Annotated in this window: 215 protein-coding genes, 5 tRNA genes, 1 other RNA gene and 2 pseudogenes (1 of these 223 cut by a window edge); 135 read left to right on the top strand and 88 right to left on the bottom strand. The window is 61.9% G+C overall.

The features are described from left to right. The 11 genes from nuoH to C266_RS02035 all read left to right on the top strand — a co-directional run. Positions 1-483, top strand: partial view of an NADH-quinone oxidoreductase subunit NuoH gene (nuoH, locus tag C266_RS02085; RefSeq protein ID WP_010807407.1) — the end only. 582 nt of this gene lie to the left of the window's left edge; 483 of the gene's 1,065 nt are visible here — the last part of the coding sequence; the start codon falls outside the window, past its left edge; it ends in the stop codon at positions 481-483. 23 nt (positions 484-506) lie between these two features. Continuing rightward, complete coding sequence (gene nuoI / locus C266_RS02080; RefSeq protein WP_010807406.1) at positions 507-998, top strand: NADH-quinone oxidoreductase subunit NuoI; 492 nt, start codon at positions 507-509, stop codon at positions 996-998. 79 nt (positions 999-1,077) lie between these two features. Then, on the top strand, positions 1,078-1,713 hold the full coding sequence (locus C266_RS02075; protein WP_010807405.1) for an NADH-quinone oxidoreductase subunit J: 636 nt from the start codon (positions 1,078-1,080) through the stop codon (positions 1,711-1,713). A 9-nt stretch (positions 1,714-1,722) separates the two neighbouring features. Beyond that, entirely contained in the window at positions 1,723-2,034 is a 312-nt protein-coding gene (gene nuoK, locus C266_RS02070) for an NADH-quinone oxidoreductase subunit NuoK (protein ID WP_023596640.1), read from the top strand. A gap of 17 nt (positions 2,035-2,051) precedes the next feature. Continuing rightward, entirely contained in the window at positions 2,052-4,103 is a 2,052-nt protein-coding gene (gene nuoL / locus C266_RS02065; RefSeq protein WP_010807403.1) for an NADH-quinone oxidoreductase subunit L, read from the top strand. A gap of 18 nt (positions 4,104-4,121) precedes the next feature. Continuing rightward, complete coding sequence (locus tag C266_RS02060; RefSeq protein ID WP_010807402.1) at positions 4,122-5,603, top strand: NADH-quinone oxidoreductase subunit M; 1,482 nt, start codon at positions 4,122-4,124, stop codon at positions 5,601-5,603. 20 nt (positions 5,604-5,623) lie between these two features. After that, positions 5,624-7,093, top strand: a complete 1,470-nt coding sequence (gene nuoN / locus C266_RS02055; RefSeq protein ID WP_010807401.1) for an NADH-quinone oxidoreductase subunit NuoN — start codon at positions 5,624-5,626, stop codon at positions 7,091-7,093. Positions 7,094-7,215: 122 nt separating this feature from the next. Beyond that, positions 7,216-7,533: a DUF2818 family protein gene (locus tag C266_RS02050; protein ID WP_010807400.1), complete on the top strand. Its 318-nt coding sequence runs from the start codon at positions 7,216-7,218 to the stop codon at positions 7,531-7,533. A gap of 76 nt (positions 7,534-7,609) precedes the next feature. Then, a complete protein-coding gene (locus tag C266_RS02045) occupies positions 7,610-8,203 on the top strand; it encodes an NUDIX domain-containing protein (protein ID WP_010807399.1) in 594 nt (197 codons plus the stop codon). A gap of 63 nt (positions 8,204-8,266) precedes the next feature. Continuing rightward, positions 8,267-8,743 (top strand): DUF1178 family protein, encoded by a 477-nt coding sequence (locus C266_RS02040; protein WP_010807398.1) that lies wholly within the window; start codon positions 8,267-8,269, stop codon positions 8,741-8,743. A gap of 158 nt (positions 8,744-8,901) precedes the next feature. Then, a complete protein-coding gene (locus C266_RS02035; RefSeq protein ID WP_010807397.1) occupies positions 8,902-9,357 on the top strand; it encodes a MaoC family dehydratase in 456 nt (151 codons plus the stop codon). Positions 9,358-9,420: 63 nt separating this feature from the next. On the opposite strand, the gene C266_RS02030 is transcribed toward C266_RS02035, so the two are convergent. The 7 genes from C266_RS02030 to C266_RS02000 form a co-directional block, all read right to left on the bottom strand. Then, positions 9,421-9,756 carry a YegP family protein gene (locus tag C266_RS02030; protein WP_010807396.1) on the bottom strand — a complete coding sequence of 112 codons (336 nt, stop codon included), beginning with the start codon at positions 9,754-9,756 and terminating at the stop codon, positions 9,421-9,423. Positions 9,757-10,041: 285 nt separating this feature from the next. Continuing rightward, positions 10,042-10,734, bottom strand: a complete 693-nt coding sequence (locus C266_RS02025) for a glutathione binding-like protein (RefSeq protein ID WP_010807395.1) — start codon at positions 10,732-10,734, stop codon at positions 10,042-10,044. Between the two features lie 206 nt (positions 10,735-10,940). After that, positions 10,941-12,161, bottom strand: coding sequence for an acyl-CoA dehydrogenase family protein (locus tag C266_RS02020; protein WP_010807394.1), 1,221 nt, complete (start codon positions 12,159-12,161; stop codon positions 10,941-10,943). An 11-nt stretch (positions 12,162-12,172) separates the two neighbouring features. After that, positions 12,173-13,297: a phosphotransferase gene (locus C266_RS02015; RefSeq protein ID WP_010807393.1), complete on the bottom strand. Its 1,125-nt coding sequence runs from the start codon at positions 13,295-13,297 to the stop codon at positions 12,173-12,175. 116 nt (positions 13,298-13,413) lie between these two features. Next, positions 13,414-14,130: a histidine phosphatase family protein gene (locus C266_RS02010; RefSeq protein WP_010807392.1), complete on the bottom strand. Its 717-nt coding sequence runs from the start codon at positions 14,128-14,130 to the stop codon at positions 13,414-13,416. 144 nt (positions 14,131-14,274) lie between these two features. After that, positions 14,275-15,054, bottom strand: a complete 780-nt coding sequence (locus C266_RS02005; protein WP_010807391.1) for an oxepin-CoA hydrolase, alternative type — start codon at positions 15,052-15,054, stop codon at positions 14,275-14,277. A 16-nt stretch (positions 15,055-15,070) separates the two neighbouring features. Continuing rightward, on the bottom strand, positions 15,071-16,627 hold the full coding sequence (locus C266_RS02000; protein ID WP_051126089.1) for a 3-hydroxyacyl-CoA dehydrogenase: 1,557 nt from the start codon (positions 16,625-16,627) through the stop codon (positions 15,071-15,073). A 549-nt stretch (positions 16,628-17,176) separates the two neighbouring features. On the opposite strand from C266_RS02000, the gene C266_RS01995 reads away from it, so the two are divergent. After that, on the top strand, positions 17,177-17,833 hold the full coding sequence (locus tag C266_RS01995) for a glutathione S-transferase (protein WP_010807389.1): 657 nt from the start codon (positions 17,177-17,179) through the stop codon (positions 17,831-17,833). Between the two features lie 149 nt (positions 17,834-17,982). Here the strand turns inward: C266_RS01995 and C266_RS01990 are convergent, their stop codons facing one another. Beyond that, positions 17,983-19,188: a pyridoxal phosphate-dependent aminotransferase gene (locus tag C266_RS01990; protein ID WP_036660947.1), complete on the bottom strand. Its 1,206-nt coding sequence runs from the start codon at positions 19,186-19,188 to the stop codon at positions 17,983-17,985. A gap of 141 nt (positions 19,189-19,329) precedes the next feature. Beyond that, a complete protein-coding gene (locus C266_RS01985) occupies positions 19,330-19,842 on the bottom strand; it encodes a putative toxin-antitoxin system toxin component, PIN family (protein ID WP_010807387.1) in 513 nt (170 codons plus the stop codon). A gap of 47 nt (positions 19,843-19,889) precedes the next feature. Between C266_RS01985 and yaaA the strand changes: the two genes are divergently transcribed. Continuing rightward, complete coding sequence (yaaA, locus tag C266_RS01980; protein WP_010807386.1) at positions 19,890-20,669, top strand: peroxide stress protein YaaA; 780 nt, start codon at positions 19,890-19,892, stop codon at positions 20,667-20,669. Positions 20,670-20,734: 65 nt separating this feature from the next. Continuing rightward, positions 20,735-21,883 carry a M14-type cytosolic carboxypeptidase gene (locus C266_RS01975; protein ID WP_010807385.1) on the top strand — a complete coding sequence of 383 codons (1,149 nt, stop codon included), beginning with the start codon at positions 20,735-20,737 and terminating at the stop codon, positions 21,881-21,883. Between the two features lie 83 nt (positions 21,884-21,966). On the opposite strand, the gene C266_RS01970 is transcribed toward C266_RS01975, so the two are convergent. Beyond that, complete coding sequence (locus tag C266_RS01970) at positions 21,967-22,623, bottom strand: BspC domain-containing protein (protein ID WP_010807384.1); 657 nt, start codon at positions 22,621-22,623, stop codon at positions 21,967-21,969. Positions 22,624-23,056: 433 nt separating this feature from the next. On the opposite strand from C266_RS01970, the gene C266_RS01965 reads away from it, so the two are divergent. After that, positions 23,057-23,767 (top strand): tRNA (guanosine(46)-N(7))-methyltransferase TrmB, encoded by a 711-nt coding sequence (locus C266_RS01965; protein ID WP_010807383.1) that lies wholly within the window; start codon positions 23,057-23,059, stop codon positions 23,765-23,767. A 96-nt stretch (positions 23,768-23,863) separates the two neighbouring features. Here the strand turns inward: C266_RS01965 and C266_RS01960 are convergent, their stop codons facing one another. From C266_RS01960 to C266_RS01935, 7 genes are all read right to left on the bottom strand, one after another. Then, positions 23,864-25,042, bottom strand: coding sequence for a DUF2863 family protein (locus C266_RS01960; protein WP_010807382.1), 1,179 nt, complete (start codon positions 25,040-25,042; stop codon positions 23,864-23,866). Positions 25,043-25,177: 135 nt separating this feature from the next. After that, positions 25,178-25,741 carry a methylated-DNA--[protein]-cysteine S-methyltransferase gene (locus C266_RS01955; protein ID WP_010807381.1) on the bottom strand — a complete coding sequence of 188 codons (564 nt, stop codon included), beginning with the start codon at positions 25,739-25,741 and terminating at the stop codon, positions 25,178-25,180. Continuing rightward, entirely contained in the window at positions 25,738-27,225 is a 1,488-nt protein-coding gene (locus C266_RS01950) for a DNA-3-methyladenine glycosylase 2 family protein (RefSeq protein ID WP_010807380.1), read from the bottom strand. Before C266_RS01950 ends, C266_RS01955 begins: the two co-directional genes overlap by 4 nt. A 166-nt stretch (positions 27,226-27,391) precedes the next feature. Beyond that, positions 27,392-30,100: an aconitate hydratase AcnA gene (gene acnA, locus C266_RS01945; RefSeq protein WP_010807379.1), complete on the bottom strand. Its 2,709-nt coding sequence runs from the start codon at positions 30,098-30,100 to the stop codon at positions 27,392-27,394. Positions 30,101-30,306: 206 nt separating this feature from the next. Further along, positions 30,307-30,795 (bottom strand): hypothetical protein, encoded by a 489-nt coding sequence (locus C266_RS01940; protein ID WP_010807378.1) that lies wholly within the window; start codon positions 30,793-30,795, stop codon positions 30,307-30,309. 72 nt (positions 30,796-30,867) lie between these two features. Then, complete coding sequence (locus tag C266_RS27195; protein WP_144265674.1) at positions 30,868-31,269, bottom strand: hypothetical protein; 402 nt, start codon at positions 31,267-31,269, stop codon at positions 30,868-30,870. Positions 31,270-31,406: 137 nt separating this feature from the next. Beyond that, a complete protein-coding gene (locus C266_RS01935) occupies positions 31,407-32,390 on the bottom strand; it encodes a malate dehydrogenase (protein WP_010807377.1) in 984 nt (327 codons plus the stop codon). A gap of 342 nt (positions 32,391-32,732) precedes the next feature. Here C266_RS01935 and C266_RS01930 point away from each other — a divergent pair, with 342 nt between their 5' ends. The 26 genes from C266_RS01930 (at position 32,733) to C266_RS01805 (ending at position 61,504) form a co-directional block, all read left to right on the top strand. Continuing rightward, positions 32,733-33,575 (top strand): GntR family transcriptional regulator, encoded by an 843-nt coding sequence (locus C266_RS01930; protein ID WP_010807376.1) that lies wholly within the window; start codon positions 32,733-32,735, stop codon positions 33,573-33,575. Positions 33,576-33,759: 184 nt separating this feature from the next. Beyond that, positions 33,760-34,173: a succinate dehydrogenase, cytochrome b556 subunit gene (gene sdhC / locus C266_RS01925; RefSeq protein WP_010807375.1), complete on the top strand. Its 414-nt coding sequence runs from the start codon at positions 33,760-33,762 to the stop codon at positions 34,171-34,173. A gap of 1 nt (position 34,174) precedes the next feature. Next, positions 34,175-34,540 carry a succinate dehydrogenase, hydrophobic membrane anchor protein gene (gene sdhD / locus C266_RS01920; protein ID WP_010807374.1) on the top strand — a complete coding sequence of 122 codons (366 nt, stop codon included), beginning with the start codon at positions 34,175-34,177 and terminating at the stop codon, positions 34,538-34,540. Between the two features lie 3 nt (positions 34,541-34,543). Beyond that, positions 34,544-36,319: a succinate dehydrogenase flavoprotein subunit gene (gene sdhA / locus C266_RS01915; protein ID WP_010807373.1), complete on the top strand. Its 1,776-nt coding sequence runs from the start codon at positions 34,544-34,546 to the stop codon at positions 36,317-36,319. A gap of 12 nt (positions 36,320-36,331) precedes the next feature. Continuing rightward, the gene (locus C266_RS01910) at positions 36,332-37,036 is read left to right on the top strand and encodes a succinate dehydrogenase iron-sulfur subunit (protein ID WP_023873897.1); all 705 of its coding nucleotides are present in this window, start codon (positions 36,332-36,334) and stop codon (positions 37,034-37,036) included. Positions 37,037-37,046: 10 nt separating this feature from the next. Further along, entirely contained in the window at positions 37,047-37,319 is a 273-nt protein-coding gene (locus tag C266_RS01905) for a succinate dehydrogenase assembly factor 2 (RefSeq protein ID WP_010807371.1), read from the top strand. 29 nt (positions 37,320-37,348) lie between these two features. Further along, positions 37,349-38,650 (top strand): citrate synthase, encoded by a 1,302-nt coding sequence (gltA, locus tag C266_RS01900; RefSeq protein ID WP_010807370.1) that lies wholly within the window; start codon positions 37,349-37,351, stop codon positions 38,648-38,650. Positions 38,651-38,930: 280 nt separating this feature from the next. Then, on the top strand, positions 38,931-40,340 hold the full coding sequence (gene leuC, locus C266_RS01895) for a 3-isopropylmalate dehydratase large subunit (RefSeq protein ID WP_010807369.1): 1,410 nt from the start codon (positions 38,931-38,933) through the stop codon (positions 40,338-40,340). A gap of 55 nt (positions 40,341-40,395) precedes the next feature. Then, a complete protein-coding gene (locus tag C266_RS01890) occupies positions 40,396-40,524 on the top strand; it encodes an entericidin A/B family lipoprotein (protein WP_010807368.1) in 129 nt (42 codons plus the stop codon). Between the two features lie 119 nt (positions 40,525-40,643). Next, the gene (gene leuD / locus C266_RS01885; RefSeq protein ID WP_010807367.1) at positions 40,644-41,294 is read left to right on the top strand and encodes a 3-isopropylmalate dehydratase small subunit; all 651 of its coding nucleotides are present in this window, start codon (positions 40,644-40,646) and stop codon (positions 41,292-41,294) included. 35 nt (positions 41,295-41,329) lie between these two features. Then, positions 41,330-42,397, top strand: coding sequence for a 3-isopropylmalate dehydrogenase (leuB, locus tag C266_RS01880; protein ID WP_010807366.1), 1,068 nt, complete (start codon positions 41,330-41,332; stop codon positions 42,395-42,397). A 60-nt stretch (positions 42,398-42,457) separates the two neighbouring features. Beyond that, the gene (gene asd, locus C266_RS01875; protein WP_010807365.1) at positions 42,458-43,588 is read left to right on the top strand and encodes an aspartate-semialdehyde dehydrogenase; all 1,131 of its coding nucleotides are present in this window, start codon (positions 42,458-42,460) and stop codon (positions 43,586-43,588) included. 125 nt (positions 43,589-43,713) lie between these two features. Continuing rightward, positions 43,714-46,773 carry a FimV/HubP family polar landmark protein gene (locus tag C266_RS01870; protein ID WP_010807364.1) on the top strand — a complete coding sequence of 1,020 codons (3,060 nt, stop codon included), beginning with the start codon at positions 43,714-43,716 and terminating at the stop codon, positions 46,771-46,773. 83 nt (positions 46,774-46,856) lie between these two features. After that, entirely contained in the window at positions 46,857-47,657 is an 801-nt protein-coding gene (gene truA, locus C266_RS01865) for a tRNA pseudouridine(38-40) synthase TruA (RefSeq protein ID WP_010807363.1), read from the top strand. After that, the gene (locus C266_RS01860; protein WP_010807362.1) at positions 47,654-48,310 is read left to right on the top strand and encodes a phosphoribosylanthranilate isomerase; all 657 of its coding nucleotides are present in this window, start codon (positions 47,654-47,656) and stop codon (positions 48,308-48,310) included. Before truA ends, C266_RS01860 begins: the two co-directional genes overlap by 4 nt. Before the next feature lie 57 nt (positions 48,311-48,367). Beyond that, positions 48,368-49,570, top strand: a complete 1,203-nt coding sequence (gene trpB / locus C266_RS01855) for a tryptophan synthase subunit beta (RefSeq protein ID WP_010807361.1) — start codon at positions 48,368-48,370, stop codon at positions 49,568-49,570. 165 nt (positions 49,571-49,735) lie between these two features. Continuing rightward, entirely contained in the window at positions 49,736-50,569 is an 834-nt protein-coding gene (locus tag C266_RS01850; RefSeq protein ID WP_144265684.1) for a site-specific DNA-methyltransferase, read from the top strand. Next, positions 50,523-51,347, top strand: coding sequence for a tryptophan synthase subunit alpha (gene trpA / locus C266_RS01845; protein ID WP_010807359.1), 825 nt, complete (start codon positions 50,523-50,525; stop codon positions 51,345-51,347). The genes C266_RS01850 and trpA overlap by 47 nt, the downstream gene beginning before the upstream one ends. A 117-nt stretch (positions 51,348-51,464) precedes the next feature. Next, positions 51,465-52,340, top strand: coding sequence for an acetyl-CoA carboxylase, carboxyltransferase subunit beta (accD, locus tag C266_RS01840; protein WP_010807358.1), 876 nt, complete (start codon positions 51,465-51,467; stop codon positions 52,338-52,340). 188 nt (positions 52,341-52,528) lie between these two features. After that, on the top strand, positions 52,529-53,827 hold the full coding sequence (gene folC / locus C266_RS01835; protein ID WP_010807357.1) for a bifunctional tetrahydrofolate synthase/dihydrofolate synthase: 1,299 nt from the start codon (positions 52,529-52,531) through the stop codon (positions 53,825-53,827). A gap of 45 nt (positions 53,828-53,872) precedes the next feature. Next, positions 53,873-54,919, top strand: a complete 1,047-nt coding sequence (locus C266_RS01830) for an SPOR domain-containing protein (RefSeq protein WP_010807356.1) — start codon at positions 53,873-53,875, stop codon at positions 54,917-54,919. A gap of 1 nt (position 54,920) precedes the next feature. Continuing rightward, the gene (locus C266_RS25975; RefSeq protein WP_010807355.1) at positions 54,921-55,745 is read left to right on the top strand and encodes a CvpA family protein; all 825 of its coding nucleotides are present in this window, start codon (positions 54,921-54,923) and stop codon (positions 55,743-55,745) included. Positions 55,746-55,803: 58 nt separating this feature from the next. Continuing rightward, positions 55,804-57,324: an amidophosphoribosyltransferase gene (gene purF, locus C266_RS01820; RefSeq protein ID WP_010807354.1), complete on the top strand. Its 1,521-nt coding sequence runs from the start codon at positions 55,804-55,806 to the stop codon at positions 57,322-57,324. A gap of 246 nt (positions 57,325-57,570) precedes the next feature. Further along, entirely contained in the window at positions 57,571-58,758 is a 1,188-nt protein-coding gene (locus tag C266_RS01815) for an O-succinylhomoserine sulfhydrylase (RefSeq protein ID WP_036660939.1), read from the top strand. A 14-nt stretch (positions 58,759-58,772) separates the two neighbouring features. After that, positions 58,773-59,843 carry a histidinol-phosphate transaminase gene (gene hisC, locus C266_RS01810; protein ID WP_010807352.1) on the top strand — a complete coding sequence of 357 codons (1,071 nt, stop codon included), beginning with the start codon at positions 58,773-58,775 and terminating at the stop codon, positions 59,841-59,843. A gap of 227 nt (positions 59,844-60,070) precedes the next feature. Continuing rightward, positions 60,071-61,504: an NAD-dependent succinate-semialdehyde dehydrogenase gene (locus C266_RS01805; RefSeq protein WP_010807351.1), complete on the top strand. Its 1,434-nt coding sequence runs from the start codon at positions 60,071-60,073 to the stop codon at positions 61,502-61,504. An 89-nt stretch (positions 61,505-61,593) separates the two neighbouring features. Here the strand turns inward: C266_RS01805 and C266_RS01800 are convergent, their stop codons facing one another. The 4 genes from C266_RS01800 to C266_RS01785 all read right to left on the bottom strand — a co-directional run bounded on the left by C266_RS01800 (position 61,594) and on the right by C266_RS01785 (position 66,058). Further along, complete coding sequence (locus C266_RS01800; RefSeq protein ID WP_010807350.1) at positions 61,594-62,880, bottom strand: MFS transporter; 1,287 nt, start codon at positions 62,878-62,880, stop codon at positions 61,594-61,596. A 114-nt stretch (positions 62,881-62,994) separates the two neighbouring features. Beyond that, positions 62,995-64,605, bottom strand: coding sequence for a phosphoethanolamine transferase (locus C266_RS01795; protein WP_144265673.1), 1,611 nt, complete (start codon positions 64,603-64,605; stop codon positions 62,995-62,997). A 202-nt stretch (positions 64,606-64,807) separates the two neighbouring features. Further along, complete coding sequence (locus tag C266_RS01790; RefSeq protein WP_010807348.1) at positions 64,808-65,146, bottom strand: tRNA-binding protein; 339 nt, start codon at positions 65,144-65,146, stop codon at positions 64,808-64,810. A gap of 126 nt (positions 65,147-65,272) precedes the next feature. Then, positions 65,273-66,058 carry an AraC family transcriptional regulator gene (locus tag C266_RS01785; RefSeq protein WP_010807347.1) on the bottom strand — a complete coding sequence of 262 codons (786 nt, stop codon included), beginning with the start codon at positions 66,056-66,058 and terminating at the stop codon, positions 65,273-65,275. 289 nt (positions 66,059-66,347) lie between these two features. On the opposite strand from C266_RS01785, the gene ssuE reads away from it, so the two are divergent. From ssuE to gltX, 6 genes are all read left to right on the top strand, one after another. Continuing rightward, positions 66,348-66,950 (top strand): NADPH-dependent FMN reductase, encoded by a 603-nt coding sequence (gene ssuE / locus C266_RS01780; protein ID WP_010807346.1) that lies wholly within the window; start codon positions 66,348-66,350, stop codon positions 66,948-66,950. 14 nt (positions 66,951-66,964) lie between these two features. Continuing rightward, a complete protein-coding gene (gene ssuD / locus C266_RS01775; protein WP_010807345.1) occupies positions 66,965-68,116 on the top strand; it encodes an FMNH2-dependent alkanesulfonate monooxygenase in 1,152 nt (383 codons plus the stop codon). 96 nt (positions 68,117-68,212) lie between these two features. Continuing rightward, positions 68,213-69,064, top strand: coding sequence for an aliphatic sulfonate ABC transporter permease SsuC (ssuC, locus tag C266_RS01770; protein ID WP_010807344.1), 852 nt, complete (start codon positions 68,213-68,215; stop codon positions 69,062-69,064). Further along, a complete protein-coding gene (locus C266_RS01765; RefSeq protein ID WP_010807343.1) occupies positions 69,061-70,074 on the top strand; it encodes an ATP-binding cassette domain-containing protein in 1,014 nt (337 codons plus the stop codon). Before ssuC ends, C266_RS01765 begins: the two co-directional genes overlap by 4 nt. Before the next feature lie 53 nt (positions 70,075-70,127). Continuing rightward, the gene (locus C266_RS01760) at positions 70,128-70,343 is read left to right on the top strand and encodes a molybdopterin-binding protein (protein ID WP_010807342.1); all 216 of its coding nucleotides are present in this window, start codon (positions 70,128-70,130) and stop codon (positions 70,341-70,343) included. A gap of 256 nt (positions 70,344-70,599) precedes the next feature. Then, positions 70,600-71,991 (top strand): glutamate--tRNA ligase, encoded by a 1,392-nt coding sequence (gene gltX, locus C266_RS01755; protein ID WP_010807341.1) that lies wholly within the window; start codon positions 70,600-70,602, stop codon positions 71,989-71,991. A 121-nt stretch (positions 71,992-72,112) separates the two neighbouring features. Here gltX and C266_RS01750 read toward each other — a convergent pair whose 3' ends face one another. Next, the gene (locus tag C266_RS01750) at positions 72,113-72,970 is read right to left on the bottom strand and encodes an inositol monophosphatase family protein (RefSeq protein WP_010807340.1); all 858 of its coding nucleotides are present in this window, start codon (positions 72,968-72,970) and stop codon (positions 72,113-72,115) included. A gap of 398 nt (positions 72,971-73,368) precedes the next feature. On the opposite strand from C266_RS01750, the gene C266_RS01745 reads away from it, so the two are divergent. Beyond that, the gene (locus C266_RS01745) at positions 73,369-74,196 is read left to right on the top strand and encodes an RNA methyltransferase (RefSeq protein ID WP_051126088.1); all 828 of its coding nucleotides are present in this window, start codon (positions 73,369-73,371) and stop codon (positions 74,194-74,196) included. A gap of 92 nt (positions 74,197-74,288) precedes the next feature. Then, positions 74,289-75,068: a serine O-acetyltransferase gene (gene cysE / locus C266_RS01740; RefSeq protein ID WP_010807338.1), complete on the top strand. Its 780-nt coding sequence runs from the start codon at positions 74,289-74,291 to the stop codon at positions 75,066-75,068. Positions 75,069-75,147: 79 nt separating this feature from the next. On the opposite strand, the gene C266_RS01735 is transcribed toward cysE, so the two are convergent. Genes C266_RS01735 through C266_RS01720 form a run of 4 tightly spaced genes read right to left on the bottom strand, consistent with a single transcriptional unit; the run spans position 75,148 to position 77,875 of the window. Next, positions 75,148-76,020 (bottom strand): UDP-2,3-diacylglucosamine diphosphatase, encoded by an 873-nt coding sequence (locus C266_RS01735; protein ID WP_256380687.1) that lies wholly within the window; start codon positions 76,018-76,020, stop codon positions 75,148-75,150. Between the two features lie 28 nt (positions 76,021-76,048). Continuing rightward, a complete protein-coding gene (locus tag C266_RS01730) occupies positions 76,049-76,543 on the bottom strand; it encodes a peptidylprolyl isomerase (RefSeq protein ID WP_010807336.1) in 495 nt (164 codons plus the stop codon). Positions 76,544-76,587: 44 nt separating this feature from the next. Then, positions 76,588-77,184: a peptidylprolyl isomerase gene (locus tag C266_RS01725; RefSeq protein WP_010807335.1), complete on the bottom strand. Its 597-nt coding sequence runs from the start codon at positions 77,182-77,184 to the stop codon at positions 76,588-76,590. Positions 77,185-77,236: 52 nt separating this feature from the next. Beyond that, positions 77,237-77,875, bottom strand: coding sequence for a tetratricopeptide repeat protein (locus tag C266_RS01720; RefSeq protein ID WP_010807334.1), 639 nt, complete (start codon positions 77,873-77,875; stop codon positions 77,237-77,239). Between the two features lie 336 nt (positions 77,876-78,211). Between C266_RS01720 and cysS the strand changes: the two genes are divergently transcribed. From cysS to C266_RS01680, 8 genes are all read left to right on the top strand, one after another. Further along, the gene (cysS, locus tag C266_RS01715) at positions 78,212-79,615 is read left to right on the top strand and encodes a cysteine--tRNA ligase (protein ID WP_010807333.1); all 1,404 of its coding nucleotides are present in this window, start codon (positions 78,212-78,214) and stop codon (positions 79,613-79,615) included. Between the two features lie 24 nt (positions 79,616-79,639). Continuing rightward, entirely contained in the window at positions 79,640-80,710 is a 1,071-nt protein-coding gene (locus tag C266_RS01710; protein ID WP_010807332.1) for a DNA-3-methyladenine glycosylase, read from the top strand. 154 nt (positions 80,711-80,864) lie between these two features. After that, a complete protein-coding gene (locus tag C266_RS01705) occupies positions 80,865-81,833 on the top strand; it encodes an acetyl-CoA carboxylase carboxyltransferase subunit alpha (protein WP_010807331.1) in 969 nt (322 codons plus the stop codon). Positions 81,834-81,948: 115 nt separating this feature from the next. Further along, positions 81,949-83,388 (top strand): tRNA lysidine(34) synthetase TilS, encoded by a 1,440-nt coding sequence (tilS, locus tag C266_RS01700; RefSeq protein ID WP_168162854.1) that lies wholly within the window; start codon positions 81,949-81,951, stop codon positions 83,386-83,388. Between the two features lie 196 nt (positions 83,389-83,584). Further along, positions 83,585-84,835, top strand: coding sequence for an aspartate kinase (locus tag C266_RS01695; protein WP_010807329.1), 1,251 nt, complete (start codon positions 83,585-83,587; stop codon positions 84,833-84,835). Between the two features lie 226 nt (positions 84,836-85,061). Then, positions 85,062-85,155: transfer RNA gene (locus C266_RS01690), tRNA-Ser, on the top strand. A gap of 121 nt (positions 85,156-85,276) precedes the next feature. After that, positions 85,277-85,618: an FKBP-type peptidyl-prolyl cis-trans isomerase gene (locus tag C266_RS01685; protein ID WP_010807328.1), complete on the top strand. Its 342-nt coding sequence runs from the start codon at positions 85,277-85,279 to the stop codon at positions 85,616-85,618. Positions 85,619-85,747: 129 nt separating this feature from the next. Then, the gene (locus C266_RS01680) at positions 85,748-86,974 is read left to right on the top strand and encodes an MFS transporter (protein ID WP_010807327.1); all 1,227 of its coding nucleotides are present in this window, start codon (positions 85,748-85,750) and stop codon (positions 86,972-86,974) included. A 68-nt stretch (positions 86,975-87,042) separates the two neighbouring features. Here C266_RS01680 and C266_RS01675 read toward each other — a convergent pair whose 3' ends face one another. Next, positions 87,043-87,933: an aspartyl/asparaginyl beta-hydroxylase domain-containing protein gene (locus tag C266_RS01675; RefSeq protein ID WP_246831124.1), complete on the bottom strand. Its 891-nt coding sequence runs from the start codon at positions 87,931-87,933 to the stop codon at positions 87,043-87,045. A 246-nt stretch (positions 87,934-88,179) separates the two neighbouring features. On the opposite strand from C266_RS01675, the gene C266_RS01670 reads away from it, so the two are divergent. The 5 genes from C266_RS01670 to C266_RS01650 all read left to right on the top strand — a co-directional run bounded on the left by C266_RS01670 (position 88,180) and on the right by C266_RS01650 (position 94,969). Beyond that, entirely contained in the window at positions 88,180-90,147 is a 1,968-nt protein-coding gene (locus C266_RS01670; RefSeq protein ID WP_010807325.1) for an extracellular solute-binding protein, read from the top strand. A gap of 44 nt (positions 90,148-90,191) precedes the next feature. Beyond that, positions 90,192-91,247, top strand: a complete 1,056-nt coding sequence (locus tag C266_RS01665) for a microcin C ABC transporter permease YejB (protein WP_010807324.1) — start codon at positions 90,192-90,194, stop codon at positions 91,245-91,247. A gap of 1 nt (position 91,248) precedes the next feature. Next, on the top strand, positions 91,249-92,355 hold the full coding sequence (locus C266_RS01660; protein WP_036660927.1) for an ABC transporter permease: 1,107 nt from the start codon (positions 91,249-91,251) through the stop codon (positions 92,353-92,355). Beyond that, positions 92,352-93,947 (top strand): ABC transporter ATP-binding protein, encoded by a 1,596-nt coding sequence (locus C266_RS01655; RefSeq protein ID WP_010807322.1) that lies wholly within the window; start codon positions 92,352-92,354, stop codon positions 93,945-93,947. Before C266_RS01660 ends, C266_RS01655 begins: the two co-directional genes overlap by 4 nt. A gap of 311 nt (positions 93,948-94,258) precedes the next feature. Then, positions 94,259-94,969 (top strand): C40 family peptidase, encoded by a 711-nt coding sequence (locus C266_RS01650; RefSeq protein ID WP_010807321.1) that lies wholly within the window; start codon positions 94,259-94,261, stop codon positions 94,967-94,969. A 161-nt stretch (positions 94,970-95,130) separates the two neighbouring features. Here C266_RS01650 and C266_RS01645 read toward each other — a convergent pair whose 3' ends face one another. Beyond that, a complete protein-coding gene (locus tag C266_RS01645; RefSeq protein ID WP_010807320.1) occupies positions 95,131-96,096 on the bottom strand; it encodes a patatin-like phospholipase family protein in 966 nt (321 codons plus the stop codon). Between the two features lie 577 nt (positions 96,097-96,673). Between C266_RS01645 and C266_RS01640 the strand changes: the two genes are divergently transcribed. Beyond that, complete coding sequence (locus C266_RS01640) at positions 96,674-97,729, top strand: extracellular solute-binding protein (RefSeq protein ID WP_010807319.1); 1,056 nt, start codon at positions 96,674-96,676, stop codon at positions 97,727-97,729. 145 nt (positions 97,730-97,874) lie between these two features. Here C266_RS01640 and C266_RS01635 read toward each other — a convergent pair whose 3' ends face one another. The 3 genes from C266_RS01635 to trxA form a co-directional block, all read right to left on the bottom strand. Next, the gene (locus tag C266_RS01635) at positions 97,875-98,882 is read right to left on the bottom strand and encodes a hypothetical protein (RefSeq protein WP_010807318.1); all 1,008 of its coding nucleotides are present in this window, start codon (positions 98,880-98,882) and stop codon (positions 97,875-97,877) included. Positions 98,883-99,100: 218 nt separating this feature from the next. Continuing rightward, on the bottom strand, positions 99,101-100,363 hold the full coding sequence (rho, locus tag C266_RS01630; protein ID WP_010807317.1) for a transcription termination factor Rho: 1,263 nt from the start codon (positions 100,361-100,363) through the stop codon (positions 99,101-99,103). 190 nt (positions 100,364-100,553) lie between these two features. After that, a complete protein-coding gene (gene trxA / locus C266_RS01625; protein ID WP_010807316.1) occupies positions 100,554-100,880 on the bottom strand; it encodes a thioredoxin TrxA in 327 nt (108 codons plus the stop codon). Between the two features lie 292 nt (positions 100,881-101,172). Between trxA and ffs the strand changes: the two genes are divergently transcribed. The 12 genes from ffs to C266_RS01570 all read left to right on the top strand — a co-directional run bounded on the left by ffs (position 101,173) and on the right by C266_RS01570 (position 113,179). Beyond that, positions 101,173-101,271: signal recognition particle sRNA small type (ffs, locus tag C266_RS26520), an RNA gene on the top strand. Positions 101,272-101,573: 302 nt separating this feature from the next. Then, the gene (gene dnaX, locus C266_RS01620; protein WP_036661098.1) at positions 101,574-103,469 is read left to right on the top strand and encodes a DNA polymerase III subunit gamma/tau; all 1,896 of its coding nucleotides are present in this window, start codon (positions 101,574-101,576) and stop codon (positions 103,467-103,469) included. A 101-nt stretch (positions 103,470-103,570) separates the two neighbouring features. Then, complete coding sequence (locus C266_RS01615; RefSeq protein WP_010807314.1) at positions 103,571-103,897, top strand: YbaB/EbfC family nucleoid-associated protein; 327 nt, start codon at positions 103,571-103,573, stop codon at positions 103,895-103,897. Between the two features lie 34 nt (positions 103,898-103,931). Further along, positions 103,932-104,528 carry a recombination mediator RecR gene (gene recR, locus C266_RS01610; protein WP_010807313.1) on the top strand — a complete coding sequence of 199 codons (597 nt, stop codon included), beginning with the start codon at positions 103,932-103,934 and terminating at the stop codon, positions 104,526-104,528. A gap of 248 nt (positions 104,529-104,776) precedes the next feature. Continuing rightward, on the top strand, positions 104,777-106,135 hold the full coding sequence (locus tag C266_RS01605) for a sigma-54 dependent transcriptional regulator (RefSeq protein WP_010807312.1): 1,359 nt from the start codon (positions 104,777-104,779) through the stop codon (positions 106,133-106,135). Positions 106,136-106,877: 742 nt separating this feature from the next. Further along, positions 106,878-107,435 carry a hypothetical protein gene (locus tag C266_RS01600; RefSeq protein ID WP_010807311.1) on the top strand — a complete coding sequence of 186 codons (558 nt, stop codon included), beginning with the start codon at positions 106,878-106,880 and terminating at the stop codon, positions 107,433-107,435. A 5-nt stretch (positions 107,436-107,440) separates the two neighbouring features. Next, a complete protein-coding gene (locus C266_RS25970) occupies positions 107,441-107,947 on the top strand; it encodes a hypothetical protein (RefSeq protein ID WP_144265672.1) in 507 nt (168 codons plus the stop codon). Continuing rightward, positions 107,944-108,594 (top strand): hypothetical protein, encoded by a 651-nt coding sequence (locus tag C266_RS01590; protein ID WP_010807309.1) that lies wholly within the window; start codon positions 107,944-107,946, stop codon positions 108,592-108,594. The genes C266_RS25970 and C266_RS01590 overlap by 4 nt, the downstream gene beginning before the upstream one ends. Before the next feature lie 30 nt (positions 108,595-108,624). Continuing rightward, positions 108,625-110,004 carry a hypothetical protein gene (locus tag C266_RS25965; RefSeq protein ID WP_010807308.1) on the top strand — a complete coding sequence of 460 codons (1,380 nt, stop codon included), beginning with the start codon at positions 108,625-108,627 and terminating at the stop codon, positions 110,002-110,004. Between the two features lie 52 nt (positions 110,005-110,056). Beyond that, positions 110,057-110,767, top strand: coding sequence for a C39 family peptidase (locus tag C266_RS01580; RefSeq protein ID WP_246189826.1), 711 nt, complete (start codon positions 110,057-110,059; stop codon positions 110,765-110,767). A gap of 12 nt (positions 110,768-110,779) precedes the next feature. Beyond that, positions 110,780-111,541, top strand: a complete 762-nt coding sequence (locus tag C266_RS01575; RefSeq protein ID WP_010807306.1) for a hypothetical protein — start codon at positions 110,780-110,782, stop codon at positions 111,539-111,541. A 306-nt stretch (positions 111,542-111,847) separates the two neighbouring features. Further along, the gene (locus tag C266_RS01570) at positions 111,848-113,179 is read left to right on the top strand and encodes a hypothetical protein (RefSeq protein ID WP_036660917.1); all 1,332 of its coding nucleotides are present in this window, start codon (positions 111,848-111,850) and stop codon (positions 113,177-113,179) included. 139 nt (positions 113,180-113,318) lie between these two features. Here the strand turns inward: C266_RS01570 and C266_RS27190 are convergent, their stop codons facing one another. Continuing rightward, on the bottom strand, positions 113,319-114,068 hold the full coding sequence (locus tag C266_RS27190) for a hypothetical protein (RefSeq protein ID WP_144265671.1): 750 nt from the start codon (positions 114,066-114,068) through the stop codon (positions 113,319-113,321). Between the two features lie 93 nt (positions 114,069-114,161). On the opposite strand from C266_RS27190, the gene C266_RS27990 reads away from it, so the two are divergent. The 11 genes from C266_RS27990 (at position 114,162) to rlmD (ending at position 125,919) form a co-directional block, all read left to right on the top strand. After that, on the top strand, positions 114,162-114,887 hold the full coding sequence (locus C266_RS27990) for a response regulator transcription factor (RefSeq protein ID WP_010807303.1): 726 nt from the start codon (positions 114,162-114,164) through the stop codon (positions 114,885-114,887). 326 nt (positions 114,888-115,213) lie between these two features. Next, positions 115,214-116,416 (top strand): CaiB/BaiF CoA-transferase family protein, encoded by a 1,203-nt coding sequence (locus tag C266_RS01555; protein ID WP_036661091.1) that lies wholly within the window; start codon positions 115,214-115,216, stop codon positions 116,414-116,416. 107 nt (positions 116,417-116,523) lie between these two features. Continuing rightward, complete coding sequence (locus tag C266_RS01550; RefSeq protein ID WP_010807301.1) at positions 116,524-117,555, top strand: ABC transporter substrate-binding protein; 1,032 nt, start codon at positions 116,524-116,526, stop codon at positions 117,553-117,555. After that, complete coding sequence (locus C266_RS01545; RefSeq protein WP_010807300.1) at positions 117,555-118,367, top strand: ABC transporter ATP-binding protein; 813 nt, start codon at positions 117,555-117,557, stop codon at positions 118,365-118,367. The genes C266_RS01550 and C266_RS01545 overlap by 1 nt, the downstream gene beginning before the upstream one ends. A gap of 162 nt (positions 118,368-118,529) precedes the next feature. Next, positions 118,530-119,348 (top strand): ABC transporter permease, encoded by an 819-nt coding sequence (locus C266_RS01540; RefSeq protein WP_010807299.1) that lies wholly within the window; start codon positions 118,530-118,532, stop codon positions 119,346-119,348. Positions 119,349-119,521: 173 nt separating this feature from the next. Then, entirely contained in the window at positions 119,522-120,283 is a 762-nt protein-coding gene (surE, locus tag C266_RS01535) for a 5'/3'-nucleotidase SurE (RefSeq protein WP_010807298.1), read from the top strand. Further along, entirely contained in the window at positions 120,280-121,428 is a 1,149-nt protein-coding gene (locus tag C266_RS26515) for a protein-L-isoaspartate(D-aspartate) O-methyltransferase (RefSeq protein WP_010807297.1), read from the top strand. Before surE ends, C266_RS26515 begins: the two co-directional genes overlap by 4 nt. A gap of 85 nt (positions 121,429-121,513) precedes the next feature. Beyond that, positions 121,514-122,296, top strand: coding sequence for a peptidoglycan DD-metalloendopeptidase family protein (locus tag C266_RS01525; protein WP_246189846.1), 783 nt, complete (start codon positions 121,514-121,516; stop codon positions 122,294-122,296). A 15-nt stretch (positions 122,297-122,311) separates the two neighbouring features. Then, positions 122,312-123,409, top strand: a complete 1,098-nt coding sequence (gene rpoS, locus C266_RS01520) for an RNA polymerase sigma factor RpoS (RefSeq protein ID WP_010807295.1) — start codon at positions 122,312-122,314, stop codon at positions 123,407-123,409. 95 nt (positions 123,410-123,504) lie between these two features. Continuing rightward, positions 123,505-124,281, top strand: coding sequence for a 3'-5' exonuclease (locus C266_RS01515; RefSeq protein ID WP_036661088.1), 777 nt, complete (start codon positions 123,505-123,507; stop codon positions 124,279-124,281). 108 nt (positions 124,282-124,389) lie between these two features. Continuing rightward, positions 124,390-125,919, top strand: a complete 1,530-nt coding sequence (rlmD, locus tag C266_RS01510) for a 23S rRNA (uracil(1939)-C(5))-methyltransferase RlmD (protein WP_010807293.1) — start codon at positions 124,390-124,392, stop codon at positions 125,917-125,919. Between the two features lie 188 nt (positions 125,920-126,107). Here the strand turns inward: rlmD and C266_RS01505 are convergent, their stop codons facing one another. After that, entirely contained in the window at positions 126,108-126,809 is a 702-nt protein-coding gene (locus tag C266_RS01505; RefSeq protein ID WP_010807292.1) for a Bax inhibitor-1/YccA family protein, read from the bottom strand. A gap of 408 nt (positions 126,810-127,217) precedes the next feature. On the opposite strand from C266_RS01505, the gene ndk reads away from it, so the two are divergent. The 17 genes from ndk (at position 127,218) to C266_RS28330 (ending at position 144,678) form a co-directional block, all read left to right on the top strand. After that, entirely contained in the window at positions 127,218-127,643 is a 426-nt protein-coding gene (gene ndk / locus C266_RS01500; RefSeq protein WP_010807291.1) for a nucleoside-diphosphate kinase, read from the top strand. A gap of 59 nt (positions 127,644-127,702) precedes the next feature. Next, on the top strand, positions 127,703-128,824 hold the full coding sequence (rlmN, locus tag C266_RS01495) for a 23S rRNA (adenine(2503)-C(2))-methyltransferase RlmN (protein WP_010807290.1): 1,122 nt from the start codon (positions 127,703-127,705) through the stop codon (positions 128,822-128,824). A 261-nt stretch (positions 128,825-129,085) separates the two neighbouring features. Next, complete coding sequence (locus C266_RS01490; RefSeq protein WP_010807289.1) at positions 129,086-130,156, top strand: RodZ domain-containing protein; 1,071 nt, start codon at positions 129,086-129,088, stop codon at positions 130,154-130,156. An 18-nt stretch (positions 130,157-130,174) separates the two neighbouring features. Continuing rightward, on the top strand, positions 130,175-131,455 hold the full coding sequence (gene ispG, locus C266_RS01485; RefSeq protein ID WP_036660915.1) for a flavodoxin-dependent (E)-4-hydroxy-3-methylbut-2-enyl-diphosphate synthase: 1,281 nt from the start codon (positions 130,175-130,177) through the stop codon (positions 131,453-131,455). A 23-nt stretch (positions 131,456-131,478) separates the two neighbouring features. Further along, on the top strand, positions 131,479-132,855 hold the full coding sequence (hisS, locus tag C266_RS01480; RefSeq protein ID WP_010807287.1) for a histidine--tRNA ligase: 1,377 nt from the start codon (positions 131,479-131,481) through the stop codon (positions 132,853-132,855). Positions 132,856-132,887: 32 nt separating this feature from the next. Then, positions 132,888-133,517 (top strand): tetratricopeptide repeat protein, encoded by a 630-nt coding sequence (locus C266_RS01475; protein WP_010807286.1) that lies wholly within the window; start codon positions 132,888-132,890, stop codon positions 133,515-133,517. Between the two features lie 105 nt (positions 133,518-133,622). Next, positions 133,623-134,801 carry an outer membrane protein assembly factor BamB gene (bamB, locus tag C266_RS01470; protein WP_036661085.1) on the top strand — a complete coding sequence of 393 codons (1,179 nt, stop codon included), beginning with the start codon at positions 133,623-133,625 and terminating at the stop codon, positions 134,799-134,801. A gap of 78 nt (positions 134,802-134,879) precedes the next feature. Further along, a complete protein-coding gene (gene der / locus C266_RS01465; RefSeq protein WP_010807284.1) occupies positions 134,880-136,217 on the top strand; it encodes a ribosome biogenesis GTPase Der in 1,338 nt (445 codons plus the stop codon). Between the two features lie 126 nt (positions 136,218-136,343). Continuing rightward, a complete protein-coding gene (gene hfq, locus C266_RS01460; RefSeq protein ID WP_010807283.1) occupies positions 136,344-136,580 on the top strand; it encodes an RNA chaperone Hfq in 237 nt (78 codons plus the stop codon). Positions 136,581-136,685: 105 nt separating this feature from the next. Then, the gene (hflX, locus tag C266_RS01455) at positions 136,686-137,849 is read left to right on the top strand and encodes a GTPase HflX (protein ID WP_256380688.1); all 1,164 of its coding nucleotides are present in this window, start codon (positions 136,686-136,688) and stop codon (positions 137,847-137,849) included. A gap of 218 nt (positions 137,850-138,067) precedes the next feature. Further along, entirely contained in the window at positions 138,068-139,423 is a 1,356-nt protein-coding gene (gene hflK / locus C266_RS01450; protein ID WP_036660912.1) for an FtsH protease activity modulator HflK, read from the top strand. Positions 139,424-139,435: 12 nt separating this feature from the next. Continuing rightward, entirely contained in the window at positions 139,436-140,335 is a 900-nt protein-coding gene (gene hflC / locus C266_RS01445; protein WP_010807280.1) for a protease modulator HflC, read from the top strand. A 72-nt stretch (positions 140,336-140,407) separates the two neighbouring features. Further along, positions 140,408-140,599 carry a DUF2065 domain-containing protein gene (locus tag C266_RS01440; RefSeq protein ID WP_036660910.1) on the top strand — a complete coding sequence of 64 codons (192 nt, stop codon included), beginning with the start codon at positions 140,408-140,410 and terminating at the stop codon, positions 140,597-140,599. Positions 140,600-140,637: 38 nt separating this feature from the next. After that, positions 140,638-141,798: an ATP phosphoribosyltransferase regulatory subunit gene (locus C266_RS01435; protein WP_010807278.1), complete on the top strand. Its 1,161-nt coding sequence runs from the start codon at positions 140,638-140,640 to the stop codon at positions 141,796-141,798. 74 nt (positions 141,799-141,872) lie between these two features. Continuing rightward, positions 141,873-143,213: an adenylosuccinate synthase gene (locus tag C266_RS01430; RefSeq protein ID WP_010807277.1), complete on the top strand. Its 1,341-nt coding sequence runs from the start codon at positions 141,873-141,875 to the stop codon at positions 143,211-143,213. Between the two features lie 28 nt (positions 143,214-143,241). After that, complete coding sequence (locus C266_RS01425; RefSeq protein ID WP_010807276.1) at positions 143,242-143,778, top strand: phosphoribosyltransferase; 537 nt, start codon at positions 143,242-143,244, stop codon at positions 143,776-143,778. 267 nt (positions 143,779-144,045) lie between these two features. Beyond that, positions 144,046-144,678 (top strand): DUF4189 domain-containing protein, encoded by a 633-nt coding sequence (locus tag C266_RS28330; RefSeq protein WP_144265670.1) that lies wholly within the window; start codon positions 144,046-144,048, stop codon positions 144,676-144,678. A gap of 133 nt (positions 144,679-144,811) precedes the next feature. On the opposite strand, the gene C266_RS01415 is transcribed toward C266_RS28330, so the two are convergent. The 4 genes from C266_RS01415 to C266_RS01400 all read right to left on the bottom strand — a co-directional run bounded on the left by C266_RS01415 (position 144,812) and on the right by C266_RS01400 (position 151,536). Continuing rightward, positions 144,812-146,890 carry a M3 family metallopeptidase gene (locus C266_RS01415; protein ID WP_010807274.1) on the bottom strand — a complete coding sequence of 693 codons (2,079 nt, stop codon included), beginning with the start codon at positions 146,888-146,890 and terminating at the stop codon, positions 144,812-144,814. Positions 146,891-147,223: 333 nt separating this feature from the next. After that, entirely contained in the window at positions 147,224-148,078 is an 855-nt protein-coding gene (folD, locus tag C266_RS01410) for a bifunctional methylenetetrahydrofolate dehydrogenase/methenyltetrahydrofolate cyclohydrolase FolD (protein WP_010807273.1), read from the bottom strand. Between the two features lie 333 nt (positions 148,079-148,411). Further along, positions 148,412-149,056, bottom strand: coding sequence for a response regulator transcription factor (locus C266_RS01405; protein ID WP_010807272.1), 645 nt, complete (start codon positions 149,054-149,056; stop codon positions 148,412-148,414). After that, entirely contained in the window at positions 149,053-151,536 is a 2,484-nt protein-coding gene (locus C266_RS01400; RefSeq protein ID WP_036661084.1) for a PAS domain S-box protein, read from the bottom strand. Before C266_RS01400 ends, C266_RS01405 begins: the two co-directional genes overlap by 4 nt. 342 nt (positions 151,537-151,878) lie before the next feature. Here C266_RS01400 and aceE point away from each other — a divergent pair, with 342 nt between their 5' ends. The 4 genes from aceE to lpdA all read left to right on the top strand — a co-directional run bounded on the left by aceE (position 151,879) and on the right by lpdA (position 158,747). Then, positions 151,879-154,566, top strand: a complete 2,688-nt coding sequence (gene aceE, locus C266_RS01395) for a pyruvate dehydrogenase (acetyl-transferring), homodimeric type (RefSeq protein WP_010807270.1) — start codon at positions 151,879-151,881, stop codon at positions 154,564-154,566. 97 nt (positions 154,567-154,663) lie between these two features. Continuing rightward, positions 154,664-156,307, top strand: a complete 1,644-nt coding sequence (aceF, locus tag C266_RS01390) for a dihydrolipoyllysine-residue acetyltransferase (protein ID WP_010807269.1) — start codon at positions 154,664-154,666, stop codon at positions 156,305-156,307. An 83-nt stretch (positions 156,308-156,390) separates the two neighbouring features. Further along, positions 156,391-156,972, top strand: a complete 582-nt coding sequence (locus tag C266_RS01385; protein ID WP_010807268.1) for a 20S proteasome subunits A/B — start codon at positions 156,391-156,393, stop codon at positions 156,970-156,972. A 20-nt stretch (positions 156,973-156,992) separates the two neighbouring features. Next, positions 156,993-158,747, top strand: coding sequence for a dihydrolipoyl dehydrogenase (gene lpdA, locus C266_RS01380; RefSeq protein ID WP_010807267.1), 1,755 nt, complete (start codon positions 156,993-156,995; stop codon positions 158,745-158,747). 418 nt (positions 158,748-159,165) lie between these two features. Here lpdA and C266_RS01375 read toward each other — a convergent pair whose 3' ends face one another. Beyond that, complete coding sequence (locus C266_RS01375; protein WP_010807266.1) at positions 159,166-159,726, bottom strand: phasin family protein; 561 nt, start codon at positions 159,724-159,726, stop codon at positions 159,166-159,168. Positions 159,727-160,203: 477 nt separating this feature from the next. Here C266_RS01375 and C266_RS01370 point away from each other — a divergent pair, with 477 nt between their 5' ends. The 4 genes from C266_RS01370 to pbpG all read left to right on the top strand — a co-directional run bounded on the left by C266_RS01370 (position 160,204) and on the right by pbpG (position 164,446). Continuing rightward, complete coding sequence (locus C266_RS01370) at positions 160,204-161,145, top strand: histone deacetylase (protein ID WP_036660907.1); 942 nt, start codon at positions 160,204-160,206, stop codon at positions 161,143-161,145. 92 nt (positions 161,146-161,237) lie between these two features. Then, complete coding sequence (locus tag C266_RS01365; protein ID WP_010807264.1) at positions 161,238-162,131, top strand: DMT family transporter; 894 nt, start codon at positions 161,238-161,240, stop codon at positions 162,129-162,131. Between the two features lie 129 nt (positions 162,132-162,260). Then, the gene (locus tag C266_RS01360) at positions 162,261-162,992 is read left to right on the top strand and encodes a nitroreductase (protein ID WP_051126103.1); all 732 of its coding nucleotides are present in this window, start codon (positions 162,261-162,263) and stop codon (positions 162,990-162,992) included. Between the two features lie 188 nt (positions 162,993-163,180). Next, positions 163,181-164,446 carry a D-alanyl-D-alanine endopeptidase gene (pbpG, locus tag C266_RS01355; protein WP_010807262.1) on the top strand — a complete coding sequence of 422 codons (1,266 nt, stop codon included), beginning with the start codon at positions 163,181-163,183 and terminating at the stop codon, positions 164,444-164,446. 77 nt (positions 164,447-164,523) lie between these two features. Here pbpG and C266_RS01350 read toward each other — a convergent pair whose 3' ends face one another. Further along, positions 164,524-165,354: an IclR family transcriptional regulator gene (locus C266_RS01350; protein ID WP_010807261.1), complete on the bottom strand. Its 831-nt coding sequence runs from the start codon at positions 165,352-165,354 to the stop codon at positions 164,524-164,526. Positions 165,355-165,713: 359 nt separating this feature from the next. Between C266_RS01350 and C266_RS01345 the strand changes: the two genes are divergently transcribed. From C266_RS01345 to C266_RS01335, 3 genes are all read left to right on the top strand, one after another. After that, positions 165,714-166,937, top strand: coding sequence for a hypothetical protein (locus tag C266_RS01345; protein ID WP_144265669.1), 1,224 nt, complete (start codon positions 165,714-165,716; stop codon positions 166,935-166,937). A 110-nt stretch (positions 166,938-167,047) separates the two neighbouring features. Next, positions 167,048-167,773: a (Fe-S)-binding protein gene (locus C266_RS01340; protein ID WP_010807259.1), complete on the top strand. Its 726-nt coding sequence runs from the start codon at positions 167,048-167,050 to the stop codon at positions 167,771-167,773. A 79-nt stretch (positions 167,774-167,852) separates the two neighbouring features. Further along, positions 167,853-169,262: a lactate utilization protein B gene (locus C266_RS01335; RefSeq protein WP_010807258.1), complete on the top strand. Its 1,410-nt coding sequence runs from the start codon at positions 167,853-167,855 to the stop codon at positions 169,260-169,262. A 115-nt stretch (positions 169,263-169,377) separates the two neighbouring features. Here the strand turns inward: C266_RS01335 and C266_RS01330 are convergent, their stop codons facing one another. From C266_RS01330 to C266_RS27635, 7 genes are all read right to left on the bottom strand, one after another. After that, positions 169,378-170,037, bottom strand: a complete 660-nt coding sequence (locus tag C266_RS01330) for an amino acid ABC transporter permease (RefSeq protein WP_010807257.1) — start codon at positions 170,035-170,037, stop codon at positions 169,378-169,380. Positions 170,038-170,149: 112 nt separating this feature from the next. Next, positions 170,150-170,944, bottom strand: coding sequence for a transporter substrate-binding domain-containing protein (locus C266_RS01325; RefSeq protein ID WP_010807256.1), 795 nt, complete (start codon positions 170,942-170,944; stop codon positions 170,150-170,152). A 47-nt stretch (positions 170,945-170,991) separates the two neighbouring features. After that, positions 170,992-172,020, bottom strand: coding sequence for a quinone-dependent dihydroorotate dehydrogenase (locus C266_RS01320; RefSeq protein ID WP_010807255.1), 1,029 nt, complete (start codon positions 172,018-172,020; stop codon positions 170,992-170,994). Positions 172,021-172,148: 128 nt separating this feature from the next. Beyond that, the gene (locus C266_RS01315) at positions 172,149-172,943 is read right to left on the bottom strand and encodes an arginyltransferase (RefSeq protein WP_010807254.1); all 795 of its coding nucleotides are present in this window, start codon (positions 172,941-172,943) and stop codon (positions 172,149-172,151) included. Further along, complete coding sequence (gene aat, locus C266_RS01310) at positions 172,940-173,704, bottom strand: leucyl/phenylalanyl-tRNA--protein transferase (protein ID WP_010807253.1); 765 nt, start codon at positions 173,702-173,704, stop codon at positions 172,940-172,942. Before aat ends, C266_RS01315 begins: the two co-directional genes overlap by 4 nt. A gap of 59 nt (positions 173,705-173,763) precedes the next feature. Further along, positions 173,764-174,381, bottom strand: a complete 618-nt coding sequence (locus tag C266_RS01305; protein ID WP_246189848.1) for an NUDIX hydrolase — start codon at positions 174,379-174,381, stop codon at positions 173,764-173,766. Positions 174,382-174,415: 34 nt separating this feature from the next. Further along, positions 174,416-174,562 carry a hypothetical protein gene (locus C266_RS27635; protein WP_168162851.1) on the bottom strand — a complete coding sequence of 49 codons (147 nt, stop codon included), beginning with the start codon at positions 174,560-174,562 and terminating at the stop codon, positions 174,416-174,418. 18 nt (positions 174,563-174,580) lie between these two features. Between C266_RS27635 and C266_RS01300 the strand changes: the two genes are divergently transcribed. Then, positions 174,581-174,657 (top strand) — tRNA-Met (locus C266_RS01300). Positions 174,658-174,771: 114 nt separating this feature from the next. Further along, positions 174,772-175,236, top strand: coding sequence for a GNAT family N-acetyltransferase (locus tag C266_RS01295; RefSeq protein WP_010807251.1), 465 nt, complete (start codon positions 174,772-174,774; stop codon positions 175,234-175,236). Here the strand turns inward: C266_RS01295 and C266_RS01290 are convergent. Further along, positions 175,205-176,089, bottom strand: a complete 885-nt coding sequence (locus C266_RS01290) for an EamA family transporter (protein WP_010807250.1) — start codon at positions 176,087-176,089, stop codon at positions 175,205-175,207. The genes C266_RS01295 and C266_RS01290 overlap by 32 nt on opposite strands. A gap of 152 nt (positions 176,090-176,241) precedes the next feature. On the opposite strand from C266_RS01290, the pseudogene C266_RS01285 reads away from it, so the two are divergent. Beyond that, positions 176,242-176,538, top strand: a pseudogene (locus C266_RS01285) (transposase); the annotation flags it as partial. A 290-nt stretch (positions 176,539-176,828) separates the two neighbouring features. Here the strand turns inward: C266_RS01285 and arsA are convergent. The 6 genes and pseudogenes from arsA to C266_RS01255 all read right to left on the bottom strand — a co-directional run bounded on the left by arsA (position 176,829) and on the right by C266_RS01255 (position 183,851). Continuing rightward, a complete protein-coding gene (gene arsA, locus C266_RS01280; protein ID WP_010807248.1) occupies positions 176,829-178,832 on the bottom strand; it encodes an arsenical pump-driving ATPase in 2,004 nt (667 codons plus the stop codon). 66 nt (positions 178,833-178,898) lie between these two features. Beyond that, positions 178,899-179,113: pseudogene (locus C266_RS27985) on the bottom strand (hypothetical protein); the annotation flags it as partial. A gap of 1,042 nt (positions 179,114-180,155) precedes the next feature. Next, positions 180,156-180,416, bottom strand: a complete 261-nt coding sequence (locus C266_RS01275) for a pyocin activator PrtN family protein (RefSeq protein WP_010807246.1) — start codon at positions 180,414-180,416, stop codon at positions 180,156-180,158. 108 nt (positions 180,417-180,524) lie between these two features. Continuing rightward, on the bottom strand, positions 180,525-181,325 hold the full coding sequence (locus C266_RS01270; protein WP_010807245.1) for a hypothetical protein: 801 nt from the start codon (positions 181,323-181,325) through the stop codon (positions 180,525-180,527). Between the two features lie 945 nt (positions 181,326-182,270). After that, complete coding sequence (locus tag C266_RS01265) at positions 182,271-182,492, bottom strand: hypothetical protein (RefSeq protein ID WP_010807244.1); 222 nt, start codon at positions 182,490-182,492, stop codon at positions 182,271-182,273. A 972-nt stretch (positions 182,493-183,464) separates the two neighbouring features. Continuing rightward, positions 183,465-183,851 (bottom strand): hypothetical protein, encoded by a 387-nt coding sequence (locus C266_RS01255; RefSeq protein WP_010807242.1) that lies wholly within the window; start codon positions 183,849-183,851, stop codon positions 183,465-183,467. Positions 183,852-184,731: 880 nt separating this feature from the next. Between C266_RS01255 and C266_RS27180 the strand changes: the two genes are divergently transcribed. Continuing rightward, positions 184,732-185,397 carry a hypothetical protein gene (locus C266_RS27180; RefSeq protein WP_144265668.1) on the top strand — a complete coding sequence of 222 codons (666 nt, stop codon included), beginning with the start codon at positions 184,732-184,734 and terminating at the stop codon, positions 185,395-185,397. 330 nt (positions 185,398-185,727) lie between these two features. Here C266_RS27180 and C266_RS01245 read toward each other — a convergent pair whose 3' ends face one another. Further along, positions 185,728-186,189, bottom strand: coding sequence for a lipocalin-like domain-containing protein (locus C266_RS01245; protein WP_051126102.1), 462 nt, complete (start codon positions 186,187-186,189; stop codon positions 185,728-185,730). A 222-nt stretch (positions 186,190-186,411) separates the two neighbouring features. On the opposite strand from C266_RS01245, the gene C266_RS01240 reads away from it, so the two are divergent. After that, positions 186,412-187,284 (top strand): LysR substrate-binding domain-containing protein, encoded by an 873-nt coding sequence (locus tag C266_RS01240; protein ID WP_010807240.1) that lies wholly within the window; start codon positions 186,412-186,414, stop codon positions 187,282-187,284. Positions 187,285-187,588: 304 nt separating this feature from the next. On the opposite strand, the gene C266_RS01235 is transcribed toward C266_RS01240, so the two are convergent. Continuing rightward, positions 187,589-188,674, bottom strand: a complete 1,086-nt coding sequence (locus C266_RS01235) for a site-specific integrase (protein ID WP_010807239.1) — start codon at positions 188,672-188,674, stop codon at positions 187,589-187,591. 142 nt (positions 188,675-188,816) lie between these two features. On the opposite strand from C266_RS01235, the gene dusA reads away from it, so the two are divergent. After that, on the top strand, positions 188,817-189,830 hold the full coding sequence (gene dusA / locus C266_RS01230) for a tRNA dihydrouridine(20/20a) synthase DusA (RefSeq protein WP_010807238.1): 1,014 nt from the start codon (positions 188,817-188,819) through the stop codon (positions 189,828-189,830). Between the two features lie 186 nt (positions 189,831-190,016). Then, positions 190,017-190,092: transfer RNA gene (locus C266_RS01225), tRNA-His, on the top strand. Between the two features lie 67 nt (positions 190,093-190,159). Here the strand turns inward: C266_RS01225 and C266_RS01220 are convergent. The 11 genes from C266_RS01220 to C266_RS28325 all read right to left on the bottom strand — a co-directional run bounded on the left by C266_RS01220 (position 190,160) and on the right by C266_RS28325 (position 199,708). Next, the gene (locus tag C266_RS01220) at positions 190,160-191,071 is read right to left on the bottom strand and encodes a hypothetical protein (protein WP_144265667.1); all 912 of its coding nucleotides are present in this window, start codon (positions 191,069-191,071) and stop codon (positions 190,160-190,162) included. A 205-nt stretch (positions 191,072-191,276) separates the two neighbouring features. After that, entirely contained in the window at positions 191,277-191,510 is a 234-nt protein-coding gene (locus C266_RS01215; RefSeq protein ID WP_010807236.1) for a DUF4224 domain-containing protein, read from the bottom strand. 3 nt (positions 191,511-191,513) lie between these two features. Beyond that, a complete protein-coding gene (locus C266_RS01210; protein WP_010807235.1) occupies positions 191,514-192,290 on the bottom strand; it encodes a hypothetical protein in 777 nt (258 codons plus the stop codon). Between the two features lie 120 nt (positions 192,291-192,410). Further along, positions 192,411-194,081 carry a type II secretion system protein GspD gene (locus C266_RS01205; RefSeq protein ID WP_246831128.1) on the bottom strand — a complete coding sequence of 557 codons (1,671 nt, stop codon included), beginning with the start codon at positions 194,079-194,081 and terminating at the stop codon, positions 192,411-192,413. 20 nt (positions 194,082-194,101) lie between these two features. Beyond that, positions 194,102-195,163, bottom strand: coding sequence for a zonular occludens toxin domain-containing protein (locus tag C266_RS01200; RefSeq protein WP_010807233.1), 1,062 nt, complete (start codon positions 195,161-195,163; stop codon positions 194,102-194,104). Between the two features lie 3 nt (positions 195,164-195,166). Beyond that, entirely contained in the window at positions 195,167-195,469 is a 303-nt protein-coding gene (locus C266_RS01195) for a DUF2523 family protein (RefSeq protein ID WP_010807232.1), read from the bottom strand. 7 nt (positions 195,470-195,476) lie between these two features. Further along, positions 195,477-197,156, bottom strand: a complete 1,680-nt coding sequence (locus C266_RS01190) for a hypothetical protein (RefSeq protein WP_144265666.1) — start codon at positions 197,154-197,156, stop codon at positions 195,477-195,479. Positions 197,157-197,803: 647 nt separating this feature from the next. Beyond that, positions 197,804-198,064 carry a hypothetical protein gene (locus tag C266_RS25960; RefSeq protein ID WP_010807230.1) on the bottom strand — a complete coding sequence of 87 codons (261 nt, stop codon included), beginning with the start codon at positions 198,062-198,064 and terminating at the stop codon, positions 197,804-197,806. 317 nt (positions 198,065-198,381) lie between these two features. Continuing rightward, positions 198,382-198,642 (bottom strand): hypothetical protein, encoded by a 261-nt coding sequence (locus C266_RS01180; RefSeq protein WP_144265664.1) that lies wholly within the window; start codon positions 198,640-198,642, stop codon positions 198,382-198,384. Positions 198,643-198,667: 25 nt separating this feature from the next. Next, positions 198,668-198,964, bottom strand: a complete 297-nt coding sequence (locus tag C266_RS01175) for a hypothetical protein (RefSeq protein WP_010807228.1) — start codon at positions 198,962-198,964, stop codon at positions 198,668-198,670. A gap of 117 nt (positions 198,965-199,081) precedes the next feature. Then, the gene (locus C266_RS28325) at positions 199,082-199,708 is read right to left on the bottom strand and encodes a hypothetical protein (RefSeq protein WP_010807227.1); all 627 of its coding nucleotides are present in this window, start codon (positions 199,706-199,708) and stop codon (positions 199,082-199,084) included. Between the two features lie 268 nt (positions 199,709-199,976). Between C266_RS28325 and C266_RS28320 the strand changes: the two genes are divergently transcribed. Both C266_RS28320 and C266_RS01165 read left to right on the top strand, forming a co-directional pair. Next, entirely contained in the window at positions 199,977-200,405 is a 429-nt protein-coding gene (locus tag C266_RS28320; RefSeq protein WP_371257002.1) for a helix-turn-helix domain-containing protein, read from the top strand. 157 nt (positions 200,406-200,562) lie between these two features. Then, on the top strand, positions 200,563-201,075 hold the full coding sequence (locus tag C266_RS01165) for a DUF2726 domain-containing protein (protein ID WP_010807225.1): 513 nt from the start codon (positions 200,563-200,565) through the stop codon (positions 201,073-201,075). Positions 201,076-201,143: 68 nt separating this feature from the next. On the opposite strand, the gene C266_RS01160 is transcribed toward C266_RS01165, so the two are convergent. Then, positions 201,144-201,437, bottom strand: a complete 294-nt coding sequence (locus C266_RS01160) for a hypothetical protein (RefSeq protein WP_010807224.1) — start codon at positions 201,435-201,437, stop codon at positions 201,144-201,146. Positions 201,438-201,665: 228 nt separating this feature from the next. Here C266_RS01160 and C266_RS01155 point away from each other — a divergent pair, with 228 nt between their 5' ends. After that, positions 201,666-201,923, top strand: a complete 258-nt coding sequence (locus C266_RS01155; RefSeq protein ID WP_010807223.1) for a type II toxin-antitoxin system ParD family antitoxin — start codon at positions 201,666-201,668, stop codon at positions 201,921-201,923. Continuing rightward, on the top strand, positions 201,920-202,219 hold the full coding sequence (locus C266_RS01150; RefSeq protein WP_010807222.1) for a type II toxin-antitoxin system RelE/ParE family toxin: 300 nt from the start codon (positions 201,920-201,922) through the stop codon (positions 202,217-202,219). The genes C266_RS01155 and C266_RS01150 overlap by 4 nt, the downstream gene beginning before the upstream one ends. Before the next feature lie 544 nt (positions 202,220-202,763). Here C266_RS01150 and C266_RS01145 read toward each other — a convergent pair. Then, positions 202,764-203,132 carry a hypothetical protein gene (locus C266_RS01145; protein WP_010807221.1) on the bottom strand — a complete coding sequence of 123 codons (369 nt, stop codon included), beginning with the start codon at positions 203,130-203,132 and terminating at the stop codon, positions 202,764-202,766. Positions 203,133-203,534: 402 nt separating this feature from the next. On the opposite strand from C266_RS01145, the gene C266_RS01140 reads away from it, so the two are divergent. Together C266_RS01140 and C266_RS01135 are read left to right on the top strand one after the other, a co-directional pair. Further along, entirely contained in the window at positions 203,535-203,789 is a 255-nt protein-coding gene (locus tag C266_RS01140) for a DUF1488 family protein (RefSeq protein ID WP_036660901.1), read from the top strand. An 86-nt stretch (positions 203,790-203,875) separates the two neighbouring features. Further along, entirely contained in the window at positions 203,876-204,127 is a 252-nt protein-coding gene (locus tag C266_RS01135; RefSeq protein WP_010807219.1) for a hypothetical protein, read from the top strand. 20 nt (positions 204,128-204,147) lie between these two features. Here C266_RS01135 and C266_RS01130 read toward each other — a convergent pair whose 3' ends face one another. The 4 genes from C266_RS01130 to C266_RS01115 form a co-directional block, all read right to left on the bottom strand. Continuing rightward, on the bottom strand, positions 204,148-205,845 hold the full coding sequence (locus C266_RS01130) for an MBL fold metallo-hydrolase (RefSeq protein ID WP_036660900.1): 1,698 nt from the start codon (positions 205,843-205,845) through the stop codon (positions 204,148-204,150). A gap of 153 nt (positions 205,846-205,998) precedes the next feature. Further along, positions 205,999-207,018, bottom strand: a complete 1,020-nt coding sequence (locus tag C266_RS01125; protein WP_010807217.1) for an alpha/beta fold hydrolase — start codon at positions 207,016-207,018, stop codon at positions 205,999-206,001. Between the two features lie 104 nt (positions 207,019-207,122). Beyond that, a complete protein-coding gene (locus tag C266_RS01120; RefSeq protein ID WP_010807216.1) occupies positions 207,123-208,706 on the bottom strand; it encodes an NAD(P)/FAD-dependent oxidoreductase in 1,584 nt (527 codons plus the stop codon). A 22-nt stretch (positions 208,707-208,728) separates the two neighbouring features. After that, complete coding sequence (locus tag C266_RS01115; RefSeq protein ID WP_010807215.1) at positions 208,729-209,625, bottom strand: SDR family oxidoreductase; 897 nt, start codon at positions 209,623-209,625, stop codon at positions 208,729-208,731. A gap of 129 nt (positions 209,626-209,754) precedes the next feature. Between C266_RS01115 and C266_RS01110 the strand changes: the two genes are divergently transcribed. The 4 genes from C266_RS01110 (at position 209,755) to C266_RS01095 (ending at position 213,264) form a co-directional block, all read left to right on the top strand. Further along, entirely contained in the window at positions 209,755-210,441 is a 687-nt protein-coding gene (locus C266_RS01110) for a TetR/AcrR family transcriptional regulator (RefSeq protein WP_010807214.1), read from the top strand. A 105-nt stretch (positions 210,442-210,546) separates the two neighbouring features. Beyond that, on the top strand, positions 210,547-211,749 hold the full coding sequence (gene purT, locus C266_RS01105; protein ID WP_010807213.1) for a formate-dependent phosphoribosylglycinamide formyltransferase: 1,203 nt from the start codon (positions 210,547-210,549) through the stop codon (positions 211,747-211,749). Between the two features lie 183 nt (positions 211,750-211,932). Then, on the top strand, positions 211,933-212,364 hold the full coding sequence (locus tag C266_RS01100) for a MarR family winged helix-turn-helix transcriptional regulator (RefSeq protein ID WP_010807212.1): 432 nt from the start codon (positions 211,933-211,935) through the stop codon (positions 212,362-212,364). An 87-nt stretch (positions 212,365-212,451) separates the two neighbouring features. After that, positions 212,452-213,264 carry an SDR family NAD(P)-dependent oxidoreductase gene (locus C266_RS01095; protein WP_010807211.1) on the top strand — a complete coding sequence of 271 codons (813 nt, stop codon included), beginning with the start codon at positions 212,452-212,454 and terminating at the stop codon, positions 213,262-213,264. Between the two features lie 258 nt (positions 213,265-213,522). On the opposite strand, the gene C266_RS01090 is transcribed toward C266_RS01095, so the two are convergent. The 3 genes from C266_RS01090 to C266_RS01080 form a co-directional block, all read right to left on the bottom strand. Continuing rightward, positions 213,523-213,726 carry a cold-shock protein gene (locus tag C266_RS01090; protein ID WP_010807210.1) on the bottom strand — a complete coding sequence of 68 codons (204 nt, stop codon included), beginning with the start codon at positions 213,724-213,726 and terminating at the stop codon, positions 213,523-213,525. Between the two features lie 293 nt (positions 213,727-214,019). Beyond that, positions 214,020-214,544: a GNAT family N-acetyltransferase gene (locus C266_RS01085; protein ID WP_010807209.1), complete on the bottom strand. Its 525-nt coding sequence runs from the start codon at positions 214,542-214,544 to the stop codon at positions 214,020-214,022. 255 nt (positions 214,545-214,799) lie between these two features. Continuing rightward, on the bottom strand, positions 214,800-215,138 hold the full coding sequence (locus C266_RS01080; protein WP_144265662.1) for a hypothetical protein: 339 nt from the start codon (positions 215,136-215,138) through the stop codon (positions 214,800-214,802). 528 nt (positions 215,139-215,666) lie between these two features. On the opposite strand from C266_RS01080, the gene C266_RS01075 reads away from it, so the two are divergent. Then, positions 215,667-216,749: a diguanylate cyclase gene (locus C266_RS01075; protein WP_010807207.1), complete on the top strand. Its 1,083-nt coding sequence runs from the start codon at positions 215,667-215,669 to the stop codon at positions 216,747-216,749. 60 nt (positions 216,750-216,809) lie between these two features. Here the strand turns inward: C266_RS01075 and C266_RS01070 are convergent, their stop codons facing one another. From C266_RS01070 to C266_RS01060, 3 genes are all read right to left on the bottom strand, one after another. Beyond that, complete coding sequence (locus tag C266_RS01070) at positions 216,810-217,757, bottom strand: AEC family transporter (RefSeq protein ID WP_036661071.1); 948 nt, start codon at positions 217,755-217,757, stop codon at positions 216,810-216,812. A 2-nt stretch (positions 217,758-217,759) separates the two neighbouring features. Then, positions 217,760-218,503, bottom strand: coding sequence for a GntR family transcriptional regulator (locus tag C266_RS01065; RefSeq protein WP_010807205.1), 744 nt, complete (start codon positions 218,501-218,503; stop codon positions 217,760-217,762). A gap of 127 nt (positions 218,504-218,630) precedes the next feature. Next, positions 218,631-218,924, bottom strand: a complete 294-nt coding sequence (locus tag C266_RS01060) for a hypothetical protein (protein WP_010807204.1) — start codon at positions 218,922-218,924, stop codon at positions 218,631-218,633. On the opposite strand from C266_RS01060, the gene C266_RS27855 reads away from it, so the two are divergent. After that, on the top strand, positions 218,923-219,546 hold the full coding sequence (locus C266_RS27855; RefSeq protein ID WP_036660899.1) for a hypothetical protein: 624 nt from the start codon (positions 218,923-218,925) through the stop codon (positions 219,544-219,546). The two genes, C266_RS01060 and C266_RS27855, sit on opposite strands and share 2 nt — an antisense overlap. 91 nt (positions 219,547-219,637) lie before the next feature. On the opposite strand, the gene C266_RS01050 is transcribed toward C266_RS27855, so the two are convergent. Next, positions 219,638-219,892 (bottom strand): hypothetical protein, encoded by a 255-nt coding sequence (locus C266_RS01050; RefSeq protein ID WP_010807202.1) that lies wholly within the window; start codon positions 219,890-219,892, stop codon positions 219,638-219,640. 168 nt (positions 219,893-220,060) lie between these two features. Further along, positions 220,061-220,435 (bottom strand): hypothetical protein, encoded by a 375-nt coding sequence (locus C266_RS01045; protein WP_010807201.1) that lies wholly within the window; start codon positions 220,433-220,435, stop codon positions 220,061-220,063. A gap of 151 nt (positions 220,436-220,586) precedes the next feature. Here C266_RS01045 and fghA point away from each other — a divergent pair, with 151 nt between their 5' ends. Then, positions 220,587-221,441 (top strand): S-formylglutathione hydrolase, encoded by an 855-nt coding sequence (gene fghA, locus C266_RS01040; protein ID WP_010807200.1) that lies wholly within the window; start codon positions 220,587-220,589, stop codon positions 221,439-221,441. A gap of 28 nt (positions 221,442-221,469) precedes the next feature. On the opposite strand, the gene pdxY is transcribed toward fghA, so the two are convergent. The 5 genes from pdxY to C266_RS01015 all read right to left on the bottom strand — a co-directional run bounded on the left by pdxY (position 221,470) and on the right by C266_RS01015 (position 228,196). Then, on the bottom strand, positions 221,470-222,327 hold the full coding sequence (gene pdxY, locus C266_RS01035; protein WP_010807199.1) for a pyridoxal kinase PdxY: 858 nt from the start codon (positions 222,325-222,327) through the stop codon (positions 221,470-221,472). A gap of 143 nt (positions 222,328-222,470) precedes the next feature. Next, positions 222,471-224,567 carry an elongation factor G gene (fusA, locus tag C266_RS01030; RefSeq protein ID WP_010807198.1) on the bottom strand — a complete coding sequence of 699 codons (2,097 nt, stop codon included), beginning with the start codon at positions 224,565-224,567 and terminating at the stop codon, positions 222,471-222,473. 245 nt (positions 224,568-224,812) lie between these two features. Further along, positions 224,813-226,459, bottom strand: coding sequence for a methyl-accepting chemotaxis protein (locus tag C266_RS01025; protein WP_010807197.1), 1,647 nt, complete (start codon positions 226,457-226,459; stop codon positions 224,813-224,815). Positions 226,460-226,764: 305 nt separating this feature from the next. After that, on the bottom strand, positions 226,765-227,880 hold the full coding sequence (locus C266_RS01020) for a hypothetical protein (protein WP_010807196.1): 1,116 nt from the start codon (positions 227,878-227,880) through the stop codon (positions 226,765-226,767). 46 nt (positions 227,881-227,926) lie between these two features. Further along, positions 227,927-228,196 (bottom strand): MoaD/ThiS family protein, encoded by a 270-nt coding sequence (locus C266_RS01015; protein WP_036661068.1) that lies wholly within the window; start codon positions 228,194-228,196, stop codon positions 227,927-227,929. A gap of 353 nt (positions 228,197-228,549) precedes the next feature. Between C266_RS01015 and C266_RS01010 the strand changes: the two genes are divergently transcribed. Continuing rightward, a complete protein-coding gene (locus C266_RS01010; RefSeq protein WP_010807194.1) occupies positions 228,550-228,912 on the top strand; it encodes a hypothetical protein in 363 nt (120 codons plus the stop codon). 26 nt (positions 228,913-228,938) lie between these two features. Here the strand turns inward: C266_RS01010 and C266_RS01005 are convergent, their stop codons facing one another. The 3 genes from C266_RS01005 to C266_RS00995 form a co-directional block, all read right to left on the bottom strand. Further along, positions 228,939-229,127, bottom strand: a complete 189-nt coding sequence (locus C266_RS01005) for a glycine zipper 2TM domain-containing protein (RefSeq protein ID WP_010807193.1) — start codon at positions 229,125-229,127, stop codon at positions 228,939-228,941. A 193-nt stretch (positions 229,128-229,320) separates the two neighbouring features. Further along, a tRNA-Lys gene (locus tag C266_RS01000) sits at positions 229,321-229,396 on the bottom strand. Positions 229,397-229,450: 54 nt separating this feature from the next. Continuing rightward, positions 229,451-229,526, bottom strand: a tRNA-Lys gene (locus C266_RS00995).

Genomic DNA, 229,526 nt, shown 5'->3' with positions numbered 1-229,526 from the left:
CACGGCATGTTCGCCGGCATGGGGCTGAACCTGTTGTCGTGGAACTGGCTGCCGCTGCTGCCGATGTTCCTCGTCTACTTCATCTCGGGTATTGCGGAAACGAACCGCCACCCGTTCGACGTGGTGGAAGGTGAGTCGGAAATCGTGGCCGGTCACATGATCGAGTACTCGGGCATGGGCTTCGCGCTCTTCTTCCTGGCCGAGTACATCAACATGATCATCATCTCGGCGCTGGCTTCGGTGTTGTTCCTGGGTGGCTGGAGTGCGCCGTTCGGCTTCCTGTCGTTCATCCCGGGGGTATTCTGGCTGGCGTTCAAGGTGTTCCTGCTGCTGTCGGTGTTCATCTGGGTGCGTGCGACGTTCCCGCGCTACCGCTACGACCAGATCATGCGTCTGGGCTGGAAAGTTTTCCTGCCGTTGACGATCGTTTGGGTGATCGTGGTGGGTGGCTGGATCATGTCGCCCTGGAACATCTGGGGCTGAGGCGAACGGAGTAGAGGAATCCCATGGTAAGGGCAATCAAGGACTTTTTCGGCAGTTTCCTGTTGTTGGAACTGCTCAAGGGCATGGCGCTCACGGGGCGCTACACGTTCGCTCGTAAGGTGACGGTGCAGTTTCCGGAAGAGAAGACGCCGCTGTCGCCGCGTTTTCGCGGTCTGCATGCGCTGCGCCGTTATCCGAACGGTGAAGAGCGCTGCATCGCCTGCAAGTTGTGCGAAGCGGTGTGCCCGGCAATGGCCATCACGATCGAGTCGGATGTGCGTGACGACGGCACTCGCCGTACCACGCGTTACGACATCGATCTGACCAAATGCATTTTCTGCGGCTTCTGCGAAGAAAGCTGCCCGGTGGACTCGATCGTCGAGACACACATTCTCGAGTATCACGGCGAGAAGCGTGGCGATCTGTACTTCACCAAGGAAATGTTGCTCGCGGTGGGCGATCGTTACGAAAACGAAATCGCGGCGGCCAAGGCGGCCGATGCGCCGTACCGTTAAGCAGGGCAGGGCGCGGCAGATCGATGGCGCGCCCGGTACGGCAATTGACGTTGGCTAATTCTCGCGACACCCGGTGATTATGGAATTCACAACCTTTCTTTTCTACGTGTTTGCGCTGATCCTCGTGGTCTCAGGCCTGAAGGTCGTGACCTCGCGCAACCCCGTGCAGTCGGCACTGTTCCTGGTGCTGGCCTTCTTCAACGCCGCGGCGATCTGGATGCTGCTCGAGGCCGAGTTCCTGGCGATCATGCTGGTGCTCGTCTACGTCGGCGCGGTGATGGTGCTGTTCCTGTTCGTGGTGATGATGATCGACATCAATCTCGACGAACTGCGACGCGGCTTCGGCAAGTTCATTCCGCTGGCGAGCACGGTCGGCGCGATCATGATCGTCGAAGCGTCGCTGGTGCTGATGCGCGGCTACGGCGCCACGCGCGCACCGGTCAAGGCTGTGTCGGCCCCCGATGTGCCGAACACCAAAGCGCTCGGTATCGCGCTGTACACCGACTATATCTTTGCCTTCGAAGTGGCAGGTCTGATCCTGCTGGTGGCCGTTGTGGCAGCCGTTGCGCTCACGATGCGTACCCGTAAGGATCACAAACAGACCGACCCGAGCAAGCAGGTACGCGTGAAGGCGCGCGACCGCGTGCGTCTGGTGTCGATGCCCGCCGAAGCCCGGCAGCAATCCACCGGCACTGACAAGCCGGCGGCGGAATAAGGAGACAGCATGATGTCGTTATCGCTAGCGCATTACCTGGTGTTGGGCGCGATTCTCTTCGCGATCAGCATTACCGGTATCTTCCTCAACCGCAGAAATGTGATTGTGCTGCTGATGGCCATCGAGCTGATGTTGCTCGCGGTCAATCTGAACTTCGTCGCGTTCTCGCACTACCTGGGCGACATTGCCGGCCAGGTATTCGTGTTCTTCATTCTTACGGTGGCCGCCGCGGAAGCCGCGATCGGTCTGGCCATTCTGGTCACGCTGTTCCGTAAGCTCGAAACGGTCAACGTCGAAGATCTCGACCGCCTTAAGGGTTAACAAAAGCGAACGCTGTTATGGCATCCACATTGAATCCCAACCTGCTGCTCGCGATCCCGCTGGCGCCGCTCGCCGGCTCCCTGATTGCCGGTCTGTTCGGCAAGCAAGTCGGACGCGCGGGCGCCCACACGGTCACGATCCTCGGCGTGCTGGTCGCGTTTGTCCTGTCGGTCATGACCTTCATCGACGTCATGAACGGTGCGAGCTTCAACGCCACCGTTTATGAATGGGCTCGCATCGGCGAACTCAAACTCGAGATCGGCTTCCTCGTCGACACGCTCACCGTCACCATGATGTGCGTGGTCACTTCCGTCTCGCTGATGGTGCACATCTACACCATCGGCTACATGGCGGAAGACCCCGGTTACCAGCGCTTCTTCTCGTACATCTCGCTGTTCACGTTCTCGATGTTGATGCTCGTGATGAGCAACAACTTCCTGCAACTGTTCTTCGGCTGGGAAGCGGTGGGTCTGGTCTCGTACCTGCTGATCGGTTTCTGGTACACGCGTCCGACCGCAATCTACGCCAACATGAAGGCGTTCCTGGTCAACCGTGTCGGTGACTTCGGCTTCCTGCTCGGTATCGGCCTGCTGCTGGCCTTCACCGGCACGCTGAATTACGGCGAAGTGTTCGCCAAGGCCAACGATGTCGCGGCCCTGTCGTTCCCGGGCACCGACTGGCGCCTGATTACGGTGGCCTGTATCTGCCTGTTCATCGGCGCGATGGGTAAGTCGGCACAGTTCCCGCTGCACGTCTGGCTGCCCGACTCGATGGAAGGCCCGACCCCGATCTCGGCACTGATTCACGCGGCCACGATGGTGACCGCAGGTATCTTCATGGTGAGCCGCATGTCGCCGCTGTTCGAGCTGTCGGACACCGCGCTGTCGTTCATCACGATCATCGGTGCGATCACGGCGCTGTTCATGGGCTTCCTGGGCATGATCCAGAACGACATCAAGCGTGTCGTGGCCTACTCGACGCTCTCGCAGCTCGGTTACATGACGGTCGCGCTCGGCGTGTCGGCCTACCCGGTGGCCATCTTCCACCTGATGACGCACGCGTTCTTCAAGGCGCTGCTGTTCCTCGGCGCCGGCTCGGTCATCATCGGTATGCACCACGATCAGGACATGCGCAACATGGGCGGCCTGTGGAAGTACATGCCGATCACGTGGATCACGTCGCTGCTCGGTTCGCTGGCGCTGATCGGCACGCCGTTCTTCTCGGGCTTCTACTCGAAGGACTCGATCATCGAAGCGGTGGCAGCCTCGCATCTGCCGGGTTCGGGCTTCGCTTACTTCGCAGTGGTCGCCAGCGTGTTCGTCACGGCGTTCTACTCGTTCCGTATGTACTTCCTGGTCTTCCACGGCAAGGAGCGTTTCGGTCTGGCGCACCATGACCATCACGACGCGCATCACGAGGAAGAGGAAGAGGATTCGCACGGCGAGCACCATGGTCTGGCACCGGGTCAGAAGCCGCACGAGTCGCCTGCTGTCGTGACGATTCCGCTGATTCTGCTGGCGATCCCGTCGGTCATCATCGGTGCGATTGCGATTGCCCCGATGCTCTTCGGCGAATTCTTCAAGCAGGGCGTGGCGTTCAAGGACGTGATCTTCATCGGCGAGAACCACCCGGCGATGGAAGAACTGAGCCATGAGTTCCACGGTTGGGTAGCGATGGCGCTGCACTCGTTCGGCACGCTGCCGATCGCGTTGTCGGCACTGGGTATCGTGCTCGCAGCCTTCTTCTACCTGAAGCGCCCGGACATTCCGGAAGCACTGAAGAACAAGTTCTCGGGTATCTACAATCTGCTCGACAACAAGTACTACATGGACAAGATCAACGAAGTGGTCTTCGCCAAGGGCGCGCTCAAGATTGGCCGCGGCCTGTGGAAGGCGGGCGATCAGGGTCTCATCGACGGTGCCGTCGTGAATGGCAGCGCGCGTCTGGTGGGCTGGTTCGCCGGTGTCATCCGCTTCGCACAATCCGGTTACATCTACCACTACGCGTTCGCCATGATCATCGGCATGCTCGGGCTCCTGACGCTGTTTGTGACGTTGAACGGCAAGTAATAGGGGGAGCCAACAATAATGCAATCGCTACCGCTTCTGAGTCTGGCCATTTGGCTGCCCATCCTGTCGGGGATCGTTGTCCTCGCAGTGGGGAATGACCGTAACCCGACGGGCGCACGCGTGCTGGCGCTCATCGGTTCGCTGGTGAGCTTCCTGGTCACGCTACCGCTGATCTCGAACTTCGACGCCAACACGCCGGCGTTCCAGTACGTCGAAAAGACGAGCTGGATCGAGCGTTTCCACATCAACTACTTCCTGGGCATCGACGGCATCTCGCTGTGGCTGGTCGTGCTGACCGCGCTCATCACGGTGATCGTGGTGATCGCGGGCTGGGAAGTGATCACGGAGCGTGTGTCGCAGTACATGGCCGCGTTCCTGATCCTCTCGGGGCTGATGATCGGTGTGTTCTCGGCGCAAGACGGCCTGCTGTTCTACGTGTTCTTCGAGGCTACGCTGATCCCGATGTACCTGATCATCGGTGTGTGGGGGGGGCCGAACCGTGTGTACGCAGCGTTCAAGTTCTTCCTGTACACGCTGCTCGGCTCGCTGCTGATGCTGGTCGCGCTGATCTATCTGTACACCGCAACGGGTTCGTTCACGCTGACCGACTGGTACGCGGTGAAGTTGCCGATGAACGTGCAGATACTGCTGTTCGTGGCGTTCTTCATGGCCTTTGCCGTGAAGGTGCCGATGTGGCCGGTGCACACCTGGTTGCCGGACGCTCACGTGGAAGCGCCGACGGGCGGCTCGGTCGTGCTGGCCGCCATCATGCTGAAGCTCGGTGCGTACGGTTTCCTGCGCTTCTCGCTGCCGATCGCCCCGGACGCCAGCCACTACCTGTCGGGCTTCATGATTGCGCTTGCGCTGATCGCCGTCGTCTACATCGGCCTCGTGGCGCTGGTGCAGACCGATATGAAGAAGCTGGTGGCGTACTCGTCGATTGCGCACATGGGCTTCGTGATCCTCGGCTTCTTCATGTTCAGCGAAATCGGCATGCAGGGCGCGCTGGTTCAGATGATCTCGCACGGTTTCGTGTCGGGCGCCATGTTCCTGTGTATCGGTGTGCTGTACGACCGCATGCACTCGCGCAACATCGCCGATTACGGCGGTGTGGTGAACACGATGCCGAAGTTTGCGACGTTCTTCATGCTGTTCGCGATGGCCAACAGCGGTCTGCCGGCGACGTCGGGCTTCGTGGGTGAATTCCTGGTGATTTTGGGCGCCGTGAAGCTGAACTTCTGGGTGGGCCTGCTGGCGGCCACTTCGCTGATCACCGGTGCGGCTTACTCGCTGTGGATGTACAAGCGCGTGATCTTCGGTGCCATCGCCAACGACCATGTGCGTGAGCTGATCGATATCAACAAGCGCGAGTTCTTCATGCTGGCCGTGCTGGCTGCACTCACGCTGTTCATGGGTATCTATCCGAAGCCTTTCACGGACCTGATGCACACCTCCGTGGTTAACCTCCTCGCCCACGTGGCGCAGACCAAGCTGCCGTAATCGGGGAGGACATCTAGATCATGCAAAACATTAATCTGCTGCCTGCGTTGCCGGAGGCCATCCTGCTGCTCATGATCCTCGTGATCATGATGTGCGACGCGTTCCTCGGCCAGACGCGCAAGCTGAACTACGTTCTGGCACTCATCACGTCTGCGGTCGTGTCCGTGCTGTGGGCTTGCAATGCCGGGGACCCGGCATCGCACTACCTGTTCGGCAATATGTTCGTCGCCGATCCGATGTCGAACCTGCTCAAGGCCTTCGGTGGTCTGGCAACGTTCGTCACGTTCATCTACGGCCAGAAGTATCTGGAAGCGCGCGGCCTTGCCCGTGGCGACTTCTATGTCCTCAGCCTGTTCTCGCTGCTGGGTCTGTCGGTGATGATCTCGGGCAACAACTTCCTGACGCTGTATCTGGGTCTGGAACTGATGTCCCTGTCGCTGTACGCCCTCGCTGCCGTGTGGCGCGATTCGACGAACGCGACCGAGTCGGCCATGAAGTACTACGTGCTGGGCGCGCTCGCTTCGGGCTTCCTGCTGTACGGCATGTCGATGATGTACGGCGCGACCGGTTCGCTCGAACTGGCCAAGGTCTTCGAAGTCATCGCTTCGGGCGCCGTGAACAAGATCGTGCTCGTGTTCGGCGTGGTGTTCGTGGTCGCCGGTCTGGCGTTCAAGCTGGGCGCTGCTCCGTTCCACATGTGGGTGCCGGACGTCTACCAAGGCGCACCGACCCCGGTCACGCTGCTCATCGGTGGCGCGCCGAAGCTGGGTGCGTTTGCACTGCTGCTGCGTTTGCTCGTCGAAGGCATGCTGCCGCTGGCGATCGACTGGCAACAGATGCTGATCATCCTGGCGGTGCTCTCGCTGGTGATCGGTAACCTGACGGCCATCGTGCAGACCAACGTCAAGCGTCTGCTGGCGTATTCGACGATCTCGCACATGGGTTTCGTGCTGCTCGGCATGCTCTCGGGCGTGGTCGGCGGCAAGATCGACGGTATCGCCGACGCTTACGGTTCGTCGCTGTTCTACAGCGTGATCTACCTGCTGACGACGCTGGGCACGTTCGGTATCGTGCTGCTGCTCTCGCGCAAGGGCTTTGAAGCCGAGAACCTCACGGATCTGAAGGGCCTGAACCAGCGTAGCCCGTGGTTCGCCTTCGTCATGCTGATGCTGATGTTCTCGCTGGCCGGCATTCCGCCGCTGGCGGGCTTCTATGCCAAGCTGGCTGTGCTGCAAGCCGTGGTCAACGCCGGTATGGTGTGGCTGGCCGTCGTGGCCGTGATCGCATCGCTGATCGGCGCGTTCTACTACCTGCGTGTCGTCAAGCTGATGTACTTCGACAAGCCGGAAGACGCCAATGCGCTGGAAGGCAGCGGTACGATGCGCTTCGTGCTGTCGCTGAACGGTCTGGTGCTGGTTTATCTGGGCCTGATGCCGGGCTCGTTGATGGATTGGTGCCTGCGCACCATCAAACTGACGCTGGCCAGCTAAGCGGCCGGGGACGTTCGGAAGCGCGACGTCGGCGAAGGCAACGACGCCGACAGGAAACCGGGCAGGGCGGGCCGAGATGGCCGGCCCGGCTCAAGAGAGACAAACAGGCGGAGGCAAGAACGATGGGCATGTCGGCAGGGGGTACGCTTGTGATTCTGCTGGCCGCGCTGGGCGCGAACCTGCCGTTCGTGAATCAGCGCCTGTTCGGCCTCATTGCGCTCAAGCGGGCGATCAAGCCGCTGTGGCTGCGTCTGATCGAACTGGTGGTGGCCTATTTCGTGGTGCGCGCCCTCGGATATCTGATCGAATCGGGCATCGGCAACGTGTTTTCGCAGGGCTGGGAGTTCTACGCCGTGACGGCGAGTCTGTTTGTCGTGTTCGCGTTTCCGGGCTTCGTTTACCGATATTTGTGGCGTCATCGACCGGCGGTGGCCGCTTGAGATGTCTGCTTTGCAAAACGCCGCCCTTGGGCGGCGTTTTGTTTTGGGTTCGCCAATTTTCAGCCGTGGAGGGCTTATGACCCAACGTCAAACCGACGATCAACATCTGATTGAGACATGTGTTACGAGTGAGACGGTCTACGACGGTGCATTCCTGACCATCAAGCGCGATCGCGTCCGTCTGCCCGATGGCAAGACAGCCGTGCGCGAGTACACCACCCACCCGGGGGCGGTCATGGTGATTCCGCTTTTCGAAGACGGTCAGGTGCTCATGGAGCGTCAGTATCGTTACCCGCTCGAGCGTGTGATGACGGAATTGCCCGCAGGCAAGCTCGACGACGCCGAAGGCGGTCTGGCCTGTGGTCAGCGTGAACTGCTGGAAGAGACCGGGTACTACGCCAAGCGCTGGGACTACCTCACGCGTATTCATCCGGTGATTTCGTATTCGACGGAATTCATCGATATCTGGCTCGCACGCGACCTCACGCTTGGCGAGCAGCGTCTCGATGAAGGCGAGTTTCTCGACGTGTTCAAGATGCCTGCGACCGAACTGCTGCAGTGGGTGCGCGACGGGCGCATAACGGACGTAAAATCGATCATCGGCGCGTTCTGGCTGGAGAAGATATTATCGGGAGTCTGGCAGCCGAACGAGCGTTCGCCGCTGCGCTGATCCATCGTCATTATTTCAGCTCGTGCCTTGCGACTGGCGGGGCCGGGACACATTCATAGCGTCATGAAGGTTTTTGATTTGCGTTGTGCACACGAGCACACCTTCGAGGGCTGGTTCGGCTCGGAGGACGATTACCTTTCGCAGCAAGCGCGGGGGCTGGTGACTTGCCCCGTTTGCGGTGATACGGCGATCGTTCGCATGCCGTCTGCGCCGCGCCTGAACTTGTCGGGGGCGACCTCGCGAGCCGATGCCGCGCCGCCAGCGGCCACGCCGGGGCAGCACGGCGCTTCGGGCGGCGCCATCGAGGCGAAACGCGAATTGCAGACGCTGTGGATGAAGGCTGTGCGCCACGTCATGGCGAACACGGAAGACGTCGGCAGCAACTTCGCGGAGGAAGCCCGCAAGATCCATTATCGGGAAGCCCCGGAGCGCAATATCCGAGGGACGGTGTCTCGGGAAGAGACCGAGGCGCTGGCGGAGGAGGGCATCGACGTGATGCCGCTCCCCATTCCCGACGGCTTCAAGGATACGTTACAGTAAGCCCATCGCCGGAGCCGGTTCGGGGTGCGGCAGCGCCGGCATCCGGTGCAGTCCTGGCTTTTGCTGGCGATCGCTGCGCTATTTCCACGCATTTGCACGCATTTCCATTCTCACGCGCCCGACAGACGACGCCGGCGCGCCGTACGGAGGAGTTCGCGATGGCAACGTTCGAGTATTACTTCGAGGATTTCGCAGTAGGCGACACCTTCGATCTGGGCGAATACACGTTCACGGCAGACGAGATCGTGCACTTTGCCCGGCAGTTCGATCCCCAGCCGTTTCACGTCGATGAGTTGGCCGGCCGCGAGTCTCATTTCGGAGGACTGGTGGCCAGTGGCTGGCACACTTGCAGCATCATGATGCGGATGAATGTCGACAAGCTGCTCTCGCGCTCGGCGAGCATGGGGTCACCGGGCGTCGAACAGATCGAATGGCTCAAGCCGGTGCGCCCAGGGGACACGATCAACGTGACGAGCAGCACGCTGGAGGTTCGCGCGTCGAAGAGCCGTCCCGATCGCGGTATCGTGCGGCAGCTCTGGACAGCCACGAACCAGCATGGCGAGGAAGTGTGCCGGTTCCGGGGAACGGGGCTCTATCTGAAGCGCGTCGTCTGAAGCCAACTGAAAAAAAACGGCAGACGGCTTGACCGGCGGGCGTTTCGGCCCGCCGCGCAGCACTCAATGCGACAAATCGCTCACCGACGCCGCCGGGGCGTCGCGTTTGACCTGAGTGATGCCGTCTTCCATCTGCTCGGCTGTCGAGAACATCTGGCTCTGGCCGATGATCTCGCCATTGCGCGCCTTGAGCACGAAGTAGGGGCGGCCTGACGTCGATGTCTTGCGCTCGAAACGATGATCCTCGACCGAGTTTTTGCGAACGGACTCGATGCCGTTCTGCGCAGAGGCACGCGCCTTATAAGTCTCGGAAGAGAGGATGATGTGCCCGCTGTCGGCCAGCAGGTGAAAGTGAAATTCACCGTTCGGGCTACGCTTGAGTTCGAACTTGCCTGACATATGTGGATCTCCCGGATCTTCCAAAAGCCAGCGGCGAGGGACTGCGAACTGCGAGAGACGACGGCAGAGGGCCGCGTCGGAGAAACCTTGAAAACCTCTTGATATACAGACTCGGTGGCGCGTACGTATCGAGCGGATTGCGCCTAGATTAGCACCGCCCGCGTCCCGGCGATACCGCAGTTTGTTTCGAAGTGTAAACCACTTCCCGCGATGGCCTGCCGAACCGGGACTTGAGGTGCGGCAAGGCACCGGCGGGAGAGGGTGGCGCCGGCGCTGCGGCGCGCTTTAGCGGCGCGCGTACTGTGTCGCGCCGAACAGCATTTCGCGGGCCTTGTCGTCTTGCAAAGGCTTGCGCGCGTCGGCCAGCACCTTGATGCCGCGCTGCACCGCCGGACGTGCCTCGATGGCCTCAAACCATGTCTGCACGTTGGGGAAGTCCGAAAGCTCGACGCCCTGGTTCTTCCATGAGCGCAGCCACGGCCAGATGGCGATGTCCGCGATGGTGTACATATCGCCAGCAACATACGGATGGCTGCTCAGCCGCTTGTCGAGCACACCATACAGACGCCGCGCCTCGTTCGTGTAGCGCTTGATCGCGTAATCGATCTTCTCGGGGGCGTAGATCCGGAAATGGTGCGCCTGACCGAGCATCGGCCCCACGCTGCCCATCTGGAACATCAGCCATTCGAGGGTTTCGTACTTGCCACGCACGTCTTCCGGCAGGAAGCGGCCGGTCTTGCCCGCCAGATACAACAGAATTGCGCCCGACTCGAACAGCGAGATCGGTTTGCCGTCCGGACCGTCTTCGTCGACGATGGCCGGGATCTTGTTGTTCGGCGAGATGGCGAGAAAGGCATCCTTGAACTGATCGCCTGCGCCGATATCGACGGCATGTGCGTGGTAGGGCAACCCGCACTCTTCGAGCATGATGTGGACTTTGTGGCCGTTAGGCGTAGCCCAGGAATAGACCTGAATCAATTGCGGCTCCTCATTGGGGCGTCGGTCGACGCCGTTCCCCGTCAAGGCGTGGCGACGATCGCGTCAGGCGCCCGGCACGGTGGTGTCTCAGATGACGAAACGGGCCGGGGGGCGAGCGTCGCCCCCCGGAAAAACTGCCCGGAAATTACACCACAGAACGTTTTTCTCTGCCGGGCGCGAGGTCAGCAAGCAGTGCCGGTGTCGGCCTATGCGTTCAGGTAACGCGCCAGTTCCAGTTTGGCGATGGCATTGCGGTGAACTTCGTCCGGGCCATCCGCGAAGCGCAAGGTGCGGGCGCTGGCATAGGCGTAAGCCAGTGGGAAGTCGCCCGAAAGCCCTGCCGCGCCGTGTGCCTGCATCGCCCAGTCGAGCACCTGACATGCCATGTTCGGCGCGACAACCTTGATCATCGCGATTTCCGCCCGCGCCGCCTTGTTGCCCACCGTATCCATCATGTAAGCCGCTTTGAGCGTGAGCAGACGCGCCTGCTCGATCTGGCAGCGTGCTTCGGCGATACGCTCTCGCGTTACGCCCTGCGCGGCGATCGGTTTGCCGAATGCCACGCGCGCGAGTGTGCGTTGACACATCAGCGACAGGGCGCGCTCCGCCAGGCCGATGAGCCGCATGCAGTGGTGGATGCGTCCCGGTCCGAGACGTCCCTGTGCGATCTCGAAACCGCGTCCCTCGCCGAGCAGGATGCTGCTCGCGGGCACGCGAACGTCGTCGAGTTCGATCTCCATGTGACCGTGCGGAGCGTCGTCGTAACCGAACACGGTGAGCGGGCGAACGCGCGAGATTCCCTTGGCATCCGAGGGCACGAGAATCATCGATTGCTGTGTGTGCTTGGGGGCATCCGGGTCGGTCTTGCCCATCACGATGTAGAGCGCACAACGCGGGTCGCCTGCGCCGGTCGACCACCATTTGCGTCCGTTGATAACGTAGTCATCACCGTCACGGCGAATCCGGCATTGCACGTTGGTGGCGTCGGACGAGGCGACGTCCGGTTCCGTCATCAGAAACGCGGAACGAATCTCGCCGCGCAGCAGCGGTTCGAGCCATTGCGCTTTTTGCGCGTCAGTCGCGTAGCGCTCGAGCGTTTCCATGTTGCCGGTGTCGGGGGCATTGCAGTTGAAGACTTCGGGGGCCCACGGCACTTGTCCCATGATCTCGCACAGGGGCGCGTACTCGACGTTGCTCAGGCCCGCACCGCGCCCGGAGTCGGGCAGGAATAGGTTCCAGAGCCCTGCCTGCCGGGCGAGCGGCTTGAGGCGTTCGATGACCTGCGACGGTTGCCACGCGTCGCCCTGACGGCGCGCGATCTCGATTTCTTCGAGATAGCGATGTTCATTCGGGAAGATGTGTTCGTCGAAGAAGGCGGAAAGGCGCGCACACAAGGCTTCGACTTTGGGGCTGTAGCTGAAATCCATGAGGTCTCCGTTCAGTGTCTGTCTGCGTGACCAGGGGCCGGGGCTGTGCTGCGCTGTGCGCGCAGTGCATATGCCCACGCGAGTTCGGCCATCGGACGCGCGCGCTTGCCTGCGTCGAGCGCTTGCTGGCTGGCCGCAGTGCCGTCGACGACGCGTTTCATGATGCCTTGCAGAATCGCGGCGATACGGAACATGTTGTATGCGAGATAGAAATGCCACTGCGCGGGCGGCGTGATGCCCGTGCGCTCGCCATATCGGGTGACGTAGGTGCTTTCGTCGGGAATGCCGAGCGCTTGCCAGTCGAGTCCGGCGATACCGCGAAACACGCCGGGGCTCACATGCCACGCCATGCAGTGGTAGCTGAAGTCGGCGAGCGGGTCGCCGAGTGTCGACAGTTCCCAGTCGAGCACAGCGAGTACACGGGGTTCGGTGGGGTGGAAGATCAGGTTGTCCAGACGGAAGTCGCCGTGCACGATGGTCGTGCGCTCGGGCACGTCGGCAGGCAGATGTGCGGGCAGCCACGCGATGAGCTGGTCCATGGCGTCGATGGTTTCAGTCTCCGACGCGCGGTACTGCTTGCTCCACCGGGCGATCTGCCGGGCGATGTAGTCGCCGGGTTTGCCATAGGACTCAAGCCCGACGGCGCGATAGTCGACCCGGTGCAGTGCCGAGATGACGCGGTTCATTTCGTCGTAGATGGCGCTGCGCTCGGCCGCCGTCATGCCGGGCAGCGAGGGGTCCCAGAATACGCGTCCCGGCACGAAGTCCATGACGTAGAACGCCAGTCCGATCACGCTTTCGTCCTCGCATAAGCCTCGCATGCGAGCGACGGGGACGTCGGTGCCTGCGAGCGCATCCATCACGCGGTACTCACGCTCGATGGCGTGGGCAGACGGAAGGAGTTTGGCCGCCGGTGCAGGCTTGGTACGCAGCACGTAGGCGGCGCCGGGGGTGGACAGGCGATAGGTGGGGTTGGACTGGCCGCCGTTGAATTGGGTGACGGTCAACGGCCCGGCGAAGCCGTCGACGTGTGCGATGAGCCAGCGCTCGAGCGCGACGGTATCGAAGGGCGCGTGCTCGCCAAGTGCGCGTTCGCCTGCAAATGCGGAAAAGTCCTGTGGAAGCTCCTCGGCCATGCTGTCTCCTGCATTTCCGGTGCTACGTTGATCGTGACGATTCGACTGCGTGATGCACTTGCCGCGCGGCCGCCTCGAAGCGTGCGGCCGCCGAAAATCCTGAGCCTGCTGCGAACTTATCCTCGCTTTCGCGTGCGCAGGAACGACGCAAAAATCTTCTCCATGACCGTCAGCCGGTTATCGCGATGCAGCGGCTGCGGCGGCGCGAAGTTCATCAGGCGCACCACCCAGTCTTCGGGCTTGTCGCCCACGTCGAGCGCGTTGATGCACGCGGGCGTCTGGGCGAGTTGGCCCAGAAAAAGGCGTCCGAGCGGATGCATGGCATGCGACAGAATCGCGCGATTCACGCCGCCGTGCAACACCAGCAGCACGGTGTCCCATGACGTATCGGCCCGGAGTTCCGCCAGCGGCGGCACCACGCGATCGAGCAGTTCGCGCACCGACTCGCCGTTCATGAATCGGGTGTCTTCGGGCACCAGGCCGTCGAACGCACTGAGAAACGCCTGCGCGAGTTCGGCCGGCGGCAGGTCGGAAACGCTGCCGGCACGAATTTCTTCCCAGCACGACCACGTCTCGATAGCGATCTGCTGCCCAGTCTCGGCAAGCACACGCTCGGCAGTCTCACGCGTACGCGGGAGGCCACTCACGATGACCCGGTCGAAGCGGATCTTCTCGGCGGCGAAGGCGCGTCCGGCGGCGCTGGCTTGCGTGCGCCCGAGTTCGTTGAGCGGGACGGAGTCGGCGTCGATGGGCTTGCCGCTATCGTCGAAGTAGGTGACGTCGCCATGGCGCATCAGATAGATGCGGCGGCGCTGCGGTGGTGAGAAGGTCAAGGGACCGGTATCGGGGCCCGGATGGCCGAGTGAACGCATGCGGAAATTCTCCTGAACGGACCGGCAGCCGATCGGCGACTGCGGCAAAGCGTTGACCGGCGGCGCACGTCGAAGGTTCGCGTGCGCCGCGCGTCTGTCACACGCTCAGGCGTATTTTGCCGGACGTTTCTCAAGGAAGGCACTGATACCTTCCAGACCGTCGGCGTGGTGCAGCGAGGCGACAAAGTTGTCGCGCTCCGCCCCCAACTGCGATGTCAGCGTCTCGCGGGCGCCGGTCTCGATGAGCGTCTTGATACGGCCGACGGCGTTCGGCGAGAGCTGTGCGAGATCGGTCGCCCAGTTCAGCGCTTCGGCGCGGGCTTGTCCGGGCGCGACCACGCGGTTGACGAGTCCCGCAGCAGCCAGACGCGTCGCTGCCACCGGCTTGCCCTCGAGCAGAATTTCGGTGGCGAGCGGGCGGGGCAGGGCTTGCGAGAGGAACCACGAGCCGCCGCCGTCGGGCGTGAGGCCGACCTTCACGTAGGCCATCACGAACTTGGCGTTGTCGGCCGCAACAAGCAGATCGCACGCCAGCGCGAGCGAGAAACCCGCGCCAGCGGCCGCGCCTTCGACGGCCGCGATGATCGGCTTCGGGCACGCGCGCAACGCATCGATCCATTCGGCGAGCGCATCGATGCTTGCCGCTTGCACCGACGGATCTTTCTGACGATTCTCCAGCAGCCGGTTCAGGTTGCCGCCCGCGCAGAAGAAGTTGTCGGCGCCGGTCAGCACTACGGCCCGTACGGAGGCGTCGCGCTCGGCGGTGGCCAGCGCTTCGACCCCGGCGGCATACATATCCGGATGCAGCGCATTGCGTGCTCCGGGGTTGGACAGCGTCAGCACCAGTGTCTGGTCGACGCGTTCGGCAAGCAGTTCGGCGCTCATGAGTCGAGTCTCCGGATCACTGTTCTTCGGTAAGCAGCGACACGCCAAGCTGCGCACGACGCGAAAGCCACGGCGACGGGCGATAACGCGGGTCGCCATAGAACGATTGCAGATTGCGCAGGACGGTGAGCAACTGGCGCGCACCGACCGCATCGCCGAGCGCAAGCGGCCCCTTGGCGTAGCCCAGACCCAGTGTCACGGCGCGATCGATGTCGCCCGGTGTGGCGATGCGCTGCTGTGCGATATCGGCACCGATGTTCACGATGGTGGCGATCACGCGTTGAGCGACGAAGCCTGCCGAGTCGCGGATCACCGTGACGGGTGTGCCCTCGTATGCAAAGAGCGCATGGGCGGCGTTGCGCGCGTCGGGTGTCGTGACGGGCGTGGTCATCAGGGTGTGACGCTTTGCGCCCGCGAGCGGCAGCAGCGTGTCGATAGCTACCGTGCGCGTAGCGTCAAGCCCTTGTTCGACGGCGCAGGTCGTGGCGTCGAGGCCGAGCGGCGTGACAACGATCAGTGCCGTCTCTGATGGCTTGTCGCCGTTTTCGATGGCAACGCCCGTCGTCCCCAGCAGTTCGACCACTGCGGCGAAGCCACGCGCATCGGCGCGGCTCACCCAGACGCTGGCCGGCAGGGTGTCGGGGGCGGGAGCCTCGGCCGGCACCTGTTGCTTGCCGTCGACGTAGCGATAGAAGCCTTCGCCCACTTTGCGGCCGAGCAGCCCGCCGGCGAAACGCACGGCCGTGATCGGCGACGGCCGGAAGCGCGCCTCTTCGTAGAATTGGTGGTAGATCGATTCCATCACCGGGTGCGAGACGTCGAGTGCGGTGAGGTCGAGCAGTTCGAACGTGCCGAGGCGGAAGCCCGCTTGCTCGCGCAGGATGCGATCAATGTCGGCAAAACTCGCCACCCCTTCGCTCGCGACGCGCAGGCCTTCGGTGTTCATGCCGCGTCCTGCATGATTGACGATAAAGCCCGGCATGTCCTTGCAGCGCACGGCCGTGTGCCCCATGCGCCGGCCCAGCGCGAGCAGGGCGTCGCCGACGTCGGGGGCGGTGCGCAGGCCGTCGATGACCTCGACCACCTTCATGAGCGGCACCGGGTTGAAGAAGTGGTACCCGGCCACGCGCTCCGGACGCTCGCACGCCGCGGCAATGGCCGTGATCGACAGCGAGGAGGTGTTCGATGCGAGGATGGCATCGGCCGCGACGATACCTTCGAGCGAGCGGAACAGGTCGCGCTTGATCTCGAGCTTTTCGATGATGGCTTCGACCACGAGATGGCAGTCGGCCAGGTCCTCGAGCGCACTGCACGCCTGCAAACGGCCCATCGTCGCCTCGACGCTGGACGCTTCGATCTTGCCCTTCGCCGCGAGCTTGTCCAGCGTGTCGCGCAGGGCGTCCAGTGCGGCTTGCACGGCCTTCGCGTTGGTGTCGTACAGCTTCACGCGCAGACCGGCCTGTGCGGCGATCTGGGCGATGCCGCGGCCCATGGCGCCAGCACCGACGATGCCCAGCACGTCGATAGCCTTGGCCGGAGAGTGAGCGGATGCCGGGGAGGAAGATGCAGTCATTCGGAGTGTCTCGAAGTTGATGTCGATTGTCGTCGATCGGTGTCGTGCTGCCGGCGCGCATGGCACCGTACGGCGTGATGCGTCATTCTATCGTCCGACCGGTCGGTCGGGAAATGAATTTCCTGCCGAGTTGCGCGGCGATGCAAACCGATGCCCCTATTGTGTTGCCGCTATTGTCGCCGATCTCGTTGCGGCTGCCAGCGCTTGTTCCGCTGGGCGGTCGGCAGCGGGGCGGGAGATGGCCGGTTCGCTGGCGATTTCGGGACGCCGTTCGCGGCGTCATTGATGCGAACGATCGTGCGATACCGTTACAATGCGCGAAGCCGCTAGTCGCACTCGCTACCCTCTCCGCCTCTGTAGACGCGGGAAACGCTAGGTCGCGACGGTGTAGCCGGGCGATGACACTGCAAGTGCGAGCCGCGACCGGCAGCCAACGAGACGCCGCCGCTGCACTGAGGCGGTGCACAAAGGACGCATCATGAAACTGCGCATGGACGTTGGCGCCTCACCGACAAACCGGGGCGCTGGTCATGCCGCATGGGAGACATCATGTTGAAGCTGTACGGCTTTCCAATCAGTAACTACTACAACAAGGTCAAGGTTGTGCTGTACGAGAAGGGCTTGCCCTTCGAGGAATCGGAATCGACCCCCTGTCAGGAAGAGTGGATGCTGCAATCGTCGCCGCTTGGCAAGGTGCCGTATCTGCAGACGGAAAACGGTTTTCTGTCCGAGTCGCAGGTGATTTGCGATTTCCTTGAGTTGGCGTATCCGTCTCCCGCGCTCTTCTCCAGCGATCCGTGGCAGCAAGCCAAGGAGCGCGAGTTGCTGGCGATGACGGAGTTGCATCTGGAACTCGTGGTGCGCGAGGTGTACACGCAGGCGTTCTTCGGCGGCGCGGTGTCGGAAGGCACGCGCAATCGCACCGAGAAGCTGCTGCGCCGGAACATCGTTGCGTTCAAGCGGCTGGCGAAATTCGCCCCCTACGTGGCGGGTGACACGTTCTCGATGGTGGACATTGCCGCCGCCATCCATTTGCCTATCCTTGGCATGGCCACGCAAGCGGTCTATGGCGAAGACTTCCTGCAGGCGGCCGGCATCGACTGGAAGGCGTACAGTCAGCGGCTCGCCGAACGTGAGTCGTTCCAGCGTATGCGCGCGGAACAGAAGGCCTACCAACAGGCGCAGCAGGCGAAGAAGGCGGGATAAATCAGCCGACGCCTGACAGTCAGGCAGGGTGGGGCCTCCCCCCTGATCCGCCTGCGTTACCGCGATAAAGCAAAAGGGCCGCAATGTTCCAGATTGCGGCCCTTCGTTTTTCTGACGGCTGACACCTGACAACCGGCGGTCGTTGGTGGTCAGATCTTCGCCAGTCGAGCCAGCGCTTCACGCAGCGTGTCATCCTTCTTGGCGAAGCAAAAACGCACGACGCCCGATTCGTGCGGCTCGTGATAGAACGCCGAGACGGGAATTGCCGCCACGCCGATCTCGCCGGTCAGCCACAGCGCGAAGTCGTTTTCGCTCATGTCGCTGATTGCGCTGTAATCCACGCATTGGAAGTAGGTGCCTTCGCACGGCAGCAATTTGAAGCGCGTGCCTGCCAATCCTTCGCGGAACAGGTCGCGCTTCTTCTGGTAGAAGCCCGAGAGTTCGAGATACGGAGCAGGGTCGCGCATGTAGTCCGCCAGCCCCACTTGCATCGGTGTGTTCACGGTGAACACGTTGAACTGATGCACCTTGCGGAATTCCGCCGAGAGGGCGGCCGGTGCAGCGACGAAGCCGACCTTCCAGCCCGTCACATGGTACGTCTTGCCGAAGCTCGACACGATGAAGCTGCGGCGCGCGAGTTCCGGATGGCGCGCCACGCTCTCGTGCCGCTTGCCGTCGTACACCATGTGTTCGTAGACCTCGTCAGAGATCAGCAGAATGTCGGTGCCCGCCACGATCTCGGAGAGCTTCGCGAGATCTTGCTCGTGCCACACGGTGCCACTCGGGTTGTGCGGCGTGTTGAACAGGATGAGACGCGTGCGCGGCGTGATCGCGGCGGCCAGCTTGTCGAACGGAATGCGGAACTCGGGGGCTTCGAGCGTGATGAACACCGGTTTGCCACCGGCCAACTCGATCGACGGGACGTAGCTGTCATACGTCGGCTCGAACACGATCACTTCGTCGCCCGGATGCACGCTCGCGAGAATCGCCGTGAGCAGCGCCTGCGTCGCGCCGGCCGTTACCGTGATTTCCGTGTTCCAGTCGTAATGCTGCCCGTAGAGATTGCCGATCTTGCCGGCAATGGCCTGACGCAGCGCGGGTACACCCGCCATCGGCGGGTACTGGTTGTGGCCTTCGCGCATGGCGCGCGAGACGGCGTCGACGATCTTCGGGTCGCAAGCGAAATCGGGGAAGCCCTGTCCGAGGTTCACCGCCTGTTTCTCGGCCGCCAATGCCGACATCACGGTGAAGATGGTGGTGCCGACGTTCGGCAAACGCGAGGCGAGCGGCGGGGCAACCAATGCCTGAGCGGCAGGTGTGGTGGCGGCGAGGGAGGCTGGGTGGGGCGCGTTCATTTATGCGATGGACGATGCAGTGATCAGGCCGTCATTCTAACGCCGCTGCGCGCTGCATGCGGGCGACACCCGGTCACCCGGCTTCCGATTTCGGACATTCCTTGGTCCGTTCTCCGGCCATTCCGATCGGGCTCTCGGAATTCATGCGCTCGGGACGAGCAACGACGTGAAAGCACTCGCCGTCACGATACGAAAACCGAACTGACGCGCCACGCGGCTGCGCAGCTTCAGCACGGCCTTGTCCTTGCTGACAAGCCAGTGTGCGTGCCCGTCACGGGCAGCTTCGAGGAATTTCTGATCGTCGCGGTCGCGGCATAGCGGCAATTGGGCGGGCGGCGGCGCGTCTTCCGGCACCGCGATGCGCTGCGTATGGGCATCGACCCAGGCGAGGGCGGCGGCGTTGTCGATCTCGCGCGCGGAGAATTGCGGGTACGTGAGCACCACGGCGAGTTCGTCGCGGCAGCGCGGCGCCATGAGCGCGGTGAGGCGGCGCTCGACGAGGGCATCGCGCATGGGACGCACAATGGGGTCGTCGAAGACCAGCAGATCGATCCAGACATTGGTGTCGAGGACCACGCGCGGTGGGGTGGCGAGCGTATCGATGTGCTCGGCGAAGGCCCGCTCGGCGGGCGTGGCAACAGCGTTTTGAAGCATTGGATAGAATGGCGGTTTCTCGTTTTCGCAGGAACGCTGCACCCCATATGATAATTGTTCTCTCGCCGGCCAAATCGCTCGACTACGAAACGCCGCCGCACGTGAGCACGCACACCGTGCCGCAGTTCGTCGACGACGCTGCCGAACTGATCGAAGGCCTGCGTGAACTGAGCCCCGCTCAGGTCGGCTCGCTCATGAGCATTTCCGATCAACTCGCGTCGCTGAACGCCACCCGTTATGCCGACTGGTCGCCTCGTTTCGACACGAGCAACGCCAAGCAGGCTGTGCTCGCCTTCAATGGCGACGTGTACGAAGGCCTCGCCGCCCGCTCGCTGAACGCCACTCAGCTCGACTTCGCGCAGAAGCATCTGCGAATCCTGTCCGGCCTGTATGGCGTGCTGCGTCCGCTCGATCTGCTGCAACCGTATCGACTGGAGATGGGCACGCGTTTCGTCAACAAGCGCGGGCGCGATCTGTATGCGTTCTGGGGAGAGCGCGTGACGCAGACGATCAACGCGTCGCTCGCGGAGCATGCCGAGACGCGCCGCGTGCTCGTGAATCTGGCGTCCGAAGAGTATTTCAAGGTCATCAAGCGCCGCTTGGTCGCGGCGCCGGTGATCACGCCGGTGTTCGAAGACTGGAAGAGCGGCAAGTACAAGATCATCAGCTTCTACGCCAAGCGCGCACGCGGTCTGATGGCGCGTTACGCGATCGAGCGTGGTGTGACCGATGTGCAGCAGCTTAAGGCCTTTGACAGCGAGGGCTATGCGTTCGACGACAGCGTGTCGAACGATTCGCTCTGGGTGTTCCGCCGTCGCGTGGCCTGACGCCAGCCGATCCCGGCCCCGTGGCAATGTCACGGGGCTTTTCATTTCCGCCAGTGAGACAAGTCATGACCGTGCGCATCAGCAGCAGGTTCGACAGCGGCGCCATCCATGTGGTGAGCGCCGAGCGTGCCGACGACATTCACGTTCGCATTCCGCAGGACGGCGCCGCGGAGTTTGCGCAGTGGTTCCATTTCCGCGTGCAGGGCGTGGGTGGCACACCGTGCCGCATCGTGTTCGACAACGCGGGGCAGACGTCCTATCCGCGCGGCTGGGAGAACTACCGCGCAGTGGCGTCGTACGATCGAGTGACCTGGTTCCGCGTGCCGACTTCCTACGACGCTCAGGTCATGACCGTGTCGTTCACGCCCGCGCACGACAGCGTCTATCTGGCGTATTTCGAGCCGTATCCCGAGGAGCGTCATCTGGCGCTGCTCGGCACGGCGCAGAACTCGCCACGCGTGAGTTCGCGCTCACTGGGGCAGACCGTCGACGGGCGCGATATGACGTTGCTTACCGTTGGCGAGCCGCGCGCAGGCAAGCGCAACATCTGGGTGATCGCGCGTCAGCATCCCGGCGAGACGATGGCCGAGTGGTTCGTGGAAGGGCTGCTGCGCCGTCTGCTGGGGGCAGGGGATTGGGCGGGTGATCCGCTCGCCACGGCCGTGCTTGACGAAGCCGTGCTGCACATCGTGCCGAACATGAACCCCGACGGGGCGGCGCGTGGCAATCTGCGCACGAATACGGCGGGCGCGAACCTCAATCGCGAGTGGCTCGAGCCGGATCTGCAACGCAGTCCCGAGGTGTATCACGTGCGTGCGGCCATCGAGGCGGTGGGCTGCGATATGTTTTTCGACATTCACGGCGACGAAGCGCTGCCCTATGTGTTTCTCGCCGGGAACGATGGTGTCGAGTGGGCGACCGACGCAGTGCTTGCGCGTGAGAAGGCGTTCGGCGAGCGCCTGAAAGCCGCGAGCCTCGACTTTCAGGACAAGTTCGGCTATCCGCCGGGCAAGCACGGTCTCGAGTCGCTCAAGCTCGCGTCGAAGTGGGTCGCCCGCCGCTTCGGCTGTTTGTCGCTCACGCTGGAAATGCCGTTCAAGGACAACGCAAATCGTCCGGACGCGCAGGTTGGCTGGAGCGGCGCACGAAGTGCTGCCCTGGGCGCGTCGATGCTTGCCGCGATCTGGTCGCAGATGCAGGCGGACAACGCGTAACGCCTAAGGCAATGTCGGGGCGCAGCAAAGCACGACGCGCCATGCGTCGTGCTTCCTTTGGCGAGCCGATCGCGTTGATGCGATCAGTTCGACTTCTTCTTCGCCGTGCTCTTCTTGGCCGTGCTGCCGCTCGATTTGGCCGAGGACGATTTCGCCGACGACTTACCGCTTGACGACTTGGCAGTCGTGCCACGCTTGCCCGACTTCGCCGTGGCGTGAGACGCCTTGCCGCGCGTATTCCCGCGTGTTGCCCGCTTCGCGGGTTGTTCGACCTGCGCCAGCGGCGATGTGTAATCGAAGCCCATCATGCGGCCATCGACGTAGCCACAGCGAATGTGGATGTTGTCCGTCTGACCGTTGGTGCGTTTGCCGATGCCGTCGAGTTCGACCATCTGCGTGACGTCGACGCGTTGCTTGCGGTCGCCGAACGGACCGGACCAGGGGGCGACCTTGGCATGCTCCGGGTCGAGCGCGTGCTCGCCGTACTCGACACTTTCGTAGCCGGGCAATGTGGCGACGACGAAACTGGCGTGCGCCGCGCAATCGGCCACGAGCGGATCGGCTTGGCGGGTGTTGATGAACTGCTCGACCAGCGCGCGATGCTGTTCGAGCGTGAAGGCCTGTGCGGGGGCCGTAAAGGCCGACAGGCAGAGCGGCGCGGTGACGGCGGCGATACCTGCGACCTGGCGCACGGCTCGCAACACGACGCCTGCGGCGCGTTGAAAAAATCGATTCGACATTCTGTAATGAATTCTCGGGGGCGCTAAGGCATTGCAGAGCAATGCGGGCATGCGGTGACTCACCGGGTAAGTCGCTGGCACGCGCCGCTCGCGAAGAGGCTTGACCGCATTTTGAAAAACAACGGCAAAGCGGCTCTCATCTTAACCGAAAAAAAGGCGCTGACGCCCGCCGGGTAAGCCGGTAGACGTAACACGGCGCGTCGCGAAAGTTACAGCACGCTACAATGCGTGCCTGACCGACGCTCCGATGCAGCGACGACCTCGCGGATTTCGCGCGAATCGCTGCTGTCCGGCGAGGGTAGGGGGCGCATTGTGTCATCGGCTGGCGCAGCGCAATCGCTCGAATAGCGGCGCATTTCGAGAGGTTTCGAGCGACTCGCCCAATTTGCATTCAGGTATCGACTCTGCACGCCCCACGTTTTTCTCATTTCGCATGTTCGCAAATTCGCGCACTGTCGACAGTGCTCAAACCGGCCCGCACGACAAACTGGCGGATCTCGTGAACCGTCATCGCAATGCGGTGTTTCGCAAGCCGTTGGCCGCCTATAGCGCGGGTGCGTTCGATGCCGCCGTCGCCGCGTGGCGCGACGCCGGAGCCGCACCCCTCATCATCGATGCGGGATGTGGCGTCGGTGAAAGCACCTTGCGACTGGCCACACAATTCCCCGATCACTTCGTCATCGGTATCGATCAATCGGAGAGCCGCATCGTGCGCGGCAAAGATTGGTGGGACGGCGTGTGGCCCGAGAACTTCGTGTGGGTGCGCGCCGATCTCGTCGACTTTTGGCGGCAATTGTTCGACGCCGGTATTCGTCCGGCGCGTCACTACATCCTCTATCCCAATCCGTGGCCGAAAATCGGCCAGCTCGCGCGACGCTGGCACGCTCACGCAGTCTTTCCCACCGTGGTGGCCCTTGGCGGCGTGCTGGAGTGTCGCAGTAACTGGAACATCTACATCGACGAATTCGCGCTGGCGGTCGAGTGGCTCAGCGGTGTGCGTCCGGTCGTCGAAGCGTGGTCGCCCGACGCCGCGAGCGTTGCCCCCATCACGCCGTTTGAGCGCAAGTATCTGGCATCGGGGCATGGGCTTCATCGATGCGTCGTGACGCTGCTGCCGTCGCCGCTCACCTCATCATCGAACTGATTCGGCGGGCGCCTCGCACCAACAAAAATGGCCGGGCGCTGATAACGCACGGCCATTTTTTTACCATCGACACGCGTCATGGCGACGCGACGGCGATCAGTGGAAATGCGGACGGTTCGGTTCGGCGTCTTCCGGCATTTCCGCATGGACGACTTCGCCCACCGGGTCGGGATACAGCGGCACGCCACAATCGTCGCAATACTCCGGATCGAAACGGCCCGGATGCTTGCGAATCTCGGTCACACCACAGGCCTTGAGCAGGTCGGTGACTTCGTCGAGTGCACCGCCTTCGACTTCGCCATTCTCACGGCCATACAGCGGCCACACGACGCCGTAGATGACGTCGTTGCTGCCGCGCTGTGTGAAGCCGATGCGGTACTCGTCGATGTTCTGCTCACCGAAGCCGGCGATGACAGCGCGCAACTCGGCCGGGGTCAGCGTCAGCACGTCTTCGAGATAGCGCAGCGCCGTGCGGATCGTGTGCGGACGAATGCGCTCGTCTGCCTCGCGGCAACTCGCGTAATACGCGTCGGGCAGCAAGCACTCGATTTCGCAACCTGGCAGTAGTGCATTCAGATTCGGCCCGCCCTGAGCCGACCATGCCTCCTGACATTGACCACGCTCTGCGTGACGTGCGCCGTCTTCTTGCCAGCGGAACATCGGCGCTCCCTTGGGGACCGTGACGGCCGCCAGCAAAAAGCGCGGGTCGGCAAGAATCGGGGCCGTCTCCGGCAGATCGTTGCTCGGCTGCTTGACTTCGGCATTATCGACGGCCGCGCGCACGAGTTGCTGCGTGACCTTCCACGATTCGCAATGCGTGCGCGGCAGTTGATCGATGCTGTAGAGATACGGCGAGACGGCCACGCGCGCCGATTCCGCGAGCACATGGGCGTGCAGATGAGCGCGAACGGGCATGAGCGCGTCGGTCTTCACGGGGCCCGAGGGGATTGCGTAACGCGTCCAGGCCAGGATCGGGATGGCGACGAGCAGACCGTCCCACACCTGACCTTCAGCTTCCGGCTCGGCGGATTCGCTTTGCGATTCGATCAGGTCCGCCAGCGCGCCATAAGCCTCGCTGTGGTTGGCCTGAAGGTGATCGAGCGCCGCGTCGATGGCCGGCTGGTTGCCGGTGCGCAGCACGCGCGTGAGCAACGTGTCGAGCTGGGCCTCCCAGAAGCGGTCTTCGATACGGCTGCCTGAGGCGGCAAGCGCAAGCGCGTGGCCGACCAGTTTTTCGGCGTCGGGAGTCAGTCGTTTGGCGGTGCGTGAGCGCATAGTGTGTAAAGCAGAAATGCATGAACTCACGATTGTACGGCATGCGTGAACGCGATTGATGGGACGCTTGCACCAATCGCGTTGTCCCCGGGGCGCGCGCCCGCCGGGCGCCATGACACCGGCGGCCGGATATCGTCAGAAATCGAACGCAAGATTGGCCGGCGCCGACAGCCTCGTGCGACGCGTCGCCCCCGTGCCTGCGCCGGCGACCGAGGCCAGCGCAGCGCCTTCGAGCGAGAGCAGCGCGAGTTTGCGCTCGACGCCGCTGGCATAGCCGGTGAGGGTGCCGTCCGCGCCGATCACGCGGTGACAAGGCACGATGATCGTTATCGGATTGCGCCCGTTGGCGGCACCGACGGCGCGTGATTTGTTCGCGTCGCCCAACGCGTGAGCGAGATCGCCATAACTGCGCGTCTCGCCGAACGGGATGCGGCAAAGCGCCGCCCAGACGCGCTGCTGGAACGGGGTGCCTTCGGGGGCCAGCGGCAGTTCGAAGGTGCGGCGTCCTTCGCGAAAATACTCGTCGAGTTGGCGCTTTGCTTCGTTGAGCAGGGCAAGATCGTCGCCCTTGCGGCGCACGTCCTCGTCTTGCGGAAAGTACTTCTGATGCGAGAAATACACGCCGGTGAGCGCGTCGCCGTTCGCGACGAGCAGCATTTCGCCCAGCGGGCTGTCGTAATACGTTTCGTAGCGGATCATGTGTCCACCTCCTGCAAAGTCTCGACCGGCTGGCCGGTCGGTCCCTGCGCCGCCGCCCGCCAGATGTGCAGCGCTGCGTACGCGCGCCACGGTGCCCACCGGGTCGTGCGTGCGGCGACGGCACGTCCATCGGCCACGCCCAGCGCCTGACGCAGTACCAGGTCGTCGACAGGTATCGCGTCGGGCGAGCCAAGGGCACGCATGGCGATGTACTGCGCTGTCCATGGCCCAATGCCCTTGATCGCGAGCAGCGCCTTCACGGTGGCTTCTAGTGGCGCTAGCGGGTCAAGCCGCAGGTGAGCATCGACGATCGCCTGCGCGACCCCGTGAATGGCGGCAATTCGGCTTCGAATGATACCGGCTTCGCCCAGTGCCTCGGGGGGCACGGCGAGCAATTGTGCGGCGCAGGGGAAGGTGTGCGTCAGACCTTGCGCCGGCACGGGCAGGGGCGTGCCGAAACGTTGTGCGAGCCGCCCGAGCAAGCGCCGGGCACCCTTGACCGTGATCTGCTGGCCGACGACGGCGCGCACGGCCATCTCGAAGCCGTCGACGGCCCCCGGCACCCGCAGGCCCGGTGTCGTTGTGGCGAGCGGCCCGAGGTGCGCGTCGATGACGTCTGGACGCGCGCCCAGATCGAACAGATGGCGCAGTTTGCCCAACACCTGCGGCACGCTGCCGGCCAGCACCGGCGGCAACGTCACTTGCAGCGCGTGACGATCCGGCAGCAGCGCGATGCGGCACCATCCGGCGACCGTTTGCCCGTCTTGTCGCTCGATACTCAGTGCGCGCGTGTAGACGTCGCCCTCTCGTAGTTCGACACCTTCAATTGCCCGGTCGCCCAGAAAGTCGAGCAGTGCGTGCCAGGCGAAGGGCGGCCGGTAGGCAAGCTGGAAGACGAGATCGCCGTCGGGCAGGGCGGCGTGACGAGCGTTCAGGCGAAGCCGGCCGGGGGCGAAACCGTAGCGTGTCTTGAACAGGCCGTTGAAGCGTCGAACGCTGCCGAAGCCGGAGGCGAGGGCGATCTCCGTGACCGGCAAGGCGGTATCGGTGAGCAGGCGCTTGGCGAGCAACAACCGTTGCGTCTGCGCGTACTCGACGGGAGAGACACCGAATTCGTCGGCAAAGATACGGCGCAGGTGGCGCTCCGTGATGCCGATGCGGGCAGCGAGGGCCGGGAGTCCGGCGCGGTTCAGGAAGCCTTCGTCGATCATGGCTGCGGCAGCATCGGCGAGTTCGCGGCTGGCATCGAAACGTGCGCCGCCGGGCGCGAGTTCGGGGCGGCACTTCAGGCAAGGGCGATAGCCGGCCTTCTCGGCAGCGGCGGCGCTGCCGTAGAACGAGCAGTTTTCAAAGCGCGGCGTGCGAACGTTACACACGGGGCGGCAGTAGATGCCGGTGGACGATACGCCGACGAAAAACCAGCCGTCGAAACGCCGGTCGCGAGCGGAGACGGCCTTGTAACAGACTTCGGGATCGAGCGTCATGGGCAAGGCAGCCGGCAAGGCAAGGGGGAGGACATGGCTGTCACTCTACGCGCGAGACCGAAGCGGTGCTAGTCATTTTCGGACATGACAGCGCCCTGCGCGCAATCGTCTCCAATAACGACAAAACCCGGCGCGAGGCCGGGTTTTGCTTGCTACCAACTGCCAATCAGGCCGCGGCGAGCAGTTGACGCAGCACGAACGGCAGGATACCGCCGTGCTTGTAGTAATCCACTTCGATCGGCGTGTCGATGCGCAGCAGGACTTGCACCTTTTGCGTTTCGCCGTTCTTGCGATGGATCACCAGCGTGACATCCTGTTGCGGCTTGATGTCGGCCGTCAGACCTTCGATGTCGAACGTTTCTTCGCCCGTGATGCCCAGCGACTGTGCGCTGTCCGAGCCCTTGAACTGCAGGGGCAGCACGCCCATGCCGACCAGGTTCGAGCGGTGGATACGCTCGAACGAACGCGCGATGACCGCCTTCACGCCCAGCAGTTGCGTGCCCTTGGCTGCCCAGTCACGCGACGAACCCGTGCCGTACTCTTCGCCGCCGAACACCACCGTGGGGGTGTTTTCGCCGACATACTTCATGGCGGCGTCATAGATCGACAGTTGTTCGCCGCTCGGCTGGTGAATCGTCAGGCCGCCTTCGACGCGCGAACCGTCTTCCTTCGCCGGGATCATCAGGTTCTTGATACGGACGTTGGCGAACGTGCCGCGCATCATCACTTCATGGTTGCCGCGACGCGAGCCGTAGCTGTTGAAGTCGGCCTTGAGCACGCCGTTTTCGAGCAGCCACTTGCCTGCCGGCGACGTTTCCTTGATCGAACCGGCCGGGCTGATGTGGTCGGTCGTGACCGAGTCGCCGAACACGCCCAGGGCGCGTGCGCCGTGAATCGGCTCGATATCGGTCTTCGGATCCATGGAGAAACCGTCGAAGAACGGCGGCTCGGCGATGTAGGTCGACGTCGGCCAATCGTAGACCTGACCCTTCGACCCCTTGACCTTGGCCCACAGCGGGCTCGGTTCCTTCACCGAATCGTAGTTGGTCTTGAAGACCTTCGCGTTCATCGCGAACTTCATCAGTTTGTGGATTTCTTCGCTGGTCGGCCAAATGTCGCCCAGGAAGATCTCGCGGCCTCCCTTGCCCTTGCCGACCGGCTCGGTCATCAGGTCGCGACGCACATTGCCGGCAATGGCGTAGGCCACAACGAGCGGGGGCGAGGCGAGGAAGTTGGCGCGGATGTTCGGGTGAATACGCGCTTCGAAGTTACGGTTGCCCGAGAGCACGGCCGCCGCGACCATATCGTTCTTCACGATCGTGTCGTTCAGTTCGGCCGTCAGATCGCCGGCGTTGCCGATACAGGTCGTGCAGCCGTAGGCCGTCACGCCGAAGCCCAGCTTCTCGAGGTACGGCAGCAGGCCGGCGGCTTCGAGATACTCGGTCACCACGCGGCTTCCCGGGGCGAGCGACGTCTTGATGTGCGGCGCCACCTTCAGGCCGGCTTCCACGGCCTTCTTGGCCAGCAGACCGGCGGCGAGCAGCACGCTCGGGTTCGACGTGTTCGTGCACGACGTGATGGCCGCGATCAGCACGTCGCCGTTGTTCACGTCGATACCGCTGTCGGTCTTGTAGGTCGTGTCGAGTTGTTCTTCGGTCTTGTTGAAGCCGTTTTCAGCCACCGGCTTCGTGAACAGATCCTTGAAGGTCGATTTCACGTTACCGATTTCGATACGGTCTTGCGGACGCTTCGGACCGGCCAGCGACGGCGCGACCGTGCCCAGGTCCAGCTTGAGCGTCTTCGTGTAGTCGATGTCGTTCGACTTCGGAATGCCGAAGAGCTTCTGCGCCTTGAAGTACGATTCGAAGGCGTCGATTTCGCTCTTCGTGCGGCCCGTACCCTTGAAGTAGTCGATGGTCTTTTCGTCGACCGGGAAGAAGCCCATCGTTGCGCCGTATTCCGGCGCCATGTTCGCGATGGTGGCGCGGTCCGGCAGCGTCAGGCTGGACGTGCCTTCGCCGAAGAATTCGACGAACTTGCCGACGACCTTCTCGCGGCGCAGCATTTCCGTGATCGTGAGCACCAGATCGGTGGCGGTCACGCCTTCGCGCAGACGGCCCGTGAGTTCCACGCCGACCACGTCAGGCGTCAGGAAATACACCGGCTGACCCAGCATGCCGGCTTCGGCTTCGATGCCGCCCACACCCCAGCCCACCACGCCGATGCCGTTGATCATGGTCGTGTGGCTGTCGGTACCCACGAGGGTATCCGGGTAGAACACGTCGTCCTTCTTGTGCACGCCACGTGCGAGGTATTCCAGGTTCACCTGGTGCACGATGCCGTAGCCCGGTTGCACGACGCCGAACGTATCGAACGCCTGCATACCCCACTTCATGAACTGATAACGCTCGTTATTGCGCTGGAATTCCAGCTTCATGTTCAGGTCGAGCGCTTTCTTCTCGCGGAAGTGATCGATCTGGACTGAGTGGTCAACCACCAGATCCACCGGCACGAGCGGCTCGATGCGCTTCGGGTTTTTGCCCTGACGCTCGGCGACATTGCGCATGGCGGCCAGGTCGGCCAGCAGCGGCACGCCGGTGAAATCCTGCAGCACGACGCGTGCCACGACGAACGGGATTTCGTCGGTACGCTCAGCGTTCGGCTTCCAGTTGGCCAGTTGCTTGACGTGCGCTTCCGTGACTTTCTTGCCGTCGCAATTGCGCAGCACGGATTCGAGCACGATACGGATCGACACCGGCAGGCGCTCGACATTCACACCCAGGGCTTTTCCCAGTTGGGGCAGCGAGTAGAACTTGCCTTTCTTGTTGCCGCTGAGTTTGAACTCTTTAAGCGTTTTGTGGAGGTTGTGGGCCATGATCTTTCCTCGAGTGATACAGAAAAACGAAGCGGTGGTGATGCGTTTAGCAGAAGGCGGCGTCGCGCGGGCACTCTCGCGGGTGCCCGCTACGACGCCAGTGCGCCGGGTGTCCGGCGTACCGGGGACTACGGGTATGGCTGAGGCTGCAGCAGGAAAGCGGCTGGCGCATCATGCAATCGGCGTCCGAGTCGACCGGACAAGCCTCAGTTGGTCACCTTGATCAGTTCGACCGATTGGGTCGGGGCGAGCTTGTTCTGCTCCGCCATCGCTTGCGTTGCGCATTCGTCAGCCAGACGGCTGCCGCCATCGCGGTGCGTGAACAGCATGGCCTTGGCCGGGATCACGACCAGGTCCATTCCGCTTGCCGCATCGTAGAAACGGTCGGCGCCAGTCGTCGTCTGTTGGCGCGGCAACTTGTAGTTGCGGCCATCAAAGAACATCGTGAGGATCTGGTCGCGCTTCATGTCGCCCTTGATGAACAGCTTCTGGTTCTCCTTGCAGCTCCACTGTTCAGACCCCTCGTCCGGTTGCACCGGCGCCGCAGCAACGGTCGCTTTCTTCTTGGCCGGTGCTTTCTTCTTCGGTGCGGGCTTCTTGGCCGTCTGGGCGGCCGATTGCTCAGCAGCAAATGCAGTCGGCACAAGGGTAGCGGAACACAGGGCGACCAGTGCGGTCAGGCAAAGCTTTTTCATGATGAATCTCCAAACAATGGGTGAGAGCCGACAAAAGCGCAGATTATCGTACGAAGTTTGCGTTGTTCGGCGTCACCATACAAATTTTTTCAATTCCCTTGCGCCAAGCACAGCGGGCGGCGGCGGTACGAACCGGCGTCGCTGGAGGGGTGTTGCAGTGTGGAATTCGGCATCACGCCGGATCGGACTACGCGAGCTCATGTTGCCGCCCTTGAGGACGGTCATGACGCGAAGGGGGCGGGATGCTTGGCGAAGCAAACGCTGAACGGGGCGCGAAACGTTGCGCCGCACGGTCGCCGCAGGCATTACGCACACGCCGGGCATCCGGTCCGGTGCGCTCTGTGCGGCAGTGAGGCGTTGCATTCGCTTGGCCAAGAAGTCGCTCGGTATTCTCGGTGTTGCTTGGGGCGGTGCCAGGGTCATGGTGCGATAGACGGCGCGGTCTTTTGCGCTAAATGTCGTCACTTCGATCATAGCTCCGGTCGACACGATGACTGCTGGAAACGTTCCCTCTGTCGGGAGGGGGTGCGCCGGCACTGGGGGTAGCCGCCGGCGCAGTTTCGGCCCCTTGCGACGCTTTTGGCATCGCGTGGGGTCGAGTCCCCGGGGGATTAGCCCAGCAGATGTGCCACGCCGGCGCGCTCTTCTTCAAGCTCGTTCAGCGTGATGTTCATCTTCTCGCGCGAGTAGGCGTCGATCTCGAGGCCTTCCACGCGCTTGTACTTGCCGTTTTCGCAGGTCACGGGCACGCCGTAGATCACGTCTTGCGGAATGCCGTACGAGCCGTCCGACGGAATACCCATCGTCACCCACTTGCCGTTCGTACCCAGCACCCAGTCATGGATGTGGTCGATAGCAGCGTTGGCAGCCGAAGCGGCCGACGACAGACCACGGGCTTCGATGATGGCGGCGCCGCGCTTGCCGACCGTCGGCAGGAACACGTCGTTGTTCCACACGTCGTCGTTGATCATCGACTTCACGTTCTTGCCGTCGATCGTGGCGAAGCGGTAGTCGGCGTACATCGTCGGCGAGTGGTTGCCCCACACGGCCAGCTTTTCGATGCTGGCGACCGGCTTGCCGGTCTTGGCGGCGATCTGCGACAGGGCACGGTTGTGATCCAGGCGCAGCATTGCGGTGAAGTTTTCCTTCGGCAGATTCGGTGCCGACTTCATGGCGATGTAGGCGTTGGTGTTGGCCGGGTTGCCGACCACGAGCACCTTGACGTCGCGCTTGGCGACTTCGTCCAGAGCCTTGCCTTGCACCGTGAAGATTGCGCCGTTGGCTTCGAGCAAATCCTTGCGCTCCATGCCCTTCGAGCGCGGACGGGCACCAACCAGCAGGGCGACGTCGGCATCCTTGAAGGCGACCTTCGGGTCGTCGGTCACAACCACGCCAGCGAGCAGCGGGAACGCGCAGTCTTCCAGCTCCATCACGACGCCCTTGACGGCGGCTTGAGCTTGCGGGAGGTCGAGCAGTTGCAGGATGACGGGCTGATCCTTGCCGAGCATGTCGCCATTGGCGATGCGGAACAGCAGGGAGTAGCCGATTTGGCCAGCGGCGCCGGTGACGGCGACACGCATTGCGGGTTTTGCCATGAGAATCTCTCCAGACGTGTACAAATTCCTGCGAAGCTTAAGGTAAGCTCGCCGTCCGGGTGGCATTTTTTTGCCAGGCTGACAGCGCCGCGTCACATGAAGCTTCTAAAATTCCTTGACCTACGGAAGCTTGCGGGCTGCGGGGTGTGCTGCCGTCGATGAGTGCGAAGCACCGGACTCTCTTATATGATAGCCGTGCTGCGGCTGCAGGCCCCTGTTAGCCCGCGCCAGTGTAGGAGCCGTCACAACGAATGTCAACTCTATCTTATGTCTTATATAAGACATAGGATTATTGCTGTTATTCGATGGACGAGGGCCTTGATTTGTGGTCAAATCGCCGCCATGAATGCGAACGTTCGCGACACATCCAACACTACGCCGCCTGTCGATGCCCCGCAGCGACAGGACAGCACGCGCGACGCCGCACCGGCCTCCCAGGCCCCGCAGGGTGCCGCCGCCCCGGGAGCGTCGCCGACATTCAGTCCACTATATCAGCAGATCAAAGGGCTCATCACGCAGAGCCTGCAGGCCGGCGAATGGAAGCCCGGCGAGATCATTCCCAGTGAGGTCGACCTGGCTGCCCGCTATAAGGTGAGTCAGGGAACGGTGCGCAAAGCCATCGACGAGTTGGCCGCCGAGAATCTGTTGGTGCGCCGGCAAGGGCGCGGCACGTTCGTTGCGACTCACCATGAAGACCGGGTGCAATTCCGGTTTCTGCGTCTTGCGCCCGATTCGGGCGAACCCCATCACCCGCCCAGCCGCCTGATCGAGTGCCGCCGCATGCGTGCACCGGCGGAAATCGCGCGTCAGCTCGATCTGCGTGCGGGCGATGGCGTCATTCTCATTCGCCGCATGATGGATTTCTCGGACCGTCCGACGGTGCTTGATGAAATCTGGCTGCCGGGCGCGCTGTTCCGCGGACTGACGGCAGAGCGGCTCAATGATTACAAGGGGCCGATGTACGGCCTGTTCGAAGATGAATTCGGTACCCGCATGATCCGCGCCGTGGAAAAAGTCCGCGCTGTGGCCGCAGACGACGTGACTGCGGATCTGCTCAAGGTGCCGAAGGGGTTCCCGCTGCTGAGTGTGGAGCGCGTTTCCTACACTTATGGGGACAAACCGGTGGAAGTGCGCCGGGGCTGGTACGTCACCACGGAACATCACTACCAGAACGAATTGAGTTGAGAGGGCAGGGCGACTTCCTAGGTGCGAGCCGGCGTCGTGGCCGGTGAGTGCCTGAAGTCTAGGCATGAGGGGCGGCGTGTCGTGCGCCGTTGGCGGGAATTTCCGGAGCATTGGAACCGGTATGGTGCAACGCACTAGAATCGGCGCTAAAATCCGGGGCTGATGTAACTACATGGGGTCTAGCATGGCTGAAGTGGTAAAAAAAGAGCGGCCAGTCTACAGGAATATCGGTATCGGACAGATTGTCACGTACCGTCTCCCGCCGGCTGGTATCGTTTCCATTCTGCACCGTATTGCCGGTGTGATCTTGTTCCTTCTGTTGCCGTTCGCGCTTTATTTGTTCGAACAGAGCCTCACGTCGGAACTCAGCTTCGACGTTCTGCGAAGCATCGCCTCCAACTGGTTTGTCAAGCTTGTCATCCTGGCATTGTCGTGGGGCTTCCTGCACCACTTCTGCGCCGGCTTGCGCCATCTGCGCATGGACTTCAATCACGACGCGGTGAGCAAGGAAGGCGGTAAGAATTCGGCAGTGGTTGTTCTGGCCGTGTCGCTGGTGCTGACGCTGGCCGTCGCCCTCAAGCTGTTCGGAGCGTTCTAAGATGGCACAGAACAATATCGGTTCGAAGCGCCTCGTCGTGGGCGCGCACTATGGCCTGCGCGACTGGATTGCGCAGCGCATGACTGCGGTCATCATGGCCGTGTACACCGTGATCCTGTTGGTGTGGTTCTTTGCCGCCAAGGATTTCTCCTACGAAGGCTGGGCCAGCATCTTCGCGCATCAGTGGATGAAGCTGGCCACGTTCGTTACGCTGCTCGCGCTGTTCTATCACGCGTGGGTCGGCGTTCGCGACATCTGGATGGACTACGTCAAGCCCGTCGGTGTGCGACTGGCGCTGTACGCGCTGACGATCGTCTGGCTGCTGGCTTGTGCCGGCTATGCCGCACAGATTCTGTGGAGAGTGTAAAGAATGGCTGCAATTAAAAATTCGCTGCCGCGCCGCCGCTTTGACGTCGTCATCGTGGGCGCAGGTGGTTCGGGCATGCGCGCGTCGCTGCAACTGGCCAAGGCCGGTCTGTCTGTGGCTGTGCTGTCCAAGGTGTTCCCCACCCGTTCGCATACCGTCGCTGCTCAGGGCGGCATTGGCGCTTCGCTCGGCAACATGAGCGAAGACAACTGGCATTACCACTTCTACGACACGATCAAGGGTTCCGACTGGCTCGGCGACCAGGATGCGATCGAGTTTATGTGCCGTCAGGCACCGAACGCCGTCTACGAACTGGAACACTTCGGCATGCCGTTCGACCGTAACCCGGACGGCACGATTTACCAGCGCCCGTTCGGCGGCCACACGGCCAACTACGGCGAGAAGCCTGTCCAGCGCGCTTGCGCGGCTGCCGACCGTACCGGTCACGCGCTGCTGCACACGCTGTATCAGCAAAACGTGGCAGCCAAGACCCACTTCTTCGTAGAGTGGATGGCGCTCGATCTGATCCGTAACGAAGAGGGCGATGTCCTCGGCGTGTCGGCGCTGGAACTCGAAACCGGCGACGTCTACCTGCTCGAAGGCAAGTGCACGTTGTTCGCAACCGGCGGTGCCGGCCGTGTGTACGCCGCTTCGACCAACGCGTTCATCAACACCGGTGACGGTCTGGGCATGGCCGCGCGTGCGGGCATTCCGCTCGAAGACATGGAATTCTGGCAATTCCACCCGACCGGCGTGGCCGGCGCGGGCGTGCTGATCACCGAAGGCGTGCGCGGCGAAGGCGGTATTCTGCGTAACTCGAACGGCGAGCGCTTCATGGAGCGTTATGCCCCGACGCTGAAGGATCTGGCGCCGCGTGACTTCGTGTCGCGTTCGATGGACCAGGAAATCAAGGAAGGCCGTGGCTGCGGCCCGAACGGCGACTACGTGCTGCTCGACCTCTCGCACATCGGTGCCGAGACGATCATGAAGCGCCTGCCGTCGATTCGCGAAATCGCACTCAAGTTCGCCAACGTCGACGCGATCAAGGAACCGATCCCCGTCGTGCCGACCATCCACTATCAGATGGGCGGTATTCCGACGAACTACAACGGTCAGGTCGTCCTGCAGAAGGACGGCACATCGACGCCGGTCAACGGCTTCTACGCTGTGGGCGAATGCTCGTGCGTGTCGGTCCACGGTGCGAACCGTCTGGGCACGAACTCGCTGCTCGACCTGGTGGTGTTCGGCCGCGCGGCCGGTAACCACATCGTCGACTTCGTGAAGAACCACGGCGACCACAAGCCGCTGCCCGCCGATGCCGGCGAGAATGCACTGGCGCGTCTCGGCCGTCTGGAAGCCTCCAGCTCGGGCGAGTACGCACAGGACATCGCCAACGACATCCGTGCAACGATGCAGAAACATGCGGGTGTGTTCCGTACGTCGGATCTGCTCAAGGAAGGCGTGGACGAGATCAAGCAAGTGGCCGAGCGTGTGTCGCACGTCCACCTGAAGGACAAGTCGAAGGTGTTCAACACGGCGCGTATGGAAGCGCTGGAAGTCGACAACCTGATCGAAGTGGCCAAAGCCACCATGATCGCGGCCGAAGCCCGCAAGGAAAGCCGCGGGGCGCACGCGCACAGCGACTATCCGGAGCGCGACGACGCCAACTGGATGCGCCACTCGCTGTTCTTCAGCGAAGGCAACCGTCTGGATTACAAGCCGGTGCAGTTGAAGCCGCTGACCGTCGACTCGGTTCCGCCCAAGGCGCGGACGTTCTAAGGGATTCGCAAGATCATGAAACGCATTTTTGAAGTCTACCGCTACGATCCGGACAAGGACGCCGCACCGTACATGCAGACCTACGAGGTTGAACTCGACGGTCACGAGCGCATGCTGCTCGACGCCCTGGTCAAGCTCAAGAAGCTCGACGAAGGCATCGCATTCCGCCGCTCGTGTCGCGAAGGTGTGTGCGGTTCGGACGCGATGAACATCAACGGCAAGAATGGTCTGGCCTGTCTGACCAACATGAACGATCTGCCGAACAAGATCGTTCTGAAGCCGCTGCCGGGTCTGCCCGTCATTCGCGATCTGATCGTCGACATGACGCACTTCTTCAACCAGTACCACTCGATCAAGCCGTACCTGATCAACCCCGAGCCGGCACCGGAGAAGGAGCGTCTTCAGTCGCCCGAGCAACGTGATGAGCTTGATGGTCTGTACGAGTGTATTCTGTGCGCATCGTGCTCCACGTCGTGCCCGAGCTTCTGGTGGAACCCGGACAAGTTCGTCGGCCCGGCGGGTCTTCTGCAGGCCTACCGCTTCATCGCCGACAGCCGCGATACGGCAACCAGCGAGCGTCTGGACAACCTGGAAGATCCGTATCGCCTGTTCCGCTGCCACACGATCATGAACTGCGTGGATGTGTGCCCGAAGGGTCTGAACCCGACGAAGGCCATCGGCAAGATCAAGGAGCTGATGGTGCGTCGCGCCGTCTGACCAAGCGATCATGCCGGATATCAATCACCAGTCCGATCCGGTCAAGCGTGCCCGCCTTCGCTGGCGGGCACGCCGCGGTTTGCTGGAAAACGACCTCATCCTCGAACGATTCTTCGCCAGGTACGAAGCCTCGATGACTGACGAGGATGTGGGCGCCCTCACGAAGCTGCTCGATTTGAGCGACAACGATTTGATGGATCTGCTACTAGCGCGCAAAGAGCCCGAGGCGGATCTGGACGGGCCGGACGTGCGGCGCCTGTTGGCGCTTTTGCGTGCCGTGTAGGGGTTTAAGTATTTTTTTGAGGAAGCGATATGACTCCGTCTGATGTTAAAGCCACCCTATCTTTCTCTGACGGTTCGCCCAGCGTCGAACTGCCGATCTATCAGGGAACGATGGGCCCGGATGTAATCGACATCCGCAAGCTGTACGGCCAGACCGGCAAGTTTACGTATGACCCGGGCTTTATGTCGACGGCGTCGTGCAATTCCGCCATCACCTACATCGATGGCGACAAGGGTGAGCTGCTGTACCGCGGTTACCCGATCGAGCAGTTGGCCACCAACTGCGACTTCCTCGAGACGTCTTATCTGTTGCTCAAGGGCGAACTGCCCAACGCAAAGGATAAGGAAGAGTTCGTCAAGACCGTGACCCGTCACACGATGGTGCACGAGCAAATGAACTTCTTCTTCCGCGGTTTCCGTCGCGATGCTCACCCGATGGCTGTGCTGACCGGTTCGGTCGGTGCGCTGTCGGCGTTCTATCACGACTCGTTGGACATCAACAATCCGACGCACCGTGAAGTTTCGGCCATTCGCCTGATCGCCAAGCTGCCGACGCTCGTCGCCATGGCGTACAAGTACAGCATCGGCCAGCCGTTCGTGTATCCGCGTAACGACCTGTCGTACAGCGCGAACTTCATGCGCATGATGTTCGCCAACCCGTGCGAAGAGTACGAAGTCAACGACGTGCTGGTGCGCGCCCTCGACCGCATCCTGATCCTGCACGCCGATCACGAGCAGAACGCTTCGACGTCGACCGTCCGTCTGGCCGGTTCGTCGGGTGCGAACCCGTTCGCCTGTATCGCTGCCGGTATCGCATGTCTGTGGGGCCCGGCGCACGGTGGTGCGAACGAAGCCGCGCTGAACATGCTCGAGCAGATTGGTTCGCCGGACAAGATCCCCGAGTTCATCAAGCAAGTGAAGGACAAGAACTCGGGCGTGAAGCTCATGGGCTTCGGTCACCGCGTGTACAAGAACTACGACCCGCGCGCCAAGCTCATGCGCGAGACGTGCTACGAAGTGCTCAACGAACTCGGTCTGCACGACGACCCGCTGTTCAAGCTGGCCATGCAACTCGAGAAGATCGCTCTGGAAGACGAATACTTCGTGTCGCGCAAGCTGTACCCGAACGTCGACTTCTACTCGGGTATCGTTCAGCGCGCGCTCGGCATTCCGACGTCGATGTTCACCTGCATCTTCGCCCTGGCACGTACCGTGGGCTGGATCGCACAGTGGAATGAAATGATCGGCGAGCCGGATCAGAAGATCGGCCGTCCGCGTCAGCTGTTCATCGGCCACACGCCGCGCGAAGTCGCGTCGATCGACAAGCGTTAAGCCTGTCGAGGCGTTCGGCACGGCTCCCGCTTGCCGTGCCGGCACCTCAACCTTGCCGAAACGGCAAGGCGGTGCGGCCCGCAACGAGCCCTCGTTGCGCTATATTCGAAGCCACGGCACAAGCTGCCGTGATTCGCACAAATCCCCGGTTGATCGTGCGTTTACCGCCCGGTTTCCCGGGGATTTTGTATTCCGCCGGCGCGAAAGCGCTATGGCATAATCAAAAGTTCACAGAACGATATTTGTTCTCGAAACGATAATTTAGCCCCGCGTTTTTATCATGGCCAAGACGCTGTATGACAAATTGTGGGATGCACATGTCGTGCATACCGAGGACGATGGCACTACGTTGCTCTACATCGACCGTCACCTGTTGCACGAGGTGACCAGTCCGCAGGCGTTTGAGGGGCTAAAACTCGCGCAGCGTCCGGTCTGGCGACTTTCTGCCAACCTCGCGGTGTCGGACCACAACGTGCCGACGACCGATCGTACGCAAGGCATTGCCGATCCGATTTCGCGTTTGCAGGTCGACACGCTCGACACCAACTGCGACAACTTCGGCATCACCCAATTCAAGATGAACGACGTGCGTCAGGGCATCGTGCACGTGATCGGCCCGGAGCAGGGCGCCACGCTGCCCGGCATGACGGTGGTTTGCGGCGATTCGCACACGTCCACGCATGGCGCGTTCGGCGCGCTGGCGTTCGGCATCGGCACATCGGAAGTCGAGCACACGCTCGCCACGCAAACCTTGCTCATGAAGAAGAGCAAGAACATGCTCGTGAAGGTTGAGGGCACGCTGCCGCGCGGTTGTTCCGCCAAGGATATCGTGCTCGCCGTCATCGGCCGGATCGGTACTGCGGGCGGCACGGGCTACACGATCGAATTCGCCGGATCGGCGATCCGTTCGCTCACGATGGAAGGCCGCATGACCGTGTGCAACATGGCTATCGAGGCCGGTGCACGCGCCGGTCTGGTGGCCGTGGACGATACGACGATCAACTACGTGAAGGGCCGTCCGTTTGCGCCCGCGGGCGTGGAGTTCCAGCAGGCCGAAGCCTACTGGCGTACGTTCCACACCGATCCGGGGGCCCATTTCGACCATGTAGTCGAGATCGACGCGAATACGCTGGTTCCGCAGGTGAGCTGGGGAACGTCGCCAGAAATGGTCGTGAGCATCGAAGACCGCGTGCCCGATCCCGAGAAGGAGAAAGACCCGGTCAAACGCAGTGCCATGGAGCGTGCGCTCGAGTACATGGCGCTCACGCCCGACACACCGATGGCGAGCATCAATGTCGACAAGGTGTTCATCGGCTCGTGCACCAACTCGCGCATCGAAGATATTCGTGCAGCGGCTTACGTCGTGAAGAAGCTTGGCCGTCGCGTGGCGTCGAACGTGCGTCTGGCGATGGTGGTGCCGGGCTCGGGTCTGGTGAAGCGTCAGGCCGAGCAGGAAGGGCTGGATCAGGTCTTCAAGGCCGCAGGCTTCGAATGGCGCGAACCGGGCTGCTCGATGTGTCTGGCGATGAATGCTGATCGTCTGGAGCCGGGTGAGCGCTGCGCGTCGACCTCGAACCGCAACTTCGAAGGCCGTCAGGGCGCGGGTGGGCGTACGCACCTTGTGAGCCCGGCGATGGCCGCAGCGGCTGCCATCGAAGGCCATTTCGTCGACGTGCGACGCCTCGTCTGACGCTTTAGCATCGGTTTAACCGTCGTTTGACATCGTTTTTGACAGAGAAAGAATCATGAAAAAACTGTGGATGCTGATCGGTGCGGTGCTGGTGCTGGGTGTGGCGGGGTGTAACACGATGGCAGGCCTCGGCAAGGATACTCAAGCCGCCGGCTCGGCCCTCGAGAACGCCGCGAAGAAGTGATGCGACGGTGCGTGTCGCGGGCAATCGCCTCGCGCATGCACCTACGAAATTTCCGGCTTTGACGGCCCCGGTTTTCCGGGGCCGGACGTAGCCGAACTGTTTTGATCAGGTGGTTCGTGATGGAAAAATTTACTGTCCATACGGGGTTGGTGGCACCGCTGGATCGCGAAAACGTCGATACCGACGCGATCATCCCCAAGCAATTCCTGAAGTCGATCAAGCGCACGGGTTTCGGCCAGAACCTGTTCGACGAATGGCGTTATCTCGATGTCGGTCAACCGGGTCAGGATTGCAGCGCGCGTCCGCTCAATCCGAACTTCGTGCTGAACCAGCCTCGGTATCAGGGCGCGACGATTCTGCTTGCCCGCAAGAACTTCGGCTGCGGCAGTTCACGCGAGCACGCGCCGTGGGCGTTGCAGCAATACGGCTTTCGTGCCGTCATTGCGCCGAGTTTTGCCGACATCTTCTTCAACAACTGCTACAAGAACGGGCTGCTGCCGATCGCGCTGTCCGAGTTGCAGGTTGACCATCTGTTCAACGAGACGGCGGCGTTCAACGGCTACCAGTTGACGATCGATCTGGACAAGCAGGCCGTGGTGACGTCCGATGGCCGCGCTTATGAGTTCGACATCGCACCGTTCCGCAAGTACTGCATGGTGAACGGATTCGACGATATCGGCCTGACGCTGCGTCACGCCGACAAGATTCGCGCCTACGAGGCCGAACGGCTCACGAAGCAGCCGTGGCTCGCGACGCGTCTGCCGGGCTGAGTCCCGAGCACTCAAGGCACATCCAAGGAGATTGCATGAAAATCGCTGTGTTGCCGGGTGACGGCATTGGTCCGGAAATCGTGACGGAAGCCGTCAACGTGTTGAACGCACTTGGCGAAAAGTTCGAGCTTGAAGAAGCGCCCGTCGGTGGCGCCGGCTATGCGGCCGCGGGTCATCCGCTGCCGGACACCACGCTCAAGCTCGCGAAGGAAGCGGACGCCATTCTGTTCGGCGCCGTGGGCGACTGGAAGTACGACTCGCTCGAACGCGCGCTGCGTCCCGAGCAGGCGATTCTGGGGTTGCGCAAGCATCTTCAACTGTTCGCCAACTTCCGTCCCGCCATTCTGTACAAGGAACTGGCCGACGCGTCGAGCCTGAAGCCGGAAATCGTGGCAGGGTTGGATATCCTGATCATTCGCGAGCTGAACGGTGACATTTACTTCGGTCAGCCGAAGGGTTTCCGCCAGTCGCCGGACGGTGCTTTCGAAGGCGCGCGCGAAGGTTTTGATACCATGCGCTATAGCGTGCCCGAAGTGGAGCGTATCGCGCACGTCGCATTTCAGGCCGCAGCCAAGCGTGACAAGCGTTTGTGCTCGGTCGACAAGGCCAATGTGCTCGAGACGTCGCAACTGTGGCGCGACACGATGATCGAGGTCGCGAAGCAGTATCCGGAGGTCGAACTGTCGCATATGTACGTCGATAACGCCGCGATGCAACTGGTCAAGGCGCCGAAGAACTTCGACGTGGTGGTGACTGGCAACATGTTCGGCGATATTCTCTCGGATGAGGCGGCGATGCTGACGGGGTCGATCGGCATGCTGCCGTCGGCGTCGCTCGATGCCAACAACAAGGGGCTGTACGAACCGTCGCATGGTTCGGCGCCTGATATCGCCGGCAAGGGCGTGGCCAATCCGTTGGCGACGATTCTGTCGGCGGCCATGATGCTGCGTTACACGTTCGGCCTCGCAGAACAAGCCGACCGCGTGGAGAGCGCAGTGAAGAAGGTGCTGGCGCAAGGCCTGCGCACGCCCGACATCTGGCGGGAAGGCGCGACCAAGGTCGGTACGCGCGAAATGGGCGCGGCGGTCGTCGCCGCGCTTTAACGCGGACGGGGCGTCGTGAGACGCCCCTCTGCGCAATTGCAACGATAAGAGAGTGGATAAATGAAAACCGTAGGTCTGGTAGGTTGGCGGGGCATGGTCGGTTCGGTTCTGATGCAGCGCATGCAGCAGGAGAACGACTTTGCTTTGATCGAGCCGGTGTTTTTCAGCACCAGCAACGCGGGCGGCAAAGCCCCGTCGATGGCGAAGAACGAGACTTCGCTGAAAGACGCCAATGATGTCAATGAGCTGAAAAAATGCGACATCATCATTACCTGCCAGGGCGGTGACTACACAACCGAGATCTTCCCGAAGCTGCGCGCTGCGGGCTGGAACGGCTATTGGATCGACGCAGCCTCGACGCTGCGCATGGCGAACGATGCCATCATCGTCCTGGATCCGGTCAACCTCGATGTGATCAAGAATTCGCTGACGAAGGGCACCAGGAACTTCATCGGCGGCAATTGCACGGTGAGCTGCATGCTGATGGGCCTGGGCGGTCTGTTCCAGCATGGTCTGGTCGACTGGCTGACGTCGATGACGTATCAGGCCGCGTCGGGCGGCGGCGCACAGCACATGCGCGAGCTGCTCACGCAGTTCGGCAGCATCAACGCCGAAGTCAAGGCGCTGCTGGATGATCCGCACTCGGCCATTCTCGAGATCGACCGTAAGGTGCTCGCCAAGCAGCACGCGCTCACCGCCGACGAGACCAAACAGTTCGGCGTGCCGCTGGGCGGCAACCTGATTCCCTGGATCGACAAGGATCTGGGCAACGGCCAGTCGAAGGAAGAATGGAAGGGCGGTGCCGAGACCAACAAGATTCTGGGTCTGGGCGATGGCTTCCCTGGCACGCGTGCCATTCCGGTGGACGGTCTGTGCGTGCGCATCGGTGCAATGCGTTGCCACAGCCAGGCGCTGACTATCAAGCTTACGAAGGATGTGCCGTTAGATGAACTGACCGACATCATCGGCCAGGCCAATGACTGGGTGAAGGTGGTGCCGAACACGCGCGAGGCGTCGATGAAGGATTTGACGCCTGCCGCGGTGACCGGCACGATGACCATTCCGGTGGGGCGTCTGCGCAAGATGTCGATGGGGCCGGAGTACCTGTCGGCATTCACGGTGGGCGATCAACTGTTGTGGGGCGCAGCGGAACCGCTGCGTCGCATGCTACGCATCCTGCTCGACGCTTGAGCGTCGACGCGTATTGGTAAGGCGTGAAGAACGGCGGCCCGCGGGGCCGCCGTCCGCGCTTTGGGAGGCGCCCCATTTTGCTGGGGCGTCCAGAGAAAATCGACTGACAGGCTTGACAAGACACAGTGCGGAAATACTCGATCGGCAAGCGTGCAAACTCGTCCCGTAACTCGTTTCGCCTGAGCGCGGCGGCGGCCGTCCTGTGGAGCCTCGGGCTTCTCAATGCCGGTGCAGCAGAGTTCGGCCCGCAGCAGGTGCGCTCGGGTCCGGGCCAGCCGCTGCGCGCAGTGATCGTGCTGGGCAACGTGTCGCAAGCCGAAGCCGACGGATTGTCGGTGAAGCTCGCACCGCGCGATGCCTTCAGGCAGGCAGGTCTGCGTTACGACCCTACGCTCGAGAAGCTCTCCGTCTCGGTCACGCCGACTGCGGGACGCGAGCCGGGGTACAGCGGCACGTATCTCGTCCATGTCGATTCGGCTGAGCCGGTCAGTACCTCGTTCCTCGATCTGTTGCTGGTGCTCGAATGGCGCACCGGCCGGCAGTCCAACGCGGTCACGCTGTCCGCCATCCCGGAAGCCAGTGCTGCGCAACCGCAGGCGGTCGTGCCCGCGCAGACGTCGAATAGCGGGGCGCCCGCGACGGCTACCTCTCCCGCGTCTTCCCCGGCACCGGCACCGGCTCCTGCGGCGTCTGCTCAGCCGGGCAACGCATCGGGGGCGGTCGCAGAGGGCGCGCGTAAAGTGGGCCGGGGAGACTCGCTCTCGTCGATTGCCCGCGAATTCACGGGCGGCGAAGGTGGCGCAACGCTCGCGCAGATGATGACCGCGCTGTTTGAATCGAACCGCTCGGCGTTCATCGGTGACGATCCGAACCGGCTGCGTCAGGGGGCGACGTTGACACGCCCGGCCGATGCGCAGGTGCAAAGTATTCCTCCCGCCCAGGCACGCAAGTTCGTGTCTTCGGCGCGGGAACAGTTTGACGCGTATCGCGCGCGGCTGGCCGAATCGACGGCGCAGCAGGCAGCACCGGCCGGTGGCCGCAGTGCACAGGGCGCGATCGAAGCGGGCAAGGCGCCGGAAGCGGCCGCCCCCGCCACGCGCGATGAATTGAAGCTGTCGCGACCCGGCAAGGGGGGGGCGGGCGGCAAGGCCGGTCGAACCGGCGGCAGCGAGGAAGAACAAATCGCCCAAGGCAAGGCGCAAGCCGAGGCTCAGGGCAGGGTGAATGAGTTGCAGAAGAACGTAGCAGATCTCCAGAAGCTGTTGGCGATGAAGAATCAGGCTGTCGCCAATCTGGAGGAGCAGGCCGCCGCCGCTTCCGGGGCGACTGCACAGGACAAGACGGCGAAATCCGCCGACGGCAAGACCACGACACCCGCGGCTGCCGCTGCGGTACCGAATACCGCGAAGGGTGCGGCTGACGTGAAGGACGCCGCCGCAGCAGACAGTCCGGCCACGGCGGCCGTAGCGTCGGAGGCTGCGGCCACCGATACTGCCTCGGCCGCATCGGCGAGTGCGACAGCATCGGACGCTACGGCCGCCGTGGCGGCACCGGCTAGCGAGGTCGCAGCGGCGTCTGCCGCCAGCGCGCCGACAGCCGAGTCGAAGCCCGCGCCCAATGCCGCCATGAATTGGCGTGCCGTGACGCAGAATCCATATGTGCTGCCGGGCGCTGGCGCGCTGGTGGTGTTGCTCGGCCTGTGGTGGCTGATGCGTCGCCGCCGTGCCGAGACACCGGCCGGGCAGCCCGGCCCGTATGACGACGGGCACGACGCGCATGCCGGCCAGGATCACGATGCGCCGCACGATGGCTCGCAGGCTGACGAGCCGGCATCAGGTGTGGCAACGGCGGGTGCCGTGGCGGCTGCCGGTGCCGTAGGTGCTGCGGCGCTATATGCCGCCAATCAGGCGGAAGCCGATGAGCATCTGCATCCGGCTGCCGAGGACACACGGTCGGCGTCGGACGATGGTGTGGCTGCCGTCGAAGACGTTCAGCCGGCCCCCGAGGCGGCCGAAGCCAGCGTGCCGGAAGAATGGGATGTCGAGCCGTCGCCTTTGGACAACACGTCGGCGGAAGCGGCTCACGCTGAAGGTTCCGACAACTCGCCGGTGACATTCGAGGCGCCGGAAGTGGCCGCTGAACCGCTCGTCGGCGAGGTGGCATCCGATATGCCGGATGCCTCGTCCGAAGCTGCCAGCGAGCCGGAAATCGATTGGAATGCCGCGTTTGCCGAGCAGGCGGGGGAGGCAGGCGAAGTGGCTGCCGCTCATGACGATCCGGCGGCTGCCACGTTGTCGTCGCTGGAAGCGCTTGACGCTGCGGCGGCCATCGGTGGGGTTGCGGCTGCGCACACGGCACAAGCCGAGCCGACGCCTGCCGCGCCGGTAGAAGCAGCGGAACCGGCAGAAGCCATGACGCCGATTGCCGACGCGACGCCTGACGGCGGCGTGGCAGGCATGGTGGGCGATCTGGATCTGGCGATTCCGGGGCAGCCGGCGCATGTGGGTACGATTTCGAACGATGCGTTGCCTTCCCTGAGCAAGGGGCTGGGCTCGGTACAGTTCAAGATGGAGCCTAAGGACGATCCGAGCCACCCGCAAACCAGCGCGGATGAAGCGGGCGACGATACCTATCCCGAACTGAGCGACGCCGATTTCGACGCCGCGATGGAACAGGCACATCGCCCCCCCGAGGCGCCGCGCAGCTACACCGATACTGCACACGAAGCACCGTCGCTCAAGCCGCTGTCGTTCGATCTGTCGGACTTCAGCCTCGATCTGAAGGGAGACGAGGCCTCAGCCGCACCGTCGTTCGTCAGCGCGCCGGCGCTGCCCGCCGACATCGGCGTAGAGGCGTTGGTCGAGCACGAGACGCTGGATTCGACGCCGCCGGAAACGCCGTTCGCGGCCGAACCCGCTGCGCCGCAGGTGCCGCAAGTGATCGTGCCGACGCCGGAGCCGATCGTCGCGGGATCGTCTGCCGAATCTGCGGAGTCAGCCGCGCCTGCCGCGTCCGCCACGCCGAACGTGCCTGACGAATTCCATACGAAACTCGAACTGGCCGTCGCGTACCAGACCATCGGCGACGACGATGGCGCGCGAGAATTGCTTGAAGAAGTGATCGCCGGAGGGGATGCGGCACAGCAGTCGGCCGCTCGCACACGGCTGGCCGAGCTTGGCAAGTGACGCCACGGCACATCGACGATCACACCACTGATTGACCGTAGTTTGGGGCGCTCGTAGGTTGGGCGCCCATTTTTCTTTTTCATATGCGAATTGCACTGGGCATCCATTACGACGGCACGGCGTTCTCCGGCTGGCAATCGCAGCCGCATGGCAACACCGTGCAGCAAACGCTCGAGGCCGCACTGCGCGAGTTCGGCGGCGTAGCGCTGCCCACGACGGTCGCAGGACGCACCGATACCGGCGTGCATGGCATCGGTCAGGTGGTGCATTTCGATACCGAACTCGATCGCGCGATGTTCTCGTGGGTGCGAGGCGTGAACGCCTTCCTGCCCAAGACGGTTGCCGTGCAATGGGCGCAAGCCATGCCCGGCGACTTCCATGCGCGTTTTGCCGCCTTCGAGCGCACGTATTTCTACGTGCTTTACGTGCATCCCGTGCGTTCGCCCTTGCTCGACGGCCGTTGCGGCTGGCTGCACACCCCGCTCGATCTCGACGCGATGCGCACCGCGAGTCAGGCGCTGGTGGGCGAGCATGACTTCTCGGCGTTCCGCTCGTCGGAGTGTCAAGCCAAGACGCCGGTCAAGCACCTGTACGCTATCGATATCGAGCAGCAGGGACATTTCTTTGTGTTCCGCTTTCGGGCGAGCGCGTTTTTGCATCACATGGTGCGCAACATCATGGGGTGTCTGGTCGCCATTGGCCGGGGACGTCAGCCCGCGAGCTGGATGCCGCAAGTGCTCGCGAGTCTCGACCGGCGTCAGGCCGCCCCGACGTTCATGCCGGACGGCCTGTATCTGGCCCGTGTGGGGTATCCTGAGCGTTTCGCCGTACCCGAGCCCAACTGGGCCGCGTGGCCGTTCCCGATGCCGTGGGCAAGCTTATGAAATCCCGTACCCGAATCAAGATTTGCGGCCTGTCGCAGCCGGCGGATGTCGACCATGCCGTGGCGCTGGGGGTCGACGCCATCGGCCTCGTTTTCTACCCGCCGAGCCCGCGCTATGTGGATCTGGCGCGCGCGGCCGAACTCGCCCGCCGGGTGCCGCCTTATGTGAGTCTGGTCGGCTTGTTCGTCAATGTGACGGCCGACGAGATCGCGCGTACCGTCGAGGCGGTGCCGCTGACGACACTGCAGTTCCACGGTGACGAAACCCCCGAGGAATGTGCAACGCTGTCGGCGGCGGCAGGCAACCGTCCGTACATGCGCGCCATGCGTATTGGCCCGGAGACGAAAGACAGTGGCGATTTGCTACAATTCGCCAACGCATACACCGCCGCACAAGGCATCTTGCTCGATGCTCTGGTTGAGGGCTATGGCGGTGGAGGAAAGGTTTTCGATTGGTCACTTATTCCAAAAGACATCGCGCGTCGGGCCGTTTTGAGTGGTGGCTTGAACGCACACAACGTTGCTGAAGCCATCGGCCGGGTGACGCCATACGCCATCGACGTGTCGAGCGGTGTGGAGGCGTCGCGGGGCGTGAAGGATCACGCCCGCATGACGGCGTTCGTGCAGGCAGTGCGTGCTGCCGACGCCGAATAGGCAACCCGCCGGGGCGCCCGCCAGGGCCGCTCACCGGTAATGCGAAGAGTGACGACCATGTACGATTTACCTGACGCCCGAGGCCATTTCGGCCAGTACGGCGGTGTCTTTGTGGCTGAGACGCTGATTCACGCGCTCGACGAACTGCGCGAGGCCTATGCCAAGTATCAGAACGATCCGGCTTTCCTCGAAGAATTCCATTACGAACTGAAGCACTACGTCGGCCGTCCGTCGCCGATTTATCACGCCAAGCGCTGGAGCAGCGAGCTGGGCGGTGCGCAGGTGTATCTCAAGCGCGAAGACCTGAACCACACCGGTGCGCACAAGGTGAACAACGTGATCGGGCAGGCGCTGCTGGCGCGTCGCATGGGCAAACGCCGTGTGATCGCAGAGACTGGCGCCGGTCAGCACGGTGTGGCCACGGCGACCATCGCCGCGCGCTTCGACATGGAGTGCGTGGTGTATATGGGCGCTGAGGACGTGAAGCGTCAGGCGGCCAACGTCTATCGCATGCAACTGCTCGGTGCGACCGTGGTGCCGGTGGAGTCGGGTTCGAAAACCCTCAAGGACGCGCTCAACGAAGCCATGCGCGACTGGGTCACGAACGTCGAGAGCACGTTCTACATCATCGGCACTGTGGCCGGGCCGCATCCGTACCCGATGCTCGTGCGCGATTTCCAGAGCGTGATCGGCGAAGAGTGCAAGGTGCAGATGCCCGAACTGGCCGGACGTCAGCCGGATTACGTGCTCGCCTGCGTGGGCGGCGGCTCGAATGCCATGGGTATTTTCTATCCGTACATCGACGAGCCGAACGTGAAGCTCGTGGGGGTGGAAGCGGCCGGCGACGGCATCGAGACCGGCCGTCATGCGGCGTCGATCATCGGCGGCACGCCCGGCGTGCTGCACGGCAACCGCACCTATTTGCTCCAGGACGCCAACGGGCAGATCACCGAGACGCATTCGATCTCGGCGGGGCTGGACTACCCGGGGGTGGGGCCTGAACACGCGTGGCTGCATGACATCAAGCGCGCCGAGTACGTGGGCATTACCGATACCGAAGCGCTTCGGGCGTTCCATGACTGCTGCCGGATCGAGGGCATCATCCCGGCATTGGAGTCGAGCCATGCGCTCGCTTATGCGTGCAAGTTGGCGCCGACGCTGCCGAGCGACCAGATCGTGCTGGTCAATCTTTCGGGGCGCGGCGACAAAGACATGCACACTGTGATGGCGCTGGCCAAGCCGGCGCCTGCGGGCGCATAAGCGGCGCTGCGAGATGCCATTGATCCCTAGATCCCTGTTCCCAGATCCGTTGAGGACACCAGAACCAGCATGACCGATCTGACTGATCGCAAGGCACAAAATGACATCCTCGGGGCAGAGCGCCCCGTGGACGCCACCGAAGCCGCCGCCGCGCGTCTCGAGGCCATGGAAGCGGCCGGGGAGCTGCGCGCGCGTTGGGCGCCGGGCGACATCACATTGCGTCATGCCGACTTCCTGCATCACTTGCACGAACTGGAAGACGGCAGCGTCGACCTGATTCTTGCCGACCCGCCTTATGGACTCGGCAAGGACTACGGCAACGACTCCGACAAGCGCTCCGGCGAGGACTTCCTCGGCTGGACGTACGGCTGGCTCGAGGCGGCGGTTCCGAAGCTCGCGCCGCGCGGCTCGCTTTACCTGTTCTGCACGTGGCAGTACGCCCCGGAGCTGTTCGTATTTCTGAAGCAGCGCATGCTGATGATCAACGAGATCATCTGGGATCGCCGCGTGCCCAGCATGGGCGGCAGCACCCGGCGGTTTTCGTCGGTCCACGACAACATCGGCTTTTTCGCGGTCTCGAAGGATTACTACTTCGACCTCGATGCCGTGCGCGTGCCGTATGACGCCGCAACGAAGAAGGCGCGCTCGCGCCGTATCTTCGAGGGCAGCAAGTGGCTGGAACTGGGTTACAACCCCAAGGATCTGTGGTCGATCTCGCGATTGCACCGGCAAGACCCCGAACGCGTCGATCATCCGACGCAGAAACCGCTGCATATCATCGAGCGCATGGTGCTGGCCAGTTGTCCGCCCGGCGGTCTCGTGCTCGACCCGTTCATGGGCAGCGGCACGACTGCCGTGGCTTGCGCGCTGCACGGCCGGCGATTCGTCGGCTACGAGCTGAACGCGCATTACCACGCGCTCGCCAATCAAAGACTTCAGAGACTTTCCGATCATGTCCCGCATTCAAGCGACGTTCCAAGCCTTGCAAGCGCAGGGTAAGAAGGGCCTCATTCCGTTCATCACCGCCGGCGATCCCGAGCCGGGCTGGACGGTCAAGCTGATGCATGCGCTGGCCGACAACGGTGCCGACGTCATCGAACTCGGCGTGCCGTTCTCCGACCCGATGGCTGATGGCCCGGTGATCCAGCGCGCCTCGGAGCGTGCACTGGCCCGTGGTGTGAGCCTGGCCGAGGTGCTCGGCTATGTGGCCGTATTCCGCCAGACCAACGACCGCACGCCAGTCGTCCTCATGGGCTACGCCAATCCGATCGAGGCGATGGGCCTCGACACCTTCGCCGAGCGTGCCGCGACGGCCGGTGTGGATGGCGTGCTGGTGGTCGACTACCCGCCAGAGGAAGCCGAGGCGTATGTGAGCGCCGTGCGTGCCCGTGGCATCGATCCGATCTTCCTGCTCGCGCCGACATCGACCGATGCGCGTATCGCCGCCGTGGCGCGTCAGGCGAGTGGCTATCTGTACTACGTTTCCCTCAAGGGGGTGACGGGCGCCGCGAGCCTGGATATGGACAGCGTTGCCGCCAAAATTCCCCAGATCAAGGCCGCTGCGGCCCTGCCGGTGGGCGTGGGCTTCGGTATTCGCGACGCCGCAACGGCCCGTGCCGTGGCGAGTGTGGCGGACGCCGTGGTCATCGGCAGCGCCATCGTCCAGCGACTGGAAAACACGCCGCGTGATCTGACGGGCCAGAACGCGGTAAAATCGCTGGCTGAATTCATCGGCGGCATTCGCCAGGCGCTCGACGAGGGCGCCAAATCGGCGTAAATTCGCGGCGTAATTTTGCCGCACCGTCCGGTGAAACGCTGAATTGAAACGGCCGTGTCATACGGTCGCCCCGAAACGCCCGCCCCTGATGGTGCGGGCGTTTGCCAAGGAGAAACTATGAGCTGGCTCGATAAGCTGCTGCCCCCGAAGATCAAGCAAACCGATCCGACGCAGCGCAACAAGAGCATCCCGGAAGGGCTGTGGATCAAGTGCCCGTCGTGCGAAGCCGTGCTGTATCGCAACGACGTGGAAGCGAATCTGCACGTTTGCCCGAAGTGCGACCATCACATGCGCATTGGCGCGCGTGCACGTCTCGATGCGCTGCTCGATCCGGAAGGCCGTTACGAACTCGGCCAGGAGATCGTGCCGGTCGATGCGCTGAAGTTCAAGGACAGCCGCAAATATCCGGATCGCATCAAGGAAGCGATGGACGACACCGGCGAGACCGATGCGATGGTCGTCATGGGCGGTGCCATCCACACGCTGCCGGTCGTGGTCGCGTGCTTCGAGTTCTCGTTCATGGCCGGCTCGATGGGGTCGGTGGTCGGCGAGCGCTTCGTGCGCGGCGCGCAGAATGCGCTGGAGCAGGGCGTGCCGTTCATCTGCGTGACCGCTTCGGGCGGTGCGCGTATGCAGGAAAGCCTGCTCTCGCTCATGCAGATGGCCAAGACCACGGCCATGCTCACCAAGCTGACGAACGCCAAGCTGCCGTTCATCTCCGTGCTGACCGACCCGACGATGGGCGGTGTGTCCGCCAGCTTCGCCTTCCTCGGCGATGTGGTGATGGCCGAGCCCAAGGCGCTGATCGGCTTCGCCGGCCCGCGCGTGATCGAGCAGACCGTGCGCGAAAAGCTGCCGGAAGGCTTCCAGCGTTCGGAGTTCCTGTTGCAGAAGGGCGCGATCGACATGATCGTCGACCGTCGCAAGATGCGTGAAGAGATCGCTCGCCTGATCGCTTTGATGCAGTGCCAGCCGGCTGACGCCGTCGCCTGAGCACGGCAAATTCACGCGTGCGATGGCGCGGCGCTCGCCGTTGCAGTGCCCCCAAGGGCGGTGCAACAGCGTAGAATTACGCAACGCCACGCAGTGCCGCGCGAGCGGCGCCTGAATGCATCCCTTAGCAGGAATGAAGCGCGGACGTTAGTGACGTCCGCGTTTTTGTTTTTCTGCCTCGCACATCCATGCCGACATACTCCACTCTCGACGCCTGGCTCGCCCATCTCGAAACCGCTCACCCCGTGGGCATTGATATGGGCCTCACGCGCATTGGCCGCGTGAAAGAGGCGCTCGGACTGCAATTCCCGTGCCCCGTTTTCACGATAGGCGGCACCAACGGCAAGGGTTCGACCTGCGCAATCATCGAAGCTATTCTGCTTTCTGCGGGCTACCGCGTTGGTTGCCATACATCGCCGCATCTGCTGACCTTCAACGAACGCGCGCGCCTTAACGGCGAGGTCGTCGACGACGCCACGCTGCTGCCGCACTTCGAAGCCGTCGAAGCCGCACGCACGAGCTTCGATACGCCGGTCTCGCTCACGTACTTCGAGTTCACCACGCTTGCGATCATGCACATGTTCGCCACGGCCGGCCTCGACGCCGTGATTCTCGAAGTCGGTCTGGGCGGACGGCTCGACGCGGTGAATATCGTCGATGCCGACTGTGCCGTGATCACGAGCATCGACATCGATCACGCGCAGTATCTGGGCAATACGCGCGAGGCGATCGCCATCGAGAAGGCCGGCATTTTCCGGCCCGGGAAGCCTGCGATTTGCGGCGATCCCATGCCGCCGGCCACGCTTGTCGCCGAGGCGGAGCGCATCGGCGCAGACCTATGGCTGTTCGGCCGCGATTTCAACTATCAGGGCGACAAGCAGCAATGGAGCTACGGGGGACGTCAGATGCGCCGTCCAGCGCTGGCGTATCCGGCGCTGCGCGGCGCGAACCAGTTGCTCAACGCGTCGGCGGCGCTTGCCGCCCTCGAGTCGATGCGCGATCGGCTGCCGGTCTCGGCGCAGGACATTCGTCTGGGGCTTGCATCGGTCGAACTGCCGGGACGTTTCCAGGTGCTGCCGGGGCGTCCGGCGGTGGTGCTCGATGTCGCGCACAATCCGCATGCGGCCGCAGCGCTTGGCCACAATCTCGATGGCATGGGCTTCTTCCCGTACACGTATGCCGTGTTCGGTGCGATGGCCGACAAGGACATCGAAGGCGTGCTGCGCCATCTCGTCGACAAGGTCGATCACTGGCGTCTGTGTGCGCTGCCGACCGAGCGTGCCGCCACGCCGGCGTTGCTTGAAGAGAAGTTGCGGGCCGTGGGGTTCGTGGAAGATGCGGATCATTCGGTCGAGACCTTCGAATCCCCCGAGAAAGCCTATGCCGCCGCGCTCGAGCAGTGCGGGGAGAATGATAGAATTGTAGTTTTTGGATCGTTCTTTACGGTGGCGGGTGTGATGTCGCACCGCAAATTGCAGCGCCACTGAGGTGTGAAGGTGCGTTTGCCGTGACATTTTCTTACGAGAAATGTCATGCGTATGACGCACCACATGCGCGATGATCAGTCCAACGACGCGAGTTACGACCTGAGCCAAGGCCCTATGGGATTGTTTTCCTTCCGCAAGAAAGACGCCGAAGCCGTTCCCCCGAAGCGCGGTAGCCGCAGGAGCGGCCGAACCGGCACCCGTACGGCGGGAGGGGGCGAGTACAGCGAGCACGAGCAACTCGACCCGCTGCTGCCCGAGAAGCAACGCGCGCGCCGCCGTCTGGTCGGCGCGTTGGCGTTGGTGCTCGCGGCCGTCATCATTTTGCCGATGGTACTCGCGCCCGAACCGAAACCGGCCGCCGACGACATCGCCATCCAGATCCCCGGAAAGGATGCCAACTCGCCGCCCGTGCGCGTGAAGCCGAATGCGGCGGTTGCCGTTACGCCGCCGTCCGACGCTTCGCTCGACAAGGGTGAGGAAGCGCTCGACAGCAGCACGCTGGCCGGCGCCAACCCGGTCAAGCCCGCGCCGACGCCGGCCCCTGCACCGACGGGCGTGCCCCCGGCCACCGCCGTGGCGCCTGCTCCGGCACCGAGCGCCGTGCCGGAACCGCAGGTGGCGCAAGCAAAGCCGGAGCACAAGCCGGACGTCAAACCCGACGTCAAGAAGCCCGAGCAGCGTGCCGAGACGAAGCCTGCTGCGAAGCCGGACTCGCACGACACGGCCAAGGCGCAGGCCAAGGCGCAGCCGAACAACAACGTGGCCGACCCGATTGCGCAGTTCGCGCAGAACAATACGACGTCCAAGGCCACCAAGCCGGCCGATAGCCACGACAACACGCAGAAACCGGCGTCGTCGAGCGGCAAGTATCTGGTGCGCATCGGCGCTTTCTCGACGCAGGATCGCGCACAGGCATGGCTCGTCAAACTGAAGCTCGTGAACGTGCCGAGCTACATGGTGAAGAGCACGGTCGACGGCCGTGAGCTGTATCTGCTGCGCGCGGGGCCGTTCCCCGATCGCAACAGTGCCGAAGCGGCCGGCAAGAAGATTCGTGACGCCGGACTGACGGCGCAGGTCGCCGAGGCGGGCTGAGTTGGGCGATACGGTGCATAGCGGTCTGTTGACCGTCGTGGATTACGCGGCAATTGCCATTCTGATTGGCTCGATGCTGCTGGGCATGCTGCGCGGACTCGTGCGCGAGCTGTTCAATCTGGTGGGCTGGGTGGTGGCGTTCTTCGTGGCGCGCGCGTTCGGCCCGGCGGTGGCGCATTGGTTACCCGCCGACCTGCCCGGTGGCGAGATGACGCAGGGCGCACTCGGTTTCCTGCTGGTGCTCGTCGCGGTGGTGTTCGGCGCAGGCATCGTCAGCGCGCTCGTGGGCCGCATGACCGATATGATCGGCTTGCGCCCGGCCGATCGCGGTTTAGGGATGTTATTCGGTATCGTTCGCGGCATTCTGCTCTTGATGTTGTTGATGGTCGCCGCCAAGTTAACGGCATTGCCGCAACAACCGGTATGGCAGCACTCGTTGGTACGCCCGTGGGTGGACGCGGGGCTGGAGCGGCTCATGCCTTACCTGCCCGAGCCTGTGCAGCACTACCTGCATAAGCCTGAGGCCGCGATGCCGAGCGTCAATCCGCTGGGAACGCCAATTCCCTTGCTACAACTGGAACCCTATCGGGGAACGCCGGATGCCGGCGGGCAGGGCGGTAACGGTACGCAGGGGCATTCGGGCAGCCAGAGCGGCGGCGCGATGTCCGGCGTGTCGAGGCTGATGGGTGGCGGCACCCTGCGGGAGGGCAGCGCCGGCAACGGTTTGGCGGGCGATGGCCTGGGCGGTGCGCAGCAGCAGGGGTGGGGCATGCACAGCAGTGGATCGGGCACGCCGTCGACCGGCCTGCACAAGGTTGCCGAATGACGGATAATACGGTCCTCCGTTTGACACAGATTTCGCTGTTTTTTGAAGGATTTATGCCATGTGTGGCATCGTCGGTGTAGTCTCCAAGTCCCCTGTCAACCAGTTCATCTACGATAGCTTGCTGCTGTTGCAGCACCGCGGGCAGGACGCCGCCGGTATCGCCACGACGGACGGCCAGTCGTTCTACATGCACAAGGGCAACGGCATGGTGCGCGACGTGTTCCGCACGCGCAACATGCGCGACTTGCCGGGCACGGTCGGCATCGGTCAGGTACGTTACCCGACGGCCGGTTCGTCGAGCGCCGCACAAGCCCAGCCGTTCTACGTGAATGCGCCCTACGGCATCGTGCTTGCGCACAACGGCAACCTGACGAACTGGGAACAGCTCAAGGACGAGATGTTCCGCGTCGACCGCCGCCATATCAACACCACCTCCGATTCCGAAGTGCTGCTCAATGTGCTCGCGCACGAATTGCAGCAAAGCGCGCGCGACGGTCTGAGCGTCGCGTCGCTGTTCGAAGCGGTGGGTAAGGTACACGGCCGTCTGCGCGGCTCGTACGCTATCGTCTCGATCATCTCCGGCTTTGGGCTGCTCGCGTTCCGCGATCCGAACGGTATCCGTCCGCTGTGCATCGGCCGCTTCGATGGCCCGAACGGCACGGAGTGGATGGTGGCGTCGGAGTCGGTGGCGCTCGAAGGCATGGGCTTTGCGTTCGAGCGCGACGTCAAGCCGGGCGAGGCGATCTTCATCAGCAACGACGGCGAACTGGTGTCGCAGCAGTGTTCCGAGTCGGTGTCGATGCACCCATGCATTTTCGAACTCGTGTATCTGGCGCGTCCGGATTCGGTGCTCGACGGCGTGGCGGTCTACGACGCGCGTCTGCGCATGGGCGACTACCTCGCCGAGAAGATTCGCCGCGAGATCGACTATCAGGACATCGACGTCGTGATGCCGATTCCGGACTCGAGCCGTCCGGCGGCCATGCAGGTTGCCAAGCGACTGGGTCTGAACTATCGCGAGGGCTTCTTCAAGAACCGTTACGTTGGCCGCACCTTCATCATGCCCGGTCAGGCGATGCGCAAGAAGTCGGTGCGCCAGAAGCTCAACGCCATGCGCGTCGAGTTCAAGGACAAGAACGTACTGATCGTGGACGACTCGATCGTGCGCGGCACCACCAGCCAGGAAATCGTGCAGATGGCGCGTGACGCCGGTGCGCGCAAGGTGATCTTCGCGTCGGCTGCACCGCCGGTGAAGTTCCCGAACGTGTATGGCATCGACATGCCCACGCGCAGCGAATTGGTGGCCTATGATCGCAGCGACGAAGAAGTGGCGCGCATCATCGGTGCCGACGAACTGATTTATCAGGACGTCGAGGACATGAAGGCCGCCGTGCGTGACATCAACCCGGCGCTGTCCGATTTCGATGCGTCGTGCTTCGACGGGAAGTACATCACGGGCGATGTGACGACCGAGTACCTGAACCGCCTGGAGCAACAACGCAAGGCACGGAAGGCGCCGGTTGCGGAAGCGAATGAGGGCGACGATAACGAGCCGCGCGGGGCTCAACTTGGCCTCTGAGCGGCGCCTGAGGCCGACCAGTCGGGCGAACGCCCGGTGGGCAGGGGGGATTTTCCTTCCTCGCCTGCAACGTGCTACACTGCATTTCACGTCGATTTGATTTCAGCTTGCGGACGTGGGGGAACATCCCCGAAACAGCTAAAGCGAGGCCTAGACAGATGGATTTCGAGCCCGTTTTGCTGAACAGCGAAACGGGCTTTTCTTTTTTTGGCCGGCGATCGGGCCAACCCAATCACGAGATACACGATGGACTCCTTCGACTTCGATACCCTGGCGGTGCGCGCGGGCACGCAGCGCTCCGAGTTTGGTGAGCATTCCGAGGCGCTTTACCTGACCTCGAGTTTCGTATTCAAGAGCGCGGCCGAGGCCGCCGAACGCTTTGCGCATTCGGAGGAGGGATTCACGTACTCGCGCTTCACCAATCCCACCGTGTCGATGTTCCAGGATCGTCTGGCGGCGCTCGAAGGCGGCGAGGCCTGCATGGCGACCGCCTCGGGCATGAGCGCCATTGTCTCGGTGGTCATGGCCACCCTCTCGGCGGGGGATCACCTCGTCAGTTCGCAGAGCATTTTCGGCTCCACGCTGAACGTCTTCTCCACGATTTTCAGCCGCTTCGGTGTCGAGACGACCTTCGTCGATCCGACCGATCCCGAGGCGTGGCGCGCCGCGATTCGTCCGAACACGAAGATGTTCTTCCTCGAAACGCCGTCCAACCCGCTCACGGATATTGCCGACATCACCGCCATCGGCAAGATTGCCAAGGAGGCGGGGGCCCTGTTCGTCGTCGATAACTGCTTCTGTACACCGGCATTGCAGCGTCCCATCGAGTATGGTGCGGACGTCGTCGTGCACTCGGCAACGAAGTACCTCGACGGGCAAGGCCGTGTGCTGGGCGGCGCGATCGTCGGCAAGAAGGACTTCATCATGGGCAAGATCTTCACGTTCGTGCGCAGTGCCGGCCCGACCCTCTCGGCGTTCAACGCCTGGGTGTTGCTCAAGGGCTTGGAGACGCTGTCGCTGCGCATCGAGAAGCAGTCGGCCAATGCGCTCGCCATTGCGCAATGGCTGGAACAGCAACCGCAAGTGGCTCGCGTGTTCTACCCCGGGCTGCCGTCGCATCCGCAATACGAACTCGCGCAGCGTCAGCAGAAGGCGGGCGGGGCGATTGTCGCGTTCGAACTCAAGGGGGCGACGCCCGCCGAGCAGCGCGAGAACGCGTGGCGTGTGATCGACAACACGCGCGTGTGCTCGATCACCGGCAACCTGGGCGATACGCGTACGACGATCACGCACCCGGCGAGCACGACGCACGGTCGCATCACGCCGGAAGCACGCGCCGCCGCGGGCATCACGGAAGGGCTGATTCGTCTGGCGGTGGGGCTGGAGTCGCCCGCCGACATTCGGGCCGATCTGGCTCGCGGTTTCGTTAGCTGAGCGGAGCCGTCTTCATGAGTCGATTCTGGAGTGCGGGCGTTGCCGATCTGACGCCCTATGTTCCCGGTGAGCAGCCGCAGATGCAGCGTCTCATCAAGCTCAACACCAACGAGAATCCGTACGGTCCGTCGCCGCGTGTGCTGGCTGCGATTCGCGAGGCGCTCGGCAGCGATGCCGACGCGCTCAAGCTGTATCCCGATCCCGACGCGCGCCGTTTCAAGCAGGCCATCGCTACGCGCTTCGGGCTCGAAGTGGCCAACGTGCATGTGGGCAACGGGTCGGACGAAGTTCTGGCGAATGTCTTTCAGGGGTTGCTGAAGCACGACAAGCCGATTTTGTTTCCGGACATCACGTACAGCTTCTACCCGGTGTATTGCGGGCTTTACGGCGTGGCGTTCGAGAACGTGCCGCTGACCGAGACGTTCGAGATTCGCGTCGACGATTATCTCAAGCCGAATGGCGGCATCATTTTCCCGAATCCGAACGCACCGACCGGCCGCGTGCTGGCCTCCGGCGAGATCGAGCGTCTGCTGGCGGGGAGTCCGGATTCCGTCGTGGTGATCGACGAGGCTTATATCGACTTCGGTGGCGAGAGTGCTGCGGGGCTGATCGCGAAGTATCCGAACCTGCTGGTGGTGCAAACACTGTCGAAATCGCGCTCGCTGGCCGGCTTGCGTCTGGGTTTCGCCATCGGGCATCCGGATCTGATCGAAGCGCTCGAGCGCGTGAAGAACAGCTTCAACTCGTACCCGCTCGACCGTCTCGCGCAGGCGGCTGGTGTGGCGGCCATCGAAGACGACGCGTATTTCGAGCAGACGCGTCAGGCCGTGATCGCGAGCCGTGAGGGATTGGTGACGCGTCTGAAAGCGCTTGGCTTTGACGTGCTGCCGTCGACGGCGAACTTCGTGTTCGCGCGTCACCCGTCGCACGATGCGGCACAACTGGCCGCCGCCCTGCGGGAGCGGTCGATCATCGTGCGGCACTTCAGGCACGCGCGCGTGGCGCAGTTCCTGCGCATCACCGTGGGCACCGAGGCCGAGTGCCAGAGCTTCACGCAGGCATTGAAGGAAATTCTGGCGGGCTGAAACGTGGTCCGGGGCGATGTCTTGTCGCAGAAGGCAAGGCCGCGTAATCCGGGCCCGAGAGGGCCGGTAGCGTTGGGGGAAAATAGTCCCTGCGCCGCCGGCTTTTTTTTCGTTTTCGTGTGATGACATGGCTGCCCACGCTGCAGCGCCCGGCTGCGCGGGGAGGGCAACAGGAATCCCCAGCCTGCGTTATTCTGTCGGGCGTGTTGCCAATCGGAGATTTCAGCATGTCGCACAACGTAGAACTTTTCATCAATGGACAGTGGAAGGCGGGCGCAGAAGGCCTCACGCTGCCGATCGAGAACCCGGCGACGGGCGAAATCATCGGTACGGTGGCGCGCGCTACCCAGCCGGACCTGGACGCAGCCCTGGCCGCCGCCGAAGCCGGCTTCGCCAAGTGGCGCGAAATCGCTCCGTTCGAGCGCGCGAAACTCATGCGCAAGGCTGCGGGTCTGCTGCGCGAGCGTGTCGGCGATATCGCACGTCAGATGACGATGGAGCAGGGCAAGCCCATCGGCGAAGCCAAGGGCGAAGTGCTCTCGGCTGCCGACATCATCGAATTTTTCGCGGAAGAAGGTAAGCGTGCCTACGGGCGTCTGATCCCGGCTCGCGTGCCGAACGTCTACCAGATGGTGATCCAGGCGCCGGTCGGTGCGGTGGCGGCATTCACGCCGTGGAATTTCCCCGTCAATCAAGTCGTGCGCAAGGTCTCGGCTGCCTTGGCTGCCGGTTGCTCGGTGATCGTGAAGGCCGCGGAAGAGACGCCCGCGTCGCCGGCCGCGCTGATTCGCGCCTTCGCCGATGCCGGTCTGCCCGACGGTGTGCTTAACCTCGTGTACGGCGTGCCGGCCGAAATTTCGTCGTACCTGATTCCGCATCCGGCCATCCGCAAGGTGTCGTTCACGGGCTCCACGCCGGTGGGCAAGCAACTGGCCGCGATGGCCGGTCTGTACATGAAGCGCGTGACGATGGAACTCGGCGGCCATGCCCCGGCGCTGATTTTCAACGACGCGGACATCGCAGCGGCCGTGCGCAACCTCGCGGCAGGCAAGTTCCGCAACGCCGGTCAGGTCTGTGTTGCCCCGACGCGTTTCCTCGTGCAACGCGGTGTCTACGATCAGTTCGTCGACGCCTTCGTGAAGGCCGCCGAATCGTTGCGCGTGGGTAACGGTCTGGACCCGGAGACGACGATGGGCCCGCTGGTCAACGGCAAGCGTTTCGAAGCGATCAGCGCCATCGTGGACGACGCCGTCGCCAACGGTGCGCAGCTCAAGACCGGTGGTAAGCGTGTGACCGAAGGCGGCCACTTCTACGCGCCGACGGTGCTGTGCAACGTGCCAATGAGCGCGAAGATCATGCACGAAGAGCCGTTCGGCCCGGTGGCCATCGTCAACCCGTTCGATACGGAAGAGGAAGCCATCGCCGAGGCGAACCGCCTGCCGTATGGTTTGGCGGCCTATGCGTATACGACGTCGCAAGGCACGGCGCATCGTCTGTCGGCGCGCATCGAGAGCGGCATGCTGACGATCAACCATGCGGGTCTGGCGTTGCCGGAGGTGCCGTTCGGCGGCGTGAAGGATAGCGGCTACGGTTCTGAGGGTGGACCGGAAGCCCTCGAAGCGTATCTGCAGCCGAAGTTCGTGACGCGTCTGGAAGTCTGACGCGTACCCGCTAAGGGAGAAAGCCGATGCGAGTTATCGCATCGGCTTTTTTTGTCGCTCACCGCTTGCCGGTGGCGATGACGGGCCGCCTATCTGGCGGGTGCGGCGTCGAGTGAGGTGAGCCGTGCGGCGGGAGAGCACAGGATGATGCCGAGTTGTGTGGCAAATCCGGCTGACATACCGATCAGGCAGGCCTTGGTGCCGAAGCTCGCCGCGAGCCATGCGCCGAGAAACGCACCGAGAGGACGCGCACCGAACGTCGCGGTCATGGTTGCCGCCGACACGCGGGCTACTAGTCTGACTGGCGTGACGACCTGCCGCAGCGATGTCGTCGAAATCGTCCATACGATGGGGCCGAAACCGAACAGGAAGAAGGCACCAAAGACCACGCCATAGATCGTCATCCCACCGGACAGCGGCAACGTTCCTGCCATCAACAGCGCCGCGACAGTAGCGCAAGCCGGCCCGAGAACGATTTGTCTGCCAAACCGGAAGTGTGCTGCGATGCGCGCATAGCCAAACGCGCCGCACACCATGCCGAAGCCGTAAACGCCCAGCGCAATGCCCACCATCTGAGCCGTGAACGCGAGCGAGTGAATCGCGTAGTACGCAAAGACTGCCAGCAGCAGGTACCACGAGGTATTGAAGACGAAGGCTGTCGCGACGATGGGGCGCAGGTATCGGTTCATGGCAATGAAGCGGACACCTTCCATCAACTCATGGAAAAAGTGACGCCGCGATATCGGTCGAGGTGCCTCGTGCGGTAGCCGCGACAGGCAATAGGCGCTGGCGAGCGAGAGCAGGAAAGCGCCGGAGAAGGCGGGGGTGCCCGAGGCCCACCCCGCGAGCAGGCCGCCGAGTGCGGGGCCGGCGGTGAATGCCACACTGCGGGCAATCTCCAACCGTCGGTTCGCGGCGAGCAAGTCCCCTTGGCCCACGAGCGCGGCGACCAGCGAAGGGGCCGCCGCACCGAACACCACCGTGCCCGTTGCCATGGCAAAGCCGAGAACGGCCAGTGCGGTGAGCGTCAGCATGCCGCTGCGGAACAGCGCAAACAGAAGCAGCAGCGCAAGAGCGCGCAGCAGTTCCGTCGCGATCATGAGCGGTTTGCGCCGGTATCGATCGGCGAGCACGCCGGCGGGCAGCGACAGCAGCAGAAACGGCAATGTCGTTGCCCCTTGCAGCAACGCCGTCTGCGCTGCCGATGCGCCTAGCGCGATAACCGCCATGATCGGTATGACAGCAAGCGTCATCTGTTCGCTGAACTGCGCCGCCAGATTGGCTTGCGAGAGATTGTTCACCAGTGACGGGATACGCGGGGCATCGACGCGTTTTCCGGGCGAGACGGTTGCTTGCTGTGGGGTGCCATCGGCCATTGCGGCTGCTCCGTTTTTTGGGGGGGAAATCCCTTTGGCGCAGTCTAGTCCGATGCACAGGCGCAAACGCTCCGCTTCTTGCGCTTGAATTCGGGCGAAAACGCGGGCTTTGCCTCAGTAGGCCCGTCCGTTGATGCTGCGCGGGCGCGGCCGAAACGCGTCGCTCAACACATCGTGCGAGGCGTCGTAGTACGCCGAGTCGATATCGAGCATGCCCAGCATCGTGTGTTCGATCTGGTCGGTCTGATACGGCCGGGATTCAAGCGCGGCGCGTGTTTGCGAATTGATCTTGTCGCGAGTCCAGACAAGCATCGGAATTTCGTAGCCCGAGGCATCGGCGACCGACTGCCCCGTGTGATTGCGCGTATGACCGACTTCCTGCGCGTGATCGGAACTGAATAGCAGGCTGGCATCGGCCGATGCCGTGGCCGACATGGTCTTGCGGATCAGACTGGCGACGACGTAATCGTTGTATGCCATGGCGTTGTCGTATTCGTTGCGCAGACGGCGTACCCATAGCGAGCGTCCTTGTGCCTCAAGCGTGGTCATGACGGCATCGTCGCTGTTGTCGAAGCGCGCGAACTCCTCGGGGTAGCGCATATCGTAGGTCGGATGCGCGCCCAGCAAATGCACGATGATGAGCTTGCGAGGCGCGTCGCTCGCGAGTGCGGCGTCGAACTCGGGCAGCAGATTGCCATCGAAATTGTTCTCGCCCCGCCCAAACCCCTTGTTGATGAAGACGCGCTCGTCGGCGCGATTGGCCACCAGTCCGAGCCAGCCGTCGTTGGGCACCTGATTCGAGATCCAATAGGTGCGATACCCGGCTTCCCGGGCGAGCATCACGAGATCGGGCTGACGCGTCCAGGCCTCGGGATCGTCGAGGCTCGCCGGCGTGAGCATCTTCATGAGCGATGCCATCGTCGCCGGCTCCGACGACACTACATCGCGGAACACGGTGAGGTCGTCGCGCATCGAGTTGAGCATCGGTGTGGTATTGCGCGCGTAGCCGTAGAGCGACATGTTATTGCGGTTCAGGCTCTCACCGATCACCCACACGACAGTCTTGCGCTCAGGCCCGTGATACTGCACGCGCCAGTCGGCGCGCTGCGCCATGTTGCGTTCGAGTTCGCGTTGCAGCTTGGCGGCGTGGGCCAGTTGTCCCTGATAGTCGAGATAGCGAATAGGCCAGTAAAGCAACGGGTTTTCCTTGGCCATCGTCGGATTCAGGTGCAGCGCGAGAAAGCCGGTGAGCAGGCTGGCAACGGCAATCTTGCCGCTGCGGCGCAGCGAAGGCGGGGCGCTCGTCGCCTCAGCGCGCGACAGGCGGCGCTCCAGCACGATCACGGCTGACATCAGTATCACGAAGACGGTGCTCGCCTCGACGATGTCGCGCCAGTTGTGACGGAAAAACTCGCCAGCCTCCGACGGGTTAGTGTTGAACACCGCCTGCAACACCAGCAGATGATTCGGACGCAGGCCGAAGTAATCGCGCAGGAACCCTTTGGTCGCCGCGTCGAGGAAGAAGGCGGCAATCACGCAGAGCGTTGTCGCGCTCAACCACGCCGCACGCGAGCGCAATAACAGGCAAAGGCCGGCGAGTCCGGGCAGGGCCGTCGCCATGAGCGCCGCACTCTTGCCGTATTCGCTGGCGCCGAGCATGCCGAATGCCCAGAACAGGGCGAGTCCGCCCAGTCCGAGACAAAGGCGATAAAGCAGTGATTTCAAGATGACGTCCCCCATGACTTCGCGCACGTCGTTGCGTGCCTGTCGATCACCGGCGGACCTGTGCCGGCCGATGTTGCGATTCGACCGAAGTTTTGGGAATTGGTGTCGCATGTCCGAAAAATTTTCGGACGAATGCCATTCGGCATTCGGATGTCTCCGACCGGCGACGCCCGGCTGTTAGCGATGCGCCGGGCGGCCCCGGTCAGTGCAGTCGCGCGCCGTTGGGGACGGGGCGTTCGACACCCGCGAGGACAATGGCGCCGCCGGTGTCGGCAAAACCGGTAATCAGGACTTCCGAGACGACCCCGGCGATGCGCTTCGGCGCGAAGTTGCACACGCACAGCACCTGCGTGCCCACCAGCGATTCCGGGGCGTAGTGCACGGTGATCTGTGCGCTTGACGTCTTTACGCCCAATTCCCCCAGATCGACTTCCAGCACATAGGCGGGCTTCTTCGCTTTCTCATTGACGCGGGCCGCCACAATCGTGCCCACGCGCAAATCGATCCTCTCGAAGTCCTGCCACTCGATGGTCTCGGCCATGTCCTGTTCCCTATTTCTTTGTCGACGGATGAATAGGCACAAAGCGTAGCGCGTTGCCGCCGGTCCTGGCTTGTGAATTTCGGCAGACGGAAGCCGGCCCGGGGCGGCGCAACGGGTGCAGTCGGATCAGTTGACTGAGGCGGTGACGCCGCACCCGGCGTGTTCGCGCCGCCAGACAGCGGGCGTTTTACCGAAGTGTCGACGGAAGGCATGGGTGAGGGCGCTCTGGTCGTTAAAGCCCACATCGAGGGCGATGTCGGCGAGCGTCGCGTCGTTCGCGGCCAGCAGAGACGCCGCGCGCGCGAGCCGAAGGCGCATCAGATGCCGATGAGGTGTCTCGCCGCTCAGCGCGACAAAGCAATCGTGAAAATGCCGCACGCTCATTCCGGCCTCTCCTGCCAGCGTGGCGATATCGGGCGGTTTCGCCAGTTCGGCTTGCAGCCGGGTGTCGATGCACGCCAGATCCAGCCGGACAGTGCGCAACGCGGGCCGCGCCGGTGCCAGGCGCGCCACAAGCGCGGTAAGCCACTCACGCACGACCGGATCGTCTGCACTCAGGGGGTGTCCGTCGTCCACGCTCGCGCTCACCTGCTGGACCAGTGCCAGCAGCTTTGCGTCGAGTGCAAAAAACGCTTCATGTGAGAACGCCCGTTCTGTGCCTGTCATTGTGGCGAGGTGCGACGGCACATCCAGCACGACCTGACGATTGGGCCCGTCGCCCCGGTAATCGTGCCGCACGCCCGCCGGGATCACAACACCGTTGCGCGCCCCCACGCGACCGGACTGCGTGGCGTCGCCATCCAGCGAAATCGACATGCGTCCCGAGAGTCCGATCACGACCTGATGAAAATCGTGCGTGTCGGTGCTGTCGGTCGGACGGTACTCGCGCAGTTCGAGGATCGGGGCAGACATGATGGAGGTGACGTGAAAACGGCAAACGCTCGGGAATCAAACGTTAGCACCGTCCTGAGGAATAAGGCGTGGAAGGTACATGACTTCAGGTTATGAAAAAACGCGCAAAGCAATCCCGGATTCATTGGTTCGGGTGCACAGGGCGGATCGCTACACTGATTCTCCAGTAGCCGGGACGATCCGGTAAGCACTGCGCAAGCCGCCCGTCGGGCCGTTGTGCGCCCGGTGCGCTTTGATTCCTCAGGGCCAGCGTGCCAGCACGCATACGGCCCGTCTTTGGCAGGGAAGTATGACATACGCCGTCACGATCTCGGGCAGCCCGTCGGCCGCCTCGCGCAGCGCCCGTTTGCTGCGGTTTGTCGAATCCGAACTGGCTGCGGCCGGCATTGCGGTGCGCCGCATCGACATTCGTGCGCTCTCGCCGGCAGCGCTGCTCGCCGCCGACACGTCGCACGACGACCTTCGCCATGCGCTTGCGCAAGTCGCCGGTGCGCAAGCCGTGATTGTCGCGACGCCGGTGTACAAGGCCGCCTACAGTGGTCTGCTCAAAGCCTTTCTCGACGTGCTGCCGCAAGACGGTCTCGCCGACAAGCTGGTCGCGCCGTTTGCCACCGGGGGCAGCCCTGCGCATCTGCTCGCACTCGATTACGCGCTCAAGCCGGTGCTTTCCGCTCTCGGCGCGCAGCACATCCTGCGCGGCGTGTTCGCTGTCGATCAGCAGGTGCCGAAGGAAGAGGGCGCCACGCTCGATGCGTCGATCGCCCAGCGACTGGGCGCAACGGTCGATCAGCTCTCGCAGTGGCTGCATGAACGCGAGGTGATTCGTCAGTGGCCGGTCGCGGCGGCCGTTGCCGCACGCACGGCTGCGGCCCGGGCAACGCTCGCCGCCTGAGTGCCGGAGTTCGCATGCAAGTCTTCTGGTTCATTCCGACACACGGCGATACGCGTTACCTGGGGACCTCCGACGGCGGACGGGTGTTCGATTTCGATTACGCGCGGCAGATCGCCAGCGCCGTCGATTCGCTCGGATACGAGGGGGTGTTGCTGCCCACGGGACGTTCTTGCGAAGACGCCTGGGTGACGGCATCGAGCCTCATTGGCGCCACACGCCATTTGAAGTTTCTCGTCGCCGTACGGCCGGGGATCGCTTCGCCCGCGCTTACCGCGCGTATGGCGTCGACGTTCGATCGCCTGTCGGGGGGCAGGTTGTTGATCAACGTCGTCACAGGCGGTGACGCGGGCGAACTCGAAGGCGACGGCTTCTTCGCCGGCCACGCCGAGCGTTACGCCGTCACCGACGAGTTCCTGCGCATCTGGCGTTCGCTGTTCGAGAAATCGCACCGCGGCGAGCGCGTCGATTTCGAAGGCAAGCATCTGCGAGCCAAGGGCGCGAAGCTGTTCTTCCCGCCGGTACAAACGCCGCATCCGCCGCTGTACTTCGGTGGCTCGTCGGAGGTGGCGCGCCAGATCGCGGCCGAGCAACTCGACGTCTATCTGACGTGGGGTGAGCCGCTGGCCGACGTGGCCGAGAAGATCGCCGACGTGCGTGCGCGCGCCGCCAGACTCGGACGCACGTTGCGCTTCGGCCTGCGTCTGCATGTGATCGTGCGCGAGACGGAAGACGACGCGTGGCGCGCGGCCGACGCCCTTATCAGCAAGCTCGACGACGAGACCATCGCGGGTGTTCAGGCGCAGTTCGCGAAGATGGATTCGGAAGGCCAGCGGCGCATGGCGGCACTGCACGGCGGACGCCGCGACAAGCTCGTGATCGCGCCGAATCTGTGGGCGGGCGTGGGGCTCGTGCGCGGCGGGGCAGGCACGGCACTCGTAGGCGACGGGCCAACCGTGGCGCAGCGTCTGCGCGAGTACGCCGATCTGGGCATCGATACCTTCATTCTGTCGGGATATCCGCATCTCGAAGAGGCGTACCGCTTCGCCGAACTGGTGTTCCCGCATTTGCCGCGCAACGTGCGCGAACGGCTCGGCAATGTTCCGCTGGCTGGGCCGGTTGGCGAGGTCATGGCCAACAACATCGTGCCGAAGGCGTCGCAAAGCTGAGCGCGCGGAATGCGCTGCACGGCGTCGAACCCGCCTCACCATGAATTGAACTGAATTGAAGAGAAGCGAGGCTGCAATGCCTCGGGGAGAATTGGTATGACGCAAACGACCTTGACCGACACACAGGCTGCGGTCCCCCTCGCTCGCGGCGGAGGTGCGCTGCAACGCTACCGGCGCACGGTAGCGAGACGGCTTGCGCCGTGGGCCGTGCCCATCGTGCTGGTGGCGCTATGGCAATTGGCCGCGCAGCAAGGCTGGCTGTCGACACGGGTGCTGCCCGCGCCGTCGGCCGTGGTCGACGCTGCCTGGCAACTCGCCGTGAGCGGCCAGATCTGGCGCGATATCGGCGTGTCGACCGGTCGCGCAGTGATCGGCTTTCTGATCGGCGGCGGCCTCGGCCTGTTGCTCGGCATGCTGACCGGCGTGTCGCGTGTGGCGGAAACGGCACTCGATTCGTCGTTCCAGATGCTGCGCAACATCCCGCATCTGGCACTCATTCCGCTCGTGATCCTGTGGTTCGGCATCGACGAGAAGGCCAAGCTGTTCCTGGTGTCCATCGGGGTGTTCTTCCCGATGTATCTGAATACGTATGCCGGTATTCGTGCCGTCGATCCGGCGTTGGTGGAGATGGCGCGCAGTTACGGTTTGCGGGGATGGGCGCTGTATCGAGACGTGATTCTGCCGGGCGCGCTGCCGTCGATTCTGGTGGGCGTGCGCTTCTCGCTGGGCTTGATGTGGGTGACGCTGATCGTTGCGGAAACCATCTCGGCGCAGTCGGGTATCGGTTATCTGACGATGAACGCTCGTGAGTTCCTCCAGACCGACATCGTGCTCGTGGGGATTTTGCTGTACGCGTTGCTCGGCAAGCTGGCCGATGTGCTGGCCAAAGCACTGGAATTTCGCTGGTTGCGTTGGCATCCGGCCTTTCAACGAGGAGCCGCCGCATGAGCGCACAACAATTGGCCCCGGTCGCGGGCGTCGACATCGAGGCCGAATGGACGGCCGAGCAGCGCGCCGCAAGCCGCTTGCCGCTCGATCCGCAAGCCGATCCGTTCGGCACGCAACTGCCGCTCGGTCCGAACGTTGCCGGCCACGCCGTGCCGCGCACTACGTCGGGGACGAATCTTAAAGTGGTGCATCCGGCGAGCGACGTGGATGCCCCGGCATCGACGGCTGGCCTGCATATCGACAGTGTCGGCAAGCGTTATGGCGCCCGTCCGGTGCTTTCCGACTTCTCGCTGACGATTCCGCGCGGCGGGTTTGCCGCCATCGTGGGGCGCAGCGGCTGCGGCAAGTCGACACTGCTGCGACTGATCGCGGGCCTCGAGACGCCCGACGCGGGGCACATCACGCTCGACGGACATGCGCTCGGTGGCGCATCCGGTGCGGTGTCCACGCGCATCATGTTTCAGGACGCGCGTCTGCTGCCATGGCGCACGGTGCTGGAAAACGTCGCGCTCGGGCTGCCGAAATCGTCGCACGCCAAGGCACTCGACGTACTGGGCGAAGTCGGTCTGGCCGAGCGCGCAAACGACTGGCCGAGCCAGTTGTCCGGCGGACAGCGCCAGCGTGTGGCGCTCGCGCGGGCCTTGGTGCATCAACCCGACTTGCTGCTGCTGGACGAGCCGCTCGGTGCGCTCGACGCGCTCACGCGTATCGAAATGCACGCCCTGATCGAACGTCTGTGGCGTGCCCATGGCTTCACGGCATTGCTTGTCACGCACGATGTGCAAGAGGCGGTGGCGCTGGCCGATCGCGTGGTGCTCATCGAGCAAGGGCAGTTGGGTCTTGATCAATCGGTGCCGCTGGTGCGTCCGCGCGCCCGCGGCAGTGTCGAGTTTGCCGGACTTGAGGCCCGGGTACTCGCACGTGTGCTTCAAACCGAGCCCTTAGCCAGCGCCCACATTCCCGCACCCGAGCCGCTGTGGCCGGCGGCAACCGTGCGCTGGGCTGTCTGACGGCATTCGTTCACTCGTTTCTTCGCTCTCTTTTCCGAACACAGGAGTTCATCATGGGTATCACCGCTATCAACGTCCGTAACCAGTTCAAGGGCCGTATTCGAGAAATCCTGCGCGGCCCGGTGCTGTCCGAAGTGGATGTCGAAACGCCGAGCGGCATCGTGACGTCGGTCATCACCACGCGCTCGATCGACGAACTGCGACTGGACGTCGGCTCCGAAGTCGTGGCCCTCGTCAAGGCGACCGAGGTCTCGCTCGCCAAGCTCTGAAACCTTGGCACAGCGTCGCGTCCGGCGGCGTTTTGCCGGACATCGTTCCGGGGTGACGGGGCCGCATCGGACGCGCGCGCGGGGCGGCGTCCGATGCAGGTGGAGGGAAATTCCGATCCCTCGCTCGGACTGTGCCGCGAATGCACGCACTCGGCTGATATAATGACGGCTTCCGAATGTTGGCGACCCGCCTGCGCGAGACCCTCCGCCGCGGGCGTTTTTGTTTGTTGCCAACGCGATGCACCGAAGCCAAACCATGACCACTGTCCGCACCCGCTTTGCGCCTAGCCCGACCGGATTCATCCATCTGGGCAACATCCGTTCCGCTCTCTATCCGTGGGCCTTCGCGCGTCACAACAAAGGCACGTTCGTGCTGCGCATCGAAGACACCGATCTCGAGCGCTCGACCCCGGAAGCCGTGCAGGTCATTCTCGAAGGCATGGAATGGCTCGGCCTCGATTATGACGAAGGCCCGTTCTACCAGATGCAGCGCATGGATCGCTACCGCGAAGTGCTCGCGCAACTGAAGGCGGCCGGGCATGTTTATCCGTGCTACATGAGCGTGGAAGAACTCGACGAGTTGCGCGAGCAGCAGCGCGCGCGCGGTGAGAAGCCGCGTTACGACGGCCGCTGGCGCCCGGAGCCGGGCAAGGTGCTGCCCGAACCGCCCGCTGGCGTGCAGCCGGTGCTGCGCTTCAAGAACCCGCTCAGCGGCAACGTGGTGTGGGAAGACGCCGTGAAAGGCCGCATCGAGATCTCGAACGAAGAACTCGACGACCTCGTGATCGCGCGCCCGGACGGCACGCCGACGTACAACTTCTGTGTCGTGGTCGACGACATCGACATGGACATCACGCACGTGATTCGCGGCGACGACCATGTGAACAACACGCCGCGTCAGATCAACATCTTCGAAGCGCTCGGCAAGCAGCCGCCGGTGTATGCGCACTTGCCCACGGTGCTCAACGACCAGGGCGAGAAGATGTCCAAGCGCAATGGCGCCATGAGCGTGGTTCAGTATCGCGAAGAGGGGTTCCTGCCTGAAGCCGTGGTGAATTACCTGGCGCGTCTGGGCTGGGCGCACGGCGATGCGGAAGTCTTCACGCGCGAGCAGTTCGTTGCGTGGTTCGATCTCGACCACCTGGGCAAGTCGCCGGCGCAGCACAATCCCGAAAAGCTGCTGTGGCTGAACAACCAGTATCTGAAGCAGGCCGACAACGAGCGTTTGGCCGGGCTGACCGATCCGTTCTTGCAAAAGGCGGGCGTGTCGGTCGAAGGCGGTCCGTCGCTCACCGGTGTGGTTGCGCTGTTCAAGGATCGTGCGAACACGATCAAGGACATCGCGCAAAGCGCCGAAATGTTCTATCGCAAGCCTGAGCCGTCGGAAGCCGATCTGGCCCAGCACATGACGGATGCGGCGCGTGCGGCGGTGAAGGACCTGGCCATCGCACTGGCGGCGCTGCCGGAGTGGAAGAAGGAAGCGATTTCGCCCGCTTTCAAGGCTACGCTCGCGCAGCACGGCATGAAAATGCCACAGCTCGCGATGCCGGTGCGCCTGCTGGTGGTCGGCACGACGCACACGCCGGCCATCGACGCCGTACTGGAACTGCTTGGCCGCGATACGGTGCTCACGCGTCTGGGCGCGTAAGGCGTTACGTGTGAGTCGTTCCGGGGCTGCCTGCAGCCGCGCCGGAAACCAAAAAACCCCGGGATGCGTGAGCATCGCCGGGGTTTTTTTACAGGGGGCGTCATGCCCCCGTATGCGCTTCTTACGACTGTGCGCTGTCTTGCGTGGCCGCAGCGCTGGCGCGTGCCGGCGTGGCCGGACGTTTGGCGCGCGAATAGCCTTCAAGCAGCTTGACCATCTGCGCGTAGATCTTCGGGTTGCCCGCGAGGATTTCGCCTTCGAACAGGAAGTCCGACTCGCCGGTGTAGTTACCGACCAGACCACCGGCTTCGGTAATCAGCAGGCTGCCGGCGGCCATGTCCCACGCGTTCAGGCCTTGCTCGAAGAAGCCGTCCATGCGCCCGGCAGCGACGTTGGCCAGGTCGAGTGCCGCAGCACCCGGACGGCGGATGCCGGCGCAATGCTCGGTCATCGTGCCGAACATCTTCAGATAGTTCTCAACGCCTTGCAGATCGCGGAACGGGAAACCGGTGCCGATCAGGCCGTCGGCCAGACGATCGCGGCGCGACACGCGAATACGCTTGCCGTCGAGGAATGCACCACGCCCACGCGAGGCGGTGAAGAGTTCGTTGCGGGTCGGATCGTAGACCACGGCCTGCGAGACGATACCCCTGTGCGCGAGGGCGATCGACGTGCAGTAGTAGGGCAGGCCGTGAATGAAGTTGGTGGTGCCGTCGAGCGGATCGATGATCCATTGGTATTCCGAACCCGTCTTGCCGTGCTCCTCGCCCGTTTCTTCGGCGAGGATGGCGTGGTCCGGATAGGCTTGCAGGAGGGTTTCGATGATCGCCAGCTCAGCCGCTTTGTCCACTTCCGTCACGAAGTCGTTGTGCTGCTTCTTGCTGACCTTGACGGTGTCGATGTCGAGAGAGGCGCGGCTGATGATGTTGCCGGCGCGGCGCGCGGCCTTCACCGCGATATTGAGCATGGGATGCTGCATGACAGATTCCTGTTAAGGCCATTGCCGACGGTACGCGCGCCCCTTTCTGGGCCGGCCGGCAGGCATGGCAGACAAAGCGAACAAATTGAGCAAGAGCGATGCCCCGCAAGCGCCGCACACTGGGTGGCGGCTCGTTTGCGAGGACGAAAACGCGTATTTTAGCAAAAACACGGCCTATGCGCTGTGCCGTCTTTTTCTTCCGACCCTTTTTTCGTCGGAAGGATCTTCCCGCGCGTGGTGCGGTGTGACGGCACGCAGCGCTCGCTATTCAGGGCAAAATAGCGACGTTTGCCGCTGTGCCGCCCGTTGTGTTGCAATGTTGTTGCGCCGATCCAGGGCCGGCGTTTTCTGCGGTGCCATTCCGTTCACTGCCTCTGGTTTCTCATCTGCGCTGTCTCATGTCCCAATCTGCTGCTGCCGTACCTTCGCCACGGTTGTTCGATCAAGTGCGTTTCGTGCTCAACGAGACCAGCCACCCCGGCAACGTCGGTTCGGCGGCGCGTGCGATCAAGACGATGGGCTTTGGCCAGTTGGTGCTGGTCGCGCCGCGTGCCGGAGAGGCCGTGCTGGGGGATCCGGAAGCCGTGGCGCTTGCGAGCGGCGCCGACGACGTGCTGGCGAACGCGCGAATCGTGCCCGATCTGGGGGCGGCGTTGCAGGGCGTGAACTGGGCTGTGGCCCTTTCGGCGCGCTCGCGCGAATACGGCCCGCCCAATGCCGAGCCACGCGAGAGTGCCGCGATGGCCGTGCAGCATGCGGCGCAGGGCGAGGCGGTGGCGTTTGTCTTCGGCAGCGAGCGCACGGGTCTGTCGAATACGGATGTGGAGCGTTGTAATGCACTCGTGCATATTCCGGCCAACCCGGTGTACAGCTCGCTGAATCTGTCGCAGGCAGTGCAGTTGATCGCCTACGAAGTGCGCATGGCGTGTCTGGCGCGCGAGCGCGGCGAGGCAGCTCCCGTCGCGGCGATGGTGGCGATGGCGTCGCTGCCGTCAGGGCTGGATGGGCAACCCCCGGAGGCGCTCGCCACCCGTGACGACGTCGAGGGCATGCTGTCCCATCTGGAGCGAGCGCTCGTCGACCTCGATTTCCTCGATCCCGATAATCCGAAGAAGCTGATGACGCGCCTGCGCCGGCTTTTCGCGAAGAGTCATCTGGAGCGCGAGGAAGTCAACATTCTGCGCGGCATCGCGAAACACATTCTCGAGCGCAAGCGCCGGCATTGATGCGACACTCTCTCGTGCCGCCTGCTTTCCGGTAATTGCGCAGCGATCCGCCCCAAGACGGCCGGACGCAAACGACAGGATCGAATACGCTCATGTTTACCCAACTTCGCGAAGACATCGCAGCCATTCGGCAAAAGGACCCTGCGGCCCGCAGCAACTGGGAGGTCTTCACCTGCTATCCCGGCCTGCATGCGGTGATGCTGCACCGGGTGGCGCACGGCTGCTGGCAGTCCGGCTTCAAGTGGCTCGGCCGTTATGTGTCGCAGTACGCGCGCTTTCTCACGGGCATCGAGATTCATCCCGGTGCGACGCTGGGCCGCCGCGTCTTCATCGATCACGGCATGGGGGTGGTGATCGGCGAGACGGCGGTGATTGGCGACGATTGCACGATTTATCAGGGCGTCACGCTTGGCGGCACGTCGTTGTCGCGCGGTGCGAAGCGTCACCCGACACTCGAACCCGGTGTGATCGTCGGCGCCGGGGCCAAGGTGCTCGGTGGCTTCACGGTAGGCGAGGGCGCAAAGATCGGCTCGAACGCCGTGGTCGTGAAAGCGGTGCCTGCCGGTGGCACGGCGGTGGGCAATCCCGCGCGCATCATTCGTCCCGATACGCCTCGCGAGGGGGGCGAGGCCAAGCCGCAGGGCGGCGGTCGCAAGACGGAATTCTCTGCGTACGGTATCACCCCGAACGCCGACGATCCCGTCTCGCTTGCCATCCACGGGCTGATCGAAAATGCCACCGACCAGTCGCACAAGATCGACGTGATGGTGGCGGCGCTCAACCAGCTCGGTGCCCATCTCGAAGCCCTCGGGGCAAGCAAGATCGACACCGCCGAACTGCGCAAGCTCGGCAAGGAAATTCAGGATATGTGAGGCGATACGGCGTCACATCGTCGATAGATCAACGGCCCGTCATCAGTACGGGCCGTTTTGCATCGAGACGATGCGAGCCTTAGATGCTTGACGTCGTGGAAGGGGCGAGATCGATGGCGCGCAGGCCGTGCGCGTCCCATTGCAGATACCCGCCGCGCGGCGGCTCCACGTCGAACTCCCAGTCGGGCAGCACCCAGCGCACGCGACGGCCATCGGCATGCCGCGCCGGACGATGCGTGTGCCCGTGGACGAGAGTGCGTTCGCCGGCAGCGTCGAGCAGGGCTGCGATGGCGTTCGCGTTGGCATCGGCGTAGGCCATGCGATGCGCGCCCTTGGCGGCGCTGCGTCTGCGGATGCGGTTTGCAATGGCCATGCGCAATCGCAGTGGAAGCCTCAGGAAAAACGCCTTGCCGAGCGGCGAATGGGCGACGCGGCGAAAGCGCTGATAGCCCACGTCGTCGGTACATAACTGGTCGCCGTGGCTGAGCACCAGCGCCTGCCCGAGAAACGAGAAGACGCACGGGTCGTCGAGCATGACGGCACCGGCCGCACGTGCAAATCGCTCGCCGAGCAGGAAATCGCGGTTGCCTCGCATCACGGCGATGGGCACGCCGCTCGCCGACAATTCGGCCATGGCCGCCGTCATCCGGCGGGCGAATGCACCCAAGGGTTCGGTGGCGGGCGATGGGCAGGGGGCAGCGGCGGCGTCGGTACGGTTCGGTGCGGCCGGCACGTCGACATCGAGCATGTCGTCGCCGATCCAGTATTCGAACAGATCGCCGAGGATGAACAGGACGGACGCTTCACGTGCAGGGCCGCGAAGGAAGTCCTCGAAGACTTGCACCGTGCGCGGCAGCGCCGGCGACAAGTGAAGATCGGAAATGAAAAGCGCGGGCCCGTCGCCCCGGGGTGTTATGGGGCATTGCGGGCACCGCGCAGTCGATACTGGCATCGAATGTCGCAGTTGGCGGTGGCGGCGCTTACGCGACGATCACGGCCTTTTCGATGACGACGTCGTCAACCGGCACGTCCTGGTGGAAGCCCTTCGAGCCGGTCTTCACGCCCTTGATCTGGTCGACGATGTCCTGACCTTCGACAACCTTGCCGAACACGGCGTAGCCCCAGCCTTGCGGCGTCGGTGCGCTGTGGTTCAGGAAGTCGTTGTCGCTGACGTTGATGAAGAACTGTGCCGTGGCCGAGTGCGGATCGTTCGTGCGCGCCATGGCCAGGGTGTACTTGTCGTTCTTCAGGCCGTTGTTGGCCTCGTTCTCGACCGGTGCTTCGGTCGGCTTTTGCTTCATGCCAGGTTCGAAGCCGCCGCCCTGGATCATGAAGCCGTTGATCACGCGATGGAAAACGGTGTTGTCGTAGAAGCCGTTCTTGACGTAGTTGAGGAAGTTCTCGACCGTCTTCGGGGCCTTGTCTGCGTCGAGTTCGATGCGAATGACGCCGTGATTGGTGTGCAGTTCAACCATGATGCTTTCCTTCTGATGAAATGGTTCCGATGGGCCGGCGGATTTCAGTGCTTGACGACGCTGGCCGATTCGATCACGACGGGCTTGGCTGGCACGTCGTCGTACATGCCCTTGCGGGTCGTGGCAACGCCCTTGATCTTCTCGACGGTATCCATGCCGGACACCACCTTACCGAATACCGTATAGCCGTAGCCATCCGGGCTGGGGTAATCCAGTGACGCATTATCCTTCACATTGATGAAGAATTGCGCGGTCGCGGAATTCGGGTTCGACGTCCGGGCCATGGCAATGGCGCCTTTCACGTTTTTCAGGCCGTTCTGCGATTCGCTGGGAATCGGTGCGCGCGTGGTTTTTTCATTCATCTCGGGCGTGAAACCGCCGCCCTGAATCATGAAGTTGTTCATGACGCGGTGGAAGATCGTGCCGTTATAGAAGCCACTGTTGACGTATTGAAGAAAGTTCTCGACCGTCTTCGGGGCCGCCTTCGGGTTGAGTTCGACCACGAAGTTGCCGGCCGACGTCTTGAACTGCACTTGCGGCTGGGCGCTTTGCGCGAACGCGCTCAGGCTCGTGCCCGACAGGGCGGCCGCAGCGATCACGCTGCCGAGCAGTGCGCGCCGCAGGCGATTCGGAAAGGGCATGCGTGTCTCCGTATGCAATGAGGGTTCGGTTAGAGGGAAGACGCGGCGCGTCTCAGTTGCCTGACTTGCCGACATTCTTGAGCGCGGCGTCGTCGCTGGCCTTGGCCGGTGCCGGCGTCTGGCTCACGGGCGCCGCGCGCTGCGGGGCAAGCATGTTGGACAGGATTTTCTCGCGGTTCGATACGCGTGCTGTCGGCGCGAGCTTCAGCGATTTCTGGTAAGCCTGCTGGGCGAGCTTGGCATAGATGTCGCCAAGGTTCGAGTAGGCCACGGCGAAGCCCGGATTGTTGCGAATCGCGCTCTCGAGCGCGGCACGCGCCTTATCGTACTCACCTGCCTGCGCGTAGAGCGCCGCGAGGTTGTTGAACGGCTCGGGCAGTTCCGGGAAGTCCTGCGTGAGGGCGGTGAAGGCGTCGATGGCTTCGGCGTTGCGACCCATCTCCATGAGCACGCGACCGCGCGTAAAGCGCACCTGCGCGTCGCGAGGATACTGCTTGAGATGGTCGTCGATCTTCGCCAGCGCGTCGCTGAACTTGCCGGTGTCGGCCAGCTTGTTGATAGCCGATTCGCTGGCTTGCTGCGGCGTTTGCAGCGGGGCGGGCGGTGGCGGATCGGTGATGGCCTGAGCACCGGCGGGCAATGCGAACAACGTGCCCGCGAGGCCGAGGGTGGCGCCCGCAAGCGCCAGCACACGGGCGCTGCGTACAGCAGCCGCGACCGGGCGGAGTCGGGAGACAAGGCGCGTTGCGGGGGACAAAAGTGACCGGCTTCGTTGCGTCATAGTGGGTGCTTGGGATACCTGAGAGGTGCGCAAGAGATGCTATACTCGGCCGCATTCTAACAAAACACCTGCGCCCGGCCCGCGCCATTTCTCGTAGTGGCGGTGGATGCGGTTCGCAGGTTCGTTTTTTCTACCGCACGGCGCGCAGCCCGCCTCGCGATGTCGCTCTCGCCACGAAGTCCGTGACGTCCCCGAGAACATCGTCGCAGCGTCCGGCGCTGTTGCCGCCCGGTCAAGCGCTTATCTATGGATTCACTCCGTGTCTACAACTCGCTCGCGCGAGACAAACAGCCGTTCGTACCCCTCGTTCCCGGCGAAGTCCGCATGTATGTCTGCGGTATGACGGTGTATGACTACTGTCACATTGGTCATGCGCGCGTGATGGTGGTGTTCGACATGGTGCAGCGCTGGCTGCGTACGCTTGGGTATCAGGTGACCTACGTACAAAACATCACCGACATCGACGACAAGATCATCAAGCGCGCCGTCGAGAACGGCGAGACGATGCGCGAACTGACGACGCGTTTCATCGCGGCAATGCATGAAGATGCCGCCGCGCTCGGCGTCCAGCGTCCCGATCACGAGCCGCGCGCGACCGACTTCATCCCGCAGATGGTCGACATGATCGGTGCGCTGCAACGTAACGGTTACGCCTATCAGGCCGAAGACGGCGATGTGAACTATGCCGTGCGCAAGTTCTCCCGCTATGGCCAGCTTTCGGGCAAGTCCATCGAGGATCTGCGTGCCGGTGAGCGCGTTGCCGCCAATACCGCGAAGCAGGACCCGCTCGACTTCGTGTTGTGGAAGCGCGCGAAAGACACTGAGCCGGACGAGTCGAAATGGGCCTCGCCGTGGGGCGCGGGCCGTCCGGGCTGGCATATCGAATGCTCTGCGATGAGCTGCCAGTTGCTGGGCAATCATTTCGACATTCACGGCGGCGGGGCCGATCTTCAATTCCCCCATCACGAGAACGAGATTGCGCAGAGCGAAGGCGCCACGGGCGAGACGTTCGTGAATTACTGGATGCACAACGGCTTCGTGCGCGTGGACAACGAGAAGATGTCCAAGTCGCTCGGCAACTTCTTCACGATTCGCGAAGTGCTCGCGAAGTTCGATTCGGAAGTCGTACGCTTTTTCATTCTGCGCGCACAGTACCGCAGCCCGCTCAATTACAGCGATGCGCATCTGGACGACGCACGCGGCGGCCTCACACGTCTGTACACGGCGCTCAAGGATGCGGCAGGCGATGGCGCACCGCTCGACTGGAACGAGTCATACGCGCAACGCTTTGCGGCGGCGATGAATGACGATTTCAACACGCCGGTGGCGATTTCCGTGCTGTTTGAACTCGCCGGTGAAATCAACAAGCAGCGCGATCCGGTGCTCGTGCGTCAGTTGCAGGGACTCGCCGGTACGCTGGGGTTGCTCGGCCGTGACCCGCAATCGTTCCTGCAAGGGGCGGCGGGCGGTGAGGGCGCGGACGATGGCGACGCGTTGCGTATCGCCGTCGAAGCGCGCATCGAAGCGCGCGCCCAGGCCAAGCGTGAACGCAATTTCGCTGAAGCCGATCGCATTCGCGCCGAACTGCTGGCCGAAGGCATCGTGCTGGAAGACCGTCCCGGAGGCGCCACCGAATGGCGTCGTGCCTGAGCGCGGCGCATCGAGGCAAATCTCATGGTGACTCGTAAATCCGTGGCCGCTAAGGTTGCAACCAAGACCGCTGCGGCCAAGACAGCGCAGAAGGCGGCCAAGGCCGTCAAATCGGCGCAGGCCGTCGAGAGCGCACGTCGCGCGCCGGCCAAGGCAGCCGTCGGCAAGCCTGCGGCCGTCAAGACCGGCAGGAAGACCGCCGCCGCCAAGACGACCGAAAAGGCGGTGAAAGCCGGTACTGCTGGCAAGGCCGCACAGCCGGCGGCATCGAAGGTCGCGCAAAAGGCGGTGCCGAAGTCCGCAACGAAGGTCGCGCGTAAAGCGCCTGCGAAGTCAGCGCCCGCGACCTCGCATCGCGTTATCGCCAAGCGCGATGGCGAGACGCGTATCGTGACGCCGGCGATCGCGCGAATCGATCACGACGTCGTCGAGCAGGTCGTGACCGGCGCCGTGCCGCTGCCGGTGGCCTCGGGCGCGACGCGTCCCGGCTTCTGGGATCAGGCGTGTGCCGATCTGATGAAGCGCGACCGCATTCTCAAAAAACTGATTCCGCAATTCGGTCCGGCGCATCTGACCGGACGCGGCGAACCGTTCGTCACGCTCGCGCGCTCGATCGTCGGTCAGCAGATCTCCGTGAAAGCGGCGCAAGCCGTGTGGGACCGTGTGGCGGCGGTCTGCCCGAAGCTCACGCCGGCCCAGTTCATTAAGGCCGGGCACGACGCGCTCGCCGGTTGCGGGCTGTCGCGCCGCAAGGCAGAGTACATCCTCGATCTGGCCACGCATTTCAAATCGGGCGCGCTGCACGTCGACGCCTGGGCGAGCATGGACGACGAGGCCGTCATCGCCGAGTTGACCGGCATTCGCGGCATCGGCCGCTGGACTGCCGAGATGTTCCTGATGTTCAACCTGGTGCGCCCCGACGTGTTGCCGCTCGACGATGTCGGCCTGATCAACGCGATCAGCGTCAACTATTTCAGCGGCGAGCCCGTCACGCGCAGCGAAGCGCGGGAAGTGGCCGCCAATTGGGAGCCGTGGCGCTCCGTCGCCACCTGGTACATGTGGCGTAGTCTCGAACCGGTACCGGTGGAATACTGATTGTTCTGCCGAGGACGTATAATCCGCGTCCATTCCGTCTCATTCAGTCATTATTGGCGTCTATTGCGGGTTGAACGACAATGAAAGTTGTCTATCTCGGCCGGGTAGACGTTGCCGGCGGTACAATACGCTGCCGCATTTCCGGGGAAACCTGATGAAGAACACCTTTTTGGATTTTGAACAGCCGATCGCCGAACTCGAAGCGAAGATTGAAGAGCTGCGCTTTGTGCAAGACGATTCAGCCGTCGACATTTCCGAAGAGATCGAGCGCCTCTCCAAGAAGAGCCAGCAGCTCACCAAGGACATCTACACGAACCTGTCCCCGTGGCAGGTTTCGCAAATTTCGCGTCATCCGCAGCGTCCCTATACGCTCGATTATGTTCGCGACATCTTTACCGACTTTCACGAACTGCATGGCGATCGCGCCTTCTCGGACGATCACGCCATTGTGGGTGGCATGGCGCGTTTCAACGGTCAGGCCTGCATGGTCATCGGTCACCAGAAGGGCCGCGACACGAAGGAGCGCGCGCTGCGCAATTTCGGCATGCCGCGTCCCGAGGGATATCGCAAGGCCATGCGGCTGATGAAGCTCGCCGAGAAGTTCGGTCTGCCCGTCTTCACGTTCGTCGATACGCCGGGCGCTTATCCGGGGATCGACGCCGAAGAGCGTGGCCAGTCGGAAGCCATCGGTCACAACCTGTACGTGATGGCCGAACTCAAGACGCCGATCATCACCACGATCATCGGTGAGGGCGGTTCGGGCGGTGCGCTGGCTGTCGCCGTGGCCGATACGGTCATGATGCTGCAGTTCTCGACGTACTCGGTGATCTCGCCGGAAGGTTGCGCGTCGATTCTGTGGAAGAGCGCTGCCAAGGCACCCGAGGCGGCCGAAGCGCTGGGTCTGACGGCCCACCGTCTGAAGGCGCTGGGCCTGATCGACAAGATCATCAACGAGCCGCTGGGTGGTGCGCATCGCGATCCGCTCGGCATGGCCGGCATGCTCAAGCGTGCGCTGGCCGACTCGCTGCGCCAGTTCCAGGGCATCAGCCACAAGGAGCTGCTCGAGCGTCGTTTCGAGCGTCTGATGAGCTATGGCAAATTCAAGGAAGCCGTCGCGAAGTAAAGCGTCCGTCATTGCGTCGTCGCCCGTCGTGGCGATGACGCCGAATCCGATGCCTCATCACGATTCTTCTGCTGCCGCGTTCGCATCTGTCCGATGCGACGCGGCAGTTGCACATGTGGACGTTGCTTTGCGTCTGGCGCTGGCGGCGCACGTCACCGCTTGCGACGCCCCCACACCCGCACCTGCACCCGGCAGCACCCTTGCCCTCGCGCTGAGCGGCGGCCTCGACTCGATGGTGCTGCTCGATGCGCTCGCACATTGGGTTCGGACGCGTCGTGAGGCCGGCGAGACGGTTGCGCCGCCGCTGGCCGTCCACATTCATCACGGACTGTCCGAACACGCGGACGACTGGCTAGTCGTGTGCGAGCGCGAAGCGCGTTTGCGCGGTTTTGTGTTCGAGGCGCGGCGCGTGAATGTGCCGCGCGACGCGCGTCAGGGTATAGAAGGCGCGGCACGTGCGGCGCGCTATGAAGCCCTTGCGGCGTCTTGCGTCGCGCACGGCGTGGGATGGCTTTTGAGCGCTCATCACGCGAACGATCAGGCCGAGACGGTGCTGCTGCAAATGTTGCGTGGTGCTGGGCTGCCCGGTGTGGCGGCGATGGCGGTGGAAGGCGCGTTGCCGGTTGCGGGCGGCGAACCGTGTCGCGTGCGCTTGCTGCGCCCGCTGCTCGACATCTCGCGCGAGACGATGCGTGCGTATGCCAAGGCGCGTTCGCTATCGTGGGTCGAAGATCCGTCCAACGACGATCGCCACTACCTGCGTAATGCGTTGCGTCACGATGTGATGCCTGCGATCGCCGCACATGTCCCTGCGTACCGGGAGACTTTGGCGCGGTTTGCGCGGCATGCCGCGCAGGCGCAGTCGCTGCTCGACCAACTTGCGCAAGCCGATTTCGACATGGCGCGTTCGCTATCGGCTAACGGAGACGAGCGTTTGCAACGCAGCCGTTTGCGGACATTGGACCCATCTCGACTGGCGAATCTTCTGCGGTACTGGACTGCGCGCCGCAGGTTGGCCATGCCGCCGGAAGCGCGGCTGGAGGAGTGGGTGCGGCAGATTCGCGATGCGCAGGCCGACGCTTCGCTCGAGTTGCCGCATGGCGACGCCGTCTTGCGGTTGTATCGCGACGAATTGCAATGGACGGCGGTCTACGGTTCGGCAGATCTGGACGATGTGGCGCCTGACGCCGTATTGCGATGGTCGGGCCAGCGGGAATGGCCTTTGCCGCAATGGCAGGGGCGCATCGTGTTCGCGCCGGTCGCTGAGGGCGAGTCTGTCGAGGGCACCATCGATGAGCGCATGTTGCGCGCCCATCCCCTCGTGGCAAGGTCGCGTGCGGGCGGCGAGCGATGGCGCGAGCGAGCGGGCGGCCATTCGCGCTCGCTCAAGCACTGGTACCAAAATCGCGGGGTCGCCGCGTGGTTGCGGCATGTGCCGATCGTCTGGCAGGGGAGCGAGATCGTTTTCGTTGCGCGTCTGGGGATCGATGGTGCGGCACAAAGTGACGAGAGCAGCGGCGTGCGCTGGCGGATGATGTGGTGCGACGAGGCATAAGGCGCGCAAAACAGCATAATCTGCCGCCGGATGCGGCATCTCGTGGCAACGGCAGCGCAATCTGCGCCAAACCGGCTCAGGCGCGATACATTCGTGCGATAATGAAAAGTTCCGCGAATCGAAACGTCACCGATACTCATGGCGGGTATCTGCGCAGGATTCATAAACGGTTTTAAATCAATGTGTTAGCAATGTTATGGCTCTGATCGTACACAAATACGGCGGCACGTCGATGGGCTCGGTGGAGCGCATCAAGAATGTCGCCAAGCGCGTGGCCAAGTGGCATAAGGCCGGTCACAAGATGGTGGTGGTGCCGTCGGCGATGTCCGGCGAGACCAATCGTCTGCTGGGTCTGGCCAAAGAAATTTCGGCCCATCCCGATCCGCGCGAGCTCGACGCCATTGCCGCCACGGGCGAGCAAGTGAGCGTTGGCCTGCTGGCGATGGCGCTCAAGGACGCCGGCGTCGATGCCGTGAGCTACGCCGGCTGGCAAGTACCGATCAAGACCGACAGCGCTTTCACCAAAGCCCGCATTTCGGAAATCGACGACAAGCGTGTGATGGCCGATCTCAACGCCGGCCGCGTGGTGGTCATTACCGGCTTCCAGGGGATCGATCCGAACGGCAACGTGACTACGCTGGGTCGCGGGGGCTCGGACACGTCGGCAGTGGCGGTGGCTGCTGCGCTCAAGGCCGACGAGTGCCTGATCTACACCGACGTCGACGGCGTGTACACGACCGATCCGCGTGTGGTTGACGAAGCGCGCCGCCTCGACAAGGTCACTTTCGAAGAGATGCTGGAAATGGCCAGTCTCGGCTCGAAGGTGCTGCAGATCCGTTCGGTGGAATTCGCAGGCAAGTACCAGGTCAAGACTCGCGTGCTCTCGAGCCTGACCGATCCGATGATTGCGCTCGACCAGGAAGCGCGCTCGGGCACGCTGATTACTTTTGAGGAAGACGAACAAATGGAAAAGGCCATCATCTCGGGTATCGCATTCCAGCGCGACGAGGCCAAGATCACCGTGCGCGGCGTGCCGGATCGTCCGGGCATCGCGTACCAGATCCTCGGCCCGATCGCTGACGCGAACATCGATGTCGACATGATCATCCAGAACCTGAGCGTGGAGGGTAAGACCGACTTCACGTTCACCGTGCCGCGCGGCGACTATCAGCGTGCCATGGCGCTGCTGCAAAACGATGTGCAAGGTCACATCGGCGCTGCTGAAGTCGTGGGCGATCCGAAGGTCTCGAAGGTGTCGATCGTCGGCGTGGGCATGCGCTCGCACGTCGGTATCGCCAGCAAGGCCTTCCGCACGCTGTCGGAAGAGGGCATCAACATCCAGCTCATCTCGACCTCGGAGATCAAGATCTCCGTGTTGATCGACGAGAAGTACATGGAACTGGCGGTGCGTGCGCTGCATAAGGCGTTCGAACTCGATCAGGCGTAAGCGCCCTCGGTCGAGTCGCGCGGCGTGTCGCATGCTTGCGTGGAGCATGCGGCGCGCCGCGCGAATTTCGCGATGTGATGCGGGGAAAACTCCCCGAACGTGTCGAGTGCATGACACCTGCGCAAAAAATGTTGGATTTTGATGCGCATAATGTTTGACGGCATCGAGAACAGTAGGTAATATCACGCCTTCGTTACATCACCTCCCTGATGTGACGACAAGTTTGGGAGACGTGGCCGAGAGGTCGAAGGCACTCCCCTGCTAAGGGAGCATCTGGGCCAAAACCTGGATCGAGGGTTCGAATCCCTCCGTCTCCGCCAAGTCGCCTTGGCGGAACACCCCCGGCTCTTCGCGGAGAGCCGGGGGTTTTTTCTTTCTCGAGTTCGCGCGTTGGCGATATCTCGCGCGTCGATACCATCTCTTCTTCCAGCGAGGACAACGATGTCGACCATCACCACCGATTCCGGCCTGCAATACGACGATCTGCAAGTGGGCGACGGCACCGAAGCCACGCCGGGCAAGACCGTCACCGTTCACTACACGGGTTGGCTGACCGACGGCAAGAAATTCGATTCGAGCAAAGACCGTAACGACCCGTTCGCCTTCGTGCTCGGTGGCGGCATGGTCATTCGCGGTTGGGACGAAGGCGTTGCCGGCATGAAGGTCGGCGGCAAGCGCAAGCTGGTCATTCCGCCCGAACTGGGCTACGGCGCGCGCGGTGCCGGCGGCGTGATTCCGCCGAACGCGACGCTGGTCTTCGAGGTCGAACTGTTGGACGTCTGAACGATCGAATGCCGTAACGCAAACGGCATCACCGGTACCACAGACACCCCCGGTGCCTCGCAGGCACCGGGGGTGTTTTTTCGAAGGTCATCGTCATGCGCGCTGGCCTTTCATAGGAGCCTTTACGAGGTGTCTCACTCAGTCGCGCCGGTTTCCAGATTCTGGTTTCCCTTCTCGCTTGTGCTCTTCGAGTTTGCCGTCTACATCTCGAACGACATGATCATGCCCGGCATGCCGCTGGTAACGCGCGAGTTCGGCGCGTCGGCGGACATGACCACGCTGGCGCTCACCGCCGCCATGCTCGGCAACGCCAGCCTGCAATGGCTGCTCGGACCGCTGGCCGATCGCTTCGGACGCCGTCGCGTGCTGCTCTGCGGCCTCGCGATGTTTGTCGTGGCGTGTCTGGCGATGCACTACGTACAGACGATGCCGCAATTCATCCTGCTGCGTTTCCTGCAGGGCATGGGCTGCTGCTTTGTGCTGACAGTGGGGTATCCGACCGTGCACGAAGCCTTCGAAGAGAAAACGGCAGTCCGTGTCATGGCGCTCATGGCGAACGTGTCGCTGCTCTCGCCGCTGTTCGGGCCGCTGGCGGGCGCCGCAGTTGTGTCGTATTGGCCGTGGCGCAGCATCTTCTGGCTGATCGCCATCGTGGCCGTGTTCTCGTTCATCGGGTTGTATCGCACCATGCCGGAACTCTCGCGCCATGACCGTGGTGCGTTGAACGCGAAGCAACTCTGGGCGGGCTACAAGCTGCCGCTCTCGAGTGCGCGTTTCTGGCGTGGCGCCGTGCTGACGGGGCTTGCCGTGACGCCGCTGCTCACCTGGATCGCACTGGGTCCGGTGTTCCTGATCGAGCGAGCCGGTTTGTCGCAGATGCAGTACGCCGTGTTGCAAGTGCCGGTGTTCGCGGCGTTGATTCTCGGCAACGTGTTGCTCGCGCGTCAGGTCGGCCGCTGGTCCAATGGACGGTTGCTGGCGACCGGCGTGGCGGCCATGTTGATCGGGGCGGCGGTATCGCTCATCGGCACGGCGATTCTTGCGCCGGGCTATCCGGCGTTGCTCGTCGGCACGTCGCTGCACGCGTTCGGGATGGGCATGTGCTACGGCGTGGTCTATCGGCAGTCGTTGTTCGCCGTCGACAGCCCCAATCGCGCCACGGTGGCCGGCATGCTCAGCATGATCACCATCGTTGTCGCGGTCGCCGTGATCGAGGTGATGAAGGTGGCGTATCTGCGCTTCGGGGACCCCGCGCTCGGCATTGGTGCGATGATGGCGGCGGCGCTCGTCGCGGTGCTGGCGGCGAACTTCGTGCCGCCGCCCGCGCAGGACGCGCTTGCACAACCCGGACGGTAGTCGTCAGTCAGACCTGAAATGAAAAACGCCAGCAGAAAGTTCGCTGGCGTTTTTTTGTGTGCGAGATTTCAACCGTGGGCGCGTTCGTCGGTGACGGCTTGCGCCCGATGCGAGTCCGCATGTTCGACCTGTGCCGCCGGGGTGACCTCAGGCGCGTTTGCTGCCGGTGTGCCGGCAGCGCGCTGCGTGGTTGCGGCGGGCGTGGCGTAGTAGTCGCGCTCCCACTTTTCGTGATTGGTCTTGGCCTGCTGCAACTCCGGTGTTAGCGGGGCGAAGGCGAGCAGCAATCTGTTGAGCCAGGACACCGGCGCTTTGCATGGGCGCTCGAAATCGACGAACAGCACCACGCGGGTCTCGTCGGTATCGTTATGCACCTGATGCGGGTACGCGTCGTCGAAGATTACCGCGCGATTCGCCTGCCAGACATAGCGTTGGCCATCGACTTCGATCCAGCAATTCTCGCGCTGGCGTGGCACTTTCAGCGCGAGATGCAAGCGCAGTACGCCGTTGTAAGGTCCGCGATGCAGCGGGATCTGCTTGCCGGGCGAGAGGATGGAGAAGAACGCCGTGCGCAGACCGGGAATGCCTTCGAGGGCAGCTGCCGTGGCCGGGCAGCGGGAGAGATTGCGTTCGGCACGCATGCCGTAGCCGAGAAAGACGAAGGTCTGCCACTGATGGTCTTGCGTGATGGTGGCGACGTCGGGCGAGATCTCGTGAAATGCGGGCAGGCGTCCGGGAGTGGCCAGGACGGTTTCAAGCTCTTTGGCGATTGCCGGGGCCTGTGCTTCGACGGCTTCGACCCAGGGGAACTGGGCATTATCGAAGATGGGTTTGTCGCCGACCAGCGAACTGAGAGCAATGCGGCGTTGCGCGGCTTCAACACACTGAAAGAAAAACTTGGCGAGCCAGCGGGGAAGAGTACGGTTGGGGTTCTGCACGGGCGATCGTGTAGCACTCAACGTCGGCCTCCAGGGCGGAAATAAGGGAACCGGGCCGGCGAGCATGTGCCTTTCAGTGCGGTGAACGCCGGGCTTTTGGGTACAATTGTCGCGCGGTCCGACCGTGCCGCCAACCCTCATGCGGGAAATGTGCGTGATGGTGTGGTTACGAGACGTTACCAGATGTCGCGGCGGAGCGAAGGGGAGGGGCTGGATGCGTCCGGGCCCTGACAGTCTGGCGCACGCGCCGACCAATACAGGAGACGCATGAACGCGCGCACCACACGGCATCCACACTCAACGCGGGGCTCGCTCCGTGGCTTCGTGTTTTCTCTGACGGTTGTTCCGGTGCTTGCCGCGGGTCTGTTGCTGGCCCCTGCGGCCCACGCCAAGTACGCCATCGCGCAATACGGTGAGCCCAAGTATCCGCAGGGGTTCACGCACTTCGATTACGTCAATCCCGATGCGCCGCGTGGCGGCACGCTGACACTGGCGAACCCCGATCGCCGCACCAGCTTCGACAAGTTCAACCCGTTCACGCTGCGCGGCACATCGCCGCCGGGGGTGCTCGGTCTCATGTTCGAGACGCTCGGCATTGGCAGTGCGGACGAACCCGCGACCGTCTACGGCCTGCTCGCCGACGACATCGCTGTGGCCCCCGACGGCACCTCGGTCACGTTTCACATCAATCCGGCGGCACGTTTCAACAACGGCGATCCGGTGACGGCGCAGGACGTCAAGTATTCCTTCGATACCCTGATGAGTCCGCAGTCGGCGCCGGGCTTCAAGGTCATGCTCTCGGACGTGAAGGGCGCGACGGTCATCGACAATCGCCGCGTGCGCTTCGACTTTCGTCGCGTGAGTCCCGATCTGCCGCTGCTCGTGGCAACGGTGCCGGTTTTCTCGCCCAAGTGGGGCGCCGGCGCCGACGGCAAGCGCAAGGCATTCGACGCCCTGACGTTCGAGACACCGATTGCGAGCGGCCCCTATCTGATCGAGTCGTACGACGGCGGGCGGCGTATTACTTTCCGGCGCGATCCGAAGTACTGGGGGCGCGACCTGCCGGTGCGGCGGGGCACGTACAACTTCGATCGCATCGTCTACAAGCTGTACTCCGACGACATCGTGCGACTCGAAGGTTTCAAGGCGGGCGAGTTCGACGCGATTACCGAGTTCCGCGCCCGAAGCTGGGTGCGCAGTTACGTGGGCAAGCGTTTTCGCGATGGCGAGCTGATCAAGCGCGAGTTCGCGCATCACAATGCGGCCGGCATGCAGGGCTTCATCCTGAACGTGCGGCGCGACATGTTCCGCGACGTGCGTGTGCGCCGCGCGCTGGACCTCGCGCTGGACTATCAGTGGCTCAACCGGCAACTGTTCTACAACCAGTATCAGCGCATCTACAGCTACTTCACCAACAGCGATCTCGCGGCGCGCGGTATGCCGAGCGAGGCGGAGTTGAGGCTGCTCGAGCCGTTGCGCAAGAAGCTCGATCCGGCCGTGTTCGGGCCGATGGTCGTGCAGCCCACGACGAACCCGCCTGCGAGTCTGCGCGAGAACCTGCGCGAAGCGCGGCAACTGCTGGCGCAAGCGGGCTGGACTTATCGCGATGGCGCTCTACGTAACGCGAAGGGTGAGCCGTTCGTGTTCGAGTTTCTCGACGACGGCGGTGCGATGGGACCGGTCGCGTCGGCTTACGCGCGCAATCTCGCGAAGCTCGGCATCACACTGAACTTCCGCACGAGCGACTTTGCGTTGTATCAGAAGCGTATCGAGACCTTCGACTTCGACATGATTTCGTTGCGCTATCCCGATTCGCAGATCCCCGGCACGGAGTTGATCGACCGCTTCGGCAGTCAGTCGGCCAACGTGGACGGCTCGGACAACGTCATCGGTCTGAAAGACCCGGCCGTCGATGCGCTCGTGGCTTCACTCGTGCGCGCGCATACCTACGAGGATCTCGTGGCCTCCGCGCGTGCGCTTGACCGGGTGCTGATGCACGGCTACTACATCGTCCCGAACTGGTTCTCGTCGACGCATCGCATGGCGTACCGGCAGTATCTGCGGTTCCCGGAAAAATTGCCGCAGTACTACACCGCGGAAGGCTGGCTCGTGTCGATGTGGTGGGATTCGCGCATCGAGCCGGGCAAGGCGGCAACGTCCGCTGCGTCTGAGGCGCCCGTGGCGTCCGGTGCGTCCGTTCCCCCGGCCTCCGCCGCATCTGCGGCGTCCCGATAGATTCACCCTGAGCGTCAGGCACCGACAGGAGCTGTCCCCCAACCATGTGGTCCTACATACTCAAACGGCTGTTGATCATGATTCCGACGCTGCTCGGCGTGATCACGCTGACCTTCGTCGTCATTCAATTCGTGCCGGGTGGTCCGGTCGAGCAGGTGATGCTCGAACTCAAGGGCCGCGCGGGCGGTGGCGGCGAGGCGAGCGGCTCAGGCGGCAGCGATTATCGCGGGCGGCGCGGTATCGACGCGCAACAACTCGCGCAGATCAAGGCGCTCTACGGCTTCGACAAGACGCCGGCGGAGCGCTACTGGCTGATGCTCAAGCGCTTCGCGAAATTCGACCTGGGCGAGAGTTACTTCCGTCACCAGAGCGTGTGGTCGCTGATCGTCTCGAAGTTGCCGGTGTCGATTTCTCTCGGGCTGTGGACGTTTTTCCTGACGTACCTGATATCGGTACCGTTGGGCATCGCCAAGGCGGTGCGCAACGGTTCCCGATTCGACACGCTCACGAGTCTGGTCGTGCTCGTCGGCTATGCCATCCCCGGCTTCGTGCTCGGGGTGCTGTTGCTCGTGCTCTTCGGCGGCGGCACGTTCTGGCAGTTGTTCCCGCTGCGCGAACTCGTCTCCGATAACTGGAGCGATCTGTCGTGGCCGGCGAAGATCACCGATTATCTGTGGCACATCACGCTGCCGGTGACGGCGTCGGTCGTCGGCAGTTTCGCCGTGATTACGATGCTCACGAAGAACGCCTTCCTCGACGAGATTCGCCGGCAGTACGTGCTGACCGCGCGCGCCAAAGGTCTCTCGGAGCGCAAGGTGCTGTTCAAGCATGTCTTTCGCAATGCGCTGATTCCGCTGATTACCGGCTTTCCGGCGGCGTTCATCGGTGCATTCTTCGCTGGGAGTCTGCTGATCGAGACACTGTTCTCGCTCGACGGGCTCGGCCGCCTGTCGTACGAATCGGTGCAGCGCCGCGACTATCCGGTCGTGCTCGGCTCGCTGTATCTGTTCACGCTCATCGGCTTGCTGACCAAGCTCATCTCCGACCTGTGCTACGTGCTGGTCGACCCGCGCATTCAATTCGATCGACTGGAGCACTGACGTGACCCGATCCGCCACGCCATCGCCACGCCCGTCGTCGTTCGCCTCAACGCCTTCGCCATCGCGTTCGCCGCGCTGGCGCGTCTGGCGGCGCTTTCGCAGCCACCGGATGGGCTATTGGAGCCTTGTCGCGTTTGTCGTGCTGTTCGGCATCAGCCTCTTTGCCGAGGTGATTGCCAACGACAAACCGTGGGTGGTTCGCTACGACGGGCAGTGGTATTTCCCGCTCGTGAAGACGTATCCCGAATCGACCTTCGGCGGCGACTTCCCGACACCGACCGATTACCTCGATCCGTTCATCGAAGGCCGTATCCGCGCAGGCGAGAACTTCGCGATCTATCCGCCGGTGCGCTACAGCTACGACACCATCAACTATTTCGCGAAGGTGCCCAATCCTGCGCCGCCGTCGTCGGAGAACTGGCTGGGCACGGACGATCGCGGGCGCGACGTCTTCTCGCGGCTGCTCTACGGGTTCCGGCTATCGGTCATCTTCGCGCTGGCGCTGACCATCTCCGGCACCTTGCTCGGCATGCTGGCCGGTGCCGTGCAAGGCTACTATGGCGGGCGCATCGACCTGACGCTGCAACGCCTCATCGAAATTTGGGGATCGCTGCCCGAGCTGTATTTGCTCATCATTTTTGCGTCGATTTTCGAGCCGCACCTGTGGCTGCTCTTCGTGCTGCTTTCGCTGTTCGGCTGGATCGGGTTGTCCGACTATGTGCGTGCCGAGTTTCTGCGCAATCGTCAGCTCGATTACGTTCGCGCGGCGCGGGCGATGGGGCTTTCGAACTGGCAGATCATCCGGCGTCACGTATTGCCCAACAGCATGACGCCCGTAATCACGTTCCTGCCGTTCCGCATGAGCGGGGCGATTCTGGCGCTCACGAGTCTCGACTTTCTCGGGCTTGGCGTGCCGCCGCCCACGCCAAGCCTCGGCGAGTTGCTCAATCAAGGGAAGGCGAATCTCGACGCGTGGTGGATTTCGCTGGCCACGTTCGTCGTGCTGGTGCTCACACTTCTGTTGCTCACCTTCATGGGAGACGCCTTGCGGAATGCGCTCGACACGCGTATCGCGGACAAACAGGCCGCGGCCGGGGGGGCGATGTGACCGCGCCGCTGCTCAGTATCGAAAACCTGTCGGTGCGCTTCGGCGACACCGAAGCGGTGAAGGGCGTGAGCCTTGCTATCGAGCGCGGCGAGCGCGTCGCGCTGGTCGGTGAGTCGGGTTCCGGCAAGAGCGTGACGGCACTGGCCATCCTGCGCCTGTTGCAGGACGCACAGATCCAGGGACGCGTCATGCTCGACGGCGTGGACCTGGCGTCGTTGAGCGAGCGTGCCATGCGTGGGGTGCGCGGTAACGACGTCGCCATGATCTTTCAGGAGCCGATGACCGCGCTCAATCCGCTCTATCCGATTGGCGAGCAGATTGCCGAGGCGCTCGAACTGCACGAGGGACTCTCTTCCAGAGACGCCAAGACACGTGCGGTAGAGTTGCTGCGCCGCACGGGCATCCCTGAGCCGGAACGCCGTGTTTCCCACTTCCCGCATGAGTTGTCCGGCGGCCAGCGCCAGCGCGCCATGATCGCCATGGCGCTCGCCTGCCGTCCCAAGTTGCTGTTGGCGGACGAGCCGACCACGGCGCTCGACGTCACCATTCGCGCACAGATCATCGAGCTGCTGCTCGAATTGCAGCGCGATGCCGCCGAGAAGCGCGGCATGGCTGTGCTGCTCATCACGCACGACCTGAATCTGGTGCGGCGGTTCGCGCAACGCGTGGCGGTGATGGAGAAGGGCGTGCTCGTGGAGTGCGCAGATACCGAGACGCTTTTTGCGAATCCGCAGCACCCGTACACAAGGAAACTCATCGACAGCCGCCCGCAACGCGAGATCCATCCCGTGCTGCCGATTGCGCCGGTGTTGCTCGAAGCGCGCGGCGTCGCGGTGGATTATCCGATCTCGCTGCCCGGTATGCGCGGCTGGTTCCGGCGCGGGCAGTTCCGCGCCGTGCATCCGGTCGATCTGGCATTGCGTCAGGGAGAAACGCTCGGTGTGGTGGGTGAGTCGGGCTCCGGCAAGTCGACGCTCGCGATGGCGTTGCTCGGGCTTCAGCACGCAAGCGCCGGACAGATCGAGTTTCAGGGCGAGCCGCTTTCGTCCTATCGCGGCACCGCGCAGCGCACGTTGCGCTCGCGCATGCAGATCGTATTTCAAGACCCGTTCGGCTCGCTGTCGCCGCGTATGACTGTCGAGGAGATTGTGGGGGAGGGGCTCGCGCTGCATCGTCCGCAGCAGACGGAGGACGAGCGGCGCGCTCGCGTGGCGGGCGTGTTGCGCGAGGTGGGGATCGATGCGCGCGCCATGTCGCGTTATCCGCACGAGTTCTCGGGCGGTCAACGGCAGCGGATTGCCATTGCGCGTGCGCTCGTCGTCGAACCGCAGATTCTCGTGCTCGACGAACCAACCAGCGCACTCGACGTCTCGATTCAGCAGCAGGTGCTTCATCTGCTCGCCCAATTGCAGATCAAGTACAACCTGAGCTACCTCTTCATCAGTCACGATCTGGCGGTTATGCGAGCCATGGCGCACCGCGTTCTGGTGTTCAAGGATGGGCATCTGGTGGAGCAGGGGGATACGGAATCGGTATTTTTTGATCCGCAAAACGATTACACCCGGGAACTGGTCGCGGCGGCCATGTTGTAGGCTCATGACATGGTAGTGAAACGTCACATAACGTCGCGGAACGTCGTCTAAATCGCAAAGGCTTGATTGGAAATGAGAATTTTCTGGTTGTAGTGATTGTTTTTTTCTATTACCTTTTGACATCATGTGACGTTCACATTACTATCGCCTACCAATAAAGTTGAATATTCAACGAGTTAACAGGTCAGTTCAGACGACAAGTTCGGCGGTGGGTCTAGCCGGGCGTGACTCGAGGGTGTTCGACACGGCAGCATCCTGTTGCACCTGACGAGCTACTCATCGGCCATCCGACACACTCAACCCGGCGACCAATGCAGACGACGACCCCTTCGCGCACCCGCAAGACTCTCCTTCTCGCGTTCACTGCCGCTGGCCTCGTCACCGCTTCGTTGACAGCGAAGGCTGACGATTACAACAGTGGCCCGAGCCCCGCTGCTCGTGCTGCCGCCGCCGCCATTCAGGCCGCCAACGCTTCCCAGAATGCCACGGCCAACGCTGCCACGGCAGGCATGTCCGATGCCCCGCAGGCGGCTGTCGAAGAGTCGCGTGTGCAACGTGCGCAGAAGCTGCTCTCGAACGTTACCGACAAGGCATCAGACGTCGTACTTGGCGCGTTGAACTACATCGGCGTGCGCTACAAGTACGGCGGGAACACGCCGGACAGCGGTCTGGATTGCAGCGGCTTCGTGCGCTATGTGTTCCAGGACACGCTCAATTTCATGCTGCCGCGCCGCTCGGAAGAAATGAGCCAGGTGGGCGAGCGTATCGCCAAGACCGATCTGAAGCCGGGCGATCTGGTGTTCTTCAACACGATGCGCCGCAGCTTCTCGCACGTTGGCATCTATATCGGCGGTGACAAGTTTGTGCATGCCCCGGCCACGGGCGGCAAGATTCGCGTGGAAGACCTGCGTGAGTCGTACTGGTCGGCCCGTTACAACGGCGCTCGCCGTGTCGAAACGCTCAAAGCCAGCGCCGAACTGACGCGCGTCGAGCAACTCTTCAAGAACGACCACCCGATGTAAGCTGCGGTGTCCGCTGAGTCAGTGGACATCGACGCGAATGAGAAAGCCGCCCGATGGGCGGCTTTTCTTTTGATGCATCCGGTCCCCTATGGGGCTGGCCAAATGCGTTCTGGCGCCTGCCGGGCCGCGCGCGTGGCGGCCCGCCAGCGAGGGTACCCCCTTCAGCGCGAAGCCTGAGGCATGCCGCGCGTAGCGTCCGTCTGGGCGTCGGCCAGCTTGCGCTGAATCTGCGGCCACAGCTTCGCGACGGCTTCCTCACCGGCCAGAATCGCTCGGTTGCGGCCCTGGAAATCCGAGGCGGCCATCTTTGCCAGCGACGGGCGAATCACGATGTCGGCGTTCTTCTCCAGTTCGTACTGCTTGATCGACTGTCCCATGATCGTGAACGTCTGCATGAGGATGTCAAACTGGCCTTGTGTCGCCTGCGCGGTCGGATTGGCCGAGATATCGACTGCAATCACGAAGTCGGCACCCATCTGCCGGGCGTATTCGGCCGGCACCGGGGCGACGAGACCGCCATCGACATAATCGCGTGCGCCAATGCGTACGGGTTCGAACACGCCCGGCACGCTGCTTGAGGCCCGCACTGCCTGGCCCGTGTTGCCGCGACGGAACAGGATGGGCGCGCCGCTCTGCAAGTCGGTGGCCACGATGCCCAACTGACGCGGCATCTGCTCGATCGGACGGTCCTTGAGGATCTTGTTGACGTAAGACTGCAGCGCTTCGCCTCGCAACATGCCGCGCGAGCGGAAGGGCATCGTCCAGTCGCTGATCGACGCCTCATCCATCGTGGAGGCCAGACGATTGAGCTGGAAGCCGTTCAGCCCCGAGGCGTACATCGCACCAACGACGCTGCCCGCGCTGGTGCCGACCACGATGTCTGCGTGAATGCCGCGGGCTTCCAACGCCTTGATCACACCCACATGCGCGAAGCCACGAGCCGCGCCGCCACCGAGTGCCAGGCCTATCTTCAGCGGCCGTACAACCTTGGGGGGCGCGATCGGCGTGGCGGGCACTGCCGGCGTCTGCGCAACCGGCGGTGTCGGGCTGGTGGGCGTGGCAGGTGCATTGCTGCCCTGCGAGTCGACCGGCGGGGCGCTGGCACACCCGGCCAGCACGGCAGCCATGGCGAGGGCGCTCAGGGCCGTGCGCGGGGACGTGACAAGCCGGCGGGGCACAAGGGCGGGCCGGAGGGAAGACGACATGATGGGGGCGGTATGGGTGGTCGGCGTGAGCGCGCGACGCAAAACTCGAATCAACGACAACAAGAGGAAACTCCGGCTAGGCAGGACTAACGCTCGCGGTACCGTTTATCGTAGGGAAGAGAGGGCACTGGCGCGCGTCGACTTGCAATTTTACGGCGATTGGAGCGGCGCAGGCGCCATTCGGTTCACTTTTCGAGGGGGACATCAAAGTGCGGCACCTGTTGTGGAACCCTTCGCGCCATGGCCCGTCTTATCAACCGCAACACGCGTAATCTACGGTCGCCCACCGGTGCCTTGATGCGCAATGGCGTCAACCGCGTTGGCGAACCCGACGCCTCTTGCTCTCGCGGTGGTTATCGCGGTAAATCCCGCACTGCGCTGCATCCTTGCTCTGAATAGTGAATATCGAAATCAATGAAAATGGGAATCATTTGCGTTGATGATCGTTTTTCATTATGCTGTTCCTCTCTACGAAACTACGACTGCGGGGGAATGGCCCATGAAGGCGAAGACGATCGGCAAACTGGCACGACTGACGGTGCTCGGCATCGCGATGACGGCGGCATTCGGCGTGCAAGCGGACACCGCTGGCGTGCTGAACCTGTACTCGGCGCGCCACTATCAGACCGACGAACAGCTTTTCGGCACGTTCACCAAGCAGACCGGCATCAAGATCAATCGGATCGAAGCGGACGATGCGGCGTTGCTGGAACGCCTGAAGAGCGAGGGTGCGAAGAGTCCGGCGGATGTCATCCTGATGGTCGACGCCGCGCGTCTTGCGAAAGCCGACGAAGCGGGGCTGTTTCAGCCGACCAAGTCGGCCATACTCGATGCACGCATTCCGGCCAAGCTGCACGCCGCGAGCACCAAGGCGGGTACCGACTGGTACGGCTTTTCGACGCGCGCCCGTGTGATCGTCTACAACAAGGACAAGGTCGACCCGAAGACGGTCCAGACGTACGCGTCGCTCGCCGAGCCGTCGCACAAGGGACAGGTCTGCACGCGCTCGGGCTCGCATCCGTACATGCTTTCGCTGGTAGGCGCGCTGATCGCCCGTGAAGGGGCTCAGGCGACGCAGAAGTGGGCCGAAGGCATGGTGGCGAACTTCGCCCGCGCCCCGCGAGGTGGCGACACCGATCAGATCAAGGCAGTAGCGACCGGTGAGTGTGGCGTCGCCCTGGCGAACTCGTACTACTACGTGCGCATGGCGCGCTCGGACAAGCCGGAAGACAAGGCCCTGATGTCGAAGGTCGGTTTCATCTGGCCGGATCAGGCAGGGAAGGGCACCCATGTGAATGTGGCGGGCGCCGGCATTGCCAAGCATGCGCCGAATCATGCGAACGCCGTGAAATTCCTCGAATATCTGGCGAGCGACGAAGCCCAACAATACTTCGCAAATGGGAACAACGAGTGGCCGGCGGTGACGACGACCAAGGTCGACAATCCGGCACTTGCCGCGCTTGGCGAATTCAAGGCGGAAGACGTGCCTATCGGCACGATTGCGAAGCATCTGCCGGAAGCGCAGCGCATTCTGGATCGCGCAGGCTACAAGTAAAACGACAGGGTGACAGGGGAGGCTCCTCTGTCGCTGATGTGCGTCGTTGGCATGTGCGCCAAAAAACCAAAAGGGCACCGGCAGAATTCCGGCGCCCTTTTGGTGTTTACGGTGTTATCGTCCGCCGCCGGCCACGACGACCGGCTTAGCCGACTTCTTCGTCTTCGCCCGGTTGATACATGTGGTAATCGCCCGTGGCGTAGACACCCTTGTAGGGCGTGGGCGACTCGTCCTCGTGATCAATCGGATGCGTCTCGGCGATGCGCAGCGATTCGCGGACTTGCGGCGGCTCGCATTCGGCGATCAAACGCAGTGCTTCTTCTGCATCGTCGGCAACGACATCGTAGGTGGTGACGAATTCGGGCGCCGGGCCATCGGGATCTTCGTCTTCCAGCGGTTCATACCACTGACCTTCCACGATCAGATGCATCGCGCGGGCAGTGTCCGACTGGGCGTCGCGTGCGGCACGCAGCGCCCACAGGGCGGCGTCGCTCCACTTGTACAGTTGCACGGCTTCCAGCGCGCTGGCGAGCGCCTTGTCGTTCTCACCCGACTGCTTGTAGGCGAGCGACAGCTCGGCAACGACGTCGGCCATCGAGACGTTGCTGCCTTCGTCGTCGGCTTCGTGCTTGTGCAGCGCCTCGTAGGTGGCGATGGCGGCTTTCGGCTCGCCTTGCGCATTGAACAGATGCATGCGCAGGGCGATGGCATTTTCGATGAAGGCGCGGCCAGCCTGTGCGAGGTGCGGGCTTTCGAGCACACGATCGAGACGCGTTTGCGCCGACGCCAAATCGCCGTGGCGGGCGAGGGCGTTGGCGTGATTGAAGTCGACGATCACGAGGTCTTCGTCCGGCGCACAGTTGCCGGCGGCCTCGTAGGCCTCGATGGCGGCGGGGAAGCGTCCGAGATCGGAGCGGTAGTTGCCGAGCAGTTGCCAGAGCAGCCAGACGCCCGGCGCATGGGCGACGCCGGCTTCGAGCACGGCCACTGCCTGTTCCATTTCGTCCATATCGGCGTAGGCCATTGCCTGTACCTCATAGGCGCCCGAGTACTGCATCGACTCGAGCCGTTTGCCGACCTCCAGGGCCGATTCGGGATCGCCGGCTTCGAGGTGGGCAAAAGCTTCCGCCATCAATTCGTCTTGCTCGGACATTGCAAATTCTCCTTCGGGAACAGCTCTAGGGGGAAGGCGTACCGACGGCCAGTGCGCGGTACCGTCCCATCATATAACAGTCATCGTGACAGCCCGCACCGCCGCCGCATGGGGGCAGTGATGCCGAAACGGGCGAGACACTGGGGGGGAGGGGACGCGCGCCGTAATGAAAAAGCCGCGACAGGCGTCGCGGCTTTTCGCTTGATGTGCCGGGGGGATCAGCCGCCGCGGCGCATCAGGTCGAAGAACTCTGCGTTGTTCTTCGTCTGCTTGATCTTGCCAAGCAGGAATTCCATGGCTTCGGCCTCGTCCATATCGTAGATGAGCTTGCGCAGCACCCAGATCTTTTGCAGGATTTCCGGCTTGATGAGCAGTTCTTCGCGGCGCGTGCCCGACTTGTTCAGGTTGATCGACGGGTAGACGCGCTTTTCCGCGAGGCGGCGCTCGAGGTGCACTTCCATGTTGCCCGTGCCCTTGAATTCTTCGTAGATCACGTCGTCCATGCGGCTGCCGGTTTCAATCAGCGCCGTGGCGATGATCGTGAGCGAACCGCCTTCTTCGACGTTACGCGCCGCGCCGAAGAAACGCTTCGGGCGTTGCAGCGCGTTGGCGTCCACACCGCCGGTGAGCACCTTGCCAGACGCGGGGATTACCGTGTTATAGGCGCGAGCCAGACGCGTGATCGAGTCGAGCAGAATGATGACGTCCTGCTTCATTTCGATCAGGCGCTTGGCCTTTTCGATCACCATTTCGGCGACTTGCACGTGACGCGTGGCCGGTTCGTCGAACGTCGAAGCGACCACTTCGCCCTTCACCGAGCGCTGCATTTCGGTCACTTCTTCCGGGCGCTCGTCGATGAGCAGCACGAAAAGCTTGGCTTCCGGATGGTTGGTGGCAATCGCGTGAGCGATGTGTTGCAGCATCACGGTCTTGCCCGACTTCGGCGAGGCCACGAGCAGACCGCGCTGGCCCTTGCCGATCGGGGCAATCATGTCGATGATGCGGCCCGTCACGTTCTCCTCACCGCGAATGTCGCGCTCGAGCAGCAACGGCTTGTTCGGGTGCAGCGGCGTGAGGTTCTCGAACATGATCTTATGTTTCGAGGCCTCGGGCGGATGGTCATTGACCTTGTCGACCTTCACGAGCGCGAAATAACGTTCGCCGTCCTTCGGCGTGCGCACTTCCCCTTCGATCGTGTCGCCGGTATGCAGGTTGAAACGGCGGATCTGCGACGGGCTGATATAGATATCGTCCGTGCTGGCCAGATACGACGTCTCAGGCGAGCGCAGAAAACCGAAGCCGTCCGGCAGCACCTCGAGCGTACCGTCGCCATAGATGGTTTCGCCGGTCTTTGCGCGCTTCTTCAGAATGGCGAACATCAGCTCCTGCTTGCGAAGGCGGTTGGCGTTCTCGATCTCGAGGCCATTCGCCATTTCAAGCAGTTCGGAGACGTGCTGGGACTTTAGTTCGGATAAATGCATACGGAGGTGCCGTCCGTTGGACGACAAGTGAAGTATCAGGGAAAAAAGATGAGCGAACGCTCGAAGAACTTTGAGATGCTTTCCGCCGGATTATATAGCAAGCAGCGCGGGGCGCAAGCGCTGTGCCGTGTATTGGGCGCCGGGGTGTCGCACGGCGACGACAAAGGCCCCGGCTGCCTTCGGCTCAGGATTACAGATGCTGGTCGAGGAATGCGGTCAATTGACCCTTGGCCAGGGCGCCGACCTTTTGGCCCGCGACGGCGCCGTTCTTGAACAGGATCAGCGTCGGGATGCCGCGGATGCCGAACTTGGCCGGGGTCGCCTGGTTGTCATCGACGTTCATCTTGGCGATCTGCACCTTGTCGCCGTACTCCTTGGCCACGTCTTCCAGGATCGGGGCGATCATCTTGCACGGACCACACCATTCTGCCCAGAAGTCGAGAAGGACCGGCTTGTCGGAATTCAAAACGTCCGCGTCGAAGCTGGCGTCGGAAATGTGCTTGATTTGTTCGCTCATGAGTAAAGTTGCCTCGTCTGACTATTCGGAAACGTCCGGCGAAAACGGCTCGCTTTCACCGACGCTAGAGATGTCACCCGGTTTAGCTGGGCGTGCATTCTCCATATGGAGGCTGCAATCGCGTGCTTCAATAGCGTGCGCCAATGCAGTTTGTGCCCATCTTAGCGGAAATCGCAAACGCTTGCGCGCGGTGCCTCACATGCCGCAATACCCCCCGGCGGGCGGTCATATACGATGCTCTCGCGGAAATTGAGCTTCTGTTGGTGCGGCGACTCTGGTAGAATTCGTTCCTGACGGGCCTCCTCGCATGGTGGCGCGGCCAATCTGGTCAGGTCGGGAACGAAGCAGCCACAGCCGTTTTCTACCAGTGCCGAGGGTCAGGCTCGTCACCTACCTCCTTGTTTTATCGATGTTCTCCGCGCGTTCTGCGCAAATTCTTCTCTCGTTTGGCGCTGCCGTTTATCGTCCCCATTGTGAACGGACGCGACGCGACTCTCGTTGTCTGCGGACGCTTACCGCCGATCGATATCCTCGCTGTTTCACCGCGTATCGCGTGGGCTCGATGGCCTTGGTAGAATCGCGCAACATTTTTTTCTATCGGGCCGATAGCCTGCCGGATTTGGCAGGCCGCGAACGCCTGATCGGGCGTTGACATCGGTGCTGAAGCACACCGCCGAACTGTTACAATTTGGCATGACCTATCAAGTACTCGCGCGCAAATGGCGCCCCAAAGGCTTCTCGACCCTGGTGGGCCAGGAGCATGTCGTGCGTGCGTTGACGCACGCGCTCGAGCAACAGCGTCTGCATCACGCCTATCTGTTTACCGGTACGCGCGGCGTCGGCAAGACCACGCTCTCGCGCATTCTGGCCAAGGCGCTCAATTGCGAGACGGGGATTACGGCGCAGCCGTGCGGCGTCTGCAAGGCATGCCGTGCCATTGACGAGGGGCGCTTCGTCGACTACGTCGAAATGGACGCGGCGTCGAATCGCGGCGTCGACGAGATGACGTCGCTGCTCGAGAAGGCCGTCTATGCACCGGCGGACGCGCGCTTCAAGGTCTACATGATCGACGAGGTGCACATGCTGACGGGCCACGCGTTCAACGCGATGCTCAAGACGCTGGAAGAGCCGCCCGCGCACGTCAAATTCATTCTGGCGACGACCGATCCGCAGAAGATTCCCGTCACCGTGCTGTCGCGCTGCCTGCAATTCAATCTGAAGCAGATGCCGGCCGGGCACATCGTGTCGCATCTGACGAACATCCTTGGCGAAGAAGGTATCGAGAGCGAGCCGCAGGCGTTGCGCCTGCTCGCCAAGGCGGCGGGCGGCAGCATGCGCGACGCGTTGTCGCTCACCGACCAGGCCATCGCCTACGCGGCGGGCCCGCTGAGCGAGACCGCCGTGCGCGGCATGCTGGGCGCGATCGATCAGAGCGTGCTCGTGCGTCTGCTCGATGCCCTTAAGGACGAGTCGCGCTCAGACCTGCTGGCCGTTGCCGACGAAATGGCCGAGCGCAGCTTCTCGTTTGCCGCTGGATTGCAGGATCTCGGCAGCTTGCTGCACAAAATTGCATTGGCGCAATACGCGCCGCAGGCGGTCTCCGACGACTGGCCCGAAGCGGCCGACGTGCGGCGTCTGGCCGAAGCGTTGTCTCCCGAAGCCGTGCAACTCTATTACCAGATCGCTACGCGGGCGCGCGGTGAACTGGGTCTTGCCCCCGACGAATACACCGGTTTTTCGATGGCGCTGCTGCGTATGGCAGCGTTTACGCCGTTGCTCGCGGGCGGCACGCTTGCCGAGCCGCCGACGCCGCAATCGGCTGGCGTCGCGCGGGCCGCCGCACCGTCGCGTGCGCCTGCGGGTGAGCCGACTCGCCCGTCCGCGGCATCTGCTCCCGCCGCTCCCGCTGCTCCAGCGGCACAGCCCGAAGCACGTCGGGCCCCGGCAGCTCGCGCCAGCGCGCCGACCGACGGTGCGCCGATGTCGCCCGCCCGTGCTGCGCTCGCGGCGCTCAATGCGGGCCGTAAGGGCACGGCTGGGCGTACGGGGGGCGGTGCCGCCAGCGCGAATCGCAGCAGCGCCTCGCGTGCGTCGGATGATGCGCCGGCCGGCGCCGATCCAGAGCCCGAGCCTGCCGGATCTGCGACACCACCGCTTGCACCTGCCGCGCCGCAGCGAGCCTGCGTCTACCGGGAAGCCGACGGCGTTGCACCGGTCTTTGCCGGTGAATGGCCGGCGTTGGCTGCCGAACTCCCGGCGCGAGGCCTCGCTCAGCAACTGGCCTTCCAGAGCGAACTGACGGAAGTGGCAGGGCGCGCGCTTCATCTGCGCGTGCCGTTGCGTCAATTGGCGGATGCGGCCACGACCGACAAGCTGCGTCAGGTGCTCACTGAGCACTTCGGCACCGAGGTGCAATTGCACGTTGAACTCGGGCAAGTGGGCACGACGGCGGCGTCGCTCGCGGCAGAAGCGGCCGCCGCGCGTCAACGGGCGGCGGAACAGGCGATTGCCGGCGATCCGCTGGTGCGCGAATTGATCGACGAATTCGACGCGCAGATCCTGCAGGGCAGCATTCGCCCGGTACAATAGGAAAATTCGCTTTCGCGAAACGGCACGAGGTTTCGAACTTTCCTCCCAAACGCGCGTTACACACGCTGCATGCCCCTCATACGATTTACTCAGGAGTCAAGATGCTGAAAGGAAACATCGCGGGTCTGATGAAACAGGCTCAGCAAATGCAGGAAAACATGAAGAAGGCGCAGGAACAGTTGGCCCAGATCGAAGTCGAGGGTCAGTCCGGCGCCGGTCTGGTCAAGGTGGTGATGACGTGCAAGAACGACGTGCGCCGCGTGACCATCGATCCGAGTCTTCTGGCGGACGACAAGGACATGCTCGAAGACCTGGTGGCGGCTGCGTTCAACGACGCCGTGCGCAAGGCTGAAGCGACCGCGCAGGAAAAGATGGGTGGCCTGACCGCCGGTCTGCCGCTGCCGCCGGGCTTCAAGATGCCGTTCTGAGCATCGCTCGCCAGTCCCCAGAGAAAGACGACGCATGCCCCAGCTCTCGAGCCTGCAGGAACTCGTCGACGCCTTGCGCGCGTTGCCGGGTGTCGGTCCGAAGTCCGCGCAGCGCATCGCTTACCACCTGCTGCAACGCGACCGCAAAGGCGCGGTGCGGCTGGGCGAAGCGCTGGTGCATGCCTCCGAGCAGATCCGCCATTGCGCGCGCTGCAATACGTTTTCCGAAGTCGAAGTCTGCGAGACGTGCCTCGATCCCGAGCGCGATACGAGCCTGTTGTGCGTCGTGGAAACGCCTGCCGACCAGAACATGCTCGAGCAGACGATGACCTTCAAGGGGCTGTATTTCGTGCTCATGGGCCATCTCTCGCCGCTCGACGGCGTGGGGCCGGGCGAAATACATTTCGAGCAGTTGATTCGCCGCGCCACCGACGGCGTGGTCAAGGAAGTGGTGCTTGCCACCAACTTCACCAACGAAGGCGAAGCCACCGCCCACTACCTCGGACAGATGCTCAAAGCCCGCGGTCTGCGCGTGAGCCGACTGGCGCGAGGCGTGCCTGTTGGGGGCGAACTGGAGTATGTGGACGCCGGCACCATCGCTCGCGCAGTCCTCGACCGGCATACGCTCTGAGCATGACGCGGACGTGACGCCGCCCGCACTTGCGCGTAGGTACTGGTACCAGTCATCCAATCGGATTAGCTGTTTTTCGCTATACCTGCGCCCACCCCTGTCTTCTAGACTGAACCTGCCGACTTGAGGACCCAGTTGCGGGGGAACACCATAACTCTCGAGCGGCGTGGGGCCGTATATCTGTTGTGCAGATCCGGTCGAAGACCAAAAAACTGTACGCAGGCACTGCTTAGGCAGGGAGTTAAGGTATGGCTAACGATACCGGGCGCACCCTGATTTACGCCTCCCGAAAGCATAACGATGGCTTGCTGTCGTTTCTGGGAGAGCAAGGCTGGCAAGTCGTGCCGGCCAAGAGCGCCAGCGACGTCGGTCGCATTTTGAATCCGGGGGTCACCAGTGCAGCACTCATTGACCTGGCGAGCGGTTATAGCGACCGCGAGATGGGGGCATTCGAGTCCTGCATGCAACCTGCCACTGTCGGTTGGGTGGCGGCCACGAATCCCGAGCAACTCACGACAACAGCCATTCGCCGGCTGATTCGCGATTACTGCTTCGACTACGTCAACGTTCCGTGTACGAACGATCAGCTCGCGCATTCGATCGGTCATGCGTGGGGCATGGCGTCGCTCTCGGAAGTGCCGACCTTCACGCCGCAAGTGGGCGGCGATCAGGAGATGGTCGGAACGTGCGAGGCGATGCAGCAACTCTTTCGCACCATTCGCAAGGTTGCCAATACCGATGCTCCCGTGTTCATCTCGGGCGAGTCGGGCACGGGCAAGGAGCTGACTGCGGTGGCTATCCACGAGCGCTCACTGCGCGCGAAGGGGCCGTTCGTGGCGATCAATTGCGGGGCGATTCCTCCGCATCTGATGCAGTCCGAACTATTCGGCTACGAGCGCGGTGCCTTTACCGGCGCGAATGCGCGCAAGATCGGCCGGGTCGAGGCTGCTAACGGCGGTACGCTGTTGCTCGACGAAATCGGGGATCTGCCGTTCGAGAGTCAGGCGAGTCTGTTGCGTTTTCTGCAGCAGGGCGCGATCGAGCGTCTGGGCGGTCACGAGGTGATTCCGGTCAATGTGCGCATCATCTCCGCAACGCACGTCGATCTGGAGGAGGCTGTCAAGGAAGGCCGTTTCCGCATGGATCTGTACCACCGCCTGTGCGTGCTGCGCGTGGAGGAACCGCCGCTGCGCGCTCGCGGACAGGACATCGAGATTCTGGCGCACCATGTGCTGCAACGCTTCAAAGGCGACAACCATCGCAAGATCCGTGGCTTCACGCAGTGCGCGGTGCAGGCGATGTACGAGTATCACTGGCCGGGCAACGTGCGCGAGTTGATCAACCGCGTGCGCCGCGCCATCGTGATGGCCGACAGTCGCACAATCTCGGCGAAGGACCTTGATTTGCTGCCGTGGGTACCGACGTTGGTGCGCACGTTGGAAGAAATTCGCGCGGAGGCCGAGCGAACGGCCATCGAGCAGGCATTGCTGCGCCACTGTCACCGGCTGACGGACGTGGCAGCAGAGTTGGGCATTTCACGCATTACCCTCTATCGGCTCATGTGCCGGTACGGGATGCGTGGCGACGAATCGGGCGTGCCGGCCTGATATCTTCTGGCGAAGAGAGGGCGGCCGTCCTGTGATGAGCAGGGCGGTCGTTTCTTTTTGGGCTCCTGAGTATCGCCGTGTCGAATCCCCCGAAGGCGCCGCAAACCATCGATATGCTTCCCGCTGTCCTCTCGTTCCACGATTGTTGCCATCGCCAATAACGACGGGCGATTCGAGCGATGTCTGTGGCATTCCCAATATGTCATTCCCATACGCATTGCGTTGTCTCACGCATCGAGCGAACGCATCCCGAGATGTCGCGCGTGCTTTCAGGCGATGGAGCATCGGGCATCTCTCCCGACGCCATCACGAGGCGATGTTCTGTGGCTTCGCCGTGCCGCGAAACCGGTGTCGAGGGGTGTCTCGCGAACACATCAAAGATGAAACATCCGGGGGAGCGCACGCCATCGTGCCACGCACGATCCCATGTGACAGCGCCATGTCGTTATCCCGTTGCCCGGCAATTTCGACGCAAATCCGTCACACGAGCCCCTTGTAAGCCGGGCCTCTTCGGCACCCGTCGCTGGTGACGTCGATATCGTTCGCAGTTCGGAAGGTCCGGCGCTCGCACGATGGTGCTGACATTCGCGGCCGGACGCAGGCTACGTATCAATGCTGAAACGTTTTCGCACACTTGCCCTCGCATGCCATCCGTTCGAAAAAACTAACGCCAATATTTTCAATCACTTAAGGCGGGTGGCACGGAAGTCGCTTTATTGAGCCGGGCAAGGAGGGCTTAGCGATGCGAATTCTCACCACCGAAATGCAGTACCGCGTACGACAAAGCGCCAGCGCACTAAGCGCAGCCGTCGTCGTGGCGCTCGGTCTGTGTGCCGTACCGGCGCACGCTCAGGACGTCTCGCGCTCGCCGCTCATGCATGTCGCGATGCTTACCGGCTCGATGGTGCCGGCGTCGTTTGGCACGACGGTGCGTCCGGTCATGTCGATCTCCGACGCCGATACCAGCGTCGTGGCGCCGGTTGCTGCACAGCCGTGCGCAGACGAAGCCGCGGCTGTCGCAAGCAGCGACGACTCGGGCAACGCCGCCGACGGCAATCGTATGGGCGAAGCCGGCATGCCACTCGCTGCCGCCCGCATCGACGACGAACAACTCGGAAGCCAGCGCGGCCGCAATCTGCAAGGCGGCGCGATGGTCAAGTCACCCGGAATGGCGCTCGCCAACGGCGTTACGTTGTGGGACGAACTGCCCGGCGCCGTGACGCCGACGCCGCGTCCGCAACAACTATCGAATGGCGTGAACAACATTCAGGTGACGCGTGTGACTTACACGACGCGGTGAACAAGATGCCCCCCATTTCCATGACCCATGCCGGCAGTCTGCTCGCCACGATGCTCGTGGCGCTGACACCGGCAATGTTGCCCGGACGTGCACATGCCGAACCGGCGGCGCCCGGCGACATCGTGGTCGAGCGCAGCATCGGCCCCGAGATCGCGTACCGCGGTCTGCCGCGCGTCGAGAACCCCATCGCCGTCTCGGTGCCTGCCTTTCCGACGGGGCCCTTCAATACCGCCATGGGGGCCGTCAATCAGGTCACCGATGGTGAATTGACAGGGCGCGGCAATGTGGGGCTCGTGACGAGCGCCGTGCAATCCGGCATCAACCCGGTGATGGGCGTGCTCGTGGGCAATGCCCGCGGGGGTAACGGGCTCAATACCTCCAATGGTGTCGGCGGCGGGTTCGGCGCCGGGGCCGGCGGTGGTGTCGGCAGCATCGGCACGCTCGTGCCGTCGGTGATCAACTCGGCGTTGGCACCGCTCACCAGCATCGGTGCGGCGGGAGCGGCGAAATGAGCGCACATCGCGGGTTGTGCGGCGCGCAGCGCGCCCTCCCTCTGGCCGTCGCGGCGTTACTGGCGACATTTGCCGGCGTGTCGTCGGCACAGGACGTATGGATTGTGAACGGCGAACTGGCCGGCACGCACGCCACGATCGAGAACGGTGTGGCGGTGGGCGTGACCGGGGCGCTGGGGGTGAACCAGGCGGCGGGTGTCAACAACGCCCAGGCCAACAGCGCCGTGATCGCGAACGGCGGCGGGCTGACGGTCGGTGCGTCGAGCACTAATCAGCAAGCCCTCGTCACATCGACGACCGGCGCTGCCAGCGCCGCGATTCAAGGCAACGCATTTTCAGGCACCTCGGGGCTGACGCAAGTCAACCAGGCGAGCGGTGCCGGCAATCTTCAACGCAACGCGACCGTCATTGTGACTGGCGATGCGTCTGGAGTGGCGAGCGTATCGGATACGGCACTATCCGCTGCGATCTCCAAGGGTGGCCCGGCTGGGCGCGACAACCTCAACGATCGGTTCCGCACGGCGTCGATATCCGGTGACGCTTTTCGCGGGGCGAGCGGTGTGGTCCAAGTCAACCAGTCGGCTGGGATAGGCAATGTAACCGCAAATGTTTTTGTGCTCCGTCCCCCGGCGGGCACATCTTTTTAACTGGGTAACTCTCTCGTCAAGGAGATGGTCATGAAAACGAAAGCAATTGCAGCGGCTGCACTGCTGGTTGCAACGGGTAGCGCCCTGGCGTCGCCCAATCACCAGCAATATAGCTTCTCGTTCATCGGCAACGAGACCAACGTTCTGAATCTGGTCGGCATTTTCGGGCTGATCGGCATCAGGGGCTGCGTCACGGTGGATAACACCGGCAACGCCGTCGTGCAAAGCAATCAGAGCGTAGACGTACACGGCGTGAATCTGAAGGGGCCGCTGCTTGGCAGCTTTGTGACGGGCAAGGTCACGTATGGCGTCGACTCGAAGACGACGACGGTGTCGGATCAGGGCAGCGCTTACCTGTTGGCAGGCAAGACGACCACGCACTACGACAACTCCACGTCGTGGGTGAGTGCCAGCGCGAGCGGCCACCTGAACACGAGCCAATCGTTCCAGGCCGGTGCCGCTTACGTGGCAGGGCAGTCTAGCTCGGGTTCGGGCAGTTTCATCACAGGTGGCGGGTATCAATACTCGAATATCGCTGGCGGTGCAGGTATTGTCGGCGGCGGCGTGATTCCCCTGCCGGGCGGTTGGGCCGTGTATGGCGGCTACCTCTTCGGTAACTTCGGTGCTGGTGAGCACTCGGCCTGGGGCGGCTATGCCTACCAACAGCAGTCGCAGCAGGCCGCCGGGTTCCTGGCAGCAGGCTTCCTGAACACGCAGAAGAGCTTTGATGCATCGTTCCATGCCGTCCTGAACCACGGCAATGAATCGGTCGAGAGCGATACGGTTGCCGCAGCCGCACTGTGGGGCTTCACCAACACGTTCACGAAGTCCACCGTATGGACCAAGGGAGCGATTACGTACCACTTCAACACGGCGCAGTACCAGACGATGGGCGCAACGCTCGGCCATGGTGCGCTGGCTAACGCCAACGGCAACATCGGTGTGAACGTGGCAGCAGGCGCCGACAACGCGCAGGCCAACAATGTCGCGATCGCTTCGCTCAATGCTCAGCCGGTGTATGCCTCGGCTCAGGTGTTCGCGAACCAGTCGTCGAAGGGCTCGGCCAGCATCTCGCAGTTCTATGTCAACTCCAGCGTGGGTGATGGTGCTCTCGCCGGTGCAACCGGGAACGTGGGTGTGAACGTGGCTGCGGGCGTCGGCAACGTGCAGGAGAACGGTCTGTCAGCAGCAGTCTCGCAAGGCGGCAGTGGCTGGCACAAGGGCGGCGCAGCCAACTCGACGGCGCAAACCGACCAATCGGCAAGCATGAAGGCCTCGGGTGACTTCATCGCCAACGCTTCGCTGGGTAACGGCGCACTCGCCTTTGCTAGCGGCAACGTCGGCGTGAACGTGGCTTCGGGTATCGGCAACGTGCAGGCCAACAACCTCGCCATCTCGGCAATCAAGTGATGTCGCTAACCGGTCCGGGAATTCCCGGGCCGGTTTTTTCATGAGGTGTGTCATGAGTGAAGCGCGTCGTGCCGCTGTAAGGATCGCTACGGTTTGCGCTCTGGCGTGCGCAAGCGTGGCCGGGCACGCGCAGTACGCATCGGTGAATCTCGAGTCTTCGACGGGTGTACCGGCGGTCAAGAAGATGCGTTCGTTCAAATCGATGCGCTACGTGAATCTGGTCCAGCAGGAATACGACTTCAGTTGTGGATCGGCAGCCCTGGCAACACTGCTGCGTTATGGCTACGGGATCGATATTCCCGAGCCGGAATTGATCCAGAAAATGATGGTGTTTTCCAATCCGGAAACGGTCATCAAAAATGGCTTCTCGATGCTCGACATGAAGAAATTCGTGGAGACGCTTGGACTCGAGGGCCGAGGTTTCAAAGTTGACGTGAACGCGCTTTACGACCTGAAGATCCCGGTTATCGCGCTGATCGACGTCAACGGCTATCAGCATTTTGTGGTCATCAAGGCAGCGAAGGACGGACGCGTGTTCGTATCCGATCCGGCGCTCGGCAATCGCATCATCGAGCAAGCCGATTTTGCCAAGCAATGGAACGGCTTGGTGTTGGCGGTCATCGGCAAGCCGTTTATGGAGGATTCACCGCTGCTCAAAGGAAACGAATCCCTGGCAGTCAAGCTGCGCGACAGTGCGCTGGCGACCGGGACGTCACCGACCCCGATGGTGGATTTCGGCATCATCCGGGCGGACCTGTTTTGAGATCAGACCATCATGAACCGATATGTTCCGATGCTGGCAATACCGCTGTTTGCGAGCGCCCTGCCGGCATTTGCATCGAGCGTGGTGCCCGAGACGTGGACGCCCGTGAGCGACGAAGTGCTCGCGCATGCGACCGGCAAGTACGCGCAACAAAACATGATCACCGGCTTTCAGCTCGTGATGCAGTCGCAATGGCAGATGCCGACCGGGGCGAGCCTGGCGGCCACCGGTGTGCTCGGCGTCAGCCAAGGGAGTTCCGGCTTCCAACTGCAGACTGGCGCAGCCACCGGCATCATCCCCGGCTTCGTGAGCGCGACCACACCAATCACACAAGCCGTAGCGGGTGGGATGAGCGTGCTCGTGAATGGCGTGGCTCAGATTACGCAAGTTGCGGGAGATGCAAACAATGCCTTGAACAAAGCCACAATTCAGTTCGGCCCTGGGATATTGATTACCACGCTGGTACCGGTCAGCGGGCAGGGCGCGAACAGTTCGCGCACGACGGTGGGCAACCTGAACGCGAGCGTGGCCATTACGTCCGCAGGTATGCAGATCTCGCTCAATACGCCGAACGGCAATCTCGGTCAGAGCGTGGGCGGCGGTGCCGGCGCGGCGATGAACCAGATCATGCAGGTCGTGCAGGTCGCGGGTAATGCTCAGCAGGTCATGAACACGATGCAATTGAACCTGCAGACGAGTCCGCTCACGTCGAACGCGCTGCGTCAGGCCGGCATTCAGAACGCAATGGCGAACATGGTCGCCCTGCGCCGATGAAGTGAAGAGCAAGTGAAGTAACGGCGTCGCGCTGCCGTGTGTGCACGGGGCGACGCCGGCAGCAGTGTCCGGCAATGCAAGTCGTCGCCGGACACGATGAAAACTAGAAGTGGGGCGTCGCCGCAGCAACACCCGCGGCGCAAAGCAGGTGATGTCGGCAGGGCCCGCGCATGACATATCGAGGTGAATGGCAACGGGTTTCGCACGCGTCACCCCGCAGTCGAGCAGCAAGGACAACGTTGTTGGTAATACACGTTTGTTGGATTGCGCGCGGACGCCTGTCCGCACTTTTACCCGGGGGGGATCATGAAGACTCACCGCTTTTTTCCCGTTGCCGCTATTCCGTTGGGGGTACTGCTTTTCACGCTATCGGCCCAGGCTCAGGAGCATACGAACCCATCGCCGGACGACCGTCTGCAAATGTTGATGGACATGGTCGACCGGCAGCAGCGGGAAATTTCTTCTCTGAAACAGCGCCTCACCGACATTGAGATGGCGCAACGCGGTCGCGGTTTGACCGCGTGGGACACTGCGCAGATTGCGCAGGTCTCTCCCGGCGATGGTTCGGCCGCTGGCTCTGCAGGTACCCCCGGCGGCGGTGCTGCCGGGGCTGCGGGCCCGACAACGGCCACGCCGATCGGCGAGACGCAGCAGATGCAAAAGAGCGAGAGCGACTCGCAGCGCACGCCGGCCGAAGAGGCGGTGGTGCAGGCGCAGCATGCGCCGCTGTTCGACCGCAAGCTCACTATCGACGCCGGTATCAGTTACAGCTACTACGACCGTCGCCAACTCGTGTTGAGCGGTTTTCTCGCCCTCGACGCCATCTTCCTCGGTCAGTTGAACCTCGGCCAGACCAAGGCCAATGTGTGGACGTTCGACGTCAACACGCGCTACGGTATCAACGACCGGTTGAGTGTGGCGTTCGACGTGCCGTACCTCTACCGCAATTCCGACTTCATTTCGGGTGGGGTGGGCGGCGCGGCGTCGTCGATCAGCGATATCAGCAAGAATTCGGCGAACATCGGCGACGTCAATGCATCCCTGTATTACCAGATCGTCAAGGAGAATGCGAACTGGCCCGATATCGTGGCGTCGTTGCGGGTGACCGCGCCGACCGGCACGTCGCCGTTCGGCATCAAGCTCGGTACGCCCGATCCGACCAACAACAACCTGACGACGCCCTCGCGTCTGCCCACGGGGAACGGGATCTGGGCGGTCACGGCCGGCCTGTCGTTCTTGCGCACCTACGATCCGATCGTGCTGTTTGCCAACGTGGCGTACACGTACAACGTGGCTCGCACGTTCGACGACATCTCGACCATCGAAGGCACGACGCAGCCCGCGAAGGTCAAGTTGGGCGACATCGTTCAGGTTGGCGCCGGGATGGCGTTGGCGCTCAACGACAAGACCGCGTTATCGATCTCGTACTCGACGGCGATCTCGCGTGCGACCAAGACGGCCACGCCGGGTGGCTCCTGGACCACGGTGGCGGGCAGCACGACCAACGCGGCATCGCTCAACTTCGGCATCAACTACGCGATCAACAAGCACTGGACCGTGAATGGTTACGTCAACGCCGGCATGTCGCCGGATGCACCGAACTATGTCGTCGGCCTGCGCTTCCCGTACACGTTCTGATGATGCTTTCGGCGCGTGGCGCCGAGCAGAAGTCGATTGTGCAAAGCGTGTGCTGCGCGTCACCTTGATCGGGGGCGCGCAGCAATACGAGGTAAAGAGAACGGGTCTTGAAGGTGTCGCGGTGCTACCGGCCCATCGGTCAATGTGAGATGCCGACAGGTACGCGGCCGACGCTGGCATTGACTTTCAGGCTCGTCGTCTGCAAGCCCGGCGCGAGGGACGGCGGCGAGTTGGGTGAGTAGGCCGACGCTGTCACAGTCGGGCGTGGCTGGGCCGGCAAAGTCGCTGATGCCTGAGTTGGCTTGGGTGCCGGCGCTGGAGGAATGACTTCGTCCCACAGACGAACGTTGTTGGCTGTGGTTGTGGTGGTGTTGACGGGTACGACGACGACCGGTGTCGCGCCAGACAGATTGGCGACGACACTTTGCTGCAGGTTCGCCGCACGAGTGTTGGCGAGCAGCATGTCGCTCACGGCGACCGGGACACCGGCAATGCCGGTAATGTCGGCCTGCGCAGCACTTGCAAAGCACGCAGCTGCCAAGCTGAACGTGGCACTGCGCATCGTCTTGATGGTGATCTTGAACATAGCGTGCCCCCCGGCCTCCGCGTGCTGTCCTCCCAACACTGCTTGTATTCTATTGCGCGATTTGAGAAAAGAAAGGGAAAAAAGTAATAGCGGAATCTCCGAAAATTGAGTAAATAATTTACGCAGATTGCGGTTTGTCGCGCTGAGGCAACAATGATCGGCATTATCGAGAGGGGAACGTGCCGCCATGCGGGCTTCACGCGTAAACTCGGCCGAAAGCGAGGTGACGCCTGATGCGTAAAGTATGACGAACACCTGAGGATTTCCTCGGTTTTCGTGCTGGCGACGGGGGATGTTTACCATTCCTGAGCTGGCAAATGAGGCATGCGGCGGGCGTGACAAAAAAAAGCGGGGGACGGCAGTACTACGGTGCTGACCGGAACGACAGGGGAAACCATGCGTGTGCTGGTCGTAGGTGAGGCTGCCACCTGGCTGGGCGGCCTGCAAATCGCGTTGCAAACCGAAGCGAACGCGATACCGCCGGTCTTGCGTCATGTCGGCGATGTGACGGTGCAGGACTGGCTCTGGTTACGCGAATTGCCTTCGCGGCGCGCGCTCGTACTCGAAGAATCCGTGGCCCGTACGCCGGCTGTCGACACCCTGTGTACGACGGCGGCCGAATGTGTGCCGCCGGTGCCCGTCATCGTCATCGGCGATGCGGGTTTTCCCGATGAGATCATTCGCTGGCTCCAGGCGGGCGTTGCCGCATGCCTGCCTTGGCCGAATTCGGTCGCGCGAATTCGTTCGGTCTTCGATCTTGCGTTCTCGGGTGGACGATTCGTGCCGGAGGAAGCGCTCTCGGCGTTACTCGTGCTCTGGCGGCAGGAGGCCATGGGAGAGGCGTTGCCGCTCTCGCGTTTGCCGGTGTTCCCGCTGGGGGGCGACAAGGCGACACAACTGGCCGAATCGGCGCTGCTCGGCATCTCCCAGCGGCAGTACGAAATTCTCGCGCTGCTCTCGCGCGGGTTATCCATCAAAACGATCTGCCAGCAACTGGTGATTTCCGAGGGGACCGCCAAGACGCATGTCTCCGCCCTGTATCGGCGGCTCGGCGCGCGCAATCGCGGCGAGGCCATTTATATTGCAGCGCAGCGCGGGGCGCGTCATCTGTTCGAAACATGAGATATCGCCGATGCGCCGTTCGATCGGACTTCGGATCGATTTGACTCGGAACTTTCCAGGATCTGCTGCGAGGTTATTGGCCGATAGCCGAGTGTCGAATTACTATACGAACTTCATTTGCCACCCATTTGCACAGGCGTTGCCCTCGGGCGGCGTCGCGAAGTCGATGGTGATGGCCGTCGCAAGGCACAGGAGTCTACGCGTTGTCCAAGTCGTCCAAGCCGTTTGAATCTGCATTGCCGCAAGGTCCAGCCGCGGCGTCTACGGCCTTCGCCGCCGGCACGTCTCCCGAATCTTCCGCCTCGCCTGCCGCCAGTGGCGCCGGCTTGCCGGCGCGTGGTGCGCTCGCTGGCGTGAAAGTCCTCGAACTCGGCACGCTCATCGCCGGCCCGTTTGCCGCGCGCATGTTGGGCGAGTTCGGGGCCGAAGTCATCAAAATCGAAGATCCGCAGCATGGCGATCCGCTTCGCAAGTGGCGCAAGATGCACCCCGATGCGGGAGGCACATCGCTCTGGTGGGCAGTGCAGGCTCGCAACAAGAAATCGGTGACGATCAACCTCAAGTCCCCCGAGGGGCAGGAGATCGTACGTAAGCTCGCGGCACAGGCAGACATCGTGGTCGAGAATTTCCGTCCCGGTTTGCTCGAGCGGTTCGGGTTGGGGTATGAACAACTGTCGGCGGAGAATCCGGGGCTCGTGATGGTGCGCCTGTCGGGATATGGACAGACGGGGCCGTATCGCGACCGGCCCGGCTTTGGCGCGATTGCCGAGTCGATGGGCGGGCTGCGTCACATTACGGGCTATCCCGATCTGCCGCCGCCGCGCATCGGTATCTCCATTGGCGATTCCATTGCGGCATTGCACGGCGTGATCGGCGCGATGATGGCGTTGCATCACCGCAACGTGAACGGCGGGCGAGGACAGGTGGTGGACGTCGCATTGTATGAGGCCGTCTTCAACCTGATGGAAAGCGTGGTGCCGGAATACAGCGTGGCCGGCATGGTGAGAGAACGAACGGGCGCGTCGCTGCCCGGCATCGTGCCCTCGAACACTTATCCCTGTGCCGACGGCATGATCGTCGTGGGGGGCAACAGCGACCCGATCTTCAAGCGCCTGATGCATGCCATCGGTCGCTCCGATCTGGCAGAAGATCCCGCGCTGGCGCACAACGATGGCCGTGTGCCGCGCACGCAGGAAATCGACGAGGCGATCGGCCACTGGACGCGCGGGCGCTCCATCGACGAAGCGCTGGCCGTGTTGCAAGGGGCAGATGTGCCTGCGAGCCGTATCTACACCGTAGCCGACATGTTCAAAGATCCGCAGTTCATCGCGCGTCAGATGATCCAGCGACACACGTTTCCGGATGGCACCCCTATCGATTTGCCTAACGTCACGCCGAAGCTATCGGACACGCCTGGCCAGACACAATGGCTTGGCCCGGCACTGGGTGCTCACACGGACGAAGTGCTTGGGCAACTGGGTTATGATGCCGGGCAAATCAAGGCACTGCGCGAGGGTGGCGTCATCTGAACCGACGCGATTACGCGCAGTATCACGGGGCGTGGCACTCGCCGCGATCCGCGAATAATAAGCACGTCAGACGAAGAAAGAACGCTGCAACCACGGAGACAAACACTATGCAAAGACGTCAGTTCGTCACGGCACTGGCCGCCACCGGCCTGATCGGCACGGGCATTCGCCCGGGCTTCGCCCAGGGCAAGCCCGAAAAGACCAAGGTCGCGATTGCCGTCGGCGGCAAGAATCTGTTCTATTACCTGCCGCTTACGATTGCCGAACGTCTGAATTACTTCAAGGACGAAGGGCTCGACGTCGAGATTTCCGACTTCGCTGGCGGCTCGAAGGCATTGCAAGCCCTCGTGGGCGGTAGCGCCGATGTGGTATCGGGTGCTTACGAACATACGATCCTGTTGCAGGCGAAAAATCAGTACATCCGAGCGTTTGTCCTGCAGGGACGCGCGCCGCAGATCGTCTTCGGTGTGTCGAACAAGACCATGCCGAACTACAAGTCGCTGGCCGACCTGCGCGGCAAGAAGATCGGCGTGACGGCGCCGGGTTCGTCGACGAACATCATGGCGAACTTCGTGCTTGCCAAGGGCGGTGTCAAGCCCAATGAGGTGGCGTTCGTCGGCGTCGGTGCGTCGTCCGGGGCGCTTGCTGCAATTCGCTCGGGCAATATCGACGCCATCGTCAATCTCGATCCGGTGATCACCATGCTGGAGCGCGGTAAAGAGATTCGTGTGATCTCGGACACGCGTACGCTCAAGGAAACGGTGTCGGTGTTCGGCGGAAACATGCCGGCGGGGTGTCTGTACACGAACGAATCGTTCATTCAGAAGAATCCGAACACGACGCAGGCGCTCACGAATGCCATGGTGCGTGCGCTGCGCTGGCTCCAGACGGCAGGGCCGTCGGACCTCATCAAGACGGTGCCCGACGCCTATCTGCTCGGTGACCGCGCGCTATACCTCGATGCGTGGAGCCGCGTGAAAGAAGCCATTTCGCCGGACGGCCTGATTCCTGCGGATGGCCCGGCGACCGCGCTGCGCACGTTGCAGGCGTTTGACGAGACGGTCAAGGGCAAGTCGATCGACCTGTCGAAGACGTTCACGAACGAGTTCACCAAGAAGGCCGATGCCAAGTACAAATGATGACTGCGCCGGCGCTTAGTTTCGACAGTATTTCGTGTACGTTTGTCGCGCGAGACGATCGCTCGAAACGTTACACCGCGGTGGCCGATACCTCGCTCGATATCGCGCCGGGCGAGTTTGTCTCGGTCGTTGGCCCGACGGGGTGCGGCAAATCGACGTTGCTCAACGTCGCTGCCGGGCTGTTGGCGCCATCGTCCGGCACCGTCAAGGTGTTTGGCGAAACGCTCAAAGGCATCAACTCGCGCGCGGGCTATATGTTTCAGGCCGAAGCATTGATGCCTTGGCGCAACGCCATCGACAACGTGAGCGCAGGTCTCGAATTCCGAGGCGTGACGCCCGAGGAAGCGTCCGTGCGCGCAAACGAGTGGCTCAAGCGTGTGGGGTTGGGCGGGTTCGGTGATCGTTACCCGCACCAACTCTCGGGCGGCATGCGCAAGCGTGTCGCCATGGCGCAGACGCTGATTCTCGATCCGGACATCATTTTGATGGACGAACCGTTCTCGGCACTCGATATCCAGACGCGTCAGCTCATGGAAAACGAGTTGCTCGAGTTGTGGGCTGCCAAACGCCGTGCGGTGCTGTTCATCACGCACGATCTGGACGAAGCGATCGCGCTATCAGACCGTGTCGTGGTGCTTGCGGCAGGGCCGGGCACGCATCCCATCGGGGAATTCCGGATCGATCTGCCACGTCCGCGAGATGTGGCGGAAATTCGGAATCATCCGCGCTTCACCGAACTGCATGCTCAGATTTGGGACGTGTTGCGCGAGGAGGTGCTCAAGGGCTATGCGCAACAGTTGAAGGCTGTCTGAATCGTCATGTGTGATATCTCAGGGCTCGTGATAGGTGTGTGCGGCTGGGCGCGCTGGCTGGACTGGATGGAATGGTTCAATTTGCCGGACGGCTTTGGCTTGTTCGATTGGCCCATCTGATTCGCCTGGTGGCTTGTCTGATATTCCCGGAATTCGTTCGTCATGCGTAATCGTTCGTTCATGCGCCACCTGCGTTTGTGGCAATGGCTGCTGCTGGTGGTGGGTTTTCTCGTCTGGTACGTTCTCACGAGCCCGACGCTGCTGCCCGCGTTCTACTTCGACAGCCCCGACAAGGCGGCTTTTTTCTTCGGTGAGCCGCAGAAGGTGCTGCTCCAGATCTGGCAATGGTTTGTCAGTGGCGAGATCTATCTTCATCTTGGCGTCACGCTGCTGGAGACGGTGCTCGCCTTCGCGATCGGTACCGTGTTCGGGCTGGCTGTGGGGCTTTGGCTTGCACTCTCGCCAAGTGCGGGGGCGCTGCTCGATCCCTACATCAAGGCGGCCAACTCGATGCCTCGGGTCATCCTCGCGCCGATCTTCGGTGTGTGGTTCGGGCTTGGCATTTGGTCGAAAGTGGCGCTGGGCGTGACGCTGGTGTTCTTTATCGTGTTCTTCAACGTCTATCAGGGCGTGAAAGAGGTGAGCCCGGTCGTGCTGGCGAATGCGCGCATGCTAGGGGCGAATCAGCGTCAGTTGTTGCGTCGCGTGTACCTGCCGAGCGCTACCAGTTGGGTGTTCTCCAGTCTGCACAACTCCGTCGGACTCGCGTTCGTGGGGGCCGTGGTCGGGGAGTACCTCGGCTCGGCGCGAGGCGTCGGTTATCTGATCCTGCAGGCGGAAGGAACCTTCGACATCAACGCGGTCATCGCCGGGGTGCTGATTCTGACGGCGTTTGCGCTCGTGCTCGATGGGCTGGTGGGGGTGGTTGAGCGGCGTTTGCTTGTCTGGCAGCCGCAAGCCGGAGAGACCGAGAAGATGTAACGGCGTGTCGGGCCGTTCGGCGGGCGTAGTTTCACCGCCGGCGGCCTTGACCGATTGGCGGCAAACTTGTGGCAGGACCGTGGCAAAACTGTCGACGCCGTGCCGTGGCGAAGACGCGACCGATGCCGCTATGGCGTCATATCCGAGCACCTTTCCTCGGTTACAATTGCCGCATGCGAATCCTGCTCAGCAACGACGATGGGTATCAGGCGCCGGGCCTGGCCGCGCTATATGAGGCGCTGGCACCGCTTGGCGACATTACCGTGGTGGCACCCGAACAGAACTGTAGTGGTGCGTCCAATTCTCTGACCCTGCAACGACCGCTTTCCGTGTTCAAGGCGGGCAACGGTTTCACGTTCATCAACGGCACGCCGACCGACTGTGTGCACGTGGCGCTGACCGGGCTGCTCGACGAGCGGCCCGATATCGTGGTCTCCGGCATCAACAATGGCCAGAACATGGGCGAAGACACGTTGTACTCCGGTACCGTGGCAGCGGCCACCGAGGGTTTTCTCTTCGGCGTTCCTTCGTTCGCGTTCTCGCAAGTCAACAAAGGCTGGGATCATCTGGAAAGCGCAGCGCGTGTAGCGCGCGAGATTGTCGAGCGTTATATGGAGCGCCCGCTGGGGGCCCCCTTCCTTTTGAACGTCAATATCCCCAATTTGCCGTACGACCACCTGAAGGGCTCGCTCGCGACGCGTCTTGGGAAAAGACACCAATCGCAGCCAGTGATCCGTCAGGAAAGCCCGCGCGGCGAAACGATTTACTGGATCGGTCCGGCCGGCGATGCTCGCGATAGCAGCGAAGGCACGGATTTCCATGCCGTGGCGCACGATTACGTCTCGGTCACCCCCTTGCAACTGGATCTCACGCATACCGCACGACTTGGCGTCGTGCACGATTGGCTGGCCAGCGCAGGGGTGGCCCAACGATGACGACATCGCCGAAGCGTTTTCCTCTTCCTCTTGCCGAAGTCATGACGCGCCGGCAACGCAAGGCGCCGGTGCTCGACAAGGCGTCGCGGGCCAGTCCCGCCGGTGCACCGCCTGCCGCGATGACGCGGGGCACTGCGCCTGCGAACCCGGGAAATGGAAAGCCGACGGCGAACGGAAGTGCTTCCGCCGCGACGCATAACAGCCTGCGAGCTGCTTCCACGCCGATGGCAGGGGCTTCGGCCCGGCCCGGCGGCGCGCACGCGCCGCACTCGGTCGTACCGAAAGGACTTGCAAGACCAGCGTCGGCACCGCATGCTCAGCCAGCGTCGCATCCCACGAAAAGCGCTCCTCGGCCCGCCGCCAAGGTGCCGGGCGCGGGTGTCGCTCAGAAGGGGAGTGCGCCAGGTGCGAAGAGCGCGGTGCGCAGTGCGATGCCTGGGAAGGTTTCGACTGGCGGCACAGCCCGTGCCGGCACATCGGCCCTTGGCAGTTCGCCCGATGGCATCGGGCTGACGTCGGATCGGGTGCGGGCGCGAATGGCTGAACGCGTGGCGGCGTCGGGCGTCAAACACCCGGGCGTGCTGGCGGCGCTGGCGACGGTGCCGCGTCATGGGTTCGTGGATGCGGCGCTTGCTAATCAGGCTTATGAAGACGCCGCGTTGCCGATCGGGCACGGACAGACCATTTCGAAGCCGTCGGTCGTCGGGCGCATGATCGAATTGCTGCTTGGCGGGGGGCGTCCACTGGAGAAAGTGCTGGAAATCGGCACGGGTTGCGGCTATCAGGCGGCGGTGTTGTCATGCGTGGCACGCGACGTCTATTCCATTGAGCGCGTTCGTCCGCTGCATGAGCGGGCAAAGGCCAACCTGCGGCCCTTGCGGGTGCCCAATATTCGCCTGCACTACGGCGATGGGCGTCTGGGCCTGCCGGCCGTCGCGCCTTTCGACGGCATCGTCATCGCGGCTGCCGGACTGGAAATTCCGGACGCGCTGATCGATCAGCTTGCGGTCGGCGCACGTCTTATCGCCCCGGTGGGTGGTGAGCAACAGATTTTGACCCTCATCGAGCGCGTCGGTGCGCGCCAATGGCGCGAGACGCAGCTTGATAGGGTGTTATTCGTCCCCTTAAAATCGGGCATCATTTAAGCCCGTCGGGCCTATTCTGCGGAGGATTTGAGTGAATTTGCGAGCGGGTTTCCAACAACGCGTCGCCAGTGTCCTGTTGCTGAGCATGCTGGCAGCGTGTGCATCGCGACAAGTCGGGGCGCCGGTCGTCGACCGTACCGTAGGCGGTACGACGACCGACAGCAATGTGCCGGGCACCGCGCCCGTCATTGACAACACACCGGTGCCGGCCGGGTATTATCGCGTCAAGCCGGGTGATCGCCTCTATCGCATCGCGCTGGAGAACGGTCAGAACTATCGCGACATCGCGCGATGGAACAATATTCAAAACCCGGACCAGATCGAAGTCGGTCAGGTACTGCGTGTGAAGCCGCCGGCAGGCGACACAGGTACGCCGGTGCCGGCACCCGTGGCCAGCACGCCGTCGTCCGCGAGCAGCAATCCGGCATCGGTGCCGCCCGCTGTGGTGACACCGCCGGCCAGTTCGTCGGCATCGGCGGCACCGTCTGCCGTGTCGAGTGGCGAGTTGCAGCTTTCGTGGCCGGCCAAGGGCAGTGTCGTGGGCCGTTTCGACGATTCGAAGAATAAAGGCCTGAACATCGCTGGCAGCACCGGCGATCCCGTCTATGCGGCGGGCGCGGGTAAAGTGGTGTACTCGGGAGCCGGCCTGCGTGGCTATGGCAACCTTGTCATCATCAAACACGATGCCACCTTCTTGACGGCGTATGCGCACAACCGCACACTGTTGGTCAAGGAAGGCGACTCCGTGACGCGGGGTCAGAAAATTGCCGAAATGGGTAACTCGGATGCAGATCGTGTCATGCTGCACTTCGAGGTGCGCCGTGACGGCAAGCCAGTGGATCCGATGAAGTATTTGCCGCCTCAATAAACTAGGCAGGGTCGAATGCTCAAGAGAAAGCGTCGTACTTCGCAAGAGGAAGACCTCGCTGCCCCGGAGACCGATCAGGACGTTGACGATCGGCAATCCCGGCAGGACGAGGACGTGGACGACGCTTTCGACGAGCGCGAGGCGGAGGAGGAGGACGCCTCGCCGTCCGACACCGCCGAGGAGGGGGGAGGCACTGCCGCCACCGGCCGCAAGCGCAAAGCTGCCGCCGGCGACGACTTCGGCACCGTGTTGCAAGCCGAGCTCACCGCCGACACCGTCCAGCACTATCTCAATCGCATCAGTGTCAAGCCGCTGCTGACGCCCACCGAGGAACTCGATTTCTCCACGCGTGCGCAGGCGGGCGAGTTTGCCGCGCGCCAGGTCATGATCGAGCGCAATCTGCGCCTCGTTGTGAGCATTGCCAAGGGCTATCTCAACCGCGGAGTGCCGTTGCTCGATCTGATCGAGGAGGGCAACCTCGGCCTGATGCACGCCATCGAAAAATTCGACCCAGGGCGCGGTTTCCGTTTTTCGACGTATGCCACGTGGTGGATTCGCCAGAGCATCGAACGCGCCATCATGAATCAGGCGCGCACGGTACGCTTGCCGGTGCATGTCATTCGCGAACTCAATCAGGTACTGCGCGCAAAGCGTCACCTTGAAAAGAGTGCGGCGTATGTCGACGGCGGTGAGCAACGGGATGCGCGCGTCGAGGATATTGCCGATCTCACCGGCAAGACACCCGAGGAGATCATCGACATCCTCGCGCTCAACGAGCATGTGGCGTCGCTGGACGCACCGCTGGAAATCGATCCCGGCAGCAGTCTGCTCGACCTGCTTTCTGACGATCATAGCCAGGCCCCCGAGCAGGAGGTGCAGCATCGCGAGCTGGAAGACCTCATGCGCCTGTGGCTCTCGCGACTGTCCACCAAACATCGTTATGTCATCGAGCGCCGGTTCGGCCTCAATCGCGTGGAACCTGCCACGCTCGAGGAACTCGCCGACGAGATGGGATTGACCCGCGAGCGCGTGCGTCAGATCCAGCAAGAGGCGCTCGTCAAACTCAAACGCTATTTCGCGTCGAACGGCGTTCGTAAGGACGCGGTGCTCTGATAGATGTGGTGGCCTGTATCCCGCGTTGAATGCGAGCGGGCAGGGCGACGATGCCGAATTGCGATGCTCGCTGATTCTTTCTTTTGATTTTCATCATGCCATCTCCCGTACTCGTCTTCGACATTGAAACGATTCCCGACGTCGACGGTTTGCGCAAGCTCGAACCGGCGTACGCAGGGTTTTCCGACGACGCCGTTGCCGAAGCCGCTTTCGCCGCGCGCCGTGAAAAGGTCGGGCACGACTTCCTGCCCCTTCACCTGCATCGCATCGCCGCCATCTCGTGCGTGTTCCGCGATCGCGACGGGTTCCGCGTGAAGTCGCTAGGCACACTCGACGATGGCGAGGGAGCGCTTGTCTCGGGCTTTTATCGCACTATCGAAAAATACGCGCCGCAAATCGTGTCGTGGAATGGTGGTGGCTTCGATCTGCCGGTGTTGCATTACCGCGCGATGATTCACGGCATTGCCGCGCCCCGTTATTGGGACATGGGTGAAGACGACCGCGAGTTCAAGTGGAATAACTACATCAGCCGCTATCACCAGCGCCATCTGGATTTGATGGACTTGCTGGCGATGTATCAGGCGCGCGCGAATGCCCCGCTCGACGACCTCGCCAAGCTGTGCGGATTCCCCGGCAAGCTCGGGATGGACGGCAGTAAAGTCTGGGAGGCTTATCGCGGCGGCAAGCTCGAAGAGATTCGCAACTATTGCGAGACCGACGTCGTCAATACGTACCTTGTTTACTGTCGTTTTCAGTTGATGCGCGGTGGTTTGCGCCAGGCGGAGTACGATCAGGAAATCGAATTCGTAAAGCGCTCGCTCGAGCAGGAAGCGGCGCCGCACTGGAAGGAATATCTCGCCGCTTGGGTGTGATTCCGTTCATTTGCGACGAATTAGGCAGGATCGCCTTGCGAGTGCTGCATGAATGGCGGGCGAATCGATTAAAATGTCGGGTTTGCTGTCGCATATGAGAATGAAGACGTGACCCGCTCCTCCCGAAACTCCTCGCGCAATCGGCCCAGCGCCGAGCCCGGCATCATCGATATCGAATCGCTCGACATGGAGGCGCGCGGTGTCGGCCGCACCGCACCCGAGGGAGAGCCAGGTACGCCGGACTTTAAACCCGGTAAAGTGATTTTCGTCGAAGGCGCGCTGCCGGGCGAACGCGTCACGTATCTCAGCTATCGGCGCAAGCCCAAGTTTGAGCAGGCGGAAGCCATCAATGTGCTGCGCGCGAGTTCGATGCGCGCCAAGCCGCAATGTCCGCATTTCGGCAAGTGCGGGGGGTGCTCGATGCAGCATCTCGAACCGCGTGCGCAAATTGCCATCAAGCAACGGGTGCTCGAAGATAATCTGGCGCGCCTTGGCAAGGTGAAGGCCGAAGCCATACTTCGCCCGATTCAGGGGCCAGATTGGGGTTACCGATTCCGTGCGCGCTTGACGGTGCGCTATGTGCCGAAGAAGGGGGGGGTCCTCATCGGATTCCACGAGCGCAAGAGCAGCTATGTGGCCGACATGGACTCGTGCGAAGTGTTGCCGCGTCACGTGTCGGATATGCTTGTGCCGCTGCGGCGTCTGGTCGAATCGCTATCGATTCGCGAGCGTTTGCCGCAGATTGAGTTGGCGATTGGCGCGGACGTGACGGCACTGGTGTTGCGTATTCTCGAGCCTCTCACGCCGGCGGACGAAGACATGCTGCGCGCGTTTGCAGACGCGAATCGCGTGCAATTCTGGGTGCAGACGAAGGGGCCGGACACGGCGGTACCCTTCTATCCGCTTGAGCCGGAGTTGCACTACACGCTTCCGGAGTACCAGATCCGGATGCCGTTCAAGCCCACCGACTTCACGCAGGTCAATCACCAGATCAACCGCGTTCTCGTGCATCGCGCGCTGCGATTGCTCGCGCCGGAGCCGCATGAACGTGTGCTCGATCTGTTCTGTGGTCTGGGTAACTTCACGCTGCCTCTGGCGCGCCGTGCCGGATCGGTTGTCGGGATCGAGGGCAGTACCGCGCTGACCGAACGCGCGCTCGCCAACGCGCAGCGCAATGGGGTGGCGGACCGCACCGAGTTCGCTTGCCGCAATCTGTTCGATATCACGGCAGACGATATTCGTGCCTTGGGCGCCTTTGATCGTTACTTGATCGATCCGCCGCGAGAGGGCGCCCTGGCGGTATCGAAGGCGCTGGCCGAACTGGCGCAGCAGGGGTACGAAGGCCTGCCCAAGCGCATCGTCTACGTTTCATGCAGTCCCGCGACGCTTGCCAGAGATGCTGGCCTTCTTGTGCATGAGGCGGGGTATCGTCTGACGCTGGCCGGTGTGGTGAATATGTTCCCGCACACCTCGCACGTCGAGTCGATGGCGGTTTTCGAGCATGAGAGCATCGGCCAGCCCTGGGTGCCGCGCATGCGGGTGTCGGAATCTGACGTCGCCGAGCATCAGGCAGATGAAGGTCTTGAGGCGATTGCCGGGGCCACCGGCGGTGAGGGCGTGATTCACGAAGCGGCCTGACGACATTGCGTGATTGGCCGCGGACTTTGCGAAATGAGTTGCGGCCGGTTGGCTGAGGTGCCGAGTAGGCTGGGCGGTGAGGCGAGCTGGAAAATCACGCCGCGTAAAGAAAAAAGCCAGTCCCGAGGGACTGGCTTTTTTGCGTCTCCGGTGACGCGGGGATGTCCGCGCCGCCGCGACGGGGGGCGTCAGTTGCGATTGCCGCCCAGCACACCGAGGATGGCGAGCAGGTTGGTGAAGATGTTGTACAGGTCGAGATAAATCGCGAGCGTCGCCGTGACATAGTTCGTCTCGCCGCCGTTCACGACGCGCTGCACGTCGAACAGAATGTATGCCGAGAAGATGGCGATGGCGAGGACCGAGACCGTCAGCATCAGCGCCGGCAGTTGCAGCCAGATATTGGCAACCGAGGCCAGCAGAATCACGAGCACGCCCATGAACAGCCATTTGCCCAAGCCACTGAAGTCGCGCTTGCTGACCGTGGCGACCGTTGCCATCACGCCGAAAATCACGGCGGTTCCGCCGAACGCCAACATGATCAGCGATGCGCCGTTCGAGAAGCCGAGCACGAAGCTCAGCAGGCGCGTAAGCATGAGGCCCATGAAGAACGTGAAGCCCAGCAGCAACGCCACGCCTACGCCGCTATTCTTGAAGCGCTCGATGGCGAACATGAAGCCGAAAGCAATGGCAAGGAATGCGATCACACTGACCATCGGGCTGCCCGCGAACAGCGAGAAACCGTAATTCACGCCCAGCCAAGCCCCGGCAATCGTCGGCAGCATCGACAGCGCGAGCAGCCAGTATGTATTGCGCAGTACCTTGTTGCGCACCTGTACGGTTGTGGCGCCTTGCGTCCCACCGTAGCCGAAACGTTGGAAATCCTGGTTCATATAATGTGTTCTCCGTGGTCATTGTGCCCGCCGGCGGGGCCGGCAAGCGCCTCTTGACGCTTACGATGACCGGCTCTCGTCGCCGGCAAATCCCCCGCAGCCGTTGGTCTGGCTTGTCGTCGAAGTCAAAGGATACCGAAAGACTCCCGGGAAAGCGCTCAGACGATTCTCGAAATCTCAGGGCGAATGCCTGAATTTCAAGCCGCCGGCACGCCATCCGACCTTCCCATTTGGGTAAGGTGCCGGAATCACACCCTTACGTCAACTTCTTGAAAAGCCGGATCGTCCCGGCCGTCTTGCGTTTGAGCGGTACGCGTACCGTAGGTTCCATCACCATCATAACAGCCTTCGTGCTACAATTACGGGTTCATGTTGGTTATATAACTGCTTAATTTTTTGGAGTTTTTCATGGCAGTCGAACGCACTTTGTCGATTATCAAGCCCGATGCCGTTGCCAAGAACGTGATCGGCCAGATTTATAGCCGTTTCGAAGGCGCAGGCCTGAAGATCGCAGCCGCCAAGCTGGTGCACCTGTCGCGCGCCGAAGCCGAGCAGTTCTACGCCGTGCACAAGGAGCGCCCGTTTTTCAAGGATCTGGTCGACTTCATGATCTCCGGTCCGGTGATGATTCAAGTGCTGGAAGGTGAGAACGCCATCGCGAAGCACCGCGAACTGATGGGCGCTACCGATCCGAAGAAGGCTGAGAAGGGCACGATTCGCGCCGACTTCGCCGACAGCATCGACGCGAACGCCGTGCATGGTTCGGATGCCGCCGAAACGGCTGCTGTCGAAGTGTCGTTCTTCTTCGCCGGCCTGAACGTCTACGCGCGTTAATACGCGTTTAGCCGCTCAATCGCAGGAAGATACCGAAGGGATGTTGACGGACCAGGGCCATGACCAACCTCACGAATCTGCTTGATTACGATCCGGACGGTCTGGCCGCCTATTGCGGCACGCTCGGCGAGAAGCCGTTCCGTGCTCGCCAGCTCCAGCGCTGGATCCACCAGATGGGTGCCGCCGATTTCGACGGCATGACCGATCTTGCCAAGTCGCTGCGCGAAAAGTTGCACACACGTGCGATCATCGCTGCGCCGGCGGCCATCACCGACCACGTGTCGACCGATGGCACGCGCAAATGGCTGTTGGACGTGGGTAACGGCAACGCCGTCGAGACCGTCTACATCCCCGAAGAGACGCGTGGCACGCTTTGCGTTTCATCGCAAGCGGGCTGCGCCGTCAACTGCCGGTTCTGTTCGACCGGCAAGCAGGGTTTCTCGCGCAATCTGTCGCTTGGCGAAATCATCGGTCAATTGTGGATGGCCGAGTTTGCGTTGCGCCGCGACCTCGGGCGAGAAGGCAAGAACGAGCGTGTCATCACCAACGTGGTGATGATGGGCATGGGCGAGCCGTTGCTCAATTTCGACAATGTCGTGGGTGCAATGCGCCTGATGCTCGACGATAACGCCTATGGGCTGTCGCGTCGCCGTGTCACACTGTCGACCTCGGGTGTCGTGCCGATGATGGATCGTCTGGGGCAGGAACTCCCTGTGGCGCTGGCCGTGTCGCTGCATGCGCCGAACGACGCACTGCGCGATGTGCTCGTGCCGCTCAACAAGAAATATCCGTTACGCGAACTGATGGGCGCGTGCGAGCGTTACCTGGAAGTGGCGCCGCGCGATTTCATCACGTTCGAGTACTGCATGCTCGACGGTGTGAACGACACCGAGGCGCATGCGCGCGAGCTTGTCGCCCTGACGCGCGACGTGCCGTGCAAATTCAATCTGATCCCGTTCAATCCGTTTCCCGAATCCGGCCTGCTGCGCTCGAAAGACCCGCAGATCAAGCGCTTCGCGCAAATTCTGCTCGACGCGGGGCTCGTGACGACCGTGCGCAAGACGCGCGGCGACGACATCGATGCGGCATGCGGTCAGCTCGCCGGAGAGGTGCAGGATCGCACGCGGCTTGCGCAGCGCGGCAAATTTGGGAAAATCGCGGTCGAGGTGCGTACCGTATGAGGTTGCGCATGAGCGGGCGCGGACCGTGGCGAGGGCCGTCGGCCCCGCACGCGCCATGCCGCCCGTCGGATCAGTCTCGCACTACAGCATTCCTTGCGCGGGGCGCGTATCGTGTCCCGCGCGATTCCGTCAGTTCCTCGCTGAGTCGTCCGATGCGCCGTGCAGATCTTCACGCCGCGTGCACGGGAGGTGAGGTAGTGGAACTGTCGCCAGCATATCCTCAGCCGCTGCAGGCGGCTGTCTACGAACGGGGGCGTATCGATGGATAACCAGAATCAGGCGGATGCAGGCGGGCAAGCCGGGGCCGAGAGCCAAGGATTGCCGCAGGGAGCGACCGTCGGATGGACTGAGCTGGGGGCGCAGGTGGGTGCGCAACTGGCAGCATTGCGCGAGCAGCGCGGCATGTCGATCGAAGACGTGTCGGCGCGCTTGAAAGTCTCGGTGCGAAAGCTCAAGCGTCTTGAAGCCGGCGAGTGGGATGCCTTGCCGGAAATGCCATTTATTCTGGGTGTCGTGCGCAGCTACGCACGCATGCTCGGGGCCGATCCGGAGCCGATGATCGAGCCGCTGCGCCGTTTTGGCCGCGCTGCGCCCATCGATATTCCGCAACCCCCGACGGGCCAGCCGAGTATTCCGAAGAGCCCGGTGCGCTTCCGCTCGCCGGTTGCCGCGTCGCAGGCCAAATGGCCTTGGGCGTTGGCTGCGCTCGTCGTGATCGCCGGCGCTGCCTGGTATTTCGGCAATGCCCACAAGCCGGGGCGTGGTTCCACCGAGCCGGCAGAGTTGGCCAGTGCTGCATCGGCCCAGGGAGCGACAGACGTTGCCGAACCGGCCAGTCAACCTGTGGTGGCCGATGCCAATGGCACGCCGCCCGGCGCAGACGGTACGAATAGCGTCAACACCGGCAATACCGAGGGTGCCGTCAATACTGCACCGGCCAGCGCTGCCGCAGCGGGCCCGGGCCTGATTGCGGCTACCGATCCGACGCACGTGGTTGCCGGGCTGACGGGCGCCAGCGCTGCAGCCGCGCCGGTGGCGCCGACGCCGGGAACCCCGGCCGATGGCAAGGCGTCCATCCCGGGTGCGCCAGGTAATGGCAAGATTGCGTTGCACCTGAAGGCGGATAGCTGGGTCGAAGTACGTTCGAAGGACGGCAAGGTGCTGTTCTCCCAGTTGATGCGCGCAGGTGCCGAACAGGTAATTACGGGCGATGCGCCGCTCAAGGTCGTTGTGGGTAACGTCGCGGGCGTCGAGTCGCTGGAATTCAACGGTCAACCGGTCGAGATCAAGTCCCGCAACGCGGGCAATGTGGCGCGTCTGACGCTCCAGTAAGACCGAAAGAGGGTAATCATGGCTTCTGTAGAATGCATGCCGATCATCGGCGGTCCGGCACCCCGCCGTCAGTCGCGCAAGGTCGAGATTCGCTGGGGTGGGCAACTGGTGACGGTCGGTGGCGACTCGCCGATTCGCGTGCAATCGATGACCAACACCGATACGGCAGACGTGATCGGTACGGCCATTCAGGTCAAGGAACTGGCGCAGGCAGGCTCCGAGCTGGTACGCATCACCGTGAATACACCGGAAGCCGCCGCCGCGGTGCCGGCAATTCGCGACCAACTCGACCGCATGGGTGTGATGGTGCCGCTGGTCGGCGACTTTCACTATAACGGCCATAAGCTGCTTGCCGACTATCCGGCATGCGCCGACGCGCTGTCGAAGTACCGCATCAACCCGGGTAACGTCGGGCAAGGCGCCAAACGTGATACGCAGTTCGCGCAAATGATCGAAATGGCGATCAAGTACGACAAGCCTGTGCGTATCGGCGTGAACTGGGGCAGCCTGGATCAGTCGCTGCTCGCGCGGATCATGGACGAGAACGCGGCACGTGCGACGCCCTGGGATGCACAGAGCGTGATGTACGAAGCCCTTATCACGTCGGCGCTGGAGTCGGCGGAACTGGCGCAACGCGTGGGTTTGTCGGCCAACAAGATTTTGCTCTCCTGCAAGGTGAGCGCGGTGCAGGACCTGATCGCCGTTTATCGCGAACTGGCCAAGCGTTGCGACTACGCCCTGCATCTGGGGCTGACCGAAGCCGGCATGGGGTCGAAGGGTATCGTGGCGTCGACGGCCGCACTGTCGGTGCTGCTGCAGGAAGGGATTGGCGACACGATCCGTATTTCGCTGACGCCGGAGCCCGGCGGCGCGCGTACCGGTGAGGTCGTGGTGGCGCAGGAAATCCTGCAGACGATGGGCCTGCGCGCGTTTGCGCCGATGGTCATCGCCTGCCCTGGGTGCGGCCGCACGACGAGTACGGTGTTCCAGGAACTGGCCTCGAATATTCAGGCATATCTGCGTGAACAAATGCCGATATGGAAGGCGCAATATCCGGGCGTCGAGAATATGAACGTCGCGGTGATGGGGTGTATCGTGAACGGCCCCGGAGAGTCGAAGCACGCGAACATCGGCATCAGCTTGCCGGGGTCGGGCGAATCGCCGGCGGCCCCCGTGTTCGTCGATGGTGAAAAGGTGCGCACGTTGCGCGGCGATCATATCGCCGAAGAGTTCCAGCAGATCGTCGACGCGTACGTGAAGACCCGCTACGGTCAGGCCGAAGGGGCGGTCGCCGCATAAGCAGGCAGGACACACAAGAGAATATGACTGACGCAAAGAAGAAGCGCCCCGCCAAACTGGCCGGGGTCAAAGGCATGAATGACATTCTTCCGCAGGACGAAGCCCTGTGGGAGTTCTTCGAGGAATCGGTGCGCGCCATGTTGCGTGCGTACGGCTATCAGCAGATCCGTACGCCGATTCTCGAGCACACGCAGTTGTTCACGCGCGGTATCGGTGAAGTGACCGATATCGTCGAGAAGGAGATGTACAGCTTCACCGATTCGCTCAACGGCGAGCAATTGACGATGCGCCCGGAGGGCACCGCAGCCGCAGTGCGTGCGACGCTCGAGCACAATCTGCTGTACGGCGGTCCGAAGCGTCTGTGGTATTTCGGCCCGATGTTCCGTCACGAGAAGCCGCAGCGCGGCCGCTATCGCCAGTTCCACCAGGTGGGCGTTGAGGCGCTCGGTCTTGCCGGTCCGGACGCGGATGTCGAAATCATTCTGATGTGCCAGCGCCTGTGGGACGATCTCGGGCTGACCGGCATTCATCTGCAACTGAACTCGCTGGGGCAGGGCGAAGAGCGTGCACGTCATCGTGCCGATCTGATCGCGTATCTCGAGAAGCATGTCGACTTGCTCGATGAAGACGGCAAGCGCCGTCTCTACACGAACCCGCTGCGCGTGCTCGATACGAAGAACCCGGCGATGCAGGAGATGGTCGAAGGGGCACCGAAGCTCATCGACTACCTCGGTGAGGACTCGATCAAGCATTTCGAAGGCGTGCAGTCGCTGCTCAAGGCGAACAACATTCCGTTCACGATCAATCCGCGTCTGGTGCGCGGGCTGGATTACTACAATCTGACCGTGTTCGAGTGGGTGACCGACAAGCTGGGTGCACAGGGCACGGTTGCCGGTGGCGGCCGTTACGATCCGCTGGTCGAACAACTGGGTGGCGATGCCACGCCGGCGTGCGGCTGGGCCATGGGAGTTGAGCGCATTCTCGAATTGCTGCGCGAAGACGATCTCGTGCCGCAGGCCGAAGGCGCCGACGTGTACGTCGTGCATCAGGGTGACGCGGCTGTCGCGCCTGCGCTGATCGCGGCCGAACGTATGCGTGATGCCGGTTTGAACGTCGTATTCCACTGCAGTCCGGACGGCAAGGGCAGCAGCTTCAAGTCGCAAATGAAGCGTGCGGACGCGAGCGGCGCGAATTTCGCAGTGATCATCGGCGAGAACGAAGTGGCTTCGGGCACGGCCGTGGTCAAGCACCTGCGTGCCGCCGATCAGGCGAACAATCAAACGAGCGTAGCGTTCGACGGCCTCGCGGAGCACTTGATCGACACGATCGTCGCCAGTGCCGACGAAAGCGTGAACGAAAGCCTGGCCGATGTCGGCGCGGGTAACGAAACCCTTCATTAATTCAAGACGCCAGACACGGAGAGCACCGGCGAATGAGCAGCTATCACGAGGAACAGGAACAGATCGAGAACGTAAAGGCCTGGTGGAAGCAGTACGGCAATTACGTTATCTGGACGCTGGTCGTCATCATGCTGGCCTATGGTGGCTGGAACCTTTGGCGCTATTACGACCGCAAGCAGACGGTCGAGGCGGGCGTACTGTATGGCGAGTTGGAGAATGCCATCGACGCGAAGGACAAGGCGAAGGTGGCCCGTATCGCGTCGGACATGGAAAGCAAGTTCAGCGGTACGCCGTACGCACAGATGACGGCAATGCTTGCAGCCAAGTCGCTTGCAGATGCGGGGGATGCGGCGGGTTCGAAGGCGCAACTGCAGTGGGCGGTGTCGAACGCGAAGGACGACGAGTACAAGCAACTTGCCAAGCTGCGTCTGGCCGGTGTGTTGCTCGACGAAAAAGCGTACGACGAAGCGCTCAAGCTGCTCGACAATCCGCCCGCCCCTTACGCCGGTCTGTTCGCCGATCGCCGTGGCGACGTGCTGGTCGCGCAGAGCAAGGTGGCCGATGCGCGTACCGCGTACAAGCTGGCACTCGAAAAGCTCGACAAGCAGGATTCGGGCATGCGCCAGTTCGTTCAGTTCAAGCTCGACGCGCTGGGGGCCTGACGCGCGTTTGGCACTCCGTTGGCAAGTATTACCCTCCCATAACGCATAACCGGGTACATGATGATCTTTAACGACTTCCGTCGATCGATGCCGCAAACGATGGCCATGTCACAGTCCGCGCAGGCGGCGTCGACGCGCCGTGGCATTTTCAAGCGCGCGGGCAGTGCCGTGCTGACGCTGGCAGTGCTGGGTACGCTGGGTGGTTGCGGAATCTTCGGCGGCAAGCCGGCGCACGAGCCGACGCCGCTCACGGAGATCAAGCAGGCGTTGACCGTCAAGCAGATCTGGACAGCCAGCGTTGGCAAGGCCGGCGCTTACAGCTTCGCACCGGTCGCGGTGGGCAACGCCGTGTTCGCCGCAGGCGCGAACGGCAGCATCGTGCGCGTGGATGCGGATACGGGGGCATCGACCTGGTCGGCCAAGGCGGATACGAACATCACCGCCGGTCCGGGCAGCGACGGCGAGACGACCGTCGTCGCCACGCACAAGGGCGATGTGATCGCGTTCGATCACGACGGCAAGCAGTTCTGGAAGGCCAACGCCGGTAGCGAGGTACTCACGGCGCCGCTGGTCGGTCGCGGCATCGTTGTCGTGCGTGCGATCAACAATCGCGTGACGGCGTTCGATTCGGGTACGGGCTCGGTGCGTTGGTCGTATTCGCAGCCGTCGTCGACGCTCACGCTGCGTACCGGCACGGGCATGACGTTCGTGGGTGACCGTGCCGTCGTGACGGGCTTCCCTGGCGGCAAGATGGTGGCGCTCGACGCCAATACCGGCAACCCGCTGTGGGTCACGCCGCTGTCGTACCCGAAGGGTGTGACGGAAGTGGAGCGTGTGAACGACGTAACCGGCTCGCCGGTCGTGTTCGGCCGTCAGGTGTGCGGTGCGACGTTCCAGGGCCGTGTGGGCTGTGCCGATGTGCAGACCGGCAATGGCTTGTGGGCGCGCGATTTCTCGTCGCCGAACGGTGTTACGCAGGATGAACGTGTGGTGGCGGCAGTGAACACCGATGGCGCCGTCTACGCCTTCAGCGCTGCCGATGGCAGTACACTGTGGCAGAACGACAAGCTCAAGTACCGCGACCTGTCGGCGCCGTTGGCGCTCGGCCGCGTGGTGGTGGTGGGCGACAAGCAGGGCTATCTGCATTTCCTGTCGCGTGACAATGGTGAGCTTCTGGCTCGCGTCAAACTGAGCGGTGCGATCGGTGCGCAACCGATCCTTGCCGGCCAGACACTGGTTGTGCAAACGCGCGACGGCAACATCTACGGCTTCCGTCCGGATTAACCGGTTACCGGCAGCACCCGGGCATTTTCCGGGAACGGCCGGCGCGCTGCCGGCCGTCTTCGTTTTTAGGGCTTATTCATGAAACCCGTGATCGCGCTCGTAGGGCGCCCCAACGTCGGCAAATCGACGCTATTCAACCGTTTGACCCGCTCGCGCGACGCGCTCGTCGCCGACATGCCCGGGCTCACGCGCGACCGTCACTATGGCGAGGGGCGCGTTGGCGAGCATCCGTACCTGCTGATCGACACCGGTGGCTTCGAACCTGTGGCCAAGGAGGGCATCTTCCACGAAATGGCCAAGCAGACGCGTCAGGCCGTGGTTGAGGCCGACGTGGTGATCTATATCGTGGACGGACGTCAGGGTCTCACGCCGCACGATCAGATCATTGCCGATTATCTGCGCAAGACAGGGCGCAAGATCATGCTCGTGGTCAATAAGGCCGAGGGCATGAAGTATTCGTCAGTCGCGAACGAATTCTACGAACTCGGTCTGGGCGACCCGCTCGCCATCTCGGCCGCGCATGGCGACGGTGTGAAGGAAGTCATCGACGAAGCCATCGCACCGTTTTACGCGAATCAGGACGAGAGCGAAGAGGATAAGCAGAACGACGGGCGAGTGAAGATCGCCATCGTCGGGCGTCCGAACGTCGGCAAATCGACGTTGGTCAATACACTCCTCGGTGAAGAGCGTGTGATCGCATACGACATGCCGGGCACCACGCGCGACTCGATTCATATCGAATTCGAGCGTCAGGGACGCAAATACACGCTGATCGATACCGCCGGTCTGCGCCGTCGCGGCAAGGTTTTCGAGGCTGTCGAGAAGTTCTCGGTTGTGAAAACGCTGCAATCGATCGCCGATGCGAACGTCGTGATCCTCATGCTGGATGCCCGTCAGGACATCTCGGATCAGGACGCACATATCGCCGGTTTTATCGTCGAATCGGGGCGTGCGCTGGTCGTTGGCGTGAACAAGTGGGATGGACTGGACGAGTACACGCGTGAGCAGACCAAGCAGGAATTGGAGCGAAAGCTCAAGTTCCTCTCTTTTGCGAACTTTCACTTCGTTTCGGCCGCGAAGGCCACGGGCATTGGCCCGCTGATGCGCTCGGTGGACGAGGCGTACGCTGCGGCGATGAGCAAACTGCCGACGCCGAAGCTGACCAAAGCCCTCATCGAGGCGGTGGAGCATCAGCAGCCGCGACGTTCAGGGTTCTCCCGTCCGAAGCTGCGCTACGCCCACCAAGGGGGCTCGAATCCGCCGATCATCGTCATTCACGGGAATAGTCTCGATGGGGTGACCGATACCTATCGGCGTTACCTCGAGAACCGTTTCCGCGAAACTTTTAAGTTGAAGGGCACTCCATTACGCATAGAGTTCCGGAACAGCGCGAACCCTTACGCCAAGGGCGAGTGAAAGCCAGTCCAGGGCGGGGTTTTGCTGGCGACGCTAGCAAAATCAGCTATAGTGTGGAAGTCAGGGTGGGAAGCGCGCACACGCCTTGGCTTACGGTCATTTGCTAAAAATACAATGGAGTAACTTATGAGCAACAAAGGGCAACTTTTACAAGACCCGTTTCTGAACGCCTTGCGTAAGGAGCATGTTCCCGTCTCGATCTATCTGGTCAACGGTATCAAGCTGCAGGGAAACATCGAGTCGTTTGACCAGTATGTCGTCCTGCTGCGCAACACGGTTACCCAAATGGTCTATAAGCATGCCATTTCGACGGTCGTACCTGCGCGTCCGGTGAATTTCCATCCGGAAGCCGAGCAGTCCTGATTCAGGCTCGCCCGACCGGGAGTCTCTCCGGCCGGGCGAATTTCTCTTCCCCATCGCCCGCTCTTGTCCAACAGCCCCAATACCCATCCCCAGCGTAGCTTGACGATCAACGCCGCGCTCGTCGGCATCGATTTCGGCAAACTCGATTTCGAAGCCAGCCTCCAGGAACTCGACCTTCTGACGCAATCCGCAGGCGCCACGCCTGTCGTGACCATTACTGGTCGCCGTCACAGCCCGGATGCAAAGCTCTTCATCGGCAGTGGTAAAGCCGAAGAGCTGCGTGCCGCCATCGAAGAGTACGACGTCGAACTGGTCATTTTCAATCACGCCCTGACGCCTGGCCAGCAGCGTAACCTCGAACACCTGTTGCAGCGTCGGGTGGTCGATCGCACCAGCCTGATCCTCGATATCTTTGCCCAACGTGCCAAGAGTCATGAGGGCAAGCTGCAGGTCGAACTCGCGCAGTTGCGGTACCTGTCCACGCGCCTGGTGCGCGCCTGGACCCACTTGGAACGTCAGAAGGGCGGTATTGGCTTGCGCGGACCGGGTGAAACGCAGTTGGAAACCGATCGCCGACTGCTCGGCGACCGCGTGAAGTCGCTCGAGGTTCGCCTCGAGAAGCTTCGACGCCAGCACGACACGCAACGTCGTGCGCGCCAGCGCAGCGGCACCGTGTCGATTTCGCTGGTGGGCTACACGAATGCGGGCAAATCCACGCTGTTCAATGCGATGACGAAGGCCAATGCCTACGCCGCAGATCAGTTGTTTGCCACGCTCGATACCACCTCCCGTCGTGTTTATCTTGGCGATGTCGGGAACATCGTGCTGTCTGACACTGTCGGATTCATCCGCGAGCTGCCGCACCAATTGGTTGCGGCATTCCGGGCGACGCTTGAGGAGACGGTACACGCCGATATGCTGCTGCATGTGGTGGATGCCTCAAGTCAGGTGCGCCAGGAGCAGATGGCCGAGGTCAACGCCGTTTTGGCAGAGATCGATGCGGCCGACATCCCGCAGATTCTCGTCTGGAACAAGATCGACGCGGTGCCGGAACTGGCCGCACAAGGGCCGAGAATCGAACGGGATGAAGCCGGGCGCATTACGCGAGTCTTTTTGAGCGCGCGCACCGGCCAGGGCCTCGACCTGCTGCGCGAGGCCATTAGCGAGGCGGTTGTGGCCGGCACTGCTGGGTTACAATCGCAGATCGAAGCGCCCGATGTCCGGCTTATCGACCGTTGGGGCGATGTGCCGCGCGCAGAAGACAGATAACACGAGACGTCACACCGTGAAGGGTGACTGCCACGGGGAACACCGGCAGCGCACAACACGGGTGACGAACTGGCAAGAGACTAGACGGAGGCCGGGCAAGGCCACCGATCGGCACACCAGAGATTCGGGAACTACGCGCGAACCGGCAGCATGCGCGCTCCGAAGTGAGGCGCGCCGGTCGCAACGCCAAGACCGCTTCAGTCACCACGCTTCTACCTATGCTTCCAAGAGCTTTGATGCGACGAGTTGGCTTGATATTCTCCCTGAACGACCCGCGCTGGGGGCGGGACGGCGGCGATACGCCGTCCGGTAATCAGGAGCCGAACCGCCCCGATCGTGCGAACAATCCGAATCCGCAGGATCCGAAGGAGCCACAGCGCGGACCGCAAGGTCCGCAGCAGGACGGCCCCCCCGATCTCGACGAACTGTGGCGCGATTTCAATCGGCGTCTTAACCGTATCTTCGGCCGCAAGAGTGGCGGAGGCGGCAATAACGGCGGTTCGAGCAATTTCTCCGGCGGCTCGCGCGGATCGAGCATCGGCGCCGGCGTTGTCATCGCGCTGGCATTCCTGATCTGGCTGGCCACCGGCGTCTTCATCGTCCAGGAAGGTCAGGTCGGCGTCGTCACGCAATTCGGCAAATACAAGTACACGACGACTTCGGGTATTCAATGGCGCCTGCCGTACCCGTTCCAATCGGTCGAGATCGTCAACATGTCGCAGATCCGTTCGGTCGAAATCGGCCGCTCGAATACGATTCGCGATACCGATCTGAAGGATTCGTCGATGCTCACGGGCGATGAAAACATCATCGACGTGCGCTTTGCCGTGCAGTACCGCATCAAGGATGCGACCGAATTCCTGTTCAATAACGTGGACGCCGAATCGTCGGTGAACTTGGCAGCGCAAACGGCGGTTCGCGAGATCGTCGGCAAGAGCAAGATGGACTTTGTGCTCTACGCCGGTCGCGAAGAGATCGCCAACGACCTGGTCACTTCGATCCAGCGCATTCTTGACGACTACAAGACCGGCATTCTGGTCACGAGCGTGACGATGCAAAGCGTACAGCCGCCTGAGCAGGTGCAGGCCGCTTTCGACGATGCCGTGAAGGCTGGGCAGGATCTGGAGCGTGCGAAGAATGAAGCGCAGGCCTATGCCAATAACGTGATTCCGCGTGCCAAGGGTACGGCGTCGCGTCTGACGGAAGAGGCTGCCGGCTACAAGGCGCGTGTCGTGTCGCAAGCGCAGGGCGATGCCGATCGCTTCAAACTGGTGCAGGAAGCCTATGCCAAGGCGCCCGGCGTCATTCGCGAGCGGATGTACCTGGACACGATGCAGCAGATCTATTCGCGTACCACGAAGATCATGGTGGATTCGAAGAACAACAGTCTGTTGTACCTGCCGTTGGACAAGATCATGGAGCGCACCCGCAGCGGCGATGCGTCGCCGCCGGCCCCGGCCTCCGGTGCGGCAGCGAATGCAGCCACTGGATCGTCTGCTGCTGATGACAGCTCGGACGCCGACCATGATCGATCGCGCGCGGCATTGCGCAACCGCGACCGCGATTCACGCTAAGGGGATAAGCGCATGAACCGTATTGGAACCGTAATTGTTGCGCTGATCGTTCTGTTGATCGTGCTTGCCTCGACGATGTTCGTGGTGGATCAGCGCCGTTTTGCCGTGGTGTTTTCGCTGGGCGAGATCCGCGACGTATATAGCCAGCCTGGCCTGAAATTCAAGTTGCCGCCGCCGCTCCAGACCGTGCTGTATCTGGATAAGCGCATCATGACCATCGATAACCCGGAGCCGGAGCGCTTCATCACGGCCGAGAAGAAGAACCTGATCGTCGACTCGTATGTGAAGTGGCGTATCGTCGACCCGCGCAAGTTCTACGTGAGCTTCAAGGGTGAGAGCCGTCTTGCTCAGGATAGATTGACGCAGCAGATTCGCTCGGCATTGCAGGAAGCGTTCACCAAGCGCACGGTGACGGAGGTGGTGTCCTCGCAGCGTGAACAGGTAATGCAGTGGGTCAAGCAGAAGGTCGGCGAAGACGCTGCGCAAGTGGGCATCGAGATTGTCGACGTGAGGATGCGCCGCGTGGATCTGGCCGCTGGCATCAGCGATTCGGTCTATAGCCGGATGGCTGCCGAGCGTAAGCGCGTGGCGAACGAGCTGCGTTCGACTGGCGCTGCCGAGGCCGAGCAGATTCGTGCCGATGCCGACCGCCAGCGCGACGTGGTGGTGGCGGAAGCCTATGCCAAGGCCCAGCAGGTCAAGGGCGAGGGCGATGCCGCTGCGGCGGGTATATACGCGCAGGCATTTGGCCGTGATCCGCAGTTCGCGCAGTTCTATCAGAGCCTGGAAGCGTACAAGGCGACGTTCCGCGACAAGGCGGACGTCATCATTGCCGACCCGAACAGCGATTTCTTCCGATTTATGCGCGGCTCCGGTGGTGCTGGCGCGCCGAGCGGAAAAGCGGGAAAATAACGCCTTTGACATCCGAGTAGCTGCCACCGCCCGCGTCAAACGCGGGCGGTGGCGTTTTGGCCGAGTCCCCCTGTGACCAGCAGCACGATAATTCTCGCTTTGGCCCTCATGCTGATCGTCGAGGGGTTGTTTCCGTTTGTCGCTCCGGAACGGTGGCGGCAAAGTTTTCGTAAAATAACGGAAATGCCGTCCGGCCAGATTCGCTTCTTCGGCCTGGCCGCCGTCTCGTTGGGGCTGATTCTGATGCTGCTGGCCGACCACTAAAAGGCGCTTCCCTGCGCCGCCTGAGTACCGAAATATCCATGCCGAACTGGCTCCTTCCCGAAAATATCGCCGACGTGCTGCCGTCCGAGGCGCGCAAGATCGAAGATCTGCGCCGGCTCATGCTCGATCGCTTCCGCACCTACGGGTACGAACTCGTGATGCCGCCGATGCTCGAGTACGTCGAGTCGCTGCTGACCGGCACCGGCCACGACCTCGATCTGCGCACGTTCAAGCTCGTTGACCAGCTCTCGGGCCGTACGATGGGCCTGCGCGCCGACATCACCCCGCAGATCGCCCGTATCGACGCCCACTTGCTCAATCGCAAGGGCGTGACGCGTCTGTGCTATGCGGGGAGCGTTCTGTTTACGCGTCCGCGCAATTTGCTGGCAACGCGCGAACCGTTCCAGATCGGCGCTGAAATCTTCGGGCATAGCGGGCTGGAAGCCGATCTCGAGATTCAGGAGCTGTTGCTCTACTGCCTGCAACTTGCCGGCCTGAAGCAGATTCGGATCGATCTGTGCCATGCAGGCGTTCTGGAGGCGCTGATCGAGCGTGTGCCGGCTGCCGAGGCTATTGAGAGTCAGTTGTTCGGTGCCCTGGCAACCAAGGATGTGCCGCAACTCGAAGCGCTGACTCGTGACCTGCCTGTGCTCCTTCGCGACGCGCTGCTGGCGTTGACCACGTTGTATGGTGAACCGGCCGAGACACTCGCTCGCGCCCGCAAGGTGCTGCCGGATCTGCCCGGTGTGAAGGCTGCATTGGACGATCTGGCCTATCTGGCGGCGTCGCAGAGCAAGGATGGCCCGGCAGTGCTGTCCATCGATCTGGCCGATCTGCGAGGCTATCAGTACCACAGTGGCGTGATGTTCGCCGCATATGTCGATGGCATCCCCAATGCGATTGCGCGCGGTGGACGCTACGACAAAGTGGGGCAGGCGTTCGGGCGAGACCGTCCGGCAACCGGTTTTTCACTTGATTTGCGTGAATTGGCAGCAATTTCGCCGGTTGAAGCGCGCAGTAACGCCATTTTGGCGCCGGCGGACGACGTCCCTGGGTTGCGTGCCAAGATCGAGAGCCTGCGAGATGCGGGCGAGGTCGTCATCCGCATGCTGCCGGGGCACGATCAGGATTTCGAGGAGTTCACGGGGGACCGTGTACTTGTCGAGAAAAATGGTCAGTGGGTTGTGACGCCCCGGTGAACTTCGCTGAAAAAAGCGGCACTAGCGCCCGTCAACACGGGTAGAATACGTTTTTAACCAAACCAACTATTGTTATGTCCGGCAATGCTTTGAATCAGGGACGCAACGTCGTCGTTATCGGAACCCAGTGGGGTGACGAGGGCAAAGGTAAGGTCGTCGACTGGCTGACCGATCACGCGCAAGGCGTGGTGCGATTCCAAGGGGGCCATAATGCCGGACATACGCTCATCATCGGTGGCAAGAAGACGATTCTGCGCCTGATCCCGTCGGGCATCATGCACAAGGACGTCACTTGCTACATCGGCAACGGCGTGGTGCTTTCGCCCGAAGCGCTGTTCAAGGAAATCGATGAGCTGGAAAGTGCCGGTCTGAATGTCTGCGGCCGTCTGCGTATTTCCGAAGCCTGTACCCTGATCCTCCCGTACCACATCGCCATCGACCAGGCGCGCGAAGCGCGTCGCGGTGCTGGCAAGATCGGCACGACCGGTCGCGGCATCGGTCCGGCGTACGAAGATAAGGTCGGCCGCCGTGCGTTGCGCGTGCAGGACCTCTTCGATCCGGAGACATTCGCCACCCGTCTGCGTGAAAACCTCGATTATCACAACTTCGTCCTGACGCAGTATCTGGGCGCGAAGGCTGTCGACTTCCAGGAAACGCTGGACACGATGCTCAGCTATGCCGCGCGTCTGAAGCCGATGATTTCCGACGTGTCGCAGATGCTCTATGCCGCCAACCGCGAAGGACAGAATCTGTTGTTCGAAGGCGCACAAGGCACGCTGCTCGATATCGATCACGGCACGTACCCGTTCGTGACCAGCAGCAACTGCGTCGCAGGTGCCGCTTCCGCTGGCGCTGGCGTGGGGCCGCAGCAATTGCACTACGTGCTGGGCATCACCAAGGCATATTGCACGCGCGTTGGCGCCGGTCCGTTCCCGAGCGAGCTGTACGATGCGGACAACCCCGCACGTCAGGAAGCCATTGGCCTGAAATTGGCGACCGTTGGCAAGGAATTCGGCTCGGTGACGGGCCGTCCGCGCCGCACGGGCTGGATGGATGCCGCAGCACTCAAGCGTTCGATCCAGATCAACGGCGTGACGGGCTTGTGCATGACGAAACTCGACGTGCTCGACGGCCTCGAGACCGTGCGTCTGTGCGTGGGCTACAAGATTGACGGCAAGATGATCGACATTCTGCCGCGCGGCGCTGTGGACGTGGCGCGCTGTGAGCCGGTGTACGAAGATTTCCCCGGCTGGACGCAGAGCACGTTTGGCGTGACGTCGTGGGATCAACTGCCGGTTCAGGCGCAAACCTACCTGAAGCGTATTGAAGAGGTGAGCGGTATTCCGATCGATATGGTGTCGACCGGACCTGACCGTGACGAAACCATTCTGTTGCGTCATCCCTTCAAGAACTGAAATACCAGTAGGACTGGCAAGGCACACCATGAATCTGCCCCAAAACGACGATAAGAACCTCTGGGTCTCGTGGGAAGAGTACCACCGGCTGATCGAGCGTCTGGCGCTCAAGGTCTATGAGTCCGACTGGAAGTTCGACAAGATCCTGTGTCTGGCCCGTGGTGGTTTGCGTGTAGGCGATCAGCTTGCACGCATCTATGACGTGCCGCTCGCGATTCTGGCGACCAGTTCGTATCGTGAAGCCGAAGGCACTGTTCGTGGCGATCTCGACATTGCCCAGTACATCACCATCACGCGCGGCGAGCTGGAAGGCCGTGTGCTGCTGGTCGACGATCTGGTCGATTCGGGGGTGACGCTCGAACGCGTTGGCAAGCACCTCAAGGAGCGTTTCCCGAAGGTGACCGATGTGCGCTCCGCAGTGCTGTGGCACAAGGCTTGCTCGAAGGTGGCTCCGGATTACGCGGTCGAATTCCTGGCAACGAATCCGTGGATTCACCAGCCCTTCGAGGAGTACGACACGCTGCGTCCGCACAACTTGTCTGCGTGGATCAAGCGCGGCACCTGAGCGATATTGGTAAGGCCGGGTGTGCTGAGAGACGCAGTTCGGCAGGGAAGCCCAACAAACAGGCGGTGACATCGAAAGATGCCCCGCCTGTTTCGTTTTGTGTGTCCGTTTCCGAAGTGCTTGCCGTGGATTTGACATGCGATAGCGCGGTGAGGCCATTTGGCGGGCAATCTCCCCTCTGCTCAAAGCTTCAGTGCCCCGGGTGACGTGATTTCATACGATATCAGTCACGACCTGTGCAGATTCTTCGACTGCGATTCCGTCACGATGAAGTGGTTTGGCCACTATTCCGCGATTTTCTCTGCATGTCTTGTTGGCGTGATGGCACTGATCAGCACGCCAAGTCTTGCCGCGTCCGCCGTGGCGGGAGTGCGTACGGCAAACGGGCTTCGATATGTCTATGTGACCAACCAGACATCGATGGCCAAGGCCAAACTGGCAGTGCTGGACCGATGTAGGACCCAACTCGCGTCCGCTAGCCGGGGAGGGCAATGCGAGGTGTTGATGGCCGGGAACGGGCCCGCATACTGGGCGGTTGTGCGTGCAAGTAACGGGGAGGTTGGCGTCGCGCTCGGCGATACCCAGACATCTGCCGTTCAGGACGCATTTGTCGTTTGTCAGCGCGGGGGCGAATGCTCTGCCGATAACGCGCACATCTGGTTCGATAACGGCCAACGTCCAGGCAAGCGCTTGCCGCCGCCTCCCGCGGCTCAGGCATCGCCCGCGCAGTGCCGGATTCCTACGGGGCAGGTCGTACGCATGCAGACGCGATGTATCAACGGCGAGTGCATCCGGACGTATGAGAACGGGTGCACGGTTCGCTTCCAAGCGGCACGCTGTCTGGACCCGGAGACGAACAGCTACGTGTGGAGACCGAACGGTTGCGGCGATGGGGGCTGATGATTCTGCATGCTGCGGGCGGATCGCCCGGTGCGTGATGTGTTGTTCCGTGCATCCCGCCATCAACGAAAATGGGCGCCCGAAGGCGCCCATTTTTCATTGAAGACTCCCGTTGGGCGTCAGCTTGCGGATGTCAGCTTGCCGACATGCCGCTGTGACGCAGCAAGGCATCAACTTGCGGCGCGCGGCCCCGGAACGCGATAAACGACTCCATTGCCTCGCGGCTACCACCCACCGCGAGAATTTCATCGCGATAGCGGGCACCCGTTGCCGTGTCGAGTACCGATCCGCTGACCTGCGCGGCCTCTTCAAACGCTGCATACACGTCGGCAGACAGCACTTCGGCCCACTTGTAGCTGTAGTAGCCTGCCGCATAGCCTCCCGCAAAGATGTGGCTGAACGTATTCGGCCAACGTGAGAACTCCGCTTGCGGTGTGACGTGCAGCCGATCATTGATGCGTTTCGAAAGCGCCAGCACCGACTCGTTGCCACGCGGATCGAAGTCGTAATGCAGGTGCATGTCGAAGTCGGAGAAGACCAACTGGCGCAGCATCATCAGGCCGCTCTGGAAATTGCGCGCTGCGATCATCTTGTCGAACAGCGTGCGTGGCAACGGCGCGCCTGTATCGACGTGCGCCGTCATGTGTTCCAGTACATCCCATTCCCAGCAGAAGTTCTCCATGAACTGAGACGGCAATTCGACGGCATCCCACTCGACGCCATTGATGCCCGCCACGCCAGCATCTTCCACTTGCGTGAGCATGTGGTGCAGGCCGTGTCCGAATTCATGGAACAGCGTGATGACGTCGTCGTGCGGCAGTAGCGCGGGCTTGTCGCCAACGGGGGCGGGGAAGTTGCAAACGAGGTAGGCCACCGGTGTTTGCAGCTCGCCATCGTGCAGGCGCTTGCGGGTGCGGGCGCTGTCCATCCATGCGCCACCGCGTTTGCCTTCGCGGGCGAACAAGTCCATGTAGAACTGCGCTACCAGTTCGCCATCGCGCTCGATGCGGAAGAAGCGCACATCCGGATGCCAAGTTTCGGCATCTTGCGGACGAATCGTGACACCGAACAACGCGCCAGCGACGCGGAACAGGCCGTCAAGCACCTTGGGCAACGGGAAATATTGGCGGACTTCCGTTTCCGAGAAGGCATAGCGTTGCTGGCGCAGCTTTTCCGACGCGTAGGCTGTATCCCACGGCTGCAACTTATCGATGCCAAGCGAGGCAGCGGCGAACGCCTGCAGTTCTTCCCAATCCTTTTCGGCGTACGGACGCGCGCGGCGGGCGAGGTCTTCGAGGAACTCAAGGACTTGCGCGGGCGATTCGGCCATCTTGGGTTCGAGCGATACCTCGGCATAGTTCTTGAAGCCGAGCATGTGGGCTTCTTCGCGGCGCAGCGAGAGTTGTTCGACAACGATCTCAGTGTTGTCCCAACCGGCTTCGCCGTCGCCGAATTGCGGGCCAAGTTCAGATGCACGCGTGACGTTGGCGCGATACAGCTTCTCGCGAAGCGCACGATTGTCCGCGTATTGCAGCACAGGGAAGTACGACGGGAAGTGCAGTGTGAATTTCCAGCCTTCGAGGCCGTCGCGTTCGGCTGCGGCGCGCGCAGCGGCCTTGTCGTCGTCAGGCACGCCGGAAAGCGCCTGCTCGTCGGTCACGACAAGTGAAAACTTGTTAGTGGCGTCGAGCACGTGGTCCGAAAAACTCTTGGCCAGATATGCCTGCCGCTCCTGAATTTCGGCGAATCGCGGTTTCTGATCTTCGGGAAGTTCGGCGCCGCCGAGGCGGAAACCGCGCATCTCGTTGTCGAGAATCTTCTTGCGTGCCGGCGACAGACCTGCGAATTCCGAACCTGCAGCGATGGCCTTGTACTTTTCGAACAGCGCTAGATTCTGACCGACGCTCGCTGAGAACTCGGTGACGCGCGGCAGGTTTTCGCTGTACGCCGCGCGTAGCTCCGGTGTGTCGGCGACTGCGTTCAGGTGCCCGACGATTTCCCAGGCACGGCCCAGTCCTTCGGTACCGTCTTCCACGGCGTCGAGAATGTTGGCCCAGGTCGCCGGCGTGGATGGGGCTGCTGCCCGGTCGACGGCCACGCGCGCTTGCTCCAGCAATACGTCAACGGCGGGCGTCACGTGTTCGGGGCGGATCTCGGCGAAACGCGGGAGTCCTTCGATATCGAGCAGAGGATTGGTTTGCGGCGTATTCATGCGTTCGGTGTCCACTGGAAGGGGCTTACAAGGAGTGTGGGGGCATCCAGTCGAATTTTCCAGTCGTTTTTTTCAACTGGTACGATTGAAATGGCTGATGGGGAACCGCCTGAAACCCCCTGTCGGGCATGCGTTCGCCGGGTTTTGCTGGGTAGCGGCGACGGCGGCTGAGGACGCTGCCGATACGCGATACAGACAGGATTTTCGGGACATTCTGACCCTGGCATCGGCCCTTTCGCGTGGGGCACTGGCGCGGGGCCTGGAAAAACAATAAGGGCGCAGCCGGCCTGTCGGTCGGCTGCGCCCTGCGAGTAGCGCGGAACTGCCTGACGCTCAGGCGCCGAGCGCGCGCTCGGCTGCCTCGATGGTATTCACGAGGAGCATGGTGATTGTCATCGGACCGACACCGCCCGGCACCGGCGTGATGAAGCCGGCGACATCCTTGACGCCGTTGAAATCGACATCGCCACACAGCTTGCCTGCGTCATCGCGGTTCATGCCAACGTCGATCACCGCTGCGCCCGGCTTGACCATGTCGGCCGTGACGATGTTGCGCTTGCCCACGGCTGCGACGATCACGTCGGCGTTGCGGGTGTGAGCTGCCAGATCGCGCGTCTTGCTGTTGCAGATCGTGACGGTGGCGCCAGCCTGAAGCAGCATCATGGCCATCGGTTTGCCAACGATGTTTGATGCACCGATCACCACGGCCACTGCCCCACGCAGCGGGAAATCCACCGATTCCAGCATTTTCATGCAGCCATACGGCGTGCAGGGGCGGAATAGCGGCGCGCCGGTCATCAGGGCGCCGGCATTCGAAACGTGAAAGCCGTCGACATCCTTTTCCGGAGCGATAGCCTCTAGCACCTTGTGGCTGTCGATATGCTTCGGCAGGGGCAGTTGCACGAGGATGCCGTTGATCTTCGGATCGCGGTTGAGTTCATCGATGCGGGCGAGCAGGGCGCTCTCCGTCAGGCCGGCCGGGTAGCGGTCGAGCGACGAATGCAGGCCGTTGTCTTCGCAAGCCTTGACCTTATTACGTACGTAGACCTGGCTGGCAGGGTCCTCGCCGACCAGAACCACGGCAAGACCGGGCTGATGGCCACGGGCGGTGAGGGCGGCGGCGCGCGTGGCAACTTCGGCGCGAATGCGTTTGGCGAGGGCGTTGCCGTCGATGAGGGTGGCGGTCATGATGCGTGGGTATCGTATGAAGGAAGGGGGCTGGCCCATAGGGCCGGATACGGCAGCGACAGTCAGGCGGTGACAGACGCGAAGACCGTATTATAACGGCGCGCCGGAACGGGCGGGAGGGGGCAAGTTGCCCCGGAACGAGCATCGATGGGCTTGCCTTCGGCTGTCATTCGGCCGCCTGGGAAGCGAAGTGCTTCGTCGAATTGGCGTCGCTCGATATTGATGGCGAGCGACGCCATGCAAATGCGGCCGGAAGACAATCCACCGGCCGCTAATCCGACACCCCGTCAGTGGGCCGACGCGGTGCGATGCATACGGCAGTCTACGACACGGTCAAGGGCGAGGTGAGCCGCTTGAGCGCTTGGAGAGTGCAAGGCGGAGCAAGTCGGCGACGGTATTGACGTTGAGCTTCTCCATGATGTTGGCACGGTGTGCCTCGACCGTTTTGATGCTGATGCCAAGATCATCGGCAATCTGCTTGTTCAGGCGGCCGGCAATAATGCGCTCCAGCACCTGATGCTCGCGGCTCGTGAGCTTCGAAAGCAGGTCTTCGGCAGCTTGCTGCTCACGTTGGCTGCTCGCGTCTTGCCGGGCCTTCGAGAGCATCCGTTCGACTTGAGCGCGGAGTTCCGCTTCGTCAAAAGGCTTTTCGATGAAGTCCATCGCACCTTTTTTCATCGTGTCGACCGCCATCGGCACGTCGCCGTGGCCCGTCACGAAGATGATCGGAATGTTGAACCGGTTTTCGACTAGTTTTTCCTGTAGCTCGAGCCCGCTCATGCCGGGCATGCGAACATCGAGAATCAGGCAGCCCACCTGATGTCCGTTGTAGTGCGAAAGAAACTCCTCTGCGCTTGCAAAGCCTCGCACATGATAGCCATTGGCCTCGAGAAGCCAGCGAAGCGAGTCACGGACCGCTTCGTCGTCATCGACAACGAAGACGGTTTCTTGGTCAATATTGGTGTTGGGTGTCGTCATAGTCCTCCCCCGGATCCGGATGTCGTATCGCCTTCTAACGGTAACAGAATACAAAATGTACAACCATTCCGCACGCCATCGATTTCATTGTTTTCTACCCAAAGACGGCCGTGGTGCGATTCGATGATCGAACGGCAGATGTTCAGGCCCATGCCCATGCCGTCCGACTTAGTACTAAAAAAGGGTTCAAACAATCGTTCGATTGTCGCTTCGTCTACGCCGGGCCCGTGATCCGAGACCTGGAATTCGACCGATTTGTCGCGACGTTCCACATGCAGACGCACCGTGGAGTCACGTCGCTGGCCTGGCGGCGGCGTGTAGCCGTGCATCGCCTCGGCGGCATTCTTGAGCAGGTTCACGATCACCTGTTCGATGAGAACCGGATCGACGTTGATCTGTGGCAAACCTGCGGGCAACTCGGTGACGATGCGAATGCGGCGTTTGCGCGCCTCGATCTCGGCAAGGCCCACGGCATCCGCCACGATCTCATAAATCGATGACGGTTGGCGCTTCGGTTCGCTGCGTTTTACGAATGCCCGGATCCGCTTGATGATCATGCCTGCGCGAACCGCCTGTTGGGATGTTTTCTCCAGGGCAGGCAACAACGTTTCCGGCGAGGTGCGGCCGGCACGCACGAGGGCCGCAGTGCCCATGCAGTAGTTATTGATGGCGGCGAGCGGCTGGTTCAGTTCGTGGGCGAGCGACGAGGCCATCTCGCCCATCGTCGTCAGACGTCCGGTGAACTGCAGGCGCTCTTCTTCCTGACGGGCCAATTCTTCCGCATGACGCCGCGCCGTAATGTCGGTTGCCACCTGCAACTGTGCCAAATGGCCGTCCACCCACTGAATATATTGGCGTCGGACTTCGAACCATTTCTGATGCGCGGGCAGATAGATTTCCTGCGTCTCGGCCGCCGTGTCGGTAAGCGAGGCCGCCGGCAATCCGGCAAACGCGTCGACCATGTCGATGTGGTCGAGCGAGGCCGGCGAGAGTTCGCCACCGCCCGACAACTCCAGATGGCCTTCAGGGCGCGTGCCGAACAATTGGCGGTAGTAGCGGTTCGCAAACAGCAACTCGGCCTTGTCGACGGCGAGCACGGACACCGACGCGTCAAGGCTTTCGAGCACGGTCGTAAAGCGCTCGTGGGCTGCGGCGAGTTCCTCACGTGCCCGCTTCGGTTCGCTGATGTCGGTCAGCGAGGACATCCAGCCTGTCTGGCGGCCATGCGCATCCACGAGCGGTGAGACGAACATGCGTGCGTAGAAGATCGTGCCGTCCTTGCGCTGCACACGAATTTCGAACCCGTGCGAGGGGGCCTTGCCGCGCAGCGTCATGTCAATGCGACGCTGCATCTCGTGGATGTCGTCCTTGGGCCAGTAAGGGTAGGGCGGTGCCCGGTTCATGAGGTCTTGCTCATCCCACCCCGTCATCCGGCAGAACGCCGGGTTCACATAGGTGATATGGCCCTGAAGGTCGAGCACCCGCATGCCGATCACGATGGAGTTTTCCATCGCTCGCCGGAACGACGTTTCGTTGAACAGCGCTTGTTGGGCCTCGAATCGTTGGCGCGTATGCCGCCACAGGCTCCAGAGACTCCAGAGGACGAAGCAGGACAATCCGGCAATCAACCAGACCAGTGTGTTGTTGACGAAATTGCCGACCGCCGGATACGAATAGATCCGTACGGCGAGGCTGTGGCCGGGCGGGTCGAGCAGTAACTCGTACGAGACGTCGCGTGGCAGAGGCGGTCGTGTCGATGTCGTCGCCAACTCGTTGTTGTGGGTGTCGATGAAGGACACTTTGAATTTGTCGCCAAGCTCTTGCGGCAATTCGTGAATCAGCAGGCCCTCGACGGAATACACGGCGCTGATCGTGCCGAGGAATTCACGTTCGCGCAGCACGGGGACCTGAACGACGATGTAGCTCGCGCCGGACGCGTCGTAGATCAACGTGGAATAGGCCGATCGGCGCGAATCGCGGGCGGCACGAAATGCGACCAGGAGTTCGTCCTCCATCGGATGCTGAGCCGATCCCTGCAAACGCGAAGCGAAAGGCGAGTCGGCCGGCACTGCCCACTTCGGGCGTTGCGACGCATCGAGCCAGTTCATGAAGACGATGTCCGCATGATTCTGCATCAACTCGCTCGCCGTATTCTGGAAGTGCGCAACGTCCTGCGGCTTTGCCGCCGTATCGCGGGCAAGTGAACTGATCTGGTCCTGAATGGCCAGCATATTGAGGCGGATCTGCTGCTGCGCCCAAGCCACGTTCCGATACAGCGTGTCCTGCTGCTGCTCCGTCTCTCGCCGATTCAGGCTCCACAGGATCAAACTCATCACCACGAGGAAGATCACAATGGAGACCAGCGGGACCAGCAGGTAGTAATGCGACTCCGCGAACCCCTGCAACCAGCGATTGGAGCGGGCAGGCGCGGTGGCGGACCGGGACGGCGGAGCGGAGTTGGCAAGGCGTGGCGAAAGCATGGCGAGATTGTAGCGCAGGCGCGCCGGTTTCCCTCTGCCGCGACCTGTTAAGGATGGCTTTTCGGAAGGGTCCGATGTTTTCGGTAAGACACCAGCGCAAAGTGCAACGGAGACCGATCGGTACGCTTTCAAATCGTGGTGTGATAGTGCCCGCAACCCTTTGATTTTATGTGCACTGCAACAGAATTCCGTATTATGAAATTTGCTATCGTAATCTGAAATTTCGCTTGCGGAGGCAGGAATAACCTTCGTACAATGCCCCGGTAAAAAAGCCGGTGGGCCCGTCCATGAAGCGGGTATCGACCGTTACGCCAACCCGCTAACGACAGACAAGGAGACACCATGTCCGCCGTACCTGAAGAAGCCCTGAAGATCGTATCCCCTGCGGACGCTGATCCCCAAGAAACGCAAGAATGGCTGGCCTCGCTCGAAGGCGTGCTGGCTGCTGAGGGCCCGGAACGTGCCCACTACCTGCTCGAGAAGCTGATCGAGTTCGCTCGTATCAATGGCGAACATCACCCGTTCTCGGCCAACACCCCCTATATCAACACCATCCCCGTCGAACAGCAGGCCCGTATTCCGGGCGATCAGGATGTCGAGCACAAGATCCGCTCGTACACCCGCTGGAACGCGATCGCGATGGTGCTGCGCGCCGGGAAGGACACGAACGTCGGCGGCCACATCGCTTCGTTCGCCTCGGCGGCAACGCTTTATGACGTCGGTTTCAACCACTTCTGGCACGCACCGTCCGACAAGCACGGTGGCGATCTGGTCTTCGTGCAGGGGCACTCGTCGCCGGGTGTGTACAGCCGTGCATTCCTGCTGGGCCGTCTGGAAATGACCCAACTCGAAAACTTCCGTCAGGAAGTGGACGGTGGCGGTCTGTCGTCGTACCCGCACCCGTGGCTGATGCCGGACTTCTGGCAATTCCCGACGGTGTCGATGGGGCTGGGCCCGATCATGGCGATCTACCAGGCTCGTTTCATGAAGTACATCGAGTCGCGCAACATCGTGAAGACCGACGGCCGCAAGGTCTGGGCATTCCTTGGCGATGGCGAGACGGACGAGCCGGAGTCGCTGGGTGCCATCGGCATGGCCGGTCGCGAGCAGCTCGACAACCTCGTGTTCGTGATCAACTGTAACCTGCAGCGCCTCGATGGCCCGGTGCGCGGTAACGGCAAGATCATCCAGGAACTCGAGTCGGAATTCCGTGGTGCCGGCTGGAACGTCATCAAGGTCATCTGGGGCAGCCGCTGGGATTCGCTGCTGGCCCGTGACAAGAAGGGCCTGTTGATGACGCGCATGATGGAGTGCGTGGACGGCGAGTATCAGACGTACAAGTCGAAGGATGGCGCCTACGTGCGCGAGCACTTCTTCAACACGCCGGAACTCAAGGCAATGGTCGCCGATTGGTCCGACGAGGACATCTGGGCGCTGAACCGCGGTGGCCACGACCCGCACAAGATCTACGCAGCGTATCAGTCGGCCACGCAACACAAGGGGCAGCCGACCGTTATTCTGGCCAAGACCATCAAGGGTTATGGCATGGGCGAAGCCGGCCAGGCCATGAACATCACCCACCAGCAAAAGAAGATGCCGGTGGAGTCGCTCAAGAAGTTCCGCGACCAGTTCAAGCTGCCGATTTCGGATGATCAGATTGTCGAGGTGCCGTATCTGAAGTTCGAGGAAGGCTCGAAGGAACTGGAATACATGCGCGCTCGCCGCATGGAGCTGGGTGGCTACCTGCCGCAGCGCCGTACCAAGGCCGCTTCGCTGCCGGTGCCTGCGCTGGGTGCGTTCGACGCACTGCTTAAGGCGACGGCAGAAGGCCGCGAGATTTCCACGACGATGGCGTTCGTGCGTATTCTCAACGTGCTGCTCAAGGACAAGGCGCTGGGTCAGCGTATCGTGCCGATCGTGCCGGACGAGTCGCGCACCTTCGGTATGGAAGGCCTGTTCCGCCAGATCGGTATCTGGAGCCAGGTGGGGCAGCGTTACATTCCGCAGGATCAGGATCAACTGATGTTCTACCGCGAATCCGAAAGCGGTCAGATTCTTCAGGAAGGCATCAACGAAGCCGGCGGTATGTGCGACTGGATCGCTGCCGCGACGTCGTACTCGACGCACGGCGAGACGATGATCCCGTTCTACATCTTCTATTCGATGTTCGGCTTCCAGCGTATTGGCGATCTGGCCTGGGCGGCCGGCGATATGCGTGCTCGCGGCTTCCTCGTGGGTGGCACGGCCGGTCGTACGACCCTGAACGGTGAAGGTCTGCAGCACGAAGACGGACACTCGCTGTTGTGGGCGTCGTCGATCCCGAACTGTCTGCCGTACGATCCGACGTTCGCGTACGAACTCGCCGTGATTGTTCAGGACGGTTTGCGCCGCATGGTGCAGGATCAGGAAGATGTGTACTACTACCTGACCGTGATGAACGAAAACTACGCGCATCCGGCCATGCCGGAAGGCGTGGAGCAGGACATCCTGAAGGGGATGTACGCGTTCCGTCGCGGTGCAGACAACAGCAAGGCGCCGCGCGTGCAACTGCTGGGTTCGGGCACGATCTTCAACGAAGTGATCGCCGCCGCCGAAATGCTCAAGGACGATTGGGGGGTCGAATCGGATCTGTGGGGCTGCCCGAGCTTTACGGAGCTGGCCCGCGAAGGCAACGATGTCGCGCGCTACAATCTGCTGCACCCGACCGAGACGGCGCGTCTGACGCATGTCGAGAAGTGCCTGAACGATACCCGTGGTCCGGTCATCGCATCGACCGACTACATCCGTACGTACGCTGACCAGATTCGTCCGTTCGTCCGTGGTCGTTACGTGGTGCTTGGCACCGACGGCTATGGCCGTTCGGATACGCGTGAGAAGCTGCGTCACTTCTTCGAGGTGGATCGTAACTGGGTCACGGTCGCTGCCCTCAAGGCGCTGGCCGATGAAGGCACGCTGCCGGCGAGCAAGGTCGCCGAAGCGATTGCCAAGTACAACCTGGATCCGAACAAACCCAACCCGATGACCGTCTAAAGGCCGCTTCGCGCGGTGTGCGCGACCGTCAGCCGCCCCTTGGCGGCAGGCGGGTGCACGCCGCACGTCAAGCGCAGCCTCGAGGAGACTGTGGAAAATGAGTCAAGTGATCGAAGTGAAAGTCCCGGATATCGGTGACTTCAAGGACTTGCCCGTCATCGACGTGCTGGTCAAGGCGGGCGACAAGATCGATGCCGAGCAGGCCCTGATCACGCTGGAGTCGGACAAGGCCACCATGGACGTGCCCAGCCCGGCCGCCGGTACCATCAAAGCGTTGAGCCTGAAGGTCGGCGATGAAGTATCCGAGGGTTCGCTGATTCTGACGCTCGAAACAGCGAACGGCTCGGGCGCCCAGGCAAACGGTGCCGCTGCCCCCGCGCCAGCCCCGCAGGCCGCTGCCCCGGTATCTGCACCAGCGCCGGCCGCCAGCGGCGGTACGAGCACGATCGACGTGAAGGTGCCGGACATCGGTGGTTACGACGATGTGCCCGTGATCGACGTGTTGGTCAAGGTGGGTGACACCGTGACGACCGAGCAATCGCTCGTCACGCTGGAATCCGACAAGGCATCGATGGACGTGCCGAGCCCGGCGGCAGGTGTCGTCAAGGAACTGAAGATCAAGGTTGGCGACAAGGTGTCGGAAGGCACGTTGATCGTTGTGCTCGAAGGTGCTGCCACGGTGGCTCCGGCTAAGGCCGCAGCACCGGCGCCGGCACTCACTCCGGCTGCCCAGAGCGCGGCACCGGTAGCGCCGGCTCCCGCCGCTGCTCCGGCGCCTGCCGCCGGGCCGGCGGTTGCTGCTGCGGCCGGCAATCAGCCGATCAGTCACGCCAGCCCGTCGGTGCGTAAGTTTGCCCGTGAACTGGGTGTGGACATTACGCAAGTGAAGGGCTCGGGTCCGAAGGGCCGCGTGGTCGTTGACGATGTGCGCAATTTCGTCAAGAGCGCACTCGCGGGCAACCGCCCGGCGGCTGCGGGTGCCGCACCGGCGGGGGGGGGCGAGCTGAATCTCCTGCCGTGGCCGAAGGTCGACTTCTCGAAGTTCGGCCCGGTCGAGCCGAAGGCACTTTCGCGTATCAAGAAGATTTCGGGCGCGAACCTGCATCGCAACTGGGTCATGATCCCGCACGTCACGAACAACGACGAAGCGGATATCGGCGAACTCGAAGCCTTCCGTGTGCAGTTGAACAAGGAAAACGAAAAGGCCGGTATCAAGGTGACGATGCTTGCTTTCGTTATCAAGGCCTGCGTCCTGGCCCTGAAGAAGTTCCCCACGTTCAACGCGAGCCTCGACGGCGACAACCTCGTCTTCAAGCAATACTTCCATATCGGCTTCGCGGCAGACACGCCCAACGGTCTCGTTGTGCCCGTTGTTCGCGATGCCGACAAGAAGGGGGTGTTCGAGATCGCACGTGAGACCTCGGAACTGGCCAAGCTCGCTCGCGAAGGCAAGCTCAAGCCGGATCAGATGCAGGGCGGTTGCTTCTCGATCTCGTCGCTCGGCGGTATCGGGGGCACGACCTTCACGCCGATCATCAACGCGCCGGAAGTGGCGATTCTGGGCTTGTCGCGTTCGTATCAGAAGCCGGTGTGGGACGAGCGCAAGCAGCAGTTCCTGCCGCAACTGACGCTGCCGCTGTCGTTGTCCTACGATCACCGTGTGATCGACGGCGCCGAAGCCGCACGCTTCAACGCCTACCTGGGCCAACTGTTGCAGGACTTCCGTCGCGCAATGCTGTAACAGGCGGACGCCGCCGGTAGCGCATAGGCGCAAACCGGCGGCGCTCGCGCGACAGCTTCAGGATCTGGACGGGGAGGAGCATCATGACCACCGTGGTAGTCGTCAAGAAGGCAGGCGAGATCGCCATTGCCGCCGATTCGCTCGTGACGTTCGGCGACACAAGACTCTCGCAATCGTACGAGGAGAATCGCAAGGTTTTTCTCGTGGGCGATTCCTATGTCGGCCTGGCCGGCACGACCGCGCACTTTCCGGTCATGCGCGCCATTCTTTCCGGTATGGCAGACGAGTGCCGTCTGCACTCTCGCGACGAAGTGTTCCGCACGTTCTGTCGCGTCCATCAGAAGCTCAAGGAAGAGTATTTCCTCAACACGAAGGAAGAGGAGGACGATCCGTACGAGTCGTCGCAGATCACCAGCGTGATCGCGAATCCGACGGGTATTTACGGGGTCTATTCCTACCGGGAAGTGTTTGTTTTCGATCGGTTCTGGGGGATCGGTTCGGGGCGCAACTTCGCGCTCGGTGCCATGTATGCCCTCTACGACCAGGATCTGAGCGCTAGCGCCATCGCCGAAGCGGGCGTGAAAGCGGGGGCGGAGTTCGACAAGAGTTCCGCCGGCCCGTTTCAGGTGCATGCGTTTCCGATCGATACCACCATCAAGTCATAAATGCGACAGGGAGACCCCGCATGAGTCTCATCGAAGTCAAGGTACCGGACATCGGCGCAGAGGGCGTGGATGTCATCGAAGTGATGATCAAGCCGGGCGACAAGATCGCCAAGGAAGCGTCGCTCATTACGTTGGAATCCGACAAGGCCTCCATGGAAGTGCCGTCCGAAGTGTCGGGCACGGTCAAGGAGGTGAAGATCAAGGTGGGCGACAAAGCCAGCCAGGGCACACTGATCGCGCTGATCGAAGCCGATGATGCGGGGGCCGCCAAGGTCGCCGCTCCGGCGGCTGCGCCGGCACCGGCAGCGCCCGCTGCGCCTGCGGCTCCCGCGCCGGCCGCCGCCAAGCATAGCGGCGGCGCAGATACCGAATGCGACGTGCTCGTGCTGGGTGCCGGTCCGGGAGGTTACTCGGCCGCGTTCCGCAGCGCTGACCTGGGCCGCAAGACGGTGCTCGTCGAACGCTACGCAACGCTCGGTGGTGTGTGCCTGAACGTAGGTTGTATTCCGTCGAAGGCGCTGCTCCACACGGCGGCCGTCCTCGAAGAGGCGCAATCGCTGGGTCATCACGGCATCTCGTTCGGGAAGCCCGAAGTCGATCTCGACAAGCTGCGCGCCTATAAGGAAAGCGTTGTCGGGAAGCTCACGGGCGGTCTGGCCGGCATGGCCAAGATGCGCAAGGTGGAAGTCGTGCGCGGCGTAGGCAAGTTCCTCGACCCGAACCATATGGAAGTCGTGGCCGAAGATGGCAGCAAGCGTACGGTGAAGTTCGCGCAGGCGATTATCGCTGCGGGCTCGCAGGCGGTGAAGTTGCCTTTCCTGCCGGAAGATCCGCGTATCGTCGATTCGACCGGCGCGCTCGAGTTGCGCCAATTGCCGAAGAAGATGCTGGTGATCGGCGGGGGCATTATCGGTCTGGAAATGGCGACGGTCTATAGCGCCCTGGGTACCGAGATTGACGTTGTGGAAATGCTCGATGGCCTGATGCAAGGTGCTGACCGCGATCTGGTCAAGGTTTGGGAGAAGATGAACGCGAAGCGATTCGGTCGCGTCATGCTCAAGACCAAGACGGTGGGTGCCGAGGCCAAGCCCGATGGCATCTATGTGAAGTTCGAGGGCGAAGCTGCACCGGCTGAGCCGCAGCGCTACGACCTCGTGCTGGTCGCGGTGGGCCGCAGCCCGAACGGCAAGAAGATCGGTGCCGAGAATGCGGGCGTGTCGGTGGGCGATCGCGGCTTCATCTCCGTCGACAAGCAGATGCGCACGAATGTGCCGAATATCTTCGCGATCGGCGACATCGTGGGGCAGCCGATGCTTGCGCATAAAGCCGTACACGAAGCGCATGTGGCGGCCGAAGCGGCGGCAGGAGAGAAGGCATACTTCGATGCCATCCAGATTCCGTCTGTGGCCTATACCGATCCGGAAGTGGCTTGGGCCGGCAAGACCGAGGACCAACTGAAAGCGGAAGGCGTGAAGTACGGCAAGGCCGTGTTCCCGTGGGCAGCATCGGGCCGCGCTATCGCCAATGGCCGCGACGAGGGTTTCACGAAGCTGTTGTTCGACGAAGAGACGCATCGCATCGTTGGCGGCGCGATCGTTGGCACGCATGCGGGCGATCTGATTGGTGAGCTGTGCCTGGCCGTCGAGATGGGGGCAGACGCCGTCGACATCGGCAAGACGATTCACCCGCACCCGACGCTGGCCGAATCGATCGGCATGGCAGCGGAGATCTACGAAGGCGTTTGCACCGACGTACCGCCTGCGCGCAAAAAGTAACTCGCGTCGGCACTGGCGCTTGGCATCGAGTGTCGAGCATTTGCGGTGCAAGCGTCGAAGGCCGATGCGCTGGCGGACGCCCTCAATCGCGCCGTTCGCCATTGTGGCGTCTGCCAGAAGAAAGCCGTCATCCCATTCAGGGGTGGCGGTTTTTTTATGTGCGGATGTCGGCGGCGAAATGTCTGGCGCGAACGCCTGCCGCATGCGTCGCGACTGGCGTTCGATCGACCCCGTCGCGGCGGGAAGGGCACAGGAGCGGGGGACGTCAAACCGCTGCCCCAAAAAGAAACCCGGCGCGGGCCGGGTTCGAAAGGTACTTAAAGTACCGAGGAGACAACTGGGTGTCGCTGTATCACTTTGAGACACAGCGACAGATTTTCAAGCGTCCCTCGCGACAGCGCTATAAAAGCGCTATCGATTACTTCTTGGTGCTGGCAGCGCGCGAAGCCTGAGCGGCAGCCTTCGATGCAACGTTGGTCGCAGCAGCGAAGTTCGTCTCAGCGATCTCCACGGCTTGCTTGGTTGCCTTCTGCACGCTGTCGAAAGCGCTATTGGCAGCCGACAGTGCCGACTTGGCGAGTGCAACCGCCGACTCGGAACCGGCCGGGGCGTTCTTGGCCAGGTTGTCGAACAGCGCTTGGACATTGTGCGAGCCTTCAGCCAGTTGGGCTTCAGCCACCTTGGTCACTTCAGCTTGCGTCGACGAAGCGATTTCATACAGGTGGCGGCCGTACGCGAGTGCCTTTTCGGCAGCCGGCTGGACGAGGTTGGCTTGCAGAGCGAGCAACTCTTGCGCGTCCTTCACAGCGAAAGCCTTCTGCGCGGTCGAAGCGGATTCGGCCAGCGATGCCTTGACGGCTTGCAGGTTCAGCTCGACCAGCTTTTCAACGCCTTCGAAGGCTTTGTTGGTCAGGCCAAACAGGGTTTCGAGGTTGGCTTTATGGGCGGCAGCGAGTTGCTCGGGGGTCAGAAACGACATGGCGTTCTCCTATGGTGTCATACACAACATATCGACCCACTCCGTGTTCGCTGGTTGGTTCTCACCTTATGTCGGTGAAAACACGGTTGGGGCCTCTCAAATCGATGCATTCTCTTTTGTGCATCGCACAATTGCAAGTGTAGAGATATTTTTGGCAGTGTCAAGTCTTTTTTGTGCGCCGCAGCAATTCAACAAAAGCTTACAAAATCAAAAGCTTGAGATCCCATCAGGGGCGAGTGACACTGCGTCGCGGCGACGTTTTCACGCTCCCCGGAGAGCCTTGATTGGTGCGGTTTTGCACTGTTTTGGCGCCCGGCGCACCATGCACGGCGATGGTACTATCAATAGGTTCCGGCACCGGCGGGACGGTAACGCATGCAAGATTGCTCTCGCTTTCGAAGGGGGCGCGTGCTGTCCGCCAGTGCCGATATTCTTCACCGCCTTTTTGCGTGCCGCATCTGCCGGCCACTCGCGTCGATGCAAGCGTTTTACAGCGACCATTTCGTCTTGCCATTGCCGCCGGGGCATCGGTTTCCCATGGAGAAGTATTCCCGTCTGCGCGAACGCGTTACCGGCGAACTCCCGGAAGTCGCGCTGGCCGAGGCCTTGCCCGCAGACGACGCGATGCTGGGTCGCGCCCATTCGCGGGAGTACGTGGCGCGCGTGAGCGCCGGTGAGCTGAATCCGAAAGAGCAGCGCGATATCGGATTTCCGTGGTCGCCGCAGATGGTCGAGCGCTCGCGCCGGTCTGCCGGGGCGACAGTGGCCGCCTGCCGTGCCGCGCTCTCCGATGGCGTGGCCGTGAATCTCGCTGGCGGCACCCATCACGCGTATGCCGATCGTGGGGAAGGGTTCTGTGTATTCAACGACGCCGCCGTCGCCGCCCGCACGATGCAGGCCGAACTCGGCCCCCACACCCGTGTCGCGATCATCGATCTCGATGTGCATCAAGGCAACGGCACCGCCGCCATTTTCGAGCGCGACCCCAGCGTCTTCACGTTGTCGCTGCACGGCGAACACAATTATCCGTTTCATAAGGCGAACGGCGACCTCGATGTGGCGCTGCCCGACGGCTGCTGTGACGACGAATATCTCGTCGCGCTCGGTCATGCGCTGACCGATCTTTTCGCGCAGTTCACGCCGTCGCTCGTGATTTATCTCGCGGGGGCCGATCCATTGGAAAACGACCGGCTCGGCCGGCTGGCCCTGACGCAAGATGGATTGCTCGCGCGCGACCGTCGTGTATTGACGGCGTGCGCCGAGCGGGGACTGCCGGTCGCTATCGCGATGGCGGGTGGCTATGGCCGAGACATCGGGCAGACGGTCGCCGCGCATTTCGCCACGATCCGACTCGCCAGCCAATTCCAGCGCGCGAGCCGCCGTGTCTTCCGCGCGCCGGCGGGCGGCGTTCTCGTATGAGCGAGCGTCAAATGGCAGCCCGGCCCCCCTCGCATTCGGCCAAGGGGCACGCAACGGCGAGCAACGCACGCCTGAGCCTCTGGAGCGCGACCATGCCATGGTGGTTCGTGCTGATCTGGAGCACGGGCTTTATTGTCGCCAAATACGGCATGCCGAATGCCGAACCGCTGACGTTTCTGGCGTTGCGCTTCGGCGGCACGCTGCTGGTCATGCTGCCCGTCGCGTTGTTGACGGGCACACCTTGGCCCATGCGGCGTGAGGGCGGCGGCGCCGGGCGCATCGACTGGCCGCTCATTGCGCATCTTGCCGTGTCCGGCATCCTGATCCAGGCGGTATATCTCGGCGGCGTGTGGGCCGCGATCAAACAGGGCGCACCGGCGGGACTGGCAGCATTGATCGTCGGTATTCAGCCATTGCTGACGGCACTTTTTGCGCGCGTGGTCGGCGAGCCGGTCTCGCGACGCCAATGGCTCGGGCTGCTGTGTGGATTTGTCGGCGTTGGGCTGGTCGTTGCCAACAAGGTCGGTGTTCGCGGCATCGGCGTGGGTCCCGTGGCTTTGTGTGTGCTGAGCCTGTTCGCGATTACGGCCGGCACGCTCTATCAGAAACGTTTCTGTGCGCATTTCGATTTGCGCGTCGGTACGCTCGTGCAGTTCGGCGCGGCTTTCGTCGTGACGCTGCCCGCGGCGTGGGCGCTTGAAACCATGCAAGTGCGCTGGAACGTTGAAATGCTTGGCGCGCTCGCATGGTCGGTGCTGGCGTTGTCGATCGGTGCAATTTCTTTGCTGTTTTTGCTGATCCGGCATGGTGCCGCGACCAAGGTTTCCAGCCTTATGTATCTGACGCCGCCGACCACCGCTGTCATGGCCTGGCTGCTGTTCGGCGAGATGCTGTCACCGCTGAGTGCTGCCGGGATGGTCGTTGCGGCCCTCGGCGTTGCGCTTGTGATCGAGCGGCGGGCGGTGCCTGTCGCGTCAGCGTCTTGAGCCAGACGCCATTTCCCTTTCATTGTTTGGCGCGAGCAAAAGTCTATGAAACAAGAACACCCGCGTGCGCAAGCTGCGCAACCCTCGCAAAGCGACAACGCCCCAACATCCGGCCTGCCCATGCAACCCATGGTTGGGGAAAGTACCCATCGCCCGGCTGTCAACGATAACGCCAGGCTGCGCGTGGAATATGTTGACGAGGCGATTCGCAGCCGGCGTTCGATTCGAGCCTACCTGCCGACGCCCGTGCCGCAGGCTACCGTGGCGGACATTCTTTCGGTTGCGTCGCGTGCGCCTTCGGGCAGCAACATTCAGCCGTGGCAGACCTATGTGCTGTCCGGTGAGGCGTTGAAGTCGCTCACGACGCGGCTGTTGGACGCGTTCAACGACCCGGCCCAGCGATTGATGCACCAGGAGGAGTACGCGTATTACCCGCGCGAGTGGAGTGAGCCTTATCAGGCGCGTCGTCGCAAGGTGGGATGGGATCTGTATAGCCTGCTGGGCATCGGGCGCGCCGATAAGGAGCGCATGCACGGGCAGCACGCACGTAACTTCACGTTCTTCGGTGCGCCGGTGGGTTTGATCTTTACGATCGATCGGCATCTGGAGCAGGGCAGTTGGCTGGACTACGGTATGTTCCTGCAAAGCGTGATGGTCGCGGCGCGCGCGCGAGGGCTCGATACCTGTCCGCAGGCGGCGTTTGCCACGTTCCACCAGGTCATTTCGGCGGAACTGCGATTGCCCGAGACCCGGATGGTCGTGTGCGGTATGGCGTTGGGTTACGCAGATCCGGAGGCGGTCGAGAACCGGCTCGTCACCGAGCGTGCGCCTCTGAATGAGTGGGCGCATTTTTTGAACTGATTGATATCAAGGGATTGGCATAATTTGGCAAATTTTGGCGATCATGTGATTTTTTGCGTTGCGTCGCACAAAACTGCCAGATGCCGGTTTAAGTATTTCCGCTAAGTCATTCATATTGCTTATTTTTTCGGAAGTTACTAAACTTCTCACAACCTCGTTGTCTGCCAACCTCACGCTACCCCCAATTTATGTACGCGATCACGACTCTTGCGCGTCTGTGCCGCTCCCGCCTCTGGGGTGCTGCCGTCGTGGCGATTTCACTCGCCGCCGGTACCCCGGCAGTCACTTACGCCGCTGGTAAGACGAGCGAATGCTCGCCCAAGACGGCCAAGACTGCTGCCCAGAAGCGCGCATGTGCCAATCCTAAAGCGACGAAAGCCGTCGCCGCTTCCAAAACCGGTGCCAAAGGTGCCGTCGCCACGACCGCCGCTCGCGATACCAAGAGCGTGAAGGCGGGCGGCAAGGCGCGTAAGCTGGCCACCGTCGACGACGACGCTGCTGCCAAGCGTGTCGCCGTCAAACGTGTCGTCTACAAAAACGGCAAGCGCCGTGTCGTGACGTCGTATCGCACCGTCAACTTTACGCCGCAAGCACCGGAGCGTCTGTCGACGGGCCGTGCGTTCGGTCTGCACGAAACGCCTGACACTCTCGCGCTGCGTTCCTCGGTGGCTTATGTGATTGACGAGCGCACCGGCGAGTCGCTGTTCGACAAGAACTCGCAAGCGGTGCTGCCGATCGCCTCGATCTCGAAGCTGATGACGGCGATGGTGTCGCTCGACGCCGGTATCCCGATGACCGACGTCATGGAAGTGACGGACGAAGATCGCGATTACGAAAAGGGCACAGGTTCGCGCCTGTCGGTGGGTTCGCGCCTGTCGCGCGAAGACATGCTGCACATTGCGCTGATGTCGTCGGAGAATCGTGCGGCCGCTGCGCTGTCGCGCTACTTCCCGGGGGGCCGTCCCGCCTTCCTGGCGGCGATGAATCGCAAGGCCAAGCAACTCGGCATGAACGACACGCACTTCAACGATCCGACGGGGTTGTCGAGCCAGAACGTGTCGAGTGCGCGTGATCTCGTGAAGATGGTCAAGGCCGCTTATCAGTACCCGATGATTCGTCGTTTCTCGACGGATACCAATTACGACGTCAATACCGGCCGCCGTGAATTGCACTACGTCAGCACGAATCACCTGATCGGTCATCCGGGCTGGGAAATCGGTCTGCAGAAGACGGGCTATATCAACGAAGCGGGTCAATGCCTCGTGATGCAGGCCAATGTCGAAGGCCGTCCGGTGATCATGATTCTGCTTGATTCGACCGGCAAGTATTCACGCTTCGCCGACGCCACGCGCGTTCGCAAGTGGCTGCTCGATGGCGGCGGCACTACGCCGCAGCGTACGGCGGGCACGACGCCGACGGCACAGGTCGCAACCAACAGCGAACACGCGCTGTAAGTCGTGTCTCGTTAAGTTGCGCGGCGCACGTCGCGCCAACTATGAAACAAAAGGCGCTCCCTCGGGAGCGCCTTTTGTTATTCGGCCGTGCTGTTCTGCGACTGACTGCTGCCGCCAGCATCCGGGTTCGGCACGTGAAAGCCCAGCGACGTCGAAATGTGCAACGCAGTCTCGTTCAGGTTGGCGAGCCACGCGTCCTGTAAGCGGTCGGCCGGCGCAGACAGCGAAAGCCCCGCAACGAGCTTGCCGCTATCGTCGTAGATCCCTGCCGCAATGCATCGCACACCCAGCTCGAGTTCCTCGTTATCGCGTGCATAGCCCGACTTACGCACGTGAGTCAGTTCACGCTCGAGCTTTTGCAGATCGGTGATGCTATTGCGTGTATGTCCAGACAGGCCGGTGCGTGCGGCGTAGGCGCGTACGCGCGAGGCTTCGTCGGCGGCGAGGAAGAGCTTGCCGACCGAGGTGAGGTGCAACGGCGCATGGCCGCCGATGGCGCGCACCACCTGCATGCCCGAGCGCTCGCTATAGGCACGCTCGATGTAGACGATTTCGTCGCCTTGACGTACCGATAGATTGACCGTTTGACCGGTAATGCGATGCAGACCGCGCATCGGCGCGAGCGCGGCATCGCGTACCGACAGGCGCGCTTTGACCAGATTGCCGAGTTCGAGCAGACGCATGCCGAGACGGTACGTGCCCGGATCGCAACGATCGACAAAGCGGCAAGCCACCATGTCGTTCAGGATGCGGTGCGCGGTCGACGGATGAAGCTCGGTAGCTTGCGCCAGTTCCTTGAGGCTCACGGGATCGGCGTGGCCGGCAAGGGCATCGAGCAGACGCATCATGCGCTCGATTACCTGAATGGACGTGCGCGACTCCGCGCCTGGATTGCTTTCGTCTTTCATGGGGTAGGGCCGAGTTTCGTATAGAAGTGATTCTATATCATATTGTGAAAAATTCGCAGAGTTCGCATAGAGGACTTCTGCGAAAAATCCAGCCGTCCGATGCGCTGGCGCCATCGACGGTTGACGCATCTGGCGCGTCCAGCGAGCCGTAACGGGCGTGTTACAGGAAAGCGTCGTTGCCGCAGTAACTGCCGGCCTAAACCAAAAGTGGTCTTTCGCTCGCGTGCCTATCATTCCCTTGCCATTTAATTCGGTGTCTGACCGGATCGGAAGATGTGGTCGGCATCATAAAGGAGGCGCTGGGAATGTATGGGTATGTTTATGCGCCGGCGGCCCCATGGTCGCAGGGGAAGTGCGAGTTGAAGCAGAAGGCCGCCACAAGCGGAAAGTCGATTGCCGAGAAGCACGAGGAAATCGTCCGGCAGTTTCAACAGATTGCAAACACAAAGGCGCAGTTGGGATTGAGCAGTGAGTCGATCACCCGGCTGGAGAGCGCATTTGCTTCGACGTACAAGAAGGCGACCTCAGGCTACTGGGGAGGCGGGCTTTGGGACGGGTTCTATCGTTACACGTCCAACCCCAGCCGTCAGGGGTTGTACTTCCTGGTTGGCGAGCAGTTGCATGACCGCGATATCGACAGTCTCACACCGTCTGCCAGGCGGTTTTCGATGATCCTGGGGCATTTGGCGGATGCGCTGCGCAAAGAAGAGGAGATGCTGCAAAAATGCGGCGAGATGGTTGAACGCTCGACGGCGCTCAGGAGTGCGACTTTTGAGGACGCCGCTGCGCAAAGAGCCGAGTACGCGAAGATCGGTGCGGAGTGTATGGACGTTCTGGCCGAAGTCGAGCAGTGCCTGAACGCTGCACGCGAGACGATCAGGTGCGGGTCGAAGGAGGTGTGGCCGGAGAGGAAGCATTTCGGCAAGCGCTTTGCGATGTCGGCCGTCCTGTATTGCATCGCGGGTGGCCTTGCGATTGCGGCGCTGATTGCGTCGAGCGGCACACTCGCCATCGTCGGGGTGGTGTTGGCGATAGTGATTCGTGTCGTCAGTCTGGGAAGCATTCGCGGGTTCGACCGCGAGCGGGGGTGGAAGTCTGTCGAGAGTCTGTTGGCGAGTGCAAAACAACTTATTGAAACGGAGGGGGCAACGATGAAGACGTATTTGGATATCAGCGACCGGCGTGCTGCTTTGGCGCGTGAGGACATGATGTGGAATCTGCTGCAGGATGTGAGGACCCAGACGCAAGGTACGGATGCCCGGGTCAGCGCCATGGCGGAGCAAATGAGCGGCGTTGTTTCCAGTGTGGACTCGCTGCGAGGCGATGTCAGGCGGCAATCCCAGGCATTAAACACGACGCAAGAAACGCTGGTGTCTGGCTTCAGTGCGGTTGAGCGCAAGCTCGACGATTTCAGAACCGATCTGCAGCGGCTGTCGCGTTTGCAAGAGGTCACGTCAATGCGTTCGGCGATGGTAGCGCTCTCCACATTCCCTGCGGGCGATGCATCGTACCGCAACCGGCAGATGCCCGAACGCGCGAATTCCTGGAGTCCATATACACACGCCGGCGCTCGCATGGCCTAGTCGGCGGTGAGCGTCTGCGCACATCTGCGCGAGATGCGGGAATCCACGCTGGGCCGGTTCGGCCCAGCGACTTATAATGGCGCATTATTCCCGAATAGAGGATTCCCCCAATGCGCGTCGGACTCTTTGTCACGTGTCTGATCGACATGATGCGTCCGGAGATCGGTTTCTCGACACTCAAGCTGCTCGAGACAGCCGGCTGCGAGGTCGTGATTCCCAATTCCCAGACTTGCTGCGGTCAGCCCGGCTACAACTCTGGCGAACGGGCCATCGCCCGCGATCTCGCTCAGAAATTTCTCGATGAATTCGAATCGTTCGACTATGTCGTCGTGCCATCAGGGTCATGCGGCGGCATGGTCAAGGCGCATTACGGCGATCTCTTTGCCGACGACCCCGAACTGATGGGGCGTTACGAGCGGCTGCGTCCTCGTGTGTTCGAGCTGACCGATTTTCTCGTCAACGTGCTGCACGTCGATACGGTGCCCGGCGATTACAACGGCGAAGTCACGTATCACGACGCCTGCTCGGGGCTGCGTGAGCTTGGCGTCAAGGCACAACCGCGCGCATTGCTCGCAAAAATGCCCGGCGTGAAGATGACCGAGATGAAGGACTGTCAGGCTTGCTGCGGCTTCGGGGGTACCTTCGCGCTCAAGTACGGCAACATCTCGACGGCCATCGTCGACGAGAAGTGCGCCAATATCGCAGCGAGCGGTGCACCGGCAGTGGTGCTCGGCGACCTCGGGTGCATGCTCAACATCGAAGGGCGTCTGCGCCGCACCGGCGACACGAAGACGCGCGTGCTGCACATCGCTCAGGTACTTGCCGGCGATGCGTGAGTTCGCCGCAGTCCTCCCGACAATCACGCTTGTGCGCGCGGTGATGCGCGCCGGCGGCCATCACCTTTCGTGAGTCGCGATGCAAGTTCAATCGATGCAATTCAAGGCGCGGGCCGGGCAGAAGCTTGCCGACCAGCGTTTGCAAGCCAACCTCAAGAAGCTCTCGACCAAGTTCGTGACGGCGCGTGCTGCCGCCATCGAAGAGATCGACTTCGAGGCGACACGCGAGGCGCTCAAGGAGCGCCGCAATCGCGGGCTCGAGACGCTCGACGTCTGGCTGGAGATCTTCGAGCGCGAAGCCACGCGACGCGGTGCGACCGTGTTGTTCGCGGAATCGACGCAGGATGCAGCACGTCTGATTGCGGAGATCGCCCGCAAGCACGATGTGAAGAAGGTGATCAAATCGAAATCGATGGTCACGGAAGAGTTGCAGCTCAACAAGGTGCTCGCCGACATGGGCGTGCAGTCGGTTGAGACTGACCTTGGCGAGTACATCCTTCAGATCAACGACAACGAGCCGCCGTCGCACATCATTGCGCCGGTGGTGCACAAGGATAAGGACGAAGTCGCCGACCTGTTTGCCCGCGTTCACCACAAGCCGCGTCTGACCGAAATTCCGGCGATGACGCGTGAAGCCCGCGAGATGCTGCGCCCGCAGTTCCTTTCGGCGGACATGGGCGTGACAGGGGGCAACTTCCTCGTGGCAGAAACCGGCTCCGTGGCCGTGGTGACGAACGAGGGGAACGAAGGCATGTGCACGATCATGCCGCGTGTGCACGTGGCGGTGACGGGCATCGAGAAGGTGTTGCCGACGCTTGAGGACCTGGCGACGGCGATGCGTCTGCTACCGCGCTCGGCAACCGGGCAAGGCACATCGAACTACTTCTCGCTGCTGACCGGCACGCGAGCCGAGGGCGAGGTCGATGGCCCCGACCACATGTACTTCGTGCTGGTGGATGGCGGCCGCTCGGGTCTGATCGGCGGCGCGTTCCAGGAGATGCTGCGTTGCATCCGCTGCGGCGCGTGCATGAACCATTGCCCGGTCTATCAGAAGATCGGCGGTCATGCTTACGGTTGGGTGTATCCGGGGCCGATGGGATCGGTGCTCACGCCGAGTTACGTCGGGCTCGAAAAGACGCTCGATCTGCCGCAGGCGGCGACGTTGTGTGGTGAGTGCAATCGCGTCTGCCCGGTGGGAATCCCGATTTCCGATCTGCTGCGCAAATTGCGCGAGCGTCAGGTCGATCGTGGTCTGCGGCCGTGGCAGGAGCGGGCGGCCCTCGCCGCGTGGGCATTCGCCGCGCGTCGCCCGCGTCTGTATGCAACGCTCTCGAGGCTGGGCGCTTGGGCATTGCGACGGATGGGCCGCGATCGTGGCAGCATCTCGAAGCTGCCGTTTGCCGGCGGTTGGACCGATACGCGTGAGATGCCTGCGCCGAGCGGCAAGACGTTCCGTGCGATGTATCGCGAGCGTCGCGCACCGCGATAAGTGTGGTGTGATGATGTGCTGGTGCCGTTGATGCGCCGGTGATGCAGCAAGAAGGCCGGGCCCCGGATGTCAGAGACAGGCAGCAGGGGTGCCGGCTTTTTTGTGTCCGTGAGACTTAGCTTCGGGCGGGTAACGCGAGACGCTTTTCGATGCGCCGCTGCAACGCCGACAATCCGGTCGACAGTACCCAGTAGATGGCAGCACACGCGAGATAGAGCGGCAATGGCTGATACGTCGACGCGATGACCTCCTGCGCGGAGCGCAACAGCTCCGTTACCGTAATGACCGAGACCAGCGACGTGTCCTTGATCAGGCTGATAAGGCTATTGCCGAGGCTCGGCACGGCCATGCGCAGGGCTTGCGGCGCGATGACATAGCGCAGCGTTTGCCAGTAAGACAGGCCGAGGCTGTACGCCGCCAGCCACTGGCCGCGCGGCATGCCTTCGAGGGCGCCGCGCATGCTCTCCGACAGATACGCGCCGACGTTAAGACTCAGCGTGAGAACACCGGCCGGTGTCGGCTCGAGCGAGATGCCGATGCCTGGCAAGCCGTAATAGATCACGAAGATCTGCACGAGCAGTGGGGTGCCGCGCATGACGCTGACGTAGGCGCGGGCGATACCGCGCAGCACGCGGATCTTGCCGATGCCCATGATCGCCACGATGACGCCGATCACCAGACCGAATACCATCGACAGCAATGCGAACTTGATCGTGAGCACAGTGCCTTGCAACAGCACCGGCATGGATTGGGCGGCGAGTTCGAATGGATTCATGGGGGATTTCTGGTGGTGAATCGTGAGCTGAAAAGACGACGGCCGGCACTCGCGTCATTTGCGTAGTGCCGGCCGTGATGCGACCGAAATGTGTCGCTGCGCGGCTTGCGTATTACTTCGCGGGCTTGGACACGTCCTCACCAAACCACTTTTCCGCGAGCTTCGCGAGCGTACCGTCCTGCTTCATGCTCGAGAGCGCATCGTCGATGGCCTTGGCGAACTTCGGATTGCCCTTGCGGAACGGGATGCCGACCGATTGGTTGGTGTCTTGCAGCACGGCACCGGGACGCAGCGGCAGGTTCGACGTTTTGATCAGATACGCCAGCATCAAGCGGTCGTTGAGGGCCGCATCGACGCGCCCGGCCGCGAGATCGCGCAGATACTCGGGGGCGCCCGGGTATGTACGCACATCAATGCCTGGCACCGCTTTCGCGAGCTTGTCGTAGTTGCTGCCGAGGCTGACGCCGAGCTTGTGGCCTTTGAGCGCTTCGAGCGAAGCGAATTCGCGCTTGTCGTCCTTGCGTTGAATGAGCTGGGCGGCGGAGTAGGTGTACGGCTGGCTGAAGTCGAGCGATTTCTTACGCTCGTCCGTGATGGCGACCTGATTGACGATGACGTCGAACTTGCCCGCCACGAGTCCACCGATAATGCCGCTCCATTCCGTCGTCACGAACATGGGCTTCACGCCGAGACGTTGCGCGACGGCCTTGGCAACGTCGACATCGAAGCCGTCGAGCTGACCATCGGTGCCGCGATAGTTGAACGGCGGGTACGTGCCTTCGATGCCGATTTTCAGCACACCGGCAGACTTCACGGTGTCGAGCAGATCGGCCGCGCGGGCGGGCGTGGTGCCCACCAGGGCGGCGGCCAGTGGTACGAGGCACAGCGTCTTGAGCCAGGCTTTCATGATGATGAAGTCTCCCTGAGGCATATGAAGGGGCAACGTTCAGCCAGTCAGGCCGTACGCAGCGCTTGCACACATTCTCGCACCAGCTCGGGGCCGCGGTAAATCAGACCACTGTATACCTGAACGAGGCTGGCCCCCGCATCGAGCTTGGCTCGTGCATCGGCACCCGACAGAATGCCGCCAACGCCGATGATTGGCAATGCGCCACCCAGTTCGGCGGCGAGCGAACGGATCACGCGATTCGAGGCGTCGAACACCGGGCGTCCCGATAGGCCGCCCGTTTCGTTAGCGTACGGCAGGCCCGCCACGGCTTCGCGCGAGAGCGTCGTGTTGGTGGCGATTACGCCGTCGAAGCCGTGACGCGTGAGCGTATCGGCGATGACCTTGATCTGTTCGTCGTCGAGATCCGGCGCTATCTTGAGTGCGATCGGCACGTACTTGCCGTGACGATCGGACAGTTCGCGTTGCTTGTCCTTGAGCTTGCCGAGCAGCGCATCGAGTTCGTCGGCGCCCTGCAATTGGCGCAGATTCTTGGTGTTGGGCGACGAGATGTTGACCGTTACATACGTGGCGTACGGATACACCTTCTCGAGGCAGATGAGATAGTCGTCGACCGCGCGCTCGATCGGCGTATCGGCGTTCTTGCCGATGTTCAGGCCCAGCGGTCCTTTGTAGCGCGCCGACTGCACGTTCTGAAGAAACTGCTCGACGCCGCCGTTGTTGAAGCCCATGCGGTTGATGATGGCTTCGGCTTGCGGCAGACGGAAAATGCGAGGCTTCGGATTGCCCGGCTGCGGGCGCGGCGTGACGGTACCCACTTCCACGAAACCGAACCCCAGCGCGGCGAGGCCATCGATGCAACCGCCGTCCTTGTCGAGGCCGGCGGCAAGACCGACGGGGTTCGGGAAGCGGATACCCATAACCGTACGCGGATCTTCGGGCAGCGTCTGACCAATGAGGCCGGCCAGTCCGAGCGAGGCGGCAGTGCGCAGCGTGGCCAGTGTCAGATGGTGGGCTTGTTCCGCGTCGAGGCAGAACAAGGCGCGACGGGCCAGGGGATAGAGGGGCGCAAGCACGATGTCGGGTTCGGCAGAATCGGAAAGTCGCCATTTTACCGGTATCCCGGTCGCAGAGCGCGTCTTTTTCTACGCTCTGCGTACTCTTGTTTTGCGCAGTGCCGGGGGGCGGATGAGCGCGATGCGCACTACTGGTGTGATTGAGGCGATTGGCCGGCGGCGTCGAGCATGGCTTCAGGCATGTCTTGCCATTGACCGTCGAGCAGGCCTTGCAGCGGCCGGAAGTTGGCCTTGTACACCATCTTGCGGCTCGCCTGAATCCAGTAGCCGAGATAGACGTGCGGCAGCCCTAGGGCGCGCGCCTGTTCGATCTGCCACAGGATGTTGTATGTGCCGTACGATGCGCCTTCGACGTCGGGGTCGAAGAACGTATAGACCGACGACAGGCCGTCACTCAGGATGTCCACCATGCTGATCATGCGCAGCGTGCCTGCGCCCTGATGGCCGGGCGGCTCGCGGAATTCCACCAGACGGGAGTTCACACGGCTTTGCAGCAGGAACTGCTCGTATTGCTCGCGGCTGTCGTGATCCATGCCGCCGCCCGCGTGGCGCCGCGACTGATAGCGCATATAGAGCTGGTAATGCTCTTCGGTGTAATGCAGGCCCGATACGTTGACGGCGAGGCCGGCGTGGCGTCGCCAGATGCGGCGCTGCGTGCGGTTTGGCACGAAGCGCGCGATCGGCACGCGCACCGGCACGCACGCGCGGCAGCCGTCACAGTACGGGCGGTACGTGAAGACCCCGCTGCGACGAAATCCGGAGCGAACGAGTTCGCTATAGACGTCCGAATTGATTAGATGACTGGGTGTGGCGACCTGCGAGCGGGCCGTGTGATTATCGAGATAGCTGCAGGGGTAGGGCGCCGTTGCGTAGAACTGAAGGGCAGACAGCGGAGAGAGCGGCAGTTCGTTCGGATGGGTCACTGGGAAACCTCGTGAGCCTTATCTGCTGCGTTACCGTAGGCCAGTGCGCTGAGCACCTGTTTGTCCAGGCGCCAGACCGGCGCGGGGGCCATGACCGCCGTCTTCACGTGCGCGAGAAACGCCTGGCGGGGAATTTCGCCGCCGCCGAGCGACGCCAGATGCGCGGTACTTTGCTGGCAGTCTATCACCTCTATTGCGTGTGTGCGTGCAAACGCGACGAGCGCGGCAAGCGCGATTTTCGACGCGTCGGTGCGCTTAGCGAACATCGACTCGCCGTAGAACATGCGGCCGAGTGCCACGCCATAAAGGCCGCCGACACGCTCGCCTTCATAGAAGGTTTCCACGCTGTGGGCGAGCCCGGCGTCGTGCAGCGAGCGGTAGGCGGCAACGATGGCCGGTGTGATCCATGTGCCGTCCTGGCCGCGACGCGGTGCTTGGGCGCATGCCTGCATGACTGCGGCAAAGTCGACGTCCAGGCGGATCTCCCAGGCGTCGTCGCGTAGCACGCGGCGCAGCAATTTGCGGAAGTTGTGGCTGACGACGAAGTTCTCGGGGCGCAACACCATGCGCGGGTTGGGGCTCCACCAGAGAACGGGCTGGCCCTGCGAGTACCACGGGAAGATGCCCTGCCGGTAGGCGGCGAGCAGACGTTGCGCAGAGAGGTCGAGTCCGGCCGCGAGCAGCCCCGGCGCTTCGCTCGATGCATCGAGCGCTTCGTCCACCGGCGGGAACGGATCGTTTGCTTCGAGCCAGACGACCATGGTGAGGTTAGCGCTCCGGAGCGGCAGTCGGCTTCATGCAACGCGCGATGAGCGTGCGCTCAGACACGCAGCATCGGCGTGAGGATGTCTTCGGTGTGCGCCGTATTGACGGGCAGCGACGGTACCGGTGTACCCGGCACGGCGGCCTCGTCTTGCGAGGCTTCGAGGTGTACGCCGAATGCCCCTGCGCGACGGTCTTCGAAGAAGAAGCGCAGGGTCTTCGCCACGGTCGGGAAGGCGATCTCGTCCCAGGGGATCTCGTCTTCCGAAAACAGGGCGACTTCGAGGCTCTCTTCGCCGGCAGCGAACTGCGGCTCGCACATCTGTGCCAGATAGAAGATATGAACCTGATTGACATGCGGTACGTTGAGCAACGAGAAGAGGGCGCCGACTTCGACGACGGCGCCAGCTTCTTCGAGTGTCTCGCGTGCGGCGGCCTGCGACGTTGTTTCGCCAATTTCCATGAAGCCTGCGGGCAGCGTCCAGTAACCGAGACGCGGCTCGATGGCGCGTTTGCAAAGCAGCACCTGATCGCCCCACACAGGCACCGTGCCGAGCACGTTGCGCGGGTTCTGATAGTGAATAGTGCCGCAATGAGTGCAGACATGCCGCTCGCGATTATCGCCGGGCGGAATGCGCAACTCGACCGGGTGGCCGCAGGCGGAACAGAATTGGATGGGAGGACGTCGGTTCATGGTTGCTGCGAGTGTATCATCGGCAACGCACGCTGTGCGGCAAGGCCAACGGCGCGTTGGGATAACCCGCGTTGAGGCACATGCGGCGGTTTTTTCCCGCCCCCCAGACCTGGGCCAGAAAAATAATCGGCCAGTTATGTTGCGCTGCGATGGCAATTGCCATATAATTCAATTCTTCAGACGCGGGGTGGAGCAGTCTGGCAGCTCGTCGGGCTCATAACCCGAAGGTCACAGGTTCAAATCCTGTCCCCGCAACCAAATTCGAAAGCCTGATTTCCACAAGAAATCAGGCTTTTTGCGTTTTGCCTCCGTCGCGCATATTTGTCATGGGTACGCGTGCACGTCTCTCGACATATCCAACTGCGGGTTTCCATGTCAGGCATCTTCACTACGCACGAAAACGAATTCGACGCCATCGTCGAGCTTTGGGAGGCGTCCGTGCGCGCGACGCACGATTTCCTGGGCGACGCCGATATCGCCTGGTTGCGTCCGCGCATTCGTCATGACTATCTGGGGGCGGTCACGCTACGTGTATTTCGTGACGACGCTGGCGTCCTTCGTGGTTTTCTCGGGGTGGCGCAGGGCAATGTGGAGATGTTGTTTGTCGCGCCCGACGTGCGCAGGCAAGGCATTGGTGCTGCGTTGCTGGCTTACGCCGTGCGTGAGCTGGGTTGCACGAGCGTCGACGTGAACGAGCAGAACCCGCAGGCGCTGGCGTTCTATCGGCGCGAGGGGTTCGAGGTGACGGGGCGATCGGAACTCGACGGGCAGGGCCGGCCGTTCCCGCTGCTGCACATGAGACTCGCTAGCGCGAAGCCGACAGCAGGCGCTGTTTGATCTTCGCGCCGAATACGTTCACCACGAGGCCAGTCATCACCAGCGCGGCCCCGGCGATTTGAGCTTCGGCCAGTTGTTCGTCGAGCAGCAGAGCGGCGGATGCAAGGCCGATGATCGGCACGAGCAGCGAGAACGGCGCGACCTGACTGGCGGGGTAGCGCGTCATCAGGCGGCCCCACAGCGAATAGCCGACGAGCGTTGCGATGAAGGCGAGGTAGGCGATAGCGAAGATCGATGTAGCGGAGATATGCGACAGCGAGTTCGCGATTTGCTGCGGGCCTTCGAACCAATAGGAGAGCAGGGCGAACGGAATCGGCGGAATCAGGCTGGCCCAGACCACGAGGCCGACGAGATCGACATTGCCGATCTTTTTCGTGATGACGTTGCCTGTCGCCCAGCTAAGCGACGCGCAGAGCGTGAGCACGAAACCGAGTGGCGTCATCGCGCTGCCGCCGTGCATGCCGATGACGGCGAGGCCCGCTGCCGCGATGAGTAGGCCGTAGATGTTTTGCGCGCGGAAGCGTTCTCCGAGGCACAGCACAGCGAGCCCCAACGTGAAGAACGCCTGCGCCTGAAGCACGAGTGACGCCAGGCCGGCGGGCATGCCGACGTACATCGCGGTAAACAACAGCGCGAATTGCCCGAACGAAATCGTGATGCCGTAGGCGACCAGCCAGCGCCAGGGCACCTGCGGGCGTCTGACAAAGAAGATCGCGGGGAAGGCGGCGAGCAGGAATCGAAGGGCGCCCAGCAACATTGGCGGCACGCCATGCAGGCCGACCTTGATGACGACGAAGTTCACGCCCCAGGCGAGTACGACGATAAGTGCCTGCAACAGATCCTTCGGTGCCATGCCGGCGTCTCCTTGTGCTGCATCGAGGTTATTGGAGGAAGGCGAAAGTGTACTCCTGGGGCGTCGACGTGTCGTGTGAAAAACCGGCGCCATGGCTCGTGGGGCCGGGCTCATGCGGAGTAGAATTTTTTCGTTACGAGGGAGTTCTGCCAATGAAGAAGTCGAGACTCACGGACAGCCAGATACTGGAGACGCTCAAGCGAGCGGAAGCGGGTCTGGCGATGGCTGCGTTGTGCGGGGAGCCGGGTATCAGCTCGGCGACGTTTTATAAATGGCACTCGAAGTACGGTGGCATGGACGCCCCGATGATGTCGCGCATGAAGGAACTGGTGGCAGAGAACGCGCGGCTACGCAAAGATGTACATCGAGGAGAAGCTCAAGGCTGAGATCGCCTCGGAGGCGCTGCAAAACAGGTTCTGAAGCCGTCTCGCCGACGGGAGATGGCAAAGCTGGTGGCGACGTCGGTGCCGCAAAACGTCCAATGAATTCGCACAATACTCATGGTTGCCCGACGTCCGGCACCAATCCAGGGATGGCGCGTGTTGCAGGCGATTCGCTTTACCGCAAATCGGGGACGGCGGCACCACATCTCATTCAATCTCGGTGGTTTCTCGCCAGTCGGCGATTAGGGTTTGCTGGCTGCCGTCGAAGGGCCTAAGCGAAGCAGCAGCGGGTCACGTCAAATGGCTTTCGCTCCTTCAGCAGGTGGAAGCAAGCGCCAGTTTGTGTGCCGGTGCCGTCATGAGGACAGCAACGCCGACAGCGCTGCCAGCCCAACCGGTGCTTGAGCTACCCATGGCACGGCAAACGTACGCTGAGCCAGTCCACCTGACAACCTGGCCATTTGCCGCCGCTCGCCATCCAGACGGGCTTGCAGCAAGGGGTCATGCGTGCCTGAAGCCAGGATGGATTTGTTGACTACCCATGCATAAGGCTCGATCTTGGCGCGACGCAGGTCGTTTTGCAACGCGGCCGCTTGGGACACCGGCGTCACCTCCGGCAAGGTGACCAGGATGATGCGGGTGTAGCTGGCATCTTGAAGGCGCATCAGCGGCGTGACCATATGAAGAGGGCCCTTGCCTTCAAACTCGCGCGTCATCTGACGGTGATAGGCGCCCGTGGCATCCATCAACAATAGAGAGTGCCCGGTGGGCGCCGTGTCCAGTACTACAAAGGCGGTGCGGGCTTCGGCCACCGTGCGCGAGAACGCGTGGAACACGGCCACCTCTTCGGTGCAGGGCGATTGCAGATCCTCCAGCAGCAAGGCTTTTTCCTGCTCATCCAGCCCGGGCGAGCGCGCCGCCATGATCTTGTCGATGTAGCGCTGAGTCTCCACCTTGGGATCGATGCGGCCAACTTGCAGGCCCGGCAACTCGCCATCGAGCGTCATGGCCAGGTGGGCCGCCGGGTCGGTGGTGCTGAGGTGAACCGCGTGACCGCGCTTGACCAGGCCGATGGCCAGCGCCGCTGCGATGGTGGTCTTGCCGACGCCACCCTTGCCCATCACCATGATCAGGCCTTTGCCGGCAGCAGCCAGTTCATCCACCAGCTTGTCAATGTGCTCTGTGGATAGTGGCGTTTCATCGATCATGGATCTACCCTGCCCATTGGCTGGAGGCGCGTCGGTCAACAAGGCGCGCAAGGCGGGCAAGCCGACCGTATCAAAGGCCCGCAAAGGCACAGTGCTTTGGGGTAAGGCGCGCAAGGCCTCGGGCATGGCATCCAGCGCTTGTTGGCTTAGGGCCTCGATGGCGCGTGCCACAGCATCGTTCGGGTCGGTGGCTTTGAACACGCCGTTGATCATCAACTGCTGGTTGTTCAAGCCAAGCCCCCGTAACTCTTCAGAAGTACGAGCCGCCTCGGCCAATGCGCTGCGGTCGGCGCGCGCCACCAGCACGACGGTGGTGAGCGCTGGATCGCACAAGGCAGTGAGGGCTGCATTGAAGCGCACTTCCTGCATCTTCAGGCCCGAATGCGGCCCCAAGCAGGAGGCGCCCCGGTCGTTGTCCTTGAGAAAGCCGCTCCAGGCTTTGGGCAGGCTGAGCAGGCGCAGCGTGTGCCCCGTGGGCGCCGTGTCGAACACGATGTGGTCGTATTCAGCCGCATCACCCGCCAGAAGGTTTGAGAACTCGTCGAACGAGGCGATCTCGGTGGTGCATGAGCCAGAGAGTTGCTCACGCACCGTGGCGCGCTCGGCCTCAGTGGCTTGCGCCTCCATCTGCGCCAGCACGCGCTGGCGGTAGGTCTCGGCCGCCACGTCGGGGTCGATGTTGAGCACCGACAGGCCCGGCGCGCCTGGCACGGGGGTGGGGATGTTGCGAAGCTCGATGCCCAGCATTTCATCGAGGTTCGATGCGGCGTCGGTGCTGACCAGCAGCACCTTCTTGCCCGCGTCTGCCAGCTTCAGCGCGGTCGCAGTGGACAAGGACGTCTTGCCAACCCCGCCTTTTCCCGTATAGAAGAGGTGCCGGGTCGGATGGTTCAGAAAGGCCAAGGGTTGTGACTGGGGCTGTGGCCTGAGCCAGGCCTGCACTTCTTCATGCGATGGCAAGCCGCCGCTGTGCACGATCTGGCCACCGATCATGACGGCAGGTGTGGCCTTGACGCCAAAGCGCTTGATCTCGTCGGGGTTCTCGATTTTGGTGATCTCCACCGCGACACCAGCGGCGTTGGCCACCCGCTTGATCATCTCGATGGTGACGTGGCACTTACTGCACCCCAGACCCAAAACTTTGATTTCCATGACGATGATCCTTGGTTTGATTTCTTCCAAGCTGCTCGCGCAGATACGATTGCGCGGACAGCGGAATTACTGTGCGCCGGTTGGCGTAGCCCGACAGGTGCTTGCATCCACAAAACGCAAGAGACGCAAGGCGTTGAGCACCACCAACACCGTGGCATTCTGATGAATCAACATGGCAACACCGCGTGCGAGGCGCGGCTCAAGGCAATGGCAAACGACAGCCTGGCCAGATCACCACCCATCAGTGCCACATCGGCGGTTTCCAATGCTACGTCAGTGCCTCTGCGTCACCCATGCCGGAGATCACAACTGACGGTTTGCTGACAGAGTATGGCGGCCAGAACCGCGAGATGAATGACCGGTTACAAGCGCAACGACAGGCCGATTCGGGTCGAAAATCGTCGTCTCAGAGCCTTCTTTTCCGGCCCTATCAGCCGCCGCCACCCTTACTAATACCCAAAATCCCCTCTCCTTAAAAATCAAAAGCTTCCCTTCCGCAGCCGACACCCCGAAAAAGTAAAGCCCCCACCCGAAACCCCTTACCCCACAAGCCTCCCAGCCACCAACAGCCAAGGGTAAATAGCCTATTGAGTCAAAACCTGGGCCTTCGTCCGTCCGCACCTCGTCGAGCGGCGGGTCGGCTTGCGCCGTGGCTTCGAGAGCGCCACAGGCCGAGCAGTTCCTTCTCTCTTGGCAATCCGCATGGCCGCAGCGGGTTTGCGATCGAACGTCCGCGCCTCGGAATAGATCACCCGGCCGCCTCGCTTGAGGCGGATCTGTGCGGTATCCCCTATACTTTTGTCCTTTCGTTCCTGTATCGCGATTGCGCCTATAGGTTATGTCGGTGGGTACATGGCTTTTTTGATGTTACAGCGTAGCACTCGGGTGCCAACACGGGCGAAAATGAGCAAAAACAATGGAAATGAGCTGCTATGTTTTCGCCGCACTCGCCTGTTTTGTAAGGGATTTTGCATGAATTCAACACCCCGCCGCGTCAGCGTCGCGCCGATGATGGATTGGACGGCTTAAAGGCGTGGAACGCCCGCCGTTTGGGCGTTTTGGGGCAGGGCGGTGTTCGGTGTAGCACGGATGTAGCACTTCTTTGCCGGGCGTGCCGTGGCCCAAGTCCTTTGCGAATGAGCGGGTGTGCCTCAGACGAGACGGTTCCGGGCTGTGAACAATGTCGGGTGCATCTGCTGACGAGCGGCGTATATCCGGAGATGGGGCGACCATAAAAAACACCCCAAAGATTGAATTCGCATCCAATTTTCGGGGTGCAGTCTACACATCGAGCCTCTTGTTACTGTGACTGAGGCATACGATTCAGTGGCAGAGTTGGTTGCACTCTTTCACTGCCGCAGCGCGGCGTTCATCGATGTACTTCGCAAGATCCTCCACGTGTACCCCCTTCGCGCTTTTCTGAGAGCCCTCCATTCGGACTAACGGAAGCGCGATATCGCCTGCGCCGATCTTACGCGTCAGTTTCTCGGCGCTCAGGTGAGAGAAGTAGTCTCGGCACACGGCTTCGATGGGGACCACCGCGACGGCACCGTACTGAGCCATTAGAAGAAAAGTGGTGTTCATTGGTTAGCACCTGTGCTGGTTTGCTCGCCTTGAAGCGAGTTGCAATCGGCAGCATGCATGCCTGCATGAGAGCCGGATTGAGGTCAGATTTCGCATCGATGCGTCTCCTCACGCCTTGCTAGAGGATGTTGGCCGCTCTTTGGTCGCCATCCAGAAGTAGCCCGCATCCTGATCCCAGCACTGCTGATGATCCTCAAGCGTTGCTCCAGTCGCGAGTACGGCTTCGTACGCCGCGACGATGGCATCGGCTGGCGAATCTTCAAGAAAGTGCTTGACCGTTTCCGCCTCCGGAACCTTGATGCCACGACTTGCCCAATACCGCTTCTCGTTGAGCTGATGCTCGTCGAAATTCTTGACGATGTACTTCCCGATGTAACTGGCGATCTTATGGCGCAGGTGGGCTTCGCGATTCGGATTGCGTACGTCGACGTTTCCGTTTCCCTCGCCGACGACACGAAGCCATAGCTCCCGCAAGACGCGATAGTTCTGCCGCCCCTTCACCGCGATGTGAAGATGCCAAGCGCCTCGCTTCTGCCGCTCGGCTACAGCGACATATTGGAAGTTCTGAACCTTACCCAAGAGGCGTCGCAGCGAATCGAAATCGCGCTTGATCTTCTCTTTGTCGAGCACGTTTTCCCGATACGTGAGAGTGATCATTCGATCGGCGCCAATCGCCTTGCAGCGTAGCCGAACTTGCTGCTTCGCACGCTTCGCGGCAACCAGTTTGTTGGCTTCGGTGGAATCCGACTCGCCACGCTTGGCTTTCGGCATCAGATGAAGAGATTGCATCTTCATGTACCGGTCAAAACGAATTGCATAAGCCTCCACTTGGCCATCCTCAAAGGCACGGAGGCGGACGATCCATTCACGGCGGAAGGGCGAGTAATTCAAAACGTTGGTGTCATTCATCGCAAACCTCTATCTCTCTGATCAGGGTGCCCCGCGCAATGACTGCTTGGGGGTAGGTGTTCCTGTCGTGCCTGATCTGGCCGGCGATTCCGATGACTTGTACGTTAAGTATTAGTAGTACAAGTCTATGGGCGCACTTCGTGCGCCCGCCGTCCTCGCCCCTGCGGGCGGCGGGCGCTCGCAGTGCTTCCAAACTTCTGTCCGTAACCCTTCGCGTACAAGACGAGCGAGAGCGCGCCATTGAGGCTGAAAGGTTCGGCATGAGAGCCGGGATGCAAAGGAATGAGGTAGTGGCGAACGCGCGAGGTCATACCCGCTGCTCGGTCACGCGGGCCGCGCTGAGCCGCGCGATAACCGCCCGGACTCCGCAAGCACGCATACGCAACCCTCTCTCCGGGTACGGCGCTGACACTCCCGACGCTAGACGTCCTGAAAGACGACCGGCTTAGGGAAGTAAAAACGTCAACGAGCGAACCAACGGATGAGGTTGGGTTACGACGGTGTTACCTGCTGGGTGAGATAGGGAATTTTGGATGATGGCCGCAGTACGACGATGGACACTGCCCGCGATGGGATCTTGGCCGAGCTCTCGTTTAATTGCCCCAGCATACGCTTTTGAGCGCAGATCGACTTCTGGCTTCTGCCGCCGGAAGTGGAGATAGGCCAGTGCGCGCCCATACTGCTATGCACTGAAAAAACTAAATCCAAACGGAAGCCACGTATGGAGGCGTGGCGCGAATGTGGAGTAATTAAAGCAGCGCCTGAACGCACCGTATATGGGGAAATTCCGATTGGGTCGGAGGTGAGGGGAGTGATGGCTTGCATGGCGAATGGCGTGGCGTGGATTTGATACAGCGAGCGCCGTACAGCGCAGCGCTATGAATGCAGCCGAAACATGCGGGGGGCCATGCCGTTGGCAGAGTCAGATGAACTGCTGGGTGATGACTATGCGTCGAGAAAATCAGCCTTCAACTTGTGGCATTCACAGACGAGTTCGACAGTCATTTCGCCAAGCTCCTCGAAGATCGCGAGAAGGAAGCGGTGAGGCATTTCCTTGCCCGCGTCTGTAGTCGTGCATGTCGTGAGCACGAGGATACGTTCGGCGAGAGTGCTGAGCTTGTCTATGGACGAGCGGATGGGGAAAACTGCTGGGGGATTACAGGTCATGTGGGGCACCTCGATCTAGCCAATCTGAGAACCCCGCCACCCGCTGCATTGCGCAGGGGTGGGCGGGCACTGGACTAGGTTGGCGAACCGCTGATGATTCGGATTAGGCGGCACACCCGAAGGTGTCCCAATCCAGGCCCGCCCGTTGACGCAGAGGCGCGGCACAGCGCACACGAAAGCCGCAAACATCGCGGCTGTGTGCCCGAAAACATCTTTCGGGTCGCCAAACCCGGCCGCGTTTGGAGCGCGACGGGAATTAGATTAACGATCCGATTTCGAGGGCACCACGCGGTCGGAGTTGCATTCTAGGTCACTCGCTGCAATTCAGAACATTCCGATGCCTCAATAGGGATTCTTCTTGGTAGACGAGAGGATCTGCGAGCTACCGGGCACCAGAAGCGTAAACAGAGCCAAGTGGCCCCGTTTTACGTGTAAACAGCGGAAGCGGACCGGCCAGGTTGAGATGCTGCATCAATGAATGCCTTCTCACCCGCAATGAATGTCGTCGTTACGGTACCTGGCCGGAGAACTACGCCGCGAAGCGGCGATGTCACCAACAGACAGTCATCCAAATTCAATTCAAACCAATCTGCCCCCTGAAACGCTTCGATTCCGGCGCTAGTGGAAGGAAACTCATACCCCCTGATCAATGCGCTAGTGGGGAGAAGTTCGCTCACTTTCACCACGTAAAAGTGCTCTGCGCCTACGGCCCGAAACGCGGCCCCAATACGGTCGGCGTCTCCATCGAATAGGGCTTTGTCATCGATTTCGATTGCCTTCCACGACATCTGACTCAACACGGCCGAATCAAGTGTCCAATCCGCAGCTAGCAAGCGCCGAAGTGACGTGGCCTCATCTCTATCGATCGTTCGGACTCGCGCGCTTGGTGTCATGCAGGATTCTCCGTCGTGATTCTTGATTCAATCGATATCGACAGTATTCAGGCTGCAGTAGGCTCAGGCTGCAGTAGGGTCACAATTCGGGTGCCAGGCGCCACTGAACAAATGACGGATACGGTGTCCCATTGAGGAACGCCAAGAACACTTCGACAACTTGATCGGCCATGAACCATTCATCTGCGCGCATCGGAATGTGGCCCGCTCCGAAGACCAGGATCGTGCCGTCTGGGCGTACCGGCGAGGGCTTGTCATGGAACGCCCTCCATCGTTTCGCGCCGAATTCGAAGCGCTCAATCATGCAACTGACGCCACCACCGGCTACCTGCACGTAGTTGCCCGAATCATCGGTTAACGACGCATAGGACGACTTTCCGTAGCTTCGCAGCGCTTTGAGCGCACGAGCCACCTGTGCAGGAGTCGGCGCGTCGTTTGCCAGCTTTCGCTCGACGTCGAGTTTCATTGTTGGTTCGTCTCGAATTCTCTCATTAAGACGGGAATCATATCAGTGTGTGGACCGTATATCGAACGACTGCTTTGGGTCGGAACCGCCGTCGCAAAGGCTTCTTTGCGGTGACCTCCCCCGGATACCCGAGCACCTTGAATTAGAAAATTCCGGCTTCAATGTGGGAGATTCGGAACTCGCTCGGAGTGCATGGTGTGGCGAGGGCTGCTTTTGCTGCTATAGCAAGCAGGGCGTCGCTCCCCCAATGGCGGCCGAATGTGGTCGTCGCCTATCGGCCAGAAACGGTCGTTGGACTGGCATGTCCAGATTAGCGACAATCTGGCAACTGCCCAATTTCCACGATTGCAGCAATTTCTGCGATTACCGCAGCCACCCTAGATCGAGACAGAGCAATGCCGGAGAGCAGACAGAGAATTCTCATCTACAAAAGAACCCACACGGGTGACCCCGACGAAAGCGGCCTCTTTGGATGCAATGACTGCATGGGATCGGTGCGGAACTGGAGCTTCAACCACGTAATCGGTATCGGAGGAGTAAGCTCGTGGGCTTGCGACGAAGGAATAGCGAAGAAAGTGAATTGGGTTGGGATAGGCAGGAAAGCGTGCGGCGTCAGTCCCAAAGGGCACACGATATGGGCCTTTGAGCGCTTCATTCTGCTCAACGAGCGCGGGCCCTTGCTTCATTCGGACTACCCGCTGCTTTATGGGCATATGCTGGAAACAAATCGACGTGTCATCATATCTGGCAGTGTGTTCGAAGATATGTATGCGGAACTACTGGCTATCCTGCATCTTGCGAATGACGCGCCCCCCTCGCCAGCGCTGGGAAAATCCGAGACGAAGCAGTCGCATTGCGCTCCACAGGGTCTCTCAACAAAATGTCAGAAATCAAAATTCTCTTCCTGCGCGTAGGAATCGACCGTGGATGCGGCGGTCGGCTATCTCCTATTGAAGCCGATTGCAGCTTTGATTACGTGCCTATTCCTGAAGGGGCGCCAGTACACAATGCCCTCAGGTACGGCGACATCCCGTCGCGCCGGGGCACCACCCTCGCGCAAGTCATTGGCCTAGATGCGCCGGCTCACTACGACCCGGAGTTCGTCACCTACAGCTATGGGGAGCCCAGTCATCCAAAGCGCTCTCAGCTCTTAACCCTGAATCGTGGTGACTATCTTGTTTTCTATGCGGGCTTCCAGGGAGATGGCATTGCGACAGGTACTTGCTGTGTAATCGGCTATTTCGTAGTCCATGCCGTTCATGCGATGAGCCCGGAGCTTCAGTGGCCGCCAGCCATCTCGTCGCACATGAACAATGCCCACTTTCGTCGAGTGCAACGTGAGGACAAGCTAGTGGTAGTCGAGGGCGATAAAGAAAGGTCAAAATTACTCGAACGTGCTATTCCGATATCAGATGGGGTGCAGCAAATAGTGCCTTCGGTCGCAGATACGGTCGGATTCTCCGGTTCTGTCAAGCGTGCGATAGGCAGATGGGTTCCGGCGACGCACGTTGGCGCTACAGTTTCCTGGCTTCAGGCTATGGAGTGAATACTCCCGCGAGCTGGCGTAAGCCGCGCGCCGAGGTTGGGGCATCTGAGACTCCAGCCTGCCGAGGCGCCGATCACGGCGAGCGCCTTGCGGCTCACATCGGCCATCGCATCATAAAAAGCCGCCGTGTAACGGTCGCTGCCCGACCGGCTGCTTTGTAGAGCGATGACGGTCGCTAGAGGGGCGACAGCGCCCCATCGCAAACGTCAGTAATCGGCCACTTCCGGCCATTCACGCATGGGCATGAACGGTCGTTGTCCGCCTGATCGCTGTCGTTCGCGATGCCGCTGGCTTTGACACAATGGCGCGGGGTGGCCCTTGATCGTCCGCCTAGTTCAAACGCCTCCAGACCGAGATCGGCACATCACCATTCGGCCGCGGCACGACGCGGTAGCTCAGTTCGCCGCCTTTAAGCTCATAGCTTCGCTTTTGCTGCTCTCCCTCCCAATTGGGAAAGGATGCCTTCTGGACGTGGAAAGTCAAAGTCCCGCCGACCGGATCGACGCTGATCGTACCGAAGTGCGTGCTGGAACCCATGACAGCGGCTTTGTACTCGGCCGCTGTTCCTGCGCCCTTGTCGCCGGAAGCGAACTGGGGGCGTTCAGTCTTGAAAATTTGCAGCGAATAATGTCCCTGTGCGTCGATGAACAGCAGTCCCGTGGGAGCTGCGCCGTAGTCGCGATCTCGTGAGCCGTCGGGATGCTGGACATCTGCGGCAAGTAAAGTCCAGGTCCCCACCAGCGAAGGCTCGACGGCTATCGCATCGGCGCGTGCGACGGTCGCTAATAACATGCACGCCGAGAATACAGTCCCCAGAATGCCGTGCTTAAAAATAGTTTGGCCATTCATACAGTGAATTTCTCCGAGATTTGGTTCAGAAACCCATTGGCGTCAATGGCTTGACCGGGATATTCGCGGTGTACGCATAGCAATCAAACGCCGCCGTTGATGATAGCGAGATGAGTGTGCAATGAATGCGATAATTCGGCATCGTTACTTCAGAAAAACTGCACCATGCGTCTTCCTAACCTGGATATGGATGCGTTGCGGACACTCTTGGCAACTCAGCAACTGGGAAGTCTGAATCGCGCTGCCGAGCGGGTTGGCCGCTCGCAATCGGCGGTCAGCCAGCAGATGCGCAAGCTTGAGGAACAGGTAGGTCACCCTCTATTCCGGCGACAGGGACGAGGCTTGGTATTGACGGAATCCGGCGATCTGATTCTTTCATATGCACACCGTATTCTTGACCTCAACGACGAAGCCGTTCGGGCAGTCCGGGGAGCATCCGTTGAGGGTGTGGTGCGCTTCGGCCTACCGGGCGATTTTGCCGAGACTTGGCTCCCGGCTACGCTCGGACAATTCAAGAAGACCCATCCGGCGGTTCGCGTAGAGATTGCTGTCGAACGAAACGGCGTGCTGCTCGAACGGCTGGACCGGGATGAACTCGACCTTGTGCTCGTCATGGGCTATGAAAGCCGTCCGGACGCTGAACACCTCGCCACACTGCAAATGGCATGGATCGGGCCAGTCGAGATCGGCGCTGCTCTCAGCTCTGATCTTCCATTGGACCTGGCTTTATACAATCCGCCGTGCTTCTTCCGTCGCGCCGGCATTGAGGCGCTTGATAACGCAAATATCTCCTGGAGATTGGCCTATACGACGGCCAGCCTCCAAAGCCTTTGGTCAGGGGTGGCGGCAGGTCTCGGAATCACATTGAGAACATCGGCCGGCATGCCATCGTCGTTGAGACAACTTGGAGAAAAGGAAGGTCTTCCGCCTTTGCCGAGGGTCGAACTCTGCCTGCACAGCGGGCATCGAGACGTTTCCCCCGCATTGGCACAGTTGAAGCGAGTCGTGATTGAAAATGCGACCGCTAATCTTATCTAGCCAGAGCAATTTCTCACACGAGCGTCTCATCCTAGCCCGATAGCGGACAGTTGATATTGATGCACGAGAGGCAGTTGTGGGTCGAAAGCCGCCATCGCAATGCCGACCTTTTCGACCCAATTCCGCACCACGCCTCAAATCCCCCTACCATAAAATCAACGACTTATCCTCGCGCCGTAACACCCCAAAATAGTTAACGCCCCATCCGCAACCCCATAAGCCTCCCAACCACCCCCACCCAAGGTTAATAGCTTACGAGTCAAATCTTGGCGCTGCGCTTTGTCACGCTCAGGTGCTTGCTGAGTCATGCGTCCATTGCCGGGGCTAGTCTCGCAAGCCAGGGCCAGTCGGCGAATCGATTGCCCGTCTGGCGGATATGCGTGTATCTCTTTAGGCTTGCCCAACTCCGGTGGCCGGTTACGGCGGCCACACGAGGTATCGACAGACCTTGCTCGAACAGCCAGCTAGTGCCCTCATGGCGCAGGTCGTGAAATCTAAAGTCTTCAATTTGTAGAAACTTGCATGCGCGCGTGAACGCTGCGCCGACGGCATCCGTGGTGTGGGGGAAAATTCGGCCTTCCCCTTCGTGTCGGGGTATCGCCGAAAGAATGCGCATGGCTTCTGGGGGAAGGTCGCACCAAACGTCGTTGCCGATTTTCTGACCGGGGTGTTTCATGTCCCGAACCAATATCCGCGATCCCTCCCTATCCAAGTTCGACCACTTGATCGTAACGATCTCCTCTTGACGCCGAGTCGAGAACATAGCGAACGGGACTATGTATTGCATCGGTGCGCTATTCGGATGCCTTTTGCGGATGCCAACGAAATGCTCAAGTAGCAGATCCAGTTCAGCAAAGCTTGCGCGTCTTTCCCTTTTTGCGGACTTGGCCGTATGACCGAGATGAGATAGGACTCGTCGCGCATCCTTCAAGGCTTGCTCAGACAGTGGATAGCCCCAAGCGGGGCGGGCGACATTGACGACTGCCCCGATGTGGGACATATAGTTACTCGCCGTTTGTGGAAGGACATCGAGGCTTTTGGCAAAGTCAACGTAGTCGGTGCTTCCGAGCTCGCTGCAACGCTTTTCGCCGATTGGCGCTCGTGCGACGGCGTTCAGAACTTGGGCCTTCGTGCGTCCGATTTCCTTGATGGACTCGCGGACGTACTTCCCGATGACCTCGCTAAAGAGGGGATCGGCTTGCGCTGCGGCTTCGAGCCCGCCAGGTCGAGCTAACTCCTTCTCTCTTTTGATGATCCACGCCGCCGCAGCTTGCCTGCGGTCAAACGTCCGTGCCTCGGTATACGCCACCCGGCCGTCCCGCTTCAGGCGGATCTGTGCCGTATACCCTATACTTTTGTCCTTTCGTTCCCGTACTGAGATTGTTCCCATAGGTTTTCGTCGGTGCTACACGGCTTTTTTCGGTGCTACACCGTAGCACTTGGGTGCTAAAACGAGCCTAAATGGCGTCTAAAATTGGGAAATCCGGCACTACGCTTTTTGCTGTAATCGACTGTTTTGTAAGAGATTTTCAATGAATTTACCCTCCCGCCGCGTCAGCGTCGCGCCGATGATGGATTGGACGGATTCGAACTGTCGCGTCTTTCATCGTCAGCTTTCGCGCCATACGTGGCTGTATACCGAGATGGTCACGACCGGTGCGCTGCTGCATGGCGACGTCGCGCGCCATCTCGACTTTGATGCCGTGGAGCATCCCGTTGCACTGCAGCTTGGCGGAAGTGAGCCGCAGGATCTCGCGCGCGCCGCGACGCTAGGCGAGCAGTGGGGGTACGACGAGATCAACCTGAACTGCGGTTGCCCGTCGGAGCGTGTGCAGCGCGGTGCGTTCGGCGCTTGTCTGATGGCCGAGCCGGAACTGGTGGCCGACTGTGTGAAAGCGATGCGCGACGTGGTGCAGGTGCCGGTGACGGTCAAACATCGCATCGGGATCGACGACGTCGAGTCGTTCTCGTTCGTCGAGGACTTCGTCGGCAAGATTGCAGAGGCCGGTTGCACGACGTTCATCGTTCATGCGCGCAATGCCATTCTGAAGGGATTGAGTCCGAAGGAGAATCGCGAGATTCCGCCGCTCAAGTACGACTATGCGTATCGTCTCAAGCAAGTCTTCCCGCAACTCGAGATTCTGATTAACGGCGGTGTGAAGACGCTTGATGAAGTCGAACTGCATTTGCAGCATGTCGACGGCGTGATGCTGGGCCGGGAGGCATATCACAATCCCTACGTGCTGGCGCACGTCGACGCGCGCTTCTATGGCGACACGTCGCCGGTGAAATCACGCGAGGAAGTGGAAGACGCGCTGATCGAGTACGCTGCGGCGCAAGTGGAGAAGGGTAAGTATCTTGGCGCGATCACGCGTCATGCTTTGGGGCTGTATCGGGGCGTGCCGGGCGCACGCGGATGGCGTCGTGTGCTGTCCGATCCGAGGCGTTTGAAAGCAGGCATCGGCGCGTTCGAAGAGGCGCGTGCACAGTTGCGTGCGGGTGCGGTTTCCGAGCGAGACGATGCGGAGTCGTTAGCAGCAGCGTGATCTTGAGGCGGCGAACAAACCTGCTTCGCGTGCGTTCGCCGCGTTAGATGACGATGTCGCGCGTCGATCATGCACGAGAGCGGAGAAATATTCCGAAGCGGTGAAAAAAGTGCTTGGCAACGCAATAAAAACATCGCTATAATCTTGTTTCTGTTCAGCAAGCAAGTCAAGTTGCTGATCACGGCGGTGGCCGTAGCTCAGTTGGTAGAGTCCTGGATTGTGATTCCAGTCGTCGTGGGTTCGAGTCCCATCGGTCACCCCAAAATTCCTTGCTTTCCCCGGTAGTAACCACTTCGTTTGTCAACGAAATCCCCGATTTGTCAATTTGCTCACTTCGTCGGTGACGCTTTTCTCACGCGTCTGCGATCATAGTGCCGCATCGTCGTGCCCGGGTCTGCGTGTGCCGCAAAGTCGAACACGTCAGCCTCTCTGCGCTCGAGCTTTTCCGTGATCGCGACTGGTCGGCCGTCGTTAAGCGTGAAGTACGCCGAGTGTCCAGAGATCAGGTATACCGCTCGCTTCTTCAGGTCATCCCATTCCGCGCGTACCGCTGGGTCGAACGTCGCAATCCATGCGAATTGCGCATCTTGCCAAACGCTTCCCCACCCGCTGCGCGTGTAGGCTTGCCCCGTTCGATTTCCAAACAGAGCCATGCCGGGAATGCGGCGACCTTGTTGTGCGCGTTTGACGACCGTGCTCAGCCGAGGTGACCACGCTCGCAACTTCATTACCCTTTCCTCGCCGCGTTTCCGTTTGGCGCTTTCAACGATCACGCCGTCGTCCCGAACTCCTGAACGGTGAAACGGGCGAACCTCAGCCGCACGAAATCCGGTGAGATAGGCGAACATGGCCGCGCACCCCATCGTCTTGAAGGGGAGGTCTTGCCGGATGGCCCACAGGTAAAACCGTGTCACTTGGCTGGCCGTGACGTCGCGACGAACCACATCCGTCTCGTTCAGCATAAGCCCGACAAAAGGATTCACGTCGATCACTCCCCAGCGAACCGCATAGTTGCAGATCGTCTGCATGGCAGCCATGTCCTTGTTTGCGCTCGCCGGCGCACCAGCGGCGGCACGGGCGTCCAGGTATTGATAGCCGTGCAACATCTTGAGCGACGTCGGCGACATACGGCCGAAGAACTTCGTGAGGTTGGCATACCGCGACTTGCGAACGGCAATCCCGTCCTTGCTTTGATCGCGGTAATGTTTCGGGTCGTAGTCCTTCTGAAAGCGGTCGATCATGTCGCCCACCGAGCCGGCCACAATCTGTCCGGCTTGAATGTCCAGTGCGCGACGCTTTGCCGAAGACTCTGCGACACCTATGGCAGCCCTGTCACGAACCGGCGCAGTCGCCAGCGTCTCGCCGCGCCCGTCCGGATACAGGTAGACGAATGACACTTTCGTCACACCGGTTCGCTTATAGAGGCGTGGAACCGACGTCCGCTCCCTACGCGGTGGCGAAGGCTTGGAGATTCGGCGTTTCATCATGCTTTCTATCTTCAATTTCGTGTGCGATGCCCAACTTCTTGTCGCGGTATGCGCGCGCCACTTTGGGCAGCCCGTGGCTGTCGACCACGTAGCGCCAGCGGTGGCTGTCGAGCCATTTCATCATCATCGATCGCTGGTTCGGTTTGCATCCGATCAACTCGGCCAGTTCATGTGCGCTGAGGTAATTGTTCATCGCTCAGTTCTCCCTTGTTGCCAGCCACAAACACCCCTGCCAGTCATCCCAGAACACCTGACAGTCATCCAAGCTCGCGCCCCACGCCTCAGCAGCCTCGAAAGCGGCCACGATGGCCTTTTCGGGTTCGTCGTTAAGGATGTGGGCGATAGGTTGCCGCTCAGGAACCGCGATCCCCTTGCTGGTCCAATAGCGCTTCTCGTTCATCTCGTGTTCGGCAAAGTCCTTCGTGATGTACTTGCTCAGATACGCCGCCAGCTTATGGCGCAACCCTTTTTGCCGGAACGGGTTGGAAACTCGGACATAGCCGTTGTCCTCTCCAACGATTGAAATCCAGATCGCACGCAGCACCCGGTAGTTCTGGCGTCCCTTCACGGCGATGTGCAGATGCCACGCACCGCGCTTCTGGCGCTCGGGAACGGCGACATATTGGAAGTCGTGGAGCTTCGCCAAACGACGCCTGAGCTTGTCAAAATCGCGTTTGAGGCGGTCCTTGTCCTCCATGTTCTCCCGGTACGTCAGCGTGATCATGCGATCCGCGTGCACGGCTTTACAGCGCAATCTGACCTGCTGTTTAGCCCGTTTGGCTGCCACGAGCCGGTTGTCTTCCTTCTTCTCGGATTCGCCGCGCTTCGCTTTGGGCATCATGTGAAGCTGTTGTGCCCGCATATAGCGGTCGAACTGCGTCACTACGATCTCCAGTACCCCGTCTCCGAAGTCCCGGCCACCGATGAGGTACTCGCGACGGAAGGGATAATCACTTACACTCGTTTCAAGCATGGCAACTCCTGATTGTCGTGTTGATGTACAGGCCTCGAACCGTTCCTGCGGTCGGGGCCTTCCTTTTTTCGGGGGGAATGCTCTTGCCTTTGCTGGCGGGCCTTGCCGGGTGTTTGTACGTTAAGTGTTACTGATATAAATATAGGGGCGCGCTTCGCGCGCCCCCGCCGTCCTCGACCCTGCGGGCGGCGGGGGCGGCCGACGCGGCGCCCTTGCTGACATCTGCGCCACTTCACGCACAGCACTGACGGCAAAGCGGTTTTCAGTGAGGGGATGTACGGTTGACGCTGCGGCTTCGGCCGACGTCGGCGGTACTACCCGCTGCTCGGTCTCGCGGGGCGCGCTGAGTCGCGCGTCATCGGCCCCGACTTCGCGTTTCGGCTCGTGGGCACTTTCGGCTCCGGCATCGGCGTCGACACTCCCGACGCTAGGCTCCCTCACTCGCTCGACCTGGAGCATCAACAGGATTTCCGTGTTCGACGTGGCGTCGCTATGACTGTCGAGAAAGCGCGGCAGGAAGGCCAAGCCTGTGCGGTTATCGGTGCTCTTGTTGGTCGTGAGTCCGCCCATGAGGATCACGTCACCGTCATGCAGGCTGATTTCTGTGCTGACTTCTCGGGTGTTGAGCGTTGGCGAGTTGTTCACACCCGTTGTCGTTTTCACGAAGTCACTGATTTGCTGGGTAACTCGCAGATCGATGATTCGGTCTTTGACAGTTGGGGCTAGCTCGAAGATGACGCCTGACGAGTGGTATTCGACCGACTGCACCGGCTCGCCGCCACCGCGCGGATAGCTCACAGACTTGAGGATGGGTACCTTCTGGCCGACAGTGAGACGCCCCCTAGCTCCGGAGCGAATGCGCAGGTTCGGGCTGTTGATGACCTGAAAACGGGTGTCCTTCGCCAGCGCCGAGAAGATTGTGGAGAAGTCGCCCGCCTTGAGACGAATAGCGTTGCCGAACTTGTCTCCGTCGACTGTCACTTCGATCCCGAGTCCTTTCGAGAGCAGATCCAGCGCGAGTTGAAAGGCGGAACCACGTTCGGCGCTGTTGACCACCTCATACGCTGCCGCCCGCACACTGACCTCACCCATTGGGGTATCCAGTTGGGGCAGAAGGCGTTTGAGCGCGTCAATCTCGGTCGGCATGCCGTGAAATACCAGCGTGTCGCCATTTTGATCGATTAGCGATGCGGCAGAACCGGGCGTCACGTCGCCATTGATCCGGGCTTCGGCTGGCGCAGCAATCGAGCGGTTGACGGTGAATTGGCCGCGAAACAAAGGGCTAGCCAGCCGCGAGAGATAGGCGGTGTCGCGGTATTGCGGGTGATAAACGAGCGTATCGCGGTCTGGTTCAACCGCCGGATCGGCCTCTTGACGTTTGAATACGAAATCAACACCTGATCGCGCTTCCACACCGAAGCCGAGCGAGTCGAGAAACAGTTTGAGGAAGGTTTTCAGGTCGCCGTGCTTGGTGTCATAGCGAAACGAGATCAGCCGCTGGTCTTGCAGGACTTCGGGGGCAATGACATATGGCGTTTTGACGGCCTCGCCGTAGAGCAACGTAATGAGTTGCGAAACGCTGACAAGCTGGAAGTCGAATGTGCCCGCCGTCATTCTTCGTTGACGTGAACCAAGCGAGGTGATTTGCGCCTGCCGCCTTTGTTCGGCCTCAAGCAACGGACGAGACGAGTAGTCGAGCGGCGAGTATTCCTCTTGGTCTTTGAATCCGTTGAAGTCGATGGGGGCCGGAACGATTTCGTTTGCCAAACCGGGAAACGACAGCGTGAGCATGCCGAGCAAGAGCGTGAGCCTCATTGCATGCCCCCTGTGTACGTCGACGGCTTGCCACCCGACCAGACGGTGACGCGTTGGTCGTCAATGCTCCCGATTCGGGCGATGCCTTCGAGCAGGAAGGCAGACGGGGATTCCACGCGCAGCCGGCCGTCGTTGTTCACGACGACGACATAGCGGTCGTTGCCGACGCTGTAACTCCCAGCGATACGCCATTCGCCACTGAATGCGGGGCGTTCAGGTCGCATGTGTCCGGGGGCATCCTGCGCAGGGATCGTCTGATTGCCGCTGGACGAAACGGCTTGCGGTGGGGTAGTTCCGGTAATACCGCCAGTGAAGTAGCCAATCAGAAACCGGACGCTGGCAGTGCCCGCAGCGATCATTCCCACGACGGTGAACCAAAGCCGCTTGTTGAGCAGGATGTTTTGCCGCTTGTCGATGGCCCGCTCCTTCCCCTTGCCGCCTGCGTAGGACTGATAGAGGGGGAAGATGGCTTTCTTGTAGTGCTTCGTGAAGATGTCGACGCGATTTGCCTTGGCGATTTTGCTGCCCTCGTACAACTCGATGCGGTAGCTTCGGGTCAGGCCAAGTTCCTTTAACTTCTTCGTCACGAACGTCATTTCCACCACGGCGCGCAACTGGCGGTGCAAGTCGCCGATCGACTGGATCATGAGCGCGACGTCGCAAGCGATGCCCGTCTCCGGATGGACGTAATGCCGGTGCATCCGAAAAAATCGCATATGTTCGGGCTTGAGCTTGTTGCCGACAGACCAGAAATTCCACGCCTCATCAATCGCAACGAGATCGCCCGGCTTCACGATGGACGGAGCATCGGTGGCCGTCTCGTCTGGGAAAAAGCCATCACGTGTGACGTCGTCATTGGTCACGGGGACAATTTCGCCCAGCGTATCGGCATTGCCTTTGTGAACGTCGATGCAGTATTCGCGGATGAGGTCGGGCTGAATGCCATCAATGTTAGTCACGACACGCCGCCCGGCGACGACGGCTGGCACGATGACGCTGCTAACGACCTCATAGCTCTTGCCTGATCCCATCAGGCCCGTGTATGCGTTAATGGCCATCGCTCAGCCCAGCAGTGGAATACGACGAATCACAAACCTATTTCCCATCGCGGCGAGCACGATGGGCAAGCCTTGTGGAACCGCTAGCAATTCGAGCCAATACCAGACCCCGGGAGGGAGGCTGCCGAGTGCGCTAGCCAGGGCGTTCGCGTTGGGTAGCAGGCCGCTGCCTTTGAGCACATCAACGAACTCGGATGTGACGTACCAAAGCCCGAAGAACATGGCGAACTTGATGACCACCGAGCGGAAGACAAACTGCAACGCCGAGTTGAGCCCCGCTAGGAGAATTACGAAGAGATTCGACATAGTGACCTCAGGCAGCAAGAACGATGGTGGCCGCGATCAGCACGAACACGGCGAGCATGATCGACGTGATCATCGGACGGTACTTCTCAGCGAGGTCGCACATGGCATCCATGCGGATTCGTTTGTCAAACAGTTCGAAGGTCGGACGAGGACACTCCGCCGAGTACTTCGGCGTTTTCCAGTCAGTGAAGCCGGGCAGCATCTTCAGGATGGGGTCGAGGATCATTGCCGCCGTTGGAGGTTCTTCGAGCGTTGGTGTTGCAACCAGTGGGGCAGTGCCGAGATCCACCTTGACGGGATTGCCGACGTCGACCGTGGGGCGGTTGATGACGTTCACGTCCTTAACCAGTTGCGGATCTGATGGCGTTTTCGTGTCGGGCCTGATCTTCGATCCTGTCCCAGGATCTGTCGTCGGCTCGACCACTGTTTCCGTCTCTGTTTCGGTGCTGGTCTCCGGCTTGATCTTCTCGCGGATTACGACCTTTCGTTCCTGCGGAAGACTCGCGGGGCGGAATAGATCTTCGATACGGGGAACGGCTTCCGGGTTTGCCTTTGCCCAAGGCTCGACATCGGCAGTCGTCACCGGGTCTACGGTGCTATAGGGCAGTCCCTCATAGTCCGGGCGGGACGCCGCCTGCCGCCATGCGGAGTCCACGATCTTGGCGAGGGTCTCACTACCGATTCGCGCCCCCTGAATATCTTTCGGTACGCCGATATAGGCGCGCTCAAGGCTGTCGTACCAGTTCTGGGCGGTGCTGGGATACTCGCGTTCATAAAGGCGTTCGACGCCTCCTAGGCGCATGCCGCCCCATTTGCCAGACGCACCGAAGGCAAATATGTCTCGACTCTCGTTGATCGTTTTTTTCGATTGTGTGGGGCACTTCGGACCATTAGGAGCCTTGGGATCGCAGGGCAAATATTGCCAATCGACGACATCGATTGTGTAATCGACCATGACTCGAAGAACGTTCCCGTCCATGTCACGTTCCGGGCGTAGCTCGACGGTTCGGAACGCTCGATCACCATCAAAGTGGTGGGACATGAACATCACGAAACGCTTCACTTCCGATAAGCTGGACAAATCCACCGCAGTGTCGCCAAATGAAGCCATTCCGCCCCCCTTGGGAAAGCGACTGCATGGGGCCGTTGGCACACATCCGCTGCGTCGATAGACGCGAAATCCGGCGGCTACGGCCGCGACTCCCCAGTAGTCTGCAAATCCGCTTCCGATCAAGCCTGGATAGGACGCTTGTTCGACGCTCGTTTGTTGTTCACTCGGCACTGTGACGGATACCCGGCCATATCCATCTTGGCCGATCTGAATGCTCCGCTCGCCAGACGTGGGCTCGTCAGACTGCATGTACGCCACCACGGCAGAGCCTGCGGCGACAATCCCCAAGCCCGCGAGGACGGTTAGCCACACTGGGGCGCCAAGCATTGTTAAACCAATGCCAGCCCCAGTTGCAGCGACGTTCAGCGCCGTCAGTTGAGACGACATCGCCGCTTCTGTTGCGGCGAGTCGCGGATCTGAGGCGGCGACGCCACGACGTTTGGCGACCTCACGCATGATGCTTGCGATGGAGCGGTTGAATAGCCAGTTCCCGGCCGCAGGCGGGACGAATGAACTGGCCGTTTGTTGAGAGAGCAACGCAATCATCAATATGACGAGTAACGCTCTTTTCATCATTACCCCCGCAGACCAGTGACAACCGCCCAGCCGCATACGATTCCCCACGCGAAAAACATCAAATTCCAGAGTTCTTGGGATGGCATGGCGTGTCCTTGGCGGTGCGGATGGGCTGACGAATTGCGAAAGGGAAGTGTCTGGAGTCGATAACTGAGGAACGCCTTCAGGTACACGCTTATGACCCGGGGCCACCAGACGACGGTTAGGCTGTGTGCGGCTAGCCGACTCTGCTGGAGACCTCTGGGACCGGTTGTTTCGTTCGTCCACTACCGTGCTGTTGGAGTAGTGCATGGACAAACGCTCCGAGCATTGAGCCGATGAACGAGACAATTAGGCAGAAAACAGAGAATATGAAAATCAGTTCGTCTAACCGAGCTAATTCAACGTACATGGGAGTCTCCAACGATGGTTGATCTGTCACCGATGGTGGAAAACGCTAGGTTTGCGCTCTTCGCTTGGGCAGCAGCAGGGATCTGCGTTGTATGCCTCATCGGATGGTTCTCTTCCCCTGGCAGCTTGCTATTTCCAATAGCCGCCGTTGTGTTCGGCTTGATTTGCTTCGCCTTTGCGTCACAGACAAAGACGAGTGGTGCTGAGTTTGCTGCCGGGAAGCGTCCGGATCGCTTCCCGATATCACCGGCCGTCTATCAAGCGCCGCGGATGAAACGCAACACAACACTTGCGCCCTTGATGCCGACGTAAAGCAGCGCCATGCCTGCAGCGACTGCCGCGATTGCGAGCCCCACTTGGGTGAAGTTGATGGAGTTGCTAATGGCGCTCAAGTCGACGGCACCACTACCACCACCGCCACCTCCCTCAGCGCGAGCGACAGTAGGCACGGCAATCACGGTGGCAGCCACACCGACGCGTGCGCCGATGGTCTTCAGACGTTCAAGCATTTCTTTCATGGTTCTCTCCATTGAGTAATACCGGAGTGCGTCCGGTGCGCTGGCTTATCCCCGGCGTATGAAACCGAGGATTGCGCCTACATGGGCACTCACGACGTACAGTCCGACGACCATCGTGAATGCCAATGTCCAGAAGCCCGCCATTTGTTGAATGTCGAGCGGTGTTCCACTTGTGGGGGATGACGAGGGCAGAGCGGCCGTCACTGCGAATAGCTGGCCGTTCTCGGGCGGACACAGTTGGCGGTCTGTCGGCGTTACCACCGTCGCACTGCGAGCGGGAGTGCAGCTCAGTACGCGAATAGCTTGTTCGTTCACCGTCATCCCCCTCGATTGATGTTGCGCAGGATCTGCCACGCGAACTTTGAGCAGGCCGGTTGCGGTAGCTCGTGCGCTTCGTAAGCAAGATCGAGCGCCCCCGCGAGAACCTGCACGGTTTCGTAAAGCAGCGCGGCGGCTTCGAGCATGCGGCCGAAGCGTTCGGTGTCATCCGCGCGAATGCCGCCAATGCGGGCGATACACATGCAAGTGCCGTCAGTGGCGGTCACAGTGCGGTTGATAAGGTTAGTGGGGGCTGTCATGTCGGGACCTATACGGTTGCGGCGGTCATTGACGCTTGAGCGACTGGCTTATGGCCGAGCGCATGCACGCGGGGAGCAGGTGGCCGTCGTAATCCATGATTCGGGCGACGAGCGTGCGCATGGTTTTGCACACGAATTGGAGGCCGTCGGGACGCGTCCAGATGAAACCCTTACCGGCTTTGATGAGGCGACGCAGAGGCAGCTTGAGGCGCAGTTGACGCCACGGGCGGTAGGTAATCGGGAGAGGGCGAGGCGTACGCCGCTGTTTGATTCGAGCGGGACAGAAGCCGCCGAATAGGTCGAGAGACAGTTGGTGAAGCATCGCAACCCCCAATCCCATCACGGCCGGTCAGCGGTGACGGTGCAAAGAATCTGGCGGGGGGCCGGATAGAACTACAGGTTGTCGTCTTTTAGATAGACGACGTGAGGCTAGGCAAAGCTATGCGGCGGCGGTGGCGGTAGCCTTAGCAGCGGCGCTAGCTTTGGGAGTCGCGGCAGGGCGTGCGTCATTTGCGTAGGGATGCAACGCTACAATGCGCGGGACAAGGTGACAATCCATCGACTGCGTCATGGCGAACTCTGCGAAGTACTCGCCCTTCGGGGTCTCTTTGGCGAACTCGGGAAGAGTGATTGTGCCAACGATGCGCCGAGGGCCATCGCTCGAGTTTGGCCACAGGATGCATTGCGCAGTACGCATGTCGTAAGGACGGCCGGTTTTGCTGGATATGCCTTCACGTCGTACGACGTTGATGATGGAGACCCTCTGCTTTTCGATTGGAGAGGTAGGGTTGGCACCATCTCCGAAGGGCTGCAACGCGACAATGCGCGGGACAAGCTGGCCCTCAAATGATCGTCCGAACGCGAATTCCGCGAGGTATTCGCCCTCGCGCGAATCTTTGAGCACGTCGGGAAGTGTGATCAAGCCGACAACGGAGTCGTCTCCCTCGCTCGTCGTTTGCCAGAGGATGCAATCCGCGATGCGCATGTCGTAAGGACGGCCAGTCTTGCTGGATATGCCTTGACGTCGGGTGACTTCGAGGATGGTGAGCTTTTGTTTGCTGGTCATAGCGTGGCCCTTGGGTAGGTGAAACGTCAATGGTGGACGGCTGAGGGCGGGGCGATTTCGATAGCATCGGCGTTAGATTTCACGCCGTACTTGCGGACACCTGCATCCCATGTGCAACGCATCAGTTCAAGCTCCGCCTCCGACGAACGAGTCCGGGATGGGTCGCGAATAGTCACTATTACGAGGAATTTTCCGTTTCCTAGGTCCTCGCGGCTGATGATGAATTTGGGGTTGCTGGTCACGATAGTGCCTCCCGTTGATATTGCTGATGGGAGCATTTGCTCTCACAAACAAGTATAGGGATCATTTGATCTCATGGATTTGGGATATGTCCGAGATGTTAGACATCGGCAATCGCTTGAGAGATGAGCGCAAGCGTCTGAGCCTGAATCAGGAGGACTTCGCTTCGGTGGGAGGCGTGACTAGGCGTGCGCAGACTACGTACGAGAGCGGGAAGCGAGTTCCTGACGCTCGATATCTAAGTGCCGTTGCAGGTTTGGGTGTGGACGTTCAATACGTGTTGACAGGAGTGCGAGCCGTCGCCGTCGAGAGCAATCTTTCCCCCGACGAGCGGGCTTTACTCGACAACTATCGCCACAGTCCGCGCGAAGACCAAGCCGCACTTCGGAGGATGGGACTTGCTTTGTCGAAACCACCCTCAAGTAAGCAACGAAACGGAACAACCGGCGAAGATTAGGCGTACAGCCAAAATCATTCCCTTCAAAAAAAGGGCATAGCAGGTTTGTTGCCCGCCAACAGAGACAAAGCACGCAAAGATTCTGCGACGGTGTGCTGTCGTTAGCCAGTTTTACAAAAGTGCCCCCCACTTTACTTTTAATGATGGAGACATTCACATGGTCTGGGGGGCGCTCGCTCTATTTTTTATAGTCGTCGTTGCCGCGACACTGTCGATACGCGCTGGGCACAAAGTTCGTGGCACTGGTAGCGCAATTGATGCGTCCGCGTACTACGCGGTAAAGCCGTTAACCGCGACAGAACAAGCATTTTTTCGACTCATCGAAAGCAGTTTGCCCGGCTACGTGATCCTGGCTCAGGTGGACGCAAAAAGGATCGTGCGAACAAAGCGAAGCAAGAACCAGCAGCATTTCAATCGAGTGGCGCAGCTTTCACTGGACTACGTAATATGTCGCCGCGATTTTTCTGTTGTTGCGGCTGTCGAGCTAGACGATCCATCGCATGACCGACAGCGACAAAAAACACGTGACGAGAAGAAGGATGCGATGATGAAGGCCATCGGCGTGCGTCTCATCCGGTTTGACGTCAGACGCTATCCATCCGAATTTGACGTGCGCAAGCAAGTGCTTGGCGAAAACGAGCGGGGGGAAAGTCGGTCGATGGCCGCGTAGCAAAATGCGAGGGTGAGTCTAGAGATAGCGGATAACGGCCCACCGCATTGGATGGGCCGCAACAACGGTTACCGCACCAACCTCGGTTTCCCACCCCGCTTTGCCGCGTGAAGAATGACGTGAGGCCCCATCAACCTATCCGTCGCCACCATTGCTTCCGCAAACGTCTCGAAGTAAATCGCGTGCTCGGGGTCAGACACATGCGCTCGCCTGATTTCTCCCGCTGCCTCGTCCCAAGCGTAACCGAGGTACTTCTTGTATTCGTGGAACCAGACAACATGCCCTTCACGCGTCAACGACTTGGGGAGGTCGAGTTCGCCGTTTCCTCCATCCTTTCCGCCATTGTCGTTTGAATCGCCCATCAAAGTCTCCTTAGATGCCAGTGGATTTAGCCGTGTTTGCGGCTGAATTCATCATCGCAGGAGTGCTGTGCCATGAGTTTCAGTAACTTCCGAATATTCTGAGTGCTCGGTCGGGACTCGACAAACAACTCCCGTTCCCGACATCGGGCTGGGCATGCAATTTGATAACTATTATCAATGATGATAAAATTCCAGCTATTCCAGCCAAGCCCCCTAACGGAGGAAATCATGATTAGCGCTGAACTCGGGCGACAACTTGAGAGCTACATTGCCGAGCTTGTGGTGACGGGCCGTTACGGCTCGAAGAGTGAGGTTTTGCGCGAAGGCGTGCGACTCATTCAGGATCGTGAGACCCAGCTTGCTGCGCTCGATGCCGTCGTTGAGAAGGGCATTGCCGACGCGCAAGCAGGTCGGGGCCAACCGGCCGCCGACGTGTTCGACCGTCTCGAAAAGAAGTATCAGGCAATGGTGAACGACAAGGCATGATCGTTCACTTACTGCCCGAAGCTATCGTCGACCTCGAAGCCATTGGTGACTACATCGCGCGGGACAATCCGCGCCGTGCCGTGACGTTCATTCAGGAGCTGCGAGACAAGTGCTTGAGTCTTGCTGAGATGCCGCTAGCGTTCCCCGTGGTGCCGCGTTATGAGCGTTACGGTATCCGCCATCGCGTCTATGGCAACTACCAAATCTTCTATCGTGTGGTCGAGTCGGACGACCGAATTGACGTCGTCCATATCCTCCACAGCGCTCGCAACTACGCCGCAGTTCTGTTTCCGTGAGCCGATGCCGGTGGGGCACGTAGGGGGAGGATCGCGCTGCCAATCACTCACCCAACCGCGCCTAATACCGGCTCGTAAACTCCTCGCAGAGCCCCGAGTTTTCGTGCTGAATTTTTGCGCAGACTATTGGGGGGTATCTTTGGGACGCACTGGCAAATACGGCTTCAAGCGTTGGCCCCTTTCTGTCGATTTTTTTGTCAACGGGCGGCCGGAAAGCCTTGTCGCACCGTTGCATGTCCAGCTATGAGAATTGACAATCGGGACACCCTAACAGCCTAAAAAACAAAGAAAAATTGCTATTTGCTAACCGGATTGTGATTCCAGTCGTCGTGGGTTCGAGTCCCATCGGTCACCCCAAAATTCCCTTGTAGTTCGTAGCGTTGTTCGCGACAAGTCCTCTCCCGGTCAGGGAAAATTTCCAAGAAATTCATGTGTCGGGCATTAAGCCGGTCACGGCATTTTTGCATCCTCTGAAGCACGCTGCACACTCGCGAATCGGTCGGACAGTTTTGCGCCACCCGTGAGGGGCGCTTCCGACGAGTCTTCAGATCTTATGCAGGTGGCGCTTTACCACTTCACCCGCTTTGATCCGATGATTCGCGAACTGTTCGGCCTTGGACGCCCAACTCTCGATCTCGGCGTAATGTCCTTCATGCCTTGCGCATAACTCGGCGACTTCGGTACTGCTCAGCGATTTGTCAGCGGTGATGACGTCACGCAAGGCGTCGCATGCTTCATGCATCTTGGCTGCGAGATGGGCGCGATGGTCCGGCGTCGTGACGAACATCTTGACCGCAATCGCCTGAATCCCCTCGCTTAACCTCTGCAATCGCTCCTGGGAGGTGATCCCTTCGTTCGCATTGGTCGCAATTTCAAGTAGATTCAGGCCGACTTTAACCTCGTCTTCGTACATAAAACACTCCGGTGAGAATGATCCAGCCAGGTGGATTGGCCGCCTGCGGGCGTGACGTCGTATGAGAGCGATTCATAGCATCCCCTGGCGGGGCCCCCCCCTGAACAAAGACTGACAAAGTTTGATCTATGTCTAATACCGCGTCCGGCGCCTGCCGCCAGTGCGAGCGAGGCCGTCCATAATGAATCCGTCATGTTCACATGACCCTGTCTTCCCGGGTGGTCATGGTGCCCCATGCGACCCGGTTTCAAGACCCACCCCCAGGTGGGTCTTTTTTCGTCTGCGCCGCCCTCCGCCGTGTGCCAGGTGAAACGTGCCGATGTCACTTATTGAATTCGAACGTGCTACGCTTTTTGAAAGCGTAAGGTGTTTTTCGACTTTCAGGGCGCAGCGGAGGTGGCAATGAGTTCCTTTCTGCACGGCGGCATCGGACTCGGAAACGACGGCGAGTTCGTGCGTTTTTACGTCAACGTCGATGGCAGCGTTTTCAACTGCCAGATAGGGCGGGCCGCACTCAATCGTCTCGCAAATGCCGACGCCAGCGGCGAAGCACTCTTCGATCAGTTCATGGATGCCGAAGACGAGATCGTCAAGCTTGCCGCCAACGCGATTGCCAGTGGCGTGCGCACCGAGCCCATCGTCGTCGATGTGCCATGAACCCATGCGAGTCAACCTTTTCGCGCCGAACACGAGCCACCCCGTTCGACATGCCGTTTCCTGCATCCCGCCAACCGGAGTCTGTTATGAACTACGCATCGCATGAGCAGGTCTACGAATACCGCGCAGGTTATCAAGTTCGCGTGCGCGCCTTTCAGAAGGAGTACGCCGGACCCTGGGACTATCTGGTGCAGGTCATCAAACACGGCAAACCGGAGGGGCCGGAGGTGCGATCCCCCGACGGGCATCGCGACAATCGTGTCGACGCCGAGATGGCCGGGCGTAAGGCCGGAGAGCGCATCGTCGACGAGTTGCTTGGCGGCGATTCGTACGAATGACACCAGTCCCGGGGGCAGTCTCAATTCCTCGTCGCAGCACCGGCATGTCGCCGCCATTGACCGTCTGCCGACACCGACGCGAGACCGTCCTCCGCGAGTTTCTCCAGATGCGCCTGCAAGGAGCGCCGAGCGACGGCGTGTCGTGACACGGGCACATCTGCATACACCACCGGTATGAGCGTCTCGATCGTCGTCGGCCCTATCTGCGCAAGCGCATCGAGCGCACGGGCCTCGCGCGCGAGCCGATGCGCAATGAGCCGGGCAATTCGTTGCGCCGGCCGATCCATCACAAAGCCATGCCCAGGGGCGAGCCACTCGGGCGCGAGCGCGGCCAGTTTCGCAAGCGACGCCAGATAGGTCGCCATATGCCCGTCAGGCGGGTTGATGACGACTGTCGAGCCTTGCATGACGTGGTCGCCGGTGAAGACCAGCTCAGCGCCTTCCAATGCATAGCAAAGATGATTGGTTGCATGTCCGGGCGTATGAATCGCGCGCAGGATACGGCCGTCCGGCAACGTCGCCGCGTCGCCGTCTGCCAGCGTCACGTCGGGCACGAAGGCGGTGTCTTGCCCTTCGTCATGACGCGCACGCATGCCATAGGTCGTTGCCCCCGTCCGCGCTTTTAACAGGCGCGCGCCGGGTGAATGATCGCGGTGCGTATGGGTGACGAAAATCTGCCGGATGGGGCCGCGAGCGGCGCGCAGGATCGCGTCGATGTGCGCCGGGTCGTCGGGGCCCGGATCGATCACCGCCCACGCGTTGTCCGGGCTGCCGCCCACTAGATACGTATTCGTGCCGGGGCCAGTCATCATGCCCGGATTCGGCGCGGTCAGACGCAGCGTGCCGGGCATCAGTGTCACCACGCGCCCAGGCACAATCTCGTAGCTGCCCGTGCCTTGTTCGTGCGGATCGGTCAGGGTCAATTCGGCCCAGGCCGGTTCGTCCGGTGTGACCGGCCAGCGACCCCGTTTGCCGCTGGCAAGACGCGGCTGAATGCGCGGTACCCCTTTCAGTGCCGCTGCGGCGGCTATCGCCTGATCCGCAGTGCCCATGCCCTCCAGCCATTGCAGCAGCTTGCGCGTGGGCGGCAGCAGGCGAAGTTGATCGGCATGCGTGAGGGCGTACCGGGGGCGCATCCATCGGTGCGCCGCCGTCTCGATCTGATCGACTTCGACCTGTTGACCCTCGGGAAGCCTCGCCAGAAAGAACCGTGTGTCAAAACGCTTTGCCAAGCCCAGCGGCGTGACCCAATGACTCAGATAGTGCAGACGTTGCGCGGCGAGTTGCACGTCGAACGAGCGGCATAGCGATGCAATATCAACTCGCCCCTCGTGCAGCGCCTCGCGTTCGCCGCGCATGATGCCGAGGCGATGTTGGTCGATGGGGGTGCCAGAGCCATCGTCGGCGAACAACACGCCCGTTTCCTCGAAGCATTCCCGCATGGCGGTCACGTAGTAATCGAGGCCCCCCTCGGGCAGTTGCAGACGCCGACTGGCCGTCGCGTCGTCGAGGGCATCGCACACGAGGTGGCCCAGCCGGTCGCCAGCATCGACTACGCCGCCGGGGAATACGTAGGCATCGGAACTGAAGTCGGTCGCGCGTACGGCACGTCGCAACAGCAAGACTTCCATGCCGCTGGCTCGTTCGCGCAGCACGACGACGCTGGCGGCCATTCGGAGGCTGGGTGGCGCCGGGTGGGCTTCGTTGCGATCGGACATGAGGCGTGCGCACGCAAATCGCGCTGAATCGGGAAGCGTCTAGTTTGCCACCGGAAGGCCCTCGGCGCAGGCGGGGCTACCCCCGATGTGCGGCCTGAGTGGAGTGTGCGGTGTTCGGGGCGGGCAGGGTGAGCCGCGCGTGTCGGGGCGGCGTCATGACGCCGTGCCATTCGCCGCGTGCACCGACACCGTCATGGCGGGCTGGGGGGCGCCGTACTGTGGCGCGGGCATGCGTGCCGCAACGTCCTTCAGCCATTGCATCGTCGCCTCGGGCTGCGTAACGGGCAGCATGTGGCCGCCGTCCACGAGCGTCAACTGCACGCGTTCGCTGGCGAGCGGCATGGTCTCGCCTTGCAGGCGGTAATCGAGGATGCGGTCGCCACGTCCATAGAGGATGTCGACGGGGACCGACAAGGCTGGGTAACGTGCTGCAAGGCTGGGCATGTCGCGTTCGGCGGCGAGGATGTCGACGCTGCCCGCCTCGAAGTTGCCCGGCCGGAAGCCGAGCACGCCGCCGCCGCGAACGAGGAAGTCCTTCGGGGCGTCTTCCGGGCCGAAGACATGGGTGAGCGTCGTGCGGCCCGTCATCATGCCGATAGGCACGGCGAGGGTGCGTCCGACCCAGCGGCGCCAGCGGGCGCTGCGAATGGTCAGGGCGCGAAAGGCCGCAGGCACCTCGGACACCGGCTGCGTCAGCGGTGCGATCAAGGCGAGTGCCCCGACGCGTTGCGGATGATCGAGCGCCAGCGCCAGCGATACCGCCCCGCCCAGCGAGTGTCCTACGACAAGCGGACGTTCAAGCGCGAGGGTGTCGATCAATCGGGCGACGGCGTTCGCCTGCGAGGCAATCGCGCCATCGTGTTGTGCGGCACGCGTCGAGTAGCCGGACCCTGGCCGGTCGACGAGCACGATGCGATGCGTGCGCGCGAGCGCTGCCAGCGGCAAATAGGCGAAATTGCGCAACTGACCGCAAAGGCCGTGAATGAACACGACGGCCGGACCCTGGCCGAAATCCACGTAATGCAGGCGCTCGCCATCGATATCGAGATATTGGCCGTCTGGCGGCACGGCCGCTTCGGCGCGGCGCGCAACGCGATGCGTGAAACGCATCAACACGACCGCAACGGCGGCAAACGCAATGACGAGGCAACCGAACAAATAAGCAATGAGCATGATGGCGTATCGAGCAGCAGGCAACGGGAGTCAGGGTGCATCGTAACAACGCGGGGCGCAAGCGGGTTACAACGTGGCGCGTCACCCATCGCGGCGCGTGCGGGCTAATAACGTGTCGCCGATGCCGCGACGCCCGTCGTATTCGATGTATGCCTGGCCGTGGCCGCGTCCGGCCCGACCGGTCGCGTCGCGCGACGCTCGAAACGCATGGCGCCATCGTCGACGCTGCCCCAGCGCATCAATCGCAGGTCGCGCAGGTAATTCTGATAGAACACCCACGGCTTGCGGCCACCCTGTTTTGGCAGCGCCCCGGCGGCGCGCTGAATGTAGCCCGACGTCAGGCCGATGGCCGGCATCTCGCCATGCTCGCCATCGCGCAACTGCGGCACGCAGGTGTCCGCCCCCTGCGCATTCATATGATTGATGAGACGGCAGACGTATTGCGCGATCAACTCGGCTTTGAGTGTCCACGACGCATTGGTGTAGCCGAAGACCGATGCAAGGTTGGGCACATCGCTGTACATCATGCCCTTGTAGGCGACCGAGTCGGAGAGTGCCACGGGTTTGCCGTCGACCAGCAGACGGGCGCCGCCCATCAACTGCACGCGCAAGCCGGTCGCCGTCACGACGATGTCGGCGTCGAGCGTCTTGCCGCTTTTGAGCGCGAGCCCGTTTGCTGTGAAGGACGCGATCTCGTCAGTCACGATGGCGGCTCGTCCGTCGCGCAACGCCTTGAAGATGTCGCCGCCCGGTGCGAGGCAAAGCCGTTGATCCCACGGTTGATAGCGGGGCGTGAGGTCGCGTTCGACGTCGACATGGCCTTGTGCCTGCCGCGCTGCGCGGCGAATCAGTAAGCGACGAATGGCGTGCGGCCAGCGTCGCGCCGCATTGTAGAAGCCGAGGGCGATGAGCACGTTCTTCGCGCGCACGATGCGGTGCGCCATGCCCGCCGGCAGCCACGCGCGCAAACGTTCGGCGACGCCGTCGCGACTCGGCATCGACAGGATGTAGCTCGGCGAGCGTTGCAGCATGGTGACGTGTGCCGCCGTCGCCGCCATGCTCGGCAGCAGCGTTACCGCCGTGGCGCCGCTGCCGACGATGACCACGCGCTTATCGCGATAGTCGAGATCCTGAGGCCAGTGCTGCGGATGCACGATGGTGCCGGTGAAGGTGTCCATGTCCGGCCACGTCGGTGCGTGTCCGGCATCGTAAGCGTAATACCCGCTGCACATGAAGAGGAAGCGGCACGTGAGCGCCTGCGTGTCCTGACGGCCGTCGGCGTGTGTGCGTTCGATGTCCACCGTCCAGCGCGCGATAGTCGAATCCCAGCGGGCCTCACGAACCTTGTGGCCGTAACGGATCAGGCTGTCGAGCCCCTCTGCGCGAGCGGTGTCCTTGAGATACTCGAGAATCTCGCTGCCATCGGCAATGGCCCGGGGGCTGGCCCAGGGACGGAAGCTGAAGCCGAGCGTGAACATGTCGGAGTCGGAGCGCACGCCGGGATAGCGGAAGAGATCCCATGTGCCGCCGAGCGACTGGCGCGCTTCGAGCATGGCGAATCGCGTGCCCGGACAGCGCTCGCGCAAGAAATGCGCGGCAGCGATGCCGGAGAGTCCTGCGCCGACGATGATGACGTCGAGGTCCGTGCCGACACGGTCGACATCGGTGGCTGTCGTGTTTGCCGTCATGGCGATGGTCTCCGGGCGTTGTCTATTTGGTTGCCGTGGAGCGAGCCGCTGCGTCGTGCGCTTTCGACGAAGGCTTGCGAGCCATGGCAGAGCGCCGGTAGAGCCAGGCCACCACGGTCTGATAGCGCGCGCCGAGCAGACGGGCCAGTTTATCGATGCGGTGCGCGTCGTCGCCGACGAGCACGCGTCGTGCATTACGCTCGACGCCCGCGAGGATCTGCCGTGCAGCGGCGTCCGCACTCGTCGCGTCGATGAGCTTGTTGGCACGCCGGCGGTGCGTGTGGGCGTCCACACCGGTGAGCAGGGTGATGCTGTCGTCGATACGCGAGGTCAGCACAATGTTGGTCGCGACGCCGCCCGGATGCACACACGTACATGAGACGGGCGCGTGCGCCAGTTCCAGCTCCATTCGCAACGCTTCTGTGAAGCCGCGCACGGCGAACTTGCTGGCGTTATAGGCCGATTGGGTCGGCATGGCGATGATGCCGAACAGGCTCGACGTATTGACGATATGCCCTTCGCCGGACGCCATCAGGTGGGGGAGGAACGCCTGCGTGCCATGCACGACGCCCCAGAAGTTGATGTCCATCAGCCATTTGAAATCTTCCTGGCGCATGGTCGCCACCGGCACCGACAACGAAACGCCGGCATTGTTGAAGACGAGGTTGACCTTGCCGTGGGCTGCAGCCGTCTCGTGAGCCCAGGCGAAAACGGCGTCGCGATCTGCGACGTCGAGCCGCTGCGTCGTGACGCGAACGCCCAACGCGCGGCAGGCGGTGGCCGTGTTCGTCACGCTGCTTTCGTCGATATCCGATAACGCGAGATGCGTCCCGCGGCGCGCCAGTTCGAGTGCCAGCGAACGGCCCATGCCCGACCCGGCACCAGTAATGGCTGCCACTTTGTCCGTCAACGTCTTCACCGTGTTTGTCTCCGATTTGTGACGCGTCTACCCACCGTCGGGTGACGGACGTCGCATGATCTGTAATCTTTAATTTGGTGTTGATCGTCACCACTTTAGTTTTACACTCAGGTGATGTCAAATAGCGAAATGGAACAAGGGCTCGAATCGAGAGATGCCGCATCGACGGCATCGCCACCTGCGGGGCCGGGTGTGCCGCCAACGGCGACCGGCGGGCGGCGCTATGGCGGGGTGGGGCAGGCCCAGCGGGAGCAGGCACGCCTTACTGCACTGATCGATGCCGCCACGGAAGTTTTCGGCACGGTCGGATTTCGTCGCGCGACGGTGCGTTCGGTGTGCCGTCTGGCCAAGCTCAACGACCGGTATTTCTATGCGGCGTTCGAGAACCTGGAGCATTTGTTGCGAGCGACGTACGCGCATCATGCGCAAACCTTGCTCGGGCAATTGCAAGCTGCCATTACCGAGAGCGCACCAACGCTCGACGCGCGGCTCGACGCCAGTCTGCACAGTTTTTTCGCGTTTCTGCGCAACCCGCATGCGGCGCGTGTTTTGCTGCTCGAGGTGATGGGTGTGAGTTCCGAGATGGACCAGACCTATCACCGCTATATCTCGGAATTCGCCAAGCTGATCCTGAGCATGGCCAACGTGCCGCCGCTGGCCAGTGAGGATGCGCAAGCGCAGGCGAGAATTGTCGGCGTGGCGCTGGTGGGCGCGATGACCAACGCCGGCACCGCCTGGGTGCTCACGGGCTATCAGGAGAGCGAGGCATGCATGGTGGCGAGTTGCCGCCGTGTGCTGCGAGGTGCGCTTGTTTGACGTTGCCGGCGGCGCAGCGGCGGTCATGCTCGCTACAATACGGCTTTCGCGTACGACGCCAAGTCGCGTCGATGCTTCTGATTTCTTACTCTCCAAAGGTCGAAAATGACCACTATCGGAACACCGCTGTCGCCGAACGCGACGAAGGTCATGCTGTTGGGCGCGGGCGAACTCGGCCGTGAAGTGCTGATCGCATTGCAGCGTCTGGGGGTTGAGACGATTGCCGTGGATCGCTATGACAACGCGCCGGGGCAGCAGGTTGCCCACCACGCCCGCACCATCGCGATGACCGATCCCGAGCAACTCAAAGCGTTGATCGAAGCCGAAAAGCCGGATCTCGTCGTGCCCGAGATCGAAGCCATTGCCACACCGATGCTCGAAGCGCTCGAAGCAGACGGTGTGGTGCGCGTGATCCCGACGGCTCGCGCCGCGCGTCTGACGATGGATCGCGAAGGCATTCGCCGTCTGGCCGCCGAGACGCTGGGGTTGCCGACGAGCCCGTATCGGTTCTGCGATTCGCTAGAGCAATTGCAGGCCGCCATCGACGGCGGCATCGGCTACCCGTGCATCGTCAAGCCGGTGATGAGCAGTTCGGGCAAGGGGCAGAGCAAGATCGACGGCCCTGCCGACGTGAAGGCGGCATGGGATTACGCGATGGCCGGTGGCCGAGTGAGCCATGGTCGCATCATCGTCGAGGGCTTCATCGACTTCGACTACGAAATCACGCTGCTAACCGTGCGTGCGCGTGGTGCCGACGCGCAGATCGAGACGCACTTCTGTGCCCCGATCGGTCACAAGCAGGTGAGCGGCGATTATGTCGAGAGCTGGCAGCCGCATCCGATGTCGTCGGTGGCGCTCGAACGCGCTCGTCTGATCGCGCGCGACGTCACGAACAACCTCGGCGGACAGGGCATCTTTGGTGTCGAGCTGTTCGTGAGGGGGGAAGACGTGTGGTTCAGCGAAGTCAGTCCGCGTCCGCACGACACGGGCATGGTCACGATGATTACCCAATGGCAAAACGAGTTCGAGCTGCATGCGCGCGCCATTCTCGGTCTGCCGGTCAACACCACGTTGAAGACGCCCGGCGCGAGTGCCGTCATTTACGGCGGCGTGGACGCGACAGGCATCGTGTTCGACGACGTGGATCGCGCCCTGCAAGTGCCGCAAACCGACATTCGTCTGTTCGGCAAGCCGGAGAGCTTCGTGAAGCGCCGTATGGGGGTTGCACTGGCGTATGACAACGATCTGGATGTCGCTCGCAGCAACGCGCTCGAAGCCGCCAGTCGTGTGAAGCCGCGAGCGGTCTGAACCGAGGCGGATCACTACGCCAGCATCGCGCAGTACTGCGCATTGAAGCGGTAGATGGGCATCGTGGGCAGCGGCTCACGATGCTTTTTTTATTTTTGCGGTTGCGAAACGCAACTATTAAGTTGTATTGTGCAACTATGTTGAGGTAGATTTCAGCGAAATGCCAATGGGAGCGTTTGCACAGTGAGTCCCGATCCGTCGTTGGTCGAAGCCATTCGCACCGTATCGCGCGAGATGGTCCGGGAGCTGGGTTTCATGGGCGGCAATTTTGCCGGCACCGATCTTTCGCCGTCCGCTGTCCACGCGTTGATCGAGATCGAGCGCGGGGGTATTACGGCGCGCGACCTCGGCGCCCGGCTTCATCTCGAGAAGTCGAGCGTCAGCCGGATGCTGCGCAAGCTGGTGCAGTCCGGCGATGTCGGCGAAGCGGTCTCGGAGCACGATGCCCGTGTGAAGCGGTTGTTCCTGACGCCGGCCGGCAAGAAGCGCGTGGCAGGAATTCACGCGTTTGCTCGCGCGCAGGTGATGGAGGCGCTAGGTCGTCTGGCGCGCGGGCAGGATCGCATCGTACTGGACGGAATGCGGCTTTACACCGCCGCGTTGAAGCAGCGGTGACGAGCGCGTGCCTGGGCGTGTGACGCAGGCCCGGAAACGTTGCCCGGACGAAGTCGTCCTGAAACAACATCTTGAGAGGTCGCCACCATGAACGATTTCCCCTCGCTGACCGAACTTGCCGGGCCGATACCCGTCAGTGTGCCCGCAGGAAGACTCGACGGCCGCGTATGCCTCGTCATGGGTGGCACCAGCGGTATCGGCCGCGCCACGGCCTTGCGCATGGCTCAGGAGGGGGCGCGTGCCGTGATCGCCACTGGACGGCGCAAGGCACTCGGAGACGCGCTGGCGGAGGATATCCGGCGGCTCGGGGCAGAGGGCATGTTCGTCTGCACGGATTTGACGTGCGAAGCGGATATCGTCAGCGCGATAACGCAAACGATGACGCAATTCGGCCGGCTCGACACAGTGTTCAACAACGCCGGTTTCCAGGAGCCGCGCGCGCGATTGGCTGACCAGACCGACGCCGTCTATTCGCAGGTGTTCGACACTAATGTTCGCGCTGTCTTTCACGCGATGCGTCACGAGATTTCCGCGCTTCTCGCCTCCGGTGGCGGCACTATCGTCAACAACACGAGTGTGAGCGGTGTACGCAATCCCAATGCCGGGCTCGCGCTCTATGGCGCCTCCAAGGCGGCGCTCAATTCGCTCACTCGCGCAGCCGCGATGGAATATGCCCCTTCGGGTATTCGCATCAATGCGGTCGCACCCGGGCGTGTGGTGACCGCCATGATGCTCGCCTCGGGCATTGCCGATATGCGCAGCGTTGCGGCGGGTCTTCCGCTCAAGCGAATGGGGCATCCCGAGGAGGTGGCCGCCGCCGTCGTCTGGCTGAGTTCCAGTGAGTCCAGCTATGTCGTCGGACACGTTCTGGCAGCCGATGGCGGCTTTCTTGCGGGCTGAACTGGCGCTGACTCAGGGATTCGGCAAGGTCACCCTCTGCGCGCGGTCATGCGGTGCATCGAAATCCTGCAACGGGCCTTTCGGTGTGCCATTCGCCATCTACCGGTAAGCCCATCGCCACCTCCGGATCGAAAAGTTCAGCATACCTGCAAAAATGAAAAAACCCCGCGTGAGCGGGGTTTTCAGTTCGGGCAGGCCTTGCGGCACTACCCGAGGCGCGTCGATCGCGTTAGCGATCAGCAGCGAAACATCCGTCGCTTACAGCGGCTGGATGTTGCTGGCCTGACGGCCCTTCGGTCCCATCTTCACTTCGAAGCTGACCTTTTGGTTCTCTTGCAGGGACTTGAAACCCTTCGATTGGATTTCCGAGAAGTGAGCGAAGAGATCTTCACCACCTTCGTCCGGCGTAATGAATCCAAAACCCTTGGCGTCGTTAAACCACTTGACGGTACCAGTTGCCATTTCTTAAATCCTTAAAGTTTTCAAATGAGCGAGCGAGAAGCTCAGCGAGCGCATGACATTAAAGCTGATCAGGTACAACCGAGTTGACGCAGAGGGCGACATTAGATGACACAAGACTCGCCATACAACGTTCATGCACCCGTTTTTTTACGGGAAAGGTGGGAAGGTGTCAAGCAGGGAAACTTTAGATTGTTGATCCACGCCAGTTTCAAGCCATTTTTCGCTGCGTTGCGGCATGCATTCGGTACTGCCGGACGACCGGTCTGACTACCCTTGTGGCGGCACGTCCGAGGTCATGTCTTTTCGGTCTGCCAGACGTAACGCAATGCCGGCACTTCAATGCCGGGTGACACCGCAATCGGATGAACCCTACCCGCGCGGCCGCCCAGCCGGTCGTAGAACTGCCGGGCGCGCGTATTACGCGCGAGTACCCAGAGATAAAGTGCAGCGTCGGGATCGAGGGCACTCGCCCAGTTCCTTACCTGATGAAACAAGGCCCGGCCAACGCCCCGGCCTTGCCACGTGGCGGCCACATGGAGGTTATCGAGCAAAATGCCGTCACCGCCGGATAACGCGCACACGAATCCGGCGAGCGGTCCATTCGCCATGTCGGGACACGCTTTCCATATACGCATTGCGGGGTCGTCGGCGCGCATCAAACGGTCGCGCCACAACGCAGCGTGTTCCTGCATGAGATGATCGCGCACATGTTCCGTCGGCAGCATATGCGCATATGTCGCTTGCCAACTCCGCGCATGCAACTCTGCGATAGGTGCAACGTCCTCCATCGTCGCCGGCAGGATGTGGGGCGACGTCATGCTGGCGCTCCCATCGAACGGGAAGCATGCCCGGCAAAATGAGAACCGCCGTCACCGAAAACGGCGAGCGCAAAAATATCATCGAGCGAAGTGATGGAAGGTGTGTCTTGTGGCGTGGACGCAACGCGAGCGCTGGCTTGCCGGGGTGTCATGGACGTGTCACCGCGCTATGCGGTTTGAGTGAAAGAGAACGGTAGAGAGCGTCGCCTTGCTATGCGCGCTAACTTAACGTTCACTATAACGCGGTGCACGACTTCAGGCACGCGAATGCGGATGCCGATGGCTGGCCACTGTCGGGTGTGTCCGGTGCGTCGTTTTGGGCGGCAACGTGTGATGCGCCTTCATGGTTTTCTTCTTGCCGTGCGCCGTCTTGTGTGCGTGAGATTTCTTATGCGCAGACGTCTTCGCCGACGCTTTCGTCGCTGCGCCGTGACGGCGATGCTTCGATGACGAGGCATGCTGCGCTTTGGCGTGATGACGGGACTGGGTGTGGGAGGCGGAAGCGGCGAATGCCGAGGCCGAGAACATCGCAAACGTTGCCAGCGCAAGAGCGACGCCGACGTTGCGCAGGGTGCGCGGGTAGAGCATGGACAACAAGGTCTCCGTAGGTTTGAGTGCCGGCGCCGTCGGCGGGTGTGCCGCGCTGCCGCCCGATCGGGCCGGATCGCACCGTCAGCTTTGTCACTGGCAGTGCGTTCGAGCGGCCGCGATTGTAGGGCTGCAAAAATGACTTGTCGAGATGGTCGGCCGACCGTCCGGATGATGCGCTGGGGGGGCAGCCAACGAATTTGGTGCGCCGCCACATGATCTGCTAATGAACTAGGTATTTTCCCTAGCAACACAAAAAACCCCGCCACGGCTCGATTTCATGGCGGCGAAATTCACTGGCACCACCCTACAATTTGACGGGCGGGTGCCGTTAACGGCCTCATGATCGTCTCCCTTGCAGACGTTATCATGACGGCCTCACCACGGGCTCGGCGAACGCGTTCGATACATTCGTTCCGGCCTGTTACTTGTCCTTCGGCGCCCATGATGGGCGTGATGTCGAAGCGCCAAGGCACGATGCAAGGCAAACACGCTAGGCGGCCGCGAAGTGCCGCGTGTCTCTCGAGACCTTACGTGGCAACCAACCAGGCACCGACGCTCGACTCCTTGCAATCGCTGCTGGCGACCGTCCAGCGCAATGAGCGCTCCCTCAAACGTTTTCAGGACATCGAGTTGGCGCTGATGGGTGCGCCCGACTTCAGTCAGTTTCTGGAAGTGATGCTTAACCGCTTGCGCCACGATTTCGATCTGTCGGGGGTGCGTCTGATGCTCGCCGAGGTCGACGACACGTTGCGCGATCTTATCGACACGGCCGAAGGTATTCGTGCGCTCGACGCGGGTCTTTGCATCGCGCAGGATGCCGGAACGTTCTCTGCCGTGTGTGGCGATGGCCAACTCTGGATCGGCTCGCCGCGTGAGCGCCACGCGTCGCTCTTCGGGCCGCGCGCGCCTGCAAGTGCCGTCGTTATGCCGCTTGCCCGCAACGGCCGCTATCTGGGCGTCATCGCACTGGGCAGCCGCGACGTGCGCCGCTTCTCGCCGGAAATGGCGACCGATTTTCTCGAGCGCTTCGGCGCGGTTGTTGCCGTGTGTCTCGAGAACATGTGGAATCGCGAACGCCTCAAGCGTATCGGCCTGACCGATCCGCTCACCGGGCTGTCGAATCGCCGCTATTTCGATCAGCGTTTGCGTGAAGAAGTGGTGCGCGGCGCACGTTATGGTGCGCCGCTCGCGTGTCTGCTGATCGATATCGACCATTTCAAGCGCGTCAACGATAGCCATGGTCACGCCACCGGCGACCGTGCGTTGCGTGCCGCCAGCGTGTGTATGCGTGCGCAATTGCGAGTGACGGATACCCTCGCCCGTTACGGGGGGGAAGAGTTCGCCGCACTGCTCGTGCAGACGGAACAGAACTGGGCGGGGACGGTTGCCGAGCGAGTCCGTCGCGCTGTGGCGCGGTTGGAAGTTCCGGACGACGACGGTGCGCTCGTGCCGCTCACGATTTCTATTGGCCTGGCGAGTGTGGACCCGCGTGATAGTCACGACCCAGAGACACTTCCGATGCGTTTGCTTGGTGCTGCCGACGCGGCGCTGTACACCGCAAAGCGTTCCGGTCGCGACCGCGTCGTCGTGGCCTCTGCGGCGACGCTGCGTTGAGCGTATCACCGGCGGGCAGCGACAAGCCCGAAATGACGCCGGGGCCTGCTTGCCCTTGTCTTATCGTCCGCTGAACCAGCCGATCAGCAGCGACACCGTCACCACCGAAAGCACCGTCGAAATCAGAATCGCGCGCGAGGCGACAGCGGCTTCGCGTCCGTACAGTTGCGCCAGCATGAACGGCCCCGTGCCAATGGGCAGGGCCGAGAGCAGCAGTGCGCTGTGCGCCCAGATCGTCGGAAGATCGAAGACACGGAACGCCAGAAATGCCGTGACCGCCGGTTGAAAGATGAGCTTGAGTCCGACGAGACGTCCCACCGCGCGTGCAATCCGGGGCTCCTTGGCCGCCCCGGAGCTTTGCGCGAGAAACATGCCGATCGCCACCAGTGCGCACGGACTGGCCGCCCCGCCGAGCAACGTGGTGAAATGCAACACGGGCGCAGGCAGTGCAACACCTGCGGCCGCAAACGCCATGCCGGCGAACGGCGAAACGACGAGCGGATTGCGCACCAGCGCCCGGGCGACGAAGCCCGCCGTGCGACGCCAGTTCGGCGTGGCTTGCAGATCCGTCTCGATGATCGCGATGGAGATGGCGAAGAGCACGGTTGCTGTGAGCAGCATCGCGACGACCACCGCCGGTACGCTGGCCGGACCGAAGGCCACGAGACACAGCGGCAATCCCATGAACCCGGCGTTCGGATAGGCCGCGCCCATGCCTTCGATGCTGGCGTCGGTCAGACGTCCGCGCACTGCGCGATCGAGCATGAAAGACAGCGCGAACGTTGCGGCCATGCCGCCGCCGAATGCGCCCAGAAACCCAGGGTTGACCAATTCCGCCCACGTGATCTGCGCCATCGACTGGAACAGGACGGCAGGCAGCGCGAGATAGACGACAAAGCGGTTGAGCGCGTCGAGCGCGGTCTCGCCGAGCCAGGCACGACGGGCGCACAGATAGCCGACGAAAATCAGCCCGAAGACGGGGAGGGCGGCGGAGATGACGGCTTGCATGATCAGTGCGACGCGGCCAGCCGCGCGAGCCACTCGCGGCGCGCATTGCCGCCATCCGCTTCGGTGTGTTCGCGGGCGGCGGCCTCGGCGCCATCGGCATCCCCAGCCGCGATGCGCGCGACGATTTCCCCGTGTTCGAGCCAGACAACTTCCTGCATCGGCATGGCCCCAAGCGTCGCGGCCATCGCCCGCATGATGTGCGGCCATTGCGGCGCGACCGTCTGCGCGATCAGCGGGTTGCCCGACGCGTCGTGCAACGCCGTGTGGAAAGCCACCTCAATGCGGACCTGACGCGCCACCGGTGTGCCTCGCGTCATCGCCATGCCAGTCGCAACCGCCTCCTGCAGACGTCGCAGTTCCGGTTCGCTCAACGTGCCTTGTGCCATACGTGTGGCCGCGAGCCGTGCGGCGAGACCGTCAAGGGCCGTGCGCACCTGGTAGAGCTGGCGCAGGTGATCGGCGTCGATGGGGGCGACCTCCAGACCCTGACGCCCGCTGTCGCAAACCAGACCGTCGCGTTTGAGCAACTGCAAGGCATGGCTGACGGGCTGACGCGACACGCCTAGCGAATCGGCCAGTTCGGCCTGCCGGATGCGCTCGCCCGGGGGCAGCGTGAGATCCGCAATGGCGTCGCGCAGACGCGAATAGACCTGATCGATCAGTACGGGCGTGCTCGTCAGGGGTTCAAGCGGCGCGAGGGGCCGGTCGGTTGCCGTCGAGTCGGGGGATGCAGCGGGGTTCGACATGGAATTCCGGTGCTCGCCGGTCTTCGTGATATCTGGAATTCCGAATTCTACACTTGCGAACAGACGCTGGCGTGCTTTTTTTGACCCATGGCAGTCGTGAAGGAGGGCGAGGCGGGTGGGGCTTACGTCAGTCGCTCGGATCCAGTTCGGGAGGGGCGACGAATGCGGCGCGCGCGGGTGTCTGAAGCAGGGCCTGAACGGTCGTGCGGGTGCGCTGGAGGCGGCGGGCGAGCGCCCATGCGTCGGCCTCGTGTTCGAATAAACCGACGATCAGGTGCGGTTCCGCGGCAAACCCGTCGGAAAACAAGCCGATATTCTTCGCGATCATCTCGCTCGCCCGCTCCACCGACACAGTGTATTGGCGCGGCGAACGGTATTGATTGATGACGACGGCAAAGGCGCGGGAGAACGCGTCGGACATGCGGGAACCTCCTCTGTCGGCGTCGCGCGAAGTCTCCGATCTTGATCATTGGAACTACGCACTCGGCGTTGCACTTCCGGTGATTGTAGGCGATGGCGAGGCGCGTGTCGGGACAAAAGCGACGCGCGTGCGCATGACCGGCGGCGCGTGCCGGCGGCAGCAAAAAAAAGCCGCCGAGCGGGTCGGCGGCGCAACAGAGAGGGTGACAGCGCAACCGAAGTTGCCGAAGACCAGCATAGGTGGCGGCGATGACAGCGTCGTGACCGTCGTATTTGACGATGGACTCAACGCTTGCGGTGATCGACTGCCGGATCGCGCCGCGAAATTCGGAAAAATTTTCGGGAAAAGCGCTCACCGCGCGCCGCGCGCCAGAGACCTTCCGTTGTTCGATGCGCTCGAACGCGTAGGCCGGCTATACGAGCACGGGCAACGCCTCCATGACAAGGAGTGCAACGAGCGCTCCGGCCACCGCACCGGCCGCGCGCAGGCCGTAGCGCGTGCTGCGGGTCGCGACGGGGATACCGCCAACGAGCAGCGCGCCGGCCACCGCCATCGGCAGGAACAACGTCAAGTCGTAAAGGTTGAAGTGGAATATGGGCATCTTTCTTGTCTCCTCACCTGAATCGCGTTTCCACTATAGGACGGCGGCGGAGGATGCCCAAATTTGGTGCGGCGCAGCATGTTGCTGCGCGGAGAATGATGCTTTGGCGGTATCAGTCTTCTTGACGCACGGCGTGCATCTTGCGGCGTGCGTTCCACATCGCCATGTCTTTGCGAGTGCGTACGCGGTCGCTGACGTTGATGTCTGCGGGCCGGGCGCCCGGGGTAGAGGCGGCAACGTCGTTGGCTTCGCTGCGCGCCTGCACCATCATGACGAGCGTAAGCAGCGAGGCGGCAAGCGCCAGCAAGATCAGCTTCATATGACCCCCGAGGGTGAATCTCTGGTGAATCTGGTCGGTGTTATGCATCGTCGTCTTCGTCCTGACCGGTCCGCCAAAGGGGACCGTGCCGGCGAGGGTGGCGCGATGCTTCTGTGATGCACTGCTGACGGACTACGTTGCCGCAACTGCCTGACGGGAGGGGGGCTTCGGTGCGTCTGACGCTGGCTGAGGCCACGTCTCATATTGCGCGACGCATCATAGCCAGCGATTATGACAACGCGCTGCGGAGATCGAATTCTCACCGGCTGTGTAACGCGTCACCTCACGTCCTTTAACGTATAGCGACGGCTGCGGCGAAAAGTTTAGAAATCCTGACACTTTTTTTTCGACACGGACCCAAAGCGCGATGCCACCGCGTTTCGGTCCGTGCCTCGCCTGCGGCGCGCTTACGGCTGATGCGATGTCGTCGCGCGGACCGCCGGCCTGACCGGCCCGGCGGGCACCGCGCTCAGGCAAGACCATGTCGGCGACGTTGGCCGAAGTGGCGATCGGGATCTCGACGTCCTTGCGCCCTACCGCAACGAGTGCTTTCTTCAGATCGCCGACGAGTGCCGCGTAGTTGGCAGTCATCCGGCGCACACCGACATGCGTTGTACGCCCTGGGCGCCTTGGCGATGTCACGCGCCGTCGCGCGAGGTAAGATAGCTGCCGTATCGCAATGGTGGCCAGATGGCTGGTAGCGATGCCATTACCGGCTTCCCGAACTTTCCCGGATTTCGTCATGCTCGAACTCATTTCAGAACACCGTTGTTTCGGCGGCGCGCAGCGCTTCTATCGTCACGCCTCGACCACCATCGGTCTGCCGATGCGCTTTTCGGTGTTCCTGCCGCCGCAAGTGCGCGACGGCCGTGCGGTGCCCGCGCTGTTTTATCTTGCGGGGCTGACCTGCACGGAAGAGACGTTCATGATCAAGGGCGGCGCACAGTGGCTGGCCGCAGAGCATGGCGTGGCGCTGATTACCCCCGACACCAGCCCGCGCGGTGCGGACGTGCCGGGCGAGGCCGATGCGTGGGATTTCGGCGTCGGCGCAGGCTTCTATCTCGACGCGACGCAGGCGCCATGGTCCAAGAACTATCGCATGTACAGCTATCTTGTCGACGAACTCTACGCATTGGTGACGCAATCGCTGCCCATCGACGCGGAGCACATCGGCATCTTCGGTCACTCGATGGGGGGGCATGGTGCGTTGACGCTAGCGCTGCGCAACCCTGACAAATTCCGCTCGGTGTCGGCGTTTGCGCCGATTGCGGCGCCGATGCGTTGCCCGTGGGGCGAGAAGGCGTTCACCGGGTATCTGGGGACGGATCGAGAAGCGTGGCGAGAGTACGACGCCAGTGAACTGATCGCGAAGGCCGGTCAGATGGTGTTCCCGGGCGGTATTCTGATCGATCAGGGCCTGAACGACCAGTTCCTCGAAGCGCAACTGCACCCGGACATCTTCGAGCAGGCATGCCGCGACGCCGGCCAGCCGCTGACGCTGCGACGTCACAACGGCTACGATCACGGCTACTACTTCATCCAGACCTTCATGGCGGATCATCTGTCACATCACGCCGAGCAACTGCGCACGTATTGATCCGCCCTGCGCCGTACTGCCTGCGCAGTCAGACCGCCCGCGCCTCGTAACGGCGTGGCGGCGTGACGATCTCGTCTTGCGCCCGAACGATTTCCAACTCATAACGGCCAGCGAGATGCGTGGCGCGCAGCACGGCGTCGACTGCGGCAAGCGTGTGCTCGAACGCCGCACGAGCCGTATCGCCCTTGAGCAAGCGCGCGAGGAAGACACCCGAGGTCAGGTCGCCCACGCCCACAGGCTGACGCGAGAACGGATACAGCGGACGGTAGCCATGCCAGGCCTCGTCGTTCGTCACCACCAGCATGTCGAACCGGTCGGCAGGCTTGCCGGCGTATTCCAGATGCTTGACGAGCACCATCTTCGGCCCGCGTGAGAGCAGGGCGCGGCATGCCGCGACGGCATCCTCAAGCGTGTCGATCGGATGCTGCGAGAGTTTTTCCAGCTCGAGATGATTGGGGGCCATGATGTCGGCCGCCGCAGGCATGTGTTCGACGAGATACTGCTCGATGCCCGGCTTGACCTGGCACCCTTTCTCGGGATGCCCCATCACCGGGTCGCACAGGTAGATCGCTGCGGGATTGGCCTGTTTGACGCGCTGCACCGCCGCGAGCACGAAGCCCGCCTGCTCCGGCGCACCGAGATAGCCGGAAAGTACGGCATCGCAATGTCCCAGCTCACCGATGTCGTCGATGCCATCGACGAGCCGCAGGATTTCTTCGCTGGGCAACGCTTGCCCGGTCCATTTGCCGTATTGGGTGTGATTCGAGAACTGCACCGTGTTGATCGGCCAGACATTGACACCAAGACGCCGCATCGGGAACTCGGCGGCGCTGTTACCGGCGTGGCCGAACACGACATGAGACTGGATGCTGAGAATGTTCTTCATATTGATGTGGCGCGCTAAGGCAAAAAGGACAACGCCCGCTAGCGGAACGATCCTGTCGCGAGACGAGAGCGTGCCAGTTGCGGGCGTTGATCGTCAGCGCGGTGTGCAGTCTGTTCTGCTCACCGCACCCGACGTCTGCTGCGTTACTTCTTGGACGAAATGATGGCGTCGGCCACGTTCTTCGGCGCCTCGGCGTAGTGCTTGAATTCCATCGTATAGGTGGCGCGCCCCTGTGTGAGCGAGCGCAACGATGTCGAGTAGCCGAACATTTCCGAGAGTGGCACTTCGGCGCGCACGATCTTGCCGCCGCCCACGATGTCGTCCATGCCCTGCATGATGCCGCGACGCCCTGAGAGGTCGCCCATCACGTTGCCCATGAACTCTTCGGGCGTTTCGACCTCGACGGCCATCATCGGCTCGAGCAGCACCGGATCGGCTTTGCGCATGGCCTCCTTGAAGGCCATCGAACCTGCCATACGGAACGCGTTCTCGTTCGAGTCCACGTCGTGGTATGAGCCGAACGTGAGCGTGACCTTCACGTTGACGACCGGATAGCCGGCCACCACGCCACTGTTGAGTGTCTCGCGAATGCCCTTGTCCACGGCCGGGATGTACTCGCGCGGCACCACGCCACCCTTGATCGCATCGACGAATTCGTACGGCTTTTCCTTGTCCGGTTCGAGCGAGATGACGACGTCGCCGTACTGGCCGCGGCCGCCCGACTGCTTGACGAATTTGCCCTGCACGTCTTCGACTTTCTTGCGCACCGTTTCGCGATAAGCGACTTGCGGCTTGCCGACGGTCGCTTCCACGCCGAACTCCCGGCGCATGCGGTCGACCAGAATTTCGAGGTGCAGCTCGCCCATACCGGAGATGATCGTCTGCCCCGATTCTTCATCGGTTTGCACGCGGAACGACGGATCTTCCTGCGCCAGACGATTGAGCGCGAGGCCCATCTTTTCCTGATCGCCCTTGGTCTTCGGTTCGACGGCCTGCGAAATCACCGGCTCCGGAAATTCCATCTTCTCCAGAATGATGACGTTGTTCGGGTCGCACAGCGTGTCGCCGGTCGTCGCTTCCTTCAGGCCGACGGCGGCGGCGATGTCACCCGCGCGCACTTCCTTGATTTCCTGGCGCGTGTTCGCGTGCATCTGCAGAATGCGGCCCAGTCGCTCTTTCTTGCCCTTGAGCGGGTTGAGCACCGTGCCACCCGACTCGATCACGCCCGAGTACACGCGGAAGAAGATCAACTGGCCGACGAACGGGTCGGTCATGATCTTGAACGCGAGGGCGGCGAACGGCTCGTCATCCGACGGATGGCGCTCGATTTCCTTGTCGTCCTCATCGTGACCGGCAATGGCGGGCACGTCGACGGGCGAGGGCAGGTAATCGATCACGGCGTCGAGCATGGCCTGCACGCCCTTGTTCTTGAAGGCGGTGCCACACAGCATCGGCACGATCTCGCCCGCGACAGTGCGCTTGCGCAATCCCGCCTGGATTTCCGCCTCGGTCAGCGTTTCGCCGCCGAGATACTTCTCGAGCAGCGCCTCATCGGCCTCGGCGGCGGCTTCGATCATCTTCTCGTGCCATTCCTGCGCCGTGTCCTTGAGGTTGGCGGGAATGTCGACATACTCGAACTTCACGCCCTTCGACTCTTCGTCCCAGACGATGCCTTTCATCTTCACGAGATCGACCACGCCCTGGAAATTGTCCTCGGCGCCGATGGGAATCTGGATCGGCACGGCATTGCCGCGCAGACGTTCGTGAATCTGCTTGTAGACACGGAAGAAGTCGGCGCCCACGCGGTCCATCTTGTTGACGAACGCGATGCGCGGCACCTTGTATTTGTTGGCCTGACGCCAGACCGTCTCGGATTGCGGCTGCACACCGCCGACCGAGTCGTAGACCATGCACGCGCCATCGAGCACGCGCATCGACCGCTCGACTTCAATGGTGAAGTCGACGTGGCCCGGCGTGTCGATGATGTTGATGCGATGTTCGGGGTAGTTGCCGGCCATGCCGCGCCAGAAGCAGGTTGTCGCGGCGGACGTGATCGTAATGCCGCGTTCTTGTTCCTGCTCCATCCAGTCCATCGTGGCAGCGCCTTCGTGGACTTCGCCCAGCTTGTGGTTGACGCCCGTGTAGAACAGGATGCGTTCGGTCGTCGTTGTTTTGCCAGCGTCGATGTGAGCGCTGATGCCGATGTTGCGGTAGCGCTCGATGGGGGTCTTTCGGGCCACGGTACACCTCTTTTCCGGACGGTGGGGAGAAAGCATAACAGCAGCCATCATACTCCAATGTTGCAATGCCGCGCAGGCGGCGATATCGCGCGAAAGGCCAGCAAGCATGGGGATTTGCGAGGGGCTGCGGCCCCATGTCACAAGCCTTCTCAACCGTGCGCACCCCCTTCGCAACCCCATGCAATTCGCCGTGCCTCGGCGGGGTTGCCCGCACAGCGGGCATCACACCGTCACGCTGTCACTCGTCAGGCAACCTGGCGCTGACGGGCGAACGCGAGTACGGCCCCGCGCGAACCATTGGCGGCGACGTCCGTGTCGCCATCTTGACTGGACGTGTAGGCGTCTCCCTCCGAGAGCCGGAACACGGCGACGGCTTCGCGCAGTTGACGCGCCTGGTCCTCCAGCGACCCGGCGGCAGCCGTGGCCTCTTCGACGAGTGCAGCATTCTGCTGCGTGACCTGATCCATCTGCATGACGGCCGTGTTGACTTGCTCGATGCCGCCCGACTGCTCGCTCGATGCCGCAGAGATCTCACCCATGATGTCGGTCACGCGCTGCACGGCTTGCACGATTTCCGTCATCGTGCGACCGGCATCGCGCACTTGTGCCGAACCGTCTTCCACCTTGCCGACGGAGGTCTCGATGAGGGTCTTGATCTCCTTCGCTGCGGCTGCGCTGCGCTGGGCGAGCGTGCGAACCTCGCCGGCGACGACGGCGAAACCGCGTCCTTGTTCGCCGGCCCGCGCGGCCTCGACGGCGGCGTTCAGCGCAAGAATGTTCGTCTGGAAGGCGATGCCGTCGATCACCCCGATGATGTCGTTGATCTTTGTCGAGCTGGTGGCAATTTCCTGCATCGATGCGACGGCGCGTTCGACGACGCGTCCGCCTTCGCCTGCGATGTCCGATGCGTTCGACGCCAGTTGCCTTGCCTGGCGGGCGTTGTCGGCATTCTGGCGCACGGTCGCCGTTAGTTGTTCCATCGACGAAGCGGTTTCTTCGAGCGACGCCGCTTGCTCTTCGGTGCGTGCCGACAGATCGGTATTGCCTGAGAGCAATTGCCCCGAAGCCGATGCGATGGCCGCCGTGCCGCTACGCACACGCCGCACGATCTGGTCGAGGCTTTCATTCATGTGTTTGAGCGCTGCCATCAGTTGGCCGGTTTCGTCGCGACTCGTCACGTCGATGCGGCTCGAGAGATCGCCCTGCGCCACGCGTTCGGCCACTTCGACAGCGCGCGCGAGCGGACGCGTGATGCTGCGTGTGACCGACCAGGCGGCGACGATGCCTGCGACGGCCGCCGCAGCGCCAAGGGTGGTGAGCAGCCATTTGGCGAAGACGATGTCGGCGCTCGTGGCGGCACCGGTTTCGTCGACGATCTTTTGCTGGAGCGTGACCAGTTCGACGGCCTCGGCCTGCATGGCGTCGAGTGCGGGCAGGGCGTCCTGCTGTGCGATGCGCAGCGCGGTGTCGCGTTGGTCGGCGCTCAACGCCGAGATCACGCCGCCGCGTGCCTTCAGAAAGGCATCGTTGTGTTGCCGCACGCCGTCGAGCAACTGCTTGCCTTTACCCGACGTCACGTACTTGTCGAGCACTTCCTGCGCCTTGGCGATGCGGGCGAGGTTGGCGTCGATGCGCTCATTGAGCGCGCTGCGTTGGGTGGCGTCCGTGGTGACGATGGCTTCCATCAGGCGGCGGGCATTGCCGCGCACCATGGCGTCAATGCGGTGCGCCGCATCGGCTTTGGCCCACGCGCGGGTGAGTAGTTCTTCGTTGGCACGCTCGATGGCGACGAAACGCACCAGCGTGATGATCAGCATGCTCAACAACAGGATTAGCAACGTACCAAAGCCGATGGACAGCCGGGTTCGGATCTTCAGGTCGGCGATTCGCATAGGTATGACTCCTTTTAGGGATTTGATGCCGGGGCAACACGGATGACGTGTGGCGCATGGCGTTTCGAGGAGTGGTCGCCGGTTTGCCGCAGAGCGCTTCGATACGGCGGGTGAAGCGTGACGCGACGTTGGCTCACGCGCCGGGAACGACACGTGCGAGATGTCCGGCGACGCGTGACGGGGGATTCTATGAAGCCTGTCCGTCTACCTTCGTATACGACGAAAAATACGATAACTGAAGGTATTCCTACACACAGGCGGGATAGACGACGGGATAGGCAGTGCGGCGAATTCCGACAGGAAGGTTAGATAAAGCGCACCGCATAGATCGGAGGCAGGTGCGCCGAGACGCACTCCCATTGTTCGCCGGCGTTGTTGCTGATCCATAGCGCACCGGTCGTCGAGCCCATGGCAAGCGTGCGGCCGGTGGCGTCGATATCCAGCCCGTGGCGATAGATGAGGTCGTAGGACGGTGTCTCCGGCAGCCCGTGCGAGAGCGCGGTGAACGACTCGCCGCCATCGCGCGTGCGAGTGACGACGAGCCGGGCGTCGACCGGAATGCGGCACGCATCGCGCTGTGCCGGCACGAACCACGCCACGTCGGGGTCGTGCGGATCGACCGCAACGGCAAAACCGAAACTCGACGGCGCCGCCTGAATCCGTCGCCAGGACGCGCCGTAATCAAGGGTGCGGAAGATCCCGTTGTGATGCTGTGCCCACAAGGCGTTTGGTGCGTCGTGGCATTGCACGAGGCGGTGAACGTCCTGCGCATTCGGATCGAGGCGTCGTTCGGGCGGCATGTAATCGGCTTCCATGCCGCTGGCCGCCAATGCCCAGGTGTGCCCGTCGTCGCGCGTGCGCCAGACACCGCCGGTCGACACGGCCACCATCACCTGCCGGCTGTTGTGCGGATCGATGCAGATCGAATGAATGCCTGCATGGTCGTAACCGCCCCCCATCCACTCGGCGCGCTCAGGGCGATCCCACAAGCTTTGCACCAGTTCCCAGTGCTGCCCATGGTCGCCGGAGCGAAACAGGCCGCCGGGAATCGTGCCGGCCCACAGGACGCCGGGCGCGTCCGGGCCGGCCGCTTCGAGCGACCAGATCAACTCCACCGAGGGGGCCTGCACGTCGCTGGCAGATGATTCGGACTGCTGCGTTTGCGAGGCGAAGGCGGGCGGGGTGAGTTCGGTCCATTCGTTCGCGTCGCGAGTGCGGCCCCAGAGTTTCACGCCGAAATGTCCGAGATTGAGCGCAGCGTAATCCGTGCCGTCGCGCGCGTCGTGCAACACCATGCTCACCGGCTCGCCGGGAAAGTCGGGAGTGTTCGACATTAATCGCCAGGCAGTGCCCTCACGTTGCCACGTGAATAATCCCTTGCGGGTGGCAACCAGCAGCGTGGCTCCGGTGACATGTTCCACGGTTTTCCTCCTTGATGCGGGCGGGGCTTGTCGGGCGCCCGCCGGTTCATCCCCCCGAGAGCGCTTGCGCCACGTACACGCGGCTGGCGTCCTCGAGCGGGTCGCTCAGCGAGCGACGGTCGCGAATCAGCCATCCATCGACGAAGACGGCGACGTGCGCCCGCAAGCGCCCCTGGTCGTTGAACAGATAGCCACGTAGCTCGGGTGTGTGAGCGACGCATTGGGCGAGCACGTCGCGGACGGTCGGTCCATCGACGGACTGGGCGTCCACGCTGACGTGGCGCTGGATTGCGGGTGCAAAGGTGACGGTCGCCATATCCCGGCCATGCGGATGCCGTGGCGACACACGAATCCGCAATGCGATGAGAACGAGACTTTCAGTGTAGACAATGAGGATGGCTCGCGCAGTGTGCATTGCGGCATCGTTGCGTGGCCGCAGCGCTATGTTCCGCAGGAAATAACGCGCGTTGCGTCCCTATGCGCGATAGCAGGGCCGCAGTCTGGTGTCCTTTGGATGACGATCTGTGAGTGTCTATGCCTTGGAAAGCGTCGTCGCAGGGTGTGGCATCGCATATCGGACACTCCCCATCCCCCATTCACCTCGTTATTGTTCACCATTATCGGAGTGCCCGCGAGCGCAGTGCCGCAGGTAAATCCAAGGAGGGAGCAATGGCAAAAGGCAAAGCAAAAGACATTGGCATGGGGCGTTGGTCCGATGCGGCGATCAAGCGTCAGTGGCGGCTACACCGGGCGGGGGAGGAATCGCAGAAGGAGGATGTGACGGTCAGGCGCCCGCCGGAGATGGCGAAATGCGAGGGCTATTTCTTGTGGAGCGTGCGTCAGGCGGCGTTCGTCGGTCGTCACGACGGCACCCTCAAGGGCGGCGGGCGGCATTACGCGATGTGCACGGCGCAAGCGAAACGGTATGCGAGCGCGGCGCAGGCGAGGGCGGCGGGAGACGCGATCGTGGGTGGCGTGCTGATCATGTACGGCTACGCCGTCAACACCCCGCTCTATGTCGTGGGGCGGTGACGGCAAGCGATGATCTGCGGGGGGTGTTACTTACCCAGTTCGTGACCGACGACACCACCGACGACGGCACCGCCGATGGTACCGGCGGTGCTGCCGCCGGTGGCCTCGTGACCGATGACACCCCCTGCGACTGCGCCGCCGAGCGTGCAACCGAAGATCGACGAGCCTATGGCGAGCGCGGTGATGACAACGAAAATCGACTTCGCCGTTTTCATGATGAATCTCCTGTGGCATGTGCGCGTTGCGCGCGGCGCAGCGACATGAGTCCAGCTTAGATGGCCCGCGTTGCGTGCACTATCGGCCGCGACTGAATCGACTGTAGGAATAGGACGACAGGCCCAAGGGCGGGCAGCGGAATCGACGATAGAAACGACAAGGGCCGCACGATGTGCGGCCCTTGTGAGCATCTGGTGGGGCGTGAGTGACTCGAACACTCGACCTACGGATTAAGAGTCCGCTGCTCTACCAACTGAGCTAACGCCCCTGTGCTACCGGGAGCAAAAAAGACCGCAGGCGATGCAGCCTTTCCTGTCGTACTTGGTGGGGCGTGAGTGACTCGAACACTCGACCTACGGATTAAGAGTCCGCTGCTCTACCAACTGAGCTAACGCCCC

Origin of the sequence: Pandoraea sp. SD6-2, assembly GCF_000389825.1 — a bacterium.
Taxonomy (GTDB): Bacteria; Pseudomonadota; Gammaproteobacteria; order Burkholderiales; family Burkholderiaceae; genus Pandoraea; species Pandoraea communis.
This window is presented reverse-complemented; position numbering and strand designations above follow the sequence as displayed.

Excerpts from the sequence above, each read along its gene's own strand:
- trpA (WP_010807359.1), top strand. The coding sequence starts at position 50,523 with ATGTCCCGCATTCAAGCGACGTTCCAAGCCTTGCAAGCGCAGGGTAAG.
- C266_RS01210 (WP_010807235.1), bottom strand. The coding sequence starts at position 192,290 with ATGCTTGAAACGAGTGTAAGTGATTATCCCTTCCGTCGCGAGTACCTC.
- C266_RS01765 (WP_010807343.1), top strand. The coding sequence starts at position 69,061 with ATGAGCGCACAACAATTGGCCCCGGTCGCGGGCGTCGACATCGAGGCC.
- C266_RS01650 (WP_010807321.1), top strand. The coding sequence starts at position 94,259 with ATGCAGACGACGACCCCTTCGCGCACCCGCAAGACTCTCCTTCTCGCG.
- C266_RS01550 (WP_010807301.1), top strand. The coding sequence starts at position 116,524 with ATGCAAAGACGTCAGTTCGTCACGGCACTGGCCGCCACCGGCCTGATC.
- C266_RS01070 (WP_036661071.1), bottom strand. The coding sequence starts at position 217,757 with ATGCAAGCCGTCATCTCCGCCGCCCTCCCCGTCTTCGGGCTGATTTTC.
- C266_RS02000 (WP_051126089.1), bottom strand. The coding sequence starts at position 16,627 with ATGACTGCATCTTCCTCCCCGGCATCCGCTCACTCTCCGGCCAAGGCT.
- C266_RS01165 (WP_010807225.1), top strand. The coding sequence starts at position 200,563 with ATGGTCTGGGGGGCGCTCGCTCTATTTTTTATAGTCGTCGTTGCCGCG.
- C266_RS01340 (WP_010807259.1), top strand. The coding sequence starts at position 167,048 with ATGCGCGTCGGACTCTTTGTCACGTGTCTGATCGACATGATGCGTCCG.
- C266_RS01415 (WP_010807274.1), bottom strand. The coding sequence starts at position 146,890 with ATGAATACGCCGCAAACCAATCCTCTGCTCGATATCGAAGGACTCCCG.
- leuC (WP_010807369.1), top strand. The coding sequence starts at position 38,931 with ATGGCCAAGACGCTGTATGACAAATTGTGGGATGCACATGTCGTGCAT.
- C266_RS01195 (WP_010807232.1), bottom strand. The coding sequence starts at position 195,469 with ATGTCGAATCTCTTCGTAATTCTCCTAGCGGGGCTCAACTCGGCGTTG.
- C266_RS01515 (WP_036661088.1), top strand. The coding sequence starts at position 123,505 with ATGCCATCTCCCGTACTCGTCTTCGACATTGAAACGATTCCCGACGTC.
- C266_RS01490 (WP_010807289.1), top strand. The coding sequence starts at position 129,086 with ATGGATAACCAGAATCAGGCGGATGCAGGCGGGCAAGCCGGGGCCGAG.
- C266_RS01695 (WP_010807329.1), top strand. The coding sequence starts at position 83,585 with ATGGCTCTGATCGTACACAAATACGGCGGCACGTCGATGGGCTCGGTG.
- C266_RS25960 (WP_010807230.1), bottom strand. The coding sequence starts at position 198,064 with ATGAAAGAAATGCTTGAACGTCTGAAGACCATCGGCGCACGCGTCGGT.
- C266_RS28325 (WP_010807227.1), bottom strand. The coding sequence starts at position 199,708 with ATGACCAGCAAACAAAAGCTCACCATCCTCGAAGTCACCCGACGTCAA.
- C266_RS01545 (WP_010807300.1), top strand. The coding sequence starts at position 117,555 with ATGACTGCGCCGGCGCTTAGTTTCGACAGTATTTCGTGTACGTTTGTC.
- C266_RS01365 (WP_010807264.1), top strand. The coding sequence starts at position 161,238 with ATGCCATGGTGGTTCGTGCTGATCTGGAGCACGGGCTTTATTGTCGCC.
- C266_RS01145 (WP_010807221.1), bottom strand. The coding sequence starts at position 203,132 with ATGTACGAAGACGAGGTTAAAGTCGGCCTGAATCTACTTGAAATTGCG.
- C266_RS01220 (WP_144265667.1), bottom strand. The coding sequence starts at position 191,071 with ATGATCGACCGCTTTCAGAAGGACTACGACCCGAAACATTACCGCGAT.
- C266_RS01060 (WP_010807204.1), bottom strand. The coding sequence starts at position 218,924 with ATGTCCGACGCGTTCTCCCGCGCCTTTGCCGTCGTCATCAATCAATAC.
- C266_RS02040 (WP_010807398.1), top strand. The coding sequence starts at position 8,267 with ATGAAGGTTTTTGATTTGCGTTGTGCACACGAGCACACCTTCGAGGGC.
- C266_RS01950 (WP_010807380.1), bottom strand. The coding sequence starts at position 27,225 with ATGACGCTCGATCCCGAAGTCTGTTACAAGGCCGTCTCCGCTCGCGAC.
- C266_RS01605 (WP_010807312.1), top strand. The coding sequence starts at position 104,777 with ATGGCTAACGATACCGGGCGCACCCTGATTTACGCCTCCCGAAAGCAT.
- C266_RS27635 (WP_168162851.1), bottom strand. The coding sequence starts at position 174,562 with ATGGCAATTGCCATCGCAGCGCAACATAACTGGCCGATTATTTTTCTG.
- C266_RS01045 (WP_010807201.1), bottom strand. The coding sequence starts at position 220,435 with ATGACTGCCAACTACGCGGCACTCGTCGGCGATCTGAAGAAAGCACTC.
- C266_RS01160 (WP_010807224.1), bottom strand. The coding sequence starts at position 201,437 with ATGGGCGATTCAAACGACAATGGCGGAAAGGATGGAGGAAACGGCGAA.
- pbpG (WP_010807262.1), top strand. The coding sequence starts at position 163,181 with ATGTACGCGATCACGACTCTTGCGCGTCTGTGCCGCTCCCGCCTCTGG.
- hfq (WP_010807283.1), top strand. The coding sequence starts at position 136,344 with ATGAGCAACAAAGGGCAACTTTTACAAGACCCGTTTCTGAACGCCTTG.
- fghA (WP_010807200.1), top strand. The coding sequence starts at position 220,587 with ATGCTCGAACTCATTTCAGAACACCGTTGTTTCGGCGGCGCGCAGCGC.
- C266_RS25970 (WP_144265672.1), top strand. The coding sequence starts at position 107,441 with ATGCCCCCCATTTCCATGACCCATGCCGGCAGTCTGCTCGCCACGATG.
- C266_RS01790 (WP_010807348.1), bottom strand. The coding sequence starts at position 65,146 with ATGGCCGAGACCATCGAGTGGCAGGACTTCGAGAGGATCGATTTGCGC.
- cysS (WP_010807333.1), top strand. The coding sequence starts at position 78,212 with ATGGATTCACTCCGTGTCTACAACTCGCTCGCGCGAGACAAACAGCCG.
- C266_RS01190 (WP_144265666.1), bottom strand. The coding sequence starts at position 197,156 with ATGATGAAAAGAGCGTTACTCGTCATATTGATGATTGCGTTGCTCTCT.
- nuoN (WP_010807401.1), top strand. The coding sequence starts at position 5,624 with ATGCAAAACATTAATCTGCTGCCTGCGTTGCCGGAGGCCATCCTGCTG.
- purT (WP_010807213.1), top strand. The coding sequence starts at position 210,547 with ATGACCACTATCGGAACACCGCTGTCGCCGAACGCGACGAAGGTCATG.
- C266_RS01525 (WP_246189846.1), top strand. The coding sequence starts at position 121,514 with ATGCTGGCAGCGTGTGCATCGCGACAAGTCGGGGCGCCGGTCGTCGAC.
- C266_RS01985 (WP_010807387.1), bottom strand. The coding sequence starts at position 19,842 with ATGCTTCAAAACGCTGTTGCCACGCCCGCCGAGCGGGCCTTCGCCGAG.
- C266_RS26515 (WP_010807297.1), top strand. The coding sequence starts at position 120,280 with ATGACGACATCGCCGAAGCGTTTTCCTCTTCCTCTTGCCGAAGTCATG.
- C266_RS27190 (WP_144265671.1), bottom strand. The coding sequence starts at position 114,068 with ATGGTAAACATCCCCCGTCGCCAGCACGAAAACCGAGGAAATCCTCAG.
- C266_RS01745 (WP_051126088.1), top strand. The coding sequence starts at position 73,369 with ATGTCCCAATCTGCTGCTGCCGTACCTTCGCCACGGTTGTTCGATCAA.
- C266_RS01385 (WP_010807268.1), top strand. The coding sequence starts at position 156,391 with ATGACCACCGTGGTAGTCGTCAAGAAGGCAGGCGAGATCGCCATTGCC.
- recR (WP_010807313.1), top strand. The coding sequence starts at position 103,932 with ATGCCCCAGCTCTCGAGCCTGCAGGAACTCGTCGACGCCTTGCGCGCG.
- C266_RS01370 (WP_036660907.1), top strand. The coding sequence starts at position 160,204 with ATGCAAGCGTTTTACAGCGACCATTTCGTCTTGCCATTGCCGCCGGGG.
- rlmN (WP_010807290.1), top strand. The coding sequence starts at position 127,703 with ATGACCAACCTCACGAATCTGCTTGATTACGATCCGGACGGTCTGGCC.
- C266_RS28330 (WP_144265670.1), top strand. The coding sequence starts at position 144,046 with ATGAAGTGGTTTGGCCACTATTCCGCGATTTTCTCTGCATGTCTTGTT.
- C266_RS01995 (WP_010807389.1), top strand. The coding sequence starts at position 17,177 with ATGTTGAAGCTGTACGGCTTTCCAATCAGTAACTACTACAACAAGGTC.
- hisS (WP_010807287.1), top strand. The coding sequence starts at position 131,479 with ATGACTGACGCAAAGAAGAAGCGCCCCGCCAAACTGGCCGGGGTCAAA.
- C266_RS01120 (WP_010807216.1), bottom strand. The coding sequence starts at position 208,706 with ATGACGGCAAACACGACAGCCACCGATGTCGACCGTGTCGGCACGGAC.
- C266_RS01725 (WP_010807335.1), bottom strand. The coding sequence starts at position 77,184 with ATGCCCTTTCCGAATCGCCTGCGGCGCGCACTGCTCGGCAGCGTGATC.
- C266_RS01830 (WP_010807356.1), top strand. The coding sequence starts at position 53,873 with ATGCGTATGACGCACCACATGCGCGATGATCAGTCCAACGACGCGAGT.
- C266_RS01240 (WP_010807240.1), top strand. The coding sequence starts at position 186,412 with ATGCGTCTTCCTAACCTGGATATGGATGCGTTGCGGACACTCTTGGCA.
- C266_RS01540 (WP_010807299.1), top strand. The coding sequence starts at position 118,530 with ATGCGTAATCGTTCGTTCATGCGCCACCTGCGTTTGTGGCAATGGCTG.
- C266_RS01150 (WP_010807222.1), top strand. The coding sequence starts at position 201,920 with ATGATCGTTCACTTACTGCCCGAAGCTATCGTCGACCTCGAAGCCATT.
- C266_RS01785 (WP_010807347.1), bottom strand. The coding sequence starts at position 66,058 with ATGTCTGCCCCGATCCTCGAACTGCGCGAGTACCGTCCGACCGACAGC.
- C266_RS01360 (WP_051126103.1), top strand. The coding sequence starts at position 162,261 with ATGGTTGGGGAAAGTACCCATCGCCCGGCTGTCAACGATAACGCCAGG.
- gltA (WP_010807370.1), top strand. The coding sequence starts at position 37,349 with ATGACTCCGTCTGATGTTAAAGCCACCCTATCTTTCTCTGACGGTTCG.
- C266_RS01125 (WP_010807217.1), bottom strand. The coding sequence starts at position 207,018 with ATGCTCATTGCTTATTTGTTCGGTTGCCTCGTCATTGCGTTTGCCGCC.
- C266_RS01065 (WP_010807205.1), bottom strand. The coding sequence starts at position 218,503 with ATGTCGAACCCCGCTGCATCCCCCGACTCGACGGCAACCGACCGGCCC.
- der (WP_010807284.1), top strand. The coding sequence starts at position 134,880 with ATGAAACCCGTGATCGCGCTCGTAGGGCGCCCCAACGTCGGCAAATCG.
- hflK (WP_036660912.1), top strand. The coding sequence starts at position 138,068 with ATGCTTCCAAGAGCTTTGATGCGACGAGTTGGCTTGATATTCTCCCTG.
- C266_RS01375 (WP_010807266.1), bottom strand. The coding sequence starts at position 159,726 with ATGTCGTTTCTGACCCCCGAGCAACTCGCTGCCGCCCATAAAGCCAAC.
- C266_RS01505 (WP_010807292.1), bottom strand. The coding sequence starts at position 126,809 with ATGAACCAGGATTTCCAACGTTTCGGCTACGGTGGGACGCAAGGCGCC.
- aceF (WP_010807269.1), top strand. The coding sequence starts at position 154,664 with ATGAGTCAAGTGATCGAAGTGAAAGTCCCGGATATCGGTGACTTCAAG.
- C266_RS02060 (WP_010807402.1), top strand. The coding sequence starts at position 4,122 with ATGCAATCGCTACCGCTTCTGAGTCTGGCCATTTGGCTGCCCATCCTG.
- C266_RS02045 (WP_010807399.1), top strand. The coding sequence starts at position 7,610 with ATGACCCAACGTCAAACCGACGATCAACATCTGATTGAGACATGTGTT.
- C266_RS01110 (WP_010807214.1), top strand. The coding sequence starts at position 209,755 with ATGGAACAAGGGCTCGAATCGAGAGATGCCGCATCGACGGCATCGCCA.
- C266_RS01970 (WP_010807384.1), bottom strand. The coding sequence starts at position 22,623 with ATGTCGAATCGATTTTTTCAACGCGCCGCAGGCGTCGTGTTGCGAGCC.
- C266_RS01290 (WP_010807250.1), bottom strand. The coding sequence starts at position 176,089 with ATGGCACCGAAGGATCTGTTGCAGGCACTTATCGTCGTACTCGCCTGG.
- C266_RS02020 (WP_010807394.1), bottom strand. The coding sequence starts at position 12,161 with ATGGATTTCAGCTACAGCCCCAAAGTCGAAGCCTTGTGTGCGCGCCTT.
- C266_RS02015 (WP_010807393.1), bottom strand. The coding sequence starts at position 13,297 with ATGGCCGAGGAGCTTCCACAGGACTTTTCCGCATTTGCAGGCGAACGC.
- C266_RS01580 (WP_246189826.1), top strand. The coding sequence starts at position 110,057 with ATGAGTGAAGCGCGTCGTGCCGCTGTAAGGATCGCTACGGTTTGCGCT.
- C266_RS01860 (WP_010807362.1), top strand. The coding sequence starts at position 47,654 with ATGAAATCCCGTACCCGAATCAAGATTTGCGGCCTGTCGCAGCCGGCG.
- C266_RS01265 (WP_010807244.1), bottom strand. The coding sequence starts at position 182,492 with ATGACCTGTAATCCCCCAGCAGTTTTCCCCATCCGCTCGTCCATAGAC.
- C266_RS01955 (WP_010807381.1), bottom strand. The coding sequence starts at position 25,741 with ATGATCCGCTACGAAACGTATTACGACAGCCCGCTGGGCGAAATGCTG.
- sdhC (WP_010807375.1), top strand. The coding sequence starts at position 33,760 with ATGGCTGAAGTGGTAAAAAAAGAGCGGCCAGTCTACAGGAATATCGGT.
- C266_RS01710 (WP_010807332.1), top strand. The coding sequence starts at position 79,640 with ATGGTGACTCGTAAATCCGTGGCCGCTAAGGTTGCAACCAAGACCGCT.
- ispG (WP_036660915.1), top strand. The coding sequence starts at position 130,175 with ATGGCTTCTGTAGAATGCATGCCGATCATCGGCGGTCCGGCACCCCGC.
- C266_RS01685 (WP_010807328.1), top strand. The coding sequence starts at position 85,277 with ATGTCGACCATCACCACCGATTCCGGCCTGCAATACGACGATCTGCAA.
- C266_RS01890 (WP_010807368.1), top strand. The coding sequence starts at position 40,396 with ATGAAAAAACTGTGGATGCTGATCGGTGCGGTGCTGGTGCTGGGTGTG.
- nuoL (WP_010807403.1), top strand. The coding sequence starts at position 2,052 with ATGGCATCCACATTGAATCCCAACCTGCTGCTCGCGATCCCGCTGGCG.
- ssuD (WP_010807345.1), top strand. The coding sequence starts at position 66,965 with ATGCAAGTCTTCTGGTTCATTCCGACACACGGCGATACGCGTTACCTG.
- ssuE (WP_010807346.1), top strand. The coding sequence starts at position 66,348 with ATGACATACGCCGTCACGATCTCGGGCAGCCCGTCGGCCGCCTCGCGC.
- sdhA (WP_010807373.1), top strand. The coding sequence starts at position 34,544 with ATGGCTGCAATTAAAAATTCGCTGCCGCGCCGCCGCTTTGACGTCGTC.
- C266_RS01590 (WP_010807309.1), top strand. The coding sequence starts at position 107,944 with ATGAGCGCACATCGCGGGTTGTGCGGCGCGCAGCGCGCCCTCCCTCTG.
- C266_RS01255 (WP_010807242.1), bottom strand. The coding sequence starts at position 183,851 with ATGAAACTCGACGTCGAGCGAAAGCTGGCAAACGACGCGCCGACTCCT.
- lpdA (WP_010807267.1), top strand. The coding sequence starts at position 156,993 with ATGAGTCTCATCGAAGTCAAGGTACCGGACATCGGCGCAGAGGGCGTG.
- C266_RS01850 (WP_144265684.1), top strand. The coding sequence starts at position 49,736 with ATGGAAGCGGCCGGGGAGCTGCGCGCGCGTTGGGCGCCGGGCGACATC.
- C266_RS01235 (WP_010807239.1), bottom strand. The coding sequence starts at position 188,674 with ATGGGAACAATCTCAGTACGGGAACGAAAGGACAAAAGTATAGGGTAT.
- C266_RS01050 (WP_010807202.1), bottom strand. The coding sequence starts at position 219,892 with ATGCATAACACCGACCAGATTCACCAGAGATTCACCCTCGGGGGTCAT.
- C266_RS01015 (WP_036661068.1), bottom strand. The coding sequence starts at position 228,196 with ATGGCGACCGTCACCTTTGCACCCGCAATCCAGCGCCACGTCAGCGTG.
- rpoS (WP_010807295.1), top strand. The coding sequence starts at position 122,312 with ATGCTCAAGAGAAAGCGTCGTACTTCGCAAGAGGAAGACCTCGCTGCC.
- C266_RS01435 (WP_010807278.1), top strand. The coding sequence starts at position 140,638 with ATGCCGAACTGGCTCCTTCCCGAAAATATCGCCGACGTGCTGCCGTCC.
- C266_RS01295 (WP_010807251.1), top strand. The coding sequence starts at position 174,772 with ATGTCAGGCATCTTCACTACGCACGAAAACGAATTCGACGCCATCGTC.
- C266_RS01025 (WP_010807197.1), bottom strand. The coding sequence starts at position 226,459 with ATGCGAATCGCCGACCTGAAGATCCGAACCCGGCTGTCCATCGGCTTT.
- C266_RS25965 (WP_010807308.1), top strand. The coding sequence starts at position 108,625 with ATGAAAACGAAAGCAATTGCAGCGGCTGCACTGCTGGTTGCAACGGGT.
- C266_RS01245 (WP_051126102.1), bottom strand. The coding sequence starts at position 186,189 with ATGTTATTAGCGACCGTCGCACGCGCCGATGCGATAGCCGTCGAGCCT.
- C266_RS01750 (WP_010807340.1), bottom strand. The coding sequence starts at position 72,970 with ATGCAGCATCCCATGCTCAATATCGCGGTGAAGGCCGCGCGCCGCGCC.
- C266_RS02075 (WP_010807405.1), top strand. The coding sequence starts at position 1,078 with ATGGAATTCACAACCTTTCTTTTCTACGTGTTTGCGCTGATCCTCGTG.
- C266_RS02035 (WP_010807397.1), top strand. The coding sequence starts at position 8,902 with ATGGCAACGTTCGAGTATTACTTCGAGGATTTCGCAGTAGGCGACACC.
- C266_RS01990 (WP_036660947.1), bottom strand. The coding sequence starts at position 19,188 with ATGAACGCGCCCCACCCAGCCTCCCTCGCCGCCACCACACCTGCCGCT.
- C266_RS01935 (WP_010807377.1), bottom strand. The coding sequence starts at position 32,390 with ATGGCAAAACCCGCAATGCGTGTCGCCGTCACCGGCGCCGCTGGCCAA.
- C266_RS01940 (WP_010807378.1), bottom strand. The coding sequence starts at position 30,795 with ATGAAAAAGCTTTGCCTGACCGCACTGGTCGCCCTGTGTTCCGCTACC.
- hflC (WP_010807280.1), top strand. The coding sequence starts at position 139,436 with ATGAACCGTATTGGAACCGTAATTGTTGCGCTGATCGTTCTGTTGATC.
- bamB (WP_036661085.1), top strand. The coding sequence starts at position 133,623 with ATGTCACAGTCCGCGCAGGCGGCGTCGACGCGCCGTGGCATTTTCAAG.
- C266_RS01575 (WP_010807306.1), top strand. The coding sequence starts at position 110,780 with ATGAACCGATATGTTCCGATGCTGGCAATACCGCTGTTTGCGAGCGCC.
- C266_RS01350 (WP_010807261.1), bottom strand. The coding sequence starts at position 165,354 with ATGAAAGACGAAAGCAATCCAGGCGCGGAGTCGCGCACGTCCATTCAG.
- folC (WP_010807357.1), top strand. The coding sequence starts at position 52,529 with ATGCCGACATACTCCACTCTCGACGCCTGGCTCGCCCATCTCGAAACC.
- C266_RS01325 (WP_010807256.1), bottom strand. The coding sequence starts at position 170,944 with ATGAAAGCCTGGCTCAAGACGCTGTGCCTCGTACCACTGGCCGCCGCC.
- C266_RS01010 (WP_010807194.1), top strand. The coding sequence starts at position 228,550 with ATGGCAAAAGGCAAAGCAAAAGACATTGGCATGGGGCGTTGGTCCGAT.
- C266_RS01930 (WP_010807376.1), top strand. The coding sequence starts at position 32,733 with ATGAATGCGAACGTTCGCGACACATCCAACACTACGCCGCCTGTCGAT.
- C266_RS01815 (WP_036660939.1), top strand. The coding sequence starts at position 57,571 with ATGGACTCCTTCGACTTCGATACCCTGGCGGTGCGCGCGGGCACGCAG.
- C266_RS01670 (WP_010807325.1), top strand. The coding sequence starts at position 88,180 with ATGAACGCGCGCACCACACGGCATCCACACTCAACGCGGGGCTCGCTC.
- C266_RS01215 (WP_010807236.1), bottom strand. The coding sequence starts at position 191,510 with ATGAACAATTACCTCAGCGCACATGAACTGGCCGAGTTGATCGGATGC.
- C266_RS01200 (WP_010807233.1), bottom strand. The coding sequence starts at position 195,163 with ATGGCCATTAACGCATACACGGGCCTGATGGGATCAGGCAAGAGCTAT.
- C266_RS27180 (WP_144265668.1), top strand. The coding sequence starts at position 184,732 with ATGTCAGAAATCAAAATTCTCTTCCTGCGCGTAGGAATCGACCGTGGA.
- C266_RS01430 (WP_010807277.1), top strand. The coding sequence starts at position 141,873 with ATGTCCGGCAATGCTTTGAATCAGGGACGCAACGTCGTCGTTATCGGA.
- C266_RS01095 (WP_010807211.1), top strand. The coding sequence starts at position 212,452 with ATGAACGATTTCCCCTCGCTGACCGAACTTGCCGGGCCGATACCCGTC.
- hisC (WP_010807352.1), top strand. The coding sequence starts at position 58,773 with ATGAGTCGATTCTGGAGTGCGGGCGTTGCCGATCTGACGCCCTATGTT.
- dusA (WP_010807238.1), top strand. The coding sequence starts at position 188,817 with ATGAATTTACCCTCCCGCCGCGTCAGCGTCGCGCCGATGATGGATTGG.
- nuoK (WP_023596640.1), top strand. The coding sequence starts at position 1,723 with ATGATGTCGTTATCGCTAGCGCATTACCTGGTGTTGGGCGCGATTCTC.
- C266_RS01975 (WP_010807385.1), top strand. The coding sequence starts at position 20,735 with ATGACCGTGCGCATCAGCAGCAGGTTCGACAGCGGCGCCATCCATGTG.
- C266_RS01475 (WP_010807286.1), top strand. The coding sequence starts at position 132,888 with ATGAGCAGCTATCACGAGGAACAGGAACAGATCGAGAACGTAAAGGCC.
- C266_RS01085 (WP_010807209.1), bottom strand. The coding sequence starts at position 214,544 with ATGACGTCGCCCCACATCCTGCCGGCGACGATGGAGGACGTTGCACCT.
- sdhD (WP_010807374.1), top strand. The coding sequence starts at position 34,175 with ATGGCACAGAACAATATCGGTTCGAAGCGCCTCGTCGTGGGCGCGCAC.
- C266_RS28320 (WP_371257002.1), top strand. The coding sequence starts at position 199,977 with ATGGGAGCATTTGCTCTCACAAACAAGTATAGGGATCATTTGATCTCA.
- asd (WP_010807365.1), top strand. The coding sequence starts at position 42,458 with ATGAAAACCGTAGGTCTGGTAGGTTGGCGGGGCATGGTCGGTTCGGTT.
- C266_RS01805 (WP_010807351.1), top strand. The coding sequence starts at position 60,071 with ATGTCGCACAACGTAGAACTTTTCATCAATGGACAGTGGAAGGCGGGC.
- accD (WP_010807358.1), top strand. The coding sequence starts at position 51,465 with ATGAGCTGGCTCGATAAGCTGCTGCCCCCGAAGATCAAGCAAACCGAT.
- nuoI (WP_010807406.1), top strand. The coding sequence starts at position 507 with ATGGTAAGGGCAATCAAGGACTTTTTCGGCAGTTTCCTGTTGTTGGAA.
- acnA (WP_010807379.1), bottom strand. The coding sequence starts at position 30,100 with ATGGCCCACAACCTCCACAAAACGCTTAAAGAGTTCAAACTCAGCGGC.
- C266_RS01090 (WP_010807210.1), bottom strand. The coding sequence starts at position 213,726 with ATGGCAACTGGTACCGTCAAGTGGTTTAACGACGCCAAGGGTTTTGGA.
- C266_RS01205 (WP_246831128.1), bottom strand. The coding sequence starts at position 194,081 with ATGCTCACGCTGTCGTTTCCCGGTTTGGCAAACGAAATCGTTCCGGCC.
- trxA (WP_010807316.1), bottom strand. The coding sequence starts at position 100,880 with ATGAGCGAACAAATCAAGCACATTTCCGACGCCAGCTTCGACGCGGAC.
- folD (WP_010807273.1), bottom strand. The coding sequence starts at position 148,078 with ATGACCGCCACCCTCATCGACGGCAACGCCCTCGCCAAACGCATTCGC.
- C266_RS01600 (WP_010807311.1), top strand. The coding sequence starts at position 106,878 with ATGCGAATTCTCACCACCGAAATGCAGTACCGCGTACGACAAAGCGCC.
- C266_RS27195 (WP_144265674.1), bottom strand. The coding sequence starts at position 31,269 with ATGATCGAAGTGACGACATTTAGCGCAAAAGACCGCGCCGTCTATCGC.
- leuD (WP_010807367.1), top strand. The coding sequence starts at position 40,644 with ATGGAAAAATTTACTGTCCATACGGGGTTGGTGGCACCGCTGGATCGC.
- C266_RS01645 (WP_010807320.1), bottom strand. The coding sequence starts at position 96,096 with ATGGCTGCCGTGCTGGCCGGGTGTGCCAGCGCCCCGCCGGTCGACTCG.
- C266_RS01335 (WP_010807258.1), top strand. The coding sequence starts at position 167,853 with ATGCAAGTTCAATCGATGCAATTCAAGGCGCGGGCCGGGCAGAAGCTT.
- C266_RS02030 (WP_010807396.1), bottom strand. The coding sequence starts at position 9,756 with ATGTCAGGCAAGTTCGAACTCAAGCGTAGCCCGAACGGTGAATTTCAC.
- C266_RS01405 (WP_010807272.1), bottom strand. The coding sequence starts at position 149,056 with ATGACGACACCCAACACCAATATTGACCAAGAAACCGTCTTCGTTGTC.
- C266_RS01760 (WP_010807342.1), top strand. The coding sequence starts at position 70,128 with ATGGGTATCACCGCTATCAACGTCCGTAACCAGTTCAAGGGCCGTATT.
- trpB (WP_010807361.1), top strand. The coding sequence starts at position 48,368 with ATGTACGATTTACCTGACGCCCGAGGCCATTTCGGCCAGTACGGCGGT.
- arsA (WP_010807248.1), bottom strand. The coding sequence starts at position 178,832 with ATGGAAATCAAAGTTTTGGGTCTGGGGTGCAGTAAGTGCCACGTCACC.
- truA (WP_010807363.1), top strand. The coding sequence starts at position 46,857 with ATGCGAATTGCACTGGGCATCCATTACGACGGCACGGCGTTCTCCGGC.
- aat (WP_010807253.1), bottom strand. The coding sequence starts at position 173,704 with ATGGTCGTCTGGCTCGAAGCAAACGATCCGTTCCCGCCGGTGGACGAA.
- gltX (WP_010807341.1), top strand. The coding sequence starts at position 70,600 with ATGACCACTGTCCGCACCCGCTTTGCGCCTAGCCCGACCGGATTCATC.
- C266_RS01270 (WP_010807245.1), bottom strand. The coding sequence starts at position 181,325 with ATGAATGACACCAACGTTTTGAATTACTCGCCCTTCCGCCGTGAATGG.
- dnaX (WP_036661098.1), top strand. The coding sequence starts at position 101,574 with ATGACCTATCAAGTACTCGCGCGCAAATGGCGCCCCAAAGGCTTCTCG.
- C266_RS01135 (WP_010807219.1), top strand. The coding sequence starts at position 203,876 with ATGAACTACGCATCGCATGAGCAGGTCTACGAATACCGCGCAGGTTAT.
- cysE (WP_010807338.1), top strand. The coding sequence starts at position 74,289 with ATGTTTACCCAACTTCGCGAAGACATCGCAGCCATTCGGCAAAAGGAC.
- C266_RS02050 (WP_010807400.1), top strand. The coding sequence starts at position 7,216 with ATGGGCATGTCGGCAGGGGGTACGCTTGTGATTCTGCTGGCCGCGCTG.
- C266_RS01730 (WP_010807336.1), bottom strand. The coding sequence starts at position 76,543 with ATGGTTGAACTGCACACCAATCACGGCGTCATTCGCATCGAACTCGAC.
- C266_RS01175 (WP_010807228.1), bottom strand. The coding sequence starts at position 198,964 with ATGCTTCACCAACTGTCTCTCGACCTATTCGGCGGCTTCTGTCCCGCT.
- C266_RS01705 (WP_010807331.1), top strand. The coding sequence starts at position 80,865 with ATGAAGAACACCTTTTTGGATTTTGAACAGCCGATCGCCGAACTCGAA.
- surE (WP_010807298.1), top strand. The coding sequence starts at position 119,522 with ATGCGAATCCTGCTCAGCAACGACGATGGGTATCAGGCGCCGGGCCTG.
- C266_RS01130 (WP_036660900.1), bottom strand. The coding sequence starts at position 205,845 with ATGTCCGATCGCAACGAAGCCCACCCGGCGCCACCCAGCCTCCGAATG.
- C266_RS01140 (WP_036660901.1), top strand. The coding sequence starts at position 203,535 with ATGAGTTCCTTTCTGCACGGCGGCATCGGACTCGGAAACGACGGCGAG.
- C266_RS01615 (WP_010807314.1), top strand. The coding sequence starts at position 103,571 with ATGCTGAAAGGAAACATCGCGGGTCTGATGAAACAGGCTCAGCAAATG.
- C266_RS01960 (WP_010807382.1), bottom strand. The coding sequence starts at position 25,042 with ATGCGCTCACGCACCGCCAAACGACTGACTCCCGACGCCGAAAAACTG.
- C266_RS01180 (WP_144265664.1), bottom strand. The coding sequence starts at position 198,642 with ATGACAGCCCCCACTAACCTTATCAACCGCACTGTGACCGCCACTGAC.
- yaaA (WP_010807386.1), top strand. The coding sequence starts at position 19,890 with ATGATAATTGTTCTCTCGCCGGCCAAATCGCTCGACTACGAAACGCCG.
- C266_RS01425 (WP_010807276.1), top strand. The coding sequence starts at position 143,242 with ATGAATCTGCCCCAAAACGACGATAAGAACCTCTGGGTCTCGTGGGAA.
- C266_RS02005 (WP_010807391.1), bottom strand. The coding sequence starts at position 15,054 with ATGAGCGCCGAACTGCTTGCCGAACGCGTCGACCAGACACTGGTGCTG.
- C266_RS01905 (WP_010807371.1), top strand. The coding sequence starts at position 37,047 with ATGCCGGATATCAATCACCAGTCCGATCCGGTCAAGCGTGCCCGCCTT.
- C266_RS01570 (WP_036660917.1), top strand. The coding sequence starts at position 111,848 with ATGAAGACTCACCGCTTTTTTCCCGTTGCCGCTATTCCGTTGGGGGTA.
- aceE (WP_010807270.1), top strand. The coding sequence starts at position 151,879 with ATGTCCGCCGTACCTGAAGAAGCCCTGAAGATCGTATCCCCTGCGGAC.
- C266_RS01635 (WP_010807318.1), bottom strand. The coding sequence starts at position 98,882 with ATGTCCGAGCAAGACGAATTGATGGCGGAAGCTTTTGCCCACCTCGAA.
- C266_RS01400 (WP_036661084.1), bottom strand. The coding sequence starts at position 151,536 with ATGCTTTCGCCACGCCTTGCCAACTCCGCTCCGCCGTCCCGGTCCGCC.
- C266_RS27990 (WP_010807303.1), top strand. The coding sequence starts at position 114,162 with ATGCGTGTGCTGGTCGTAGGTGAGGCTGCCACCTGGCTGGGCGGCCTG.
- C266_RS01640 (WP_010807319.1), top strand. The coding sequence starts at position 96,674 with ATGAAGGCGAAGACGATCGGCAAACTGGCACGACTGACGGTGCTCGGC.
- C266_RS01155 (WP_010807223.1), top strand. The coding sequence starts at position 201,666 with ATGATTAGCGCTGAACTCGGGCGACAACTTGAGAGCTACATTGCCGAG.
- ssuC (WP_010807344.1), top strand. The coding sequence starts at position 68,213 with ATGACGCAAACGACCTTGACCGACACACAGGCTGCGGTCCCCCTCGCT.
- C266_RS01275 (WP_010807246.1), bottom strand. The coding sequence starts at position 180,416 with ATGAACACCACTTTTCTTCTAATGGCTCAGTACGGTGCCGTCGCGGTG.
- C266_RS01965 (WP_010807383.1), top strand. The coding sequence starts at position 23,057 with ATGTTCGCAAATTCGCGCACTGTCGACAGTGCTCAAACCGGCCCGCAC.
- C266_RS01665 (WP_010807324.1), top strand. The coding sequence starts at position 90,192 with ATGTGGTCCTACATACTCAAACGGCTGTTGATCATGATTCCGACGCTG.
- pdxY (WP_010807199.1), bottom strand. The coding sequence starts at position 222,327 with ATGAAGAACATTCTCAGCATCCAGTCTCATGTCGTGTTCGGCCACGCC.
- purF (WP_010807354.1), top strand. The coding sequence starts at position 55,804 with ATGTGTGGCATCGTCGGTGTAGTCTCCAAGTCCCCTGTCAACCAGTTC.
- C266_RS27855 (WP_036660899.1), top strand. The coding sequence starts at position 218,923 with ATGCGGGAACCTCCTCTGTCGGCGTCGCGCGAAGTCTCCGATCTTGAT.
- ndk (WP_010807291.1), top strand. The coding sequence starts at position 127,218 with ATGGCAGTCGAACGCACTTTGTCGATTATCAAGCCCGATGCCGTTGCC.
- C266_RS01005 (WP_010807193.1), bottom strand. The coding sequence starts at position 229,127 with ATGAAAACGGCGAAGTCGATTTTCGTTGTCATCACCGCGCTCGCCATA.
- C266_RS01800 (WP_010807350.1), bottom strand. The coding sequence starts at position 62,880 with ATGGCCGATGGCACCCCACAGCAAGCAACCGTCTCGCCCGGAAAACGC.
- rho (WP_010807317.1), bottom strand. The coding sequence starts at position 100,363 with ATGCATTTATCCGAACTAAAGTCCCAGCACGTCTCCGAACTGCTTGAA.
- leuB (WP_010807366.1), top strand. The coding sequence starts at position 41,330 with ATGAAAATCGCTGTGTTGCCGGGTGACGGCATTGGTCCGGAAATCGTG.
- C266_RS01735 (WP_256380687.1), bottom strand. The coding sequence starts at position 76,020 with ATGCCAGTATCGACTGCGCGGTGCCCGCAATGCCCCATAACACCCCGG.
- C266_RS01330 (WP_010807257.1), bottom strand. The coding sequence starts at position 170,037 with ATGAATCCATTCGAACTCGCCGCCCAATCCATGCCGGTGCTGTTGCAA.